Annotated in this window: 169 protein-coding genes and 3 pseudogenes (1 of these 172 cut by a window edge); 78 read left to right on the top strand and 94 right to left on the bottom strand. The window is 70.5% G+C overall.

All coding sequences use genetic code 11. The annotated features are described in order from the left end of the window. Positions 1-152: 152 nt before the first annotated feature. A complete protein-coding gene (locus tag ACH4TV_RS22325; RefSeq protein ID WP_398400649.1) occupies positions 153-815 on the bottom strand; it encodes a TetR/AcrR family transcriptional regulator in 663 nt (220 codons plus the stop codon). A gap of 191 nt (positions 816-1,006) precedes the next feature. On the opposite strand from ACH4TV_RS22325, the gene ACH4TV_RS22320 reads away from it, so the two are divergent. Continuing rightward, positions 1,007-2,272 carry a YncE family protein gene (locus ACH4TV_RS22320; RefSeq protein WP_398400647.1) on the top strand — a complete coding sequence of 422 codons (1,266 nt, stop codon included), beginning with the start codon at positions 1,007-1,009 and terminating at the stop codon, positions 2,270-2,272. Between the two features lie 122 nt (positions 2,273-2,394). On the opposite strand, the gene ACH4TV_RS22315 is transcribed toward ACH4TV_RS22320, so the two are convergent. After that, entirely contained in the window at positions 2,395-4,257 is a 1,863-nt protein-coding gene (locus ACH4TV_RS22315) for a cellulase family glycosylhydrolase (RefSeq protein ID WP_398400645.1), read from the bottom strand. Positions 4,258-4,380: 123 nt separating this feature from the next. Here ACH4TV_RS22315 and ACH4TV_RS22310 point away from each other — a divergent pair, with 123 nt between their 5' ends. Beyond that, positions 4,381-5,487 (top strand): XdhC family protein, encoded by a 1,107-nt coding sequence (locus ACH4TV_RS22310; protein ID WP_398400643.1) that lies wholly within the window; start codon positions 4,381-4,383, stop codon positions 5,485-5,487. Here ACH4TV_RS22310 and ACH4TV_RS22305 read toward each other — a convergent pair. Continuing rightward, complete coding sequence (locus ACH4TV_RS22305) at positions 5,484-5,990, bottom strand: metallophosphoesterase family protein (RefSeq protein ID WP_398400641.1); 507 nt, start codon at positions 5,988-5,990, stop codon at positions 5,484-5,486. The two genes, ACH4TV_RS22310 and ACH4TV_RS22305, sit on opposite strands and share 4 nt — an antisense overlap. A 187-nt stretch (positions 5,991-6,177) precedes the next feature. Here ACH4TV_RS22305 and ACH4TV_RS22300 point away from each other — a divergent pair, with 187 nt between their 5' ends. Both ACH4TV_RS22300 and rfbC read left to right on the top strand, forming a co-directional pair. After that, on the top strand, positions 6,178-8,154 hold the full coding sequence (locus ACH4TV_RS22300; RefSeq protein WP_398400639.1) for a glycosyltransferase family 2 protein: 1,977 nt from the start codon (positions 6,178-6,180) through the stop codon (positions 8,152-8,154). A 4-nt stretch (positions 8,155-8,158) separates the two neighbouring features. Further along, entirely contained in the window at positions 8,159-8,758 is a 600-nt protein-coding gene (rfbC, locus tag ACH4TV_RS22295) for a dTDP-4-dehydrorhamnose 3,5-epimerase (protein WP_398400637.1), read from the top strand. A gap of 86 nt (positions 8,759-8,844) precedes the next feature. On the opposite strand, the gene ACH4TV_RS22290 is transcribed toward rfbC, so the two are convergent. The 5 genes from ACH4TV_RS22290 to ACH4TV_RS22270 all read right to left on the bottom strand — a co-directional run bounded on the left by ACH4TV_RS22290 (position 8,845) and on the right by ACH4TV_RS22270 (position 15,145). Further along, positions 8,845-9,648, bottom strand: a complete 804-nt coding sequence (locus tag ACH4TV_RS22290; protein WP_398400635.1) for a class I SAM-dependent methyltransferase — start codon at positions 9,646-9,648, stop codon at positions 8,845-8,847. Continuing rightward, complete coding sequence (gene rfbD, locus ACH4TV_RS22285) at positions 9,645-10,520, bottom strand: dTDP-4-dehydrorhamnose reductase (RefSeq protein WP_398400633.1); 876 nt, start codon at positions 10,518-10,520, stop codon at positions 9,645-9,647. Before rfbD ends, ACH4TV_RS22290 begins: the two co-directional genes overlap by 4 nt. Then, a complete protein-coding gene (gene rfbB, locus ACH4TV_RS22280; RefSeq protein WP_398400631.1) occupies positions 10,517-11,509 on the bottom strand; it encodes a dTDP-glucose 4,6-dehydratase in 993 nt (330 codons plus the stop codon). The genes rfbD and rfbB overlap by 4 nt, the downstream gene beginning before the upstream one ends. Next, positions 11,506-12,573 carry a glucose-1-phosphate thymidylyltransferase gene (locus tag ACH4TV_RS22275; RefSeq protein WP_398400629.1) on the bottom strand — a complete coding sequence of 356 codons (1,068 nt, stop codon included), beginning with the start codon at positions 12,571-12,573 and terminating at the stop codon, positions 11,506-11,508. The genes rfbB and ACH4TV_RS22275 overlap by 4 nt, the downstream gene beginning before the upstream one ends. Before the next feature lie 100 nt (positions 12,574-12,673). Beyond that, the gene (locus tag ACH4TV_RS22270; protein WP_398400627.1) at positions 12,674-15,145 is read right to left on the bottom strand and encodes a SpoIIE family protein phosphatase; all 2,472 of its coding nucleotides are present in this window, start codon (positions 15,143-15,145) and stop codon (positions 12,674-12,676) included. A 345-nt stretch (positions 15,146-15,490) separates the two neighbouring features. Between ACH4TV_RS22270 and ACH4TV_RS22265 the strand changes: the two genes are divergently transcribed. Next, the gene (locus tag ACH4TV_RS22265; protein ID WP_398400625.1) at positions 15,491-17,626 is read left to right on the top strand and encodes a SpoIIE family protein phosphatase; all 2,136 of its coding nucleotides are present in this window, start codon (positions 15,491-15,493) and stop codon (positions 17,624-17,626) included. A 93-nt stretch (positions 17,627-17,719) separates the two neighbouring features. Here the strand turns inward: ACH4TV_RS22265 and ACH4TV_RS22260 are convergent, their stop codons facing one another. Further along, the gene (locus tag ACH4TV_RS22260; protein ID WP_398400623.1) at positions 17,720-19,096 is read right to left on the bottom strand and encodes a S1 family peptidase; all 1,377 of its coding nucleotides are present in this window, start codon (positions 19,094-19,096) and stop codon (positions 17,720-17,722) included. 189 nt (positions 19,097-19,285) lie between these two features. Between ACH4TV_RS22260 and ACH4TV_RS22255 the strand changes: the two genes are divergently transcribed. The 8 genes from ACH4TV_RS22255 (at position 19,286) to ACH4TV_RS22220 (ending at position 29,185) form a co-directional block, all read left to right on the top strand. After that, positions 19,286-19,603 carry a thioesterase gene (locus tag ACH4TV_RS22255; RefSeq protein WP_398400622.1) on the top strand — a complete coding sequence of 106 codons (318 nt, stop codon included), beginning with the start codon at positions 19,286-19,288 and terminating at the stop codon, positions 19,601-19,603. A gap of 495 nt (positions 19,604-20,098) precedes the next feature. Next, positions 20,099-20,317: a type A2 lantipeptide gene (locus ACH4TV_RS22250; RefSeq protein ID WP_398400620.1), complete on the top strand. Its 219-nt coding sequence runs from the start codon at positions 20,099-20,101 to the stop codon at positions 20,315-20,317. Positions 20,318-20,472: 155 nt separating this feature from the next. Then, positions 20,473-21,279, top strand: a complete 807-nt coding sequence (locus ACH4TV_RS22245; protein WP_398400618.1) for an HlyD family efflux transporter periplasmic adaptor subunit — start codon at positions 20,473-20,475, stop codon at positions 21,277-21,279. Next, on the top strand, positions 21,276-23,498 hold the full coding sequence (locus ACH4TV_RS22240) for an NHLP family bacteriocin export ABC transporter peptidase/permease/ATPase subunit (protein ID WP_398400616.1): 2,223 nt from the start codon (positions 21,276-21,278) through the stop codon (positions 23,496-23,498). The genes ACH4TV_RS22245 and ACH4TV_RS22240 overlap by 4 nt, the downstream gene beginning before the upstream one ends. Position 23,499: 1 nt before the next feature. After that, positions 23,500-26,316, top strand: coding sequence for an NHLP bacteriocin export ABC transporter permease/ATPase subunit (locus ACH4TV_RS22235; protein WP_398400614.1), 2,817 nt, complete (start codon positions 23,500-23,502; stop codon positions 26,314-26,316). A gap of 191 nt (positions 26,317-26,507) precedes the next feature. Next, a complete protein-coding gene (locus tag ACH4TV_RS22230; protein ID WP_398400612.1) occupies positions 26,508-28,019 on the top strand; it encodes an MFS transporter in 1,512 nt (503 codons plus the stop codon). Between the two features lie 96 nt (positions 28,020-28,115). Further along, on the top strand, positions 28,116-28,610 hold the full coding sequence (locus tag ACH4TV_RS22225; RefSeq protein WP_398400610.1) for a methyltransferase family protein: 495 nt from the start codon (positions 28,116-28,118) through the stop codon (positions 28,608-28,610). 149 nt (positions 28,611-28,759) lie between these two features. Further along, positions 28,760-29,185 carry an STAS domain-containing protein gene (locus ACH4TV_RS22220; protein ID WP_398400608.1) on the top strand — a complete coding sequence of 142 codons (426 nt, stop codon included), beginning with the start codon at positions 28,760-28,762 and terminating at the stop codon, positions 29,183-29,185. Between the two features lie 159 nt (positions 29,186-29,344). On the opposite strand, the gene ACH4TV_RS22215 is transcribed toward ACH4TV_RS22220, so the two are convergent. Continuing rightward, positions 29,345-29,779 (bottom strand): protease inhibitor, encoded by a 435-nt coding sequence (locus ACH4TV_RS22215; protein ID WP_398400606.1) that lies wholly within the window; start codon positions 29,777-29,779, stop codon positions 29,345-29,347. A gap of 518 nt (positions 29,780-30,297) precedes the next feature. Here ACH4TV_RS22215 and ACH4TV_RS22210 point away from each other — a divergent pair. Continuing rightward, positions 30,298-31,899, top strand: a complete 1,602-nt coding sequence (locus ACH4TV_RS22210) for a purine-cytosine permease family protein (RefSeq protein WP_398400604.1) — start codon at positions 30,298-30,300, stop codon at positions 31,897-31,899. 186 nt (positions 31,900-32,085) lie between these two features. Here ACH4TV_RS22210 and ACH4TV_RS22205 read toward each other — a convergent pair whose 3' ends face one another. From ACH4TV_RS22205 to ACH4TV_RS22185, 5 genes are all read right to left on the bottom strand, one after another. Next, entirely contained in the window at positions 32,086-33,753 is a 1,668-nt protein-coding gene (locus tag ACH4TV_RS22205; RefSeq protein ID WP_398400602.1) for an RICIN domain-containing protein, read from the bottom strand. A gap of 533 nt (positions 33,754-34,286) precedes the next feature. Next, positions 34,287-34,664 (bottom strand): toxin Doc, encoded by a 378-nt coding sequence (locus ACH4TV_RS22200; protein WP_398400600.1) that lies wholly within the window; start codon positions 34,662-34,664, stop codon positions 34,287-34,289. 3 nt (positions 34,665-34,667) lie between these two features. Continuing rightward, a complete protein-coding gene (locus tag ACH4TV_RS22195; protein ID WP_398400598.1) occupies positions 34,668-34,913 on the bottom strand; it encodes a hypothetical protein in 246 nt (81 codons plus the stop codon). Between the two features lie 101 nt (positions 34,914-35,014). Then, on the bottom strand, positions 35,015-37,258 hold the full coding sequence (locus tag ACH4TV_RS22190; RefSeq protein ID WP_398400597.1) for a glycoside hydrolase family 9 protein: 2,244 nt from the start codon (positions 37,256-37,258) through the stop codon (positions 35,015-35,017). Positions 37,259-37,632: 374 nt separating this feature from the next. Continuing rightward, positions 37,633-40,728 carry a glycoside hydrolase family 2 TIM barrel-domain containing protein gene (locus ACH4TV_RS22185; RefSeq protein ID WP_398400595.1) on the bottom strand — a complete coding sequence of 1,032 codons (3,096 nt, stop codon included), beginning with the start codon at positions 40,726-40,728 and terminating at the stop codon, positions 37,633-37,635. A gap of 264 nt (positions 40,729-40,992) precedes the next feature. Here ACH4TV_RS22185 and ACH4TV_RS22180 point away from each other — a divergent pair, with 264 nt between their 5' ends. Further along, entirely contained in the window at positions 40,993-43,377 is a 2,385-nt protein-coding gene (locus tag ACH4TV_RS22180) for a SpoIIE family protein phosphatase (protein WP_398400593.1), read from the top strand. A gap of 104 nt (positions 43,378-43,481) precedes the next feature. Then, a complete protein-coding gene (locus tag ACH4TV_RS22175) occupies positions 43,482-44,051 on the top strand; it encodes a DUF4232 domain-containing protein (RefSeq protein ID WP_398400591.1) in 570 nt (189 codons plus the stop codon). 5 nt (positions 44,052-44,056) lie between these two features. Here the strand turns inward: ACH4TV_RS22175 and ACH4TV_RS22170 are convergent, their stop codons facing one another. Further along, entirely contained in the window at positions 44,057-45,964 is a 1,908-nt protein-coding gene (locus ACH4TV_RS22170; protein WP_398400589.1) for a ricin-type beta-trefoil lectin domain protein, read from the bottom strand. Positions 45,965-46,485: 521 nt separating this feature from the next. Next, positions 46,486-47,493, bottom strand: a complete 1,008-nt coding sequence (locus ACH4TV_RS22165; RefSeq protein WP_398400587.1) for a helix-turn-helix domain-containing protein — start codon at positions 47,491-47,493, stop codon at positions 46,486-46,488. 62 nt (positions 47,494-47,555) lie between these two features. Between ACH4TV_RS22165 and ACH4TV_RS22160 the strand changes: the two genes are divergently transcribed. Then, on the top strand, positions 47,556-48,395 hold the full coding sequence (locus ACH4TV_RS22160; RefSeq protein WP_398400585.1) for a phytanoyl-CoA dioxygenase family protein: 840 nt from the start codon (positions 47,556-47,558) through the stop codon (positions 48,393-48,395). A gap of 28 nt (positions 48,396-48,423) precedes the next feature. Here the strand turns inward: ACH4TV_RS22160 and ACH4TV_RS22155 are convergent, their stop codons facing one another. Further along, positions 48,424-49,392, bottom strand: a complete 969-nt coding sequence (locus tag ACH4TV_RS22155) for an aldo/keto reductase (protein ID WP_398400583.1) — start codon at positions 49,390-49,392, stop codon at positions 48,424-48,426. Between the two features lie 57 nt (positions 49,393-49,449). Next, entirely contained in the window at positions 49,450-52,269 is a 2,820-nt protein-coding gene (locus ACH4TV_RS22150) for an AAA family ATPase (RefSeq protein WP_398400581.1), read from the bottom strand. Positions 52,270-52,953: 684 nt separating this feature from the next. Between ACH4TV_RS22150 and ACH4TV_RS22145 the strand changes: the two genes are divergently transcribed. From ACH4TV_RS22145 to ACH4TV_RS22120, 6 genes are all read left to right on the top strand, one after another. Then, positions 52,954-53,820 carry an endo alpha-1,4 polygalactosaminidase gene (locus ACH4TV_RS22145; RefSeq protein ID WP_398400579.1) on the top strand — a complete coding sequence of 289 codons (867 nt, stop codon included), beginning with the start codon at positions 52,954-52,956 and terminating at the stop codon, positions 53,818-53,820. A gap of 148 nt (positions 53,821-53,968) precedes the next feature. Then, complete coding sequence (locus ACH4TV_RS22140; protein ID WP_398400577.1) at positions 53,969-56,725, top strand: AAA family ATPase; 2,757 nt, start codon at positions 53,969-53,971, stop codon at positions 56,723-56,725. A gap of 109 nt (positions 56,726-56,834) precedes the next feature. Further along, positions 56,835-57,659 (top strand): alpha/beta fold hydrolase, encoded by an 825-nt coding sequence (locus ACH4TV_RS22135; protein WP_398400575.1) that lies wholly within the window; start codon positions 56,835-56,837, stop codon positions 57,657-57,659. Positions 57,660-57,682: 23 nt separating this feature from the next. Next, positions 57,683-58,510 carry an alpha/beta fold hydrolase gene (locus tag ACH4TV_RS22130; RefSeq protein WP_398400747.1) on the top strand — a complete coding sequence of 276 codons (828 nt, stop codon included), beginning with the start codon at positions 57,683-57,685 and terminating at the stop codon, positions 58,508-58,510. 9 nt (positions 58,511-58,519) lie between these two features. Further along, positions 58,520-59,317 (top strand): alpha/beta hydrolase, encoded by a 798-nt coding sequence (locus ACH4TV_RS22125; RefSeq protein ID WP_398400574.1) that lies wholly within the window; start codon positions 58,520-58,522, stop codon positions 59,315-59,317. A 68-nt stretch (positions 59,318-59,385) separates the two neighbouring features. After that, positions 59,386-60,177 carry an MBL fold metallo-hydrolase gene (locus ACH4TV_RS22120; RefSeq protein WP_398400572.1) on the top strand — a complete coding sequence of 264 codons (792 nt, stop codon included), beginning with the start codon at positions 59,386-59,388 and terminating at the stop codon, positions 60,175-60,177. Positions 60,178-60,198: 21 nt separating this feature from the next. On the opposite strand, the gene ACH4TV_RS22115 is transcribed toward ACH4TV_RS22120, so the two are convergent. Next, complete coding sequence (locus tag ACH4TV_RS22115; protein WP_398400570.1) at positions 60,199-60,627, bottom strand: nuclear transport factor 2 family protein; 429 nt, start codon at positions 60,625-60,627, stop codon at positions 60,199-60,201. A 185-nt stretch (positions 60,628-60,812) separates the two neighbouring features. On the opposite strand from ACH4TV_RS22115, the gene ACH4TV_RS22110 reads away from it, so the two are divergent. Continuing rightward, the gene (locus ACH4TV_RS22110; protein WP_398400568.1) at positions 60,813-61,262 is read left to right on the top strand and encodes a nitroreductase family deazaflavin-dependent oxidoreductase; all 450 of its coding nucleotides are present in this window, start codon (positions 60,813-60,815) and stop codon (positions 61,260-61,262) included. Positions 61,263-61,329: 67 nt separating this feature from the next. Here ACH4TV_RS22110 and ACH4TV_RS22105 read toward each other — a convergent pair whose 3' ends face one another. The 3 genes from ACH4TV_RS22105 to ACH4TV_RS22095 all read right to left on the bottom strand — a co-directional run bounded on the left by ACH4TV_RS22105 (position 61,330) and on the right by ACH4TV_RS22095 (position 63,367). Beyond that, entirely contained in the window at positions 61,330-62,295 is a 966-nt protein-coding gene (locus ACH4TV_RS22105) for a cation diffusion facilitator family transporter (protein ID WP_398400566.1), read from the bottom strand. After that, complete coding sequence (locus ACH4TV_RS22100; RefSeq protein ID WP_398400564.1) at positions 62,295-62,687, bottom strand: VOC family protein; 393 nt, start codon at positions 62,685-62,687, stop codon at positions 62,295-62,297. Before ACH4TV_RS22100 ends, ACH4TV_RS22105 begins: the two co-directional genes overlap by 1 nt. Positions 62,688-62,875: 188 nt before the next feature. Then, entirely contained in the window at positions 62,876-63,367 is a 492-nt protein-coding gene (locus ACH4TV_RS22095) for a GNAT family N-acetyltransferase (protein ID WP_398400562.1), read from the bottom strand. 132 nt (positions 63,368-63,499) lie between these two features. Between ACH4TV_RS22095 and ACH4TV_RS22090 the strand changes: the two genes are divergently transcribed. After that, positions 63,500-63,862, top strand: coding sequence for a DUF1304 domain-containing protein (locus ACH4TV_RS22090; RefSeq protein WP_398400560.1), 363 nt, complete (start codon positions 63,500-63,502; stop codon positions 63,860-63,862). After that, positions 63,859-64,422, top strand: coding sequence for a TetR/AcrR family transcriptional regulator (locus ACH4TV_RS22085; RefSeq protein WP_398400558.1), 564 nt, complete (start codon positions 63,859-63,861; stop codon positions 64,420-64,422). Before ACH4TV_RS22090 ends, ACH4TV_RS22085 begins: the two co-directional genes overlap by 4 nt. A gap of 117 nt (positions 64,423-64,539) precedes the next feature. Here the strand turns inward: ACH4TV_RS22085 and ACH4TV_RS22080 are convergent, their stop codons facing one another. Continuing rightward, on the bottom strand, positions 64,540-65,649 hold the full coding sequence (locus ACH4TV_RS22080) for an NAD(P)-dependent alcohol dehydrogenase (protein ID WP_398400556.1): 1,110 nt from the start codon (positions 65,647-65,649) through the stop codon (positions 64,540-64,542). 48 nt (positions 65,650-65,697) lie between these two features. Beyond that, positions 65,698-67,152: an aldehyde dehydrogenase family protein gene (locus ACH4TV_RS22075; protein ID WP_398400554.1), complete on the bottom strand. Its 1,455-nt coding sequence runs from the start codon at positions 67,150-67,152 to the stop codon at positions 65,698-65,700. A 104-nt stretch (positions 67,153-67,256) separates the two neighbouring features. On the opposite strand from ACH4TV_RS22075, the gene ACH4TV_RS22070 reads away from it, so the two are divergent. Both ACH4TV_RS22070 and ACH4TV_RS22065 read left to right on the top strand, forming a co-directional pair. After that, the gene (locus ACH4TV_RS22070; protein WP_398400552.1) at positions 67,257-67,685 is read left to right on the top strand and encodes a MarR family winged helix-turn-helix transcriptional regulator; all 429 of its coding nucleotides are present in this window, start codon (positions 67,257-67,259) and stop codon (positions 67,683-67,685) included. Positions 67,686-67,917: 232 nt separating this feature from the next. Further along, positions 67,918-68,298: an anti-sigma factor antagonist gene (locus ACH4TV_RS22065; RefSeq protein ID WP_398400550.1), complete on the top strand. Its 381-nt coding sequence runs from the start codon at positions 67,918-67,920 to the stop codon at positions 68,296-68,298. Here the strand turns inward: ACH4TV_RS22065 and ACH4TV_RS22060 are convergent. Beyond that, positions 68,293-68,481: pseudogene (locus ACH4TV_RS22060) on the bottom strand (hypothetical protein); the annotation flags it as partial. The gene ACH4TV_RS22065 and the pseudogene ACH4TV_RS22060 overlap by 6 nt on opposite strands. A 268-nt stretch (positions 68,482-68,749) precedes the next feature. Here ACH4TV_RS22060 and ACH4TV_RS22055 point away from each other — a divergent pair. Both ACH4TV_RS22055 and ACH4TV_RS22050 read left to right on the top strand, forming a co-directional pair. Then, positions 68,750-69,409, top strand: coding sequence for a DUF4230 domain-containing protein (locus ACH4TV_RS22055; RefSeq protein WP_398400548.1), 660 nt, complete (start codon positions 68,750-68,752; stop codon positions 69,407-69,409). Positions 69,410-69,522: 113 nt separating this feature from the next. Then, positions 69,523-70,200: a VanZ family protein gene (locus ACH4TV_RS22050; RefSeq protein ID WP_398400546.1), complete on the top strand. Its 678-nt coding sequence runs from the start codon at positions 69,523-69,525 to the stop codon at positions 70,198-70,200. 31 nt (positions 70,201-70,231) lie between these two features. On the opposite strand, the gene ACH4TV_RS22045 is transcribed toward ACH4TV_RS22050, so the two are convergent. Continuing rightward, positions 70,232-70,468, bottom strand: coding sequence for a hypothetical protein (locus tag ACH4TV_RS22045; RefSeq protein ID WP_398400544.1), 237 nt, complete (start codon positions 70,466-70,468; stop codon positions 70,232-70,234). 129 nt (positions 70,469-70,597) lie between these two features. Here ACH4TV_RS22045 and ACH4TV_RS22040 point away from each other — a divergent pair, with 129 nt between their 5' ends. After that, positions 70,598-71,698 (top strand): PHP domain-containing protein, encoded by a 1,101-nt coding sequence (locus ACH4TV_RS22040; protein ID WP_398400745.1) that lies wholly within the window; start codon positions 70,598-70,600, stop codon positions 71,696-71,698. A 34-nt stretch (positions 71,699-71,732) separates the two neighbouring features. Then, a complete protein-coding gene (locus ACH4TV_RS22035; RefSeq protein WP_398400542.1) occupies positions 71,733-72,695 on the top strand; it encodes an SDR family NAD(P)-dependent oxidoreductase in 963 nt (320 codons plus the stop codon). A gap of 97 nt (positions 72,696-72,792) precedes the next feature. On the opposite strand, the gene ACH4TV_RS22030 is transcribed toward ACH4TV_RS22035, so the two are convergent. The 3 genes from ACH4TV_RS22030 to ACH4TV_RS22020 all read right to left on the bottom strand — a co-directional run bounded on the left by ACH4TV_RS22030 (position 72,793) and on the right by ACH4TV_RS22020 (position 75,546). Then, positions 72,793-73,461 (bottom strand): M15 family metallopeptidase, encoded by a 669-nt coding sequence (locus tag ACH4TV_RS22030; protein ID WP_398400540.1) that lies wholly within the window; start codon positions 73,459-73,461, stop codon positions 72,793-72,795. A 39-nt stretch (positions 73,462-73,500) separates the two neighbouring features. Next, positions 73,501-74,469 carry a phosphotransferase family protein gene (locus tag ACH4TV_RS22025; protein WP_398400538.1) on the bottom strand — a complete coding sequence of 323 codons (969 nt, stop codon included), beginning with the start codon at positions 74,467-74,469 and terminating at the stop codon, positions 73,501-73,503. A gap of 177 nt (positions 74,470-74,646) precedes the next feature. Beyond that, positions 74,647-75,546: a DUF3626 domain-containing protein gene (locus ACH4TV_RS22020; protein ID WP_398400536.1), complete on the bottom strand. Its 900-nt coding sequence runs from the start codon at positions 75,544-75,546 to the stop codon at positions 74,647-74,649. A gap of 175 nt (positions 75,547-75,721) precedes the next feature. Here ACH4TV_RS22020 and ACH4TV_RS22015 point away from each other — a divergent pair, with 175 nt between their 5' ends. From ACH4TV_RS22015 to ACH4TV_RS22005, 3 genes are all read left to right on the top strand, one after another. Next, positions 75,722-76,969: an aromatic acid exporter family protein gene (locus tag ACH4TV_RS22015; RefSeq protein WP_398400534.1), complete on the top strand. Its 1,248-nt coding sequence runs from the start codon at positions 75,722-75,724 to the stop codon at positions 76,967-76,969. Between the two features lie 53 nt (positions 76,970-77,022). After that, positions 77,023-78,084, top strand: a complete 1,062-nt coding sequence (locus tag ACH4TV_RS22010) for a hypothetical protein (protein ID WP_398400533.1) — start codon at positions 77,023-77,025, stop codon at positions 78,082-78,084. 142 nt (positions 78,085-78,226) lie between these two features. Continuing rightward, positions 78,227-79,459 carry a lactonase family protein gene (locus ACH4TV_RS22005; protein ID WP_398400531.1) on the top strand — a complete coding sequence of 411 codons (1,233 nt, stop codon included), beginning with the start codon at positions 78,227-78,229 and terminating at the stop codon, positions 79,457-79,459. Here the strand turns inward: ACH4TV_RS22005 and ACH4TV_RS22000 are convergent. Next, the gene (locus ACH4TV_RS22000; RefSeq protein WP_398400529.1) at positions 79,427-80,152 is read right to left on the bottom strand and encodes a DUF2470 domain-containing protein; all 726 of its coding nucleotides are present in this window, start codon (positions 80,150-80,152) and stop codon (positions 79,427-79,429) included. The genes ACH4TV_RS22005 and ACH4TV_RS22000 overlap by 33 nt on opposite strands. A gap of 105 nt (positions 80,153-80,257) precedes the next feature. Next, on the bottom strand, positions 80,258-80,866 hold the full coding sequence (locus ACH4TV_RS21995) for a TetR/AcrR family transcriptional regulator (protein WP_398400527.1): 609 nt from the start codon (positions 80,864-80,866) through the stop codon (positions 80,258-80,260). Positions 80,867-80,973: 107 nt separating this feature from the next. Here ACH4TV_RS21995 and ACH4TV_RS21990 point away from each other — a divergent pair, with 107 nt between their 5' ends. Together ACH4TV_RS21990 and ACH4TV_RS21985 are read left to right on the top strand one after the other, a co-directional pair. Continuing rightward, the gene (locus tag ACH4TV_RS21990; RefSeq protein ID WP_398400525.1) at positions 80,974-82,455 is read left to right on the top strand and encodes a cytochrome P450; all 1,482 of its coding nucleotides are present in this window, start codon (positions 80,974-80,976) and stop codon (positions 82,453-82,455) included. Between the two features lie 105 nt (positions 82,456-82,560). Next, positions 82,561-82,761: a DUF5999 family protein gene (locus tag ACH4TV_RS21985; RefSeq protein WP_398400523.1), complete on the top strand. Its 201-nt coding sequence runs from the start codon at positions 82,561-82,563 to the stop codon at positions 82,759-82,761. A 13-nt stretch (positions 82,762-82,774) separates the two neighbouring features. On the opposite strand, the gene ACH4TV_RS21980 is transcribed toward ACH4TV_RS21985, so the two are convergent. From ACH4TV_RS21980 to ACH4TV_RS21945, 8 genes are all read right to left on the bottom strand, one after another. Continuing rightward, positions 82,775-84,079, bottom strand: a complete 1,305-nt coding sequence (locus ACH4TV_RS21980; protein ID WP_398400521.1) for an alpha/beta fold hydrolase — start codon at positions 84,077-84,079, stop codon at positions 82,775-82,777. Positions 84,080-84,189: 110 nt separating this feature from the next. Next, positions 84,190-85,221 carry a LacI family DNA-binding transcriptional regulator gene (locus ACH4TV_RS21975; RefSeq protein WP_398400519.1) on the bottom strand — a complete coding sequence of 344 codons (1,032 nt, stop codon included), beginning with the start codon at positions 85,219-85,221 and terminating at the stop codon, positions 84,190-84,192. Between the two features lie 90 nt (positions 85,222-85,311). Next, the gene (locus tag ACH4TV_RS21970) at positions 85,312-86,736 is read right to left on the bottom strand and encodes a BNR repeat-containing protein (protein ID WP_398400517.1); all 1,425 of its coding nucleotides are present in this window, start codon (positions 86,734-86,736) and stop codon (positions 85,312-85,314) included. Positions 86,737-86,814: 78 nt separating this feature from the next. After that, positions 86,815-87,135: an L-rhamnose mutarotase gene (locus ACH4TV_RS21965; protein WP_330286043.1), complete on the bottom strand. Its 321-nt coding sequence runs from the start codon at positions 87,133-87,135 to the stop codon at positions 86,815-86,817. 16 nt (positions 87,136-87,151) lie between these two features. Next, a complete protein-coding gene (gene rhaS, locus ACH4TV_RS21960; RefSeq protein WP_398400515.1) occupies positions 87,152-88,234 on the bottom strand; it encodes a rhamnose ABC transporter substrate-binding protein in 1,083 nt (360 codons plus the stop codon). 100 nt (positions 88,235-88,334) lie between these two features. Next, positions 88,335-89,312 (bottom strand): ABC transporter permease, encoded by a 978-nt coding sequence (locus ACH4TV_RS21955; protein ID WP_398400513.1) that lies wholly within the window; start codon positions 89,310-89,312, stop codon positions 88,335-88,337. Continuing rightward, positions 89,305-90,345, bottom strand: coding sequence for an ABC transporter permease (locus tag ACH4TV_RS21950; protein WP_398400511.1), 1,041 nt, complete (start codon positions 90,343-90,345; stop codon positions 89,305-89,307). Before ACH4TV_RS21950 ends, ACH4TV_RS21955 begins: the two co-directional genes overlap by 8 nt. Beyond that, entirely contained in the window at positions 90,342-91,859 is a 1,518-nt protein-coding gene (locus tag ACH4TV_RS21945; protein WP_398400509.1) for a sugar ABC transporter ATP-binding protein, read from the bottom strand. The genes ACH4TV_RS21950 and ACH4TV_RS21945 overlap by 4 nt, the downstream gene beginning before the upstream one ends. Positions 91,860-92,147: 288 nt before the next feature. Between ACH4TV_RS21945 and rhaI the strand changes: the two genes are divergently transcribed. From rhaI to ACH4TV_RS21915, 6 genes are all read left to right on the top strand, one after another. Continuing rightward, positions 92,148-93,308, top strand: a complete 1,161-nt coding sequence (rhaI, locus tag ACH4TV_RS21940; RefSeq protein WP_398400507.1) for an L-rhamnose isomerase — start codon at positions 92,148-92,150, stop codon at positions 93,306-93,308. 142 nt (positions 93,309-93,450) lie between these two features. Next, the gene (locus tag ACH4TV_RS21935) at positions 93,451-95,490 is read left to right on the top strand and encodes a bifunctional aldolase/short-chain dehydrogenase (protein WP_398400505.1); all 2,040 of its coding nucleotides are present in this window, start codon (positions 93,451-93,453) and stop codon (positions 95,488-95,490) included. Beyond that, complete coding sequence (locus tag ACH4TV_RS21930) at positions 95,487-96,941, top strand: rhamnulokinase family protein (protein ID WP_398400503.1); 1,455 nt, start codon at positions 95,487-95,489, stop codon at positions 96,939-96,941. The genes ACH4TV_RS21935 and ACH4TV_RS21930 overlap by 4 nt, the downstream gene beginning before the upstream one ends. Before the next feature lie 152 nt (positions 96,942-97,093). Next, on the top strand, positions 97,094-97,849 hold the full coding sequence (locus ACH4TV_RS21925; protein WP_398400501.1) for a (Fe-S)-binding protein: 756 nt from the start codon (positions 97,094-97,096) through the stop codon (positions 97,847-97,849). Continuing rightward, positions 97,846-99,327, top strand: a complete 1,482-nt coding sequence (locus ACH4TV_RS21920; protein WP_398400499.1) for a LutB/LldF family L-lactate oxidation iron-sulfur protein — start codon at positions 97,846-97,848, stop codon at positions 99,325-99,327. Before ACH4TV_RS21925 ends, ACH4TV_RS21920 begins: the two co-directional genes overlap by 4 nt. Further along, on the top strand, positions 99,324-99,971 hold the full coding sequence (locus tag ACH4TV_RS21915; protein WP_398400497.1) for a lactate utilization protein C: 648 nt from the start codon (positions 99,324-99,326) through the stop codon (positions 99,969-99,971). Before ACH4TV_RS21920 ends, ACH4TV_RS21915 begins: the two co-directional genes overlap by 4 nt. 62 nt (positions 99,972-100,033) lie before the next feature. Here ACH4TV_RS21915 and ACH4TV_RS21910 read toward each other — a convergent pair whose 3' ends face one another. Beyond that, the gene (locus ACH4TV_RS21910; protein ID WP_398400495.1) at positions 100,034-100,267 is read right to left on the bottom strand and encodes a hypothetical protein; all 234 of its coding nucleotides are present in this window, start codon (positions 100,265-100,267) and stop codon (positions 100,034-100,036) included. 499 nt (positions 100,268-100,766) lie between these two features. On the opposite strand from ACH4TV_RS21910, the gene ACH4TV_RS21905 reads away from it, so the two are divergent. From ACH4TV_RS21905 to ACH4TV_RS21885, 5 genes are all read left to right on the top strand, one after another. After that, the gene (locus ACH4TV_RS21905) at positions 100,767-101,552 is read left to right on the top strand and encodes an ABC transporter ATP-binding protein (RefSeq protein WP_398400493.1); all 786 of its coding nucleotides are present in this window, start codon (positions 100,767-100,769) and stop codon (positions 101,550-101,552) included. A 9-nt stretch (positions 101,553-101,561) separates the two neighbouring features. Continuing rightward, on the top strand, positions 101,562-102,872 hold the full coding sequence (locus ACH4TV_RS21900; protein ID WP_398400743.1) for an FtsX-like permease family protein: 1,311 nt from the start codon (positions 101,562-101,564) through the stop codon (positions 102,870-102,872). Between the two features lie 93 nt (positions 102,873-102,965). Further along, a complete protein-coding gene (locus ACH4TV_RS21895; RefSeq protein WP_398400491.1) occupies positions 102,966-103,823 on the top strand; it encodes an AAA family ATPase in 858 nt (285 codons plus the stop codon). Further along, positions 103,820-105,178 carry a VWA domain-containing protein gene (locus ACH4TV_RS21890; RefSeq protein WP_398400489.1) on the top strand — a complete coding sequence of 453 codons (1,359 nt, stop codon included), beginning with the start codon at positions 103,820-103,822 and terminating at the stop codon, positions 105,176-105,178. The genes ACH4TV_RS21895 and ACH4TV_RS21890 overlap by 4 nt, the downstream gene beginning before the upstream one ends. Before the next feature lie 151 nt (positions 105,179-105,329). Next, positions 105,330-106,304 carry an NAD(P)-dependent alcohol dehydrogenase gene (locus tag ACH4TV_RS21885; RefSeq protein ID WP_398400741.1) on the top strand — a complete coding sequence of 325 codons (975 nt, stop codon included), beginning with the start codon at positions 105,330-105,332 and terminating at the stop codon, positions 106,302-106,304. A 38-nt stretch (positions 106,305-106,342) separates the two neighbouring features. On the opposite strand, the gene ACH4TV_RS21880 is transcribed toward ACH4TV_RS21885, so the two are convergent. Next, positions 106,343-106,708 (bottom strand): cupin domain-containing protein, encoded by a 366-nt coding sequence (locus ACH4TV_RS21880; RefSeq protein WP_398400488.1) that lies wholly within the window; start codon positions 106,706-106,708, stop codon positions 106,343-106,345. An 87-nt stretch (positions 106,709-106,795) separates the two neighbouring features. Further along, positions 106,796-107,236, bottom strand: a complete 441-nt coding sequence (locus tag ACH4TV_RS21875) for a hypothetical protein (protein WP_398400486.1) — start codon at positions 107,234-107,236, stop codon at positions 106,796-106,798. Here ACH4TV_RS21875 and ACH4TV_RS21870 point away from each other — a divergent pair. Continuing rightward, on the top strand, positions 107,223-107,567 hold the full coding sequence (locus tag ACH4TV_RS21870) for a hypothetical protein (RefSeq protein WP_398400484.1): 345 nt from the start codon (positions 107,223-107,225) through the stop codon (positions 107,565-107,567). The two genes, ACH4TV_RS21875 and ACH4TV_RS21870, sit on opposite strands and share 14 nt — an antisense overlap. A 15-nt stretch (positions 107,568-107,582) precedes the next feature. Here the strand turns inward: ACH4TV_RS21870 and ACH4TV_RS21865 are convergent, their stop codons facing one another. The 5 genes from ACH4TV_RS21865 to ACH4TV_RS21845 all read right to left on the bottom strand — a co-directional run bounded on the left by ACH4TV_RS21865 (position 107,583) and on the right by ACH4TV_RS21845 (position 112,781). Further along, the gene (locus ACH4TV_RS21865) at positions 107,583-108,251 is read right to left on the bottom strand and encodes a response regulator (protein ID WP_398400482.1); all 669 of its coding nucleotides are present in this window, start codon (positions 108,249-108,251) and stop codon (positions 107,583-107,585) included. After that, on the bottom strand, positions 108,248-109,510 hold the full coding sequence (locus ACH4TV_RS21860) for a sensor histidine kinase (protein WP_398400480.1): 1,263 nt from the start codon (positions 109,508-109,510) through the stop codon (positions 108,248-108,250). Before ACH4TV_RS21860 ends, ACH4TV_RS21865 begins: the two co-directional genes overlap by 4 nt. A 191-nt stretch (positions 109,511-109,701) precedes the next feature. Further along, entirely contained in the window at positions 109,702-110,826 is a 1,125-nt protein-coding gene (locus tag ACH4TV_RS21855; RefSeq protein ID WP_398400478.1) for an ABC transporter substrate-binding protein, read from the bottom strand. 166 nt (positions 110,827-110,992) lie between these two features. Then, the gene (locus ACH4TV_RS21850; protein ID WP_398400476.1) at positions 110,993-112,150 is read right to left on the bottom strand and encodes an alpha-hydroxy-acid oxidizing protein; all 1,158 of its coding nucleotides are present in this window, start codon (positions 112,148-112,150) and stop codon (positions 110,993-110,995) included. Between the two features lie 16 nt (positions 112,151-112,166). Further along, complete coding sequence (locus tag ACH4TV_RS21845) at positions 112,167-112,781, bottom strand: TetR/AcrR family transcriptional regulator (protein WP_398400740.1); 615 nt, start codon at positions 112,779-112,781, stop codon at positions 112,167-112,169. 241 nt (positions 112,782-113,022) lie between these two features. On the opposite strand from ACH4TV_RS21845, the gene ACH4TV_RS21840 reads away from it, so the two are divergent. From ACH4TV_RS21840 to ACH4TV_RS21825, 4 genes are all read left to right on the top strand, one after another. Beyond that, complete coding sequence (locus ACH4TV_RS21840) at positions 113,023-114,015, top strand: SMP-30/gluconolactonase/LRE family protein (RefSeq protein ID WP_398400474.1); 993 nt, start codon at positions 113,023-113,025, stop codon at positions 114,013-114,015. Positions 114,016-114,145: 130 nt separating this feature from the next. Then, complete coding sequence (locus ACH4TV_RS21835) at positions 114,146-114,976, top strand: SDR family NAD(P)-dependent oxidoreductase (protein ID WP_398400473.1); 831 nt, start codon at positions 114,146-114,148, stop codon at positions 114,974-114,976. Continuing rightward, positions 114,973-116,205, top strand: a complete 1,233-nt coding sequence (locus ACH4TV_RS21830) for an amino acid deaminase/aldolase (protein ID WP_398400471.1) — start codon at positions 114,973-114,975, stop codon at positions 116,203-116,205. The genes ACH4TV_RS21835 and ACH4TV_RS21830 overlap by 4 nt, the downstream gene beginning before the upstream one ends. Next, positions 116,202-116,984 (top strand): SDR family NAD(P)-dependent oxidoreductase, encoded by a 783-nt coding sequence (locus ACH4TV_RS21825; protein WP_398400469.1) that lies wholly within the window; start codon positions 116,202-116,204, stop codon positions 116,982-116,984. Before ACH4TV_RS21830 ends, ACH4TV_RS21825 begins: the two co-directional genes overlap by 4 nt. 4 nt (positions 116,985-116,988) lie before the next feature. Here ACH4TV_RS21825 and ACH4TV_RS21820 read toward each other — a convergent pair whose 3' ends face one another. Next, complete coding sequence (locus ACH4TV_RS21820; RefSeq protein WP_398400467.1) at positions 116,989-118,497, bottom strand: carboxylesterase/lipase family protein; 1,509 nt, start codon at positions 118,495-118,497, stop codon at positions 116,989-116,991. 171 nt (positions 118,498-118,668) lie between these two features. On the opposite strand from ACH4TV_RS21820, the gene ACH4TV_RS21815 reads away from it, so the two are divergent. Further along, positions 118,669-119,634 carry a pirin family protein gene (locus ACH4TV_RS21815; RefSeq protein WP_398400465.1) on the top strand — a complete coding sequence of 322 codons (966 nt, stop codon included), beginning with the start codon at positions 118,669-118,671 and terminating at the stop codon, positions 119,632-119,634. 72 nt (positions 119,635-119,706) lie between these two features. Here the strand turns inward: ACH4TV_RS21815 and ACH4TV_RS21810 are convergent, their stop codons facing one another. The 6 genes from ACH4TV_RS21810 to ACH4TV_RS21785 form a co-directional block, all read right to left on the bottom strand. Further along, positions 119,707-122,037 carry an alpha-xylosidase gene (locus tag ACH4TV_RS21810; RefSeq protein ID WP_398400463.1) on the bottom strand — a complete coding sequence of 777 codons (2,331 nt, stop codon included), beginning with the start codon at positions 122,035-122,037 and terminating at the stop codon, positions 119,707-119,709. A 5-nt stretch (positions 122,038-122,042) separates the two neighbouring features. Further along, positions 122,043-122,870 carry a carbohydrate ABC transporter permease gene (locus tag ACH4TV_RS21805; RefSeq protein WP_398400461.1) on the bottom strand — a complete coding sequence of 276 codons (828 nt, stop codon included), beginning with the start codon at positions 122,868-122,870 and terminating at the stop codon, positions 122,043-122,045. Further along, the gene (locus ACH4TV_RS21800) at positions 122,867-123,787 is read right to left on the bottom strand and encodes a carbohydrate ABC transporter permease (RefSeq protein WP_398400459.1); all 921 of its coding nucleotides are present in this window, start codon (positions 123,785-123,787) and stop codon (positions 122,867-122,869) included. The genes ACH4TV_RS21805 and ACH4TV_RS21800 overlap by 4 nt, the downstream gene beginning before the upstream one ends. After that, positions 123,784-125,022, bottom strand: a complete 1,239-nt coding sequence (locus ACH4TV_RS21795) for an extracellular solute-binding protein (protein ID WP_398400458.1) — start codon at positions 125,020-125,022, stop codon at positions 123,784-123,786. The genes ACH4TV_RS21800 and ACH4TV_RS21795 overlap by 4 nt, the downstream gene beginning before the upstream one ends. Before the next feature lie 77 nt (positions 125,023-125,099). Next, a complete protein-coding gene (locus tag ACH4TV_RS21790) occupies positions 125,100-126,083 on the bottom strand; it encodes a LacI family DNA-binding transcriptional regulator (RefSeq protein ID WP_398400456.1) in 984 nt (327 codons plus the stop codon). 14 nt (positions 126,084-126,097) lie between these two features. Beyond that, positions 126,098-128,461: a SpoIIE family protein phosphatase gene (locus tag ACH4TV_RS21785; RefSeq protein WP_398400454.1), complete on the bottom strand. Its 2,364-nt coding sequence runs from the start codon at positions 128,459-128,461 to the stop codon at positions 126,098-126,100. Between the two features lie 132 nt (positions 128,462-128,593). Here ACH4TV_RS21785 and ACH4TV_RS21780 point away from each other — a divergent pair, with 132 nt between their 5' ends. From ACH4TV_RS21780 to ACH4TV_RS21770, 3 genes are read left to right on the top strand one after another with little or no spacing between them, the layout of a single operon-like run. Next, positions 128,594-129,070 (top strand): MarR family winged helix-turn-helix transcriptional regulator, encoded by a 477-nt coding sequence (locus ACH4TV_RS21780; RefSeq protein WP_398400452.1) that lies wholly within the window; start codon positions 128,594-128,596, stop codon positions 129,068-129,070. Next, the gene (locus tag ACH4TV_RS21775; RefSeq protein ID WP_398400450.1) at positions 129,067-129,528 is read left to right on the top strand and encodes a MarR family transcriptional regulator; all 462 of its coding nucleotides are present in this window, start codon (positions 129,067-129,069) and stop codon (positions 129,526-129,528) included. Before ACH4TV_RS21780 ends, ACH4TV_RS21775 begins: the two co-directional genes overlap by 4 nt. Before the next feature lie 37 nt (positions 129,529-129,565). Continuing rightward, entirely contained in the window at positions 129,566-129,916 is a 351-nt protein-coding gene (locus ACH4TV_RS21770; protein ID WP_398400448.1) for a tetratricopeptide repeat protein, read from the top strand. Positions 129,917-129,983: 67 nt separating this feature from the next. On the opposite strand, the gene ACH4TV_RS21765 is transcribed toward ACH4TV_RS21770, so the two are convergent. Beyond that, a complete protein-coding gene (locus ACH4TV_RS21765; protein ID WP_398400446.1) occupies positions 129,984-131,405 on the bottom strand; it encodes a PepSY-associated TM helix domain-containing protein in 1,422 nt (473 codons plus the stop codon). Positions 131,406-131,579: 174 nt separating this feature from the next. Here ACH4TV_RS21765 and ACH4TV_RS21760 point away from each other — a divergent pair, with 174 nt between their 5' ends. Further along, positions 131,580-132,224 carry a peptide deformylase gene (locus ACH4TV_RS21760; protein ID WP_398400444.1) on the top strand — a complete coding sequence of 215 codons (645 nt, stop codon included), beginning with the start codon at positions 131,580-131,582 and terminating at the stop codon, positions 132,222-132,224. A gap of 31 nt (positions 132,225-132,255) precedes the next feature. On the opposite strand, the gene ACH4TV_RS21755 is transcribed toward ACH4TV_RS21760, so the two are convergent. Beyond that, positions 132,256-133,692, bottom strand: coding sequence for a dihydrolipoyl dehydrogenase family protein (locus ACH4TV_RS21755; RefSeq protein ID WP_398400442.1), 1,437 nt, complete (start codon positions 133,690-133,692; stop codon positions 132,256-132,258). 126 nt (positions 133,693-133,818) lie between these two features. Here ACH4TV_RS21755 and trxA point away from each other — a divergent pair, with 126 nt between their 5' ends. Next, on the top strand, positions 133,819-134,187 hold the full coding sequence (gene trxA, locus ACH4TV_RS21750; protein ID WP_319090984.1) for a thioredoxin: 369 nt from the start codon (positions 133,819-133,821) through the stop codon (positions 134,185-134,187). 125 nt (positions 134,188-134,312) lie between these two features. Here trxA and ACH4TV_RS21745 read toward each other — a convergent pair whose 3' ends face one another. The 3 genes from ACH4TV_RS21745 to ACH4TV_RS21735 all read right to left on the bottom strand — a co-directional run bounded on the left by ACH4TV_RS21745 (position 134,313) and on the right by ACH4TV_RS21735 (position 138,069). Next, positions 134,313-135,758, bottom strand: coding sequence for an aldehyde dehydrogenase family protein (locus tag ACH4TV_RS21745; RefSeq protein ID WP_398400440.1), 1,446 nt, complete (start codon positions 135,756-135,758; stop codon positions 134,313-134,315). A 310-nt stretch (positions 135,759-136,068) separates the two neighbouring features. Beyond that, the gene (locus ACH4TV_RS21740; protein ID WP_398400438.1) at positions 136,069-137,103 is read right to left on the bottom strand and encodes a LacI family DNA-binding transcriptional regulator; all 1,035 of its coding nucleotides are present in this window, start codon (positions 137,101-137,103) and stop codon (positions 136,069-136,071) included. Positions 137,104-137,403: 300 nt separating this feature from the next. Next, entirely contained in the window at positions 137,404-138,069 is a 666-nt protein-coding gene (locus ACH4TV_RS21735) for a TetR/AcrR family transcriptional regulator (protein ID WP_398400436.1), read from the bottom strand. Between the two features lie 118 nt (positions 138,070-138,187). Here ACH4TV_RS21735 and ACH4TV_RS21730 point away from each other — a divergent pair, with 118 nt between their 5' ends. After that, the gene (locus ACH4TV_RS21730) at positions 138,188-138,748 is read left to right on the top strand and encodes an NAD(P)H-dependent oxidoreductase (protein WP_398400434.1); all 561 of its coding nucleotides are present in this window, start codon (positions 138,188-138,190) and stop codon (positions 138,746-138,748) included. 92 nt (positions 138,749-138,840) lie between these two features. Here ACH4TV_RS21730 and ACH4TV_RS21725 read toward each other — a convergent pair whose 3' ends face one another. After that, a complete protein-coding gene (locus ACH4TV_RS21725; protein WP_398400432.1) occupies positions 138,841-139,722 on the bottom strand; it encodes an LLM class F420-dependent oxidoreductase in 882 nt (293 codons plus the stop codon). A gap of 103 nt (positions 139,723-139,825) precedes the next feature. After that, the gene (locus ACH4TV_RS21720) at positions 139,826-140,824 is read right to left on the bottom strand and encodes a TerC family protein (RefSeq protein ID WP_398400430.1); all 999 of its coding nucleotides are present in this window, start codon (positions 140,822-140,824) and stop codon (positions 139,826-139,828) included. Between the two features lie 266 nt (positions 140,825-141,090). On the opposite strand from ACH4TV_RS21720, the gene ACH4TV_RS21715 reads away from it, so the two are divergent. Continuing rightward, the gene (locus ACH4TV_RS21715) at positions 141,091-142,065 is read left to right on the top strand and encodes an alpha/beta hydrolase (RefSeq protein WP_398400428.1); all 975 of its coding nucleotides are present in this window, start codon (positions 141,091-141,093) and stop codon (positions 142,063-142,065) included. Between the two features lie 986 nt (positions 142,066-143,051). Next, complete coding sequence (locus tag ACH4TV_RS21710; protein WP_398400426.1) at positions 143,052-144,128, top strand: helix-turn-helix domain-containing protein; 1,077 nt, start codon at positions 143,052-143,054, stop codon at positions 144,126-144,128. A gap of 84 nt (positions 144,129-144,212) precedes the next feature. On the opposite strand, the gene ACH4TV_RS21705 is transcribed toward ACH4TV_RS21710, so the two are convergent. Further along, positions 144,213-144,785, bottom strand: a complete 573-nt coding sequence (locus tag ACH4TV_RS21705; protein ID WP_398400424.1) for a TetR/AcrR family transcriptional regulator — start codon at positions 144,783-144,785, stop codon at positions 144,213-144,215. Positions 144,786-144,914: 129 nt separating this feature from the next. On the opposite strand from ACH4TV_RS21705, the gene ACH4TV_RS21700 reads away from it, so the two are divergent. The 3 genes from ACH4TV_RS21700 to ACH4TV_RS21690 all read left to right on the top strand — a co-directional run bounded on the left by ACH4TV_RS21700 (position 144,915) and on the right by ACH4TV_RS21690 (position 149,345). Next, positions 144,915-146,387, top strand: a complete 1,473-nt coding sequence (locus ACH4TV_RS21700; RefSeq protein ID WP_398400422.1) for an amidase — start codon at positions 144,915-144,917, stop codon at positions 146,385-146,387. 50 nt (positions 146,388-146,437) lie between these two features. Then, entirely contained in the window at positions 146,438-148,003 is a 1,566-nt protein-coding gene (locus ACH4TV_RS21695; RefSeq protein ID WP_398400420.1) for a long-chain fatty acid--CoA ligase, read from the top strand. A gap of 97 nt (positions 148,004-148,100) precedes the next feature. After that, on the top strand, positions 148,101-149,345 hold the full coding sequence (locus tag ACH4TV_RS21690; RefSeq protein WP_398400418.1) for an NADH:flavin oxidoreductase/NADH oxidase family protein: 1,245 nt from the start codon (positions 148,101-148,103) through the stop codon (positions 149,343-149,345). A gap of 32 nt (positions 149,346-149,377) precedes the next feature. Here ACH4TV_RS21690 and ACH4TV_RS21685 read toward each other — a convergent pair whose 3' ends face one another. Next, complete coding sequence (locus ACH4TV_RS21685) at positions 149,378-150,055, bottom strand: winged helix-turn-helix transcriptional regulator (RefSeq protein WP_398400416.1); 678 nt, start codon at positions 150,053-150,055, stop codon at positions 149,378-149,380. A gap of 93 nt (positions 150,056-150,148) precedes the next feature. After that, positions 150,149-150,994: an SDR family NAD(P)-dependent oxidoreductase gene (locus ACH4TV_RS21680; RefSeq protein ID WP_398400414.1), complete on the bottom strand. Its 846-nt coding sequence runs from the start codon at positions 150,992-150,994 to the stop codon at positions 150,149-150,151. Between the two features lie 612 nt (positions 150,995-151,606). Here ACH4TV_RS21680 and ACH4TV_RS21675 point away from each other — a divergent pair. Together ACH4TV_RS21675 and ACH4TV_RS21670 are read left to right on the top strand one after the other, a co-directional pair. Beyond that, a complete protein-coding gene (locus ACH4TV_RS21675) occupies positions 151,607-152,473 on the top strand; it encodes an alpha/beta fold hydrolase (RefSeq protein WP_398400412.1) in 867 nt (288 codons plus the stop codon). 31 nt (positions 152,474-152,504) lie between these two features. Continuing rightward, complete coding sequence (locus ACH4TV_RS21670) at positions 152,505-153,311, top strand: strictosidine synthase (protein WP_398400410.1); 807 nt, start codon at positions 152,505-152,507, stop codon at positions 153,309-153,311. Between the two features lie 640 nt (positions 153,312-153,951). Here the strand turns inward: ACH4TV_RS21670 and ACH4TV_RS21665 are convergent. The 4 genes and pseudogenes from ACH4TV_RS21665 to ACH4TV_RS21650 all read right to left on the bottom strand — a co-directional run bounded on the left by ACH4TV_RS21665 (position 153,952) and on the right by ACH4TV_RS21650 (position 158,887). Continuing rightward, complete coding sequence (locus ACH4TV_RS21665; protein ID WP_398400408.1) at positions 153,952-155,676, bottom strand: acyl-CoA dehydrogenase; 1,725 nt, start codon at positions 155,674-155,676, stop codon at positions 153,952-153,954. A gap of 101 nt (positions 155,677-155,777) precedes the next feature. Further along, positions 155,778-157,808 (bottom strand): FAD-dependent oxidoreductase, encoded by a 2,031-nt coding sequence (locus ACH4TV_RS21660; protein ID WP_398400406.1) that lies wholly within the window; start codon positions 157,806-157,808, stop codon positions 155,778-155,780. 5 nt (positions 157,809-157,813) lie between these two features. Then, positions 157,814-158,232, bottom strand: a pseudogene (locus ACH4TV_RS21655) (nuclear transport factor 2 family protein). 106 nt (positions 158,233-158,338) lie between these two features. Continuing rightward, on the bottom strand, positions 158,339-158,887 hold the full coding sequence (locus tag ACH4TV_RS21650) for a PadR family transcriptional regulator (RefSeq protein WP_398400404.1): 549 nt from the start codon (positions 158,885-158,887) through the stop codon (positions 158,339-158,341). A gap of 705 nt (positions 158,888-159,592) precedes the next feature. Between ACH4TV_RS21650 and ACH4TV_RS21645 the strand changes: the two genes are divergently transcribed. After that, the gene (locus tag ACH4TV_RS21645; RefSeq protein WP_398400402.1) at positions 159,593-159,781 is read left to right on the top strand and encodes a hypothetical protein; all 189 of its coding nucleotides are present in this window, start codon (positions 159,593-159,595) and stop codon (positions 159,779-159,781) included. A gap of 112 nt (positions 159,782-159,893) precedes the next feature. Here ACH4TV_RS21645 and ACH4TV_RS21640 read toward each other — a convergent pair whose 3' ends face one another. Next, positions 159,894-160,826 carry an NADP-dependent oxidoreductase gene (locus tag ACH4TV_RS21640; RefSeq protein WP_398400400.1) on the bottom strand — a complete coding sequence of 311 codons (933 nt, stop codon included), beginning with the start codon at positions 160,824-160,826 and terminating at the stop codon, positions 159,894-159,896. Positions 160,827-161,830: 1,004 nt separating this feature from the next. On the opposite strand from ACH4TV_RS21640, the gene ACH4TV_RS21635 reads away from it, so the two are divergent. Beyond that, a complete protein-coding gene (locus ACH4TV_RS21635) occupies positions 161,831-162,616 on the top strand; it encodes an IclR family transcriptional regulator (protein ID WP_398400398.1) in 786 nt (261 codons plus the stop codon). 237 nt (positions 162,617-162,853) lie between these two features. Here ACH4TV_RS21635 and ACH4TV_RS21630 read toward each other — a convergent pair whose 3' ends face one another. The 8 genes from ACH4TV_RS21630 to ACH4TV_RS21595 form a co-directional block, all read right to left on the bottom strand. Continuing rightward, entirely contained in the window at positions 162,854-164,356 is a 1,503-nt protein-coding gene (locus ACH4TV_RS21630; protein ID WP_398400396.1) for an aldehyde dehydrogenase family protein, read from the bottom strand. Positions 164,357-164,433: 77 nt separating this feature from the next. After that, a complete protein-coding gene (gene dapA, locus ACH4TV_RS21625; protein ID WP_398400394.1) occupies positions 164,434-165,348 on the bottom strand; it encodes a 4-hydroxy-tetrahydrodipicolinate synthase in 915 nt (304 codons plus the stop codon). A 95-nt stretch (positions 165,349-165,443) separates the two neighbouring features. Continuing rightward, positions 165,444-166,826 (bottom strand): FAD-dependent oxidoreductase, encoded by a 1,383-nt coding sequence (locus ACH4TV_RS21620; RefSeq protein WP_398400392.1) that lies wholly within the window; start codon positions 166,824-166,826, stop codon positions 165,444-165,446. A gap of 86 nt (positions 166,827-166,912) precedes the next feature. Beyond that, on the bottom strand, positions 166,913-168,127 hold the full coding sequence (fdhA, locus tag ACH4TV_RS21615; RefSeq protein ID WP_398400391.1) for a formaldehyde dehydrogenase, glutathione-independent: 1,215 nt from the start codon (positions 168,125-168,127) through the stop codon (positions 166,913-166,915). A 162-nt stretch (positions 168,128-168,289) separates the two neighbouring features. Then, positions 168,290-169,171 (bottom strand): glycine betaine ABC transporter substrate-binding protein, encoded by an 882-nt coding sequence (locus tag ACH4TV_RS21610; protein ID WP_398400389.1) that lies wholly within the window; start codon positions 169,169-169,171, stop codon positions 168,290-168,292. A 66-nt stretch (positions 169,172-169,237) separates the two neighbouring features. Beyond that, positions 169,238-170,218 carry an ABC transporter permease gene (locus ACH4TV_RS21605; RefSeq protein WP_398400387.1) on the bottom strand — a complete coding sequence of 327 codons (981 nt, stop codon included), beginning with the start codon at positions 170,216-170,218 and terminating at the stop codon, positions 169,238-169,240. After that, entirely contained in the window at positions 170,215-171,477 is a 1,263-nt protein-coding gene (locus ACH4TV_RS21600; RefSeq protein WP_398400385.1) for a glycine betaine/L-proline ABC transporter ATP-binding protein, read from the bottom strand. Before ACH4TV_RS21600 ends, ACH4TV_RS21605 begins: the two co-directional genes overlap by 4 nt. 86 nt (positions 171,478-171,563) lie before the next feature. After that, positions 171,564-172,874, bottom strand: a complete 1,311-nt coding sequence (locus ACH4TV_RS21595) for an aromatic ring-hydroxylating dioxygenase subunit alpha (RefSeq protein ID WP_398400383.1) — start codon at positions 172,872-172,874, stop codon at positions 171,564-171,566. A gap of 463 nt (positions 172,875-173,337) precedes the next feature. On the opposite strand from ACH4TV_RS21595, the gene ACH4TV_RS21590 reads away from it, so the two are divergent. Genes ACH4TV_RS21590 through ACH4TV_RS21580 form a run of 3 tightly spaced genes read left to right on the top strand, consistent with a single transcriptional unit; the run spans position 173,338 to position 176,799 of the window. Beyond that, positions 173,338-174,546, top strand: coding sequence for a 2Fe-2S iron-sulfur cluster-binding protein (locus ACH4TV_RS21590; protein ID WP_398400381.1), 1,209 nt, complete (start codon positions 173,338-173,340; stop codon positions 174,544-174,546). Between the two features lie 39 nt (positions 174,547-174,585). Then, the gene (locus tag ACH4TV_RS21585; protein ID WP_398400379.1) at positions 174,586-175,677 is read left to right on the top strand and encodes an alcohol dehydrogenase family protein; all 1,092 of its coding nucleotides are present in this window, start codon (positions 174,586-174,588) and stop codon (positions 175,675-175,677) included. Positions 175,678-175,695: 18 nt separating this feature from the next. Continuing rightward, positions 175,696-176,799, top strand: a complete 1,104-nt coding sequence (locus ACH4TV_RS21580; protein ID WP_398400377.1) for a mandelate racemase/muconate lactonizing enzyme family protein — start codon at positions 175,696-175,698, stop codon at positions 176,797-176,799. Between the two features lie 49 nt (positions 176,800-176,848). Here the strand turns inward: ACH4TV_RS21580 and ACH4TV_RS21575 are convergent, their stop codons facing one another. The 7 genes from ACH4TV_RS21575 to glyA form a co-directional block, all read right to left on the bottom strand. Further along, positions 176,849-177,901 (bottom strand): proline racemase family protein, encoded by a 1,053-nt coding sequence (locus ACH4TV_RS21575; RefSeq protein ID WP_398400375.1) that lies wholly within the window; start codon positions 177,899-177,901, stop codon positions 176,849-176,851. A 178-nt stretch (positions 177,902-178,079) separates the two neighbouring features. After that, positions 178,080-178,991 carry a formyltetrahydrofolate deformylase gene (purU, locus tag ACH4TV_RS21570; protein WP_398400739.1) on the bottom strand — a complete coding sequence of 304 codons (912 nt, stop codon included), beginning with the start codon at positions 178,989-178,991 and terminating at the stop codon, positions 178,080-178,082. A 77-nt stretch (positions 178,992-179,068) separates the two neighbouring features. Then, positions 179,069-179,677 (bottom strand): sarcosine oxidase subunit gamma, encoded by a 609-nt coding sequence (locus tag ACH4TV_RS21565; protein WP_398400373.1) that lies wholly within the window; start codon positions 179,675-179,677, stop codon positions 179,069-179,071. Further along, positions 179,670-182,561, bottom strand: coding sequence for a sarcosine oxidase subunit alpha family protein (locus tag ACH4TV_RS21560; RefSeq protein ID WP_398400371.1), 2,892 nt, complete (start codon positions 182,559-182,561; stop codon positions 179,670-179,672). The genes ACH4TV_RS21565 and ACH4TV_RS21560 overlap by 8 nt, the downstream gene beginning before the upstream one ends. After that, the gene (locus ACH4TV_RS21555; protein WP_328842721.1) at positions 182,558-182,854 is read right to left on the bottom strand and encodes a sarcosine oxidase subunit delta; all 297 of its coding nucleotides are present in this window, start codon (positions 182,852-182,854) and stop codon (positions 182,558-182,560) included. The genes ACH4TV_RS21560 and ACH4TV_RS21555 overlap by 4 nt, the downstream gene beginning before the upstream one ends. Positions 182,855-182,877: 23 nt before the next feature. Continuing rightward, positions 182,878-184,098, bottom strand: coding sequence for a sarcosine oxidase subunit beta family protein (locus ACH4TV_RS21550; RefSeq protein ID WP_398400369.1), 1,221 nt, complete (start codon positions 184,096-184,098; stop codon positions 182,878-182,880). Then, entirely contained in the window at positions 184,095-185,447 is a 1,353-nt protein-coding gene (gene glyA / locus ACH4TV_RS21545) for a serine hydroxymethyltransferase (protein WP_398400368.1), read from the bottom strand. Before glyA ends, ACH4TV_RS21550 begins: the two co-directional genes overlap by 4 nt. A gap of 96 nt (positions 185,448-185,543) precedes the next feature. On the opposite strand from glyA, the gene ACH4TV_RS21540 reads away from it, so the two are divergent. Both ACH4TV_RS21540 and ACH4TV_RS21535 read left to right on the top strand, forming a co-directional pair. Further along, complete coding sequence (locus ACH4TV_RS21540; protein ID WP_398400366.1) at positions 185,544-186,209, top strand: GntR family transcriptional regulator; 666 nt, start codon at positions 185,544-185,546, stop codon at positions 186,207-186,209. A gap of 323 nt (positions 186,210-186,532) precedes the next feature. After that, positions 186,533-187,534, top strand: a complete 1,002-nt coding sequence (locus ACH4TV_RS21535) for an ornithine cyclodeaminase family protein (protein ID WP_398400364.1) — start codon at positions 186,533-186,535, stop codon at positions 187,532-187,534. A gap of 137 nt (positions 187,535-187,671) precedes the next feature. Here ACH4TV_RS21535 and ACH4TV_RS21530 read toward each other — a convergent pair. Continuing rightward, positions 187,672-187,977, bottom strand: a pseudogene (locus ACH4TV_RS21530) (transcriptional regulator); the annotation flags it as partial. A gap of 357 nt (positions 187,978-188,334) precedes the next feature. Here ACH4TV_RS21530 and ACH4TV_RS21525 point away from each other — a divergent pair. Both ACH4TV_RS21525 and ACH4TV_RS21520 read left to right on the top strand, forming a co-directional pair. Then, positions 188,335-189,372 (top strand): hydroxyacid dehydrogenase, encoded by a 1,038-nt coding sequence (locus ACH4TV_RS21525; protein ID WP_398400362.1) that lies wholly within the window; start codon positions 188,335-188,337, stop codon positions 189,370-189,372. 20 nt (positions 189,373-189,392) lie between these two features. After that, positions 189,393-190,070: an HAD-IA family hydrolase gene (locus tag ACH4TV_RS21520; RefSeq protein ID WP_398400360.1), complete on the top strand. Its 678-nt coding sequence runs from the start codon at positions 189,393-189,395 to the stop codon at positions 190,068-190,070. A 90-nt stretch (positions 190,071-190,160) separates the two neighbouring features. Here ACH4TV_RS21520 and ACH4TV_RS21515 read toward each other — a convergent pair whose 3' ends face one another. From ACH4TV_RS21515 to ACH4TV_RS21495, 5 genes are all read right to left on the bottom strand, one after another. After that, a complete protein-coding gene (locus ACH4TV_RS21515) occupies positions 190,161-190,934 on the bottom strand; it encodes an SDR family NAD(P)-dependent oxidoreductase (protein WP_398400357.1) in 774 nt (257 codons plus the stop codon). 199 nt (positions 190,935-191,133) lie between these two features. Then, complete coding sequence (locus tag ACH4TV_RS21510; protein ID WP_398400355.1) at positions 191,134-191,919, bottom strand: SDR family NAD(P)-dependent oxidoreductase; 786 nt, start codon at positions 191,917-191,919, stop codon at positions 191,134-191,136. Between the two features lie 41 nt (positions 191,920-191,960). Then, positions 191,961-192,275 carry an alcohol dehydrogenase catalytic domain-containing protein gene (locus ACH4TV_RS21505; RefSeq protein WP_398400353.1) on the bottom strand — a complete coding sequence of 105 codons (315 nt, stop codon included), beginning with the start codon at positions 192,273-192,275 and terminating at the stop codon, positions 191,961-191,963. 114 nt (positions 192,276-192,389) lie between these two features. After that, entirely contained in the window at positions 192,390-193,649 is a 1,260-nt protein-coding gene (locus ACH4TV_RS21500; protein WP_398400351.1) for a cytochrome P450, read from the bottom strand. A 205-nt stretch (positions 193,650-193,854) separates the two neighbouring features. Continuing rightward, positions 193,855-194,061, bottom strand: coding sequence for a ferredoxin (locus ACH4TV_RS21495; RefSeq protein WP_398400348.1), 207 nt, complete (start codon positions 194,059-194,061; stop codon positions 193,855-193,857). Between the two features lie 108 nt (positions 194,062-194,169). On the opposite strand from ACH4TV_RS21495, the gene ACH4TV_RS21490 reads away from it, so the two are divergent. After that, positions 194,170-194,799 (top strand): TetR/AcrR family transcriptional regulator, encoded by a 630-nt coding sequence (locus ACH4TV_RS21490; protein ID WP_398400345.1) that lies wholly within the window; start codon positions 194,170-194,172, stop codon positions 194,797-194,799. A gap of 147 nt (positions 194,800-194,946) precedes the next feature. After that, positions 194,947-195,549: a HutD family protein gene (locus ACH4TV_RS21485; protein ID WP_398400343.1), complete on the top strand. Its 603-nt coding sequence runs from the start codon at positions 194,947-194,949 to the stop codon at positions 195,547-195,549. 95 nt (positions 195,550-195,644) lie between these two features. Here ACH4TV_RS21485 and pruA read toward each other — a convergent pair whose 3' ends face one another. From pruA to ACH4TV_RS21470, 3 genes are all read right to left on the bottom strand, one after another. Beyond that, the gene (gene pruA / locus ACH4TV_RS21480; RefSeq protein WP_398400341.1) at positions 195,645-197,291 is read right to left on the bottom strand and encodes an L-glutamate gamma-semialdehyde dehydrogenase; all 1,647 of its coding nucleotides are present in this window, start codon (positions 197,289-197,291) and stop codon (positions 195,645-195,647) included. Between the two features lie 59 nt (positions 197,292-197,350). Then, positions 197,351-198,040 (bottom strand): GntR family transcriptional regulator, encoded by a 690-nt coding sequence (locus ACH4TV_RS21475; RefSeq protein WP_398400339.1) that lies wholly within the window; start codon positions 198,038-198,040, stop codon positions 197,351-197,353. Between the two features lie 83 nt (positions 198,041-198,123). Further along, positions 198,124-199,026, bottom strand: partial view of a proline dehydrogenase family protein gene (locus ACH4TV_RS21470; RefSeq protein WP_398400337.1) — the 3' portion only. The gene runs 9 nt beyond the window's last position; 903 of the gene's 912 nt are visible here — the last part of the coding sequence; its start codon lies off the right edge, out of view; its stop codon occupies positions 198,124-198,126.

Raw genomic sequence — 199,026 nt, 5'->3', positions numbered from 1 at the left:
AACCCGCCGGGCACAGGCCGCCCCGCACAACCCGCCCCACACAACCCGCCGGGCACAGGCCGCCCCGCACAACCCGCCCCACACAACCCGCCGGGCACAGGCCGCCCCGCACAACCCGCCCCACACAACCCGCCGGGCGCAGGCCGCCGCGCTCAGGTGCCCGGCGGCAGCCAGCCCGCCGGGCGCAGGATGCCCAGCAGCATCCGCACCAGCTCGTCCACCACCTCGTCCAGCGTGGCGTCGACCCACCCGGCGCTCCAGTCGTGCAGCAGACCGTTGACGCTGCCGATGAAGGCCGTCGCGGCGAGCCGGTAGTCGCGCGGGGCCGCCTCTCCGCGGGCGACGGCCGCCTCCGCCTCCGAACAGATGAGGTTCACCCAGCGGGAGCGGCGGGCGAGCCGTTGTTCCTCCAGACGGGCACTGACGCCGACGATCTCGACGAAGGTCATCCGGATGCGGCGCGGGTCGGCGGTGACGTTGGCGGCATAGGCGCGGAAGATCGCGTCGGCGCGTTCGGCGAGGGGGAGGCCATCGGCGGCGGCCAGCGCGGTGAGCGCCGCCCCCTCGGCCCAGTCATTGACCTGGAGGTGAAGGGCGGCCAGTACGTCCTCCAGGGTGCGGAACTCCTCGTAGAACTGGCGGGTCGACAGACCGGCCGCCTCGCTTAGCGCGGCGACGGTCGTCGAGCGGTAGCCCGGGGCGTCACCGAACAGCTGGAGTGCGGCGTCCAGGAATCTCCCGCGCCGTGCCGCCTGCCGTTCTTCGGCCGTCTTGCCCGCGTAACGGCCGGTCGGCGCCTTGAGCCTGCCCGCCAATGAACCCTCCTTCGTCGGTCCGGAGGCCAAGTTTGTCGTGCACGCACTCTTGTGGAGAAGGGCACCCCCTCCTTACTTTCCAGTAAGTCCAATCTGAACGCGCCTGTATTCAGTTTTTCGCACAGCCAGGCTCCTTCTGCTGTCATGCACCCGCCACAGCCGTCTGCCCACTCCCGGAGGGGAGAGCACGCATGCCCGCTTTCACACCGAGACACCTCTGCGCCATGGCCGCCGCCCTCGTTCTGACCGTCACCGCCCCCGCGACCGCCGCCACCGCGGTGACCGCCGGCGAGGACGCCACCGCCGCGAGCCTGCGGGAGGTGATGTTCGTCGGCAACAACTGGGAAGGCACCGCGGACGTCATCAAGTCCACCGGCGACTTCGCCAAGATCGGCCGCATCAACGTCGTACCGGACAAGGAGGCGCGGCTGGCCGCGATCAACGCGGACCCGATCAAGTGGATCTACTTCATGGCCATCCGCAACGGGGTCGGTGAGGGGCACGACCAGCTGGTCGACGACATGTACTCCACCCCCGACGGCAAGTCGGTGGTGGTCTCCCGGCCGAGTTTCGCGGACGTCGTCTCCATCAACCTCGCCACCGGAGCGATCAACTGGCGCTTCCCCGTGTCGGGTTACCGCTCCGACCACATGGCGGTCTCCCCCGACGGGACCCGCGTCGCGGTCTCCGCCTCGATCTCCGGCACCGTGCACGTGCTGAACATCAACACCGGCGTACAGGTCGGCTCGTTCGCCACGGGTGACAAGCCGCACGAGAACGTTTTCACCAAGGACGGCAAGTACATCTGGAACATGTCCATCGGGGACGTCAACACCTCACAGGACGCTCCGTGGCAGGACTTCACGAAGGGCGACCGGAAGATCACGGTCGTCGACGCGGCCACCTTCCAGCGGGTGAAGGTGATCGACATGAGGGACCGACTGAACGCCATCGGCCTCAACGACTACTCGGACGCGGTCCGCCCGGCCGCCTTCTCGCCCGACGAGTCGAAGCTGTACTTCCAGGTGTCGTTCTTCAACGGCTTCTTCGAGTACGACATCGCCACCGACAAGATCACCCGGACGAAGACCCTGCCGAAGAACCCCGCGACCAGCGACGACCGCACCACGTTCGTCAACGACTCGCGCCACCACGGCATCACGATGAAGCCGGACGGCACGAAGCTGTGCGTCGCGGGCACGATGGACGACTACGCCACGGTCGTCGACCGTACGACGCTCCAGGAGGGCCCGCTCGTCCCCGCCTCCAAGCCCTACTGGGCCACGGTGAGCGGTGACGGCAAGTCCTGTGTGATCTCCGAGAGCGGCGCCGACCAGGTCACGGCCATCGACTTCGCCACCGGGCAGAAGACAGTGTCCGTACCGGTCGGCGACCACCCCCAGCGAGTCCGCCTCGGCCATGTCGAGGCGGCCTGGACGGGCCCGGCAGCCGGCTGAGTCAGATACAGCCCCGCGCCCCTCTTCAGGGGCGCGGGGCTGTATCTATATGCGGCTCCGCCGCGGGGCGCGACAAGCCCCCACCGGGCCCGCGGCCGACAACCCGCGGGCCCGTGGAGTACCTAGCTGAACTCCGACGCCGCCCAGGAAGCCAGCTCAGCCCGCGCAGCACTGAGTACGGCCGCCGACGGAGCCGTAGCCCCATTGGTCACCAGCGCGTAGTGCAGGACCCCGGAGTCCGGCGCGGTGAGCAGCAGCCGGCGGCTTCCCGTGCCGCCGGGATCGGTGCCCGCCGCGATCGGGGTCGTGGAGGTGTAGGCCGGCGGACCGTACACCGTGCCGAGGTCGGAGACGACCGTGGTGGTCGCCGTCGGGAAGGACGCCGGCAGATGGAGTTCGGTCGGCGCCGAGATGCCCTTCGACCGCCACACCAGCATGCTGTACTGCCCCGAGCCCACCAGCTGGGACACGTTGGGCAGTGAACTCGGCACCGGGTTCCAGGTCAGGGTCGTGGACCCGTCCCGGGAGCGGTCCTCGTAGGTGAAGGCGAGCGTCGTCCCCGCCGTGGCGCTCGGATAGACACGGTCCAGCATCCGGGCGTCCTGACGCAGCACCGCCGTACCGGAGTCGTCGAGGCGTACGGCGGACAGGTCCTCGTCGTTCCAGGCGTCACCGGTGGTGAGCACCTTGTCGGGGTTGTCGTTCATCAGCTCCTTGTGGCGGCCGTTGTAGATGTCCCACTGCCACTGGCTGCCGGACAGGACCGGCCCCGAGCCGCTCGCGCCGGACCACCAACTCGCCCCCTTCACCCGGGAGTCGAGGGCCTGGTACATCGCCTTGTATACGGTCGGCGCCTTGTCGGAGACGTTGCCGGCCAACGGGTGGCCGAACTCGCTGATGATCCCCGTCGTGCCGAGGGCGGCAGCCCGGTCACGGACCGTACCGAAGTCGGTGACGTACTGGCCGTCCTCCGCCTTGCCCCACATGAAGACGCCGGAGATCGCCTTCTGGTCGTAGAAGTGGGTGTTGAAGACATAGCGCGAACCGATGTTCCCGGCGTCGAGCAGTCCGCCCTCCTGCCGCTGGAAGTCGATGTTGCCGTTCCAGAAGAGGTTCGGCTCGGCGAAGACGGGCTTGTCCTGCCAGCCGGCCGCGTCCATACGGGCGCGGAACTTGACGTAGAAGGGCCACAGAACGTCCTTCTCCCAGGCCCGGCTGGTCTGGCCCGAGTCATAGGTACCCGCGTGCGGCTCGTTGTACGGGTCGAAGCCGACGACACCCGTGAACTGGGCGCTGGTGAGATTCGACTTCATGTACGTCATCGTCTTCTGCGCGGTGGCGAGGAACGAGTCCTGGAGACCGTAGGTGTTGTGCCAGAAGTCGTACGTCGCCCCGGTCACCGCCGCGTTCGAGGTGATGTTCTGTCCCCAGAAGGGGCAGATCCCGCAGTACTCGTCCGGGTAGTTGCCGAGGTCGACAGCCCACTTGGGGGCGCCGTCGCCGGTGTACCAGCTGTCCGAGTCGAAGAGCCAACGGGAGTAGAGGTCCTGGTGGAAGTCGGGGTAGACGCGGATGCCCGCGTCCAGGAAGGCGCCCATCTGGGCGGTGGCGGCGGCCAGATAGCTGCTGCTCACCGATCCTCGGACGGGTTCCGCGTAGGCCCAGGAGAGCAGGAAGCGGACCGAGTTGCCGCCACCGAGCGCTCTCAGCGCGGTCGCGGACTTCTTGGCGTCGGCGACCGACGCGAAGGGCAGTCCGTTGTTCTCCTTGAGCTTCGTCTCGCCGGAGACGTTGTAGCCGCGGAGGACGACCTCACGGCCCAGGGCGTCGGTGAACCGACCGTTCTGGACGGTGAGGGTGGTGGAGGTAGGAGAGTCGAACCAGAGGGTGTCGGCCCGGGCGGGCTGGGAGCCGACGGTGGTCAGGAAACCCGTGACCAGAACCAATACGCCGAGCAGATGCACACGCAACTTCGACATGGGCATTACAGTCCCGTGCGCATCAGGAGTCGTCAAGAGAAAGTGACTCCTGAGTAATCTTCAGCTTTTGACTCCCATGGGAGACGATCGGGTCACGTCGGCGACAATCGGCCACAAAAGGAGCGGATCGTGCGTGACATTCTCCCGGTGCTCGGGCGCTGGTACGCGGCGGGCGAGCCGTTCGGTCTCGCCACCGTCGTGTCCGTCAGCCGCAGCGCGCCCCGTGATCCCGGCGCCGCGATGGCCGTGGGGCCCGGTGGCGAGGTGGTGGGCAGTGTGTCCGGGGGGTGTGTCGAGGGCGCGGTGTTCGAGCTGGCCCAGGAGGTGGTGGCGAGCGGTGAGGCCCGGCTGGAGACCTTCGGGTACAGCGACGAGGACGCGTTCGCGGTGGGGCTGACCTGCGGCGGCGAGATCACCCTGCTGGTGCGTGATGTGACGCCCGCCCTGGACCCGTCCTTCGCGGCGGTCGCGGAGACGGTGGCGGCGGGCCGGCCGGTGACCGTGGCCACGGTGACCGACGGTCCGGCGGCACGCGGGGCCACGCTCGCGGTCTGGCCCGACCGAGTGGCCGGCACCCTGGGCACGACGGGCCTGGACGTGGCCGTCACCGCCGACGCACGTGGCGAACTCGCCCTGGGGGCAACGGGGTTGCGGCACTACGGACCGCACGGAGAGCGGCGCGAGGACGCCGTCACCGTGTTCCTGCACTCCTTCGCGCCGCCGCCCCGCATGCTGGTCTTCGGCGCCATCGACTATGCCGCCGCCGTGGCCCGGATCGGCGCCTTCCTCGGCTACCGGGTCACCGTCTGCGACGCCCGCCCGGTCTTCGCCACCCCGAAGCGTTTCCCCGAGGGCGTGGAGGTGGTCGTCGACTGGCCGCACCGCTATCTGCGCGGCACGGACACCGACGAGCGCACGGTGATCTGCGTGCTCACCCACGACCCGAAGTTCGACGTACCGCTGCTGGAGGAGGCGCTGCGCCGCCCCGCCGCGTACATCGGGGCGATGGGCAACCGCCGTACCCACGACGACCGCCGGAAACGGCTGACGGAGGCCGGCCTCACCGTGTCCGAACTGTCCCGGCTGCGCTCCCCCATCGGGCTGGATCTGGGCGCCCGTACGCCCGAGGAGGTGGCGGTGTCCGTGGCCGCCGAGATCGTCGCCCTGCGGTGGGGCGGCAGCGGGGCGGCGCTGACGGCGACCGCCGGGGCCATTCATCCGCGCAAGGCCGTTTAGGGGCGCCGGGGCGGCAGTCTGTGCAACTCCACGTCGGCGAGGGCGCCGTCCGTCGCCGTCGCCGTCATGTACGTGCAATGCGGCTGGCGGCGCCGGTCGGTCGGTGAGCCGGGGTTCAGCAGCCGCAGGCCCGTTGCCGCCGTGCTGTCCCACGGGATGTGGCTGTGGCCGAACACCAGGACGTCGAGGTCGGGATAGCGGGCGGCGCAGCGGGCCTCGCGGCCTGGTGCGGGGCCGGTCTCGTGGACGACCCCGAAGCGCAGGCCTCCGAGGGCGGCGTACGCGATTTCGGGGAGCCTGGTGCGCAGCTCGGGGCCGTCGTTGTTGCCGTAGACGCCGACGACGCGCCTGCAGCGGGTTTCCAGGAGGTCGAGGGTCGCCGTGTCGACCCAGTCGCCTGCGTGGAACACGACGTCGGCGTGCGGGAGTTCCGTGAGGAGTGCCGCCGGCAGGTGCTTGGCGCGTTTGGGGAGGTGGGTGTCGGAGAGGAGCAGGAGGCGCACGATCTGAGCGTAGGCGCTCCACCCGGGGTGCCGCGATTTGCCGTCGCGCGGCTGCGGCACCATCGTGGCTGAGCGCGCAGTTCCCCGCGCCCCTTCGGGCGCGTGACCCGCGCGAGGTTAGTATCAGGCATCCCGGACCGTGCCGTTGCGGAAACGGGGAGCAAAGCCAAAGGGGGCTTCCAGCCGCATGTCGGTCAAGGTCAGCGTCATCGTTCCGGTGTACAACCCGGGACCGTACATCGAGGACTGCGTCGCGTCGTTGCTACGGCAGTCGATGCCCGCCGACGAGTACGAAGTGATCTTCGTCGACGACGGTTCCACCGACGCGACCCCGGCCCGGCTGGACGAGCTCGCCGCCGCGGAACCGCGTCTCAAGGTCATCCACCAGGAGAACTCGGGCTGGTCGGGCAAGCCGCGCAACGTCGGTATCGAGGCCTCTCAGGGCGAGTTCGTCATGTTCGTCGACAACGACGACTACCTCGGTGACGAGGCCCTTGAGCGGATGTACGAGTACGGCGTGGCCAACAGCGCCGATGTCATCGTCGGCAAGATGGCCGGCAAGGGCCGCCCCGTGCCGGTGGAGTTGTTCCGGCACAACCACCCGAAGGCCAGTGTCGAGAACGCCCCGCTGATCGACAGCCTCACCCCGCACAAGATGGTCCGCCGCGCGTTCCTCGACCGCATCGGCCTGCGCTTCCCCGAGGGCAGGCGGCGCCTGGAGGACCACGTCTTCGTGACCGAGGCGTATCTGCGCGCGGACAACGTCTCCGTGCTCAGCGACTATGTCTGCTACTACCACGTCAAGCGCGACGACGCCTCGAACGCGGGATTCCAGCGCTTCGACCCGGTCGGTTACTTCCGCAACCTGCGTGAGGCCCTCGACGTCGTCGAGCAGTACACCGAGCCGGGCCCGCTGCGCGACCGGCTCTTCCGCCGCTGGCTGCGCAACGAGATGGTCGAGCGCATGCGCAGCAACCGTCTGCTGAAGCTGCCCGAGGACTACCGCAAGGAGCTGTTCGACGAGATCCGCGGGGTCGTCGTCGAGCGCTTCGGCCCGGGTGTCGCCAGCGGCATGCAGGAGGCCCAGCGGATCGTCGCGGCGCTCATCGCCGCCGACCGGCTGGACGACGTGATCGCGTTCGCCGAGTGGGAGGCGTCCCTCGCCCCGTCGGCCACCCCGCAGAGTGTGGAGTGGCGGGATGGTGTCCTGCACGTCGGGTTCACCGCCGAGTTCACCTCGCGCGGCAAGCCGATGACCTTCCCCGCGGAGGACGACAGCGACGGTGCCGACCTGGACGGCACGCCCACCGACGCCGACGACGCGATCGCCCGGGTGGCCGCGTCCACGGTCGCCCGGTTCGACCGGGCGACGGCGGACTTCCTCGTACGTGAGCGGGCCACCGCCGCCCAGTTCTTCCAGCCCGTCGAGCTGACCCGCGAGATCCTCCCGGCCGACGAGGACGGGCAGGTGCGGCTGGTGCTGCGCGGCACGGCCACCGTCGATCCCGGCACCGCGGCGGGTGGCGTCGCGATCGGCGGCGGTCTGTTCGATGTGTTCGTCCGGATCAAGCTGGGCGGCTGGACCCGTGAGTGCCGTCTCGGCCCGGTGAAGCTGGACCCCCGTCCGGTGCCGCCGGCCGGTGTGGTCGCCGGTCGCGTGGTCCTGCCGTACTGGACCGGGAAGCAGGCCACGCTCTCCCTGGACGTCGACCGCGCGGTCAAGGGTGTCGGCCTGGGCCGCCTGAAGCCGGACGATGTCACCGTCACGGGTGACCGGCTGCGTGTCGCCGTGCCCCTGCACGTGCCCGGCGACACCAAGGCGCGGCTGCGGTTCACCTCCCCGGTGTCCGCCGCGCCCGTGGAGGCGGAGGGCACGCTGTCCGGCGCCGCCGACGGCTCCGGGGCGTTCATCGAGGTGACGCTGCCGTCCGGCACGCTGGCCGACGGGACGTGGAAGCCCGAGCTGTGCCTGGCCCCGGAGGCCGACGAGCCGCGCTTCCTGGCGATGTCCGTCGGCCTCAGCGCCAAGGCCGGCCGCGTCCAGGTCGTGCGGCCCGCGAAGCCGGCCGGGCCGAGCACCGGTCAGAAGGTGGTCCGCAAGGTGCGGCGCACCCTCGGGAAGATCGCGCGCAAGGCCGGGCTGCGTCGCGGAAACGGAGCCTGACAGCATGCGAGCACTGGACATCGAAGGCGCCTGGGTACTGGAGCCGAAGATCTTCCCGGACGACCGGGGCACCTTCCACGAGTGGTACCGGGGCGAGGAGTTCCGCGAGGCCACCGGGTACGACCTGTCCCTCGCGCAGGCGAACTGCTCGGTCTCGCGCCGGGGCGTCGTGCGTGGGGTGCACTTCTCGGACGTACCGCCGAGCCAGGCCAAGTACGTGACGTGCGTGCGCGGGGCTGTCCTGGACGTCGTGGTGGACATCCGGGTCGGCTCGCCCACCTACGGGCAGTGGGAGGCGGTACGGCTCGACGACGTGACCCGGCACGCCGTGTTCCTCTCCGAGGGGCTCGGGCACGCCTTCATGGCGCTCACCGACGACGCCACCGTGGTGTACCTGTGCTCGACGGGGTACGCGCCGGGCCGCGAGCACGGGGTGAATCCGCTCGACCCGGAGCTGGGCATCGCCTGGCCCGAGGGCATCGAACCGGTGCTGTCGGACAAGGACGCCGAGGCGCCGACGCTGGCGGAGGCCGAGCGGTCCGGACTGCTGCCGTCGTACGCGGACTGCGCGGCCTACCTCGCGGGACTGCGCGACAACCGGTAGTCCATGGCCCGTAACCCATAACCCATACGAAAGCCCGGGCCCGGCAGCTGATGAGCTGCCGGGCCCGGGTTTTGTTCAGTCCGGCGTCAGCGGCTGGTGCTCAGCGGCTCCAGGCTGCGGCGCAGCTGCTCCCAGCCCTTGCCGCGCTTGGTGCCGCGGTTGCGGGACCTGACGAGCGGGGCCCAGAAGGCGGCCTCGACCAGGGTCTCCGGCATGACGGCCGGAGTCCGCTCCAGGACGCTCTCGGGGACCTTCTGCGGGTCCGCGACCTCGAACTCCGCCATGATCTCGTCGTACTTGTCCGAGAGGACGGTGTTGTCGGGGTCGGCGCCGAAGACGATGAGCTGTCCGGTGGGCGCGGTGTCGACGAGGACCGTGACCAGGTCGGGACGGTACCGGGCGAGGATCTCGATCAGCTTGTAGACGTCGCCGGTCCAGGCGTTGGTGTGCCGGTCGCGGGCGGCCTCGTCCACGCTGCGGGGCAGCATGTCGTCGAGGACGATGACGCTGGCCCAGTCCGAGTGCTTCTCGACGTTGATGAAGTCACGCAGCGCGTACTCGAACAGGTGCATGCCGTCGATGAACGACAGGTCGAGGGTGGTGCGCTGCCAGTAGCCGAACGGGCTGCGGTTGCGGGCCAGGTTGCGCAGCGGGTGCCGGCCGCCCGAGAGGTGGGCGAGCGGGTTCTGCCGGGCGAAGAAGTCGTCGCTGGTGGCCTTCGCGAGATGGACGTCGCAGCGGATCTCCGAGACCACCTTGAACGCGGGGTCGATCGCGATGCTCGGTACCCGGGAAAGGGTCAGGCTTCGGCCGTCGTTGACGCCGATCTCCAGGTAGTTCCTGTTCGCGCTGACCTTGTGGAGCTCCCGGAGGAACTCATGACGTTTCACGAGGAAATCTCCTTGCGGATGTGTGGCAGTGCTTCGTGCAGGGCGGTGCGCCAGTCCCGGAGGGGTCCGAGACCGGCCTGCTTCCAGCGGCCGTGGCCGAGGGCGCTGTATGCGGGTCGGGGTGCGGGGCGGGTGAAGGCCGCGCTGGTGGTGGGGTGCACCCGGTCCGGGTCGGCGTCGATGAGGCGGAAGACCTCACGTGCCAGCTCGTACCAGGTGACCTCGCCGGCGTTGGTGGCGTGGAAGACACCGTTCGTCCCGGGGCCGACCAGGGGTCCCAGGTCGGCGATCCGTGCGGCGACGTCCGCGCTCCAAGTGGGCTGGCCGCGTTGGTCGTCGACGACATCGAGGGTGTCCCGACGCGCCTCCAGGCCGATCATCGTACGCACGAAGTTGCCGCCGTGGGCACCGTACAGCCAAGCCGTGCGCACGACGGCGCTCGCGTCGGGCAGCGTGGCCAGGACGGCCTGTTCACCGGCGAGTTTGGTGCGGCCGTACGCCGTGCGCGGGGCCGGGGTGTGGTCCTCGGGGTACGGGGCGGTGCGGGCCTCGCCGTCGAAGACGTAGTCGGTCGAGACGTGGATCAGCCGGGCGCCGTGCCTGGCGCAGGCCTGGGCGAGCAGGCGCGGTCCGATGCCGTTGATACGCAGCGCCGTCTTCTCGTCCGTCTCGGCGTCATCGACGGCGGTGTAGGCGGCGCAGTTGACGACCAGGTCGGGCCGGTGCTCGGTGAAGACGCGGTGCAGGTCGTCGGGGTCGGTGATGTCCAGGGCGGCGTGGGCGAGGCCCACGACGTCCTCACCGCGCCTGAGGAGTTCCTCGACGGTGTCCAGGCCGAGCATCCCGGCCGCGCCGGTGACCAGCCACTTCATCCGCGTACCTGCTTCTCGTCGGTGTCGACGCGCCGCTTGAGGGGTTCCCACCAGGCGCGGTTGTCGCGGTACCAGGCGACGGTGGCGGCGAGTCCGGCGGTGAAGTCGTGGCGCGGGGTGTAGCCCAGCTCGTCGTGGAGCTTGCCCCAGTCGACGGAGTAGCGCAGGTCGTGGCCCTTGCGGTCCTCGACGTACTCCACGCTGTCCCAGTCGGCCCCGCAGGCGTCGAGGAGCAGGCCGGTGAGTTCCTTGTTGCTCAACTCCGTGCCGCCGCCGATGTTGTAGACCTCGCCGGGCCGGCCGCCGGTGCGCACCAGCTCCACGCCCTGGCAGTGGTCGTCGACGTGCAGCCAGTCGCGGACGTTGAGGCCCTCGCCGTACAGCGGGACCTTCTTGCCGTCCAGGAGGTTGGTGACGAAGAGCGGGATGACCTTCTCGGGGAACTGGTGCGGCCCGTAGTTGTTGGAGCAGCGGGTGACGCGCACGTCCAGGCCGTGGGTGCGGTGGTAGGCCAGGGCGAGCAGGTCCGAGGACGCCTTCGACGCCGAGTAGGGCGAGTTGGGGGCCAGCGGGTGGTCCTCCGGCCAGGAGCCGGACTCGATCGAGCCGTACACCTCGTCGGTGGAGACGTGGACGAACGGGCCGACGTTGTTGCGCAGGGCCGAGTCCAGGAGGACCTGGGTGCCCACCACGTTGGTGTGGACGAAGTCGGCGGCGCCGGTGATCGAGCGGTCCACATGGGACTCGGCGGCGAAGTGGACCACCTGGTCGGCCTCGGCCATGAGTTTGTCGACGAGCTCGGCGTCACAGATGTCGCCCTGGACGAACGTCAGCCGGGGGTGCCCGGTCGGCAGGTTCTCCAGGGTGCCCGCGTACGTGAGCTTGTCCAGCACGGTGATCCGGGGCGCGTCGGGGGCGTCGGACGCGAGGAGTGTGCGGACGTACGTGGAGCCGATGAATCCGGCGGCGCCGGTGACGAGGAGGTTCATGAGTGGATCTGCACCTTGCTGTGGTCTCCGAGGACGAGTCGGTGGGCGCTGGGAACACTGGGGGCCGGGGTCACCTCGACATGCCGGCCGATGAGCGAGGACTCGATGCGGCCCACCCCGGCGATGGAGGAGTCCCGCAGCACGATGGAGAACTCCAGCTCGCTGTCGGTGATCCGGCAGTTCTCCGCGACGGAGGTGAACGGCCCGACGTAGGAGTCGCTGACGACGGTTCCGGCGCCGATGACGACGGGTCCGACGATGCGTGAGCGGCTGATGCTCGCGCCCTCCTCGATCACCACCCGCCCTATGGTCTCGGACGCGGTGTCCACGTCGCCGTCGATCCGCCGCTCCAGGCCCTCCAGGACCATGCGGTTGACCTCCAGCATGTCGGTGACGTTCCCCGTGTCCTTCCAGTAGCCCTTGATCAGCGTGGATCGTACGTCGGACCGGGCGTCGATGAGGTACTGGATGGCGTGGGTGATCTCCAACTCGCCGCGCCGGGAAGGGCTGATGGCGCGTACGGCGTCGTGGATCGCCGGGGTGAAGAGGTACACGCCGACGAGCGCGAGGTCGCTCTTGGGGTGCTCCGGCTTCTCCTCCAGGCCGATCACCTGGCCGTCCGCGTCGAGTTCGGCGACGCCGAAGGAGCGCGGGTCGGGCACCTGGGTGAGCAGGATCTGGGCGTCCGGGCGCAGTCTGCGGAACTCGTCGACGAGGTCGCTGATGCCCCCGATGATGAAGTTGTCGCCGAGGTACATGACGAAGTCGTCGTCACCGAGGAAGTCCCGGGCGATCAGCACCGCGTGGGCCAGGCCCAGGGGCCGGTCCTGCGGGATGTAGGTGACCTTCAGTCCGAACGTCGATCCGTCGCCGACCGCTTCCTCGATCTCGGCCGCGGTGTCACCGACGATCATGCCGACCTCGGTGATGCCCGCGTCGGCGAGGGATTCCAGGCCGTAGAAGAGCACGGCTTTGTTCGCCACGGGTACGAGCTGCTTCGCCGAGGTATGGGTGATCGGCCGAAGCCGCGTGCCGGCGCCGCCGGAGAGCACGAGAGCCTTCATCCGTTCACCCTAGCTTCGTTTTCCCGCGCGGAATATTCGGTGCCTCCCAGTGACCGGTACGGGTGCCTTCCCGCACGGTGGTACGAGGGATGCCGGGCCGTCAGGCCTGCAGCGCGATCTCGCTCCACACCTGCTTGCCGCCGCTGACCGGCACGGTCCCCCAAGCCGCCGACGTGACCTCGACGAGGAACAGGCCACGGCCGCCGGTGGCCTCCCAGCCGATGTTCGTCGGCTTGATGGGCGTGCGGGGCGAGTTGTCGGCGACGGCCACGCGCAGCCGGCCGTTGACGAGGGTGAGGTCGAGGCGGACCTGGCCGTCGGTGTGCACCAGAGCGTTGGTCACCAGTTCGGAGACGACCAGGAGCACGGTGTCCATGTCGTCCCCGGCGCTCCCTACGCCCCAGCCGCGCAGGGAGCGCCGGGTGAAGCGGCGGGCGTGCCGGACCGCCTCGGGCACCCGCCACACGGTCCAGCTCTCGCGCAGCGGGCGCCGCTCCATGCCGTCGTAGCGCAGCAGGAGCAGGGCCACGTCGTCGTTGCGGTTGGCGCCCGCGAGCAGGACGTCGGCGACCGGGCCGAGGTGGGCGGGGTCGGCGGCGGCGAGCAAGTCGGCGAGGCCGTCGAGGCCGTCCTCGATGTCGATCTCGGCCGACTCGACGAGGCCGTCCGTCGTGAGGGCCAGCAGGGTGCCGGGCTGGAGGCGGAGCATGCTCATCGGGTAGTCGGCCCGCAGCTGTACGCCGAGCGGGGGTCCGACGTCGGACTCGGGAATCTCGGTGGTGCCGTCGGGGTGGCGGACGACCGGGGGGAGGTGGCCGGCCCGGACGTACCAGGCGGTGCCCTCCTCCATGTCGACCTCGACGTAGCAGCAGGTGGCGAAGAGGTCGGTCTCCATGTCGACAAGAAGACGGTTGGCGTGGGAGACGACGACGTCCGGCGGGTGGCCCTCGACGGCGTACGCGCGCAGGGCGGTGCGCATCTGGCCCATGAGGGTGGCGGCGCCCGCGTTGTGTCCCTGGACGTCGCCGATGACGAGGGCGACATGGTTGTCGGGCAGCGGGATCACGTCGTACCAGTCGCCGCCGACCTCCAGGCCCTCGGTGGTGGGGAGGTAGCGGGCCTCGGCGACGCCGCCGGGCAGTTTGGGCAGCCGACGGGGCAGCAGGGTGCGCTGGAGCATGCCGACGAGTTCGTGCTCGGCGTCGAAGGCGTGCGCGCGCATCAGAGCCTGGCCCGCGAGGCCCGCCGCGGCGGTGAGCAGGGCGCGTTCGTCGGTGCCGAACTCGTGCGGGCTGTCCCAGCCGATCAGGCAGACGCCGGCCATCCGGCCGCCGGCAGGCAACGGCAGCACGGCGAGACCTCCGGGGCCGACGCCGTCGAGCGCGGGCTCCAGTTCGGTGCCTGCGGGCCAGATGGCGGCGCGGCCCTCGCGCAGGGCGGCGGCCAGGGTGGGCATGGAGCGGACCGGCGATTCGGGCCACTCGGAGCGCCACTCGAGGCGCCACAGCTCGGGCCAGGACTCGGGGGACGGCGGGTCGAGGACGGTGACGACGAGCCGTTCGTTCTCCAGCTCGGCGAGGGCGATCCGGTCGGCCCGCAGCGGCTCGCGCAGCGCGTTGACGACGGCCTGACTGACGTCACGGACAGTACCGGCGGTGGCCAGGGCGGCGGCGAGGCGCTGGACGCGGGCCACGTCGGTGACGCCGGAGCGCAGCTTGGAGGCGTCGCCGACGGTGCCCACGAGCCGGGCGGGCCGGCCCTCTCCGACGGTGACGAGCCGGCCGCGCAGCCGCAGCCACCTGGGCGGTCCGGCGGGCTGGAGCACCCGGAACTCCAGCTCCCGGTCGCCGATGGACATGTGGTCGGCCTCGACGACGGACATCAGGGAGGGCAGGTCCTCCGGCACGGTCAGGCCGAGCAGGGTCTCGACCTTGCCATCGAATTCGGCCCTGCTGAGCGCGAACAGTTCGAGGAGTTCGTCGCCGACCTCGACGCGCCCGCTGTCCATGGCGAGGCTGAAGGCGTTGGGCGGCAGCTCACCGGTGACTCCGGCGGCGGGCGGGGTGGGCCAGGCGACGGCCTCGGCGAGCAGCACGAGGCAGTCCCGGGCCTCGGTGTCGAAGCCACCGGGACTCTCCGTCACGGCGAGCAGACAGCCGCCGTCACCGACCGCTGCCCCCGCGCGGACGGGCAGGGCGGCCAGGAAGAAGTCGCCGGCCGGCAGCCGCCGGGACTCGGCGCGGCCGGCGAGGTCCTCGGGGCCGAGCCAGCCCGGGTGTCCGGTGCGGTGGGCGTCGGCGGCGGGTGAGCGGGCGGCCACGGCGTAGCTGTCGCGCAGGCCGTAAAGGGTCCTGGGGACACCGGCCGACTCGACGAGACACAGCAGGTCACCGGTGTCGCCGGGGGTGTACACGGCGGCGACGGCCGCGCCCGCGAAAACGAGCGCCTGCTCGAGAACTCGCCGTAGACGCTCGCGCGGGTCGAGGTCGACGGCGAGCGTTTTGAGGGCAAGTTCGGCACGCGTCGTTCTCGTTCCGCGCCTTGCGGCGCCCTCACCTACCACGTTCGTCATTACAGCGCGTATCTGTCTCCGGCGCAGCCCCTGTGACGTTGAGTGGGCTCGTCGGGGTGCCCCGAGGCGGTCGTGGGGCCCGGCAACGACCGGGTGCCGCTGCTGAGCAGGTCGGGCGAAATCGGCTGCGGTTCGGCAGCGCCCTGCAAGGGGCGCGGGGCTGTGTCGATCTGCGGCTCCGCCGCGGGGCGCGACCAGCCACGACGGCGCCTCAGCGGACCGACGGCCCCTCGCGGCACCTCCAGCGGAGCGCTCAGGCGCCGGATCCGCCATCGGATGCGCCACCGGCCCGCAGGGGGGAGCCTTGGTCCCGGGAACGCGCGGCCGGGCGAGGAGGTGGGCGGCGTGGCCGAGGGGAAGACATCCGCGCAGGCCGCGGCCTCGGCGGCGTTCGGGCGACCGCTGCTGTCGCTGGCGCTGGCCGGGATGATGGACGACCTCCACGCCCACGCGGGCGGGGTGTATCTGCTGGTGCCCGGTGAGCCGGTGCTGGAGATGGCGGTCCTGGCGGGACTGCCCCGGGCGTTCACCGCGCCCTGGGAGCGGGTCGGGCTCGGCTCACCGGTTCCCGTCGCGCAGGCGGCACGGGAACGGCAGCTCGTCTGGGTGGGAGGCGAGGAGGAGATGGCCCGGCGGTATCCGCGGGTCGCCATCGTCCTGCCCTACCCCTTCGCGGTGGCCGCCGTCCCGTTGGCTACCGCCTCGACGCTGTACGGGGTGGTCTTCATGATCTGGCCCGGCTCACATCCATCGGAGCTGTCCGACCGGGAGCGGTATCAGCTCACCTCGGCCTGCGACCGGCTGGCGCTGCGGCTGGAGCGGGCCGCGGCCGGGCGCCGTCCGCTGCGGCCCGAGGCGGATCTGCCGACCGCAGCGCCCGGGGCGACGGTGGCCGACACCCTCGGCACGGTCGAGGCGGCGCGGATGGTGGCGCGGCTGCCGTACGGGCTGTGCTCGCTCGATCTGCACGGGCGGGTCTGTTTCGTCAACGCGGCCGCCACGGAGTTGCTGGGTGCCCCGGCGGGCGAACTGCTGGGCACCCGGCTGTGGGCGTCGGTGCCCTGGCTCGACGATCCGGTGTACGAGGACCGCTACCGCGCCGCGCTGTTCAGCCAGCACGTCACCTCGTTCGTGGCGCTGCGTCCGCCCCGCGACTGGCTGTCGTTCCGCCTGTATCCGAGCACGAGCGGGCTGAGCGTCCGCATCACCAGGGCCCGGGCGGTGGCCGAGCTGGACCGTGCGGGGCGCCGGCCGGGCGGCCCGTCCAGCCTGGTCACGATCTCGCAGGTGCTGTCGCTGGCGGGGGCGCTCACCGAGGCGGCGGGCGTCCAGGACGTCGTCCAGCTGGTCGCGGACGAGATCATGCCGGCCGTGGGCTGCCGGACCCTGGTGATGCTGGGCTCGCGGGGCGGGCGCATGCACGTGCTGGGGCATCGCGGGTACGCCGACCCGGACCTCGTGGAGCGGTTCGACGGGCTGCCGCTGACCGAGCAGACCCCGGGGACCCAGGTGCTCACCACGGGTGTCCCCGCGTTCTTCGAGTCCCGGGGGCAGCTGGAGCGGCTGTATCCGGCGGCGCGCGAGGTACCGGGGCCGATGGCGGCCTGGGCGTATCTGCCGCTGATCGCGTCCGGGCGGCCGGTGGGCACCTGCGTGCTCGGCTACACCGAGCGGCACGCGTTCCCCGCCGACGAGCGCGCCGTGCTGACGAGTCTCGGCGGCCTGATCGCGCAGGCTCTGGAGCGGGCGCTGCTGTACGACGCCAAGCACCGGCTCGCGCACGGCCTCCAGGCCGCCCTGTTGCCGAGTTCCCTGCCGTCGCTGCCCGGTATCGAGGCCGCCGCGCGCTATCTGCCCGCCACCCAGGGCATGGACATCGGCGGCGACTTCTACGACCTGGTCCTCTCGCACGGGCGGGCCTCGGCGGTGATCGGGGACGTCCAGGGGCACAACGTGACGGCGGCCGGGCTGATGGGCCAGCTCCGTACGGCCGTACGGGCGTACACGACCGTCGGCCAGGCGCCGGACGAGGTCATGAGCAGCACCAACCGGCTGCTCATCGATCTCGGCACCGAGCTGTTCGCGAGCTGTCTGTATCTGCGGCTCGATCCTGGTTCCGGCCGGGCGGTGCTGGCCCGTGCGGGGCATCCGCCGCCGCTGCTGCGGCGCGCGGACGGGCAGGTGCGGGTGCTCGATCTGGCCGGAGGTCCGCTGCTCGGGATCGACGCCTCGGCCACGTACCCGACGACCGAGGTCGACCTTCCGCCGGGTTGCGTTCTCGCGCTGTACACCGACGGGCTGATCGAGTCTCCGGGCGTCGACATCGAGGAGGCGCTGGACGCCCTCGGGCGGCGGCTCGCGGAGACCGGGGACCTGCCGCTGGACGAACTGGCCGACGGGCTGGTCGAGTTCGGTGCGGGGGCGACGGAGCGGGTGGACGACATCGCGCTGCTTCTGCTGCGGGTGCGGGCAGAGAGCTGACGGGCGACGGCCGTGAAACACGGAGAACGGTCCGGCCCTCCCGCCGGAGGGCCGGACCGTTTCACTGACGGCCGTTACTTCTCGGTTGACCGATCAGTGGTCCTGGTTCTCCAGGCCGGTGCCGTCGTCGGCGCCGTTGCCGGTCTGGTCGTCCACGCCGCCGAGCTCGTCACCGCCGACCTCTTCACCGAGTCCGGCCTCTGCGCCACCCACGCCGGCTTCCTCACCGACGCCGGCCTCTTCACCGACGCCGGCTTCCTCGCCCGCGCCGGCCTCATCGCCCGCGCCCGCTTCTTCGCCTACGCCCGCTTCTTCACCGGCGCCGGCCTCTTCGCCGGCGCCCGCGCCCGCGTCGCCCGCGCCGAGGGTCGCGCCGACGGCCTCCAGGGCCGTGGTGACCGGCTGGAAGAAGGTCTCGCCGCCGACCGTGCAGTCGCCGCTGCCGCCCGAGGTCAGGCCGATCGCGCCGCCGTCCTGGGTGAACATCGAGCCGCCGCTGTCGCCGGGCTCGGCGCAGACGTTGGTCTGGATGAGGCCGGTGACCGTGCCCTCGGGGTAGTTCACCGTGGCGTCGAGGCCGGTGACCTCGCCGTCGGCGAGGCCCGTCGTGGAGCCCATGCGGAAGACCTGCTGGCCCACCTCGGCCTCGGCGGCCTGGAGGATGTCGACGGTCTGGCCGTCGCCGACGTCGACCGTGCTGTCGGCCACGGTCGCCGGGTCGTTGTACTTCACGAGTGCGAAGTCGCCGTCACCGGGGAAGGTGGCCGCCTCGACCGTGCCGATGGCCGCGCCGTCCTCCGCGTCGGACCACTCGGCCGCCGCCACACCGCAGTGACCGGCGGTCAGGAAGCCGGGCGTGCCGTCCCCGGTCACCACGTTGAAGCCGAGGGAGCAGCGGGCGCCGCCGCCGAAGATGGCGTCGCCGCCCTCCACGAACGTCTTGAAGGTGCCGGCGCTCTTCTTGATGGTCGCCATGCCCGAGCCGAGGCTCTCGACGGTCGACTCGATCGTGTCCCAGTTGGCGCCGGTGACCGTGCTGTCGGCGGTGACCTGGATCTTGTTGGTCCGGGGGTCGACGGACCAGGCGGTGCCCGGGATGGTCGCTTCGGCCTTCAGCGTCTGCGCGCCGGCCTTGAGCTCGGCGATGCTGTTCTCGACCTCGCGGACGGCGGCGCCGGCCTGCTTGGCCTGGATGATGACGTTGTTGTTGTCACCTTCGACGACGTTGATGATGAGCTGCTGCTTGTCGGCGTCGTAGTAGGAGCCCGCGAAGGCGTCCCCGAGCAGCTCCTGCAGTTGCGAGGCCAGATCCGAGGCATCCGTCGCCTGAAGGGTCTTCGGAGTGGCGCCGTCCGCCGCGTCGGTCTGGGACGCGTTGGCGTTGGGCAGCAGGAGTGCCGCCGCTCCGAGCGCCGCGACACTGCCCACCGCTATCGCGGCCTTACGCTTCGGAATTCGCTTGTGACTCAACTTCTTGACCTCCTGCGGGGCGGGGTCTTAGCCGCCGATCGTTCATCGGCGACCGACTGGGGCGCCTGGATGGCTGTAGGTACGCACGGGCCGAGTGGGGCGTTCAAACGTGTTTGCCAACTCCCTTTGCGAAACCGCGAATCGGCCATGGCCAAGAGCTGACCGACGGCGCCGGGAACAACCACCCATATGACGATGACGCCCGCCGAAGCAGACACGGTCCTTTCCGTCGGCTTCGCCTCCCGAGTGCCCGGTCCGGGCCGGCCGGCCGGGGAGTCGGTCACGCCTCACGCGCTGCTCTCGAATGCCCTGGTCAGCACGGCGGGCCCGGGAGGCCGGCGCGTTGCCGTGGCAGGCCCCGACAACTGCCGCGCACGGGCCGCGTCCGCTCCCATGACGCCGGTCGGGCGATCCACGGTCTTCCCGCGCGCGGTGACCGGTTCCGATGTCCTGATCGAGACGGTCCGCACGAAGCCCGGCCGCCGGACGAGGATGGGCTCCAGGTGACGAAAAGGAGCAGAAGTCCACTTGCCGTAATCGACTCATGGCGTTGCGTCGATGAAACCGAGCGGAATCCAGGCTTCAGCGAATCTGCACATCGAATACGCAGAGGGGTCACCGCACACGACGGTTCCGCACATCCGCCCGTTACACGCCACACCCTTGGTGCCGGAGTGTCCGATTCCGCCGCGCGCCCCTGGGTGACGCGGCCGCCCGGCCGCAAGGGGCCGGGTGCGCCGAAGCGGTGCCGCATGTGAAGAAGTCGCCACCAAGGCGTGCGCGCGTCCTCACCTATGGGGGCTCCCGGGGCTCAAGTGCCCTGGTGAGGGGGTTGGTTGATTGGAAGGCCGATGTGCGGGCGTGCTTTGATCCATCGCATCGCAGGGACCGCACAGGTTCCGGAAACGAATCTGAGCAGTCCTGCGGTCGCGGCCGTCATCTGTCCCCCAGAGGGGGCCGCTCCCCCCTTGTGAAATACCCCTATCGAAGGGAAGTTCCCTCATGAACTCCACCCCCCAGGTTGAGACCGCCGAGCTGTCGGACGCCGCTCTCGACGCCGTCTCCGGCGGTCTGTCCCTGAACGCCGTCGGCACCGTCACGGGCCTGGTGGACACCGTTGCCCCCGGCGTGACCCCGCTGGTCGGCTCGGTCGTCGGCACCGTCGAGGGCCTCTCCGGCCTGAACACCGGTGCGGTCACCGGCCTGGTCGCCGGTCTCTGACCGACGCCTTGCGCCGCTGAGTCCCGGAACCGTTTCCCGGTTCCGGGACTCTCGGTTGCCCTCAGCCGACCGGCCCGGCCCTGTTGCCGCGCGCCGGTTCTCGGTCGTCCCCGTGTCGTCCCACGCAAGTCTTCCCACGCAGGTGAGGAAAGCCCGTGCAGTTCCGCCAACAGGCCCTCGCCAAGCTCCAGTCGCCCGAAGAGCTGGACCTGCCGGTGCGCTTCGCCCGCCCCCAGGGCTGGCTCGTCCTCGCCGTCACGGTCGTCGTCATGGCCGCCGCGTCCGTGTGGGCGGTCACGGGTTCCGTCTCCTCCACGGTCAGCGCGCCCGCCATCCTCACGCACGGCGAGGGCAGTTACGTCCTGCAGAGCCCCGTCTCCGGCCAGATCACCGCGGTCCTCGCCGAGGAGGGCGCCCGGCTGCCCGCCAACTCCCCTGTACTGAAGGTCCGTACGGCCTCCGGCGACTCCGTGGTCCGTTCGGTCGCCGCGGGCCGGCTCACCGCGCTCGCGGCCACGATCGGCCAGATCATCGGGACGGGCACGAACATCGCGGCCGTCGAGAAGGTCGCCCGCGCGAGCGACCCGCTCTACGCGACGGTGTACGTCCCGGCCGAGAACGCGGCCACGATTCCCGCGAACGCGGCCGTCGACCTGACCGTGCAGACCGCACCCACCCAGCAGTACGGGGTGCTGCGCGGCCATGTGAAGTCGGTGGACCGGGCCGCCCAGACGCAGCAGCAGATCGGCGCGTTCCTCGGGGACAGTCAGCTGGGTGAGCAGTTCACGAAGAAGGGCCGGCCGGTCGCCGTCCTGGTGAAGCTGGACAGGTCGTCGGCCACGAAGAGCGGCTACCAGTGGTCCTCTGCCGACGGGCCGCCGTTCACGCTCACCTCCATGACCCTGGCCTCGGGTTCGATCCGGCTGTCCGACCAGCGTCCCGTCGATTGGCTGCTGCCGTGAGTCCCGCACCGAACTCCCGGGCCAAGCGCCGCTCGGCCCCGCCCCGGCGCACGGTCCCCAAGGGCACCGGCAAGTCCGTCCGTACACCGACCGTCCTCCAGATGGAGGCCGTGGAGTGCGGCGCGGCCTCGCTCGCCATGGTCCTGGGCCACTTCGGGCGGCACATCCCCCTCGAAGAGCTGCGTATCGCCTGCGGTGTGTCGCGGGACGGCTCCCGTGCCAGCAACCTCCTGAAGGCAGCCCGGAGTTACGGGCTGACGGCCAAGGGCATGCAGATGGACACGGCCGCGCTCGCCGAGGTGAACGCGCCCGCGATCCTGTTCTGGGAGTTCAACCACTACGTCGTCCTCGACGGCATGGGGCGCCGCCTCGGCCGCCGCGGGGTGTACATCAACGACCCCGGCAAGGGCCGCCGGTTCGTGCCGATGGAGGACTTCGACTCCAGTTTCACCGGTGTCGTCCTCGTCATGGAGCCGGGTCCCGACTTCGAGCGGGGCGGCCGTAAGCCGGGCGTCCTGGGCGCCATGCCGGCCCGGTTGCGCGGCACTTCGGGCACGATGCCCGCCGCGATCCTGGCGAGCCTGCTGCTGGTCGCGGTGGGCGCGGCGATGCCCGCGCTCAGCCGCACCTACATCGACACGTTCCTCATCGGCGGCCAGACCTCGATGCTGAACGTGCTGTTCGCGTCGATGGGCGCATGCGTCGCGCTGACCCTGGTGCTGACCTGGCTGCAACAGGCCAACCTGCTGCACGGCCGCATCATCTCCTCGACCCTGAGCAGCGCCCGTTTCCTGCGTCACCTGCTGCGTCTCCCGGTCACCTTCTTCTCCCAGCGCAGCCCGGCCGACCTGGTCCAGCGCCTCCAGTCGAACGACGCGGTGTCCGAGACCCTGGCCCGCGACCTCGCGGCGGCGGGCGTCGACGCGGTCGTCGTCGTGCTGTACGCCGTACTCCTCTATACATACGACCCGCAGCTCACGGCCGTCGGTATCGGCGTCGCCCTGCTCAACATCGTGGCCATGCGGGTGGTGATCCGGCTGCGGGCCACCCGGACGGCGAAACTGCGCGCGGACAACGCCCGGTTGACCAACACCGCATACTCCGGGCTCCAGTTGATCGAGACGATGAAGGCGACCGGCGGCGAGGAGGGCTACTTCCGCAAGTGGGCCGGGCAGCACGCGACCACCCTGGAGGAGCAGCAGCGGCTGGGGGTGCCGAGCGCCTGGCTGGGGGTGGTCGCACCGACGCTCGCGACGCTGAACAGCGCGCTGATCCTGTGGATCGGCGGGATGCGGGCCGTCGAGGGCCATATATCCGTGGGGCTGCTGGTGGCGTTCCAGGCCCTGGTCGTGCGGTTCACCGCGCCCCTCACCCGGCTCAACGGGGTGGCGGGCCGCATCCAGGACTTCGCGGCGGACGTGGCCCGGCTCAAGGACGTCGAGAACTTCCAGGCCGACCCGCTGTACGCCCGCCCGGGCGGCGGCGATTCGACGCGCCGCCTGCACGGCCACGTCGAGCTCCAGAACATCACCTTCGGCTACAGCCCGCTCGACAAGCCCCTGCTGTCCGGCTTCGACCTGACCGTCGGCCCGGGTCAGCAGGTGGCGCTGGTCGGTGGCTCCGGCAGCGGCAAGTCGACGGTGTCCAGGCTGATTTCGGGCCTGTACGCCCCCTGGGAGGGCGTCATCCGCATCGACGGGCAGCGCCTGGACGACATTCCGCGCGGGGCGCTCGCCGCGTCCGTCTCCTTCGTCGACCAGGACGTGTTCCTCTTCGAGGGCACCGTCCGCGACAACGTGGCGCTGTGGGACCCCTCGATCCCGGACGAGTCGGTGGTGGCGGCGCTCGAGGACGCGGCGCTGTACGACGTCATCACGCGTCGGCCGGGCGGTATCCACAGCCGGGTCGAGCAGGACGGGCGGAACTTCTCCGGCGGACAGCGCCAACGCCTGGAGATCGCGAGGGCGTTGGTGCGCAACCCCAGCATTCTCGTCCTCGACGAGGTGACCAGCGCGCTGGACGCGGAGACCGAACAGACCGTGATCGACAACCTGCGCAAGCGCGGCTGCGCCTGTGTGGTGATCGCCCACCGGCTCTCCACCGTGCGCGACAGTGACGAGATCGTCGTGCTCCAGCACGGCACGATCGTGGAACGCGGGCGCCACGACGCCCTGGTGGCGGCCGGCGGGGCGTACGCCGAGCTGGTCAGGGAGCGTTGACATGACGACCGTATCCGAGGGCGATGTCGTCCTGACCGCGCTCGGGCAGATGGGGACGCGTTTCGACCTGGCCGGGCAGACCCGCCTGGACCTCGAAGGCCCGCAGGTGCTGTGGCTGGTCGCGTCCGGCGCGCTCGACCTGTACGCGGTGGACGCCGTGGAGCAGGGCCAGTGGCATCACATCGGCCGGCTTGAGGCGGGCGCGCTGCTGCTGGGCCCGGTCACCGGACCGGAGCACACGCTGGTCGCCCGCCCGGTGCGCGACTGCGTGGTGCACCGCATCAACCTGCGCGAGCTGTACCAGTCGCCGGGCACGGAGACCTGGTCGTACGACGACTACGGCAACGCGCAGTACGTCCCCCCGGCGACGAGCCCGCTGGAGTACGCCCTCGCCCTGGGCGTCGGACGCGGTCTGTCGATCCTCTTCCAGGCGCCGATGGCCTCGGAGCGGGCCGCCGCGCCGACCGACGACGACGTCTTCTGGATGCAGGTCCCGCCGGGCAGCGTGCAGTACGGATCGCTGTACGGGGCGGAGGCCGCCGCCGATCTCCTCATCGACCCCGGGGTCTGGCAGGGCATGGTCGACCAGCAGTACCGGCTGCTCGCCACCCTCGACCGGTGGATCGAGCAGCTGGAACGCCGCCACGAGACCCGTACGGCGGCCGGGATCAAGGCGGGCGAGGCCGTGCGCGCCCAGGCCGACCGGACGCTGCTGGCGTCGATCGGCAAGCAGTCGGCGAAGCGCACGACCGCCGCCGACGCGGACGCCACGTACGCGGCCTGCAAGCTGGTCGCCGAGGCGGCGAAGATCACGCTCGCCGAGCCCGCCCAGAGCGGCACCGAGAGCGATCGGCTCGACCCGGTCGAGCGGATCGCGCTCGCCTCGCGCGTCCGCACCCGGGCCGTCCGGCTCGACGGGCGCTGGTGGCACGACAACGTGGGCCCGCTGGTCGGCCACCGGAGTCTGTCGGGTACGCCGGTCGCGCTGCTGTGGCGGCGCGGCGGTTATGTGTCCGTACAGCCGTCGTCGGGACGCGAGACGCCGGTGGAGAAGGCCAACGCGGCGGAGTTCGAGGAACGGGCGGTGATGTTCTACCGCCCGCTGCCCGAGAGCGGGATGAGCCCTCTCAGGTTGCTCCGGTTCAGCATCGGAGGCAGCCGCAGCGATGTGGTGAACCTGCTGATCAGCACCCTGGTGACGATCGCCATCGGCGCGCTGGTGCCCGTCGCGACCGGCAAGATCCTCGGCGAGTTCGTGCCCAGGGCGCAGACCACGCTGATCGTGCAGGTCTGTCTGGCCGTGATGGTCAGCAGTGTGGTGGCGGCGGCCTTCATGCTGATGCAGAACCTCACCCTGCTCCGGATGGAGGGCCGGATCGAGGCGACGCTCCAACCGGCCGTCTGGGACCGGCTGTTGCGTCTGCCGACGAAGTTCTTCACCGAGCGCTCCACCGGTGAGCTGGCCAGTGCGGCGATGGGTATCAGCGCGATTCGCAAGCTGCTGGCGGGAGTTGCGCCGGTCGTCACGCAGTCGGTGACCGTGGCGGCCATGAACCTGGGCCTGCTCCTCTGGTACAGCGTCCCGATGGCGCTGGCCGCGATCGGCATGCTCGTGGTGATCGCGGCCGTGTTCCTCGGGCTCGGGCTGTGGCAGGTGCGCTGGCAGCGGCGGCTGATCGTCCTGTCCAACAAGCTGAACAACCAGGCCTTCCAGACCCTGCGCGGCCTGCCCAAGCTGCGGGTCGCGGCTGCCGAGAACTACGCGTACGCGGCCTGGGCGAGCGAGTTCGCGCGCAGCCGCGAGCTCCAGCAGAAGGTCGGCCGCATCAAGAACCTCACCACGGTGCTGGGCGCGGTGTACCTGCCGATCTGCACCCTGCTGATGTTCATGCTGCTCGCGGGCCCGGCGCGCGGTGAGATGTCGGCGGCGGCCTTCCTCACCTTCAACACCTCGGTGACGATGCTCCTGACCTCGGTCACCCAGCTGACCGGCGCCTTCGTCTCCGGCGTCGCCGCGCTCCCGCTGTACGAGGAGATCAAGCCGGTACTGGAGGCGACCCCGGAGGTACGTGTCGCGAGCACCCGGCCGGGCGTGCTGACCGGCGCGATCGAGGCCCGCCGCCTCGCCTTCCGCTACGCGGACGACGGCCCGCTCGTCCTGGACGACGTGTCCTTCCAGGTGAAGGCGGGCGAGTTTGTGGCGATCGTCGGCCCCAGCGGCTGCGGCAAGTCGACTTTGCTGCGGCTGCTGATCGGCTTCGACAAACCGGTCTCGGGCAGTGTGCTGTACGACGGCCAGGACCTGGGCGCGCTCGACCAGTCGGCCGTACGGCGGCAGTGCGGTGTCGTCCTCCAGCACGCCCAGCCGATGACGGGTTCGATCCTGGACGTCATCTGCGGCACCGAGCCGTACACGCCGGAGGAGGCGATGGCCGCCGCCGAGATGGCGGGCCTCGCCGAGGACATCAAGCGGATGCCGATGGGCCTGCACACCATCGTCCAGGGCAGCGGCGCGATCTCCGGCGGCCAGCGGCAACGGCTGATGATCGCCCAGGCGCTGATCCGCCGGCCGCGCATCCTCTTCTTCGACGAGGCGACCAGCGCGCTCGACAACGAGACGCAGCGCATCGTCATCGAGAGCACGCGCGCGCTGAACGCCACGCGGATCGTGATCGCGCACCGCCTGTCCACGGTGCTCGACGCGGACCGGGTCATCGTCATGGAGGACGGCAAGGTCGCCCAGCAGGGCCCCCCGGCCCAGCTGCTGGCGGACACCGGCGGACGGCTCCACGAGCTGGTGCGACGGCAGCTGGCGTGAGCCGTCGGGGCCACCCGCACCCCCTATCGATACTTTACCGTTTCGATACTTTGCCGTTTCGATGAAAGTGGTCTAACCTCAAGACGTCAGGCGTACGAAACGGTTTCGTTTACGTATTCGTCACCCCCTGGTCTTCGTTACTCCTCTTTCTGTTTCTCTTCCCGAGCCGACCTTCCCTGGAGTGTGCTCAGATGTCCCAGTCCCTGACCGAAGGCGCCCCGAAGGGCCCCGCGAACACCCTGGACAAGGGGTCCGCCGCACCGAACCCGCAGCGGTGGTGGATCCTCGCCATCATCGGGATCGCGCAGCTGATGGTCGTCCTCGACGCCACCATCGTGAACATCGCGCTCCCCTCCGCGCAGGCCGACCTCGGCTTCTCCGACGGCAACCGGCAGTGGATCGTCACCGCGTACGCGCTGGCCTTCGCCTCCCTGCTGCTGCTCGGCGGCCGGATCGCCGACCTCTTCGGCCGCAAGCCCGCCTTCCTCATCGGCGTCGCCGGATTCGCCGGAGCCTCCGTCCTCGGCGGCGCCGCGAACAGCTTCGAGATGCTGGTCATCGCCCGGGCCCTCCAGGGTGTCTTCGGCGCGCTCCTCGCGCCCGCCGCCCTCTCCCTCCTCAACACGACCTTCACCGACGTGCGCGAGAAGGCCCGTGCGTTCAGCGTCTACGGCGCGATCGCCGGGGCCGGCGGCGCGGTGGGCCTGCTGCTCGGCGGTCTGCTGACCGACGCGCTGGACTGGCGCTGGACGCTGTACGTCAACCTGGTCTTCGCCGTCGTCGCCTTCGTGGGCGGCTGGAAGCTGCTGGGCAACCAGCGTGACGCCGCCAACTCCAAGATCGACCTTCCGGGCACCCTCCTGGTCTCCGGCGGTCTCTTCTCCGTGGTCTACGGCTTCTCCAACGCCGAGACGCACGACTGGAGTTCACCCCAGACCTGGGGCTTCCTGATCGCGGGCGGGCTGCTCCTCGCGGCGTTCGCCGGGTGGCAGACCCGGGCCAAGCACCCGCTGCTGCCGATGCGCGTCCTGCTCGACCGCGACCGTGGGGCCTCGTTCCTCACCGTGCTCATCTCCGGCGCGGGAATGTTCGGCGTCTTCCTCTTCCTCACGTACTACCTCCAGCTGAACCTCGGCTTCAGCCCGACGAAGACCGGCCTGGCCTTCATGCCGATGATGGCGGCCCTGATGGTCGCGGCCCAGGTGTCCACCACCAGGCTCGTGCCCCGCTTCGGCCCCAAGATCATCATCCCGCTGGGCTTCGCCCTCGGCGCGGCCGGCATGGCCTGGCTGACCGGTATCGGCGTCGGTTCGTCCTTCAGCACCGCCGTCCTCCCGCAACTGCTGGTGATCGGCCTCGGCATGGGCGTCATCATGCCGCCCGCGATGCAGCTGGCGACCAGCGGGATCGGCGCCGAGGACGCGGGAGTGGCCTCCGCGACGGTCAACACCATGCAGCAGGTGGGCGGTTCGATCGGTACGGCACTGCTGAGCACGCTCGCCGCGAGCGCCGCGACCAACTACCTGTCCGGCCGCAACGCCAGCGACAAGCTGGTCCAGGCCCAGTCGACGGTCGAGAGCTACACGACCGCCTTCTGGTGGTCGGCCGGCTTCTTCGCCGCGGGCGCGCTGATCACCTTCCTGCTGTACCGCCCCGGGGTACCGGTCCAGGACGAGAACGCCGCGGCGGTCGTCCACATGTGACCCTGCCGGGTCACCGAGACCGAGGGGCCGCCGTCTTCAGGGAGACGGCGGCCCCTCCTGCTGTCCCGGAGTCCGCTTCGCTGCCATGGTGTCGGTATGCGCAAATCGGCGGCGGCGATGGGCAGTTCGCTCTTCCTGGCGCTCGCGCCGGGCACCGTGGCACTCCTCCTGCCGTGGTGGCTGACCGGCTGGCGGGCCGGCGACTGGGGGTTGCCCGTACGACTGCTCGGCCTGATCCCGCTCGCGGCCGGCGCCGTCGTCCTGCTGTCGGCCTTCGTCCGCTTCGTGGCCGAGGGCCTCGGCACCCCGGCCCCGGTCGCACCCACCGAGCACCTGGTCGTCGGCGGCTTCTACCGGTACCTGCGAAACCCGATGTACGTGGCCGTCGTCGCCGTCGTCGCGGGCCAGGCGCTGCTGCTCGCCCGGCCGGTCCTGTTGGCGTACGGCGCCGGCGCCGGGGCGCTGATGTGGGCGTTCGCGCGCTGGTACGAGGAGCCGGAACTGGCCGACCGGTTCGGCGCCGACTACGAGTGTTACCGACGGTCCGTACCGGGGTGGTGGCCGCGACTGCGCCCCTGGCGCGGGGAGTAAGAGCCCGGCGCAGGGAGATGTCAATCAATACGGCCGCAATTCACCTTGTCGAGTGAACCAGATCTTGCGGGCGGCCCGTCAGGGATGGCAGCGACTCTGCCGGGGTAGCTACGGAGACCGAATGCGCGCCCTGGCGAGGTGAAGCACCCATGACACCGGAAGCCGACGACCGCTTCCCCGGGCCGCCCGAGCGCACGGCCTGGGACTCGTCCGGAGCCCTCCCGCCGACGGCCGGCCCGTACGCCCGCACCTGTACGAGCGGGCCGTTCACCGTGGTCGAGGTCTTCGGCGAGATCGACCTGGCGACCGCGGGCTTCCTCGCCGAACACCTGGACGCCGCGACCTCGCGCCCCGGTCCGGACGTACTGGTCGACCTCCGGCACGTCGGCTTCTTCGACTGCTCGGGCCTGCGCGCGCTGTGCCGTGCGGACACCCGGGCCCGGGAACGCGGCGGACGGCTGCGCCTGGTCTCCGACACACCCCGCATCCACCGCCTGCTCCGCGCCTCGCGCCTGCTCCACCGCTTCCCGCCCCTCGACCGCATCCCCGAACAGCCGGACCCCACCCGCACGTAGACCGGCCCCACCTGCCTTCACCGACGCCAAGGGCCGGCCGGCAGCCCCACACCACCGACCGGCCCCGCTGCGAGATCGCGCGGCACCCCGCGACACAGGGTTCGCACTCCCCATCCGCGAGCGACCTGCGCTGCTCACGGGAGCGCGCGACCCCGGTCCCTAGAACGTGAAGACGGCCGTCCCGTAGGTGCCCTTCACGCACTCGTTCGCGAAAGTCCGCTCATAGGCGACCCGCTGGCCGCGCCACACACCCTCGACGGTGACGACCACGGGGTCGTACTGCTTGGTGCACTGCACGTCACCTCTCGCCGCCAGGGCGTCGAAGTCCCCGCCGGTCGCCCGGAGTTCGGCGCAGGCCTCGGCCGCCGCCGGATGCGTGCCCGAGGCCTTCGGCGCACAGGTCAGGGTGACGGCACGCTCGGGGGTGACGGCGACCGCGGTCTCGCCGTGGCCCGTGGTGAGCACCAGGGCCGAGGGTGCGTAGAGCCCGGCCGGGGCGGGGCCCGGGGCAGCGACGGCGGCCCCGGTGAGGGGGCCGCAGACGGCGGTGGCCGTCAGGGTGAGAGTCGCTGCCCAGCGCGCGGTGTTCGGCATTGTGTGCATCCTTCCGCTCAGTTCGAAGATGCGAATCGAAGGTCCTACGGTCCGCACGGTTGCTCGATCCCAGCCGGTCGGGCCGGATCGGCGAGCGTGAGTCTGCCGAGTCCGGCGCCGAACTTCACCTCGACCCCATGCGTTTCGGTAACCTTGCGTATTGAATCAGTGGCGTGAAGTTACGTGATTCGAACGCGTGAAGCCCGCAACCGGGCGGCTGTTGATCGCTCCGGGCCACCGACTGGCCGGATCCACCAGCCTTTTTAATCGGCCGGAAACATGCCGATTCAGCTCCGGACGGGCTACCGACCGAGGTCACGGTCGCTGCGCATTCATCCACCGGAAGCGGAAAAGATGGATGAAACGTCCTCTGGTGCGGGCCTTGAACGGCCCCTTACGGTCGGCAGACCTCCCGAGAACGGCATCCGCTCCCGCCGCACACCCCAGCGGCCGGCCGGCGGGCCTTCCCGCCCTCCGCGCCACCACGCGCTCCACCGCTGATCCCCGCCGGAGCCCCTTTGTCCTCGCCGTCCGCACTTCCCGAGCCCTCTCCCGCCGCCGCTCCCCCGGCCCTCACCGAGGTCGAGACGCACGGCATCGAACGCATTCCCGACGCGGACCGCACCGCGACCCCGTTCGACCTGTTCCGGGTCGCCTTCGGCGGCGCCAACACCTTCTCCACCTGCGTCCTCGGCGCCTTCCCGATCCTGTTCGGCCTCTCCTTCTGGCAGGGCCTCGCGGCCACGCTCCTCGGGGTCGTCGTCGGCGCGCTGATCCTGTGCCCGATGGCGGTCTTCGGCCCGGTCAACGGCACCAACAACGCGGTCTCCTCCTCCGCCCACCTGGGCGTCCACGGCCGCGTGGTGGGCTCCTTCCTCTCGCTCCTCACGGCGGTCGCCTTCTTCTCCATCTCGGTGTGGAGCTCCGGCGACGCCCTGGTCGGCGGCGCCCACCGGCTGTTCGGCCTGCCCCGTGGCGATGTGACGTACGGCGTCGCCTACGCGCTCTTCGCCGGCCTGGTGCTGGCGGTGTGCGTGTACGGGTTCCGGTTCATGCTGTTCGTCAACAAGATCGCGGTGACGTCGGCGACGGTGCTGTTCCTGGTCGGCGCGGTCGCGTTCGCCGGTGACTTCGACCCGTCGTACGCCGGTGTCTTCACGGCCTCGGCGGACGCTGCCACCCAGGACCTGTTCTGGCCGTCCTTCATCGGCGCGGCGCTGATCGTGCTGTCCACCCCGGTGTCGTTCGGCGCGTTCCTCGGCGACTGGTCGCGCTACATCCCGGCGGACACCCCGCGCCGCAAGGTGATCGGCGCCGCGTTCCTGTCGCAGCTCGCGACGCTGCTGCCGTTCGTGTTCGGCCTGGCGACCGCGAGCATCATCGCGACCAAGGCTCCGGACTACGTCGACCCGGCCGCGCCCGACTTCGTGGGCGGCCTGCTCGCGATCTCGCCCGGCTGGTTCTTCCTGCCGGTGTGTCTGCTGGCGCTGATCGGCGGTATGTCGACGGGCACGACCTCGCTGTACGGGACCGGCCTCGACTTCTCGTCGGTGTTCCCCCGGCTGTCGCGCGTGCAGGCCACCGTGCTGGTCGGGGTGCTGTCGACCGTGTTCATCTTCGTCGGCCGGTTCGGGTTCGACCTCGTCCAGTCGATCTCGACGTTCGCGACGATGATCATCACCTGTACGACGCCGTGGATGGTGGTGATGATCCTGGGCTTCTGGACCCGGCGCGGCTGGTACGACCCCGACGCGCTCCAGGTCTTCAACCGGCGTCAGCGGGGCGGCCGTTACTGGTTCGCGCACGGCTGGAACTGGCGCGGTATGACCGCCTGGTGGGTCTCCGCGGTGATCGGTGTGCTCTTCACCAACATCCCCGGCCAGTTCGTCGGCCCGCTCGGCGACCTCGCGAACGGCATCGACATCGGCCTGCCCGTGTCCCTGGCCGTCTCCGCCGTCCTGTTCCTGACGCTGCTGCGGGTGTTCCCCGAACCCCGGGCGGTGTACGGGCCGGAGGGTGCGCGACTTGCCCGGACGGTCGACGTTCCGGTGCCGCCGGTGACGGGGCCGGGGGCGGAGGGGGACGGGCTGTCTCCGGTGCTCGCCGCCGAGAGCGGCTGAGACGACTGCTCCCGTGTTCTCGCCCCCGCCGCCCCTACCCGTCCCATCCCTGGGGGCTGCGCCCCCAGACCCCCGCTGTCGGCCCTGAACGGGCCTTGTCCTCAAACGCCGGACGGGCTGAACTACTCAGCCCCTTGGGGGTCCCCCCTCTGGGGGAGTTCGAGGAGCGAGGGAAATCCGGCTGGGCTACGTCGGGTCCGTGTCGACCTGGGCCGCCTTGTCCGGTGGGCCCCCGATCGACAGGGTGCCGGGGCTTGCGGTCACCGTGTCGGTGAGCCAGCGTTGTTCGGCGGAGCCGTCGCGGACCTTGACGACCACGTCCACGTCCGGCTCGTCGGAGGCGGGGGCGACGGCGAGGCCCTCCTCCCAGCGGGGCAGCAACTCGCCCCGCACGGTGAGGTCGTAACGGACGTCGTCGCCGCGCTCGGTGGACGCGGCAGCACAGCGGCCGAGGATGACGACACCGGCGTCGGCGTGCGAGTCCAGGCACAGCTCGGGGTCGGCGACACTGCGCAACAGACCGTCGTCCTCGTACACCCACATCTGGGTCCACGCGGTCGAACAGGGCGCGAGTTTGGTGACGGCGCCGGCCGTGGCCTTGCCGCCCCGGATGTCGAGGCACAGGTCGGCGGTGATGTTGCGCAGCCTGGTCTGGTGCGCGGTGGCCGGGTTGCCGGCCGTCGCGGGCGGCGAGGAGGACACGGCGGGCGGGGTCGGCGAGGCGTCGGGCCCCGGGACGCGTCCACCGGTCGCGCTGGACGAGGCGGCCGGGTCGGCGCCGCTGCCGTCCTTCGGCCACAGTCCGCTGCCCAGCACGACCGCGAGGACGACCGCCGAGGCCAGGCCCACGCTGGTGAACAGAGTCCTCCTGTTCCGGGTCCCGCCGGGGCCGGGCCGGCCCTGAGCGGGAATCCGCGACAGCAGACGATGGCGTCCCAGGCCGATTCCGCGGCCACCGCCGTCCTCGCCACCGCCTCCGGCGTGCCGGGCATGGCCGCGCGCCCGCGTGCCGCCCTGGTGGCCGCGCCCCGGGCGGGTGTCGAGGTACCGGCGGGCGCCCCAGCCGAGCACCGCCTCCGCGAGCAACGGGCCCAGACCGCCCTCGAAATGGCTCAACTGCTCGGCGGCGAACCGGCAGTAGCGGCACTCCTTCAGATGCTCCTGGACATCGGGCAGCAGCGCGCCGCCGCGCCGGATGGGGACGTCGAGGAGACGGTTGTAGAACCGGCATTCCTTGGACGGCGCGAGTTCCCGGTGGGCGCGTACACAGCCCTCGCGGAATTGTTCGCGGGCCTGGTCCAGCGCGGCCGATGCCGTATTCGTGTCCATGCCAAGTAGGTCGGCGGGGACATTCAGCGGCTCGGCCTCCACCTCGGTGTGCCACAACAGGCACTGCGCGAGTCCGGGAAGGGCCTGGAACGAACGCTCGGCGAGCTTACGGTTTTCCGGCGTCATGGACGTCGCCGCACGCATACCGCGACCGCCCGCCGGCTTTCTCAGGTCCGGCAGAACGTCGGATATGCGGTCGTCGGCGGACCAGTCCTTGACCGTGTCCCGTACGGCCACCAGGAACCGGGGGCGCAGCGCGACGGCCGACTCGGCCCGCATCACCCGCTCCAGGACCTGGTGGAAGGCGGCGGTGGTGACCATGGAGGCGGCCTGGTCCGACGTGGCGAGGCAGATGACCGCGTACTCGTGGGTCGCCTGCCAGTGCCTCGCCATCAGCAGGGCGACGGTCGGGCCGGTCTCGCCCTCCGGTCTGGCTCTGAGCTGGGCGGCGAGACTCTCGTCCGATTCCCCCGGGGCCCCGGGGTACGGGGGGTGAGCAGGACGAGGGGGGTGGGGGTTGGGCACTGAGCGGTTTCCTTCCCACGCGCGGGCAACTCACAGAGGTTCCGGGAAAACGGCCCGGCCGAGTCCACGCGAAGGCCGACGGCTTCGTGTCCCCCCGCCGCCGCCGGCCCTGGCTGTGGCGCTGGACCGCCACCGAATCATCACCGGCGAGTCGAGCCCGGCCATTCCCCCTGCACAGGTAGTTCACCCTTGCACAACTCGCTCATGACCAACAAGGCACTTGAGTAACACCATGCACTGAAGGAAGTTCAGCAACAGCGGAAACTCCCGATGTTCGCACCGGCTTTCGACATTTCCCCGTTGCCCCGGTGCCCCGTCAGCCCGTTCCCGCGCCCCGTGTGAACCGTGCGCACACACCGGTGCGCAACGCACGCTCCCGGCACATGCGAAGGCGTAGTCCACTGGAACCCGGCCCTTCTCGGAGGCCACGCGCGGGACGGCGGCTCTCCCCCGCGAGACGGCCGCCGACCCCGTTCCTCCCGCCCTCGGTCGGCGGCCCCGAGGGCGGCCGGACCCGCTCCGGGTGGAACTCCTCAGATCTGCCAGGAGCGAAGCCGGTCGGCCGCGCCGTAGACGTCGGTCTTGCCGGAGATCAGGTCGCGGGCGAGGTCGACGAGCGCGCCGTAGGGCGGATCGATGCCGACATCGCTGACGAACATGTACGCCACGGCGGTGGCACACGCGAAGCGGGCGTTGGCCGACGGCAGCGGCTTGAGCAGCGCGAGGGTGTGCAGCAGCGCGGCGGCCCGCCAGGCAGGGTCGGAGTCCACACCCAGACGCGGTGGGTCGACCCGGTGGCGGGCCACGGCGGCCACCAGGGCGGAGAAGTCGTCGACCGTGGGGTGGTCCGGCAGGACCTCCTCGTGGCGCTGGAGCAGCCACGGCACGTCGATGTGGATGACGGGAGACATCGGTCAGACGACCTGTCCCCGGCCCGGCGCGACCGGTTCGTCCTCGGGGAACGCGGCGGCGAACTCGTCGGCGTGGGCCGCGAAGAACCGCCGGAATTCCTCCGCGCCCTCCTGAAGGGCGCGGTGCCGGGCGATGTCGGCCGCCGCCGCCTCACGCACGAGCGCTTTCATCGACGTACCGCGCTCCTTGGCGATCTGCCGCAGGTCCTCTAGCTCGCGGTCACTGAACTCCACGTTGAGAGCTGGCATGCCCCCACGGTACCGCGCCGGTACTTACCCGTAAATATCCCCAGGTCAAGTCGGTGAGGCAGCGGTACCGAGGGGGCCCAGTCAGCGGGACCCGGTGGTCGCTATCCCTGGTCGGCGACGAAGGACGCCATCCGGGCCAGGGCCGCGTTCCAGTTGATCGTGTGCTCGTTCGTCGACCAGGACTGGATGTCGTCGATGTAGCAGAACTGACCGACGCAGCCCTGGAGTTTGCTCTGTGCGTAGGGGTCCTGAATGCTCGAGTTGGGGCCGCCGGCGACCGTGCCGTCCGGCGGGCTGGGCTGATTCGGGTCGAGCTGCCGGGCGTACCAACGGCTGTGCTGCTGATGGGCGTTGACCTCGCCGTAGCCCGTCACGTACGACATGTTCAGCGCGTTGCGGCCGAACAGGTAGTCCATGCTCTGGAGCGCGCCGTCCCGGTACTTCGAGGCGCCGCTGATGTCGTACGCGGTGGCGACGACGACGGCGTTGTTGAGGATCTGGGCGTTGGAGCCCCAGTCGTACACGGTGGCGTCGGGCGCGTAGGGCATGCCGTACGGGTGTGCTGCCAGCGTGGCCAGGTAACGGTCGGCGCCCTTGAGCACGGACTGGCGCACCTTGTCGCGGCCGGGGAGCTTGTTGGGGACGGTCGCCAGGTCGAGCCGGCCGGCCGCGGCGGTCCTGGCCCAGTCGAAGCCGAGGGGGACGAAGATGTCCGCCGTGTGGATCGGCGAGGTCAGGATGTGCTGCTCGAACGCCTTTTCCCCGGTGGTGAGGTACAGCTCGGCCGCCGCCCAGTAGAACTCGTCGCGCGCGTCGGTGTCGGGGTAGGCGCCGCCGCCGATCCCGTCGTTCGGGTCGGGATGGATCGCGGGGTGGGCCAGGGCAGCCGTCCAGGCGGTGCGCGCAACCGCGAGGGCCCGGGCGGCGAACGCGCGGTCGTAGGGCTGGTACAGCCGGGCCGCCTGCGCCGCCGTGGCCGCCAGGTTCAGGGTGGCCTCGGTGGTCGGCGGGTGCAGCTCGCGCTTCTGCGGGTCGTCGCTCGGCAGCAGCGGCAGGCCGGTCCACTGCTCGTCGTGCATCTTGTGGTGGGCCATGCCGGCCAGCGGCTGCCCTGCGGGCACCTGCATCTTCAGCAGGAACTCCAGCTCCCAGCGGGCCTCGTCGAGGACGTCCGGCACCTTGTTGCCGCTCTCCGGGATGGCGAGCGTGCCGTCGCCGAGCTTGTCGCTCTGCCCGGTGCGGGCGTGCAGGGCGCGCTCGTACGTGCTCAGCAGCTCCCAGGTGGAGATGCCGCCGTTGACCACGTACTTGCCGTGGTCACCGGCGTCGTACCAGCCGCCGGTGACGTCGAGGGTGTAGTCGCACACGCCGGGCTGGCAGGGCACGTTGCTGTCGCCCTGGTTGGGTGCGACGTCGACATGGCCGGCGGGGCGGGCGTAGCCGGGACGCAGGTCGTCGCGGATCGCGATGCCGCTGCGCTGGGTGTAGTAGTACTTCAGCGAATCCAGCCGCAGTCGGTCGTAGGCGCTCGCGTCGATGTCGAAGGGGCGGCTCGTCTCACCGTCGGCGACCAGGGTGAGGCCGGTGCCGCGCTTGCGGTAGGAGCCGAAGTCGATCGAGTGGACGTTCTGCCCGGAGGAGACGTCGGTGCCGCGCGGCACGCTCCTGCCCTGGGCGACCGTCACCCCGTCGGCCTTCTTCAGCGCCCAGGGCAGCGGCTGCGTGGCGCCGGTGACCAGCGTGGCGTTCTTCGGGCCCGTGGGCAGGTAGGCGACCTGGTTGACCCGGACCCGGGGGCCGGTGTCGGGTTCGTACACCTCGGGCGGCACCCCGCCCAGCAGGGACACGTCGTCCATGCAGAAGCGGAAGGGGTCGGCGCTGCCGCCGAGCTGGAAGCCGACCTGGCCCTGGGCCGTGTCGGCGGGCGCGGTGAAGGTGTACGTGTAGGAGTCGCCCGACACGCTCAGCTGCGGGCTCACCTCGAAGTACGTGTCGTACGGGGACACCGACAGGCCGACGATCGCCCGGACGACGTGCCCGGCGGGTGTGCCGGTCGCCTTGAAGGAGAACCTGTACGACTCGCCCTTGACGAGGGTGAGGTCGTTCTGGCCGACGGCGGCGTCCCAGCGGTTGGTGGTGCCGCCGGGTACGTCCGCGCAGAGGCCTCCGTCGGCGAGGCCGGCGGTGACGTTGCTGGTCGTCCACCAGGGGGCGGTGGTGGTGTCGAAGGTGCCGTTCTTGACCTGTTCGATCTCGTCGGCGCCGGCCGGTCCGGCGGGCAGCGCGGTGAGCGCCGCCGTGAGGAGGGCGGTCACCGCGAGCAGGGTCGTTCTGCGTCGTTTCACGTCTGGGCTCCTCGGGTGAGGGTGGGGGCGCGGGTGCGAGAAGAGCGGCGCTGTGCTGTGGGAGCGCTCCCAGAGGCGGACGTGGCCCATGCTGTGCGAGGTCGTACGACGCGTCAACGGTCCGAACGGGTTTTTCGCCCCCGCCGCCCCTACCCGTCCCATCCTCGGGGGCGCTGCCCCCGAACCCCCGCTCCTCAAACGCCGGAGGGGCTGGATGATGCCGGCCGGGGCTGACATATCCAGCGCCGCTCAGGCATCTCCAGCCCGTCCGGCGTTTGAGGACGAGGCCGTTCAGGCCGACAGCGGGGGTCTGGGGGCGGCAGCCCCCAGGGATGGGAACGGGTAAGGGCGGCGGGGGCGAGAAAAACCCTGGCTCAGCCCGCCGGTGCCTCCAGGCCGCTGATCCGCAACGCGCCCCGCGCCTCGCCCGGGTGGCGGCTTGTCAGGTCGAGGCGGAGCCTGGTTCCTCGTAGCGCCGCGAAGGTGATCACCGTGGGGGTGTCGGAGGTGTCGGACCAGTGGACGGTCGCGTCCGGCGCCGGTACGTACCGTTCGCCGTTCCACACCGAGGCCGTGACCGACGCGGGCAGGGTGTGGGTCGCGTCCAGCGTGAAGGAGACCTCGACCCGGGTGAAGTCCCGGGCCCGTCCCCAGTCAACCGTGACCCAGTCCTCGGCGCGGGCTCCGGCGAACGCGGGCAGCAGGGCGGTCGGCGCCTTGTGGAACCCGTTGGACCAGCCGGTGGCCGGGGCCCCGTCGAGCATCGCGGCGGGCAGGGTGTCCGGGCGGCCGGAGTAACTGGCGTCCGCCAGGGGGTAGTCGGGGGCGCCGGGCCCCAGGTCGGGCTCGAAGGACGCGGAAGAACCAGGCAGCGCCTTGTCGTATGCGTCCGTCGTACGGACAGTCAACGTCGCCGTGCGCAGCCCCGCCGAGCGGGCCGTTACCTTCAGTCGGCCGGCCTCCGTGCCCGAACGGACGATGGCAAGTGCCTTGCCGTGGAAGGCGGTTCGGGTGCTCGCCTGATAGCGCTCGGCGCTCTCCTCGCGTCCGTTGTCGAGGCCGGCCAGGGAGCCGCCGTCGACGTCGACGGCGAGCAGGTGCTCGGCGTCGGGGACGACCACGCCCCGGGCGTCGACCACGTCGGCGGTCACGAAGCACAGCGAACGGCCGTCCGCCGCAAGGGACTTGCGGTCGGAGGTGAGCCGTATCGCGTATGCCGGGCCCGCCGTCCGCAGGACGTCCGTCGCCACGACCCGGCCGTCCCGCCGGGCCACCGCCTTCAACTCACCGGGCTCATACGGCACATGCCAGGTCAGGTGGAGCTTGCCCGCGCTGCCGTTCGGGCTGGTGTAACTGCCGGGCCAGGAACCGGCAGTGACGGTCTTGTCGTCGCCGGTGGCCTCCGTGGTCTCCAGGTAGACGCGGCCGTCGACCGTCTTCTTGGTGTCGAACTGCCTTCTTCCCAGGGACTTTCCGTTCAGGTACAGCTCGACCGTGTCCACGTTCGCGTAGGCCCAGACCTCGACCGTGTCGCCCGGCTCGTGGTTCCAGGTCATGGGGAGGAGATGGACCATGGGTTCGCTCGTCCACTGGCTGCGGAAGAGGTGGTACATGTCCTTGGGGAACCCGGCCGTGTCGACCGCGCCGAAGAAGGACGCCTTCACCGGGAACACGTCGTACGGGGTCGGCTCGCCGATGTAGTCGATGCCCGACCAGAGGAACTCGCCCGCGAACCACCTGCGGTCGCGGTCCTTCTTCAGGCCGTACTCGCCGCTCATCGTCCAGGAGGCCAGGTTGTTGTCGTAGGACGAGGTGGCGCGCTTGCCCGGGGTGTAGTTCTCGCCGGTGTTGAGGCGTTCCGGCTCCTGGTAGGCGCCTCGGGTGGAGGTCTCGGAGGAGGACTCAGACTCGAAGAGGAACAGGTGGGGGTAGCGGGCGTGCAGGGCGTCCACCGAGGCGGCGGTGTTGTAGTTGAGGCCGAGGCCGTCGAGCTTGGCCAGGATCAGGTCCCCCGGGGTGCCCGGGGCGGGCACGCTGCGGTGGCGGTGGGAGCCGATCACGATCGGACGGGTGTCGTCGGACGCCCTGACGCCGGCGATGAGCCGGTCCGCCATGCCGAGCCCGGAGGTGGAGGTGAACTCGGAGATCTCGTTGCCGATGGACCACATGAGGACGGCGGGCGAGTTGCGGGCGGCCCGCACCATCTCCGTGATGTCCCGGTCCGCCCACTCCTCGAAGAACCGGCCGTAGTCGTAACGGGTCTTGGCGCTCCGCCAGCAGTCGAAGGCCTCCACCATCATCACGATGCCCAGCTCCTCGCAGACCTGGATCATCTCCGGCGAGGGCGGGTTGTGGGACGTACGGAAGGCGTTGACGCCCATCGACTTCATGATGGTCATCTGGCGGCGGATCGCGTCGATGCTGACGGCGGCGCCCAGGGCGCCCAGGTCGTGGTGGAGGTCGACGCCCTTGATCTTGTGATGGGCGCCGTTGAGCTGGAAGCCCTCGTCCGGGTCGAAGCCGAAGGTGCGGATGCCGAAGGTCGTGCGGTAGGTGTCGGTGGTGCGGCCGCCGACCCGCAGTTCGGTCTTCAGGGTGTAGCGGTGCGGGGTCGCGAAGTCCCACAACTTCGGTTCGGGTACGACGAGTTCATGGGTCTCGGTCGCCGGGTCGGTGACGGCGACCGTGGAGACGGCGCGGGCCACGGTGCGACCGCGGGGATCGACGACCCGGGAGACGACCTCGACGTCGGCGCCGCCGCCGGACGCGTTCACCACGGAGGTCCGGACCCGGACGACGGCCCGTTCCGCGGTGATCTCCGGTGTGGTGACATACGTACCCCAGCGCTCCACGTGCACCGGCTCGGTGACGACCAGGCGGGCCTCCCGGTAGATGCCGCTGCCCGAGTACCAGCGGCTGCTGGGCAGCCGGTTCTGCACCTTGACGGCGAGCACGTTCTCGGTGCTGCCGTCGGTGTGCAGGAGGTCGGTCAGGTCGAAGGCGAAGCCGGTGTAGCCGTAGGGGTGACGGCCGGCCTCCGTGCCGTTGCAGTAGACGTACGAGTCCATGTAGACGCCGTCGAACTCCACCGAGATCCGCTTGCCGGCGAGCGCGGGCGGGAGGGTGAAGGCGACGCGGTACCAGCCGAGGCCGCCGGGGAAGAACCCGGTGCCGCTGGTCGTGCCGTGCTCGGTGGTCGGGGTGAGTTCGATGCTCCAGTCATGGGGGACGGCGACCGTCCGCCACGCCGAGTCGTCGTAGGCGGGGTCGTGGGCGTCGGCGTACGCGCCCGTGGGGTCGGTGATCCCGCCCGGGTCGACCAGCGCGAAGCGCCAGCCGTCCCGCAGCGGGACGGTTCGGCGGCCGGCCTTGCCTGCGGCGGCCCGCGCGTCTGCCGCGGTGCCCAGCAGGGCTCCGGCCGCGGGGGCGGACGTACCGGCGACCAACACCGATCTGCGAGTGACCGTCATACGGCTCTCCCTCATCAGGGCCCAGAAGTACTCACAACTGATCGTTAACAAACAGATTCTGACGGGGTGGAACATGCGCCCGTCAAGGGTCCGGTGACGTACTTCGGTCTCACCTGTCACAACGGCCTGAATCCCGCCCCGGGCGGCGGGCCTGGCGGGGCCTGGGGACCGCGGTGTTCCCGACCGCCCGGGAGCAGGACGCACTAGGGTGGAACACCAGTGACTCCCCTGCTCACTGTGAGTGTTCACGATGGAGTGGCGACGATGAGCCCGGTGTACCCGTTCGACGATGCCGCCACGGCGCGGGCCGTCGTCGACGACCGGGGCACAGTGACCGGCTGGAACGAGGGCGCTCGCCGGCTCCTTGGCTGGTCGGCGGCCGAAGTGCTGGGCCGGCCCGCCGTTTCCCTGCTGGTCGTCGACGGTCCGGGCGAGCCCGGCAGACCGGCGCAGGACACCTGGTACGGCACGCTCGCGCTGCGTCACCGCGACGGCCGGACGGTGTCCGTATGGCTTCTCGCCCACCACCGGCCGCCCGTGGACGGCGGCCGGGGCGACTGGCTCGTCGTCACACCCCTGGAGAGCGGTCCGCGGCCCGTGGAGGACCCCCTGATGCTGGCCGCGCTGGCCCAGGCGCCCTGTGCGACGGCCGTCTACGACGACCGGCTGCGGCTGCACGGCGTGAACGACGCCATGGCCGATGTCATCGGGCTGCCGCTGGAGCGCATCCGGGGGCTCAGGATCGCCGAGATCGGCGGCCGGGAGCGCACCGCGGAGCTGGAGCAGCACATGCTCGACGTGCTGACCAGCGGCCGGGCCAAGGACGTGCAGACCTATCTGCGCACCGGCGGCGAGGACCACGCGCACGCCTGGCTGGCCCGGCTGGCGCCGCTCAGGGACGCCGAGGGGCAGGTGCGGGGCGTGTGTTTCGCGGCCCACGACTTCACCGAGCAGTACCTCGCGCGGGAGCGGCTCCAGCTGGTCAACGAGGCGAGCGTACGCATCGGCACCACCCTCGACGTCACCCGTACGGCGCAGGAGCTCGCGGACGTCTGTGTACCGGCGCTCGCCGATTTCGTCAGTGTGGACCTGCTGGACCCGCCGCAGCACGGCGGCGACGACAGCCCGGCCGAACTGACGGCGCCCATCAGCCTGCGCCGGGCGGCCCACCGTTCGATCCTCCCGGGCAGCCCCGAGGCCGTGGCCAAGCCGGGGCAGCTGGACCAGTACCCCGTCTTCTCGCCCCAGGCCGACTCCCTCCTCGCCGGCCGCACCATCGTGGCCACCGTGCCCTCCGGCGACCTCGAACAGTGGCTGGCCTGGGACGAGGCCCGCTTCAACCGGGTCAAGGAGTTCGGCATCCACTCCACGATGTCGGTACCGATCACGGCACGCGGTACGACCCTCGGGGTCGCCGTGCTGACCCGGTACCGGCGGCCCGACCCGTTCACCGACGACGACGTGCTGCTCGCGGAGGAGGTCACGGCCCGGGCGGCCGTCTGTATCGACAACGCCCGCCGGTTCTCCCGCGAACGCGACACCGCCCTCGCGCTGCAACGCAGCCTGCTCCCCCGCACCCTGCCGCGCACCGCCGCCCTCGAAGCCGCCTCGCGCTATCTCCCGGCGGCGCGGGCCGGGGTGGGCGGCGACTGGTTCGACGTGATCCCGCTGTCCGGGTTGCGGGTCGCGATGGTCGTCGGGGACGTCATCGGTCACGGCATCCAGGCCTCCGCCACCATGGGCCGGCTGCGCACCGCCGTGCGCACGCTCGCCGACATCGACCTGGCCCCCGACGAGCTGCTCACCCACCTCGACGACCTCGTCCTTCGGCTGTCCGCCGAGGCCGGCAGCGAGGGCAGCCCGGGTGAGGTCGGCGCGACCTGTCTGTACGCGGTCTACGACCCGGTGTCGCGGCGCTGCACGCTCGCCCGCGCCGGGCACCCGCCGCCGGTCATGCTCACGCCGGGCGGCAAGCCTCGGCAGGTCAGGCTGCCCGCCGGTCCTCCGCTGGGCCTGGGCGGGCTTCCCTTCGAGTCGACCGAGCTGGATCTGCCCGAGGGTACGGTCCTCGCCCTCTACACCGACGGGCTGATCGAGAGCCGCGAGCGGGACATCGACGCCGGCCACCGACTGCTGTGCGACGCGCTGGCGGCGTACGCGGACTCGCTCGACGAGACGTGCGACCGCGTCCTGAACACCCTGCTCCCGCCGGGCGGCGCGGCCGACGACGTGGCCCTGCTGCTGGCCCGCACCCAGGGCCTGCCCGCCTCCCATGTCACGACCTGGGACATCCCGGGCGACCCCGCGCTGGTCGGGCCGATCCGCAGGCAGGTCGGCGAGCAGCTCGACGTGTGGGACCTGAGCGAGGCCGCGTTCACCACCGAGCTGGTGGTGAGCGAGCTGGTCACCAACGCCATCCGGTACGGCTCGCACCCCATCCGGCTGCGCCTGATCCACGACACGGCCACGCTGATCTGCGAGGTCTCCGACGCCAGCCACACCGCCCCGCATCTGCGGCGCGCCAAGACCTTCGACGAGGGCGGTCGCGGCCTGCTGCTCGTCGCCCAGCTCACCGAGCGGTGGGGCAGTCGGCACACCCCCGACGGCAAGACGATCTGGGCGGAGCTGTCGCTGTCGGACGAACTGTGAGTCCCGGCGCCGACCACGGGTGAACCTTTTGGGCTCCGGCCGCATCGGACCCTCGTGACGGTGCACGAGACGCCGTACGCGAAGTGACTTCCAGGAGTGTGGACATGGTGACCTTCCGTACCTCCCGGCCGGCACCCCGGGCCGCGCTGCTCGCGAGCGCGATCGCGTTACTGGGCCTGCTCGGCGCCTGCGACAGCGGCAGTGGCGGTGGCGGCAACAGCGCGGACGCTCCGTCGGCGAGTGCCCCGTCGGGCAGCACCCGTTGCCGCACCTCCGAGCTGCGTGCCTCGGTGGGGCGCGTCAATCCGGGCGCCGGGCAGAAGAACTTCCCCGTCGTCCTCACCAATGACTCCGGTCGCACCTGCACCTTGCGCGGTTACCCGGGCAGCGACTTCGTGGACGCGGCCGGAAAGCAGTTGGGCCCGGACCCGAAGCGCTCCGAGGCCACTGCGACAACGGTCGAACTGGCGCCGGGCGACAGCGCCTGGGCGGGCCTGAGTTTCGCCAACCCGGAGATCAGCGAGGCCGAGACGGCGACTCCGGCGGCGCTGCTGGTCACCCCGCCCGACGAGCGGGACCCGCTGAAGGTGGCGTGGACGGAGGGCGAGGTGCCCGTCGGCGGCAACGAGTCGTCGGTGTTCCTGACGGTCCTCAGCCCCGGTACCGGCGCCTGACCCGGTCAGCGGCCTCCCCAGCCGCCGGGCCCGTACCCATAGCCGCCGTAGCCGTAGTTGCCGCCGTTGTTCGGATACTGGCCGTTACCGGAGCAGGCGTAGTAACCGTAGTAGTAGCAGGGCACGTTCGCCGGGCTGGAGGGGGCCGAGGGGGTCGGCTGGGCCGTCGACGGGGTGGGGGACGGCTTGGCGGGCGTGGGGGTCGGTGTCGGGGAGGGCTCGGAGCTCTTCTTGACGACCGGGGCTCTCGACTCGGTGTCCGCGTTCCAGTTGACGGCTTCCATCTGGAGCGAGGGCGCCGAGGAGTCGAAGACCCAGTGCTGGTCGGTGGACTCCTCGCGCGCCTTCAGGACCAGCGGCGCCTTGTCCTTGGCGCCGGCGGGGGTCAGGGCGAGGTCCTGGTCCCAGCGCGGAACGAGGGTGCCCTGGAGGGTGAAGTCGTAGCGCACGTTCTTGGTGCCGGGCTGGGAGGCGCCCGTGCACGGCGCGAGCTGCACCGAGTAGCCGAGGTGGGAGTCGAGGCAGAGGTCAGGGGCGGCGAGGTTGCGCAGCAGGCCGTCGGTCTCGTACGACCACTGCTGGCCGACCGCCGACGAGCAGCCGGTCAGCTCGGTCTCGGCACCCTTGACGGGCTTGCCGTCGGCGATGCCTATGCACAGTCCGGTCTCGACGTTGTGCAGCCGGCCTTGCAGGGCACCCTTCGTGGTCTCCCCCGAGCCGACCCATGAGGAGTCGCCCTCGGCCGCGTCGGAACCGGTGTCGGGGGCGCCCGAGGGGCGGGTGTCGGCGGCCGGGCCCTCGTCGTCGCCGGGACCGAGGGCGTTCCACAGGACCAGTGGGAGGAGGACCAGCGCGCTCACGGTCGCGACCCCCAGGGTGCGGTTGCGGCGGCTGACCGCGCGCCTGGCCGCCTTGTGCGCGGAGCGGTGCGATCCGGGGCGTACGGCGATGGCGTTGCCGGGTGCGGAGGCCGGCATGGGCGGTGCCCCGGCCAGGACGCGCGGCACGGGGAGCAGGCTCTCGGCCGTGGCCATCTCCACGATCGGGGCCTGCTCGACCTCCACGATGGCGCTCTCGGCGGCGCGTCCCGGGCGGGATTCCAGGTAGGCCCGCGCGCCCCAGCCGAGCACACCCTCGGCCAGCGCGAGGGCGAGGTCGCCGTTGAACTGGTTCAACTGGTCGGCGGCGTAACGGCAGTGCCTGCAGTCGGCGAGGTGCTTGGCCAGATCGGGGTCGACGTCGAAGCTGCGGCGCCGGCAGGTGACGTCGATCAGCCGGATGTAGCGGCGGCACTCCTCCTGGGGCACGACCTCGCGGTGGACGTGCAGGCATTCCTCGCGCAGTCGTGCGCGGGCCCGCCCGAGTTCCACGGCGGCGTCCGCCACGTTCAGGCCCAGCAGGGCGGCGGGTGTCTCCAGCGGTTCGGCCTCGACCTCCGCGTGCCACAGCAGGCAGCGCGCGGACTGCGGGAGGTTCTGGAACGCTCTGGAGAGCAGCCGGCGGTCGGGTGCGGGCAGCAGTCGGGCTGCGACGCGGTTCACGCCGCCCGGCATGGAACGCAGTTCGGGGTGGAGCATTTCGTGACGGTGGTCGCTCTCCCACTCCGCTGCCAGACGGCGCACGGTGACCAGGAGTTGGGGCCGCCAGGCGGAGGTGGGGCCGCTCTGCCGCAGGGATTCCCCGAAGAGACGGGTGAATGCGGCGGTGGTGAGCATTCCGGCGGGGCGCGGGCCGTTGGTGCACAGGCGGGCGTAGGCGAAGGCGGCTTCCCAGTGCCGGTCGAGCAGTTCACCGACGGGATGGAGCGCGGGTGTCGTCCCCGTCCACTTCTTCAGCTCGGCGCTGAGTTCGACATCCGAAGCACCGTACGCGGGAGCGGGGGTTGGGGAATTCGACAGGCCTGCGTCTTTCACGTCTTCATTCCTCCACGGACAACGCGGTTTTAGTCCATACCGGCGGGTATGCGACCCCGGCGACCGAACGACAGGATCCGACCAGACGGGAATCGGCATCGCGAACGCCCGCACCGGACAGCTCTTTTGGAGCGGGGGAGCCAACGGAGGCGTCGCGTACGTGCAGAGGGAAACGAGATGGTCCGCACGCCGACAGGCACACCTTTGCACAGGTCATCGAGCCGGAACAAGAGATCACGCCGTTTTCCGCATTCCAGCGCAGCCGAAAGCAGTTGACAAAACGTCAATGCGATGCGCTTTAAGGGATTCCCACTGTATCAACATCCTCATTGCAAACGGTATTCACTTCACTCAGGAGCGATTCAAAACCATTGACCGGCGGCCCTTGCACACACCTGCGACCGTCCGTTCACGACACGCTCGCGCCGCCTTCCTGTGCGTTTGCCCAGCTCATGTTCCGGACGTGTGGTCGATCCCGGCCACGCACAGCGCCGTCACGGGAGTTGACCGGTTCCTTCACTTCACCGTCCGGGACCTGCGGCTAAACCAATAGGCGGCCCTGATTCCGCCGAACCGCGCCTGCACAGCGTCCGGTACGCCCCCGGCGGTGTCCCGTGGCGCTCGCGGAACACCCGGTTGAAGTGGAACGGGCTGGCGAAGCCGGAGGCGACGGCGACACGTTCCACCGGAAGGTCGGTGGCCTCCAGCAGCCGGGCCGCATGGCTCAGCCGGGCCTCGCGCAGCGCCCGCATCGGCGACCGGCCGAGCTGTTCCGTGAACAGGTGCGCGAACCGGGAGGGCGAGAGCGCGACCCCCTCGGCGAGCGAACGGACGGTGTGCGGAGCGGCGGGGTCGGCGGCGATGAGAGCCTCCGCCCTGCTCACCCGGGTATCCACTCCGGGCCGCTCCGGAAGAGGGCGGGCGGCTGCCGACGCGAGCAGGACTATTTCCTCCAGGGAACAGAGGGCGAGCTCTCGGGCGGCCGTGCCGTGTGCGACTGCTATCGGGCCGCCGGAGGAATGCGGGGCGGCGGAAGAAGCAGAAGAGGAAAGGGAAGGGGAAGCGGAAGCGGAGGAGTTGGGTGGCCCTGCTTCGCTGCCCGGCCAGCGGGCGTCGGACAGCATGCGGGCGAACACTGTCGCGATGCGGTCGTGCAGGGCGGCCGGGACCGGCGCGACGACGTACATGCCGTCGCCGACGGCGTACGGGCTCAGCCAGGCCGTCCAGGACGGGCGGGCCTGGCAGTGCGCCCACCAGAACCGCCAGTGCCGGGCACCCGGCCGGATCGTGTAGCGGTGCCTCACGCCGGGGCCCAGGACGACCAGGTCGCCGGCCTCGGCCCGCGCCCCGGCGGCGCCCTGGGTCAGCAGACCGTGGCCGCCCGTCGTCCAGGTGAACAGCCAGCTGTCCGCGCCCTGCGGCCGGTTGACGGCGTACCCGGGGCCCTCGTCGTAACGGCCGACCGTCACCAGGCCCGGCGGCGGTGCGGGGACAGCGGTCTCGGGCAATCCGTCAGCGTTCACAGGCATCCTCCCCAGGGTGCGGCAACCCTAGTGTGAAGGCTGACGACAGCGGACCGAAGGAGTGGACGATGACAGTCACAGGCATCGGCGCCGTCGGCGCTCCCATCCTGCCGGAGACGGGGCGCCGACAGTTCGAGGAGGACGGATTCACCGTCGTACGGGGCCTGTTCGGGTACGACGAGATCGCCGTGCTCCGGGACGCGTTCACCGCGCTGCACGCGGCCGGTCCGGTGCCGGGGCACTTCGAGCCGCGCCCGTCGGGTCAGGACGGGCGCCCTGCCGACCCGTTGGCCGCGTACCCGCGTGTCATGCAGCCGCACGAGTTCCATGTGCCCTCGCTCGACGTGCTGTTGGACCCCCGGCTGCGCACCGTGCTGGAGGCGCTGCTCGGCGAGGAGGTGCTGGCCGCGCAGAGCATGTTCTACTTCAAGCCGCCGGGCGCCCGGGGCCAGGCCCTGCACCAGGACAACTTCTATCTGCGGGTGGACCCGGGCACATGTGTCGCCGCGTGGATCGCCTGCGAGGCGATCGACCGGGACAACGGCGGCCTGGAGGTCGTGCCGGGCACCCACCGAATGGACCTGTTCTGTCCCGAGGAGGCCGACGCCGGCGTGTCCTTCGCGCGGGAGTACGTCCGTGTGCCGCCCGGTCTGGCGACGGTGCCGGTCGACATGGCCCCGGGTGACGTGCTGTTCTTCAACGGCAGCCTGGTGCACGGCTCCCAGCCCAACGGCAGCGCCGACCGGTTCCGCCGCTCGTTCATCGGCCACTATGTGGGCCGCTCGGCCGAGCGCATCGGCGAGTTCTACCGCACGGTCTCCATGAACGGCGACCGGGTCCGGCTGGGCGCGAGCGAGGGCGCGGGACCGTGCGGTACGGAGTTCGGGCCGATGTCCGGCCCTCATTGACACCCTCGCGCTCGCGCCCTCCGGCCGGTCAGTGGCCGCTGATCGGGTGCGGGGTGTACGGCCGGCCCAGCTCCTCGGTCTCCTTGTCGGTCAGGGCGAGTTCCACGGCCGCCACGGCGTCGTCGAGGTGGTGCGGCTTGGTGGCGCCGACGATCGGGGCGGTCACCGGTGCCTGGTGCAGCAGCCAGGCCAGGGCGACCTGGGCGCGCGGGACATCTCGTTCGGCCGCGATACGGGCGACCGCGTCGACGATCGTGCGGTCGCCCTCCGGGTAGAGGGTGCGGCCGAAGTCGTCGCGCTCGCTGCGCTCGGTGGCGGTGCCCCAGTCGCGGGTGAGCCGGCCGCGGGCGAGCGGGCTCCAGGGCAGTACGCCGACGCCCTGGTCGGCGCAGAGGGGCAGCATCTCGCGTTCTTCCTCCCGGTAGAGGAGGTTGTAGTGGTTCTGCATGGACACGAACCGGGTCCAGCCGTGCTCCCTGGCCGTGTACTGGGCCTTGGAGAACTGCCACGCGTACATCGAACTCGCCCCGATGTAGCGGGCCTTACCCGCCTTGACGACGTCGTGCAGTGCCTCCATCGTCTCCTCGACAGGGGTGACGGAGTCGTAGCGGTGGATCTGGTAGAGGTCGACGTAGTCGGTGCCGAGGCGGGTGAGGCTCTGGTCGATCTCGGTCAGGATGGCCTTGCGGGACAGGCCGCCGCCGTTGGGCCCGGGCCTCATCCGGCCGTGCACCTTGGTCGCCAGCACGATCTCGTCCCTGCGGGCGAAGTCGGCGAGCGCCTTGCCGACGATCTCCTCGCTGGTGCCGTCGGAGTAGATGTTCGCCGTGTCGAAGAAGTTGATTCCAGATTCGAGGGCCTGGCGGATCAGCGGGCGCGACGCCTCCTCGTCGAGGGTCCACTCGTGGCCGCCGCGGTCGGGGAGCCCGTAACTCATGCAGCCCAGACAGATCCGCGACACGTCCAGGCCCGTCGAACCGAGCTTCACATACTGCATCGTTGCTGCTCCTGCCTGCGGGTGGGGTGCGAGTACGAGAGGGAGCGTACGTGCCGTCTAAGGCCGGTCCGGCAGCGCGTCGCGGAGTTGGGCGCGGCCCGTGATGCCGAGTTTGGGGAAGATCCGGTAGAGGTGGAAGCCGACTGTGCGGGGCGAGAGGAAGATGCGTTCGCCGATCTCGCGGTTGGTGTGGCCCGCGGCGGCCAGGCGGGCGATCTGGAGCTGCTGCGGGGTGAGTTCGGCGAGGGCGTCGCGCGGTGCGGTGCTGGCGGGGGTGACACCGGCCGCCCTCAGTTCGGCGCGGGCGCGTTCGGTCCAGGGGCGGGCGCCGACCCGCTCGAAGACGTCGAGTGCGGCGACGAGTTGCGGGCGGGCCTCCACCGAGCGGCGCCTGCGCCGCAGCCACTCCGCGTGGTCGAGGCGGACCAACGCCCGCTCGAACGGCCACTGTTCGCCGTCCGGGTCGGCGAGCGCGGCCGTGAAGTGCGCCTCCGCCTCGTCCCCGTCGCTCAGCAGCGCGCCCGCCCGGTGCAGTACGGCGTCCAGCCGGGCGGAGACCGTCCCGGCGGCGAGGCGGCGCCGGGCAGTGCCGAGGATCCGGCGTGCCTCGTCCGCGCGGCCGGTACGGACGGCGGCCGCCGCGAGGTCGGCCAGGTAGTAGTCGGAGGCCTGGAAGTGCAGCGGTCCGGGCTCGGGGTCCTGGGTGTAGACGGCCCGGAAGCGGGCGTACGCGGCGGCGTGGTCGCCCTCGGCGAGTGCGGCGGCGCCCAGCGCGTAGTGCGTGCGGACGTGCAGGCTGCGGGAGTTGGGCAGGTCGATGCCGTGGACGGCGCGCTGTACGGCGGTGCGGGCGGCCTCGGTGTCGCCGCGCAGGGCGAGGATCGTGGCGCCGAGGACGGGCGCGCCGACGGCCACGACCTCCAGGCCCGCCTCGGCCGCCGTGCGGTACGCCTCGTCGCCGATCGCGCGGGCCTGGGTCCACGAGCCGCTCTCGTACAGGGTGGTCGCGAGGACCCAGGCGACGGTGGCGTTGACGCCGGCCGTCGGGGAGCGCCGCAGATGGTCGAGGGCGGCGCCGAGCAGGCGGACGGCCTCCGCGGTCTCGTCCAGGACCCAGGCGGCGGCGCCCACGACGACCAGCCGGGACAGCCTGCGGTCGCGGGCGACCTCGCGTGAGGACCCGGTCGGGTGCCCGGTCCAGTCGGTGCCCCTGAGCAGCGCGAGGGCCTGCGCACGGTGGCGTACGGGGTCGGTGCCGGCCAGCGCCCAGAGGCGGCCCGCCTCGTCGTCCTGGGGCGGGACGCGGCCGGCGATGCGCTGGATCTCCTCGCGGAGCGAGGGGTCACCGGAGTGGTAGGAGGCGGTGGTGGCCGTGGACAGGGCGTCGAGGGCGAGGGCGGGGTCGGCCTCGACGGCGGCCTCGGCGACCGGCAGCAGGAAGCCGAGGGCGTCCTCGAAGCGGCTGGTCACCGCGAGCGCCCAGCCGGCCCGGAGCGAGGCCTCGGCGAGGACGGCCGGATCGTCGGTGAGCGTGAGGGCGTGGGTGGCCAACTCGCTGACCCAGCGCGGGTGTCCGGCATACATCGCGAGGGTGGCGGCCCGCACCAGGCGTCGGGAACGGACGTCGGGGTCGGGGCTGAGCCGGGCCGCCCGTTCGAGCGCGGCGGCCGCGGCGGCGTAGCCGCCCCGGCGCTGGGCGCGGCCCGCGCTGTCCTCCAGGCCCTGGGCGGCCTGCTCGTCGACGCCCAGGACGGCGGCGGCCCGGTGCCAGGCTCGCCGGTCGGGGTCGCCGGCGAGGACGTCGGCGAGGGCGGTGTGGGCCGCGTGACGCTCGGCGTAGGTCGCGGACTGGTAGACGGCGGAGCGGATCAGGGGGTGGCGGAAGCGGAGGTGGCCGTCGTCGATGCGGACGAGTCCGGCGCGTTCGGCGGGCCGCCAGTCGACGGGAGTGGCGGCGGCACCGGCGGCGGAGAGGATGACGGGCAGTTCAGCCGTCTCTGCGGCGGCCGCAAGGAGCAGCAACCGGCGGGTGGCCGACGGGAGTTCGGGCAGGTCGGCAGCGAAGATCGCTTCCAGCCGGTCGGTGAGGGGCAGCGCGTCGGTGGCGCCGTCCTGTCCGGCGGCGGGGTCGCGGCTGACGGCGCGGGCGAGTTCGACGAGGGCGAGGGGGACGCCGGCCGCCTGGTCGAGGATGCGGGAGCGGGCCCGTCCGACGGGCGGTTCGGGCTGGAGGTCGAGGAGGCGCCCGGCGGCGGCCGGGGTCAGCGGCTCTACGGTCAACTGCCGTCTCTCGCGGGCGAATTGCGGCGGTACGGAGTTGTCCCGGGCGGCGAGAACCATCGCGACCCGCTCACCTTCGAGGCGCCGGGCGACGAAGGCGAGGACGTCGAGGGTGCCGACGTCGAGCCAGTGGGCGTCGTCGATCACGAGCAGCAGGGGCTCACGGCCCGCCGCGTCGGAGAGCAGCGTGAGGGCGCCGAGCGAGGTGAGCAGCGGGTCGGGAACCGTGTCCTGCGCCTGCTCGGGGTCCAGCCCGAACACGCCGAGCAGCGCGGCCCGTTGGCGTACGGGCAGTTCACCGGCGAGGTCCAGTACGGGCCGCAGCAGTTGGTGCAGCCCCGCGAACGGCAGCCCGGACTCACCCTCGCAGCCCCGGCAGCGCAGGACGCGCAGTCCCGCCCGGCGGGCGGCGCGGCCGGCGGCGTCGAGCAGCACGCTCTTGCCGGCGCCCGGCCCGCCGGTCACGACCAGGACGCCGGGCAGGACACCCGGCAGGTCGGCGGGTTCGGCCGCGGCGGCGTTCACCAGGTCGGCGAGCAGGGCCAGTTCGCGGTCACGGCCGACGATCCACTCCTCACCGCGGCGGGAGGGGCTCATGAGGAGGCCCCGGCGGGGCGGGCTGAGGGGCGTAACGCCGACGGGTTGCGGTCTCCGGTCATGTCATGACCATAGACGGCGAGTTGACTGGCCAGAGACATGTCCAGGACGCTGCGGTCCCTGATCCCGGGCCGGTCCTGGACTGCCCCTGGGCCGGCCCTCGGTTCAGGTCCGGAGCAGCAGAGCGAGCGTCGGCAGCAGTCCGCCGGAGAACTGCTGGAGGCGGCCCGCCGACGGCCGGCGGGCCGAGGCCGACGGCTGCCCGGCCGACGTGTCCGGCGAGCCGGGCGACCCGGTCGTTGGCGCCGGGGTGGTGGCCGGACAGGAAGATCACCCGGCGTCCGGCGGGTTGCGCGGTTCGGAATGCCTATGCGCATGACGTGCCCTTTCTGGACACGGCGAGACAGGGCGTGCGAGGAGGTGCGAGGGCGCCGTGTTCAGCGTCGCCGGGCGGCAGGTCGCGGGCTTCTGTCAGGTGACTGGGTTTCCCGTGGACGTCCGTGACCAGGGGCGCACTTGACTGCGGGCGTAGAGGGACGCTTTGATCCTGATCGTGCCGAGGCCGTGTGCCCGGTGCACAGAGGTGCGCCCAGCCGGTAGCGGACAAGGTTCAAGTCCGGCCCAAGTCGCCAGGAACGCCACGGCGTCCGAGGCGGGGTCGTATCCGCGATCGATGGAGCGGACATGCCCGTCAGGGGTGTTTCCCGCGTCGGCCGTCCCGGGACGGTCGCGGTCGTGCTCACGACCGTCTGCGCGGCGGTGTGGGGACTGACGGCATGCGGTTCCTCGCCGGAGGCGAACAACAGGGCCGAGCCGACACGCGGGGCCACACCCGCGCCCGAGGTGCGACTACCCCCGCTGCACGCCGGGTTCGACTACCAGATCGGCGGCGCCTACCGCCCGCCGACGGGTGTGCGCATCGTCAGCCGCGACCGTACGGCGGCGCCCGCCCCCGGCCTCTACAACATCTGCTACGTCAACGCCTTTCAGGCACAGCCTGGCGACGAAAGGTCGTGGCCCGCCGATCTGCTGCTGCGGGACGCGAACGGCGAGGCCGTCGTCGACGGCGACTGGGACGAGGCGCTGCTCGACATCGGCACGGCGGCCAAGCGGAAGCGGATCGCGGCGCGGGTGAACGAGTGGATCGACGGCTGCGCCGACAAGGGTTTCGACGCGGTCGAGCCCGACAACTACGACAGCTACACCCGTTCCGACGGCCTCCTCACCGCCGACGACGCCACCGCCTTCATCACCCTTCTCTCCCGGCACGCGCACGCCCGTGGGCTGGCCATCGGCCAGAAGAACACCGTGGAGCTGGCCGGGCTCAGGAAGCGGGCCGGACTGGATTTCGCGGTCGCGGAGGAGTGCGGGGAGTACGACGAGTGCGGGGAGTACGCGGAGGCGTTCGACGACCGGGTCGTCGTGATCGAGTACACCGACACCGGGCTGCGCAAGGCCCGCGCGGGCTTCGGCGACCGGCTGAGCATCGTCCGCAGGGATGTCGACGTGACGACACCCGGCAGTGCCGGGTACGTCCGCAGGACCCGCTGACCGGTCAACCACCCGCGAGACAGCCGGAGTTGAGGACGGAACCGGGACATTGCCCCCCGGTCAGGCAATGCTCCTGCTTGAATGTGAGGGCTTCACAGAAACCGCACATTCAGCCGTCCTCGGCCGCCGACTGCGGTTCTCCTGAAGGGTGTTGGGGTTGACCCTCAAAGGACGTGCGGCGGAGCGGGAGTTACTCGACCAGCTGGTCGCGGACCTCCGCGCGGGACTGAGCCGGGCCGTGCTGCTGCGCGGCGACGCCGGGATCGGGAAGACCGTGCTGCTCGACCGTACGGCCACCGAGGCCGCCGGGCTGCGGGTGCTGCGGATCGCGGGCGTCGAGGCGGAGGCCGGTTTCCCGTTCGCCGCGCTGCACCGGCTGCTCGTACCGTTCCTGGAGGAGCTCAAGGAACCCGGGCCGCTGTCCGCGGTTCAGCGAGAGGCGTTGCGCGTGGCCTGCGGGCTGGCCGACGGGCCGCCCGCCGACGGCTTCCTCGTCGGGCTCGCGACGCTCACCCTCCTCGCGGAGGCGGCGAAGGACCGGCCGGTGCTGGCGCTCGTGGACGACGCCCAGTGGCTCGACGAGGAGTCCCTGGGCGTGCTGGCGTTCGTCGGGCGCCGGGTGCACGCGGAGGGCGTCGGGCTGCTGTTCGCCGCGCGCACCGGGTTCGACGTACCGGCGGGGCTGCCCGTCAACGAAGTCGCCGGGCTGGCCGAGCCGTTCGCGCTGGAGGTGCTGCGCGAGGCAGTCGCCGGGCCGCTGGACGCACGGGTCGCGGCGCGGATCGTGACCGCCACTGCCGGGAACCCCCTGGCACTGGCGGACCTCGGCCAGGAGCTGTCCGCCGGCCAGCTCGCCGGCGGCCTCGCGCTGCCCGAACCGCTGCCGGTGGGCGGGCGGTTGGAGGCGCACTACCTCCAGCGGGTGCAGGCGCTGCCGCCGTCCGCGCAGACCTGGCTGCTGCTCGCCGCCGCCGAACCGGGCGGCGACCTCGGGTACATCACGGGCGCGGCCCTGCGGCTCGGGATCGACGCCGAGGCGTCCGGCCCGGCGGAGGCGGCCCGGCTGGTGGTCCTGCGGACCGCCGTCGCGTTCCGGCACCCGCTGGTGCGTTCCGCGGTGTACGGGGGTGCCACCAGCGTGGCGCGGCGGCGCGCCCATCACGCACTGGCCGAGGCCACCGGCCGTCCCGCCGACAGCGACTGGCGGGCCTGGCACCTGGCCGCCGCCGCGCTCGGTCCGGACGCCGAGGTCGCGGCGGAGGTGGAACGCGCGGCCGACCGGGCGGGCGCCCGGGGCGGGTTCGCGGCCCGCGCCGCCTTCCTCACCCGGGCCGCCGAGCTGACCCCCGCGGACGACGTGCGGGCCGGGCGGCTGCTGGCGGCGGCCGAGGCCGCGCTGCGCGCCGGGGCACCCTTGCAGGCGGAGTCGCTGGTCGACGCGGTGGACATCGGTCTGCTCGACGCGGTGGGCCGGGGCCGGATCCTGCTGGTCCGGGCCTACGCGGTCCTGGCGCTGGGCGACGCGGACTCGTTCTCGCGGGCGCCCGGGCTGTGTCTGCGGGCCGCGCTGCTGCTCGTCGAAGGGGCGCCGGATCTGGCCCGCGAGGCGTTCCTCCAGGCGATCCACGGCATCATCACCGCGGAGCACCTCAACCGGGACACCTCACCGGCCGAGGTCGCCCGGGCCATCGAGATGCTCGTCCCGCGCTCCGGATCCGCCACCGGCGTCGATCTCGTGCTGCGCGCGTTCGCCGTCCTGGCCCTCGACGGCTACGAGAGTGCCGTCCCGCATCTGCGGCGGGCCTGCGCGATGGTGCTGGACCCGCGCACGCCCGACGAGCAGGTACTGCGCGCGTTTCTGCCCACCGTCACCATGTCGATGATCCGGTGGGACGAGCGGACCCAGACCGCGGTCATGCGCCGGGCCGCGGACGTGGCCCGGGCCGCCGGCGCGCTCATCCAGCTGGACAGCGCCCTGTACTGCACGGTGATGTCCGAGACGAACCTCGGCGAGCTGGCCGCCGCCGACGCCCTGCACGCGGAGGGGAACCAGATCCGGGCGGCGATCGGCGCCACCGACGACGTGTGGGCGATCTACCGGCACCCCGAACTCCTGGCCTGGCACGGCGACTCCGAGAACCTCGACGCCATCCTGCGGGGCTCGATGGAGGCGGGGACCTGGCTGGGCGCCGGCGCTGTCCAGTCGATCGCCCGCATCGGGATGACCGTGCTGGCCCTGAGCCGCGGCGACTACGCCACCGCCCGCGACCACTCTCACGCGCTGGTCGATCACGACGCGTACGGCATCCACTCCCGTCTCCTCCCTCACCTCGTCGAGGCGGCCGTACGCTGCGGCGACCGTGTCCTCGCCACGGCCACCCTTCAGACGCTCACCTCCCGGGCGACGGCCGCCGACACCCCGTGGGGGCTGGGGGTGCTGGCCCGCTGCCGGGCCCTGCTCGCTCCGGCGGACGAGGCCGAACCTCTCTACACCGAGGCGATCGATCTGCTGTCCGGCACCAGGGCCCGGTCCGACCTGGCGGTCGCCCACCTCCACTACGGCGAGTGGCTGCGCAGACGGAAGCGACGCAGGGACGCCCGCGAGCAACTCCGTACGGCAGTGGGGCTGTTCGACGCGATGGGCGCCACGGGCTTCTCCGCGCGCGCCGCCCAGGAACTGGCCGCCACCGGCGAACACCCCCGGCGCGGGCCGGCCGGGACGGCGAACGCGCTCACCCCGCAGGAGCTCACCGTCGCCCGCCTCGCGAAGGGCGGCGCGACCAACGCGGAGATCGCCGCCCAACTGTTCATCAGCGCGAGCACCGTCGACTACCACCTGCGGAAGATCTTCCGGAAGCTCGACGTGACGTCCCGGCGGCAGCTCGCCCAGGCCCCCGGGCTCTGATCCGGGGCCGGTCCCGGGTCACGACTACGCGCTCCACGGGATACGGAGCCCGCCGCGCCCGACGAGGCTCAGGGGGTCGGACAAGTCCCGCAGACGGGAGCACACCCCCATGCCATACGTCACCGCAGCGGACGGCGCGGAGATCTTCTACAAGGACTGGGGCCAGGGCCGCCCGGTCGTCCTGTGCCACGGCTGGCCGCTGAACTCGGACAGCTGGGAGGCCCAGCAGCTGTTCCTGGCCACCCACGGCTTCCGCGTCCTCGCGCACGACCGGCGCGGCCACGGCCGTTCCTCGCAGACCTGGCACGGCAACGAGATGAACACCTACGCCGACGACCTGGCCACCCTCATCGACACCCTCGACCTGCGGGACGTGACCCTCGTCGGCTTCTCCACCGGCGGCGGCGAGGTCGCCCGCTATGTGGGCCGGCACGGCACCGGGCGCGTCGCCCAGCTCGCGCTCGTGTCCGCCGTACCGCCGTTCATGCTGAAGACGGACGACAACCCGGGCGGGGTGCCGGGCGAGGTGTTCCACGCGATCCGGGCCGGTTCACTCGCCGACCGCTCGCAGCTGTACCGGGATCTGGCCGACGGGCCCTTCTTCGGCCACAACCGGCCCGGCGGACACGTCTCGCAGGGCATCCGGGACGCGTTCTGGCGGCAGAGCCTCCAGGCCGGGCACCGCAACGCCTACGAATGCGTCGCCGCCTTCTCCGCCACCGACTTCCGCGCCGACCTGGACGCCTTCGACGTGCCCACGCTCGTCGTGCACGGCGACGACGACCAGGTCGTGCCGATCGACGTCGGCGGCAGGGCGTCGGCGGCCCGCATCAAGTCGGCGACGCTCACGGTCTATGCGGGCGCGCCGCACGGCATCACGGACACGCACAAGGACCAACTGAGCGCCGATCTCCTCGACTTCCTCAACTCCTGACCCTTGGAAGGTATTTCGTGAGCATGCGCCTCAACCGCACCCTGGGCACGGTCCTCGCGAGCTGTGCCCTGGTCGTCGGCCTGACCGGCGCCGTCGCACACTCCTCCCCCGCACCCTCCTCGGCGGAGAGGACCGCCCCCAAGCCGACCGTCGTGCTCGTCCACGGTGTGTTCGCGGACGCGTCCGGCTGGAACTCCACCATCAAGTCGCTCCAGGACCTGGGCTATCCGGTGATCGCCCCGGCCAACCCGCTGCGCGATCTCGCGGGCGACTCGGCATACGTCTCCAGTGTCGTCAGGACCATCCCCGGCCCGGTGATCCTGGTCGGCCACTCGTACGGCGGCGAGGTCGTCACCAACGCCGCGCGCGGCAACGCCAACGTCAAGGCGCTGGTGTACGTGGCCGCGTTCGCGCCGGACCAGGGCGAGAGCGCGTTGCAGCTCGCCGAGAAGTTCCCCGGCAGCCAGTTGCCGGGCGCGCTGGTGGGCCGCCCGTACCCGGTCCCCGGCGGCGAGGACGGCATCGACGGCTACATCGACCCGGCGAAGTTCCACGACGTGTTCGCGCAGGACCTGCCGCACAACACCACCAGGCTGATGGCGGCGACCCAACGGCCGGGCAGCGTGGGCGGGTTGGGCGCCCCGAGCGGCGCTCCGGCCTGGAAGACCCTGCCGTCCTGGTACGTCATCCCGACCGCTGACCACGTCATCCCGCCGGCGGTGCAGCGCTTCATGGCCGAGCGGGCCAACAGCAAGGTCGTCGAGGCCAAGGGTGCCTCGCACGTCGTGATGATGTCCCGCACGGAGAGCGTCGTCCGCCAGATCCAGGCCGCCTACCGTGCCACCCGCTGAGGAGCACCGATGAGCACTCCCGACACCATCGTCCTGATCCACGGCTTCTGGGTCACGCCCCGCAGCTGGGAGCAGTGGATCGCCCACTACGAGAAGCGCGGCTACCGCGTCCTCGCGCCCGCCTACCCCGGCTTCGAGGTGGAGGTCGAGGCGCTCAACGCGGACCCGACGCCGATCGAGCAGGTCACGGTCCCGCAGATCGTCGAGAGCCTGGAGGCGGTCGTCCGCTCCCTGGACAAGCCGCCGATCCTCATCGGCCACTCCGCGGGCGGCGTCTTCGTGCAACTGCTGCTCGACCGGGGCCACGGCGCGGCGGGCGTGGCGGTCAACTCCGCGCCGACGGAGGGGGTCGCGGTGCTGCCGCTGACCCAGGTCAAGGCGGCCTTCCCGGTGCTGAAGAACCCGGCCAACCGGCACCGGGCGGTCGGCCTGACCTTCGAGCAGTGGCACTACGCGTTCACCAACACCTTTCCCGAGGAGGAGTCCAGGAGGCTGTACGAGCGCTACGCGGTCCCGGCGTCCGGCAGCATCTTCTTCGACAGCGCGCTGGCGACGCTGCGCCCGGGCCACCAGAGCACGTACGTCGACTACCACAACGACGACCGTGCGCCGCTGCTGTTCGTCGCGGGCGAGCTGGACCATCTGATGCCGCCCAAGGTGCAGCAGTCCAACGCCAAGCACTACAAGTCGAAGACGGTCACGGAGATCAAGGAGTACGCGGGTCGGCCGCATCTGCTGCCGGCCGCCCCGGGCTGGGAGGAGATCGCGGACGAGGCCCTGGAGTGGGCGGTCCGGCACGCGCGGTAGGACGCCGAGAGCCCGGGGCGTCCGGTCACCGGCCGCCCCGGGCATCCGAACCCCGGAGGGAACCCCGTATGACCGAGGCCCGCGTCACCCACATCGGCGGCCCGACCACGCTGATCGAGGCGGGCGGCTGGCGGCTGCTCACGGACCCGACGTTCGACCCGCCCGGCCGCCGCTACTCCTTCGGCTGGGGCACCTCGTCCGTGAAGACCTCGGGACCGGCCCTGGAAGCCGCCGAACTCCCTCCCCTGGACGCCGTGTTGCTCACCCATGACCACCACGGCGACAACCTCGACACGAAGGGCCGGGCCCTGTTGCCCAGGGTGGACGTCGTCCTGACGACACCGTCCGGGGCGCGCAGGCTCGGCGGCAACGCGCACGGCCTCGCCCCCTGGACGACGTACCGTCTGACGGCCGCGGGCCGCCCGGCGATCGAGGTCACGGCGACCCCGGCACGGCACGGACCGCCCCTCTCCCACCCGGTCGTCGGCGAGGTGACGGGCTTCGCCCTCCGCTGGGAGGGGCAGCGGCACGGCGTGCTGTGGATCTCCGGGGACACCGTCCTGTACGACGGTGTACGCGAGGTCGCCCACCGGCTGACCGTCGGTACAGCGCTCCTCCACCTGGGTGGTGTCCGTTTCCCGCTGACCGGTCCCCTGCGCTACACGATGACGGCGGCCCAAGCGGTGTCCCTGTGCGGCGAGTTGAGGCCCCGGACCGCGCTGCCCGTCCACTACGAGGGCTGGCGGCACTTCCAGGAGGGCCGCCGGTCGATCGAGGCGGAACTGGCCAAGGCACCGGCCGGCATCCGGGAACGGTTCCGCTGGCTGCCGATGGGAGCCCCGCTGGACCTCACCGTGTGACGACCAAGGTCCAGCGCCGGCTCACGCGTCCGGTGCGAAGGCACGGGCGACGGCGAGGCTGTCCTCGTACACGTGGTGGCGTACGACCAGGCCGTCCCGCACGGTCAGATGGAGGGCGAACCGGGCGCGGTAGGGGCGCCCGGTGGCTCGGGCCGTCTGCCGGATCTCGCCCAGGATCACCGCGTCGTCGCCGTCGACCAGGATGCGTTCGATCTCGGTGGCGGCCTCGCCGGGGACGTGGTGGGCGCCCAGGTCCCGGTAGTGGGCAGCGGCGTCGGCGCGGGTGGCGCGGTGCCGGATCCAGGGCGTGGAGGCGCGGCCGTGCTCGTCCTCCGGCCAGTTCAGCCGCCAGTCGGACTCCTCCGCGTACAGTTCCGCGATCCGCTCCGGGTCGCCCTCGCCGATCCGGGTCAGCAGGTCGTTCACGACGGTGGTCGTTGCGGATGTCATGGGTCGGCCTCTCCCTGTCGCTTTCGGGGTGCGCTGCGTCGGTCCGACTGTGGCCGAGTACTCCGGACGGGGCGATTACTTCGCGGGTAAGGCGATTCCGTACGCGCCCCGGATGAATAAACCCGGCCCGGGTGTCCACCCTCTTAAGGGACAGTCACACGCGACGAGACGACGGGACGTGAGCCATGCCTCTTGAGGGCGAGTACGAAGCCAGTCCGACCCAGTGGGTGCGGGAGCAGGTGGAGCTGTACGAGAGCTCCGGCGGCACCAAGGGAACGACCCTGATGGACACCGGTATGCCAGTGATCCTGCTGACTACCCGAGGTGCCCGCAGCGGCAAGATCCGCAGGACACCGCTGATGCGGGTGGAGCACGACGGCGTGTACGCGGTGGTCGCCTCGCTGGGCGGCGCCCCCAAGCACCCGGTCTGGTACTACAACGTCATCGCCGATCCGCACGTCGACCTCCAGGACGGGCCGGTGCGCCAGGACTTCGTCGCCCGTGAGGTGACCGGCAAGGAGAAGGCCACGTGGTGGGAGCGGGCGGTCGCCGCGTATCCCCCGTACGCCGACTACCAGAAGAAGACCGACCGCGAGATCCCCGTGTTCGTCCTCGATCCGGCCGACGGGAACTGATCCTCACCGGGGAAAAGAAAATCTGGTTCGGGGAGGCATGAAGCCTCCGCCCCCGGGCACCCGAGCGTCAGGCCCCGCCGCGCTCCCCCGTCGCGGCGGGGCTCTTCGCTGCCTCCTTCGCGTCCGCGTCGGTCACATCGAGGAAGATCTCGCCGCTCTCGGGGACCGAGCGGGCGAGGGCCCGCTTGATGCGTACGGCGACCTCCTCGACCCGCTCGCTGTCGAGGCCGGGCACGAGGTCGATCCGGACGGCCACCAGCGTGGAGTCGATCCCCATCTTCATGGTGAACACCGCTTCCACACTGTCGATCTCGGGCTGCGCCGTCAGCAGGGCGTGGACCCTGCGGCGCAGCTCCGGATCGGCGGCCTCGCCGACGAGCTGGGCGCGTGCGTCCGCGCCCAGCCAGTAGGCGACGCAGACGAGCAGCGCCCCGATGGCGAGCGAGGCGGACGCCTCCCACACGACCTGCCCGGTGGCCATGTGCAGCGCCATGCCCGCGAGGGCGAGCGTCACCCCGAGGACGGCGGTGCCGTCCTCGGCGATCACCGTCCGCAGGGCCGGGTCGCGCAGAGCGCCGGTACGGCCCTTGCCGCCGGCGCTTTCGCCGCGCGCCTGGTGGAGGGCCCGCAGCAGCGAGGCTCCCTCCGCGAGCAGCGCGATGCCGAGGACGGCCAGGCCCGCCACATAGCCGTCGAAGGACTCCTCCGTGCCGCCCCTGAGGGCCTCGATGCCCTGGTAGAAGGAGAAGCAACCGCCCATGACGAAGATGCCGACGGCCGCGAGCAGCGACCAGAAGAACCGTTCCTTGCCGTAGCCGAAGGGGTGCCGGTGGTCCGCGGGTCGGCGGCTGCGGCGCAGCGCGGCGAGCAGGAAGACCTCGTTGAAGCTGTCGGCCACGGAGTGCGCGGCCTCGGAGAGGAGGGCGGGCGACCCGGTGACCAGTCCGCCCGCGGCCTTGGCGACGGCGATCAGCAGGTTGGCGCCCAGCGCCACCAGCACGGTGAGGCGCGTCCGCCGGTCCGGGGACGCCATCAATGCTGCTTGGGCGCCGTCGGCGGGGTCAGACGGAGGGTGAAGGAGTGGCCGGCCGGGTCGGCGTATCCGCGCTCCTCGTGCGGCGCGCCGGCGTCGTTCGTCTCCAGCGGACGTCCGCCGAGCGCGACCACCTCGCGCTCCGCCGCGTCGAGGTCGGTCACCCGGAAGTCGAGGTGGGCCTGGAAGGAGTTCTCGGGCCGCGGCCAGCTCGGCGGCGTGATGTTGACGTCGCGGCGGAACGCCATCCGGATCCCCTCGGCGCCCCTGATCTCGACGCGGTTGGCGGTCGCGTCGGTCTCCTCGGCGTCCAGCAGCCCCTTGTAGAAGGCGGCGAGCATCTCGGGCTCCGCGCAGTCCAGCACCACGACGCCTGCTGTCACCAAGGTCATGCTTCCTCCGTACGGGGTCCGGGGCGGCGCCGTTCGCCGCTGCCCTGTACGGCCGGGTACCCCGCCCGCCGAAATCACACGGGCGGTGCGCCGCCGGACACGGTGAGCTGCGCGAGCCTGGTCGCCGCCGCAGTCAGGAAGAGGTCGAGCGCCGCCGGGTAGGAGCTGCGGCGGAAGGCGCCGCCTGACTACAGCCCGAGGCGCAGGGTCACCGACTGCGGCGCGAAGCCGTTGCGTTCGTAGAAACGTATCGCGTCCGTGTTGGCCGCATACGCGGTCACCTCGGCGTGCTCGGCACCCTGCTCGCCCGCCCACCGGACGAACGCCTCCACCAGCCGCGCCCCGGCCCTCGAACTCCGGCGGGCAGGGCGGACGTACACGCTGATCAGCGTGGCGGTCTTCACCGGCCGAACGGCCGTGGGCTCGGCGAGCGAGCCCATCAGGTGGCCGACCACCTCGCCGGCGTACTCCACGGCCAGCACCAGGCGCGCCGGATCCTCCAGTGCCGCCGCGAACGACGCGGCGGCATGCGCACGCGGCCAGTCGGCGTCGATGCTCGGATCACGGGTGCCGGCGTCCTCGGCGAACAGGCCGGTACTGGAGGCGACGAGTCCCGGAATGTCGTCGGCGCGGGCGGGGCGGACAGTGGCTGTCAGGTCATGGGTCGTGGATGCGGTCATGTTCGGGACGCTAACGGCAGGGTCTGACAACCCGGCCGACTTACTGGACACCTGTCCATGTATGCTGACCACCTGTCCATGATGGACACCTGTCCAAAAGTCTGATGTACCTGACATAGGAGTTTGCCGAGCATGGAGACGGTCGCGAACGTGCTGGTCGGTCTGGTGGCCGCGCTGCACGTGTACATCCTGGTGATGGAGATGTTCCTGTGGCAGCGCGAGCAGGGGCGCAAGTTCCACGGGTTCGACGCGGAGATGGCCCGCGCGACCGCCGCGATGGCCGCCAACCAGGGGCTCTACAACGGGTTTCTCGCGGCGGGCCTGGTCTGGGGACTGATCGCCGCCGACCCGACCGGGTTCAGGGCGCAGGTCTTCTTCCTCGCCTGCGTGATCGTGGCGGGCGTGTACGGGGCCGTGACCGCCAACCGGCGCATCCTGTTCGCCCAGGCACTGCCCGGCGCCCTGGCCCTGGCCGCCGTCCTCGTCGCGCGGTGATGCGCGGCGCGCCCGAGGACCCGCGGGCCGCCCGCACCCGGGCGAGGCTGCGCGAGGCCCTCCTGGAGGAGTGCGCCGAGCACCCGCTGGCGGAGGTCGGCGTCGCCGCGCTGGTGCGCCGGGCGGGGGTCGGCCGGGCCACCTTCTACGTCCACTATCCCGACCTGGAGGCGCTGGCCGTCGACGCCTGCGCCGATGTCGTACGGGAGGCCGTGGACGCCCTGCACGCCTGGCGCGGCCGGCCCGACCCGGTGGTCGCCCCGGCCGCGCTCGTGGAGTTCTTCGCGACCCTCGTCCCGCACACGGCGCTGTACCGGACGCTGCTGAGCCCGGGCGGCGGGGGTCCACTGGGCCAGGTACTGCACCGGGACCTGCGCGCACGCAGCCTCAGGGAGCGCCAACTCGCGGGCGCGGCGGACGCGCCCCTGGTCGCCTCGGCGGTGGCGGCCACCTTCGCGGGTGTCCTGGCGGACTGGCTGCACGGCCGGATCGAGGCCACGTCGGAGGAGATCGCCCACCAGTCCTGGCAGTTGCTGGTGGCGCTGCACCGCAGCAGGTAGCGCCGCCGGTTGTGCGGGGGTGGGGTGGGTTCAGTTGTGTCTGCGGGTCTGTGGGGGCTGGTCGCGCAGTTCCCCGCGCCCCTATCGGGCGCGGGTGCGCGCCCCCGAAATCTTCGGCTAGCCGAAGGTGAGTACCGGCTTGATTGTCTTGCCGGCGCTCATGTCGCGTACGGCCTGGTCGATGTCGGCGAAGGGGTAGGTGCTGATCAGGCGGTGCAGGGGGAGGCGGCCGTCCTTGACCAGTTCGACCAGGGCCGGGATGAAGGTCTGGGTCTCGGCGTCGCCGAGGGTGAGGCCGACGATGCGCTTGCCGCCGAGCATCCCGTTGACGTCCAGGGCGACTTCGGTGCCGAAGGGCGGGGCGCCGACCACGACGAGGGTGCCCCGCTGGGCGAGGGCGTCGACGCCCTGGCGGAGTACCGCGACGTTGCCGGTGGTCTCCACGACACCGTCGGCGCCCTGGCCGCCCGTGATCTTCGCGACGGCCTCGCCGAGGTCGGCCTCGCCCGCGGTGATCGTATGGGTGGCGCCCAACTCCTTGGCCAGGGACAGGCGTTCGCCGACCCGGTCGACGGCGATGATCGTGGTCGCCGGGGTCAGTGCGGCGGCCATGACCGCGGAGAGGCCCACGGCTCCGGCGCCGAGGACGAGGACCGTGCTGCCCATGCCCGGCTTCAGGACGTTCCAGACGGCCCCGACACCCGTCTGGACGCCGCAGCCCAGCGGGGCGATGGACTCCAGCGGTACGTCCGGGTCGACCTTGACCAGACTGCGCTGGTCGACCAACGCGCGCTCGGCGAAGGACGACTGGCCGAAGAAGTGGCCGCCGAGCTCCGTGCCGTCGCGGCTGATCGTGGCGGTGCCGTCGGCCCGCCGGCCCCCGAGGAGGTTCAGCGGCAACCAGGCGACGCAGTACGCGGGGTGTCCGTCACGGCAGTTGCGGCAGCCGCCGCAGGAGGTGAAGGACAGGACGACATGGTCGCCGGGCTCGATGCCGGTGACGGCCGAGCCGACCGCCTCGACGACGCCCGCGCCCTCGTGCCCCAGAACTCCGGGGAGCGGGAAGGGCAGTCCGCCGCTCGCCACGCCGAGGTCCGTGTGACACAGGCCTGTCGCGACCAGGCGTACGAGGGCCTCGGTGGGCGCGGGGTCGGCCAGTTGTACGTCGGAGAGGGTGAAGGGGGCGCCGCCGGACTCGACGACCGCGGCGCGGGTGGTGATGGACATCGTGAACTCCCTTGATGAGCTGACGCGTTGACGAATCGACTGGCGCGCTCAGTCGAGCGAGACGACGACGGACTTGACCTTGGTGTAGGCGGCGAGGGCCTCGGGCCCGTACTCGCGGCCGAAGCCGGAGTCCTTGACGCCGCCGAAGGGGATCGCGGGGTCGAGCATCGCCCAGTCGTTGATCCAGACGATGCCCGCCTGGAGCCGGTCGGCGACCCGGTGGGCACGGGCCAGGTTGGTGGTCTGGACGCCCGAAGCCAGGCCGTACGGCGTGGAGTTGGCGAGCTGGACCGCCTCGTCCTCGGAATCGAAGGGCTGGACGGTCAGGACCGGACCGAAGATCTCCTCCTGGACGACCCGGGAGTCGTTGGCCAGGTCGGCGATCACCGTGGGCTTGTAGTAGTAGCCGCCGTCCAGGTCGAGCCGCTCGCCGCCGCAGACGATCCGGGCGCCTTCCTTGCGGGCCAGCGCCACGTACTCCTCGACCTTGCGCAGGTGCTTCTCCCCCGCCATCGGACCGACCACGGTCTCGGGCAGGCGCGGGTCGCCGACCGGCACCCCGGGCACCGCGTCGGCGAGGATGCCGATCAGGGTCTCGTACACCGGGCGCGCGACCAGCAGTCGCGGGCCGCCCATGCAGAACTGGCCGGTGTTGAAGACGAAGCCCTTGATGACCGCGCCGACCGCCTTCTCGACGTCGGCGTCCTCGAAGACGATGTGCGCCGCGTTGCCGCCCAGCTCCATCGTGACCGGCTTGAGCGCCTCGCCCGCGGCGCTCGCCACGTGGCGACCGATCGCGGTGGAGCCGGTGAACGCGATCTTGTCGACGCCTGGGTGCCGCAGCAGCGCCTCGCCGGCCACCGGGCCGGTGCCGGTGACGACGTTGACGACGCCGTCCGGGACACCCGCCTCCTGGAGCAGCTTGGCCATGTAGAGGGCGCTGAGCGGGGTCTCGTCGGCGGGCTTGTGCACCACCGTGTTGCCGGCGGCCAGCGCCGGGCCCAGCTTCGAGCCGGCCAGGATCAGCGGGAAGTTGAAGGGGGTGATCGCGGCGACGACGCCGATGGCCTCGCGCTTGGTGTAGGCAAGGGCGTTGTGGGCCGTCTCGCGGGTCGCGCCGTCCAGGGAGAAGGCGAGGGCGGCGAAGTACTCGTAGTCGTTGGCCGCGTTGGTCACGTCGACGGCGTGGCACAGGCTGATCGGCTTGCCCACGTCGAGGCTCTCCAGCCTCGCGATCTCGTCCGCGTTCTCCCGGATGAGCTGGGCGACGCGGTTCAGTATCCGGCCGCGCTCGCGTCCGGTCGTCGCGGCCCACGGGCCGCTGTCGAAGGCCTCCCGCGCGGCGCGTACGGCCGCGTCCACGTCGGTCGCGGACGCTTCCGCGACGGTCGTGAGGACCGTGCCCCTGGACGGGTCGACCACCTCGGTACGTGCTCCGTCCGCCGCCTCGCGCCACTGTCCTCCGATGAACAGTCGCCCGGGTTCGATCTCGAAGGTGGTCATCACCACTCCTCAGCCTCATTGCCAAAGATTTCAATCAACAGGATTCCTGTTGGTCCGCAGTCTGATTACAGACAGGTTTCCTGTCAATGCTCTAGTCTGAATCCATGGTCAGCACCAAGGCACCCCCCTCACTGCTCTACATGGTCAAGCAGGTGGAGCTCGTTGTGCGCTCCCATCTGGACGACCTGGTCAGACCGGCCGGTATCACTGCACTCCAGTACACCGCGCTGACCGTCCTGGAGCGACACGACGGCCTCTCCGCGGCCCAGCTCGCCCGCGACTCGTTCGTCACCGCGCAGTCCATCGCCGACCTCGTACGGTCCCTGGAGAACCGCGGGCTCGTGCGCCGGGAGCGGAATCCGCGCAATCGCAGGGAGCTGCTGATCCTGCTGACCGACTCCGGCCGCGAGCTCCTCGACCACGTCGCCGAGCCCGTCCGGGAGCTGGAGGAGCGCATGATCCGCGACCTCACGTCACACCAGTCAGACCAGTTCCGCCAGGCACTGTCCAAAGCCTGGCACGCGCTGTCGTAGTCCCGCCACGCACATCACATGAAGACATGCGCGGGACACGCATTGATTTCGAAGACATATGTCAATCGAACATGCTCAAATTCACTCCAACGAGGGTAACTTGCAGGGCGGGGACTTCAGTTGCGCTCACCTGAGGCCCGGCAGCACGTCTAGGCTCACCGCACGACGTCACCCGGACCTTGGTGACCGGCGAGCCCCGCCACCACAGCAGCCGGTTGGAGGCGATGTCGTAGTGCAGCAGGATCCTGCACCACCCACCCGGCATCTGAGTGTCCGCGAGGACCGTGGCCACACAGTCCTCGCGTTCCACGGCGAGATCGACATCGCCGCTGCCGTCGAGATCATCCCGCACCTGGACGCGGCGACCGGCCGCCCGGAGGCCCGGGTCGTGATCGACCTGACGGACGTCGAGTTCTTCGACTGCTCAGGTCTGCGCCTGCTGTACCGCGCCCGGCACCGGCTGCTCGCCCACGACGGCAGCCTCCTTCTGGTCTGCACGCATCCGCTCACGCTGCGCGTCCTCAAGGTCACCGGACTGGCCCGGGTGCTGCCCCCGGCGGCGTCACTGGACGCGGCCCTGGACCAGCCCGAGACCGCGTCCGGCACGTTATGACCCCACCGGCCACCGCATACGGAACATCTGCTTCAGGATCTTCGTGACCTGACCCGCGCCCACCGTCCGGCCGCCCTCCCGGATGGCGAACTTCAGGCCCTCCTCCATGCCGATCGGCTGGACCAACCGCACATGCATGGTGGTGTTGTCGCCCGGCATGACCATCTCGGTGCCCTTCGGCACTTCCTGTCTATTCGCTCCAGGTCGCGCCGAACAGGGCGGGCGCTGACGGAGTTGACGCCGACACGGTCGTATGATCACCCCGGTTCCTCCGGACTTCATGCACCTGACCGCTGCTGACCTCTGTTCGCCGTCACCGGTCGGCAGGTCCGACAGACGGCGGGCCCTCGCCTTTGCCTCCGGCGAATGTCCCGATCCGTCAACAGAGCGGTCTGGCAGGGCATTTGGTGGGCATTCGGTTCAGTACGTAGGAAGAAGGAGGTCCGTCGTCATGACGACGTCCATCAAGGCCGTGCGACGCCTGCCCGTCTGGGCGAAGGTGCTGAGTGCCGTGGTGCTGGTGTTCGTGCTGCTGCTGGCCGGGCTCCGGCTCGCGGTTCTGCCGGGGCTGGGGGACATCTTCGGCGAGGAGACGCACGACCGTTCGGGTCCCGCGCTCCTCGAATCCATCCAGGACATGAGCCGTTACGACGCGGCGTCCGGCAACTTCCAGGTCGTCGTGGACCTGGAGAAGGACACCAAGTACCTGCCCGACGCGATCAAGGGCACCCGCGTGCTCTATGTCGGGGCGGGCACCGTCGAGGCCTATGTCGATCTCGGCAAGGTCGCGAAGAACAACGTGACGGTCAACGAGGACCGCACGTCCGCGACGCTCCGGCTGCCGCACGCGGCACTCGGAAAGCCCGCGCTGGACCCCGACCGTTCCTACGCCGTCTCCAAGCAGCGCGGGATCTTCGACCGGATCACCGACTTGTTCTCCGACAACCCGAACAACGAACAGGCCGTCCAGCAGACGGCTGTCCGGCACATCGGCGACGCGGCGAAGGAGAGCGGCCTGACCGCGCGCGCAGAGGAGAACACCACCGACATGCTGCGGGGCCTGCTCGGCTCCCTCGGCTTCACGGAGGTGACCGTCACGTACGGCACGTGAGAGAGTCCGTGCTGCCCGGGTCCCGGGATCCGGGCAGCACGGAGCGGAATCTCCCGGCTCGATCGGGGGTAACTGCCATGCCACGGGGATCAGTTGAAGACCGGAGGACCTTGATGGCCCGATCAGCTCCGCGCTCTCTCGCCGCGCTGCGTCTGCGTGCCGCGAAAGCCGCGAGCAAGCCGCCCGAGACCCCACCGAAGTCCGCACCCAAGTCCCCGCCCAAGTCCTCCTCGAAAGCTTCGAAGGCCTCGAAGAACCCGAAGGCCTCGAAGATTCCCAAGGCCCCGCCGAAGGCATCCCCCGCACCTCCCGAGAAGACCTCGCCGAAGCGCCGCCCGTTCGCCTTCCTGGCCCGGCTGCTGACGGTGCTGTGCGCCTTCCTGTTCATGGTGGCGTTCGCCGTGATCCTGGCCCGGCTCACCCTTGAGCCGTCCCCGGCGTCAGCGGCGCTGACCCACACCAACCTCCGCCCGGGCCGCTCGCTGCGCGCCTACCTGGACCAGCCGGAAATGCGGGACGCCATCCGGCAGATCGGCGGAAACCTGCTGCTCGGCGTGCCCTTCGGCATCCTGGTGCCCGTCATCGCACCCCGGGCGCGGGGAGTGCTGCGGGTACTGTTCCTGACCGCCACCGTCATGCTCATGGTCGAACTGGCCCAGGGCACGCTGATCAACGGGCGCGCCTTCGACATCGACGACGTCATCCTCAACACCACGGGCGCGCTGATCGGTTACCTGTTCCTCGGCCGACGGCTGAGCCGCGCGGTGCACGTACGCGAGCGACGGCCGTAGCCCACCGGCCGGCCGGTCCGCCGGGGACCGGCTACCTCCTCGTCCAGGTGAGCTTGTCGCCGCCGACCCAGCGGATCACGTCCGGATCGTCGAGATCGTGGACCGTGATCCCGGCCGCGGCGGCAACCATCAGGACATCGGTGAGCACCCTCGCCGCCCCGGCCACCTCACCGTCGATCGACACGATGCGGAACGGCGGCACGCCCGGCTGCACCCCGAGCACCATGATCCGCGGGTGGGAGATGTAAGGGCTCGCACTTTCGGTCATACCTAGAGCGTAGAGCGAATCCGGCCATCATGTACCGGCCACCGGACCGCTCCGGAACAGTCATCTCCGTCCCCCGTGGTGCGGGCCCGCCGAGCCCGCGCGACGCTGGAGACGGAGGTGACCATGGCCATGGATCCCGGCGAGGCGCTGGACCGGATCGCCTTCCTGCTGGAGCGCTCCCTGGCCCCCACCTATCGCGTACGTGCGTTCCGTACCGCGATCGACGTGCTGGCGGCGCTGCCCCCGGACGAGGTGAGACAGCGGGCCACCGACAGGACCCTGGAGTCCCTCAAGGGCATCGGCCCGAAGACCGCCCAGGTGGTGCGGGAGGCGCTGGCCGGGGAGGTGCCCGGCTACCTGGAGAAGCTGGAGCGCGAGCAAGGTGCGGCCTCGCCAGCGCAGGGCGGGGAGCAGCTGCGGGCGCTGCTGCGCGGGGACTGCCATCTGCACTCCGACTGGTCCGACGGCGGCAGCCCGATCGAGGAGATGGGCCGCACGGCGGCGCGGCTCGGACACGAGTGGGCGGTGCTCACCGACCACTCCCCGCGCCTCACGGTGGCCCGGGGCCTGTCCCCCGAGCGGCTGCGCGAGCAGCTGGCGGTGATCGAGGAACTCAACGCGGCCTGGGCGCCGTTCCGGCTGCTCACCGGCATCGAGTGCGACATCCTCGACGACGGCTCCCTGGACCAGGAGCCGGACCTCCTGGACCTGCTGGACGTCGTCGTGGTGTCCGTGCACTCCAAGCTGCGCATGGACGCGCGCTCGATGACCCGCCGGATGGTGGCCGCCGTACGCGATCCGCACTCGGACGTGCTCGGGCACTGCACGGGGCGGCTGCTCGTCGGGCGGGAGCCCCGGGGCGGGGGTGGCGGGCGGGGCGAGCGGGGTGGGGGTCGCGCGCGGCCGGAGTCGGAGTTCGACGCGGAGGCGGTGTTCGCCGCCTGCGCCGAGACGGGCACGGCCGTGGAGATCAACAGCCGTCCGGAGCGGCTCGACCCGCCGCGCCGGCTGCTGCGGCAGGCCGTGGCGGCGGGCACGCTGTTCTCGATCGACACCGACGCGCACGCGCCCGGCCAGCTGGCCTGGCAGATCCTCGGCTGCGCCCGCGCCGAGGAGTGCGGTGTACCGGCCGAGCGGGTGGTCACCACCTGGCCGGTGGACGACCTGCTGGCCTGGACACGGGAGCGCGAGCTGCCGCCCGGTCTCGGGGTCGGTGGGGGCGGGGCTTGACTTCGAGCGCGCTCCAGTTCGTAGCGTGCCGTACATGACCACCGCACAGCACAAGACCGGCTCGGGCTTCGACGCCCGGAGCACCGCCGACGACGTCCTCGCGGGCATCGACCTCTCCGGAAAGCTCGCGCTCGTCACGGGCGGCTACTCGGGCCTCGGCCTGGAGACCACCCGCGCGCTCACCAAAGCGGGCGCGCGGGTCGTCGTGCCCGCCCGCCGTCCGGAGCACGCACGGGAGGCGCTGGCCGGCATCGAGGGCGCCGAGGTGGACGCCCTCGACCTCGGCGACCTGGACAGCGTGCGCGCCTTCGCCGACCGCTTCCTCGCCTCCGGCCGCACCCTCGACCTGGTGATCGACAACGCCGGGATCATGGCCTGCCCCGAGACACGGGTCGGCCCCGGGTGGGAGGCCCAGTTCGCGACGAACCACCTCGGCCACTTCGCCCTCGTCAACCGGCTGTGGCCGGCCATCGAGCCGGGCGGCGCCCGCGTCGTCTCCGTCTCCTCCCGCGGCCACCACTTCTCCGGCATCCGCTGGGACGACGTCAACTGGCAGCGCGGGTACGACAAGTGGGAGGCGTACGGCCAGGCGAAGACAGCGAACGTCCTGTTCGCCGTCCACCTGGACAGGCTCGGCCAGGACTCGGGCGTACGCGCCTTCTCCCTGCACCCCGGCGCCATCTTCACCCCGCTCCAGCGCCACATCCCCATCGCCGAGCAGATCGAGCGCGGGTGGCGGGACGCCGAGGGCAACGCGCTGGACCTGGAGGGCTTCAAGACGCCCGAGCAGGGTGCGGCCACCCAGGTGTGGGCCGCGACCTCCCCGCAGCTGGCCGGCATGGGCGGCGTCTACTGCGAGGACTGCGACGTCGCGGAGCCGGCCGCTCCGGGCGACGAGCGCAGTGGTGTACGGGACTATGCAATCGATGCCGGGCAGGCGGCGCGGCTCTGGGAACTGTCGGGGCGGCTCACGGGGGTCGATGTGTTCGCGGCGTAGCGCCCCGCGGGAAGGGCGGTTCTTTGGCTGCGGGCCCGGTGGGGGCTGGTCGCGCAGTTCCCCGCGCCCCTTTCGGGGCGCTGTCACGCGCCCGATTTCACCGCGAGCACGGTCTTGCGTCGAGTTCGCTGGGGCCGTACAGCGCCGCAGGAGCTCCTGTCGTCAGGGCCCAATAGCGGTCGCCGTACGACCAGTGCCACCACTCTGTGGGGTAGTTGACGAGGCCGGCCTCGGTCAGTGCCTTGCTCAGGATCTCGCGGTGGGTGCGGGCCTCGGGGCCGATGTTGTGCGCGTGGGTGTAGCAGGCGCCCTCGCTGTCCTCGGGGTTGGCGTTCATGGCGGTACCCAGGTCGAGTTCGCGGCCGTCGGCGTCGGCGAGGGTCAGGTCGACGGCGGCACCCGCGCTGTGCGGGGCGATCTCGGGCGGGGAGACGTAGCGGCTGGCGGCGGCGCGGAGCCGGTCCTCGGGCCAGTCCGGGTGCTGGGCGCTCAGTTCGGCGGAGTACTTCTCGAAGTACCGGCGTTGCAGGGCGGGCGGCCGGTACCCCTCGACGAACAGCAGCCGCATCCCGTCGGGGAGCAGCGTCTGTGCTGCGAGCAGCCGGTCGAGGACGCCCTGCCGCAGGTGGAACTGAGCGCCACCGGAGGCCCGTTGCTGGCGGTCGTCGGTGAGCAGGGTGCCACGCACCTCCACGAGCCGGTCTCCGCACTCCTCGACGGGTACGGCGGCCACCTTCGGGTCGGACATCAGGATGATCTCGCTCATGACACGATGATCTCCCCTCGCCGGACCGGACAAGGTCCCCTAGGGGCGGTGCGCGGGCGGAAGATCTTCCAGCGCGGCCACGAGCGCGGGACCGACCACCTTCCGCACCCAGCCCTCGCGCTCCTCCCCCACCGCCCGTGGGACCGTCTCCGCGAGCATGATCAGGTACAGGTACACGCGGTACAGAGCGAGCCGGCGGCCGGCCGCCTCGTCGAACTCGGCCTGCCCTCCCGCCTTCTGATAGCCCGTCAGAAACGCGTCGTCGCCCCTGATGTCCCCCAGCAGAGCCAGCGACACGAAGTCGGCCACCGGATCGCCCCAGAGCATGCGCTCACCGTCGATGAGGCCGCCGATGCGGGGCGTCCGAGTCGAGCGGTCCACCAGGATGTTCCCGTCCCAGAGGTCGAAGTGGACCAGCCGGGGAACGGTGACCTCGTCGAGGACGTCGTAGGCCGCCCGGGCGGTACGGGCCACCTCGTCCGCCGGAACCGGCAGCCATGCCTCGTAGCGAAGGGCGTCGTCGAGCACGGCGTCGAGCATCGCCGAGAAGGCCGTACGCCAGTCGGGAGCGAGGGGGCCCAGGGCGCCGGAGGGGTAGCCGAAGCCGGGGCCGGTGACCTGGTGCAGGCGTGCCACCAGGCCGCCCAGCTCACCCCTCAGCAGCGCCCGCTCGGCACCGGTCACCGAGTCGTCCCACGGGTCGCCGGGGCACGCCGTCATCAGCAGGTGACCGTCCCCGACGACCACGACACTCGGCGCCGGTACGCCGACCGTGCCGGCGTGCCGGTAGAACTCCGCCTCGGAAACGAGCAGTCGGCCCTCGTAACGCAGCCCGGGGACCGTGTCCGGCGGCGGGACCTTCAGGACGTACCGGCTCCCGTCGACCAGCCGAAGCTCCTCGACGACGTTGTACGTTCCGCCGGTGAGCGGACGGCAGCCGGCGAGGCCGTCCGGTGACAGCCCTGCCGATGCGAGGACCTCCCTGGCCCGCTCCCACGAATCGGTCACCCGTCTGCCCCTTCCCGGGCTGATCCAGCCCCGTCCGGCCTCGTCCGGCCGCGTACACGTCCTCGGCACAACGCCCGGCGTGCGGTCCCGGTACAGGGTACGGAACGCGTCCCGTACCCCCGGGGCCATTTTCGAGCCCCCGCGCAGACATGCACGCGCCGAACTGGTCGCCCGCGCCTACGCGTTCGGTGTGCCCGTCCGGGACTCCGGGGAGCAGGCGGTGCCCGCGCCCTCCGGGGCGCCGAACCGGGCGAGGCAGTGCCACACCTTTTTCAGGGCCTGGAGTTCATGACGGCCAGTGCGGGCCGCGTCGCCGATGATCCGTGGGTCGAGCCGGCCGTTCTCGGCGATCCGGGCGCCGAGTTCGACGCACTCCGGTCCCCGGTAGTCGGCGTGGCGGCGCAACTCCCGTACGGAGAGCCGGTATCCGGGGTGCCATTCGAGCGGTACGGGCAGGGCGCGGGCCGCGTCCTCCACCGGGGTTCCGCGATAGCTCGCGTCGAGGACCAGCGCCTCGATGTCCCGGGCGAGTGCTACGGGGCCGTGCACCTGGGCCTCGATGTAGTCGTCGAGCGCGTCCCGGTCGTCCGCCTCGGCGAGGGCGACGAGGGACATGCCGGCGGCCACCCCGAAGTGGGTGGGTTCGGCCGCGCTGTCCGGGTAGCAGAACGTGGCCCGTGCGAGGGCGGCGCCGGTCAGCCGTAAGTGCGAGGAGCCGAACCTCGGGGCGGCGCCGACGACTTGGCGGCGGAAGTTCAACGCGCCGTACACCGGGCGCTGGTGGGCGGGCGCGCTGTCGTAGGCCCCCGCGAACATCCGGCTCTCCCAGCGCCAGCGGTCGCCGCCGGGGTGGGCGGTGAGCCCGCCGTTGCTGGTACCGGTGACGAACTGCGAGCAGTAGGCGCCGTCCTGGGCCAGCGCCTTCAGCAGAGGCAGATCACCGGCTCTCCGGTCGGGGTGGAAGTTCAGGGTCACCCGGAGGCCGGCGGCGAGGGCCGGGCCGGCGGAGAGGCCGGCGACGTGGATGAGGGCCTTGGTGTGGGGGGAACGAAGGCCGCCCCTGAGGTCTTCCGCCATGCGAACCAGGAGATCACCGGGCGGGCTCGGAGATCCACAACTTATTGGCCAACAAGCCCCCTCCCTCGGGGAAACATCCCTGATCACGTGAGGAATACCTCCCTCCGCGGCTCACCCGGTTCCGGACTTCCGTGAGTACGCTCGGGGCGCCTGTGGGAAGGGGGCGTGCGCGCGCATGCGAGTGGTACCTGGTGAGTGGACGGCGTCCGTCGTCCGGTTCGTGCGACGGCACCGCGAGCCCGTGGTCGTCCAGACGCTGCGGTCGGCGGCCGCCGCGACGATCGCGTACGTCGTCGCGCTCCGCGTCAGTCCGGAGGCCGCGCCGCTCACCGCTCCGCTGACCGCGCTGCTGGTCGTCCAGGTGACCCTCTACGCGACGATCACCACTGGCATACGCCGGGTGAACTCGGTGGTCGCCGGGGTCGTCATCGCGATCGGCTTCAGTGTGCTGGTGGGGCTGACCTGGTGGAGCCTGGCGCTGCTCATCCTCGCCTCGCTGGTGGTGGGCCATCTGGTGCGGGTCAGCGAGTTCGTGCCCGAGGTGGCGATCAGCGCGATGCTGGTGCTGGGGGTCACCCGGGTCGGCGACACCGCGTGGGCGCGGGTCCTGGAGACCGTGATCGGCGCGGTCGTCGGGCTCGCGTTCAACCTGCTGTTCGCGCCCCCGGTGTGGGTGGTCGCGGCCGGTGAGTCCATCGAGGGTCTGGCCCGCCGGGTACGGCAGTTGATGCTGCGCATGGGTGAGGAGGCCGCGGGCCGCACTCCCGTGGACCACGCGACCGCGCGGCTGCACGAGGCGCGCCGGCTCGACCACGACATCGTCGAGGTGGACGCGGCGCTGAAGCAGGCCGAGGACAGTCTGCGTCTCAATCCGCGTGTCCGGGAGGGCCTGTTGCACCGGGTGGTGCTGCGTACCGGCCTGGACACCCTGGAGATCTGCACGGTCGTCCTGCGTGTCCTCGCCCGCAGCCTGACCGACCTGGCGAAGGAACGGGACCCGGAGCCGCTGTTCGCCCCGGAGACGGGGGCCGCGCTGGAGCGGCTGCTGTCCGAGATCGCCGACGCCGTGGTCAGTTTCGCGGTCCTGGTCACCACCGACGTCAGTGTCAGCGCCGAGTCGGCGGAGGCCCGGCTCACCACCGAACTGCGGGCCGCGACGGCCACCCGCGACAAGCTGGCGCAGCTGCTCCTGGCGGAGATCCAGCAGGACGCGGCGCAGTGGCAGCTGCACGGGGCCGTCCTGACCGAGGTCAACCGCATCCTCGACGAGCTGGACACCGAGCACCGTTCACGGCGGCTGCTGGAGGAGCTGGACCGCTGCAGCCGGGAGGAGCGCGAGCTGATGCCCCGGCTGACCCGGCTGCGGAAGTACGTGCGGGGGGCCGGCAGGAACCGCAGGGCGGTCTCACGTCGTTCTATGTGACGAAGTCACATAGGACAGGACTAGTGACCAGCGACGGTTGAGGGGGATTGCGCATGGGTGACTCCGGTGTGCGGATCGACGGAAACACGCTGCGGCTGCCCGGCGGTGTGTCCGTACGGTTCGTGCGGACCCTGCGGCTGCCGGAGACGGGTACGCATCCGCTGCCGCCGGGGCTCGGCGAGTTCCCGGTCCGCCGGGTCGCCGACTACCCGGACACCGTGCCGGAGGCCTGGCGGGCGCGCGGTGGTGTGCTGCTGCCGGTGTATCTGCGCGAGGCGATGTGGCTGAGTTTCGCGGGGACAACGCAGCCCGCCGCGTTGCAGGTGGGCGTGGGCAAGGTGTGCGCGGTGTCGGGCGAGCCGTGGAGCGACCGGCTGTCGCAGAAGCCGCAGAACTACGTGGTGCTGCCGCGTCAGCCCTGGCTGGACGGCATCAACTCCGGCAAGGGCACGGTCCGCCAGTTCGTGGCGGTGCCGCTCGGGCTGGGCGCGACCGTCGAGGGCCAGGTCACCGGCAAGGAGGTGTGGGGCGGCGTACAGCTGCGGTCGTTCCCGCTGAACGACGCGGAGCTGGCGAAGTGGCGTGAGGAGGAGCGCCGCCGGGCGGAGCGGGCGCGGGCGGCGCCCCGGTCGGCCGGCGGCTACGGCGGGGCCGTACCGATGGCTCCCATGGCGATGGCGGCGCCCCCGGCGCCCGGCGCCACGGCGGGTCCGCAGCGGCGCCGGGCGCCGGGCGCCGGGGGTGCCGCCATGGGGCTCGGCGTCGGCGGTTCGATGCGTCAGGAGGTCTACCGGGACGACCGGCCGCTCACGGCGTGGGCCGAGCACCCCGCCGGACGCGTGTTCGTGCATCTGGTGACACCGCCCGAGTGGCGCCGCATCACCGGCGAGGCCCCGCCCCCGTCACCGGTGGACCGCGCGGCCTACACGCGGGCGGGCCTGCCCTGGTTCGACTATTTCGACCAGGACGCCGAGGACCTGGCCCCCACGGACCCGCTGACGGCCGTGCAGCCCGTCGGCGACTGGCTCGGGGACGACCACGAGCCCTGGCAGACGCCGACGCCGGGCCAGGTGAAGCCGCTGACCGGGAAGCCGGTGGAGGACGGGGACTGGTAGCGCGCAGGGGCTTACCGGCACAGTCGCGCGCATTGCAGCCCGCGCAACGCGCATTGCCGCTCTTGCACGTGCCGGGTGATCCGCGTCAGAGTTGCTGTCACGGCTGATCGCGGCCGAGGCAACCGAGACCCGGGGTGCAGGTATGAGCGGTGGTACGGAACCGGCGCGAGGCGCGCGCGGCGGCTGGAGCAGGCGCCGGTTCGTGGGCGCGGCGGCGGGCACGGCCGCGACGGCGACCGTCCCGGCGAGGGCGATGGCGGCCACCCCGTTGGATCGGGCCGCCACCCCGGAGGAGCCTGCCGCCACCCCGGAGTCACCCGCGGCAGAAGCCCCTCGGCCCGCCGCTCCCCGCCCCCTCTTCCTCGGCACCTACACCTCCGTCGAGGGCGGCGGCACCGGCATCGGCCTGGCGTCCTACGACCCGGTCTCGGGCCGTATCACCCGCGCCGGAACCCTCACGGGTGTCGGCGACCCGTCCTACCTCGCCGCGCATCCCGACGGCCGCACCCTGTACGCCGTGAACGAGCGTCAGGACGGCGGTGTGACGGCGGTCCGGCTCGGCGGCCGGGGCGAGGTGCTCGGCACGCGCGGCACCGGCGGCGCGGGGCCGTGTCATCTGTCCGTGCATCCGAGCGGGCGGTGGCTGCTCAGCGCCAACTACGGCTCCGGCAGCGTGGCGGTGCACCCCATCGACGCCTCGGGCGCGCTGGGCGAGCGCACCGATCTGGTCACGCATTCCAGCCCGGCACCCGGGCCGGGTCAACAGGGCCCGCACGCCCATCAGTTCGTCACCAGTCCCGACGGCGGCCATGTCCTGGGGGTCGATCTGGGCACGGACACGGTCTACACGTACCAGCTGGATCTCGCACGCGGCACACTCACCGAGGTGTCACGCGCGCAGACCCGGCCGGGCGCGGGTCCGCGCCATCTCACCTTCCACCCGGGCGGCCGGTACGCGTATCTCGCCAACGAGGTCGACAACACGGTCGCGGTCTGTGCCTACTCCCCCGGCAGCGGGCGGCTGACCATCGGGGAGGCGCAGTCCACGGGGACGGGTACGGGCACGAGTTACCCGGCCCAGCTGGTGGTGACCGCGGACGGGCGGTACGCGTATCTGGCGAACCGCGGCCACAACAGCCTGACGCGGTACGCCGTGGAGGCGGACGGGGCCCGTCTCCGACTCCTCGACACCGTGCCCGTCGCCGGTGACTTCCCGCGCCACGTCGCCCTCTCGCCGTACGGGAACCTGCTGTTCGCGGCGAACCAGCGGTCGAGCACGGTCAGCGTCTTCCACGTCGACCGCGCGAGCGGTGAACTACGGCTCGCGGGCGAGCCGTTCGCGTCACCCGTCGTCGTCTGTGCGCTGCCGCTGTAGCGCACGGGGGCAGGAGGCGGCGCTGGCCTGGGTGAGAAGGATGTGCATGCGCTCGGTGAGCTGCGCCACGGTGTCGGCGGGCTGGTGGAAGGCCAGCCGTACGTCGCCGTGGGCGCGGGCGCGTTCGATGCGCAGGGTGAGTCCGTGGCGGTCGACGGCGACCGGCTGGACCTTGACGGCGCCGTGCAGGCTGTCGGGTTCGACGAGGCGGGTGAGGCGCTCGACGGCGTCGCCGTGGCAGTCGGCGAGGTGGGTCAGCAGCCCCGCCTCGGCCGTGGCCAGCGGATCGGGCACGGCGGCGGCGAACTCGTCGAGGTCGACCACGGTGGCACCGGAGCCCTGGCGCAGCACCACGCGCGTCGGCCGGAACGCCAGCCGCTCGCCCTCGACGGAGAACCAGCCGGCCATCCACAGCCGGGCGCGGATCCGGTTGCGTACGGGGACGGGCGAGACGTCGGCGAACTCGAGCACGGCAGACGGCTCGCCGCGTGGGGCGCAGACGGCGGCGGCGAGCAGCGTGCTGTCGGCCGGCACGTCCAGGATCACCCGGCCGTCCTCGCCGACGGTGTGCGCGCCGACGAACTCCTCGCGCCCGCCGTCCGCGGTCACCGCGCAGGACCAAGCGGCCGCGAGCACCGAACGCGCACGTTCCGCCGCGGCGGGCGCGGCCGTCCAGGTCGGACTGTCACCCATCCCAAACCTCCTTAGGTAAGCCTTGCCTAACCTATCGAAGATCTGGGTGTACGCCAACCACCTCTCACGATCCTGTGCGGTATCTGTTTCCCCGGCGGGCTTCGTTCAGGGCGCGAGGGTGCCGAGCAGAGCCCGCGCACACAGGTCCCTTACCTGTTCACGGGACAGGTCCGAGCCGCGCAGCCACTCCAGGCACACGGCCGTCGTGAACGCCAGCCAGCCGCGGACGGCGAGCCGCAGCTCAGGCCGTTCGTCGGACAGCCGCCCGAACTCCGGGTCGGCCGCGATCGCTTCGAGGATCTGGCGCTCCTGCGCGCCCAGCGCCCGCTGGTAGACCTTCCGTACGGCCTGGTCGCCGGACGCGTCGGCCCGGTGGAAGGCTCGGTAGCCGTGCGCGTGCTCCTCGACGTACGCCAGGAAGGCGTCGAGGTTCGCGTCGAGCTGCTCCCGTGCGGGGATGCCGGGCACGGCCGCCGTCATCCGCAGCATGCGCTCGCTCTCGCGTTCCACGACCGCCGCGAAGAAGTCCCGCTTGGTCGGGAAGTAGTGGTACAGCAGCCCGCGCGAGACACCGGCGATCTCGGCGACCTGCTCGATCCACACCTCGTCGTACGGGCTCTCCGAGAACAGGCCGGCCCCGACCGCCAGAAGCTGCTCCCGCCGCTCACCGGTACTGAGCCGACGGCGCGTACGCTCCCCCTCTTTCGCGGTCATGCCCGCACCTTACTTGACGTCGGTTCAACACCGGGACCAGACTGACGGCGCTATTGAACCCACGTACAACAAGCTCAACGCGCCGCCGGATCAAGGGAGATGGCGTCATGGCCGAGACAGCGACCCAGGCTGCGCAGCCCCGGGGATTCCGCAGCGCCGAGCTCGGCTGGCCCGAGTTGGACCGGATTCCGCATCCGCCGCACCGGATTCCGCTGCTCGGTGACCTGGTCGGCGTCAATCCGCGTACCCCTCTTCAGGACTCGATGCGCGCCGGGCTCCGGCTGGGGCCGATCTTCCGGCGCAGGGCGTTCGGCAAGGAGATCGTGTTCGTGTGGGGCGCGGACCTCACCGCGGATCTGGCGGACGAGACGCGCTTCGCCAAGCACGTGGGCCTGGGGGTGGCCAACCTGCGCCCGATCGCCGGGGACGGGCTGTTCACGGCGTACAACCACGAGCCCAACTGGCAGCTGGCGCACGATGTCCTCGCCCCCGGTTTCAGCCGCGAGGCGATGGAGGGCTACCACCCGATGATGCTGGCCGTGGCCGGGCGGCTCACGGACCACTGGGACCGGGAACTGACGGCGGGCCGGGCGGTGGACGTGCCCGGCGACATGACGAAGCTGACCCTGGAGACGATCGCGCGCACCGGCTTCGGCCACGACTTCGGCTCCTTCGAACGCACCCACCCGCACCCCTTCGTGACGGCGATGGTCGGCGCCCTGAACCACGCGCAGTACCTGAACGTCGTCCCCGAGCCCCTCGCCCCGCTGCTGCTGCGCCGGGCGACGCGCCGCAACGAGGCGGCCATGGCATACCTGAACCGGACAGTCGACGAGGTCGTACGGGCCCGCCGGACGTCCGGTGGCAAGGGGACCGGCGACAGCGGCGGCGACCTGCTCGACCGGATGCTCGACACCGCTCACCCGGAGACCGGCGAACGCCTCTCGCCCGAGAACGTGCGCCGGCAGGTGCTCACCTTCCTCATCGCGGGCCATGAGACGACGTCCGGCGCGCTCTCCTTCGCCCTGCACTACCTCTCCCAGCACCCGGAGAGCGCCGCCCGCGCCCGCGCCGAGGTGGACCGCGTCTGGGGCGGGGCGGCCGTCCCCGGCTACGACCAGGTCGCCAAGCTGCGGTACGTGCGCCGGGTGCTCGACGAGTCGCTGCGGCTGTGGCCGACAGCACCGGCCTTCGCCCGCGAGGCCCGCCACGACACCGTGCTCGGCGGCGAGCATCCGATGCGCGAGGGCGCCTGGACCCTGGTCCTCGCGCCGCTGCTGCACCGCGACCCGGCGGTCTGGGGCGCCGACGCCGACCGCTTCGACCCGGACCGCTTCGACGCGGCGGCGGTGCGCTCCCGCCCCGCCCACACGTTCAAGCCCTGGGGCACCGGGGCCCGGGCCTGTATCGGCCGTCAGTTCGCCCTGCACGAGGCGACCTTGGTCCTGGGCCTGCTCCTGCGCCGTTACGACCTCAAGCCCGACCCCGACTACCGGCTGCGGGTGGCGGAACGGCTGACGGTGATGCCGGAGGGGCTGCGGCTGCACCTCGAACGGCGGTCCCCGGGCGAGGAGTTGACCTCTGACTGAGCTGTCACCTCACAGATGAATTTCCTGGCGTGTCGGGGTCTCCACATACAGAGGAAAACAACCTCCGCTACTACTGAGGCAGACCCTTGAATCGCGGGAGAGACCATGTGCACTCACCAGCCTTCGTGCCCGACCGTCGACAGCCCCGACCACGACGCCGCAGTCATCGTCGTGGCCCACCCCGAGCAGGGCTGGAACCTGCTCTGCAACGGCACCATCGTCTTCGACGACACCGGTGAACTCCTGCCGGACGGGCGGGCCGTGGGCCCGCTGCGCGGCCTCGGCTCGCTGGCCGTCGCCGCCTGAGTCACCGGCGTCGTCACACCTCGTCACGCGTCAGGGCCAGCAGCCGGTCGAGCACCCGGGGGCCGCTCGCCCGCACCCCGTCGTGCTCGAACTCGTCCGTCACCCAGGTCCGCAGCCCACGGATCGCCCGCGCGGTCTCCAGCGCCTGCTCCGTGTCGACGTACATGTCGTCGTGGTAGACGGCCGCGGCGACCGGGACCTCGTTGGCGGCGAGCCGGGACCGGTCGTACAGGGACGGCCAGTCCGTGCGGGCGGCGAGGAGTTCGGCGGTCTCGCGCAGGGGGCGCAGAGCCGGGTCGTGGTCGAACATCCAGGGATGGACCGACTCGCCGGTGAACAGCAACGGCCCGTCCCCCGCAAGGGTCTTGCCCGCGTCGAACTGCGGGAACTCGGCCCGTATCCGCTCGGCCGACCAGGCGGTGGGGCGGCTGTCCTGGCCGTAGATGGCCTCGTGGACGAGGGCGTACAGCGGATGCGCGGCGTACGAGAGAAGCCCCTGGACCTCCTCCTGGAACGCGTCGGACAGGGCCGGGCCCTGCGGGGTGCGGACGAAGGCGTCCTCCAGGAGGTAGTGCAGCCGGTGGCTGCCCTCGCTGCCGCCGAGGAGGATGCCGAGGGACTGGAAGGCCTCGACGGTCAGGCGGTAGCCGCTCGGCAGGACCGGCTCGTGACCGCTCACGTACTCGGCGATCCGCCGCGCCCGTTCGACGTCCTGCGGGTAACGCGCGTAGTGCGCGGCGACCTTGCGTTCGATACGGGGGTAGGCGGCCCGGTAGACGTCGTCCGCGTGGCCGTCGAGCGACGGCAGGCCACCGGTGATCAGGGCGGCGGCCAGGCCCTCGGGGGCCGTCGACAGATAGTGCACCGCGCAGAAGCCGCCGAAGCTCTGGCCGAGCAGCGTCCAGGGGGCGCCGCCGGTCACCGCCGGGCGGATGGACTCGCAGTCCCGGACGATCGAGTCCGCGCGGAAGTGGGCCAGATAGGCGGCCTGTTCGGCGGGCCCGCCGCGCAGCGGCAGCGTCTGGCGGTTGGCGGGCGTGGAGGCGCCGGTGCCGCGCTGGTCGAGGAGAAGCACGCGGTACTCCTCCAGAGCGCGGCCGAGCCAGGCCTGCGAGCCGACGAAACGATTCGCTCCGAAGCCCGGACCGCCCTGGAGGTAGAGCAGCCACGGCAGGTCGTCCCGGTTCGCCTCGCTGCTCGCGACGACCTCGCGGGCGTACAGCTCGATGGTCTCGCCCCCGGGATCGCCGTGGTCCAGGGGCACGGTGAAACGGCGGTCGGTGAGGACGACTCCGGGCTGGCGGTAGTTGACGGTCAACGGGGCTCCTGTGGCTGCTGGGTTCCGGGCGGCCCCAGTTCAGCACATGCCCGGGGCGCCGCCGAGCCCCGGGATCACGCACACCTACTGAACGTGGGATCAGTCCGGGGTCAGCGCGCCGACAGGCTGGAGCGCCGGACCACCAGTTCCGGCTGGAGCACGACCCTGCGGTGGGCGTGCCTCCTCGGGCCGGCCTCCGCCTCGGTCTCCGTCTCCTCCAGGAGGAGTTCCGCGGCCAAGGCGCCCATGGTCACGGCGGGCTGGCGTACGGAGGTGAGCGGAACGGCCGCGGCGGCGGCGAACTCGATGTCGTCGTAGCCGACGATCGCGAGGTCGTCGGGGACACCGACACCGGCCGCGTACATGGCCTGCAGGACGCCGAGGGCGAGCAGGTCGTTGGCGCAGAAGACGGCGGTGGGGCGGTCGGCGAGGCCCAGGAGGCGGGCGCCCGCGTCCCGGCCCGCGGCCACGTCGAGCCGCTCGGTGGGCAGCTCGCGCAGGGCCGTGGGACTGAGGCCGGCCTCGGCGAGGGCGTTCTGGGCGCCCGTGCGGCGGTCGCGCACCTGGTTGAAGCCGGGCGGGCCGCTGACGTACGCGATGGAGCGGTGACCGGCGTCGATGAGATGGCGTACGGCCAGCGCGCCGCCCGCCACGTCGTCCACGGACACCGAGCACTCGGTGGTGCCCTCGGCGACCCGGTCGACCAGGACGAACGGGATGCCGTGCCGGCGGAACGACTCGATGTTGCGGCCCGTCGCGTCGGCCGGGGTGAGCAGCACACCGCGCACCCGCTGTTCGGCGAAGAGCGAGAGGTAGTCGGCCTCCTCCCCGGCGCTCTGCGCGCTGTTGCAGACCATCACGCCGAGCCCGGCGTCGCGCGCGGCCCGCTCGGCACCGCGCGCCACGTCCACGAAGAAGGGGTTGCCCATGTCGAGGACGAGCAGCCCCATGATGCGGCTGCGCCCGGCGCGCAGCTGACGGGCGGACTCGCTGCGGACGTATCCGAGCCGGTCGATCGCGGACAGCACACGGGCCCGGGTCTCGGTGGCGACCGAGTCCGGGCGGTTGATGACGTTCGAGACAGTGCCGACGGAGACTCCGGCAGCACGGGCGACGTCCTTGATACCCACCGACTGGGCCATCAGGCGGGGACCTCCAGAGAAACAAGCGGTGGCGGGCAGGCCATTAGATTACTTGCGTTTCGTAGGCCTGCCCGACCTGGACTAATCCGTTCACGCGGGAAGCCTGAAGTCGACCACATGGAGCGCCGAGGGAGTCGTACCGCTCGACTTCTCCTGGTAGAGCACGGACAGGACGTTCTCCTGGGCGATCCGCGTCTCGTCGACCACGACCTCACCGAAGGCGTTCAGGCCGCTGCCGTCGAACAGCACCGCCCAGTCGGTGTAGCCGGAGGACTTCGAGGCGCCGGCTATCCGCCCGAAGGGGAAGATCGCGTAGGCGTTGTCGTACTTGTCGAGGACCAGCCTGGTGCGCTGGCTCGAGTTGAGCGGGACCGGGATCTCGGTCTTCTGCCAGGTGCCGGCGGAGTTCTTGCGCACGTGGAAGGCGCGTCCGTTGGCGGTGCGGTTGGTGACGTAGTTGGTGGTGCACTGGCCGAAGCGCCCGGGTACGTAGCTGATGATCGCGTGCGGCAGACCGGCCGAGTCGGTGAACTGGCTCTCCTGGTTCATCAGGGAGTGGTCCGGGTTCAGCGGGTCGACCACCAGGCCGCTGTCCGTGACGGCGACCTTGTCGGAGGCGCCGGTGGTGCCGACGAGGGTGCCCGCGTTGTTGCGCCAGGTGCGGCCCCGGTCGTCGGAGTAGACGTAACCGGTGTCGTGGTTGGTGATGCCGCCGCCGTTGCACATCACGGCGCCGTTCTGCTCGCGCCAGGTGAAGAACGAGTGCAGGCGGCCGTTCTTGTCGTAGTCGATGCCGTGCAGGTACATGTTGCGGACCGTCGACGAGCCGTGCTCGCTGGTGTACGTGCCGGTCGAGCTGGACCACTCGCCGAGGTTGGTCCAGGAGGTGCCGTTGTACTCGGCGATGGCGTTGCGGCCGTTGCCGGAGATGCCGACGCGGTAGCTGAGCTGGAGCTTGCCGTCGGGCATCGAGACGAACTGCGGGTACGTGAACTGCGAGGTGAGCGCGAGTCCGTCGAGGGTGGACTGCGGGGCGCCGAAGCGGCTCGTGGTCCAGCTCAGCCCAGCGGGGTTGTCCATGAGCCCGGCCACCGACTTCACGTAGGTGAAGCCGTCGCTGTGGGAGTCCATGTTGAGGTGGAGGCGGCCGTCGACCTTGGAGACGCCCATGGAGATGACGTTGTGGGAGTCGTTGTACCGGAGGGTGTGCCCGACCTTGACGGTCGCCCAGGTGCTGCCGCCGAGGACGCGGCGGCCCACGACGGCGTTGCGGTCGGCGGTGTACCAGACGGCGTACTGGTAGCCCTTGTAGGTCAGCAGGCCGTTCTTCTGGAACGAGTTGTTGTTCACCAGGCCGTCGTAGGAGACGAAGAAGATGGCCTGGCTGTCCAGCGTGGTGTTGCCGGTCTGGGTGACCGAGGGGCCGGGGTCGGCGGCGCGGGCACTGCCGACGGCGAAAACGGGGGTCACCACGGCACCGGCGAGGGCGGCGCCCAGCAACGTACGTCTTTTCATCTCGGGGACTCCGTTGTCTTGCGAAATGAGGGGAGCGATGGGGAGTAACAAGGGGAGAGGGATGAGCGGGTGGGGTGATCAGGCGAGGTGGAACACCTCGGTGAGGGGCTTCATGGCCTCGTCGGGGCGGGCGCCGTCCAGCGACTCGAAGAACGGCGCCATCTCCGCCTGCCAACGGGCGTTGATCTCGGCGGCTTCCATGCCGGCCTGGGCGGCGGCGAAGTCCTCGGTCTCCAAGTAGCCGACCAGCAGGCCGTCTTCGCGCAGGAAGAGCGAGTAGTTGTGCCAGCCGGTGGCCGAGAGTGCGTCGAGCATCTCGGGCCACACGGCGGCGTGCCGCTCGCGGTACTCGTCGAGGCGGTCCGCCCTGACCTTCAGCAGAAAGCACACACGTTGCATCAACAGCCCCCAGGAATCAGAAGTTGAACTGGTCGATGTTCTTGGCGTCGAACACGGTCGGCTTGCCGAGGCTGATCACGCCGTCCTTGCCGATCGTGTACTCACCCATGGCGCCGGCCTTGAAGGTCTCGCCCTCCTTGCCGGTGATCTGGCCGGAGACCAGCGCGACGGCGGTGTACGCGGCCAGCTCGCCGAGCTTCGCCGGGTCCCACAGCTCGAAGCCCTCGACGGTGCCGTTCTTGACGTACTTGCGCATGTCGTTGGGGGTGCCGAGGCCGGTCAGCTTGACCTTGCCCTTGTACTTCGAGCCGGACAGGTACTGGGCGGCGGCCTTGATGCCGACCGTGGTCGGGGAGATGATCCCCTTCAGGTTCGGGTACTCCTGGAGGAGGCCCTGGGTCTGCTGGAAGGACTGCTGGGCGTCGTCGTTGCCGTAGGCGACCTTGACGAGCTTCATGTCCTTGTACTTCGGGTCCTCCAGCTCCTTCTTCATGAAGTCGATCCACACGTTCTGGTTCGTCGCGGTCTGCGCGGCGGACAGGATCGCGATCTCGCCCTTGTAGCCGATCTGCTCGGCGAGCAGCTGGACCTCGGTGCGGCCGAGGTCCTCGGCGCTGGCCTGCGAGACGAAGGCGTTACGACAGTCGGTGTTGGTGTCCGAGTCGTAGGTGACGACCTTGATGTCGTTCTTCATGGCCTGCTTGAGCGCCGTGCACAGCGCGCCCGGGTCCTGCGCGGACACGGCCATCGCGTCGACCTGCTGCTGGGTGAGCGTGTTGACGTACGACACCTGCCCGGAGGTGTCGGTCGCGCTGCTGGGGCCGACCTCCTTGTAGCTGGAGCCCAGCGTCTTCAACGCGGCCTCGCCGCCCTTGTCGGCGGAGGTGAAGTACGGGTTGTTGACCGCCTTGGGCAGGAACCCGACGGTCAGGCCCTTCTTGGTGGCCGCGTTCGGGTCGGCCTGGCCGGTCGCGGCCGCCGAGGCGCCCTCGTCCTTGACGTCGTTCTTGGTGGTGCCACCACAGGCGGTCAGCGCCAGAGCGAGCGAGGTGCCGGCGGCGAGGGCCGCGGAGGCCCGGCGGATCGATGACTTACGCATGAGGGTTCCTTACAAATGAGGGTGAGTGAACGTGCCCCGATAGGGGCGCGGGGAACTGCGCGACCAGCCACATCGGACCGGCAGCTTTCAAACGGCCCTTCTACGTCAACCTTTGCGACGCCCTGGCCAGTGAGACCTGCCGCGCCACTCGGGGACCGAGCACGGACAGCACCAGCAGGACACCGGTGACGACGATCTGTGATTGAGCCGAAACATCCTGAAGGCTCATCACGTTCTGGAGCGCACCGAGCAGGAACACCCCGGCGATGGCGCCACCGAGCGTGCCCTTGCCCCCGTCGAAGTCGATGCCACCGAGCAACACGGCGGCGATGACGGAGAGTTCGAGCCCGGTCGCGTTGTCATAGCGAGCACTGGCGTAATGCAGCGCCCAGAAGATCCCGGTGAGCGAGGCCGTGAGACCCGTCACCGCGAACAGGATCAGCTTCTGCCGCTTGACGCGGATGCCCGCGAAGCGGGCGGCCTCCTCATTCGCACCGATCGCGAAGAGCGACCGGCCGAACGGGGTGGCGTGCAGCGCGACCACGGCGATCGCGAGCAGCACGAGGAAGGGGAAGAGGGCGTACGGGATGAAGGTGTCCCCGATGCGTCCGGCCGCGAAGTCCAGGTACTGGGTGGGGAAGTCGGTCACCGCGTCGGAGCCGAGCACGATCTGTGCGATGCCCCGGTAGGCGGCCATGGTGCCGATGGTGACGGCGAGCGAGGGCAGCCCGAGCCGGGTGACGAGCAGCCCGTTGATCAGCCCGCAGACGACACCCAGGAGCAGACAGATCGGGATGATCACCTCGATCGTCATGCCCTGGTTCCACAGGGCGCCCATCACCGCACCGGACAGCCCGGCCGTCGAGGCGACCGAGAGGTCGATCTCGCCGGAGACCACAAGGAGGGTCATGGGGAGCGCGATGAGCGCGATCGGGAGGGTGTTGCCGATCAGGAAGGACAGGTTGAGGCCGTTGCCGAACCCGTCCACGGTCCCGAAGGACAGCAGCAGGACGACGATGAGGAGGGCGCCGACGACCGTATCCCAGCGGATCGCGCGCGCGAATGACGAGTCAGCCATGGCGGGCGTTCCTCTTCTTCAGTGCGGACGCCACGCGCAGGGCGACGATCCGGTCGACCGCGATGGCGAGGATGAGCAGGATGCCGTTGATGGCCATGACCCACACCGAGCTGACGCCGAGGGCGGGCAGCACGCTGTTGATGGAGGTCAGCAGCAGCGCGCCGAGCGCGGCCCCGTAGACGCTGCCGGAGCCGCCGGTGAAGACCACCCCGCCGACCACGACCGCGCTGACGACGGTGAGTTCGTAGCCGTTGCCGGTGCTGGAGTCGACGTTGCCGAACCGCGCGAGGTAGAGGGCGCCGGCCAGACCGGCGAGCCCGCCGCAGAAGGTGTACGCGGCGAGGATCCGCTTGCGCACCGGGATACCGGCGAGCCGGGCGGCCTCGGGGTTGGAGCCGAGCGCGTACAGCTCACGGCCGCTGCCGAAGTGCCTGAGGTAGTAGGCGGTGGCGATGAGCACGGCGAGCGCGATCAGTGCGAGATAGGGCACCGCCGTGATGCCGCTGGACCCGAAGTCGACGAATCCGTCCGGGAGGTCGGCCGCCGTGATCTGCCGGGAGCCGACCCAGATGGAGTCGATGCCGCGGATGATGTAGAGCGTGCCGAGGGTGACGACGAGCGCCGGCACCTGCCCGAAGCTGACGAGCAGCCCGTTCAGCAGCCCGAAGCCGATACCGAGAAGTATCGCCAGGAAGACGGCCACGACGGGGTTTCCGCCGTCCTGGAGGTAGAGGCCGGCGGCGAAGGCGCTGATGCCCAGCGTGGAGCCGACCGACAGGTCGACGTTGCGGGTGATGACCACCAGCGACTGGCCGGTGGCGACCAGCACCAGGATCGTCGCGTTCAGCAGCAGGTCCTTGATGCCCTGTTCGGACAGGAACTCGCTGTTGCCCGCCTGGGTGATACCGATCATCACCAGGAAGACGAGCAGGATGGCGAGTTCGCGCATCTTGAACACGCGGTCGACCAACCGGGTGCCGCTCGACTTGGGCACCTCTGCGGCGGGGGCGGGGTTGGGAGCGGTCACCGTCATGCGGCGGCCCTCCCGGTGGCTGCGGCCATCACCGTTTCCTCGGTTGCTTCGGAGCGCGGGATCTCGGCGGCGAGGCGGCCCTCGTACATCACGAGCACGCGGTCGGCCATACCGAGAATCTCGGGCAGGTCGGAGGAGATCATCAGGACGGCCACACCGTCGGCGGCCAGCTCGCTGAGCAGGCGGTGCACCTCGGCCTTCGTGCCGACGTCGATGCCACGGGTGGGTTCGTCGACGATCAGCACCCTGGGGCCGGTGGCGAGCCACTTGGCCAGGACGACCTTCTGCTGGTTGCCGCCGGACAGCGTGTTGACGGTGTCGGCGATGCGGGCGTACTTCACCTGGAGCTTGAGGGCCCAGTCGAGGGAACGGCTGCGCTCGGCGCCCCGGTCCATGAGGCCGGCCTTGACGGTCGTCCGCAGTCCGGTGAGGCCGATGTTCCGCTCGATGGACATGTCCATCACGAGACCCTGGGCGCGCCGGTCCTCGGGGACGAGGGCGAGCCCGGCGGCCATGGCCGTGGAGGGGGCGCCGTTCGTCAGCACCGTGCCGTCCACCTCGACCTCGCCGGCGTCCCACCGGTCGATGCCGAAGACGGCGCGGGCCACCTCCGTACGCCCGGCGCCGACGAGTCCGGCGAGACCGACGATCTCGCCGTGCCGCACCTCGAAGGAGACGTCGGTGAAGACGCCCTCGCGGGTCAGCCGGCGCACGCTGAGCGCGACCTCGCCGGCCTGCACGTCCTGCTTCGGGTAGAGCTCTTCGAGATCGCGGCCGACCATGCGGCGTACGAGATCGTCCTCGGTCATACCGTCGATCGGCTCGCTGGCGATCCAGGCGCCGTCGCGCAGCGTCGTGACCCGGTGGCAGATCTGGAAGATCTCCTCCAGCCGGTGCGAGATGAACAGCACGGCGGCGCCCTGCTCGCGCAGCGTGCGGACGACACCGAAGAGGCGGGCCACCTCGCTGCCGGTGAGGGCCGCGGTCGGCTCGTCCATGATCAGGACGCGGGCGTCGAAGGAGAGCGCCTTGGCGATCTCGACGATCTGCTGGTCCGCGATGGACAGGCCGCGTGCGGGGCGGTCGGGGTCGAGTTCGACGCCGAGTCGCTGCATCAGGGCGGCGGTCGCCGCGTGGGTGGCCTTGTGGTCGATACGGCCGAGGGCGCGCCGGGGCTGGCGGCCCATGAAGATGTTCTCGGCGATCGACAGGTCAGGAAAGAGCGTGGGCTCCTGGTAGATCACGGCGATACCCGCGTCACGGGCGTCGCCGGGGCCGTGGAAGACGACGGGTGCGCCGTCGAGCAGCACCTGACCGGTGTCCGGTCGGTGCACTCCGGCGAGCGTCTTGATGAGGGTCGACTTGCCGGCGCCGTTCTCTCCGGCGAGTGCGTGCACTTCGCCGGGGAACAGCTCCATGGAGACGTCCCGCAGGGCACGCACCGCGCCGAAGGACTTCGAAATGTCCTTGAGCGCCAGCACAGGGGCTGGCCCCGGGTCGGACGGGTGGGTCATGAGGGCTCCTCGACGACGCCGGTGGGACTGGCCTCACGACGTCGTGAAAGGTTTCAACTGGGTTGCCGGGACGTTAGGCATGGGAGGCATGTCACGTCAATGGGTCCGTGTCGAAATTCTTTCGATAATTGAAGGTCACAGGCAAGTCACGGTAGCCCGAAGCGGTCGGGGGACTTGACACCTCCCCGGGAGGCTCATAGCTTCCCGTTCTGAATCGTTTCATCACACCGTCGTTCCGCGTGCTGTTTCCCAGCAGTCGTTCCGACCCGATGTCACAGGAGTCCTGAAGTGACCGAGCTCAGCGCGGTGAAGGCCGCTCTCAAGACCCAGGCCATCGAAACGCCGTCGTGGGCGTATGGGAACTCCGGAACCCGCTTCAAGGTGTTCGCGCAGCCCGGCGTCCCCCGTGACCCCTTCGAAAAACTGGACGATGCCGCTCAGGTGCACGCCCTCACCGGTGTCGCGCCGACCGTGGCCATGCACATTCCGTGGGACAAGGTCGACGACTATGCGGCCCTGGCCAAGTACGCCCAGGAGCGCGGCCTGAAGCTGGGCGCGATCAACTCCAACACCTTCCAGGACGACGACTACAAGCTCGGCAGCATCTGTCACCCGGACGCGGTGGTGCGGCGCAAGGCGCTCGGCCATCTGCTCGAATGCGTCGACATCATGGATGCCACGGGGTCCAAGGACCTGAAGCTGTGGTTCGCCGACGGGACCAACTATCCCGGCCAGGACGACATCCGTGAGCGGCAGGACCGGCTCTCCGAGGCTCTGGCCGCGGTGTACGAGCGGCTGGGCGACGACCAGCGGATGCTCCTGGAGTACAAGTTCTTCGAGCCGGCCTTCTACACGACCGACGTCCCGGACTGGGGCACGGCGTACGCCCACTGCCTCAAGCTCGGCCCGAAGGCACAGGTCGTGGTCGACACCGGGCACCACGCCCCCGGTACCAACATCGAGTTCATCGTCGCCACGCTGCTGCGGGAGGGGAAGCTCGGCGCGTTCGACTTCAACTCGCGGTTCTACGCGGACGACGACCTGATGGTCGGCTCGGCGGACCCCTTCCAGCTGTTCCGGATCATGTACGAGGTGATCCGGGGCGGGGGGTTCGTGCCCGAGGTGGCGTTCATGCTGGACCAGTGCCACAACATCGAGGCGAAGATTCCGGCGATCATCCGGTCGGTGATGAATGTCCAGGAGGCGACGGGTAAGGCACTCCTTGTTGACAAGGACGCGTTGGCTGTTGCTCAGCGGTCCGGGGACGTCCTTGCCGCCAACGCGGTGTTGATGGACGCGTACAACACGGATGTCCGGCCGTTGCTGGCGGAGGTTCGCGAGGAGATGGGGTTGGATGCCGACCCGATCGCGGCGTATCACCGGTCCGGGTGGGCTTCGAAGATCGCGGCTGAGCGGGTTGGTGGGGAGCAGGCGGGGTGGGGGGCGTAGGTCCCCTGGGTTCCGTCTGCCTGGTTCGGTTCGGTGCAGGCTGCCGGTCCGTTGTGGCTTGTCGCGCAGTTCCCCGCGCCCCTGAAGAAGGGGCGCTCCTCTCACCCTCTCTCAAAATCGTCACGTAAGGATTGATCACGTCATGGCAACCCATCCTGAAGCCGCTGCTCTCATTGCTCGGTCTCGTCGGCTTGGTGCTGACGCCCGTAATACGAACTACGCGGGTGGCAATACGTCCGCCAAGGGGACCGACACCGATCCCGTCACCGGTGGTGATGTCGAGCTGATGTGGGTGAAGGGGTCCGGGGGTGACCTGGGCACCCTGACCGAGGGTGGGCTCGCCGTGCTGCGGCTGGACCGGCTGCACGCGCTCAAGGGTGTGTATCCGGGCGTGGAGCGTGAGGACGAGATGGTCGCCGCGTTCGACTACTGCCTGCACGGCAAGGGCGGGGCGGCTCCCTCGATCGACACCGCCATGCACGGGCTCGTCGACGCCGCGCACGTGGATCATCTGCACCCCGACTCCGGTATCGCGCTGGCCTGCGCGGCCGACGGGGAGAAGCTGACCGCAGAGTGTTTCGGGGACGCCGTGGTGTGGGTGCCGTGGCGGCGGCCCGGGTTCCAGCTCGGGCTGGACATCGCCGCCGTCAAGGCCGCCAACCCGCAGGCCATCGGGTGCATCCTCGGTGGGCACGGGATCACCGCCTGGGGTGACACCGCCGAGGAGTGCGAGCGCAACTCGCTGCACATCATCCGTACCGCCGAGGCGTTCCTCGCCGAGCGTGGCAAGGCGGAGCCGTTCGGCCCCGTGATCGAGGGGTACGCCCCTCTGGAGTCGGCGGAGCGCCGGGAGCGGGCCGCCGCGCTCGCCCCCTACGTCCGGGCCATCGCCTCGCAGGACAAGCCGCAGGTCGGGCACTTCACCGACGCGGACGTCGTGCTGGACTTCGTTTCGCGTGCCGAGCACCCTCGGCTGGCGGCCCTCGGTACCTCCTGCCCGGACCACTTCCTGCGGACCAAGGTCAGGCCGCTCGTCCTCGATCTGCCGGCGTCCGCCCCCCTCGACGAGGCGATCGCGCGGCTGAAGGAGCTGCACGCCGAGTACCGCGAGGAGTACGCCGCCTATTACGGGCGCAACGCGCTGCCCGACTCCCCCGCGATGCGCGGCGCCGACCCGGCGATCGTGCTCGTCCCGGGTGTCGGCATGTTCTCGTTCGGCAAGGACAAGCAGACCGCGCGGGTCGCCGGCGAGTTCTATGTGAACGCGATCAACGTGATGCACGGCGCCGAGGCGGTCTCGACGTACGCGCCGATCGAGGAGTCGGAGAAGTTCCGCATCGAGTACTGGGCCCTTGAGGAGGCCAAGCTCCAGCGGATGCCCAAGCCGAAGGCGCTGGCCACCCGGGTCGCTCTCGTCACCGGCGCGGGCAGCGGGATCGGCAAGGCCATCGCCGAGCGGCTGGTCGCCGAGGGCGCCTGTGTCGTCGTCGCCGATCTCAACGCGGAGAACGCCCAGGCTGTGGCCGAGGAGCTCGGTGGCCCGGACAAGGCCGTCGCCGTCACCGTGGACGTCACGTCCGAGGAGCAGATCGCCGAGGCGTTCCGGGCGGCCCTGCTGGCCTTCGGCGGGGTGGACCTCGTCGTCAACAACGCGGGGATCTCCATCTCCAAGCCGCTGCTGGAGACCTCGGCGCGCGACTGGGACCTGCAGCACGACATCATGGCGCGCGGTTCGTTCCTCGTCTCACGCGAGGCCGCGCGGGTCATGATCGCCCAGGAGCTGGGCGGCGACGTCGTCTACATCGCCTCCAAGAACGCCGTCTTCGCCGGCCCGAACAACATCGCCTACTCCGCCACCAAGGCCGACCAGGCGCATCAGGTGCGGCTGCTCGCCGCCGAGCTGGGCGAGCACGGCATCCGGGTCAACGGCATCAACCCCGACGGCGTCGTGCGCGGCTCCGGGATCTTCGCGGCCGGCTGGGGCGCCCAGCGTGCGGCGACCTACGGGATCGAGGAGGAGAAGCTCGGCGAGTTCTACGCCCAGCGGACCATCCTCAAGCGCGAGGTGCTGCCCGACCACGTCGCCAACGCCGTGTTCGCGCTGACCGGCGGCGAGCTCACGCACACCACCGGACTGCACATCCCGGTCGACGCCGGCGTCGCCGCCGCCTTCCTGCGATGAGCGTGACCGACGGGACCAAGTCGTACGCCGCGGTCGACCTCGGCGCGTCCAGTGGGCGCGTCATGGTCGGCCGGGTCGGGCCCGACACGCTGGAGCTGGCCGAGGCGCACCGGTTCGTCAACCGGCCCGTGCGGGTGCCCGAAGGGCTCCGCTGGGATGTCCTCTCCCTCTACGCCGGTGTCCTGGACGGGCTGCGGGCGGCCGGGCAGGTCGACTCCGTCGGCATCGACAGCTGGGCCGTGGACTACGGCCTGCTCGACGCCGACGGCGCCCTGCTCGGCAACCCGGTGCACTACCGCGACGCCCGCACCGAGGGCGTCGCGGAGAAGGTGTGGGCGTCCGTCCCGGCCACCGAGCTGTATGCGGCGACCGGGCTCCAGTACGCGCCCTTCAACACCCTGTACCAGCTGACGGCGGCTCGCGGCTCACGCCAACTGGCCGCCGCCGAGCGGCTGTTGCTCATCCCCGATCTGCTGACGTACTGGCTGACGGGCGAGGCGGGCACCGAGCTGACCAACGCGTCCACCACCCAGCTGATCGATCCCCGGACGCGCGACTGGTCGTACGACCTCGTGGAGCGTCTCGGTATCGACCTCTCGCTGTTCGCGCCGCTGCGGCAGCCCGGTGATCCGGCGGGCGTGCTGCGCGCCGAGGTGCTGGAGGAGACCGGGCTGACCGGGCCCGTGCCGGTGACCACGGTCGGGTCGCACGACACCGCCTCGGCGGTGGCGGCCGTGCCGGCTGCCGACGAGCGGTTCGCGTACATCTGCACCGGCACCTGGTCCCTGGCGGGCCTGGAGCTGGAGGCGCCCGTCCTCTCCGAGGAGAGCCGGGCCGCCAACTTCACCAACGAGCTGGGGCTCGACGGCACCGTCCGCTATCTGCGCAACATCATGGGTCTGTGGCTGCTCCAGGAGTGCGTACGCGCCTGGGGAAACCCGGAGCTTGGCTCGTTGCTGCGGGCGGCTGCCGAGGTGCCGGGGCTGCGGTCCGTGGTGGACGCCGGGGACGCCGGGTTCCTGGCGCCCGGGCGGATGCCGGAGCGGATCGCCGAGGCCTGCCGGGTCTCCGGGCAGCCGGTACCGCAGACGCAGGGCGAGATCACGCGCTGCATCCTCGACTCGCTCGCCCTCGCGCACCGGCGGGCGGTGGCGGACGCCCAGCGGCTCGCCGGGCACTGTGTCGACGTCGTGCACATCGTCGGGGGCGGGACGCGCAACGCCCTGCTGTGCCAGCTCACCGCCGACGCCTGCGGGCTGCCGGTGGTGGCGGGTCCGGCCGAGGCCGCCGCGCTCGGCAACGTCCTCGTCCAGGCCAGGGCCCACGGACTCGTCGGCGACCGTGCGGACATGCGCCGGCTGCTGACCCGTACCCAGCCTCTGGTGCGCTACGAGCCGCAGAGCTCCACCTCGGCCTGGCAGGCGGCCGAGGCCCGCATAGCAGGTCGATGACACGTGATCCACGCCCCAGCACAGGCGCCCCGAAGGGGCGCGGGGAACTGCGCGCCCCGCCACGGACGGCCCGCAGCTGTCGAACAGCATTTCCAGCCAAGCCAGCGCCACGTAAGGTGCACTCATCCGATGACCGACCCCGAGGAGCCGCGATGCGTGTCGCCCTGTTCCTGACCTGTGTCAACGACACGCTCTATCCGGACACGGGCCGCGCCGTGGTGAAACTGCTGACCAGGCTGGGCGTGGACGTCGACTTCCCGATGGCCCAGACCTGCTGCGGGCAGGCGCACTACAACACCGGATACCGGCACGAGGCCGAGCCGCTCGCCCGGCATTTCTCCGATGTATTCGGGGAGTACGAGGCGATCGTCACGCCCTCCGGGTCGTGCGGCGCGATGGTGCGTGAGCTGTATCCCCGGATGGGCGAGCGCGCCCGTGCCGAAGGGCGCGGGGACGGGCTGGCGGCCACACTGGCGCCGGTGGTCCCGAAGACGTACGAGCTGACGGAGTTCCTGGTGGACGTGCTGGGCGTGACGGACGTGGGCGCCTACTACCCGCACACCGTCACCTACCACCCGACGTGCCACGGGCTGCGCAGTCTCGGGCTCGCCGACCGACCGCGCAGGCTGCTCCAGGCCGTCAAGGGGCTGGAGCTGCGCGAGCTGCCGGGGGCAGACGAGTGCTGTGGGTTCGGCGGCACGTTCGCGCTGAAGAACTCCGATGTCTCGGCGGCGATGGGCGCCGACAAGGTGCGCAACGCCGAGTCCACGGGGGCGGAGGTGCTGTGCGCCGCCGACAACTCGTGTCTCATGCACATCGGCGGAACCATGACCCGCCTGAGCACCGGAATGCGGCCGGTGCACATCGCGGAGATCCTGGCGAGCACGGAAGAGGAGCCCCTGACATGAGCGGCGGAACGTTCGTCGGGATGCCGGCCTTCCCCAAGGCCGCGCACGAGGCGGTCAACAACCAGACCCTGCGCGGCAATCTGCGTCACGCCACCCACACCATCCGCGGCAAACGGGAGAAAGCCGTCGCCGAGATGTCCGACTGGGCTCAGTTGCGGGAGGCGGGCAAGCGGATCAAGGACCACACGCTCCGTCATCTCGACACGTATCTGGTCCAGCTGGAGGAGTCGGTCGTGGCGGCGGGCGGTGTCGTGCACTGGGCCGCCGACGCCGACGAGGCCAACCGGATCGTCGTCGACCTGGTGCGGATGACCGGTGAGTCGGAGGTCGTCAAGGTCAAGTCGATGGCCACGCAGGAGATCGGGCTGAACGAGGCCCTGGAGGCCGAGGGCATCGCGGCCTACGAGACCGATCTCGCCGAGCTGATCGTGCAGTTGGGCAAGGACCGGCCCTCGCACATCCTCGTCCCGGCGATCCACCGCAACCGGGGCGAGATCCGGGACATCTTCGCCCGCGAGATGAGCGAGTGGGGCCGCCCGGCCCCGGAAGGTCTCACCGACACGCCCGCCGAACTGGCCGAAGCGGCACGACTCCACCTCCGGGAGAAGTTCCTGCGCGCCAAGGTGGGCGTCTCCGGCGCCAACTTCATGGTCGCCGAGACGGGCACCCTGGTCGTGGTCGAGTCGGAGGGCAACGGGCGGATGTGCCTGACGCTGCCCGAGACGCTGATCTCGGTCGTCGGCATCGAGAAGATCGTGCCGACCTGGCGGGACCTGGAGGTCTTCCTCCAGACCCTCCCCCGCTCCTCGACCGCCGAGCGCATGAACCCGTACACGTCGACCTGGACCGGCACCACGGACGGCGACGGCCCGCAGACCTTCCACCTGGTCCTGATCGACAACGGCCGCACCGACACCCTCGCCGACGAGGTCGGCCGCCAGGCCCTGCGCTGCATCCGCTGCTCGGCCTGCCTCAACGTCTGCCCGGTGTACGAGCGGGCCGGCGGCCACGCCTACGGCTCCGTCTACCCCGGCCCGATCGGCGCCATCCTCAGCCCCCAACTCCGGGGCACCGCAAGCGAGATCGACGCCTCGCTCCCGTACGCCTCCTCGCTGTGCGGGGCCTGCTACGAGGTCTGCCCGGTCGCCATCGACATCCCCGAGGTGCTGGTGCACCTGCGGGAACGCGTCGTCCAGGGCGGGCCGGCCACCCGGGAGGGCATCAAGGTCGTCCTGAAGCCGGCGAAGGGCCACGCCGCCGAGCGGGCCGCGATGCGTGCCGCCCGCTGGGCGTTCAGCCACCCCGGTGCCCTGCGCACCGGACAGCGCGTCGCCTCCCGCACGCGCCGTTTCCATCCCCGCACCCTGCCCGGCCCCGGCAGGGCCTGGAGCGAGACGCGCGATCTGCCGACCGTACCGGCGGAGCCGTTCCGCGACTGGTGGCAGCGCACCCACGGCGGAAAGGACACCACCAAGTGAACAGCCGCGACCTGATCCTGGGCCGGGTGCGCCGCGCCCTCACCGATGTCCCCCGGGACGACACGCCGTACGAGCAGGCCGTGGACCGCGACTATCTGCGCGAGCACGGAAACCGCAGCGTCGAGGAGACGGTCGAACTCCTCGCCGAGAACCTCGCGGACTACCGGGCGCTCGTGCACCGCTGCACCGCCGACGAGCTTCCGGCGCTGCTCGCCCGTGTGCTCGCCGGACACGGCTCGACCTCCGTGGTCGTGCCGTCGGGCCTGGACGAGCGATGGCTGGCGGCCACCGACGTCGTACGGGTCCCGGACCGGGGTGAGAGCACACCGGACGACCTGGACCGCGTGGACAGTGTCGTGACGGCCTGCGCGCTCGCGATCGCCGAGACCGGCACCATCGTCCTGGACGGCGGCCCGGACCAGGGCAGACGCCGGATCACCCTGGTCCCCGACCACCACATCTGTGTCGTGCGCGTGCCCGGCCAGGTCGTCTCCTCGGTGCCGCAGGCCATGGACCGCGTCGATCCGGCCCGCCCGTTGACCTGGATCTCCGGCCCTTCCGCGACCAGCGACATCGAGCTGGACCGGGTCGAGGGGGTGCACGGTCCGCGCACCCTGGAGGTGGTCCTGGTGAGCGGGGAGTGATCGGGGAGTGGGCGGTGCGTCCTAGGACCTTCCGAGGACTCTCCCCGGACCTGTCCGGCTGATCAGGATGCCTTGCCCGTCCTGCCGGCCGAATCGCGGCCCAGGATGCCGAAGGCCCACCGCTCGTTGAAGCCGGCCACGAACCCGATGGCGCACCAGAAGCCCCAGAACTCGGTGCCCTTGGCCGCCGAGCCGGTGGCTCCCGGCGACGGGCAGACGTCGACCGTGGTGGCCGGCAGCTCGAAGACGGGCACGATGCCGCCGCTGAGCAGGAAGTAGACGGCGAGGGCCAGCACTCAGCCGACGACGACCCGGTACAGGCGCTCCTGCCGCATTCCGCGGGCCATCTGGCCCGGAACGACCACGCCCTCGCGCCCGTTGGTCTGCCGGCGCCAACTGCTCCGCCGTGCCCCGCAGTCGCACCAGCACGCTGAACACCGCCCCGAACGCGCCGACTCCGCCGCACACGAAGGCCCCCAACAGGCTCCAGAGCAGCGGTACCGCGAGCAGCACCACGCTGACGGCGGCGCCCAGGCCGAGCCCGAAGTCGAGGCCCCGACTGACGGCCGTTCCGCTGTCCATGAAAGACACGTACTGGCGTCGCCCCCGCCGGTGAACCCGCCCTACCGCACCGAACAGGTCACAAACGTCACGAACCGGTCACCGCACCGGGTCGCAGGGGTGTCGCTGAGTACACCCCGCGATACGGGTTCTGCGCCCCATGTGGCCCGGCCGCCGTCTCCGTAGCGTCGTGAGCACAGGTTCTCCGGCACTCCGGCAGAGGGTGATGACGAGATGGTTCGCTCAGGCGCACGACGGACGCACGACAAGGGGCCCGCCGCGGAGGCGCTGCGGCTGGTCAAGGTGAGCAGGACGTACGGGAGCGAGGACAGCGCGGTGCGGGCGCTGGACGGGGTGACGCTCAGCCTTGCGCGGGGCACGTTCACCGCAGTCATGGGGCCGTCGGGCTCCGGGAAGTCCACGCTGTTGCAGTGCGCGGCCGGGCTCGACCGGCCGGACGGCGGGATCGTGATGGTCGACGGTACGGAGCTGACGGGCGACGGCGAGGCCGCGCTGACGAGGTTCAGGCGGCGCCGGATCGGCTTCGTGTTCCAGCAGTACAACCTGCTGGAGACGCTGACCGTCGCCCAGAACACGATCCTGCCGCTCAAGCTGGCCGGCCGGCGCGTCGATCGCGGACGCGTCCAGGAGATCCTGACGGCCGTAGGTCTCGGCGACCGGCTCGGCCACCGCCCCGACCAGCTGTCCGGCGGGCAGCGGCAGCGCGTGGCGATCGCCCGTGCACTGGTCGCCGAGCCCCGGGTGATCTTCGCGGACGAGCCGACGGGCGCCCTGGACTCACGCAGCGCGCGGGACGTGCTGCGGCTGCTCCAGGAGACGGTACGGGTGCACGGCAGGACGGTCGTCATGGTGACGCACGACCCGGTGGCCGCCTCGTACGCGGACTCCGTGGTCTTCCTCGCGGACGGGCGGCTCGCGGGCCGGATGAACGCGCCGACCGCCGACGCGGTGGCCGAGCGCCTGGCACACCTGGGCGACGACGCGCCGGCGGGGGTGTGAGCCATGACCATGTTCATGCTCGCCATGAGGTCCGTGCGGCAGCGCCCCGGACAGTTCGCGTCGACACTGCTCGCCGCCTTCCTGGGCGCGACGGTGCTCATGACCTTCAACTCGCTGCACGACACGGCCGGCCAGCCGGGCGTGGACTCCGTGAGCGCGGAAACCCTGTCCACGGCGGCGGGCGTGGTCGGCGGTTACGGCACCCTCCTGGTGTTCTTCGCCGTCGCCTCGACCCTGACCGTGAACGTCCGCCGGCGTTCGGCCGAGCTGGAGCTGCTGCGCTGCTCGGGGGCGACTCCGGCGCAGCTCAAGCGGATGGTGGTGGGTGAGGCGGCGGCGGTCGCTCTGGTGGGCGCGGTGGCGGCGATCGGTGCGGCGAAGCTCGGCGGCCGGGCGCTGCTGGACATGTTCCAGGACACCGGCCAGGTCTCCCGGTCCGTCGACCACGCCTTCGGTTCCGTCGCGCTGATGTCGGGCGTCACCATCACCCTGCTCGCCTCGGCGGGCGCCGCGTTCCTGGCCGTACGGCGGGCCACGCGCCGAAGCCAACCGCGGGGCCGGGCACGGAAGTTCGCCGCGTACGCGGCTCTGGTCGCGGGCGGCCTCGCGGTCTGCTCCACGTACGCCTTCTCGGCGACGGACGCGGCGCTGATGGCGGCTCCGGCGTACGGGGCGATCCTGCTCTCCGTGGGCTGCGCGCTGCTGTCGCCGCGGCTGCTGAAGGGGGTGCTCGACCGGTTGCCGATGACGGGCGCGAGCGGCTGGCTGGCCGTGCGGAACCTGCGCGAGCGGGCCGATCACCTCTCGGGGATCCTGATGTCGCTGATGCTCTTCACGGCGGTCTCGACGGCGACGCTCTACATGCAGGCCGTGGAGAGCGCCGCGATCGAGGCATCAGGGGTGCGGAAGTCGGTCGAGGCGAAGAACCTCGAAACGCTCAACCTCACGGTCGTCGGCATCATCGTGGTCTTCGTGTGCGTGATGCTGGTCAACTCCCTCTACGCCGAAACGACGTACCGGGCGCGGGAGTTCGGGCAGCAGCGCCTCGCGGGCGCGACCCCCGGACAGGTCCTGGGCACGGTCGGCGTCGAGGGCGCGATCCTGACGGCGACGGGGGTCTTCTTCGGTACGGCGGCAGGGCTGGCGGGGATCATCCCGTTCACAACGGTCCGTACGGACTCGGTGCTGCCGGGGCAGGGGCTCGGCATCTGGGTGGCGATCGTCGCGGTGGCGGTGGCGGCGACGCTGGGGACGAGCCTGCTCACGGCGCGGCGGGTGCTGCGGACGCCTGCGGTGGGGGCGGTGTCACTGGCCGCGTGAACCCGGAAACCGATCGGTTCACACGTGACACGAGCGGTGAACAAGCGCTTAGATAGTAGGTCCGAACTCATTGCGCCGGCTCTGGAGGCCCCGTTGTTCACATCCGTCGACGACGTCTCCGCACGCCTCGCCGAGACCGGATACCTGGCCTCCCCCGCCGTCGCCACCACGGTCTTCCTGGCCGACCGCCTCGGCAAGCCGCTCCTCGTGGAGGGCCCGGCGGGCGTCGGCAAGACCGAGCTGGCCAAGGCCGTCGCCCAGGTCGCCGGAGCCGACCTGATCCGCCTCCAGTGCTACGAGGGCGTCGACGAGGCACGGGCGCTGTACGAGTGGAACCACGCCAAGCAGCTCCTGCGCATCAGCGCCGGACGCGACGAGACGTGGGACGCGACCCGCACGGACATCTTCAGCGAGGAGTTCCTGCTCCCCCGCCCCCTGTTGACCGCCATACGCGGCGATCAGCCCAAGGTGCTGCTCATCGACGAGACCGACAAGGCGGACGTCGAGGTGGAGGGCCTGCTGCTCGAGGTGCTCTCCGACTTCCAGATCACGGTCCCGGAACTGGGCACGATCACCGCGACCCGGCGCCCCTTCGTCGTCCTCACCTCCAACGCCAGCCGCGAGCTGTCCGAGGCCCTGCGCCGCCGCTGTCTCTTCCTCCATATCGGCTTCCCCGACGCCGAGTTGGAGCGTCGCATCGTACGGCTGAAGGTGCCGGAGCTCGACGCGGCGCTGGCCGAGTCGGTCGTACGGGTGGTGGGCGCGCTGCGCGCGATGGACCTGCGGAAGCTGCCGTCGGTCGCCGAGACCATCGACTGGGCCCGCACCCTGCTGGCCCTGGGGGCCGACGCCCTCGACGAGACGGTCGTACGGGACAGTCTGGGCGTCCTCCTCAAGCACCAGGACGACGTCCTCAAGGCGAGCGCCAAGCTGGACCTGGACGCGATGTGAACGACAGTGCCGTGGTCGCGGAACGGCTGACCGGGCTCGTCGGGGCGCTGCGCTCGCACGGCGTCCGGATCGGCACCGGGGAGACGGTGGACGCGGCCCGGGCGGTGGCCGTACTCGGCTTCGCGGACCGGGAGTTGCTGCGCGAGGGGCTGGCCGCCACGCTGCTGCACGGCACGGGCCAGCGCCCGGTGTTCGACCCGGTCTTCGACCTGTACTTCCCCCGGGGTGTCGGGGCGCCCGGGACGGAGCCCGCGGAGCGGGACGAGCTGCGCGACCGGCTCGCCGCCGCGCTGGCCGCGGACGACCAGGCGCTGCTTGCCCAGCTGGCCGCCGAGGCGGTCGACGGTCTCGGCGGCTACGGCTCCTCGCCGGGCGCGGACGGCTGGTCCTCGTACCAGACGCTCGACCGGCTCCGGCCGCAGACGCTGCTGGCCCGGGTGCGCGCGAGCATGCGCGAGGAGGGCGGGGAGACGGGGTTCGCCGACCGGCTGCTCGACGACGAGATCCGGCGGCGGATCGAGGAGTTCCGGCGGCTGGTCGGCGCGGAGGCGCGGCGCCGGGTGGCCGAGCGGCGCGGCCGGGACGAGATCGCCCGGCGGGCGGTGGCGCCGACCGCCGACCGGGTCGACTTCCTGCTCGCCGGACGGGCCCAACTGGCCGAGCTGCGCAGGACGGTTCAGCCGCTCGCACGCAAACTGGCCACCCGGCTGGCCGCGCGCCGCCGCAAGGCCGCACGCGGCACCATCGACCTGCGGCGCACGGTGCGCGGGTCGCTGTCGACGGGCGGGGTGCCGATGCGCCCCGTGCTGCGCCGGCGCCGGCCCGCCCGGCCCGAACTGGTGCTGTTGTGCGATGTGTCGGGCTCCGTGGCCGGCTTCTCGGACTTCACGATGCTGCTGGTGCAGGCGCTGCACGACCAGTTCAGCAAGGTCCGTGTGTTCGCCTTCGTCAATCGCGTGGACGAGGTGACCAGCCTCCTCGTGCATGGCGCCGCCGACCCCGAGGGACTGGGCGCCCGTATCCGCGCGGAGGCGACCCTGACGGGCTGGCACGGCAGCAGCGACTACGGCGTCGCCCTGGGCGAGTTCAGGGAGCGGTACGCCGACGCCGTCGGCCCCCGGACGACCGTGTTCGTGCTCGGCGACGCCCGTACCAACATGAGCGACCCGAACCTTCCGGCGGTACGGCATCTCGCCGAACGGGCCCGTCACGTCTACTGGTTGAACCCCGAGGGACGGTCCCAGTGGGGTACGGGTGACTCGGCGGCGCCCGCGTACGCCGAGCTGGTGGAGATGCGCGAGTGCCGCAACGCCCGCCAACTCGGCGCGCTGATCACCCGGTTGCTGCCGGTGTGACGGCGCCGACGCGCCTCGGGGTGAGGCCGGTCGAACCCCTACGGGACGAATACGGCTTTTCCCTGATACCCCCGCCCGCGGCGCTCCCCTACGCTCGCGAGTAGTGCCGGACGGCCGTGTGGCCGTGCACCAGGTGCGCGAGGGGGACGAGATGAAGGCAGTGGCTCAGGACCGGTACGGTTCGGCGGACGTGCTGGCGGTCAAAGACGTCGGCAAACCGGTGCCCACGGCGACACAGGTGCTGGTGCGGGTACACGCCGCCGCCGTCAACGCACTCGACTGGCACTTCATGCACGGCGACCCGAAAATCATGCGGCCGATGTTCGGGCTGACGCGGCCGAGGGTGAGGATCCGGGGCCGGGACTTCGCCGGTGTGGTCGAGGCGGTCGGCAGCGAGGTCAAGGACCTCCACCCCGGTGACGAGGTGTTCGGCGAGGCGGACGGCTCCTTCGCGGAGTACGTGTGCGCTCCCGGGGACACGGTGGCCCGCAAACCCGCCGGGCTCACCTTCGAGCAGGCCGCGGCGATACCGGTGGCCGCCAACACCGCCCTCATCGGCCTGCGCGACCTGGCGAAGGTGGAGCCGGGCCAGGCAGTGCTGATCAACGGTGCGTCGGGCGGCGTGGGCACCTTCGCCGTGCAGCTGGCCAAGGCGTACGGCGCGGAGGTGACCGCCGTGTGCCGCGCCCGGAACGTGGAGATGGTCAGGTCACTCGGCGCCGACCACGTCGTCGACTACACCCAGGAGGACTTCACCCTCGGCCGGAAGCGGTACGACGTCGTGCTCGACCTGGTCGGAAACCACTCACTGGGCGCGTTCCGGCGCGTGCTGACGCCCACCGGCACCCTCCTGCTGTCCGGCGGCGGGGTGTACGACGGCGGCAGCCTCGTCGGCCCCATGGCACTGTTCGTCAGGCGGAAGCTGGTGGCGCCCTTCGTCCGGCAGCGGCTCCTCGAACTCCCGGCGGTGGCAAGCCGGCAGAACCTCACAGCACTGTCCGAACTGGCGGAAGCGGGGAAGATAACCCCGGTCATCGACCGTACGTACACGCTGAGCGAGGTCCCCGAGGCCATGCGGTACGTCGTGAAGGAGCATGCGCGGGCGAAGGTCGTCATCACGGTCTGAGGCGCTCTGACGTCATCCCTGACAGGGGATGCGCTCTGTCAGCTTCCCGGTGCCTTCGCGTACTCCTGTGCCATGCCTCCGGCGAAGTCGTACACGATGCACTGTTCGTCGCCGACGACCCACGCGTCGTGTCCGGACGGACACACGAAGACGTCGCCGGGACCCACTTCGCCCTCGCCGCCGTCGTCCATGCGGATGTGCATCCTGCCCTGCACGATGTAACCGTTGTGGTGGATCTCGCAGCTCTCCGTGCCCGCGATGGGTGCGACGGACTCCGACCAGCGCCAGCCCGGTTCGAAGGTTCCCACGGCGAAGTCGAGCCCCGTGAGGTGTACGGCTTCGAGGTGTCCCTTGGGGAAATCGCGCCGCTCGTCCGGCTTCTCGACCGTCTTGATCTCCAGCATGTCGACTGCCTCCCATCCCCCCGCCATGACTGTTCGGTCCCCCACCACTCCATCGTCCGCCCGGCAAGCCGGGGCCGCCATCCGAGTTCAGAGTTCGAAGGTCACGAAGCCGTCCTCCGCGTCGGGCTCCGGTGCCGTCACCGTGTAGCCGAAGGTGTCCTTGAGGGAGCTGACGTCCCACGGCGCGGCGCGGTCGCGGTAGAGGATCCGGGACAAGGCGACGTCGTCGGGGTGGTTGTGCCGGGCGCCGCTGGTGGAGATCACATAGCGGTCGCAGTCGAGGAGGTCGAGCAGATCGTTGGAGATGTTGCGGCCGCTGCCGTGGTGGGCGACCTTCAGGACGTCGACGTGGAGCCGCCCGCCGGCCGCCTCGGAGCGGGGGCGTATCGACTTGACGAGCCGGCGGTCGTCCGCGTCGCCATCGACGAGAGACGCACGCCCTACCGCGAGTACCTCGTCACGCCGGGCGAGAAGCCCGCTGCCGGACGGGGTCGAGCAGGTGTGGTTCGCGGAAGTGCATTCGGACATCGGCGGCACCTTCGAGGACGACCACCATCTCGCCACCGTCGCCCCCAAGTGGGTCGTGGACGGTGCCCTGGCCCCCGAGGGCAAGGGCCTCCTGCTGAAGCCCGGTGCGTACCGGCGCGAGGTGACCGTCGGTCCCGAGCACGCACTGGGAAAGGTGCACCGGATGGGCTGGGTCTGGGCCCTGCTGAGCTACCGGCGCCGCCGGTTGCCCCCGCGCTCCCGGGTCCACACGAGCGTCCGCGCCCGCGTGGACGAGGACCAGGACTACGGATCACGCGTCCCGAAGACGGCGACCTGGGCGGACGAGGACTGGCTCACCGCCCGGGGCTGACCGCGACAAGTGAGGTCAGGTCAGGTCCAGTACGCCCCTGCGCACGGCCTCCGACACCGCCGCCGCCCTGTTGTCGACCTTGAACTTGCGGTAGACGCGCACGAGATGCGTCTTGACGGTGGCCTCGCTGAGGAACAGCGCCTCGGCGATGGCCCGGTTGCTGCGCCCCTCGGCCAGCAGCCGTACGACCTCGACCTCGCGCCCGCTCAACTCGTGCTCCGGGCTGAACACCTGGCCGACGAGCTCCCCGACGATCTCCGGTGCCAGCCCCAGCGCCCCGGCGGCGGCCCCGCGTACCGCGCGGAACAGTTCCTCGGGCGGGCCCGCCTTGAGCACGTAGCCCCGGGCGCCCGCCTCCAACGCCCGCACCACATCGGCACGTCCGGAATAACTGGTCAGCATCACCACCGCCACGCCGGGTGCCGCGGCGGAGAGCCGACGCGTCGCCTCGATCCCGTCGATCCCGCCCCCCGGACTCCCGAACCGAAGGTCCATCAGGGCGATGTCGGGCATCGTCCGGGCGACCAGCCGGACGGCTTCCTCACCGCTGCCGGCCTCGGCGATCACCTCGAGGTCGGGTTCGCCTTCCAGGAGCGCGCGCAGGCCGGCCCGTACGACGGCGTGGTCGTCCGCGACCAGGACACGGAGCGGCGGCCCGGTCGCGCCGGGCGGTTCTGTGGTCATCCGGCGGTCGCCGCGGGAACGGAGGCGGCGGGCTGCGGCCGGGGCCGCGCGGAGACCGTGGCCCGGACGCGGGTGCCCCGGCCCGGCACGCCGCTGATGTCGAGGTCGCCGCCGAACTCGCGCAGCCGGGCACGGGCCGCGGGCAGTCCGAAGCCACGGCCCGGGCGACGTGCCGTGCGTGCGAAGGCCTCGGCCGGGTCGAACCCGACGCCGTCGTCACTGACTTCGAGGTCCACGTGGTCCGGCTGCCGGCTGAGGGTGACCCGCACGTTCACCGCGTGGGCGTGTTCGCGTACGTTCGCCAGCGTGCTCTGCGCGACGCGGAACAGGGTGGTGGCGGCGTGTTCGTCGAGGACGGGCTGAGGGTCGCCGACCGCCTGGAACCGTATCCGGGCCGCCGTACCGTCGGCCTCGGAGCGCGCGCACAGGACCCGCAGCGCGCCTTCGAGGCCGGTCTCGGCGACGGTGGACGGGGTGAGGTCCTTGATCATGCGGCGGGTCTCGGTGAGGTTGGTGCTCAGCCCGTCGGCCACGGCGCGCACGCGGGTGCGTGCCACGTCGGGGCGGTGCTCCCAGTCGCGTTCGGCGGCCTGGAGCAGCATCAGCCCGCCGGCGAGTTCCTGGGCGAGCGTGTCGTGCAGATCGCGGGCGATACGCGTCCGCTCCGCCAGCACGCCCGCCCGGCGCTGCTGCCGCGCGACGAGGTCACGGGTGTCACGCAGTTCCTCGACCAGGCGCCGGCGCACCTCGGCGTCCCGCTGCTGGGAACGGTAGAGGGCGACGGTTCCCCAGACGGCCGCCATGGGCACCAGGGTGGCGTCCGGCCCGAACCGGCCGTTGGCCCCGAGCAGCGTCGTGACGAGGACGACGGTGATCACGGCCAGGACGACCGTCGCGGACCGGCGGCCGAGCACCCGCTGCGCGGCACACGCCAAGGGCACGGCGCACCACACGTAGGAGGGCCTCAACTGCACCGGAGCGAGGAAGAGGAGGACTCCCCACAACAGGAGCAGCAGCGGAACCCAGGCCGCCCGCCCGCCCGCCCCGAGCCGGTCCCACAGCACCAGTCCGCCCACATAGGCGAGCGCCAGCAGCCCGCTGGCGCTCGCGATGTACCAGCACAGCGGGCTGTTGAGCCAGGCGAGTTGCAGGAGCGCGGACGCGACGATGACGAAGAACGTCAGATGCGACACGTGTTCCAGCGTGGGCCGATGACCGCGCCCCGTCAGCGGTGTACGGACGCGGACACGGTCGAGCACGGCAGATCCCCTTGGGCGGACTGATCCAATCGAACAGAGCCCCGATCCTATCGACCGCCTGTATGACCTATGTGAAGAGACGGATAAGCCTGATGATCCCGGTGCGCAACCGCGCCCCTTCAGGGGCGCGGGGACTGCGCGACAAGCCCCCACGGGCCCGCGGCAAAAGAACCACCCAACCCGCGAAACGACTACGCCCCGGGGTGCAACCCCAGCCACCCCGGTGTCGGATCCCCCTTCACCTCACCGAAGTACAGCGCGAACGTCTGCTTCAACCGTTCGATCTGCGCCCGGTCGGCCATGAAGCGGGGGAACCCGTCGAGGTTCGCGTTCGGGTACTTCCAGATGGGCTTCAGACCACCCGCCGGGGTGACGTCGGTCCGTACCGACCAGCCGTTGAAGGCACCCTGCTGCTGAGCGGTGGAGAGCTGCCAGTTGAGGTAGAGCTTGGCGGCCGTCGTGTTCCTGCCCTGCTTGAGGATCGCGGCCCGCTGGCCCCAGGCCATGAACGGGTGGCCCTCGGCGACGGCCCACCGGGAGGCTGCCGTGGACGGCGCCAGGAGCGAGCCCGAGCCGCCGACGCCGAGCGCCTTCTGCCCACCGGAGACGGCCTGCCCGGGCGTGTGGCTGCCACGGGCGAACCGGACGTCCTGGGCGGCGAACCTGGCGGCCCAGTCCCAGCCGTAGCGGTCCACGTACAGCTTGAAGAGGTAGAGGACGGCGTCGTCGTCGTGCGGGTAGGACGACGCGATCTGGCCCTTCCACTTCGGGTCGATCAGGTCGAGGGGGGACTTGGGGACGTCCGCGCCGACCGCCGCGACGTTGTACGAGTAGCTGAAGCCGATCACCGCGATGGCGGTCCAGGCGCCGTGCCGGTCCTTGAGGCCGTCGTACACCTTGGAGAAGCCGGCCGGCTTGTAGTGCAGCAGGCGGCCCTGCTGCTTCCAGCGGGTGAAGTCCTGGAGGGTCTGGAGCTGTACGACGTCCGGGACGAGGGTGTCGGTCGCGAACTGGTTGTCGACACGGACGTCGTGGTACTTGCTGTAGTCCATGACGACCTTGAGGTCGATCTCCGGGAAGCGGGCGGCGAAGCCGGCCCGGATTCCGTTGCCCTGGCTGTCGACGTCGCCGCCCGCATAGATGACGAGCTTGCCGCCCTCGGCCAGAGCGGCCCGGTACAGCTCGTCGAGCGTCCGGGTCTCCTCGGCGGGCGAGGCCGCGGCGGCGGGGGTACCGGTGGCGGCGAGCGCGCCGACGCCGAGCGCCGCTCCGGCTCCGGTGGCGAGTACACGTCGTCTGCTGAGGAAGCTGGACACGGTGCGGGCCTCTCTGGTGGGGGGTTCTGCCGAGGGTTCGATGCTGACGCGAGCGAGAGGTTCTTCGCGTCGGCTGTACGGAGTGAGGGTGCGGCAAGGGGATGAACCCCTGTTCAACCGAACGGTTGAACAGGGCGGCCGGACAGCCGGCCCGACCGCTGGCCGGTCAGACGGCCTGGAGCGCCCCGGGGACGAGATCCTTGAGGGAGGGATAGCCGTCCACGGCCATGAGCAGGTCCGCCTCGGCGAGCAGGGCGCGCAGGACGTGGACGATGCCGTCGGTGCCGCCGAGGGCGCAGCCGTAGGCGTACGGGCGGCCGATGCCCACCGCCGTCGCGCCCAGGGCGAGGGCCTTGACGATGTCGGCGCCGCTGCGGACACCGGAGTCGAAGAGGACCGGCAGACCGTCGGCGGCCTCGACGACGGCGGGCAGGGCGTTGAGGGCGGGAAGGCCGCCGTTGGCCTGCCGGCCGCCGTGGTTGGAGCAGTAGACGGCGTCCACCCCGGCGTCGCGGACGCGGCGCACGTCCTCGGGGTGGCAGATGCCCTTCACGATCAGCGGGAGGTCGGTCAGGGAGCGCAGCCAGCTCAGGTCGTCCCAGGTGAGCGGGTTGCCGAAGATCTGGGTCCACTGGAGGATCGCGGCCTGCGGGTCCTCCTCGGGCGGCCGGCCGAGACCGGCCCGGAAGGCCGGGTCGCTGGTGTAGTTGGCCAGGCAGTGGCCGCGCAACTGCGGGAAGTTCGCCGTCGCGAGGTCCCGCGGGCGCCAGCCGGTGATCCAGGTGTCGAGGGTGACGACGACGCCCCGGTACCCGGCCCGCTCGGCACGGTCGACGAGGCTCTCGGCGATGCTCCGGTCGGTCGGGGTGTAGAGCTGGAAGAAGCCGGGGGTGTCCCCGAGTTCGCCCGCCACGTCCTCCAGCGGGTCGACGGAGAGTGTGGAGGCGACCATCGGAACGCCGGTACGGGCGGCGGCGCGCGCCGTGGCGAGGTCGCCGTGTCCGTCCTGTGCGCAGAGGCCGATGACACCGATCGGGGCGAGGAACACCGGCGAGGGAAGAGTCATCCCGAACAGGTCGACGGTCAGGTCGCGTCGGGCGGCCCCGACGAACATGCGCGGTACGAGTCCCCAGCGGGCGAAGGCGGCGACGTTGGCCCGCTGGGTGTGCTCGTCCCCGGCGCCACCGGCGACGTACGACCAGACGGAGGGCGCCAGCGCGGCCCTGGCCCGGTCCTCCAACTCGGCGAACTCCATGGGGAACTGGGGCAGGACACCGCCCAGTCCGTTCAGGTAGATCTCGCTCTGGTAGTCGGCGAACGCCATGGGGACACCCTTTCGCTCAGGTCGGGCGGCAAGCGGGTCGGTCGGCTCGTGGCCGGGCGTGCAGGAAGAGGTGGTCGGCGAGCATCTCCAGGGCGGCCTGACTGTCGGCACTGTTGCGGTCGACGAGCCAGATCATGTTGAGGCCGTCGATCATCGACTGGACGTACCGGGCGAGCACCGGCACGGGCTCCGTCCACTCGATTCCGGCGTTGTCGGCGGCCAGTTCGAGCAGGGCGGCGAAGGCGCGCCGGTAGATCTCGTACTGCTTGCCGGCGACGTCCTCGAAGCCGGGGTTGCGCAGCGCGTACTGGGTGAGCTCGTACGTGATCTGGTGCTCGCCCGGGTTGGCCTCGAAGCCCTTCCAGAAGGCGTGCAGGCTGTCGAGGACGCTGTCGCGGATGTCCTTGTGCGGGGCGAACAGCCCGCGGACCTCGGCGACGTACCGTTCGGTGAGGGTCTCCGTGACGAGTTCGAGCAGCTGGGCCCTGGATGCGAAGCAGTAGTGGAAGGCCCCGAGGGTCATGCCCGCCTCGTTGACGACCGCGCGGGTGGTGGCCTTGGCCACGCCGTCACGCGCCATGACCCGGATCGCCGCCTCGAGAAGCTCGGCCCGCCGGTCGCTCGCCGCCATACGGGGCACGCGTTCCCCTCTCCGCACCGGTCCCACCTGTGAGTTCGCCCGTCAGGATAGCCAACCGGCCACAGAGAAGTAAGTCGATCGACCTGGACGCTTGACTTACTTCTCTCCGGTGGGCCACCGTAGCGGGAACCGAACCGGTGGGGGCTGGTCGCGCAGTTCCCCGCACCCCTTGCCGGGGCGCGGTCGCGCACCCGACATCGCCAGGACCGCTCAGCAGCCTCAGGAGGCAGGGGTGCGACCGAAGGCCACAGTCGTCCTGGACGGATACGGCGTCCTGGAGTCGTTGCGCTGGCACGACCACGCCCTGTGGTTCTGCGATCTCGCCCACGGGACGGTGCACCGCTGGGACACCGTGGGAGAGCCCGAGACCGTACTGGAGGTGCCCGGCCGGGCCGGTGGCCTCGGCTGGCTGCCCGACGGGCGGATGCTGGTCGTCTCGATGGACGGGCACTGCGTGTACCGGCAGGAGCGGGACGGCTCCCTGGTCGTGCATGCCGATCTCCAGGGCATCGCCGGGGGCCCCGTCAACGACATGCTCGTCGACCGGCAGGGGCGCGCCTATGTGGGCAACTTCGGTTTCGACTACCACGGCTTCATCCGCAGGCAGCCCAACTCCATGCTGTACGCGCCCCCTGGACCGCCCAGTACACCGCTCGCCTGCTTCTCCCCCGAGGGCGAACTCCTCGGCCTGAGCGAGCCGTTGATGTTCCCGAACGGCCTCTTCCTCCTGGACGAGGGGCAGGCCACGGACGACGGGCCGGTCCTGCTCGTCGCCGAGACCCTGGCGATGCGGCTCACCGCACTCCCCGTGCTGCCCGACGGACGGCTGGGTCCGCCCCGGCCCTGGGCCCCGCTGATCCCGTCCGCGCTCTGGAAGTCCCTCAACCATCCAGGGCTCCTCGGCCGGATCACCCGGCGCGTCTCCGCCCTGCTGGACCACCCGGCGATCGCCGAACGCTCCGCCAGTCCCATCGCCCCCGACGGCATCGCACCGGGTCGCGACGGCACGGCCTGGGTCGCCAACGCGCTGCGCGGCGAGTGCGTCCGGGTCGGTCCCGGCGGCAGGATCCTGGACCGCGTCGCGACCAGCCGGCGCACCCTGTGCTGCCTGGTCGCCGGACCCGACGGCAACACCCTGTACGCGGCCACCACACCGACCGACGACCCGGAGCGCGGGGCCGAGCTCAACGGGGCACGGCTGGAGGCGTACGTCCTGCCGTCCTGAGCCCGCCCCGCCCCGCACCCTCGTCAACTCGGCCTATTTTCACGGGAGTTCCCTTGCACGGACATCGAACGGACGGCGTCCCGCACTCGCGCACCGGCACGGACACCGGTGCGCACGGCGGGAGTCCGCGGTGAGCGTCGTCCTGATCACCGGCGCCGCGAGCGGAATCGGTGCGGCGACCGCACGCGAGGCGGTGCGCCGGGGCCACCGGGTGGCCCTCGCCGACATCGACCTGCCCGGGGCGACCCGGCTGGCCGGCCAACTGGGCTCCGCCGCCTGTGCGATCGAGCTGGACATCCGCGACGAGGCGGCGTGGGAGGCGGCTTTCGACGCCGTGGCGGAGCGACTCGGCGCGGTCGACGTGCTCGTCAACAACGCCGGGATCATCCACACCGGTTACGCCCGCGACCTGTCCCTCGCCGCGCACCGCCACATGGTCGAGGTGAACCTGCTCGGTCCGATGACCGGCATGCTGGCCGCCCTGCCCCGGATGCGCGCCCAGGGGAGCGGGCACATCGTCACCGTATGCAGCATGAGTTCGTTCCTGCCGCTGTCCGGCTACACCACCTATGGTGCGACCAAGCACGGGCTGCGCGCCTTCCACCACAGTGTGGCCATCGAGGAACGGGACGGGCCCGTGACCTTCAGCATCATCCATCCGCCCGGCACCCGGACGCCCATGCTGGAGCAGGAGATGGCCGATCCCAGCGCGGTGATCACCTTCGCCGAGAAGCCCCTCAGCCCCGAGAGGGTCGCCTCGGTGATCGTCGACGCCCTCGTGAAGAAGCCCGTCGAAGTCGTCCACCCCGCCATCGGCGGACGCGTACAGCGGGTCGCCGGTGTGTTTCCCCGGCTGATGCGTTTCGTGATCCCCAAGGTGGCGGCCATGGCCCAGCGCCGCAGCACGGGCCTCGTCCCGGCTCCCGCGGCAGTACCCGAGCAAGGAGACACCAACCGATGACCCTCGACACCACCACTCCCAGAGCCGGTGCGGATCCCATGGCCCAGAGTCACTTCGACGGGCTGCGGGCGGCGACGGCCGGCCTCGAACCGCCCTTCGGCGTCATCGACCTGGACGCCTTCGACGCCAACGCCCGCGACCTGGAACGCCGTGCGGGCGGCAAACCGATCCGGCTGGCCAGCAAGTCGCTGCGCTCCCGCGCCCTCATCCGGCGCGCCCTGGACCGCCCGGGATTCGACGGCATCCTCGGCTTCACGCTGCCCGAAGCCCTGTGGCTGGCCGAGGAGTTCGACGACATCGTCGTCGGCTACCCCACCACCGACCGCACGGCCCTGCGCCGCCTCGCCGCCGACGAGCGCTTCGCGTCCCGGGTCACCCTGATGGTGGACTGCGTCGAGCACCTCGACCTGATCGACGCCGCGACCGGCCCCCGCGAGACCCGGATCCGCCTCTGCCTGGAACTGGACGCGGCCCTGCGTCTGGCGGGCGGCCGTATCCATCTGGGGCCGCGCAGGTCCCCGGTGTACACCCCGCAGGAGGCGGAGGCGTTCGCACGCGAGGTCGCGTCCCGTCCGGGCTTCGAGCTGACGGGCATCATGGGCTACGAGGGCCAGGTCGCCGGTCTGGGCGACAACGTGCCCGGCAATGTGCTCAAGCGGGCCGTCGTGCGGGCGATGCAGCGTTCCTCCGTCGAGGAGCTGAGCCATCGCAGGGCAGCGGCGGTCGCGGCCGTACGGGCCGTGACACCGCTGCGGTTCGTCAACGGCGGCGGCACGGGCAGCCTGGAGACCACGACCCGCGAGGACTCCGTCACGGAACTCGCGGCGGGCTCCGGCCTGTACGGTCCGGGGCTGTTCGACTTCTACCGCGCCTTCCGGCCCGTCCCGGCGGCCTACTTCGTGCTGCCCGTCGTACGCCGTCCCTCGTCGTCGGTGGCGACACTCCTGGGCGGCGGCTGGGTGGCGTCCGGGCCGCTCGGCAAGGACCGGCTGCCCACGCTGGCCTGGCCGCCGGGACTGCGCGTCACCGCCACCGAGTCCTTCGGTGAGGTGCAGACGCCGCTGGTGGGCAGGGCCGCGAGCGTGCTGAGCATCGGGGACCGGGTGTGGCTGCGGCACTCCAAGGCCGGCGAGCTGTGCGAGCGGATCGGCGACCTGCATCTGGTCAGCGGCGGCGAAGTGGTCGACACCGTACCCACCTACCGCGGTGAGGGCCGCCACTTCCTGTGACCGCGACCACCATCACCGGCCGGACGGTGCTGATCGTCGGCGCGTCCTCCGGCATCGGGGCGGCGGTGGCCCGGCGGCTCGCCCCGGCCGGCAACCGGCTCGTCCTCACGGCCCGCCGCGCCCCCGAACTGGCCGCCGTGGCCCAGGAGGTACGGGCCGCCGGGAGCGCCTGCCTGGACATCGCCGCCGACGCCCTCGACCCGGAGGCGGCGGCCAAGGTGGTGGCGACCGCTGTCGCGGAGTACGGCTCCGTCGACATCGCGCTGCTCAACGCCGGTCAGGGGCCGGACATGTCCATGGACCAGGTGAGCACGGCGGACGTCTCACGGATCATGGCGCTGAACTACGACGTCGTCGTCAACTACCTGGTCCCGCTGATCAAGCAGCTGGGCGACCAGCGCGACGGAGGCCTGATCGCCCACACCAACTCCCTGGCCGGGCTGATGGGCATCCCCCGCCAGGGCCCGTACTCGGCCGCGAAGGCGGCCACGCGCACCCTCATCGACGCCGCGCGCGTCGAACTCGCGCCCAGGGGAATCCGGTTCACGTCGATCCACCCGGGCTTCGTCGGGACGGACCGGGTCGACGCGGACGGCCTGCCCAAGCCGTTCCAGGTCAGCCAGGAGCGCGCGGCCCGGTACGTCGTACGCGCCCTGGAGCGGGAACCGGCGCAGGCCTGCTTCCCCTGGCCCACAACGGCGTTGGTCCGCACGCTGCGCGCACTGCCCGCGCCGGTCTCCGACCGGGTGCTGCGGCTCCTGGCCGCGCGGTCGGGGTGATCACCTATGCCGTCGTCAGGGGCAGCTCAGTGAACATGTACCGCTCCCACAGGCGACGGGACGCCTCCTCCGGGTAGGCGGCGACCTGCGGTTCGGTGTCGAAGAGCTGGACGAGGCGGCGCTCGGTGTCATAGGCGGGCCAGCCCGGGTCGCCCGTGGCCGCGAAGGAGGTCCACGCGGAGCGGAAGCGGGCGGAGAGCGCCTCGGCCCCGGGTGAGGGTGCCGCCCCGATCAGTACGCCGCCGAGGCCGCCGTACACACCGAAGGTCAGGGGCACGTCCAGGCCGTGGCAGGCGCCCAGGGCGCCGCCGTTCGCGGGGGCGGCCCACGTCAGCTCGTAGACGTGGGCCCGGCCGCCGCCGGCCGTCTGCGCCTGGGCCAGGTGCAGCGAGGGCATGCGGAACAGCCAGTCGGACTGGACGAGTTCGAACAGGTACTCCGCCGAGGCGTCCGGGAACGCGGCGCGGTAGGCCTGCTCGGCGTCGGGTCCGGGTCCGAAGAGGCGCAGGACGGTCGCCGCCAGTTCCTCGTCCACGCGGCCGAGCAGCCCGCCGACCATGAGGAAGAGGCGGTACTCGTCCCGGGTGTGCCCGACGATCAGCTCCACCTCCCGGCCGGCGCCGCCTGCCAGTGCCTCCCAGGGCGCGGTGGGCAGGACGTCACCGTCGACGACGGGCGAGAAGGGGGTGGGGGTGAGGGCAACGGCGCCCCACCGCGGCACGTACTCGCGCATCCGGGCGCCCAGCGCGGCGCCGGCCGCGGGCAGCTTGCGCGGGTCGACGCCGGACAGGTCGGCGACGGTCGGGCGCAGCCCGAGTTCACCGGCCACGGCCTCGGCGATGTCCCCGGCCAGCGCGTCCGAGAAGAAGGTGCCCGGCAGGCTCTGCGCGATCGCCCGCCGGAACAGGCCGCGGGCCCGGTCCATCGCCATCAGCGCGGCGATGGACCCGGCGCCGGCCGACTCCCCGAAGACGGTGACCTGGTCGGGGTCGCCACCGAAAGCGGCGATGTTCTCCCGCACCCACTCCAGGGCGGCGACCTGGTCCAGCAGCCCCCTGTTCGCGGGAGCGCCCTCGATCCGGAGGAACCCCTCGACGCCGACCCGGTAGTTGAGGGTGACCACGACCAGGTCACCGTCCCGGGCGAGGCGGCCGGCGTCGTAGGAGGGGTCAGCGGCGGAGCCGAACTTGTAGGCGCCGCCGTAGATCCACACCATCACCGGTCGGCGTGCCGCCGGATCCGCGTCCGGCGTCCAGACGTTGACGGTCAGCCAGTCGTCCCCGGCGAGCGCGGCCTCGGCGCCCGCCATCACCTCCTGCGGAGGAGGCGGCCCGAACACGAACGCCTCGCGCACACCGTCCCAGCGATCCGCCGGCCGCGGCGCCGCGAACCGCAGCTCCCCCACCGGCGGCCGCGCGAACGGAATCCCGCGGAACACCACGAGGTCGCCCTCACGACGCCCGCGGACCGCGCCTGTCGCCGTCCTGGCCTCGGGGAACTCGCCTGCACTCATCGATGACTCCTCAGGGACACCTGCCCATGGCGACGCGAGACAGCGTAGCTCATAGTGAATTTCTATTCACTATGCGAACGAACTTCCTCTCGGAGGCAGAGGCTCCGCGAGACACCGCCGGGACGCCCTTCCTCCTGCGCACAGGCTTGGTCCCGGACTAGGTTGTGCGCCATGAGCAACCTTGACCGTGCGCCCGTCCCCAGTGTGTGTGGCGGCCGTGGATTCGTCGTCGCCGAACCCGTGCGCGAACTCCTGAGTCCCCGGCGCGTACAGCTCGGGAAGGGAACCGAGGTGCGTCGGCTGCTGCCGAACCTCGGCCGGCGCATGATCGCCGCTTGGGCGTTCGTCGATCACTACGGACCCGACGACATCGCCGACGAGCCAGGCATGCAGGTGCCGCCGCACCCGCACATGGGCTTGCAGACGGTGAGCTGGCTGCACGAGGGCGAGGTGCTGCACCGCGACTCGACCGGCAGCCTCCAGACGATCGGCCCACGCGAACTGGGCCTCATGACCTCCGGCCGGGCGATCAGCCACTCCGAGGAGAGCCCCAGGACCCACGCGCGGTTCCTGCACGGGGCCCAGTTGTGGGTCGCTCTTCCCGACGGTCACCGCCACACCGACCCGCACTTCGAACACCACGCCGGCCTGCCCGAGGTCACGGCGCCCGGTGTCACCGCGACCGTGATCCTCGGCGACCTCGACGGCGCGACCTCGCCCGGCACGACGTACACCCCGATCGTCGGCGCCGACCTGACGCTCACCGCCGACGCGGACGTATGTCTCCCGCTGGTGCCCGACTTCGAGTACGGGGTGCTGGCGATGTCCGGGGAGGTGTACGTGGACGGCGTGCCGGTGCTGCCGGGCTCGATGCTCTACCTCGGCTGCGGCCGTACCGAACTCCCGCTGCGCGCCGCGTCCGACGCGAGCCTGATGCTCCTGGGCGGTGAGCCGTTCGAGGAGGAGCTGGTCATGTGGTGGAACTTCGTCGGCCGGTCTCAAGAAGAGATCGTACAGGCCCGCGACGACTGGGCGAAGGGGACCCGGTTCGGCGAGGTGAAGGGCTACGACGGAGACCCGCTGCCCGCACCGGCTCTGCCCGAAACGCCGCTGAAGCCACGGGGAAGGGTGCGCTGACCAGGGAAAACTGGGCCGGCGTGAGGTGCTCGGACGCCGCATGGCCGACGGCAGCACCTGCGTTTCCGTGCTTCACGGGAGTTCGGGCCACGCCTCCACCTCGGCCGGCAGCCCGTCCACCTCGGCCGTGAGGACAGCGTCCGGGAGGCCCCGCACGGCGATGCGCGGCCGCGGGCCGGGACCCTCGGTGGCGACGATCAGATGGTCGTCGACGAGGCGCGCGGTGATGGTGGTCCGGCGTCCGGCCTCGTCGGTCAGGACCGCCCGGGCCGTACGGGAACCCTCCGTCTGCGGGCAGACCCACACGGCGGTCACCTGTTCGAAGGGGGCGCTGCCCGCGCGGTCGGTGGGCGGTGTGGTGAGCAGAAGGGTTCCCGTGCGCAGCCACAGGGGGGCCGAGTCGAGCGGTACCTCGACGGGCTGCCAGGCCGGCCCGGTGACCGGGACGTCGCCCCTGTACGGCAGCCACTCCCCCGGCGGGAACCAGACCTGCCGTCGTCCTCCCGGGGCGTACAGCGGGGCGACCAGCAGGTCGGGGCCCAGCAGGTACTGGAGGTCGGCGGCGTGGGCGTCCGGGCGGTTCGGGTGGTCCAGGGGCATGGGGCGGGCGAGGGGCTCGCCGGTGCGTACGGACTCGGCTGCGGCCGTGCAGACGTACGGCAGGAGACTCATGCGCAGGCGGGCCGCGTGCAGGACCGCCGCGTACGCTTCCTCGCCGAAGTCCCACGGCAGCCGGGACGTCGTTCCGTGGAAGCGGCTGAGCGGCGACAGCAGGCCGAACTGGGCCCAGCGTACGAAGAGTTCGGCGTCCGGGGTGCCGTGGAAGCCGCCGATGTCGTGGCTCCAGAAGGGGTGGCCCGAGAAGGACAGCGAGAGGCCGGCGCGGAGGGTGGCGGCCAGGTCCTGCCAGCTCGCGTTGGCGTCGCCGGTCCATTTCGCGCCGTGCCGTTGACCGCCGGTCCAGGTGGAGCGGCCCCAGGTCAGGCCGTGGCCCTCCGTGGTGGTCTCTCGGGTGACCTCGGCGACCAGGTCGTTGTAGAGGAGCGGGTAGAGGTTGTGCAGGCGGTCGCCGGTCATGCCGTTGTGGGCGACGGTGTCCGCCGGGACCGCCTCGCCGAAGTCGGTCTTCAGGACCGACGCCCCGCTCGCCAGCGCCTGGCGGACCCGGGCACGGAACCAGTCCACGGCACCGGGGTGGGTGAGGTCCAGCAGTGCTGTGTCCGGGTGTGTGCCGCCCCAGACCTGGCCGACCCAGGTGGCGCCGGACGCGGTGCGCAGGAACCAGCCGTTGCGGTCCGCCTCGGCGTAGTAGGGGCTGTCGACTCCGATGTGCGGGTTCATCCAGAGACAGACGTGGAAGCCCTCCTTCGCCAGTTCCTCCACCAGGCCCCGTGGGTCGGGGAACGCCTCGGTGTCCCAGCGCATGTCGGACCACGAGCCGTGCGGCTGCCAGTACGTGTCGAGGTGCAGCACGTCGCAGGGGAAGCGGTGTTCGCGGATGCGGCGGGCGCGTTCGCGTACGTCGTCCGCGTTGTCCCGGCGGAAGCCACCGGAGATCCACGGGCCGAAGGCCCAGGTGGGCGGCAGCAGGGCGGGACCGGTCAGGTCGCGGTAGGTGGTCAGGCACTCGGCCGGGGTCCCGGTGATCAGGTAGTGGTCGAGCACCTCGTCGGGGACGGTCATCGACCAGGCCCCGGTGTTGCTGTGCGCGAGGTCGAAGGAGACCGCGGTGGTCGTGTCCACGAGTACCGCGTAGCCACGGCTGGAGACCAGGAGCGGCACGGCCTTGTAGGAGCGGGTGCCGGTGCAGCCCTGGGCGTCCTCGACCCAGCAGTCCACCCGCTGTCCACGCAGGTCCAGGCCGGTGAAGCGTTCACCGAGGCCGTAGAAGTGCTCGTCGGGTCCGGTGATCCAGCTGTCGTGGTGGGCGAGGCGCCCGTCCGCGAGTTCGGTGACGCCGAGCGGCAGCACGGTCAGCAGGCCGTTCGGGTCCCGTACGTCGGTGGCCTGGCGCAGCGACCGGCCATGACGGTCGGTCAGTTTCATCGCCAAGGGGGCGAGGCGGACTTCCAGCGTCAGGGCGTCCAGGTGCAGGGTGAGCGTGTCCGGGGACTGCTCAACGGCGCATTCGGTGCCGGTCGGTGCGGTGACGACGGACACGCGGGGTGCGGTCGTCGCGCCGGTCATGCGCAGGGTGAGGCGGATCGAGTTACCGGTCGCGGGGCGCAGCCGTAGCGTGCCGGTGCGTCCGGTGGTCGTGCGGACGTCGAGGGTGGCGCCGTCCGTGTCGGCGTGGACGACGGTGGCGGCGGCGAGCGGGTCCAGGGCGTCGGGCCCGGCCGGGGTGAGGATCGGGAGCGGCGTGACGAAGGCGGCACGGTCACGGGGATGGAGTGAGGACATGGACGTCAGCCCCTGACGCTGCCGGCCGCGAGGCCGCCGACGATGAAGCGCTGGAAGAGGGCGAAGACGCAGACCACCGGGACGCTGATCAGGGTGGCGGTGGCCATCAGGGCGCCCCACGAGGTGCCGTGCTGCCCGACGAAGGCGTTCAGCAGGACGGTGACGGGCTGGACCTCGGGGCCGTCGGCGAGCGTGAGGCCGAAGAGGAACTCGCCCCAGCCGAGCAGGAAGGAGAGCCCGGCCGCGGCGACCAGGCCGGGGACCATCAGCGGCAGGACGACCCGCAGCAGTACGCCGGGCAGCCCGCAGCCGTCGACCAGTGCGGCCTCCTCCAGTTCGCGCGGCACACCGCGCAGCACGGGACGCAGCACGATCACCGTGAAAGGCAGCGTCAGTGTGGTGTCGGCGGCGATCAGACCCACGTACGTGTCGTCGATGCCGGCCCGGCGTTCGAGGATGAACAGCGGTGCCGCCAGCACGATGGCGGGCGGGAGTTGGGCGACCAGCAGGGCCAGCACCATCACGCCCGAGCCGCGCATCCGGACCCGGGCGAGCGCGTAGGCGAGGGGGACGCCCAGGAGCAGGGTGAGCGCGACGACCCCGCTGGAGATCACCACGCTGTTGAACAGGGCCCTGGTCAGCCCTTCATAGCCCAGCGCCGTCGAGTAGTTCTCCCCGGTGACCGGGACGGGCACCCACTGCGGGGACGGGGTCAGGATCCGGTCGGGCGGGGTGAGGCTGGTCTTGGCCATCCAGTACACCGGCAGCAGGAAGACCGCGGTGATCACGGTGGCCGTCGCGGTGAGCAGCCAGGGGCGGCGGGGCGGTTTCATAGGGCGCCTCCTTCCGCTTCCTCGCGGCGCAGCCGGCGCACGTAGAGGGCGCCTACGAGCAGGGGTACGACGAGCAGCAGCAGGCCGGCGGCGGCACCCTGGCCGAAGCGGAAGAACTTGAAGAAGACCTCGTAGACGTAGAGGGAGAGCACGCGGGTGGCGTCGACGGGGCCGCCTCCTGTCATCACGTAGACGAGGTCGAAGACCTTGAAGGTGTAGATGAGGCCGAGCAGCAGAACGGTCACCGACACCGGGCGTATGAGGGGGAGGGTGATGCGTCGGAAGCGCTGCCAGGCGCCCGCACCGTCGATGGCCGCGGCCTCGTGGAGTTCCGGGTCGATGGTGTGCAGGCCCACCAGGAGCAGCAGCATGTTGAAGGGGACGCCGACCCAGATGTTGGCGACGACCACCCCCGCCAGGGAGGTGGAGGGGTTGGTGAGCCAGTCGCGGGACAGCGTGCCCAGACCCGCCGCCTCCAGCAGGGCGTTGTAGGCGCCGGACTCCGCGTCCAGCAGCCAGCGGAAGAGGGTGCCGCTGACCACCGGGGGCAACAGCCAGGCAACCAGGAGAAGGGACCTCAGCAGACCGTTCAGCGGGAACGGGCGGGCGAAGAGCAGGGCCAGCGCGAAGCCGATGGTGAACTGGAACAGCAGTGAGGCCAGGGTGAAGACCAGCGAGAGACGCACCGAGTGCCAGAAGTCCGGGTCGTCGGTCACGGCCCGGTAGTTGTCGAGACCGGTGAACGGATCGGCGCCGCCGAGGAGGCTGCTCAGCTCCACGTCGTGGACGGAGGTCCACACGTTGTAGAACAGCGGGTAGGCCAGGAAGAGGGCGAGGAAGGCCATTCCCGGGAGGCAGAAGAGGTAGCCCGCGCGTTGGCGGCGCGCGGACGGGGAGTGGCGAACGCGGGGGCTCACTGCCCGCCCAGCGCCTTGTCGATCTTCGCGGCCGCCGTCTTCGCCGCCGCGGAGGGCGACGCGGACCCGGTGAGCACGGCTTGCTCCGCCTCCGCGACGGCCAGCGAGGCGTCGGCGTAGTGCGGGCCGTACTGGCGCGGACGGGCGAGGGGCAGCTGACCGAGGAAGAGCCGCAGGGCCGGGTCGGAGGCCCAACTGCCCTGGTCGGCAAGGTCCTTGCGGGCCGGGAGCTCTCCGAACGCCACCAGGTACGGCACCAGGACCGACGGGCGCTGGGTGTACTCCAGGATCTCCCACGCCTTGTCCTGGTGCTCGCTGTTCGCCATCACCACCCAGTTCTCGCCGCCCAGACAGGTGGCGGCCTCCTTGCCGCGGGGCAGGGCGACGACGGTCCAGTCGAAGTCCGCCTCCTTGAGCGTGGGGATCTGCCAGGGGCCGTTGATCTGCATCGCGGCACGCTGGTTGAGGAACCGTGTGTTGACGTCCTGCTGGGTCCAGCCCACGCACTGTTCGGACAGGGAACCCTTGGCGATCAGGCCGTCGAGGAAGGCCAGGGCCGTCGGGCCGTGCTCGGCGAAGGTGTCCAGGTCACCGCCCGCCTGCCACAGGAACGGCAGGAACTGGAAGACGCCCTCCTCGGTCCTGATCGCGCTCAGTGCCAGGCCGAACCGGTCCCCGCCGGTAAGCCGCTCGGCCGCGGCGGCCAGTTCGTCCCAGGTGGTGGGGGGTTCCACGCCGGCCGCCTGAAGCATCCGGGTGTTGCAGTAGAGGGCGAGGCAGTTGCTGTTGTTGGGGATGCCCAGGGTCTTCCCGCCGACCTGGCAGCCCTCCCAGGGGCCCTTGTAGTACTGGTCGGCCTGGCCCCAGTCCTTGACCCTGCCGGTGAGGTCGGCCAGCAGTCTGCTGCCACCCAGGGTGTTCATGGCGACGTTGTCGACGATGGCGATGTCCGGCAGGTCTCCGGAGATCGCGCCCAGGGTGATCTGCCGGTCGAGCTCGGCGAACGGGAAGGTCCGCCGCTCGATCCTCACATCCGGGACGCCGGCCTCGATTTCCTTGATCAGGCGGTTCATTCCCGGCTGAAAGTTGTCCAGGGTGAAGTAGTCCCACCACGTGAGGGTGGCGGTGCTCGGCTTGTCCGAGCTGCAGGACGCCAGGGTCCCGCCGAGGCCGAGGGCAGCCGCTCCCACGCCCGCGGTACGCAGAAAGCCGCGGCGGTCGACCGGATACGACATGGGCTGCTCCCAGAGGGGTCGGTGACCGGAGGCACACAAAGCGGGACACACCGGCGAAGGCATCACAGAACGGCATATCAGAAATTCAGGTCGAAATCGGGGAATTCCGACTCCGGTTCCGATCCGGGTACCGGCCGACAGGGGCCGGTACTGGCCCGCAGCGTGATCAGGGGTTTGAGCAGGACGTGCCGGGGAGGTGCGCCGGGAGGCCGCAGTCGCTCCACCATCAACTCCACGGCGATCCGGCTCATCTCCTTGGCCGGTATCTCGGCGGCGGTGAGCTGCGGGCTCACCTGTTCGGCCCAGGGGCTGGCCGCCACGCCGACGACCGAGAAGTCTCGCGGCACACTGCGGCCGTGGCGCGTCAGCCCTCGGTAGAGGCCCTCCAGAGCCGCCTCGTTCATGGTGACCAGGGAGGTGGTCGCCGGGTCGCCCGCCAGAATCCGCTCCACGACCTTCTCCCCCGAGGCGAGGTCGTCGCCGCAGAGGTAGGCGTGCGGTTCGAGACCCAGCTCCGCCATCGCCTCCGTGTAGCCCTCGTGTCCGAGCCGGGCGAACCCGTACCCGCGGTCGAAGAGCTGTTCCGACCTGTTGACGAAGGCGATTCTGCGGTGCCCCAGGTCGGCGAGGTGCCGGACGCAGCCGCCCGCCAGAGCGGCGAAGTCCAGGTCGACCCAGCCGACCGCGTCGGCCCGGTGATTACGGCCGATGGCGACGAACGGGAAGACCTCCTGGGTCAGCCGCTCGACCCGGTCGTCCTCCTGACGGATCTCCATGACGATCACGCCGTCCACCCGCCGCGCGCCGGCCAGCCCGACCATCCGCAGGAACGAGGGGTCCCGGTCCGAATCGCAGGGGGAGAGCAGCAGGTCGTAGCCGTGCGTGGCGGCGGCCTCGGCCACCCCGCCGATGAAGGCGAGCTGCATGGTGGTGTAGTCCCGGTCGCGGCCGGCCGGAGGGTAGAGCAGGCCGAGGTTCTCCGTGGCGGGGGCAGCGGCCCCGCCCCCGCCGGCCGCATCCGCCTCGGCGTGTGCGGCGGACCGCTTCGTCGTCTCACCCATGCGCTCACCCATGGTCAGCCGGCAGGGAGGGATTGTTCGGCCCAGATGGTCTTGCCGACGGGGCTCTGGCGGGTGCCCCAGCCCTGGGTGAGCTGGGCGACCATGTGCAGGCCCCGTCCGCCCTCGTCGTAGGTGCGGGCGCGGCGCAGATGCGGCGCGGTGCTGCTGGCGTCGGACACCTCGCAGATCAGGGTGCGGTCCCGGATCAGCCGCAGTCCGATCGGTGCGGCGCCGTAGCGGATGGCGTTGGTGACCAGTTCGCTCACCACCAGCTCGGTGACGAACGCCGCGTCCTGAAGCCCCCAGGCGGTGAGTTGGCGGGTGGCCTGGGCCCGGGCGTCGGCCACGATCGCGGGGTCGGACGGCAGCGCCCAGGCGGCGACCTGGTCGGCATGCAGGGCACGGGTGCGCGCGAGGAGCAGGGCCACGTCGTCGGCGGGACTGTCGGGCAGCAGCGCCTTGAGGATCGCGTCGCAGGTCACCTCCAGGGACGGCACGGGAGAGGCCAGGGCTTCGCAGAGCCGTTCGAGGCCGTGAGTGATGTCGCGGTCCCGGGTCTCGATCAGGCCGTCGGTACAGAAGGCCAGCAGGCTGCCCTCGGGCAGTTCCAGCTCGGTCGTCTCGAAGGGCAGCCCGCCGACGCCCAGCAGCGGACCGGGGCTGAGGCGGACCACACTCACCGTGCCGTCGGGGAGCAGGACGACGGGCGGGACATGGCCGGCGCTGGCGAGGGTGCAGACGCGGGAGACCGGGTCGTAGACGGCGTAGAGGCACGTGGCGCCGATCTCACCGCTGTCGTCCCGGACGCGGCTGTCGACACTGTCGTCGTCCGAGGTGAGGTGGACCACCAGGTCGTCGAGGTGAGTGAGGAGCTCGTCCGGCGGCAGGTCCACATCGGCGAGGGTGCGGACCGCGGTGCGCAACCGCCCCATGGTGGCGGAGGCGTGAATGCCGTGCCCGACGACGTCGCCGACGACCAGGGCCACGCGGGTGCCCGACAGGGGGACGACGTCGAACCAGTCGCCGCCCACTCCGGCGCCCGAACCGGCGGGCAGATAGCGATACGCCGCCTCGACCGCCGCCTGCTTGGGGAGACCCCGGGGCAGCAGACTGCGCTGGAGGGTGAGCGCGTTGGTGCGCTCGCGGGTGTAACGGCGCGCGTTGTCCACACCGACGGCCGTCCGGCCCGCGAGTTCCTCGGCGAGGATCAGATCGTCCGCCTCGAAGGGCGCGGACCCCTCCGTACGACAGAACACCACGACCCCGAGGGTGATGCCCCGGGCCCGTAGCGGAGCGGCCACGACCGAGTGGAATCCGTACGCCTTGACCCGGGCGGTTCTCGTCTCGCTCCCGGCGATCCACCGGGCGAAGTCGGGGTCGCCGGCGCCGCTGAGCACCGGTCGCCCGCCGACCAGGGCGCGGGCAGGGGGTGAGAACGAGGGGTAGGTCTCGACTCCGCCGAGGTCGACCGCTGCTTCGGGCACACCGTCGCTGGAGGACTGGTGCGCGACCCGGCGGAGCACCACCTCGGCGTCGATGGGCCCAGCGAAGGGCTCCTCTCCGCGCATCACCGAGTCGAGCAGGTCCACGCTGACGAAGTCGGCGAACCCCGGGACGGCCAGATCGGCGAGTTCCTGGCCGGTGCGGGTCACATTCAACGTGGTGCCGATACGGAGGCCGGCTTCCTGCAGCAGGGCCAGCCGTTGACGGGCCTCACGCTCCTCACTGTTGCCGAACGTCGCGCTGCCGACGCCGACCACCTCGCCGGTGGCGGGCTCCCGGACGGGCCACAGCTCGATGACCTCGGCACGCTGCCGAGCGGCGGACGGAGCCGGGGCGACGCTCTCGTAACGCATCGGCCTGGCTTCCTCGGCGACCTGGCGCAGGCAGCGGAGAAAGCCTTCGTCGGCGTGCGCCGTGCCTTCGCCCAAGAGGTCCTGGTCCGGGTCGGCGCTGTGGACGGAGAGCGCGATCGAGGACTGGGCGAACGCCCACTCCACCATCCTCCGGTCGTGCTCCGACTCGACGGGCACCGTGGTGGCGGCCACGACGAACCCCTGGGGCCTGCCGTCGCCACCCGGCGTGGGACGGACGCGGAGCGCCGCCTCGACAGGGTGACCGTCCCGGTGCCGCAGTGCGGCAGCGCCGCCCCATTCCTGAGCACCGCCGGCCAGGGCGAGTCCGGACGCCGCCTCAGGGAGCTCCCGGGCGGCGAGGAGATCGGTCACGGCCCGTCCCACGACCTCCGCGGCCCGGTAACCCAGCAGCCGCCGAGCGCCCGCGCTCCATCCCGTGACGACGCCCGCCGGGCTGACGGTGGCCGTCGCGGCATCGGTTGACCACGGGTGGTAACCGTCGCCCTGATCGGAAGCGGCCATTCTTCCTCAATTCACGCCGGTGAGGTTACTCACCGTCCCAGCGTGCGCGTTACGAAAGGATCAGACAAGTCGGGTACGGGGTCCGGAGAAATTTAGTAGCCATGGACATAGTAGCCATGTACGGTATCCGTTATGAGTCCGACACCCGAGGGCGCGACCCCCGGCTACCTGGTGTGGCGCCTGTCGACGAAGTGGCGCGTGGCCGTCGACCGGGCGGTCGCTCCCCTGGGGCTGACCCACGCGCAGTACGCCCTGGTCGCCTCGCTGTACGGCATGCGGCGCGCCGGTGAGCGCCCCAGCCAGCGCCGGCTCGCCGACCACACCGGCCTCGAACCGCTCTACGTGTCGAAGCTCGCCCGCGCCCTGGAGACCGCCGGCCTGCTCGAACGGACCCGGGACCCACACGACCCGCGCGCGGTACAGCTGGCCCTCACCGAACAGGGCACCGAGGTCGCCCAGCGCGCGATCAAGGTCGTACAGCGGCTGCTGGAGCAGCTACTGGAGCCCCTGGGAGGTCTGACCAGCGAGCGCACCCGGGAGTTCACCCGCGATCTGGCACTGCTGATCGACACGCCTCTCCACGCCGATCCCGAGAAGGAGCAGCCATGACCACACCCACCGCACCCACGCTCAACCCCCGCGTCATAGCCCTCACCCACTACGCCGCACGGGCGGTCCTCGAAAGCGTGCTGGCCCGGCACGGAGCCACTTTCCAGCAGTCGGTGACGCTCCGGCTCATCGCGGTCGCGGACGGGCCCGTCGAGCGCGAGTGGCTCGTCGGTGAGGTCGTCGACGCGCTGAAGACGGACAGGGCCGATGTGCACGCGGTCGTCGAAGAACTCGTCGAGGCCCGGCTGCTGGCGGCCGAATCCGCCCTGCTCTCCCTCACGGACGCGGGACGCGAGCTGTACCGCACCACGAGCGCCGAGACCGCCCCGATCTCCGCGCGGATCTACGCCGGCATCCCGACCGATGATCTGGCCGTCGCCGGCCGGGTGCTGTCCCTGATCCACGCGCGGGCGAACGCGGAGCTGGCTGCCCTGTCCGGGCCGGCGCGGAATGATTGACCGCTGCGGCCGGTTACCGCCTCCGAAGGAGGCACGAGTGGACACCACGACGTACACGTACTACGACCACGGAACGGCTTCGGAGCGCTGGGAGAGGGCCGAACTGTTCTTCGACGCCAAGGACTACGCCGGCGCGGCGCGTGTTCTGGACGGGCTGGTCGAGGAGGTCCCGGAGCAGACCGCACCCCGGCTGCTGCTGGCCCGCGCCTACTACCACTCGGCCCAACTGCGGCGCGCGGAAGCCGAGTTGCGCGTCATCGTCGAGCGCGACCCGGTGGAGCACTACGCCCGGCTGATGCTCGGCCGCACGCTCGAACGCCAGGGCCGCCACGAGGAGGCCGCGTCGCACCTGCGGATCGCCTCGGCCCTCGCGGGCGACTTCGAGTAACTCTCGTACGACGGCCCGGCTCCCCTCGGAGCCGGGCCGTCCTGTGCTCGTACTACTTGCCTGCTTCCTACTTCGCGCCCGCCCGTTCCCCGTACGTCCGGTTGCCCCTGCGGTGGTCGATCTCGCCCAGGATCACGTCGACGGCGATGAACGCGGCCAGCGGGATGCCGAGCAGCGGGACGAAGTAGCCGACGACCGCGACGACCGCCATCAGCGCCACGAGGAGCAGCGGGGGCACCTGCTGCCAGGCGCCGCGTGGGATCGGCCGGCCGAAGGCGGAGGCCCGGCCGCGCTGCCACCACATGCGGTAGCCCCACAGGATGAGCAGCACCAGGGAGAGCGCCAGGGCCATCAGCAGAAGCTGGTTGACGATCCCGAACAGCACGCCGGTGTGCGCGTCGATGCCCCAGCGGGTCAGTTTGGCGAGCACCGGGTGGTCCGCGAAGCGCAGGGTGTCGAGGACCTCGCCGCTCGACGGGTCCACGGCGACCGCGTCCTGCTTGGTGGGCCAGCTGCGCTGGACCTGCCGCACGACGTACGCGGAGGACTCGTCGGCCGGCGGGACGATCTCGACGGGGTCGCCGAGGCCCTCGGCGCGGCCCGCGGCCAGTACCTTGTCGAGGCCGACGCCGTGCTCGGTGGCGCTCCCGGCACCGGCCGCCGCGTCATGGCCCGTGTGCTCGCCGCCCGCCGCCGAGACCGACGGGGTGGACTGGCCGAGAGAGGTGCGCAGTACGTCGATGTTGGCGCCCGCGTACGTCGACCAGGTCAGTCCGGTGGCCGAGAGAAAGAGGAAGCCGCCCGCGGCCCAGACGCCGACGGTGCCGTGCAGACCGAGGGTGCGGCGCCGTCCGCTGGTGCCGCGTATCTTGCGCTGCGTACGGCGGCGGGCGAACCACAGCACCAGGCCGCCGCCCGCGATCACCCACAGCCAGCTCGCGGCGAGTTCGCTGTAGAGGCGGCCGTTCTCGCCGAGGTGCAGATTGCGGTGGAACTCGCTGATCCAGGTGCGCAGCGGCAGCGCGCCCGTCGATCCGTACTGTTCGAGCGCGCCCTCCACCTTCGCGGTGTACGGGTCGACGAACACGGCGAGCGTGTGGCCCTCGCCGACACCGGGAACCCCGGACAGCATGACCCTCGTCGTGGCGTCGTCCTCGGGCGAGGGGCGGACGGCCGCGACGGTGCCCTGGGGATGGGCCTCGCGGGCGGCGGCCACCTGCTCGGAGATCGGCAGCTTGGTGTCTCCCGCGGAGACGGTCATCTCGTCGGCGTACAGGATCTTCTCGGCCTGGAACGAGCCCGCGTACAGAAAGCCGGTCAGCGCGGCGACCAGCAGGAACGGGGCGACGAGCAGGCCCGCGTAGAAGTGCAGCCGCAGGACCAGCGGGCGGAGCGTGGCGGCAGCGGACGGCCTGGCCGGGGCGGCGGGTTTCGGTGAGTCCGGTGAATCCGGGGATTCGTCCGTCGTGGTCGTGGGAGCGGTGGACATCGGCGGGCTTCTCCGGTGGCTGGGGACGGTGAGCGGGGAAGACTGCTGGGGGGATCGCGGCTGTGGGGACGGTTCAGTAGTCGGACCGCAGGGGCGTCGAGTTCCCGGCCCCGCGAGTGGCGTACGTCACATCAAGGGGCGCGGGTTGTCAGCGGTGCGTGGCATCCTGGCGCCATGGCAGCAACTCCCCATGACCGCGATGCCCTTGCCGACCAGGTCGAGCGACTCCTCGCCGTCGGCGGCCCGTTGCCGATCGTCGCCGCCGGCGATCCGGTGCTGCGGCGCGCCACCGTGCCCTTCGACGGGCAGCTCGGCCCGGAGCTGCTGACCCGCTTCGTCGAGGCGCTGCGCGAGACCATGCGCGCCGCCCCGGGCGTCGGCCTCGCGGCCCCGCAGGTCGGGGTGGGGCTGCGGATGGCGGTCATCGAGGATCCGGCGCCGGTGCCGGAGGAGGTGCGGGTGGTGCGCGGGCGGGTGCCGCTGCCGTTCCGGGTGCTGGTGAATCCGTCGTACGAGGCGGTGGGCACCGACCGGGCCGCGTTCTTCGAGGGCTGTCTGAGTGTGCCGGGCTGGCAGGCGGTGGTGGCCCGGCACGCGGCGGTGCGGCTCACGGCCCAGGACGAGTACGGGCGGGCGGTGGACGAGGTGTTCACGGGCTGGCCGGCCCGGATCGTCCAGCACGAGACGGACCATCTGGACGGCACGCTCTATCTCGACCGGGCGGAACTGCGCTCGCTGTCCTCCAGCGCGGCGATGATGGAGCGGTGGGCCCAGCCGACTCCGGCGGAGGCGGCCGAGGAGCTGGGCTTCGCCCTCTGACCGCCCGCGCCGACCAGGCGCCCCTTCCCTGCTACTTGCCGTCCCTGAACGCCTCCAGCAACCGCAGCCAGACCTCGCTGATCGTCGGATACGACGGCACCGCGTGCCACAGCCGTCCCAGCGGCACCTCGCCGGCGACGGCGACGGTCGCCGAGTGGATCAGTTCGCCCACGCCGGGGCCGACGAAGGTCACGCCGAGCAGGGTCTCGCTGTCCAGGTCGACGACCATGCGGGCGCGGCCCCGGTAGCCGTCGGCGTACAGGCCGGCGCCGGCCACCGAGGAGAGCTCCACGTCGACCGCGCGCACCCGGCGGCCCGCCTGCTCCGCCTCGGCGAGGGAGAGGCCGACGGCCGCCGCCTCCGGGTCGGTGAAGACGACCTGCGGGACGGCGCCGTGGTCGGCGGTGGCCGCGTGGGCGCCCCAGGGGTCGCTCTCCAGGAGCGGTACGCCGGCCGCGCGGGCGGTGATGGCGGCGCCCGCGATCCGGGCCTGGTACTTGCCCTGGTGGGTGAGGAGGGCGCGGTGGTTGACGTCGCCGACCGCGTACAGCCACGCGCTGCCGGTGACCCGGAGGCTGTCGTCGACGGGCAGCCAGGAGCCCGGTTCCAGGCCGACCGTGTCGAGGCCGATGTCGTCGGTGCGCGGGGCGCGTCCGGTGGCGAAGAGGATCTCGTCGGCCTCGATGCGGTCACCGGTGTCCGTCACCGCCACGACGGTGCCGTCCTCCCTGGTCACCGACCGGACCGAGGTACCCGTGCGGACGTCCGCGCCCGCCTCCGACAGTGCCTCGGCAACCAGTTCGCCCGCGAACGGCTCCATGCCGGTCAGCAGGCCCTTGCCGCGGACCAGCAGGGTGACCTGCGCGCCGAGTGCCTGCCAGGCGGTGGCCATCTCGACGGCGACGACACCGCCGCCCACGACGATCAGCCGGCCGGGCACCGACTTGGCGCTGGTCGCCTCCCGGCTCGTCCAGGGCCCGACCTCGGCGAGGCCCGGCAGGTCGGGCAGTTGGGCGCGGGTGCCCGTGCACACGGCGACCGCGTGCCGGGCCGTCAGCACCCGCGTCGAGCCGTCCTCGCCGGTCACCGTCACCGTGCGGGGCCCGGCGAGCCGCCCCTGGCCCCGGTAGAGGTCGGCGCCGATGGAGTCGAGCCAGCCGACCTGGCCGTCGTCCCGCCAGTTCGAGGTCTCGTAGTCGCGGTGGGCGAGGACCGCTTCGGCGTCGAGGGGGCCCTGGACGAGGTGGCGCAGGCCGGGTACGCGGCGGGCGTCGGCGCGGGCGATGACCGGGCGCAGCAGGGCCTTGCTGGGCATGCAGGCCCAGTACGAGCACTCGCCGCCGACCAGTTCGCTCTCCACGACCGCGGTGGAGAGGCCGGCCGCACGGGTGCGGTCGGCGACGTTCTCCCCCACGGGTCCGGCACCGAGCACCACGACGTCGTACGCGATGGTTTCCGTTTCCGTCATGGGGTCAGTCTGGTAGGTGGTGTGCGCGGTGGCCACATGGGTACGCGCGCGGAATACGCCGTGGCGGGGCCGTGTTGTGCCGAGCGCCAACGGTAACGACCCGACAGCAGGAAGAGGAATCAGGTCATGAGCAGCACCGTGGAGCTCACCAAGGAGAACTTCGACCAGACGGTCACGGAGAACGAGTTCGTGCTGATCGACTTCTGGGCGTCCTGGTGCGGGCCGTGCCGTCAGTTCGCACCGGTGTACGAGAAGGCCGCCGAGGACAACCCGGATCTGGTGTTCGGCAAGATCGACACGGAGGCGCAGCCGGAACTGGCGCAGGCCTTCGGTATCCAGTCGATCCCGACACTGATGATCGTCCGGGACCAGGTCGCCGTGTTCGCGCAGCCCGGCGCCCTGCCCGAGGCCGCCCTGACGGACGTCATCGGGCAGGCCCGGAAGCTGGACATGGACGAGGTCCGCAAGTCGGTGGCGGCCCAGCAGGCGGAGTAACCCGACGGGGGCCGCGGGCCCCGGAAGGGGCGCGGGCCCCGGAAGGGGCGCGGGCCCCGGAAGGGGCGCGGGGAACTGCGCGACCAGCCCCCACCAGCCTGCGGCCGACAACGCACCGAAGAGTTCTAGAAGGGGTACGGCGCCACATCCCCCCGCACAGTCGTCCACCGCACGTCAGTGAACGCCTCCAAGTTCGACTCCCCACCGAACCGCGCACCAGTCCCGGAGGCCGCAACCCCACCGAACGGCGCCACGGCCTCGTCATTGACCGTCTGGTCGTTGATGTGGACGATCCCGGTCGGAATGCGCTCGGCGAGGTCGAGACCGCGCGCGGTGTCCCGGGTGACGATGCCGAGGGACAGTCCGTAGGGGCCGACGGCCGCAAGCGCGGCGGCCTCGTCGGCGGTGGAGAAGGAGCGTACGGGCGCGACCGGGCCGAACACCTCTTCCGCGTAGGCCGGGGTCCCGTCGACGACGTCCGCGAGGACCGTCGGCCGGTAGAAGAGGTCCTCATGCGTGCCGCCGGCCGCAAGCCTCGCACCACTCGCCGTGCTGGACTCCACCAGGCCGTGGATCTTGGCGAGTTGGGCGCCGTCGATGATGGGGCCGAGGTGGACCTGGGCGCGGTGCGGGTCTCCGACGGCGAGGGAGTCGGCCTTGGCGGCGAGCCGCTCGACGTACTCCGCGTAGAGCGACCGGTGGACGAGGTGGCGGCCGGTCGTCATGCAGATCTGGCCCTGGTGGAAGAAGGAGCCCCAGGCCGCGGTGGAGATCACCGCGTCGAGGTCGGCGTCCTCCAGGACGATCATGGCGGAGTTGCCGCCGAGTTCGAGGTGGGCGCGCTTGAGATGGCGGCCGGCCGCCTCGCCGACGGCACGGCCGGCGGCGGTGGAGCCGGTGAAGGAGATGACGGGCACCAGCGGGTCGGCGACCAGCGCCTGACCCGCGTCCGGGCCGCCCGGCAGGATGTGCAGCAGGTCCTCGGGCAGTCCCGCCTCGGCGAAGACCGCGGCCAGGGAGAGCCCGCCGCAGACCGCCGTACGCGGGTCCGGCTTCAGGACGACCCCGTTGCCGAGCGCGAGGGCCGGGGCGACGGAGCGGATGGAGAGGATCAGCGGGGCGTTGAACGGTGAGATCACCCCGACGACCCCGACGGGCACCCGGCGCGTGTACGACAGCCGGGGTGCCTCGGAGTGCAGCACCTGCCCGGCGGGGCGGGAGGCGAGGGCGGCGGCCTCGTAGCACTCCTGGGCGGCGACGTGCAGTTCGAAGTCGGCCTTGCCGGGGATGGAGCCGGACTCGCGGACGAGCCAGTCACGCAGTTCGTCCGCGTGCGCGGCGAACAGGTCCCCAGCCCTGCGGAGCACTCCGGCACGGACGAAGTGCGGGGTACGTGCCCATGCCGCCTGGGCGGTACGGGCCGCCTGCGCGGCCGTTTTGACGTCCTCGCCGGTGGCGAGCACGACCGTGCCGAGCGTCTCGCCGGTGGCGGGCTCGGTGACGGCGTACTCGGGGCCGGACAGGGCGCGGGAGGCGTGGGACTGCCAGGTCTTGGGGTCGAGCAACGGCATGTGCGGCTCTCCGATCAGTCACCGGCGGGACTCACGGCACGAACGCGAGTCCCGTGTGGTTCGCGGCCATGGGCGGCCGCGGGGGCGGGATGCGGTGATCCGGCGCAGCGGTGCGAGCGGCGTCCGGTGGTCGACGGCATCCTCATCTGGTTGAGCGTGCAACATCCTAGTCACGCGGGACGCGAACCGCGCCGTTCGCGCGCGACAGCGCGGCGCACACCGCGCAGGCCCCTCCCCCGGTTCCGCCCGGCCCACGGCACCCGAACGGCCGTACCGCCCAAGTCGCCGTACAGGAGCCGTAGTTCAGCGTTCAGCTGGAGTCGCGGTGGACGAGCGTCGCGCCCAGCAGATGGTGGGTCTCCGGGGCGGCGCCCGGATTGCGCACCGCGCTGTCCACGAGCTCCGCGAGGTCCGGGCCGGACGGGAGTTCGATGTGCACCGTACTCAGGCGGGGCCGCAGCAGCCGGCCGAGCAGCAGGTCGTCGGCGCCGACCAGTGCCGTGTCCTCGGGGACGGCCACGCCCTCGTCCTGGAGGGCTCGCATCAGGAGCATCGCGTACTCGTCGTTGAACGCGAAGACGGCGTCCAGGCCGAGTTCGGGCCAGCGGGCGGCGAGGGCGGCCGCGGACTCCTCCTCGTACGCGAGCGGCAGCACGGTCACCGAGGCGTCGGTGCCCTGCACCGCGCGCCGCACCCCGTCGAGGCGGGGCTTGGAGAAAACCTTCAGACCGGGCTCCTCGGGCACGACGACACCGATCCGGCGGCGGCCCCGGGCGTACAGGTGCGCGCCCACGAGGTGGCCGACGGCCGCGTGGTCGATGAGCAGGCTGTGGGCGCCCTCGATGCGCTCGGAGCCGAGCGTGACGACGGCCCGGGCGCCGGAGCGCTTGAGGACGGCCACGCCCTGCGGTCCGAGCCCGCCGACGGGCACGAGGACGGCTGCGGGCCGCAGTTCGGCCCAGGCCCGGGCGGCCTCGTCACCGCGCAGACCGACGGAGGCGTACTGGACGACGGTGTAGTCGAGGCGGCTCAGCGCCCACTGGAGTTCGTTGATGAACTGGCTGTAGAGCGGGCCTATCGGCACGCTCGGCGCGGGCATCAGGACCAGGCGGCTGTGTCCGGCCCGCAGGCTGCGGGCCGCCGCGTGCGGAACGTACCCGAGTTCCTTCGCGGCCTCGTGGACGCGGCGGCGGGTGGGTTCGCTGATCCGGACGGCACTGGTGTTGTTGAGGACGTAGGAGACGGTTGCGCGGGAGACGCCGGCCAGGCGGGCCACATCCGCGCTCGTGGGCACGGATTGCTGCTGGGGCAACGCCGGGGCGGCCGAATTCGGTATCTGCACCATGACGTACGGCATCTTTGCAGAAGCTGTGGGCAGAGTTCGGCGCGGGGCGACTTCGCAATCAAGCCGGTAGCAAAGGCAGTTGACGAAAGCGCTTCAGGAAAGCGCTTTACTGAAACGCTTCATAAAGATCATCTTCGGGTTTCCCGGGACCGGTTGAGCAAACGGTTCAGCGCCCCGCCCCGGGAAACCGCACACCGAACGCGCTTTCCGGCCGCCCCCGGCCAAGTCCCGGGGAGGTTCCCCCGGTTGATCACCCCCGCACGGCGGAGCGCAACCGGCGCGAATGGCCGAAACTCGCGCTCAATACGCAGACACGCTGCCCGTGATCCGGCCGACGAGGTCGATCCATCCCGCCTCCAGCCGCGCCGGCGTCATCCCGCACTGCCTGGTCAGATGATGAATGAGCGCCGGGTCCAGATATCCCATCAGCGTTTTCGCGAGGAGTTCGCAGTCGGCGTCCGGAACCGCCTGCCGCAGCAGCATGGCGACATGACCGGACAGCACCATGCGCGGTGCGGACGCGAAGCGGCGGCCCGGTTCACCTTCGGCAGCCAGCTGTAGTTCCAGTTCGTCGACAGCCCTGCGCAGCACCGCGACACCGAACGCCCGCAGCCGGTCGACGGGCGGCGCCCCGGGCCCGAGCGGCGGCGGGCCGGTCAGGAAGGCGGCCTGGAGTTTCTTCTCCGAGTGGTCGAGCAGGGCCGTCAGCAGGCCGGTGCGGTCCCCGAAGCGCCGGAACACGGTCCCCTTGCCCACCTGCGCCGCGACGGCCACCGCCTCCATCGTCACGCCGGCCGCGCCGTGCTGCTCCACCAGCCGCGCGGCGGCCTCCAGCAGACGGGCACGGTTGCGCGCGGCGTCGGCGCGCAGGCACGGCTCGTCGGCGTCGGCGCGGGTGCCGAGTTGCAGCAGCGGCTCGTCGGCCCGCTCCCGGGGCATCGGGAGGGGCGGCAGGGAATCGGACATGAAGGCAGCGTAACGCGTCGGAAGAAAACTGGACCACGGTCCGTTTCGCTGGTACAACTCTAAACGGACCTCGGTCCGGATTGTGTCGCCAACGTTTCAGCACCCTGTGGAGTCCCCCATGTCTGTTCGTATCCTTGCGCTCGTCGGCAGCCTTCGCGCCGGTTCCACCAACCGTCAGCTCGCCGAGGCGGCCGTCAAGCACGCCCCCGAGGGCGCCGAGGTCGTGCTGTTCGAAGGCCTCGGCGACATCCCGTTCTACAACGAGGACATCGACGTGGAGGGCAACCTCCCGGCCGGCGTCGTCGCACTGCGTGAGGCCGCCGGTGGCGCCGACGCCCTGCTGCTCTTCTCCCCCGAGTACAACGGCACGATTCCGGCCGTTCTGAAGAACGCCATCGACTGGCTGTCCCGCCCGTACGGCGCCGGCGCTCTCACCGGCAAGCCGCTCGCCGTGGTCGGCACCGCCTTCGGCCAGTTCGGCGGCGTCTGGGCACAGGACGAGGCCCGCAAGGCCGCGGGTATCGCCGGCGCCAAGGTGCTGGAGGACGCCAAGCTCTCCATCCCCGGCTCGCTGACCCGCTTCGCCGAGACACACCCCTCCGACGACACCGAGGTCGCCGCACAGCTGACCGAGGTCATCGCCCTCGTCCGCGGCGAGGCCACGGCTGCCGCCGCCTGATCATCCGTACGCGAGGGAGGGCCGGAGCCTGTGCGGCTCCGGCCCTCCCTCTTCTCCCCCGCCCCCGTCTCCGCCTCCCCCCGGTCTCCGGTTCAGCCCAGTTCGGCCGCGCGCCGCGCCGCCGGGGCCACGAACCGTTCGATCCACTCGGCCGGTTCGCCCGTGTGCGGGCCCAGCATCACCGTCTCGATGCCGAACTTCGCGTAGCCCTCGATGTCGCGGATGAAGGCGTCGACGTCGTTCCCCGCCAGCGCGTCGCCCATGTAGAGAAGCGTCCTGGTGATGTCGTCGTACGAGCGACCCGCGTCGTCGCAGTGCCCGCGCAGGACGTCGAGTTTGTGCCCGACCTCCTCCGGGGTGGTCGTGAACAGGTTGCAGGCGTCCGCGTACCGGGCGACGAGGCGCAGGGTCTTCCGCTCTCCCCCGCCGCCGATCATGATCTCCGGGTGCGGCGAGCTGACGGGCGCCGGTACGCAGAGGGTCTCGGCGAGCCGGTAGTGCTTGCCCTCGAAGGGCCCGTCGTTCTCCGGGTCCCACATCTGGAGGCAGATCCGCAGGGTCTCCTCCAGCCGCTCGAAACGCTCGGCCGTCGCCGGGTACGGCACCCCGAGCCCCTCGTGCTCCCGGTCGTACCAGGCCGCCCCGATGCCGAGGGTGGCCCGGCCGCCGGAGAGGACGTCGAGCGTGGTGGCGATCTTGGCGAGCAGCCCGGGGTGGCGGTAGGTGACGCCGGTCACGAGCGCGCCGAGGCGGACCGTGGAGGTGTGGGCCGCGAGGAAGCCGAGGGTCGTGTAGGCCTCCAGCATGGGGTCCTCGGCCCCGCCGTTGAACTCCATCTGGAAGTAGTGGTCCATGACCGTGAGCCGGTGGACGCCCGCTTCCTCGGCCGCGGCGCCGGCCGCCGCCAGCTCGGAGCCGAGCGCGGCGGCACCTCCTACATGGTTGAAGCGGTTGATGTGCACGCCGAGCCGCATGTCTGTCTCCGTTCGCCGTTCGCCTTCGCAGCGGTGATACGCGGCCGACGCTAGTTCCTGGAGCGCACACGAAGTCAAGCCGCTGCCTCGCCCGTACGCGGGCTCAGCCCGCGTGGCTCGACGTGTCCGTGTCCTGCCCCTGCGTCCGGGCCTGGGCTTCTTCCTGCTTCTTCGACGCCCGCAGGCTCGTCACGGTCGTGACGGCCAGGACGAGGACGATGAAGCCGAGCGAGAACGGGATGGAGATCTCCGGGACGTGGACGCCGGACTCGTGCAGTGCGTGCAGCACCAGTTTCACGCCGATGAAACCGAGGATGATCGACAGGCCGTAGCTGAGGTGCACCAGCTTCTTCAGCAGACCGCCGATGAGGAAGTACAGCTGGCGCAGACCCATCAGCGCGAACGCGTTGGCGGTGAAGACGATGTACGGGTCCTGGGTCAGCCCGTAGATGGCCGGGATCGAGTCGAGCGCGAACAGCACGTCCGTGGAGCCGATCGCGAGCATGACGACCATCATCGGCGTCATGATCCGCTTGCCGTTCTCGACGACGAACAGCTTGGTGCCGTGGTACCGGTCCGCGACACCGAACCGCTCTTCGGCCATCTTGAGCAGCTTGTTCTCCTTGTACTCCTCCTCGTGCGAACCCGCCTTGGCGTCCTGGACCAGTTTCCAGGCGGTCCAGACGAGGAAAGCGCCGAAGATGTAGAAGACCCACGAGAACGTGGAGATGATCGCCGCGCCGGCCGCGATGAAACCGGCCCGCAGCACGAGGGCGACCAGGACACCGACCATCAGCACCCGTTGCTGGTACTGCGAGGGCACCGCGAACTTGCCCATGATCAGCACGAAGACGAAGAGGTTGTCGACACTCAGCGACTTCTCGGTGATGTACCCGGCGAAGAACTCACCGGTGGGCTTGGTGCCGCCGTAGATCAGCAGCCCGAGGCCGAACAGACAGGCGAGGACGACCCACACCACGGTCCAGGTGCCGGCCTCCTTCAGGGACACATCGTGGGGTTTGCGGCCGATGAGGAAGTCGACGGCGACGAGGACACACAGGGCGACGACAGTCAGCGCCCAGACGGTGAATGAGACGTTCACAGATACTCCAGAGGGAAGTGGTGCACTGGCAGCGTTGTCATCGCCGATGATCACTTCCACCCAGAAGCGGTGAACAACGGGTCATCTCCTGGTAAAGATCCGAGGTCGCCGGTCTCGGTCTGCCGCGTCGGCGGGGCCGGGCCGGGCCGACCGGGCTACCCGCCGGATGGCGGGCAAGTCCCGCCGTACGGCGGCGTGCCGGAACCCGGCGGACGCGCGGACCATCGCCGTACGATCCGCCGCACGCAGCATGAGGAGCAGAAGCAATGACGCTTACGCCGCCGCCGTTCGACCCGGAACTCGCCGCCGTCCTGGGAATCATCAACGAATCCGTGCCGCCCAAACTGACCATGGCCGAGATCGAGGCCACCCGGAACGGGCCCGGTCTCGCGATGCTGGCGGACATGGACCTGACGCTGGACGGGGCCTTCGAGGTCGAGGACCGGGTCGTGCCCGGACCCGAGAACGCGCCCGACATCTCCCTGCTGATCTGCCGGCCGGTCGCCCCGGCGACGGACGGTCCACTGCCCGTGATCTACCACGTCCACGGCGGCGGCATGGTGCTCGGCACCAACCGCGTCGGTGTGGACATGCCGCTGCGGTGGGCCAAGGAGCTGGGCGCGGTCGTGGTGTCCGTGGAGTACCGGCTGGCCCCGGAACACCCGCACCCGGCACCCATCGACGACGTCTACGCCGGACTGCTGTGGACCGCCGATCACGCCGAGGAGATCGGCGGAGACCCTGAGCGGATCGTCATCGCGGGCACCAGCGCGGGCGGTGGCCTGACGGCCGCGCTGGCACTGCTCCTGAGGGATCGCAAGGGTCCGCAGCCCGTCGGGCAGGTGCTGCTGTGCCCGATGCTCGACGACCGCAACGACACCCCGTCCTCGCACCAGATGGCGGGCCTGGGCGTATGGGACCGCACGGCCAACGACACAGGGTGGACCGCCCTCCTCGGCTCGGAGCGCGGCGGCCCGGACGTCTCCCCGTACGCCGCCCCGGCCCGCGCCGAGGACCTGTCCGGGCTGCCCCCGGCCTTCCTCGACGTCGGCTCCGCCGAGACGTTCCGCGACGAGGTCGTCGCCTACGCCTCCCGGCTGTGGCAAGCCGGCGGGGTGGCCGAGCTGCACGTATGGCCGGGCGGCTTCCACGGCTTCGACGGCTTCGCCCCGCAGGCCGCACTCTCCCAGTCCTGCCAGGCCGCCCAGGTGAACTGGCTGCGCAGGCTGCTCGCGGAGTAAGCGGAGTAACCCGTGCGGTTACGGGGGCGGTGCGGGCGGCGGCATGGGCGGGGTTCGCGGCTGACGAAACGGCCGGTGCCCGGCTCGGCCGACGGCACCGGCCCCTCGCGAAGCGACACGGCAGGACGTGAGCAGGGTGCGATGCCCCTCCCCGTACGGGCGCGGGCCGTGCCGACCCACGACTCCGCGACGCGGGCGCGACCAGCCCCCACCGACCCGCAGAACAGAACCGCTCGTCCTGCGGAGCGCCCAGCGGCTGAAGCGGCCGGGGCCCGTCAGGTGCGGGGCGGCGTCGACAGGTGACTCCACCGCATGGGCGCGACCACCCACCACCGGCCCGCGTCACAGAACCACCCGTCCTGCCGAGCACCCAGCAGACGCCAAGCGCGCTGAAGCGGGCCAGTACCCGTTGGGGCGCGGAGCGGTGCCGACACGTGGCTCCACCGCATGGGCGCGACCACCCCCCACCGGCCCGCGTCACAGAACCACCCGCCCTGCCGAGCACCCAGCAGACGCCAAGCGCGCTGAAGCGGGCCAGTACCCGTTGGGGCGCGGAGCGGTGCCGACACGTGGCTCCACCGCGCGGACACGACCAGCCCCCACCCGCCCACGTCACAGAACCACCCGTCCTGCCGAGCACCCAGCAGACGCCAAGCAGCTGAGGCGGCCGGTGCCCATCAGGAGCGCGGCACTGTGACGACACGCGGCTCCGACCCCTTGGGCGCGAACAGCACCCCATCTGCCCACGGAATAACCTGCCCTGCCGAGCACAGCAGACGGCAAGCGGCTGAAGCGGCCGGTGCCCGTTGGGGGCGCGGGGCGGTGTCGACACGTGGCTCCACCGCGCGGACGCGAACAGCCCTGCCGGGCCCCATCGGCCTGTGGCCAGAGAACCGCCTGCCCGCGGAGCGCTCGCCGCACTCTCCCGCAGCCCGGGACAGTCCGCAGACTCCACGAAACGTGGGTCGATGGCGCACCATGGGGTCATGAAAGAGCTGGCGGGGCGGCTTACCGCGCTGGACCCGGATGCCGGTGCCGCCGTCCGGGTCATCGCCTACTTCGACCGGCTGGCCGAGCACCGGGCCGGTCTTGAGGCGCTGGTGCGTGGGGTCGCCGTGCTGGCCGGGTGTCCGGCGCGGCTCGCCGACGCCGGTCGGCGGGTGCATCTGCGGGTCGAGACCGACGGGCGCCGCCGGGAAACGGATCTGCCGCCGGACCCGGCCTGGCCGTCCGCCGCGCTGTCGCCGGACGGCGCCCCAGCGCTGTGGCTGGAGCGGGCGGGGACGCCCAGTGTCGTCGACGCGGTGATCCTGGAGCGGGCGGCGGCTGCCATCCGGGGTGTCCTCGACCGCACCCGTGGACGAGCGCCGGCGGCCCCCACCGATGATCCGGCGCTCGTCGAGACCCTCCTCGACGCCACCGCCCCCGAGCAGGTACGGCTGCACGCGGCCCGCCGTCTGGGCCTGGACCCCGCCGATCCTGCCACCCGGGCCCGCGCGGTCGCCCCGCTCGACGGCCCGCCCCGCATCGTGAACGCGTCCACCCGGCGCAGGCCGGTCCACCCGGAGACCCGGGCGGTACCGGACTCATCGGCTCACCCGGACACCGGATCCACCGACGCCGCCCTCCCGCCCGGCCGGGTCGGCGTCGGTCCCGCCGTGCCCGTTCTCGAACTGCCGGGCTCCTGGGCCGCCGCCCGCACCGCACTCCGTTTCACCGCCGACGGCACCCCGCACGCCCCCGGACCACAGGTCGTGTACGCCGATGAGCTCGGCGGCATCGGGCTGCTCGCCGAGCTCGTCGTGCCGGGGGCCGATCCGCCGCCCGATGTGCAGGCACTGGAGGCGGCGGTCGCCGACGCGCCCTGGATGCTGACGACGTTGCACGCCGTCGCCTCGACGGCGAGCCTGCGGGCCGCCGCCGTCGAGGTCAACGTCCACCACTCCACGCTCCAGGACCGGTTGGGCCACTCCGAGTCGCTGCTCGGGTGGCCCGTCCGTACCCCACAGGGCCGGCTCAGACTGCAACTGGCCCTGGCCATGCGGAATTTGAGGCGCGCGTAGCACGGTTCGGGCTGCTCGTACGGGCTGCCGCCGTCGGCGCTGACACCCAGCCGGCCCGTATCACCCGTGAATTGACCGTGCCCCTCAGGACATGAGAGTGAGGGCGTTCTCGACTCCCCGCTCAAGAACCTCATCGGCGAACTTCTGGTCGGAGAGGGCGCGGGACAGTTGCAACGTCCCCACCATCATGGTGAAGAGTCCGAGGGCGCTACCACGGGCGGAGCCTGGATCCTCCGGCGCGAGGCGAGCGGCGATCTCCTCCACGATGGCCCGCGAGCCGCCGGTGTACGCCCGCTTGGTCTCGTCCCCGCAGCGGCCGATCTCGTCGAGCAGGGCGGCGGAGGGACATCCGAGGCCGGCGTTGTCCCGGTGCTCGGCCGACAGGTATTCGCGAACGAAGTCCTCAAGTCCCGGGCGGCCGGGCCGCAGTGTCCCGCACCTCTCCAACTGCGTGCGCAGTTCGTCTGCGAGGACGTTGGCCACGAGGTCGTCCTTGGATGCGAAGTGGGCATAGAAGGCTCCGTTGGTGAGCCCGGCGTCCGACATCAGCGTGGATATGCCCGAGCCGTCGACGCCGTCCTGCTTGAACCGCAGGCCCGCCTTATCGATGATCCGTTGCCGTGTCACCTGCTTGTGCTCCTTGGCGTAGCGCGCCACGGGCTTCCTCCATTCGCTCCGCGGGGCCATTGCCCCACACGCCATCCTAATCTATTGTCTGCCGTACGTAATATTACGGTCGACAGATAATTTGCGACCGATCTGTCGTCGTCAGAGATGAGGCATGCCATGAGTGACGTTCCCTTCCGGTCTGTCGTGGATCAGTCACGGGCGTTGGCCGCGGGTGAGATCTCCAGCCGGGAGCTCGTCGATCTCTATCTGGAGCGGATCGCCGTCCACAATCCCGCGCTGAACGCGGTGGTGACCCTCGATCCCGAGCGCGCTCGTCGTGAGGCCGGGGAAGCGGACGCCGCGCGAGCGGCGGGGCAGGACCTCGGTCCGCTGCACGGCCTGCCGATCACGGTCAAGGACAGCTTCGAGACAGCCGGGATACGGACCGTCTGCGGGCGCACGGACCTGAAGGACTACGTCCCCGTCCAGGACGCCGACGCGGTCAAGCGGCTGCGTTCGGCCGGTGCCGTGATCATGGGCAAGAGCAACATGCCGCCGGGCAACCAGGACGTCCAGGCCGACAACCCGGTGTTCGGTCCCTCGTCGAACCCGTGGGACACGACCCGTACCTCGGGCGGGTCCGCCGGGGGCGGCGCCGTCGCCACCGCCGCAGGCCTCACGGCGTTCGACTTCGGCTCGGAGATCGGCGGATCGACCAGGATCCCGTCCCACTTCAACGGCCTGTACGGGCACAAGTCGACCTGGGGGTCGATTCCCCTCATCGGGCACGTTCCCGGCGGCCCGGGCACGGGACGATGGACGAACCCCGACATGGCGTGCGGCGGCGCGCAGGTCCGCGACGCCCGTGACCTCGTCCCGATCCTGCGGGCGACGATCGGACCGACCGACTACGAGGGCGGTTTCAGCTACACCCTCGCACCGCCGCGCGCGACCAGGCTTGCCGACTTCCGGGTCGCCGTCTGGGGCGAGGACCCCGACTGTCCCGTCGACAGCGACGTCACGGCAGCCATGGACGACGCGGTCGCCGTGCTGCGGGCGGCCGGCGCGAAGGTCACGATCCAGCCCCCGGCCCTCCCTGTCGACATCGCGACGAATCACCGGAAGGCCTTCCTGCCGCTGCTCTTCGGCGCGCTGTCCTACGACCGCAGCGGTCTCACTCCCGCCCCCAACGCCGCGCTGCTGGCCCGGCTCGTCCAGCAGCCGCGCGGTGACGCGGGTCCCGCCCTGCGCGGAACCTTCCAGTCCCACTACCAGTGGCTGCAGGCCCACGCGGTGCGCAACGAGTTCCGGCAGCGGTGGTTCGAGTTCTTCCAGGACTTCGACATCGTGCTCATGCCGGTGACCCCGACCGCTGCCCCCGCCCACCACAACAAGCTGATCGACCGGTTCGGGCGGCACTTCGAAGTCGACGGTGTGCGACGCCCTTACTGGGACCAGGTCAAGTGGAACGCCGTCGCCAACGTCTCCGGGGGGCCGGCGACCACCGTCCCGGTGCGCAGGGGCAGGCGCGGACTGCCCATCGGTCTGCAGGCCATGGGCCCGAGCGGGGGCGACCTCACCACCATCGAGTTCGCCGCGCTGCTGGGCCGGGAAGTGGACGGCTTCGTGCCGCCCCCGGCCTTCGTGTAGCCCCCGACCTCGCCCAGCCCCCGACGCCCCTGAGAAGCAAGGAGCCCACGATGCACCACACGAGCCGCAACGCGTCACGACTGCTGACAGATTCCGTGTCCCGGTACCCGGAGCGGACCGCGATCGTCTTCGGTGACGACCGCATCAGCTACAGATCTCTCGATGCCGCGGCCAACCGGGTCGCGAACCTGCTCGTCTCACGGGGCATCCGGCCCGGGGACAAGGTCGCGTTGTCCTGCCCCAACCTGCCCCACTTCTCCAGCGTCTACTTCGGCATCCTCAAGGCCGGGGCGGCGGTCGTGCCGCTGAACGTGCTGCTGAAGGCCCGCGAGGTCGCCTACCACCTCACCGACTCCGACGCGAAGGCGTACTTCGCGTTCGAGGGCACGGCGGAGCTGCCGATCGGGCAGACCGCGTGGGAGGGGTTCCAGGCCACCGAGGGCTGCGGCGAGTTCTTCCTGATCGGGGCCGGTGGCGCGCCGTGGGCCGGGGACGGGACGCCGGAGTCGTACGCCGCGGCCGTGGCCGAGCAGCCGGTGACGTTCCGGACGGTCGAGCGCGACGAGGACGACACCGCGGTGGTCCTCTACACCTCCGGCACGACCGGCCGGCCCAAGGGCGCGGAGCTGCGGCACCGCAACGTGTACGACAACGCGCTCACCGGCACCGACCTGTTCTCCTCCGATCCCGAGCACCCTGACACCTACCTGTGCACGTTGCCGCTGTTCCACGCCTTCGGCCAGACCGTCATCCAGAACGGCGCCTTCGCCTTCGGCGGCACGATCGTGCTGCAGCCGAGATTCGAGGCGCGGGCAGCCCTGCGTCTCATGCTCGACCACGACGTGACGTTCTTCGCCGGCGTCCCGACGATGTACTGGGGCCTTCTCGCCGCCCTCGACGACACCGTCGACGTCGCCCGCCTGGCCGCGAATCTGCGCATCGCGGTGGCCGGCGGCTCAGCACTGCCCGCCGAGATCCACAAACAGTTCAAGGACCGCTTCGGCGTCACGATCCTCGAGGGATACGGACTGTCCGAGACCTCTCCGATCGCCTCCTTCTCCCGGTTCGGAGCGGAGCTCCGCGTCGGGTCGATCGGCGTGCCGATCCCGGGCGTGGAGATGAAGCTGATCCGCGACGACTGGTCCGGGATCGAGGGCGGCCCCGACGAGATCGGGGAGATCGCGATCAAGGGGCACAACGTCATGAAGGGCTACTACAAACGGCCCGACGCGACGGCCGAGGCGATCAGGGACGGCTGGTTCCGCTCCGGCGACCTCGCCCGCAAGGACGAGGACGGCTTCTACTACATCGTCGACCGGTCCAAGGACATGATCATCCGCGGCGGCTTCAACGTCTACCCGCGCGAGATCGAGGAAGTGCTCATGGAGCACCCCGCCGTCTCGCTCGTCGCCGTCATCGGCGTACCGCACGAATCCCACGGCGAGGAGATCAAGGCCGTCGTGGTGAGGAAGGCCGGGAGTGACATAACCGAGGAGGAGCTCGCCGCCTGGGCGAAGGAGCGGCTCGCCGCGTACAAGTACCCGCGCGTCATCCAGTTCGTCGACGCTCTGCCCATGACGTCCACCGGCAAGATCCTCAAGCGTGAACTCGCCTGACCCCGAGGCTGCCCAGGAACGCCGGGAGCGGGACCTACAGCCCGCGTTGCCCCTCCCCCGTACGAACGTGCCCCTCCCGACCGAAGGAAATCCACGCATGACCTCCCTGCACGACCACCTGGACCTGCCCAACGGCCAGGTGCTACCCAACCGGATCATGAAGTCCGCGCTGAGTGAAGCGCTCGCCGACAAGCACAACGCCCCGGACCATCGCCTCGAACAGCTCTACCGGACCTGGAGCCGGGGCGGGTACGGGCTGATCATCACCGGCAACGTCATGGTCGACCGCACCCAGCTCGGCGAACTGGGCAACGTCGTCATCGAGGACGACCGCGACCTCGACGCGCTCACCCGCTGGGCCTCGGCGACCAAGGACGCCGGCATCCCGACCTGGGTACAGCTCAACCATCCCGGCCGTCAGGCCAACATGCTCGCGCTCGGGCACACCCCGGTCGCACCCAGCCCGATCACGCTCAACCTGCCCGGTGCCACCAAGCCCCGCGAGCTGACGTCCGCGGAGATCGAGGACATCATCGAGCGGTTCGCGACCGCGGCGGCGGTGTGCGAGAGGGCCGGCTTCGCCGGTGTGCAGGTACACGGAGCCCACGGATACCTGGTCAACCAGTTCCTCTCCCCGCTGTCGAACCGGCGCGAGGACGAGTGGGGCGGTGACCCCGAGCGCCGGATGCGTTTCGTCCTCGAGGTCGTGCGCCGCATACGGTCACGGGTGTCCCCCGGTTTCGCCGTCGCCGTCAAGCTCAACTCGGCCGACTTCCAGCGCGGTGGATTCACCGAGGAGGAGTCCCGCTCGGTTGTCGCGGCCCTGGCGCAGGAAGGACTCGACCTGATCGAGGTCAGCGGCGGCAGCTACGAGTCACCGGCCATGATGGGCACCGCCGCGGCGTCGACACGCGCCCGCGAGGCCTACTTCCTGGAGTACGCCCGCACGGTGCGCACTCTGGTGGGCGATGTCCCCTTGGCGGTCACAGGCGGCTTCCGCTCCCGCACCGCGATGGAGGACGCCGTCGCCACGGGCGAGTGCGACGTGGTCGGTATGGGCCGGCCGACCGCCACGACACCCGACGCCGCGGACGTGATCCTCGCGGGTCGCGCCGACACCGTCGTCGCCCACCAGGTGCGCGCCGGGATGCGCCAGGTGCTCGGCAAGGTCACCGACGTCAAGGCGCTCGACGGTGTCCTCGACCTCAGCTGGCACACCGACCAACTGCACCGGCTGGGCGCGGGCCTCGAACCCGACCTGCGCCGCGGGCGCCTGGCCACCGCCGTCTCGATGGTGCGGCGCAACGGCAAGACGTCCTTCCGCCGCAAGCGCGGTGCCTGAGATTCCGCCCAGTCCGCCGCCGAACTGAGCTATCAGGCGGTCGAAGGGGCCGGCTGAACCGAGGTATGCCGGCGGGCCGCCTCGGCGAAGGCCTCGACGAGACGACTGACCGCCTCGGCGTCGCCGTCCACCGTGAGGCGGCCGGCCTCGGTCGCGGCGGCCGGCTCCTCATGCCCGAGCGACAGCGCGATGAACGTCCCCGCGTCACAGGCCACAGTGGTGGGCGACGACGCCGGTGACGGTCCGGATCGGACCCGGAGCCGCCCGGCTCCGACGGTCAGGGAGAACCGTTCGCCGGCATCGACGTCGCACTCGAGAGCAAGACCGTCCAGCCGACCGGGGGCGACCGCCACGGTCATGCACAGCGCCACCATGTCCGTGCGGGCGGCCGACGGCTCGACACCGTCGCTCATCAGGCCCAGGCCCCACAGCCCGAGTGAGAGGACCGGGACCCTCAGCTCTTCGCCGAAGTCGGTCAGGACGTACTCCTGCGCCGGCTCGGTCTTGGAGACGACGCCGACCGAGTGCAGGGTGCGAAGCCGGTCGGTGAGGCGATTCGGTCCGATCGACGGCATACGGCCGAGGATCTCGGTGAACCGCTTCGGGCCCAGCAACAGTTCGCGGAGGATGAGTACGGTCCACCGCTCGCCCAGTACGTCCATCGCCGTGGCGAGTGGACACGCCTGCCCGTATCTGCGCGCCGTTGTCATACGTTCCACTCTACTGACCGGTCCTGACAGGTCCCGGCGGCCCAACGCGTCGGACGGGGCGCTCTGTTCGGCCCTGCTCTCGCACGTCCGCCGCTACCGGACCAGACGTCCTTCGAGCTTGCCGAGCAGCGCGCGCACTTGGGGATCACGTGTCAGACGCCTGTCGATCACCGGATTGATGACCCCCCGCAGGACGGACAGCGGCGTCCAGCGAACCGGCCGGAGCACACGGGGAGAACGGTGCTCGATGGCAGACACGATGGCATGAGCGGCCTCGTCCGGCTCAAGTCGCTTGAGCAGCGGTCGCGGCGTTGTCCGGGCCAGGAGTTCGCTGATCGCCGGGTCCTCGTCGACGCCGTTTCTGATCATGTCCGTCTGGATCAGCGCGAAATAGGCGGTGGTGGCGGAAGCGCCGTGCTGCGCGAGTTCCACTCGGAGTCCGCGTCCGAGCTGCTCGACCGCGGCCTTGCTCATGGCGTAGGGAATCGCCGCCGCCCCGTTGAGGAAGGCGAACATCGAGCTGATGAGGACGACCTGACCCTGGTTGGCGACGATCTGCTTCATCGCCGCGTTCACGGTGTTGATGGCCCCGTTGACGTTCACGGCCAGCACTTTGTCGATCGCCGGTGCGGGCATGGTGCGAAGTGTGGAGCCGCGCCCCATGATGCCGGCGTTCGCGATCACGACGTCGACTCGCCCGAACCGCTCGCATATGTGGGCCACGGCGGCGTCGAGCGCGTCGCGGTCGCAGACGTCCGCGGTGAAGCCGACGGCGTCGGAGGGCGAGAGGCGTGCTGCGATGTCCGGCGTGTCCGGGTGCAGGTCCACGATGCCGACCCGCGCGCCGCGGGAGAGGAGAGCCCGAGCGGTCGCACTGCCGAGCCCACCGGTGCCGCCGGTGATGAGGACGACCTTGCCACCGAGTTCGTATGCAGTCATGCGAATGCCTCGTCTTCAGTCATGGGGGTCTTCAGTCATGGGGGTCTTCAGTCATGAGGTGTCCGTCCGCTGGCAGTGCGGCAGATCCGGATCGGGAGCCGGGTGGCGGGACTTCGCACTCACCGCCGGAACGCCGCTCGTATCACGGGCACACGTTCACCGCGCGGAGACGGCTTCGTCATGAAACGGACGTTAGCAATCGCTATACGAAATGTATAGTCATCGCGCGGCAGGCAATTTACCGCGCCGAACCGGCCGAGTGCTGCGCGCCACCGATCGACCATCGAGCCCAGAACTTCGAGCGTCACCTAAATGGCTACGCCCTGATGCCGGACCGCCTCGGCGGGGAGAGCCTGGAGACGTACCTGCCTGCGGGTGCTCAAGCCCGGCGGTAACGCCATCGGGATCGCCGGTCCTGCAACTCCGCGTCCGCCGCGAGGCCGGCTTCAACCCGCTGACGCCCTTGGCCGTCGCAGCCTCAGCGTCGACCAAGGCACGGTGCGCCCGGTCGCGGGAAGGGCGTCCGGTTCGGCCAGACCCCGAAGGCGATGCAGTCCCTGTCCCATGGCGGCCCGAACCGCACCGGCACAGAACAAGCAAGGAGAAGCCGTCATGAGCACCAACGTCACCCCGAACGAACCCGTCGTCACCTCCTACGCGAAGGCCCCGGCCCGCACCGTCAGCGCCGGCGGCGTCACCTACGTGTACCGCGAGCTGGGACCCAAGGGCGGCATCCCCGTCGTCTTCTTCGTCCACCTCGCCGCGACGCTGGACAACTGGGACCCGCGCATCGTCGACCCCGTCGCCAAGGGCCGCCACGTCATCACCTTCGACAACCGCGGTGTCGGAGCCTCCACCGGCCAGGTGCCGGACAGCATCGAGGCCATGGCCGACGACGCCTACGCGTTCATCTCGGCGCTCGGGTACGACAAGATCGACATCTTCTCCTTCTCCCTCGGCGGCTTCGTCGCCCAGGCCCTGGTGGTCAAGCACCCCGAACTCGTCCGCAAACTCGTCCTCACCGGCACCGGGCCCAAGGGCGGCAAGGACATCGACAAGGTCGTCGCCACCACCTACTGGGACATCCTGCGCGCCACCTTGACCCGGTCGGACCCCAAGGAGTTCCTGTTCTTCAACCGCGACCCCGCCGGCAAGGCCGCCGCACGCGCGTTCGTCAACCGGCTCAAGGAGCGCACCGTCGACCGCGACGCGAAGATCAAGACCAAGGCGTTCCAGACGCAGCTGAAGGCGATCCAGAAGTGGGGGCGTTCCACCCCCGACGACCTGTCGAAGATCACTCATCCCACCCTGATCGCCAACGGCGACAACGACCGCATGGTCCCCTCGAACCTCTCCGAGGACATGCACCGGCGCATCAAGGACAGCGAACTGATCATCTACCCCGACTCGGGTCACGGCGGCATCTTCCAGTACTACGAGGAGTTCGCCCCGGTCGCGGTCGAGTTCCTCGCACGATGACCACCGCCGACCAGGAAGAGAACGGGAAACCATGAACATGCCATCAACCGCCGCGGAACTGGGCGTGACGAAGCACTTGACCTCCTCGATCCTGTTGTGGGTGCGCACCGACCAGCCCCGGCAGACCGGCATGGACCACTGGAAGGGGCCGCACTCGGGGATCATCTCCGCCACCCCGGGCCTGGAGGAGTACCGCCAGATCCACCTCGCCGAGCACAACCCGGGCCGGTGGCCGGCGACCGACGGAGTGGAGACCTCGATCCCCGCCGACCGGAAGATCGACGGCGTCGCGGAAGTCACCTTCCAATCGGCTCTCGCGCCCCTGCAAGGGCGCAAGCAGACGAAGCTGGCCTACAAGGACGAGATCAACGTGTTCCGCCGCACCCTGCTCTACGCCGGCCCGCCGAACTCGTCCCGCTGGTACGACGTCGCAGGCCCGGAAGAAAAGGTCGGTGCCCGCGTCCTGGTCTACCTGCGCCGCAGAGACGGGGCCGGCGCCGGTGAGTTGCGGAAGTTCGTCAAGAAGCAGCTCGTTCCCGCACTCGCCGGCACCGGAGTGCTGAAGGAACTGCGCACACAGACGTTCCTGCCCTGGAACAAAAAGCTCTGGGACACCCCGAACGTCTCCCACGACAACCCCCAAGACCAGCGCTTCCACGCCTCCGTCATCCTCGGGTTCGCCGACACCGCAGCACGCGACGCCTTCTTCACCGGCAACGTGATCCAGGACCTGTCCAAGCAGCTGGCACCGCTGGTCTCCGCGATCCACGCCTACGACGTCACCGCCGCCCTCACCTACGTCAAGAACGGCGAGATCCTCCCGCACTACCAGGAGTGACGGGCAAGGGGGCAGCGGCCGGCAGCGGGACTGCCGGACCTGCTCGGCAACCCATCCGCCCGAGGAGCGAGCAAGGCACCATCCACTACGAGCACACCTCACCCCGGGTCACGAAGACCACCCTCGCCCACCCGCCCGTCGGCCTCATCGTCGGCGAGACCGTCCTGCGCCTCACCCCTGCGCGACACGCGCGCAGGACCGAGGACCGACGTCGGGCTCGCGACGCTGCTGCGGCACTTCCCGACCCGCGAGGCGCTGCTCGATGCCCTGCTCCGCGCGAGCTTCGACCAACTGACGGCCAAGGCAGTCGAGCCGCACCCCACGCTTCGTGCGTCACCCTGCGCGCAGCCGGTGCGCGGCTCCTCACCCATGCCCAGGGATCGCCTTCCCCCGCCGCTATCTCCCCGAAGGCAGCATGGACAAGCTCTACCCCGAGCTACCCGAAAGCGCCCCCGCACTCCCCAACACCACGAACAAGCCCACCAGCTGATCGGCTACACCACGGCAAGGGGCACCATCAAGATCGGCAACGCGGCCACCGTTTCGCTTCGAGTCCCCACACACCTCGAAGTTGATCACGGTGGCCGTCTCACGTCACCACACCATCGACCAAGATCACACTATGCGACTGTAGTACTGACTAGCAGGTTTCTCCTGCGCTCGCGGACTGCGCGTGCGCCGCGACGCGGCTGAGGTGGTGCGCGCCGTAGGCGTTGGCTTCGGATATCCGGCGGTGGCTCTGGTCGGAGGTGCCGTCGCGGGTGTCGAGGACGGCCTGGAGCGTTCGGACGTGGATCCAGCCTCCGAGGACCAGGCCCCACATCTTGAGATAGGGGACGCCGCCGGCGTAGGCGTCACGTCGGCGGCCCTCGGCTGCGTGGTCCAGCAGAAGGACGGTGACGTCTCGAATCGAGGCGAGGGACCGCGTCATTCGCTCGGCCGTCGCGACGGCTACCGGGTGCTCGGCTTCGGCCAGATGTCGGACATCGGTCTCGATCATGTCGAGCACGCGGGAGGCGGTGCCGGCTCGGTCTCGGAGAATCTTGCGGCCGAGGAAGTCGTTGGCCTGGATCGCGGTGGTGCCTTCGTAGATTGCAGCGATGCGGACGTCGCGGTAGTACTGGGCGACGCCGGTGTCCTCGATGAAGCCGGCGCCGCCATGAACCTGGACGGCGTCGGAGGTGACCCCGATGGCTTCCTCAGTTATCCAGCCCTTCACGACGGGGGTGAGGAAGTCGGTGAGCTCGAAGCTCTCGGCGTCGCCGGCGAATGCTCGGTCGAGGTAGATGCTGGTCTGCAACATCAGTCCACGCATGGCGGTGATGATGCCGGCCGACGAGGACAACAGGCGCGCTACGTCGGGGTGGCGGGCGATGGGGGTGCCTTCGGGCTCGTCCAGGACCCTGCCCTGGACACGATGGTGGGCGTAGTGCTGAGCCGCCTGGTGGGCGCGGTCGGCGATGCCGAGGGCCCAGATGCCGGCGCCGAGGCGGCTGAGGTTCATCATCACGAACATTGCCGGGAGCCCCTGGTTCAGCTCCCCCAGGAGAAAGCCGGTTGCGTCCTCGTACTGCAGGACGCAGGTCGGGCTGCCTTTGATGCCCATCTTGTGCTCGAGTGCGATGGGGGTGACCCCGTTCGCGTGGCCCGGGCTGCCATCGGCGTCGGGAAGAAATTTGGGGACGATGAACAGTGACAGTCCCCGTAGCCCTGCCGGTGCGTCCGGCGTTCGAGCGAGCACGAGGTGCACGATGTTCTCGGTCAGGTCGTGGTCGCCCCAGGAGATGTAGATCTTCTGACCGCTCACACGCCATGTCTGATCGTCCTGCGGTCGAGCGAGGGTGCGGATCGCGGCGAGGTCCGTACCGGCCTGCGGCTCCGTCAGGTTCATCGTGCCGGTCCAGCGGCCTTCGACCATCGGCTCGAGGTAGACGGATTTCTGGTCGGGTGTGCCGGACCAGGAGATCGCGGCGACGGCGCCTTGGGTCAGTCCGCTGCACATGGCGAATGCAGGGTTCGCAGCGCTCCACAGTTCGGTGAGAGCTGCCGAGACGATTCGGGGAGCGCCACCGGCCTGGACCGGTGCACCTACGCTGCTCCAGCCCGCCCCGGTGAACTTCGCGTAGGCCTCGCGCATGCCGGGTGCGGTGATGACCTGCCCGTTCTCGATGCGCGCTGCGACCCGGTCGCCGGAGACGTTGGTGTCCTGCAGGACCTCGGCGGCCAGTTCGGCGGCCGGCCGCAGAATGGCCACGACGTCGTCGATGTCGTATTCGCCGTCGGTCACGTCCGCCAGGTGCTCGGCGCCGTTCATGACGTGGCGCAGGAAGAACTCGTACTCATTGATCGGTGGGTTGTAGCTCATGGCGGTTCTCACCGTTCTCGACGCGTGGACAGGGGCGGTTCGGCGCAGCGCCGCACCGTTGGGGAGGTTTGTTCAGGGGCCGTGGTGAAGCGCGGGCCGGGTCAGAGCCGGGCGGCGAGCTCGGTGGCCTGGCGGATGGCTCGCTTGGCGTCGAGCTCGGTGGCGATGTCGGCGCCGCCGATGACGTGGGCCGGGCGGCCCAGCGCTTGAAGCGGTTCGATCAGGTCGCGGACCGACTCCTGGCCCGTGCACAGGATGATCGTGTCGACGTCGAGTACCCGTGACTCGGTGGTGTCGTCGCCGACGGCGACCGTGATGTGCAGGCCGTCGTCGCCGATCCGGTCGTAGGTCACACCCTTGACCATCTCGACGCCGGAGTCCTTGAGTGTCTGGCGGTGGACCCAGCCGGTCGTCTTGCCCAAACCCTTGCCGAGCTCGGTCGTCTTGCGCTGGAGCAGTGTGACCTGCCGGCGGGGCGGCGCCTTGACCTTCGCTGTCAGGCCACCGCGCTCCAGGGACGGGTCTGTCACTCCCCAGCGCTGGTTCCAGTGCTGCACCGACTCGCCGACGTCGTGCAGCAGGAACTCGGACACGTCGAAGCCGATGCCGCCCGCACCCAGCACCGCGACCCGTTCCCCGACGGTGGCGGTGCCACGAAGGACGTCCTGGTAGCCGACGACCGATGGGTGGTCGACGCCTGGGATGGTCGGCACGCGCGGCTCGACGCCCGTCGCGACGACAATCTCGTCGAAGCCGGTCAGGTCGTCGACGCTCGCGCGGACGCCGAGGTGGACTTTCACCCCGCTGATCTCCAGCTGGCGCGAGAAGTAGCGAATCGTCTCGCGGAACTCCTCCTTGCCGGGTATTTCCATGGCGAGTCTGAACTGTCCGCCGATCTCATCGCGCGCTTCGAAGAGCTCGACGGTGTGGCCGCGCCCGGACAACTCGGTCGCGGCGGCGAGACCGGCTGGGCCTGCGCCGACGACCGCGACCCGCTTGATGGCCCGCGTCGGCGACAGGACCAGCGTGGTCTCGTGACCCGCGCGGGGGTTGACCAGACAGCTCACGCGCTTGTTGACGAAGCCGTGGTCGAGACACGCTTGGTTGCAGGCAATGCAGGTGTTGATCTGGTCGGCATGCCCATGGCCTGCCTTCTGGACGAAGAACGGGTCGGCCAGCAGCGGCCGGGCCATCGAGACCATGTCGGCCTGGCCCAAGGCGATGATCTTCTCGGCGACCTCGGGAGTGTTGATCCGGTTGGATGCGACGACAGGAACCGTGACCTCGGCCTTGAGTCTGGCCGTGACCCACGCGAACGCCGCGCGGGGCACGGACGTCACGATCGTGGGTATCCGGGCCTCGTGCCAGCCGATGCCGGTGTTGATGAGCGAGACGCCGGCGGCCTCGATTCTGTGGGCCAGCTCGACGGTCTCTTCCCAGTTCTGCGCGTCGTCGACCAGGTCGAGCAGGCTCATCCGGTACATCACGATGAAGTCGTCGCCGACAGCCTCGCGGACTCGCTCGACGATCTCGACCGGGAAGCGCATCCGGTTGGTGGCGCCGCCGCCCCAGCGGTCCGTGCGGTTGTTGGTGCGCGCGGTCAGCATCTGATTGATCAGGTAGCCCTCGGACCCCATGATCTCGACGCCGTCGTAGCCCGCGCGGCGGGCGAGGACCGCCGAGGCGGCGAAGTCGTCGATGGTCCGGTCGACTTCCCTGGTCGACATCGCCTTGGGGGCTCGGAACGGAGTGATGGGCGATTTGATGTCCGACGCCGCCCGCTTGAACGGATGGTAGGCGTAACGCCCAGCGTGGAGGATCTGCATCACGATCTTGCCGTCGTGCTCGTGCACCGCGTCGGTCACGATGCGGTGCTTGTCGGCGGACCGCCTCGACGTCATCTGCGCTCCGAACGGGAGCAGCCAGCCGTGCCAGTTCGGTGCATAGCCACCGGTCACCGCCAGGGCGACGCCACCCTTCGCGCGCTCGGCGAAGTAGGCCGCGAGCTCGGGCAGATGCCTGGCGCGGTCCTCCATGCCGGTGTGCATCGACCCCATGACGACACGGTTGCGCAGCGTCGTGTGGCCCAGGTCGAGGGGTTCCAGCAAGTGCGGGTACGGGTACGGGTTCACGGTGCTCACTCTCGGGCGGGTGTCGTGCAGTGGAGGCCGGCGATCACTTCGGCCTGGATCTGAGAAAACTGGGCGCCCATGGCTGCGGCGAGGGCGGTCGCCGCCGACAGAGGCCGCACCTTGACGGTGAACTCGCTGATCAGTCCGGCGTCGTTCGTGCGGATCAGGTCGATGCCGTTCACGCTCGTCCCGTCCACAGACGCCTCGAAGAGCAGCGCCCGCCGTGGCCGTCCAAGTCCTCGAGCTCGCGGACATAGCGGAAGTCGGTGAAGACCCGGCCGACCCCACGCAGGATCGCCGCGACGATCGTCCTGCCCTCGTAGGGCTTGAACGCAACAGGGCTGCGGAAGACGACGTCCTCGGCGAGCAGCTCGCCCAGCGCGGCGAAGTCGCCGGCCTCAACGGCGGTACGAAAGGCGCGCATCGGACAACCGGTGGTGGAACGGCCTCGGGCTTGCCGGTCCGTGTCGTGCTGATCGCGCTCTTACGGTCCTGGCCCGCCTGAGCGCCCTGGTCCGGGGCGTCGGAGCTCATCGGTCCGTCTCCTCGGGCGCCAGCCGCTGCAGAATCTCGTCGCACCAGGCCAGCCCAGTCTCCTCGGCCAGCATTCCCCCGCGCAGCACGAGCCAGGCGCCCATCTGGTCCGGGCGCAGGGCGTCGGGGTCGGGATAGAAGCGCGCGGCGCTCTCGGCGTAGTAGGCGAGGCGTTGTTCGTGCACCAGGCGGCGGGTGCGGACATCTTCGACGATCGCAGTCGGGTTTCCGAAGGGCAGGGCACGAAGTTTGATCGCGAACTCGCTGCGCAGGTTCTCGACCGGCGTTGCCTTGGATGTCCACACACTCAGCTCATCGCGACCAGCCGATGTCAGAACGTAGACCTTCTTGTCGGGTCGCCCGTCCTGGGCCACGGTCTCGAACTCGACCCAGCCGGCGCGCTCCATCCTGCCCAGCACCTTGTAGATCTGCTGGTGGCTGGCCTTCCAGAAGTAACCGATCGATGCGTCGAACCGACGTGCCAGGTCGTATCCCGTGGCGGACTTTTCCGCCAAGGACACAAGAATCGCGTGCTCCAGAGCCATGAGCGCACCGTAATATGCAAATCGATGCTGTGCAACTAGATGCATAGGTAGTGGTTCGTGAGCTGGGTTGGACCGCGCCGCGACTGCCCGGGGTGGCCTGCAGCGGCCGTGTCGCGCCGGTCCGTGTCGGCTGATCTGGCTTCCTGACGTGACCGAGGATCGTCCGGCCGGTAGCTCGAAGACGGGCGGGCGTATGACTCATGTCGCCTGCGTTACTACTGCGCCGCTTCGCTGGGACCGTTGGGGGGTTTCGAGCTGCCCTTCGACCATCTGCTCTTCACGCAATCCGGAACAATCCTGCGCGGTCGCGTGCGGCACGCCGCCGGAGCCAGCCACAACCGCGGCCGCCACCGGCCTTCGACCAGGCCGTGTATCGGACCCGCAACACCGTCGAACGCGGGATCAACCGGCTCAAGCGCTACCGCGCCCGTGCCTACCCGCTACGAGGATCTCGCCGTCCGCTACCTGGCCGTTCTGCACATCGCCGCGATCAACGAATGGCTCTGACCACTTCAAGACAGAACATCGAGGTCGGCGAACTCCTCGTCCTCGAACAGCACATCGAGACGATCCCGCACCAGCATCACGGGCGTCCCCTTCGGGCACGCCGCCCACGCCGTGCGCACGGTCCTCGCCGAAATCCGCTGAAACACCGACCGGAGCAGCTGTCAGCACCCACTGAAGATCACCAACAGAGTCACGGCATTGGGCCTAGAACCGCCCGTCGGGTTCAGCGACAGCCTCATCACCGAACGGGCCCGCATCGACCGCCAGATCGGCGACCTCACAGCAGTGCGCGCCCGCCTCGACGAGATCATCGCGGTGGCGACAGACCCCAGCCACCCGCACCACAGCCACCCCGTACGCGGCGGAGTTACCGCCGGCACCGCCTGAGGCGGTACCCACCGTCGCCTCGATGGGATCGCTGCGCGCGGAACCTCGCCCGCCTGCAGTCACGGCCTCGCCGCGGCCCATGCAACCGGTAGCGCACGAGAGGGCGTCGCGCTCAGTCCAGGGTGAGGACGACACGCCCCTGGAACCCGCCCTTGGTCATGCGCGCGTAGGCCTTTGAGGCCTCCTGCAGCGGGTAGGTCTCGGCCACGCGCAACGCCAGGTCTCCCGCCGCCGCCAGGTCTGACAGCGTCGAAAGCATCGCTGCGTCCGGGCCGACCTGCGTCAGCAGCACCCGGATACCCCGCTCGGTCTCAGGCAGGGCGTCGAGCCGTGTGGTCACGAACCTGCCGCCGTCCGCCACCGCACCGATGACGGCCTGCCCCAGCCTGGCCGTGTCCAGCACGGCGTCGACCCCTTCGGGGCACACCGCGCGGACTGCCTCGACCAGCGGCTGCGACGCGGGCACGTACACATCGGCCCCCGCCACCTTCGTCGCGAACCCTCCGTCGGGCGACAGGTCACTCGCGATGACCACAGCGCCCCGGCGCTTGGCCAGCTGCACCGCGTAGCCGCCGACCGCCCCCTCCGCGCCGGTGATGAGCACGCTCTGGCCCGCCTGGATGCCGAGCAGTTCGACGGACTGGGCCGCGGTCAGCCCGTTGAGCGGGATGGTGGCGGCGTGGACCGGGTCGACACCCGTGGGTGCCGCGGCGATCGCTTGGGAAGGAACCACGATGTACTCGGCCTGCCCCCGGTTCAGCCCCAGCGGCAAGCCGTGACTGAACGCGATGACAGACTGCCCGGGCCTCCAGTGGATACCCGGGCCGACAGCGTCGACAACGCCGGCGACATCCCAGCCCAGGCCATAGGCGGTCCCCTCCGGCGGAGCCGGGAAGACTCCGCCCCAAGCCGCCGCATCGGCCGGATTGAGTGCGGCCGCCTGAACCTTGATGCGAATCTCGCTCAAGCCCGGAACAGGCTTGTCCACCTCGGCGACCTCGACAACGTCCGGGCCGCCGAGCGAACGGTAAACGGCTGCGCGCATGAGTACTCCTCTGTCAGTCGCACCTGCCCACAGCAGGCGCCGAAGATCTTTGACCTAGGGAGGCGATGTCCGCAGAGAGCTGCGGAGCGCCAACAGCAGCCACGCTAAAACCTGACGCCAACGTCAGGTGCAAGTCGGCCGGGTAAGCCATCCCGCTCTTCCAGCGGCGCTCGGCGCCTCCTTCCGCCTCGTACACGTGGTCCTCCGCGTCTGGGCATCGCTGGTCGTCCCGCGATCAGTGGGCGCTGGGATCAACCGCGACCCACCATTCCCATGGCGAATGCCGTGATCACCAGTGCAGGGGCTGCCGATGCCGCCAGGTTGTTCTTCCGGTTTGCAGCAGACCTCGGCGGCGCCCGGTCCGACCTTGGACACACGGCGTTGACAGTCACGCCGTAGCCACGCCCCGGCAGCCGTTGGTACGAACCGTCGGTGAACGATCCGCCCGCGCACTCCCCAAGTGCGCGGGCGGAATGCGTCGGCCCGAAACCCTGCGCCAACGCCGCCCCGCCGCAGCACGGGCAAGGCGCCACCGCCGGTGGACCAGGTCAGCTTGGCCTGAGCGGCCCGGCAGGGGCTCTGTCCTCTCTGCAGGCAGGCGCTGATCGTCGGAGCCGTAGACGAACCGGACAGCCCACGCGAGTGGATCAACTGGTTCGCGGCGTCGAAGAAGATGCTTCACAGGCACCCCTTCGTCTACGTCTGTTGAACTGCGAAGTCCACGGCCTTACTTGGGCAGTGTGCGGTTCTGAGGGGCCGGGTCCAGCAATGGGCTCCGGCCCTGCCGTCGGGAGACCGGTCCCCGGCACGAAGCCGAAGAGATCAAGGCACGGTTGCGGACATTCCTGAATGACGAGCTCAAACTCGAAGTGTCCGAGTCCAGCCTGTTCGTGCCCGGTTCCGCCGGGGTGTCACTCGCCCCAGAAGGAATAGAAAGCCCCAAAACGACTCATTTGATATGACAGATTTCCTCAGGGAGTGGACGACTCTGTATCTTGTCCCATGTGAGCGACGGGCGCAGGCAAGGACGAGACAATTCGGTCCATTCGGTCGACAGGGCGATCTCGATCCTGCAGGTACTTGCTCAGCGCGGTGTCGTCGGCGTCACGGAGATCGCCAATGAGATCTCCGTGCACAAGTCGACGGTGTCTCGGCTGATTGCGACCCTGGAAGCCAGAGGAATGGTGGAGCAAGCCTCCACGCGAGGTGGATACCGGCTGGCCTACGGCGTCCAGCGTCTGGCCGATGGAGTAGGCAAGCAGCACGATCTGACCGTGATCAGTCGCACCGTGTGCAACCGCCTCGCGGAGGAGCTGAAAGAGACCGTCATCGTCGCGGTGCACGAAGGCCGCACAGTTGTCTCCATCGACCAGGTGAACGGCTCGGACTCACTCAGCATCGTGAACCGGGTCGGGCAGAGCCATCCCCTTCACCCGACTTCCGCCGGCAAGGTCTTTCTCGCGTACATGCCCCCCGCCGAACTGCAGACCTACCTCGACGCGGAACTGGAACGCCTCACCCCGCACACGATTGTCGACCGGGGCGCCCTGGAGAGCGAGTTGGAGACCGTGCGCAAACACGGTTACGCCCGAGTCGACGAGGAACAGGAAATCGGGCTGGCGGCCGTCGCGGCGCCGATTCGAGCGCACGACGGCCAGGTCGCCGCCGCCCTGGTGGCCTCCGGTCCCGCGTTCCGCATCAACGACGACACGATTCCCGGCATAGTCGAACCACTGCTGTCGGCCGCCGCGGAAATCTCGGAGCGAAACGGGTATCGGAAAGCCGGCTGAGTCGCACTGTCGGCGGCCGAGGACAACACCTGGCGGGCAGGGCGCATCGGCGCCGATCCCGGGGAACGCGACACACAGGCTCGTCGGCGGCCAGGAGCGGAAGATCCCTGCCGTCGGCTCAGCGGTCCCGGATGCGCGCCCGTAGCGGTGAACCCAGAGGCGCCCGGCGGATTACTGCCGGGCGCCTCTGCGTTCAGGTAGGCCTGTGGTCACCCTGGCACTGGTGACGACGGAAGATCAGCGGCCGTGATAGTGCATGACGTGCTTCGTACGCGAGTAGTCGTCGAGCGCGTAGATCGACAGGTCGCGCCCGTACCCGGAGCCCTTGAAGCCTCCCCAGGGCACCTCGTTGGCAAGTACGAGGTGGGAGTTGACCCAGACCGTGCCGGAGTCGAGCCGGGCGGCCACGTCGTGGCTGCGACGGGCGTCGCCCGTCCAGACCGACGCGGACAGGCCGAGCGGCACGTTGTTGGCGCGCAGGACGGCCTCGTCCTCCGTGGAGAACGTCTCGACCGTCACCACCGGCCCGAAGATCTCCTCCCGGGTGCACGCGGCGTCGGCGGGGACGTCGACGAGCACGGTCGGCTGGACGAAGTAGCCCGTACCGTCGAAGGCGCCTCCACCGACGGCGGCGCGCGCTCCCTCCGTCAACGCACGGTCGAGGTGGGCGAGCACCCGGTCATAGTGCGCCTTGGACACGAGCGGACCGACCTCGATGTCGTCGCCCGCGCCCGGCTCACCGACCTTCAGTTCGTGTACCTGTGCCACCAGGCGGTCGACGAGTTCGCGAGCGACCGACTCGTGCACCAGTACGCGGCAGGCGGCACCGCATTCCTGGCCCCCGTTGTAGAAACTGGCGGCGCGCAGCGAGGTCGCCACCAGGTCCAGGTCCGCGTCCTCGAAGACCACGACCGGGGCCTTGCCGCCGAGTTCGAGGTGAACCCGCTTGAGAGTCTCCGCGGCGGCGCGTGCGACGGCACGCCCGCTGCCGACCGACCCGGTGAGCGCGATCATGTCGATGTCGGCGTGCGAGGCAAGGGCGGAACCGACGACGGGACCGAGTCCCGTCACGACGTTGAGCACACCCGCGGGGAGCAGGTCGGCGACCAGTTCGGCGAACTTGAGTGTGGTCAGGGGCGTCTGCTCCGAGGGCTTGATCACGAGGGTGTTGCCCGCGGCCAGGATCGGGGCGATCTTCCACGCCGCCATCAGGAGCGGGTAGTTCCACGGAGTGACGACGCCTACGACACCGAGTGGTTCACGCAGGATCACCGAGAGATGGGATTCGGCGTAGTCGCCGGCCGCCATGCTCGTGGTCGCGCGCAGTGCGCCTGCCATGAACCGGAACGTGTCGATGGTTCCGTCGACGTCGTCTCGGGCCACCGAGATCGGCTTGCCCGTGTTGGCGGACTCCAGCCGGACCAGCACGTCGTGGTTGTCCGCGAGGCGGTCGGCGATGGCGTGCAGGATCTCCGAGCGCGCCTTGGGCACGAGACGCGCCCAGGATGCCTTGGCCTTGACCGCTGCGGCGACCGCGAGATCGACGTCCGACCCGGTACCCAGCGCGACCCGGGCGATCACCTCCTCGGAGGCGGGATCGACGATGTCGAGCAGCTCGGCGGTCGGGGCCTCGCGAAAGGCGCCGTCTATGACATGCCCGGCCGGCGGCAGGTCCGCCGGATCGAACTTGGTGGCCTCCGGCGCACGCCGTACGCCGATGGTCGGGTCCTCGGTGGACATGTCCACTCCTTCGGTGGTTGTGGGGCTGTGCACGCGGGCGGCCATGACAGTCGCGCGGGTGAGCACGGGCGAACAGGTCAGACGGCTGCGGCGGCCAGGCTCACCGTCGACGGCGAAAGGGGCGCCGCCAGCTTGGAGATGGCCGCGGCCACCTCGGGATCGAGGGGAGCCACGGGCAGCCGTGAGCCACCGATCGCGAAGCCCGTCGCGGCGAGTGCCGTCTTGACCGCGGGGGCGAAGGGCGCCGCCATGATCGCGTCGACCAGCGGGTAGACCTGCTCCCACTCGGCACGCGCCCGGTGCAGATCGCCGTCGCTCATGGCGGCGTGGATCGAGACCAGTTGGGCCGCTATGACATTGGCGGTTCCGGCCATCACTCCGGCGGCGCCCTCGGAGAGCGCGGCGAGCAGCAGAGAGTCCCAGCCGACGAAGGTCGAGACGACGTCCCGGTGGTGGTGAATCAGCTGCCCAGCCTGGGCGACGTCGGCGGAGGTGTCCTTGATGTACTGGATGTTCTCGACCTCGCGGGCGAGTTCAGCGACCAGGTCGGGCGTCATGTTGACGCCGGTGGCGACCGGGAGGTTGTAGAGCATGACCGGAATGCTCACCGACTCGGCCACGGTCGTGAGGTAGCGCTTGGTCTCCTCGATCGTGAGCGGCTCGTAGTACGGCGCCACCACCATCAGTACGGACGCCCCCGCCTGTTCCGCGTGGCGCGAGAGCTCGATGGCCTCCCTGGTCGACTGGGCGCCTGTCTGCGCCACCACGGGCACCCGGCCCGCTGTCTGATCGATCACGGTCTCCACGACGAGGCGGCGCTCGGCGTTGCTGAGCGTGGTGAACTCCCCGGTCGAGCCGCAGGCCACGACGCCGTGGACGCCGCCGTCGATGTTGCGGTCGACGACCCGTCGCAGAGTCGCCTCGTCGACCGAGTCGTTGTCGTCGAAGGGGGTGAGGAGGGCGGACAGGACTCCGCGCAGGGGTGAGGACATGGTGGAAGCACCTTCGGTGAGTGAAGTCGGAGATGTGGGAGGAAGGGGAAGGGGAGGAAAGCGGAGACCTACGTCAGCGTCGGGTCCGGCGGCTTCTACGCGGCTCGGCGCCGGGGCTGGTCGGCGGCGTCCAGGAGGTTCTCCGCGGCCTGGGCGGCCGCGAAGGCGGTGTGCACCGAGGTCTCCGTGTACTGGGTGCCGAGGTAGTCCCCCGCCAGCATCACTCGGCCGTTGGGCCTGGTGAGCGTCGACTGGAGCCGGCCGCGGCCGGGGAAGCAGTAGGGCGAGGCCTCGGGCCACCGTGCCACCTCCGCCTCGGCGACGTGTGAGGCGAAGCCGGGCAGCACCTGGTCGAGATCGTCGATGTAGGTCCGGAGGATGGTCTCGTCGTCCTGCTCCAGCAGGTGGCGGGCGAGACCGGCCGGAGAGAAGGTCATGAAGCTGCTGCCCGGCTGTCGTTCCCGCGTGTGGCCGTGCACGTTGTTGGACATGTTGAGCACCACGTTGAACGACCGCTTGGGGGTGGCTATCGCATAGGTGCCGTCCCACTTCTGGCGTTCGGTCTCGTCGGTGAGGAAGGCCGCGCTCACGAACGGGCCGTACTTGACCTGGGAGAGTGCCTCGCGGAGGTCTTCGTCGAGGTCGACACCGATGCGGTGGCTCACGCTCGCGGTCGTGGCGAGGATGACGCTGTGGGCCTCGACCTCGTGTTCGACGCCATCCTGGCGGTATCGCACCACGACGGAGTTGCCCTTGTTCACGACTTCCTCGGCGGCGGCGCCGAGTTGCACCCGGTCGCCCAGCGCGTCGGCGATGCCCTCCAGCAGGGTCGAGGGTCCCCCGTCGATGCTGTGCGACAGTCCGGCGCCGATGTTCCAGACCAGGTTGAAGTACCCGATGCCGGCGCCGGCGGAGATCTGGTGCATCTCCGCGGAGGATCTGGTCACCGTGGGCTTGAAGAGCGCTTCGGCGTCCTCGGGGAGCGTGCCGATGAAGTCGGCGAAGGAACGGTCGTTCATGAAGTCGTAGACCCGCTGTTGGCGGGTGGCCTCGTCCTCGCCCGGGCGGCGCTTGACGAGCCGGGCGTAGCGCGCCACGGCCAGCCGGACCTTCGCTCCCACCCGGATCAGACTCGCCCGGTCGCCCCACGACATGGGGACCCGGAAGGGGAAGGTCTCCACGCGACCGCTGAGCAGCAGTCGGCCGTTCATGCTGAGGCCTGTCAGGTTCCCCGGCACCGGCCTTGACGTGAACCCCGTGTCCTTCAGCAGCCGTTGGGTGGCCGACACGGGACCGCCGTCGTAGACGTGGCCACCCCAGTTCAGCCAGTAGGGGCCGCGGGCCTCGGAGCGGATCCTGCCGCCGACCCGGTCGTCGGCCTCGATCAGCAGGATGTCGCGGTGGCGCAGTCTCCACGCCGCCGCCAGGCCGGCGAGGCCGCCCCCGACGATCACCACGTCCTTCACTGTGTCCTCCATGTGCCTTTGCGTAGGTGTTGCTCGGTGGTGCGTGCAGGGGGACGGCCTTCCCTACGACGGCTGTACGGCCGCCGGACGAACGGGAGTCAGGCGGCCACCATCCCGTGCGGATCGATGACGTACTTCTTCGCCGCGCCCTGGTCGAACTCCTGGTAGCCCTGCGGCGCCTCGCCGAGTCCGATCGTGACGGCGTTGACCGCCCTGGCGATGTGCGCCTTGTCGGCGAGGATGAGGTTCATCAGCTGCCGGTTGTAGCGTTTGACCGGGCACTGGCCGGTGGTGAGCACATGCGACTTGGCCCAGCCGAGGCCCAGGCGTACGCCGATCTGCCCCACCTTGGCCGCGTCGTCGACCGCGCCGGGGTCGCCCGTGACGTAGAGCCCCGGGATGCCGAGCGACGCGCCGGCGCGAGCGACGGTCATCATGTCGTTGAGCACCGTCGCCGGAGCCTCGCCGGCGCCCGCCCCGTGCCCGCGGGCTTCGAAGCCGACCGCGTCGACGGCGGCGTCGACCTCCGGCTCACCCAGGATCTCCGCGATCATGTCGGCCAGGTTGTTGCCGCTGCTGAGGTCGACGGTCTCGCAGCCGAAGCTCCGGGCCTGCGTGAGCCGTTCGGCGTTCATGTCACCGACGATGACGACCGAGGCACCCAGCAGCTGCGCGGAGTACGCCGCGGCGAGACCGACGGGTCCGGCCCCCGCGACGTACACGGTGGAGCCGGTGGTGACGCCGGCGGTGTGGGCTCCGTGGTAGCCGGTCGGGAAGATGTCGGAGAGCATCGTCAGGTCGAGGATCTTGGCCAACGCGGCGTCGCGGTCGGGGAACTTCAGCAGGTTGAAGTCGGCGAACGGCACCATGACGTACTCCGCCTGGCCGCCCAGCCAGCCGCCCATGTCGACGTATCCGTACGCCGCGCCGGCGCGGGCCGGGTTGACGTTCAGGCAGATGCCGGTCTTGCCCTCGTCGCACATCCGACAGCGTCCGCAGGCGATGTTGAACGGCACCGAACAGATGTCGCCCTCCTTGACGAAGAGGACGTCGTCACCCACCTCGACCACTTCGCCGGTGATCTCGTGGCCCAGCGTCTGGCCTATGGGAGCCGTAGTACGACCACGGACCATGTGCTGGTCGCTGCCGCAGATGTTGGTGGTGACGAGTTTCAGTACGACGGCATGCGGCGCGGCCTTCTTGATGCCCAGACCGTTCACCACGTCGTTGGGAAGTTCGAGCTTGGGATAGTCGATCTCCTCGACCCCGACCTTGCCGGGCCCCTGGTAGACGACGACCTTGTTGCCTGCCATGTGAGGTGACTCCGTCCTGCTCCTGGATGGGGAGCGCGATTCACGGGTGCGTGGCGGGGCTTCGTCAGGTGGCTCCCGCCCGTCGGTGGAACCGGCGGGCCTCGGTACGGCGCTCTGCCTCATGGTTCTCAGGTGAGGAAGTGCCGTACCGGGGCAGCCGCGTCACTTCTTCAGGTACTTCTCCAGGGACGGCGCGTAGTCGGGGTTCTCCTTGAGCCATGCCTGAACGGCCTGCGGCTCCTTGCCCTGACCGAACTTGTTGACCACGGAGTCCTCCAAGCTGCCGTACTGCGCGTCGGACAGCTTGAAGTTCTTGATCATTTCGGCGACGTCCGGGAAGTCCTTGGCGAATCCGTCGCGGGCGAGGCTGTGCAGGCCCTCCGGCTTGCCGAACGCTCCCTTCGGGTCCTCAAGGGGCCGGACGGGGAAGCCCTGGTTGGCCCAGAACGGCTTCCACAGCGTCACCACGATGGGTTCCTTCGCCGCCGTGGCCTTCTTCAGTTCGGTGAGCATCGCGGTCGTCGAGGAGGTCACCAGCTTGAATTCGCTGTCGAGTCCGTAGGCGGGGAAGACATCGTCCTGCGTCGCCTTCGTCAGACCGGCGCCCGGCTCGATTCCGGTGACCTTGCCGTCGAACTCCTTGGCGTGGCTGGGCAGATCGGCAATGGACTTGATGTCCGAGTACGTGGGCACCGCGAGAAAGAGCCCCGCGCTGTCGTAATAGGTGCCGATGTCCTCGATCTTGTCGCCGTACTTGTCCATGTAGGACTTGTGCGTACGCTCCGGCCAGGCGGAGGACAGCAGGTCGATGTCCCCGTTCGCGAGCGCGGTGTACATCGGGGCGTTGTCACTGAGACTCGTGATCTTTACGGTGTAGCCGTTCTTTTCCAGAACGTTCTTGAGCACGTACGCCGTGCTCGTTTCGTCCGTCCATCCCGGGATCACGCCCATCGTGATGGTCTTGTCGTCGCCACCGGCGCCGCCGCTTTCCGCACAGCCGGCCGCCGCCAGGGCGAGTACGGACACGGCAATACCGAGCCGCATCGAAACCGCTCTACATCGCTTCGCCATCGTTCTTGTTCCTCTCACGTGCCGGACGGCCGCAGTGGCCTATCCGCCGATCTTTACTGGCCCGATTTCCGCCACCGCGGGTGATTCCTTCTCACCTCCGTCGAGAGGGGAGTCCTCTTCTTCGGGAGCGGACGGCCGTGGCCTGCGAAGCCAGAAACCGCGCCTCCCGCCACCGCCCATCCCCTGTCCGACGGAGGCCGTGACCCGGTCCAGATAGATGGCCAGGATCACCACCGAGAGCCCTGCCTCGAAGCCGAGACCGAGGTCCAGTGTCGAAATGGCGGTGGTCACCTGCCCGCCCAGCCCTTCGGCTCCGACGAGACCGGAGATGACCGCCATCGAGAGGGACAGCATGATGACCTGGTTGACGCCCGCCATGATCGTCGGGAGTGCCAGCGGCAGTTGTACGCCGAACAGGGTCTGGCGGGGCGTGGAGCCGAAGGCGTTGGCCGCCTCGACGACCTCCGGGTCCACGTTCCGGATCCCCAGCTCCGTGAGTCGGACGCCCGGCGGCAGGGCGAAGATGATCGTCGCGACGACACCCGGGACGACGCCGATGCTGAACAGCGTGACGACCGGCACCAGCCATACGAAGGCGGGCATCGTCTGCATCAGGTCCATGACCGGCCTGAGCGCCGCACTCGCCCACCGCCTGCGCGCCGCGAGCACCCCGGTGGGGATCGCGATCAGCACCGCGACCAACGTGGAGACCAGAACGAGCGCCAGCGTCTGCATCGCGGCGGCCCACTGCTCCATGCTGATGATGAGCACCAACCCGAGCAGGGACGCGACGGCGAACTTCCACCCCTTCGTCAGCAACCCGACGAAGGCGAAGACCAGCGCCAGGATCACGGGGTCCGGAGCTTCGAGCACACTGATGAGCCCGTCGACAGCGGAGCCGATGACATTGCTCACCGCGTCGAAGAACCCACTGAAATTCTTGGTGAGCCAGTCGAAGAAGTCCTGGAGCGAGTCCCCTACGGGGATCTTGGGAACGTCGATCAGCGACAGCACAGTCATCGCGCGCTCACCTCTGTTCGGACGTGGTCGGAGTGAAGTTCCTGCGGTGCGGAGGCCTGGCCGTTACTGGCCTGTTGTACGGCGCCGCGCTGCCCCAGAGCGTGGAGCAGCGTGACTCTGGCGAGCACCCCCTCCACTCGGCCGTCGTCGTCGACGACAGCCAGCGCCCTGGGGGTGTCGGCACTCACCGCCAGCAGTTCGGAGAGGTGGGCATGCACGGACACACTCACCACCTGGTCGTCGAGAACGCCGTCGAGGGTCTTTGCCCCGGCCTGTACGGCTTTGACGATCGCCTCTTCGTCGACGGCACCGCACAGCTTCTTGTTCCGGTCGACCACGAAGAGGCGCGCGGCCTGATGGTCACGCATCAGCTTCTGGACGGCTCGGGGGCCGAGCTCGGAGCCGACGAGGGCCACCGGTGGGGTCATGACGGCGCCGGCGGTCAGTACCCGCGTTCGGTCGACATCCAGCACGAACTGGGCGACGAAGTCATCGGCCGGGTCGTTGAGAATCTGCTCCGCCGTGCCGATCTGAACGATCTTCCCGTCGCGCATCATCGCGATTCGGTCCCCGAGGCGCATGGCCTCGTTCAGATCGTGCGTGATGAAGAGGATGGTCTTGCCCAGCTTGTGCTGGAGCTCGATCAACTGGTCCTGCATCTCGCGTTTGATCAGGGGGTCCAGGGCGCTGAACGCCTCGTCCATCAGCAGGATGTTGGTGCCTGTCGCCAGTGCGCGCGCCAGGCCGACGCGTTGCCGCATACCTCCGGACAGTTGCCCCGGAAGTGATTCTTCCCAGCCTTTCAGTCCCACCAGGCGCAGCGCCTCCTTGGCGCTGCGCTCGCGCTCGTCCCTGCCGATTCCCTGGATCTCCAAGCCGTACGCGGCGTTCTCACCCACGGTGCGATGCGGAAACAGCGCGAAGTGCTGGAAGACCATGCTGACCTTCTCGCGGCGCATGCGTCGCAGCTGCTGGTCGTTCATCGTGACGACGTCTTCGCCGTAGACGAGCAGCTCGCCCGCCGTCGGCTCCAACAGCCCGTTCACCATGCGGATCAGCGTCGACTTGCCCGAGCCGGACAGTCCCATGACGACGAAGATCTCGCCTTCGCGTACCTCGAAGGACGCGTCGATCACCGCTGCGGTGATGCCGTCCTTACGAAGCTCCTCACGCGTCGCCCCTTCGCGTAGACGTGCCACGCCACGGTCTGGGCGTTTACCGAAGACCTTGTATGTCTCACGGGCCACAATCGCGTTCATGCCGGACTCCCGTCACGGTGGTGCGTACTCGGTTCACAGACTCGTGAAGATCACGGGGCTCGAAGCTTCGAGTGCTCGATGGATGATCACTGGTCCGAGACCTCGGCGAGCTGATCCTGGTAAGCATCTTTGATACCGAAATGCTCACGTAGACGCTCTATATACCAATTGTCGAACGCCTCGACGTCACCCTCGACTCCCGCATAGGGGCCGGGCTCGTATCCCGGGTCGCTCGCGCCGCGCTGAACCAGATCGACGAACGCCCGGTCCTGCTCGTTCGTGGCACGCCACACGGCGGTCAACGCGTCGACGTCGTAGTCGACGCCTTCGACGGCGTCGGCGTGCACGAGCCAGGTGGTGCGTACCAGGGTCTTGTCCGGCGCGACAGGCACAGCCCGGAAGACAACGGCGTGGTCGCTGAGCAGGTGGAACCAGGAGTTGGGCTGCATGTGCAGGGACATGTCGCCGAACTCGGGGGCCGGGATCTCACCGATCAGCTTGCGGCTGACCTGCGCCCCCGCCTCGCCGAAGGAGATGCCGTCGCCGTCGAGCGGCAGGTGGGTGATCTGGTACCCGGTGGGCCGGCCGTCGAGCTCGCGATGCGTGCCGATCGGCATGCCGGTCGCCGCGCAGGCGGAGTGCAGACGAGCCTCGGCAGCCTGGTAACGCTCGAGCACGGCACGCATCCGCGGGGGGTAGTCGCCCCCGGCGTAGAGGCCGACGGGGAAGTAGGCGGTGAGCAACTCGGGATGACCGGCGTCGCAGTGCTGGCACTCGCGGTTGTTCTCCACGACCAGCTTCCAGTTGCCCTCTTCGATCAGGTCGATCTGGTGCGCGACCTTCGCGTCCTGGAGCCGATAGGGCGCCAGGTAGGGCTCGATGACCGCGGCCACCTCGTCGATGTCGGTGGGAGGCTCATCGGAGAGGCACACCATGACCAGGCCGGCCACGGTGCGCACACTGACGGGCTTGAGGCCGAACTGCTTACGGTCGAGCGCGGGGTCCTGACCCTCGGCATGGATCAGGCTGCCGTCGGTGCGGTAGGTCCACTGGTGGTACGGGCAGACCAGGTTGCCCACAGAACCACACGCGTCCTGCAGGATCCGGGAGCCGCGGTGCCGGCAGACGTTGCGCAGGGCTCGGATGCTCTCGTCGTCATCCCGCACGATGATGATCGACTGCCGCCCGATATCAAGGGTGACGTAATCGCCCGGCTCGGCGAGCTCCGCCTCCGTGCAGGCAAACAGCCAGTGCCTGCCGAATATGGCGTCCAGGTCGAGGTCGTACACCTCGCGGCTGGTGTAGAAGGGCGCCTCAAGGCTGTAGCCGACCGCTCGGCGCGCGACCATCTCGGCGATGTCAGGGCCCGATGCCGGCTTGCCGGACGAGAAGTTCACAGGACATCTCCCACTCATGATCAAGAGCTCGCGACCCATCTCTGTTTCGCAGAGTGGGACAATCGCACTGTGCGAACCGAGGCTAAGAGTGACCCCATGACCTGTCAAGGGCTCCGTCACGGCTGTTTCGATGCTTTGCCGCCCGCCCCGTAAAGGCTTGATTACCTGGCGGTTTCGCCCGACAACCCGGCTCGCCGGACACCGGCACATCGGTGAACCGGTCGCACGCGTGGGCCCCCTCGGCGGCCTGACGAGGCCTGTTGACAACCGAGGATCGGCGGACCCACTCTTGTCTCGCATAACACGAACGTTGCGTCATGCGGTACAACGGGCCGGTGCCGGCATCTGAGTCCGGCCGCGCAGAACTGAACGCTTTACCCGACCGAGTCGCTGCTCATCTGACGCAGCGGGTTCGGCTTCGAGTCATCAATCGGTGCCCACCGTGCTACTGGAGGTTCAAGTGGTGGTCGCAGCAACTGGCCCGGACACCGTCGTCACCGCAGGTGATCTGTTCGGGACCCAGGCTGATTTCGGTCTGATGCCCCCGCCCTGGGCTGCGGACTGCTGGGGCGAGGAGGAGCAGGCGGTCCTGGTGTGCCGCAAGGTTCTTGAGATCACCCATGACGTCAAGAGCTTCCACTTCGAGGCAGACGGCCATCGCACGTTCAGCTTCGACCCGGGTCAGTTCGTCACGCTCCAACTCGAGATCGACGGGGCGGCATTCGCCCGCTGCTACACCATCTCGTCACCGCCGACACGCCCGCATCTGATCTCGATCACGGTCAAGCGCGTCCCCGGTGGCCCGGTCTCGAACTGGCTGCACGACCACGTGGTCCCCGGCACTCGCATCACCGCCCAGGCACCGCTGGGCGGCTTCACGCTGGCGAACCCGCCGGCACCGAAGTACCTGTTCCTGTCCGCCGGCAGCGGCATCACTCCGCTCATGTCAATGACGCGGACCATGTACGACCTCGGCTCCGATGCGGATGTCCTCTTCGTACACAGCGCCCGGACGCCGGCGGACATCATCTTCCGCCGCGAGCTGGACGCCATGGCCGCTGTCATGCCGAACATCCGGGTCGTCCATGTGTGTGAGGACGACTACCCCTCGGAACGGTGGGTGGGGCTGCGCGGCCGCCTGACGGCGCCCATACTCCAGGCACTCGCACCCGACCTCGACGAACGCGAGACCTACACCTGCGGGCCCGCCGGCTATATGGCGTCGATCCGGGGCATCCTCGGGGAAGTCGGCTACGACATGCGCGGGTATCACGAGGAGAGCTTCTCCTTCGAAAGCCTCCCCGCTTCCGGTGCTCCCGCTCCTGCCGACGGCGACGGAGCCGCGACGCTGCCCGTCGGCCCCGTGGGTGACGACGCCCCTGCATCGGACGAGGAAACCGGCGCGCGTACCACCTACAGCGTCGAGTTCGTCCGCAGCGGCCGCACCATCACCTGCGCCGCTGACGGAACCCTCCTCGACGCCGCCTACGCGGCCGGCCTCGCGCCTCCGGCCTCGTGCGCCCAGGGGATGTGCGGGACCTGCAAGACGACCATGTTGTCCGGAGAGGTCGACATGCAGCACAACGGGGGGATCCGTCCCCGCGAGGTCGCCCAGAACAAGATCCTCATCTGCTGCTCCAAGCCCTTGAGCGACGTCCGTATCGACGCGTGACAAGGGGCTGTGAGGCCAAGTTGAAAGGTTGCGAACTTGTTGCCGAAGACGATGGCAGCCGTCCTCCTCACCGGGCACGGCGGGCTGGAGAAACTCGAGTACCGGACGGACGTACCCGTCCCCCGCCCCAAGAAGGGCGAGGTGCTCATCCAGGTCGCCGCAGCCGGGATCAACAACACGGACGTGAACACCCGTATCGGCTGGTACTCGAAAGTGATCACCTCTGGGACGGGCGAAGGAGGATCAGCGGGTTTCGACGCCGTCGACGACGCGGACGCGACGTGGACGGGCAGAGCCCTTGAATTCCCCCGCATCCAGGGTGCGGACGTCTGCGGTCGCATCGCCGACGTGGGTGAGGGAGTGTCACGCGATCGGATCGGCGAACGAGTCCTCGTACGGAACATGCTGCGCACACCCGTCGACTACCAGCCTTACGCGTGCTGGACCCTCGGCAGCGAATGCGACGGCGGATTCGCACAGTTCACGGTTGCTCCCGCCACGGAGACGTACGTCGTTCACAGCGACTGGAGCGACGAGGAACTCGCGGCCGTGCCGTGTGCCTACTCCACCGCGGAGAACATGCTGCACCGGGCCGCGGTCGGGGCGGAGCGCGTGCTCGTGACCGGCGCCTCGGGCGGAGTGGGGCTCGCCGCCGTACAACTCGCCAAACGCCGGGGCGCGACCGTCATCGCGGTGTGCTCGGCCACGAAGGCCGCCGATGTCATGGCGCAGGGCGCCGACCGGACCGTTGACCGGGGCGCCGATCTGATCAACGCCCTTGGCGGCGGCTCCGTCGACGTGGTGATCGATCTCGTCGGCGGCCCTCAGGTTCCGAGCCTGCTGGACCTGCTGCGCCCCGGCGGCCGCTATGCCATCGCGGGCGCCATCGGAGGGCCGCTCGCGGAGATCGATCTGCGCACGCTGTACCTCAAGGACCTTTCGGTGTTCGGCTGCACGTTCCAAGAGGACGACGTGTTCGAGAACGTGATCAAGTACGTCGAAAGTGAGGAAGTTCGACCGGTTGTCTCCCGCACTTACCCCCTGGAAGCCATCGCTCAAGCGCAGGAAGACTTCCTCACGAAACGCCACCTCGGAAAGCTGGTGCTCATCCCGCCGGCCTCGACGGTGTGAAAACGAAAGAAGGTAAGAATGCGCATCGCCGAGATTCACGTGTACCAAATGGACCTGCCGTTGAGCGGCAAGGTATATCGGATGTCCGAAGGCGCCTATACGACCTTGGACTCGACGATTGTTGAAGTTGTGTCCGACACGGGAATATCCGGCTGGGGGGAAGTATGCCCGGTCGGCCCGACCTATGCGCAGGAGCATGCCCTGGGTGCCCGGGCCGCACTCAATCAGATGGCGCCGGGCCTGATCGGCAGAACGGTGACAGGTCCGCTGGAAATACGCCGTGCGATGGCAGCGCTCCTCTACGGGCACGACTACGCGAAAGCCGCGATCGACATCGCGATGCACGACCTGATCGGCAAGGCCCACGGCATACGCGTGTGCGACATGCTGGGCGGCGCGGCGAGCGAGCGCGTGAACTCCTATTACGCGCTGCCCGTCGGCGAGCCGGATGAAGTTGCCCGAACCGCCGTGGAGCGAATCACCGAGGGCTATCCGCGGCTGCAGATCAAGGTGGGCGGGCGACCGGTCGAACTCGATATCGAGACGATTCGCAAGGTATGGGAAGCGACGGGGTGCACCCGCCTTTCCGTCGACGCCAACCGGGCGCTGAACACACGCGACGTGCTTCGCATCGGCCGGGAATGCGCCGACATCCCCTTCATCTTCGAGCAGCCCTGCAACACGATGGAGGAGATCGCCGCGATTCGCGGGCAACTGCACCACGGGATCTACCTCGACGAGAACACCGAGAGTCTCAATGACGTGCTCCGGGCGATCTCGCTCGGAGTGTGCGACGGATTCGGACTCAAGGTCACACGTCTCGGCGGTCTGGGAGGTATCGCGACTGTCAGAGACCTCTGCGAATCACGTTCCATGCCTCATACATCTGATGACTCGTGGGGAGGGGACATCATCGCTGCCGCATGTGTTCACCTCGGCGCGACGGTGAAGCCGCGGCTGCTCGAAGGCGTATGGATCGCCGAACCTTTCATGGACGTCCACTACGACTCGGACAACCCGATCCGGGTCGAAGGGGGCCACATCCAGGTACCGACCGGCCCCGGTCTCGGCGTCGTTCCCGACGAGGGCGTCTTCGGCAAGCCCGTCGCGTCCTTCGCATAGCGAAGGACCCAGTGGTGGGGCCCCGCTCGTCCGGACCAGGGGGCAGGGCTCAGGCCCAGATGTCCCCGACGGTGAAACCGTCGACGAACGGGTCGTCGGGGTCGAGTACGAGGGTGTTGTAACCGGTGATCCACGCCTGGCCGCCGATGGTCGGGACAACCCCGGTGTAGGGCCCCACCTGCGCCTCCCGGATGAGTTCGCCGGTGTAGACGGTGCCGAGGATCCCCTCGTGGCGGAAGGGTTCGTTGAGCTTGAGTGCGCCCTTGGCATGCAGGGTGGCCATCCGCGCGCACGTACCGGTGCCGCACGGGCACCGGTCGATGGCACCGGTCCACGTCGCGGGGTTGGAGAAATCCACGGGGCCGCTCGCCATGGTCACCGCGTTCTTCATGTCGGCAGCCGGATTGTCAGTAGGGCCGGACAGCTGGGAGATCGTGATTCCGATGCCCGGGTAGTCGGGGTGCTCGACCGGCAGCTGATCCTGGGCGGCCCGGAGGATGAGGGAGGAAACGCGGGCGATCTCCCGTCCGTGGGACGGGACCAGCTGCAGTCCGTCGAACTGCCGGACGTCCGCGATCACGTAGAACATGCCTCCCCACCCGACGTCGACGGTCACCTGGCCGAGCTCGGGGACCTCGATCACGGCGTCGAGGTGAGCGGCGAAGGCGGGGACGTTCTCGAAGGTCACTTGCCTGACCTTGCCGTCGCGGCACTCGGCCCTGATGCCGATGAGGCCGGCCGGGGCCTCCAGCGTGAACTCGGTGAAGGGCTCCCGCATGGGGATCATGCCGGTTTCCAGCAGGACGGTCGCGACGGCGATGGTGTTGCCACCACTCATCACGGGGTACTCGACCTGTTCCATGATGATGTAACCGGCCGCGGCCTCCGGGTGCTTGGGTGGAACGATCAGGTTGCAGCACAGGGGCGGGTACCCACGGGGCTCACGCAGCATGAGCGACCGGAGCTGGTCGTCGTTCTGCTCGAGCCACTTCATCTGCTCGTAGACGGACGCACCAGGGATGTGCGGGACGCCTCCGGTGATGACACGCATCGGCTCGCCCGAATGCGTGTCCACCGCGTGGATCATCCGCTTGAAAGACATGGTGACTGCTCTCCTTTGCTGTCTCTCGCCGGGCCTCGGCATCGGGAATCGGCGGCAGCACGCCTGTGGCGTGTCAAAGCCGAACGCAGCACCCGCTACATGGTCAGCCTGCTGCCCCAAGCCCACTTCGACCGCCGGCGGATTCCGGCGTGCCGGACACCACCCTGCGTCCGGGCCGTCAGCGCAGGACCACCGTGCGCCTGCCCTGGACGAACACCCGGCCTTCGCAGTGCCACCGGACCGCTCGGGCCAGGGCCGCCGACTCCGCGTCGCGGCCGATGGCGGCCAGGTCGTCGGGGGTGTGGCTGTGGTCGACGTCGATGACCTCCTGGGTGATGATCGGGCCCTCGTCGAGGTCGGTGGTGACGTAGTGGGCTGTCGCGCCGACGAGCTTGACGCCCCGCTCGTGTGCCTGGTGGTAGGGCTTGGCGCCCTTGAAGCTGGGCAGGAACGAGTGGTGGATGTTGATCATCCGGCCGGCCAGTCGGGTGCACAGGTCGTCGGAGAGCACCTGCATGTAGCGCGCCAGCACGACCAGGTCGGGGTCGCACGAGTCGACGATTTCCAGCAGCCGGGCTTCGGCCTCGGATTTGGTCGCGGCGGTGACCGGCACGTGGAAGAACGGGATGTCGTGCCAGGCGACGAGTGTCTCGTGGTCGCGGTGGTTGGAGACCACCGCGACCACGTCGATGGGCAGGTCGCCGCTGCGCGCGCGGAAGAGCAGGTCGTTGAGGCAGTGGCCGTAGCGGGACGCCATGATCAGCACGCGACGCCGGGTGCTGACCGGTTCGAGGTGCCACCGCATGGCGAAGGAATCGGCCACGGCGGCGAAGTCACGGCGCAGGGTCTGCGGGGTGTTCTCGCTGCCGACGGTGGCGAAGCGCACCCGCATGAAGAAGTGCCCGTCGCGGCGGTCTCCGAACTGCTGGTTGTCGATGATGTCGCTGCCGTGCTCGACGAGGAACCGGGAGACGGCGTGGACGATGCCGGGAGACTCCGGGCAGTCGAGGGTGAGTACGTGCTCGACCGGCACCGTGGCGGGGTCGGTCCGCGAGTCGGAGTGGGCGGATTCCTTGTCCTTGGTCTTCATGTCCCGGCCGGTGTCGCGCATGGGCTTGAAGGCCTTGTCCGGGGTGACCTTGTGCGTACCGTCACTGGTCGACGTCATCAGGGAATCACCGGGCCGTGGTACTCGCTCATCGCGTCGATGAGCCAGCGGGCCAGATAGTCGGCGAACGAGGAGCGCGGAAGGAGCCGGTACGTCGGTGTGTCGTCGACCTGCCAGAGCAGTACGGCGACAGGGCCCACCGTGGTCGACATGGCCTGGCCGGGGCCGAGGGCCCGGGGGTGGAGGTCCAGCGGGCAGCCCTTCTCCAGCACGTGCCGGGCGGCCGGGCCGCTCAGCTCCAGCGTGGTGCGGTTCGCCGAGACGTCCACGACCGAGCCGGGGTCCGCTCCGAGCGCCTCCTTCAACTCGGCGGTCACAGCGGTCGCGTCGGCCTGGGATAGCACGAGCCACTCGTCGGGGCCGAGCCAGAGGACCGTGTGGGGTCCGGAGGTGGAGGTGTGGCCGCACTGCGGCGGGAGGGGTGCCCCCAGGGCCTTCCCGATACGGTCGGCTGCCTCGGACGTGGGGTCGACGCGCACGTTCACCATGGCGATGAACGGCCACTCCGTCAGCGTGACGGCGCGGGCGCCGGTGACGGTGGCGGCGCGCATCCGATCCTCCAGATGCGCCACGGGGCTGGTACGCGATGCGGCGGTCAGCTCAGCCATCTCGCCTGGTCCCTTCAGGGTCGTAGAGAACGAAGTCGGCCACCTCGACGGGCACCAAGTCGTCGCCCACCGGGGCGAGCAGGGTCTCGCCGATCCTTGCCCGCCCGTCGGCGACAAGGGCGAGGGCGAAGGGGCGGCCGAGGGCTGGGCTGTGGTAGCTGGAGGTGACGTGGCCGAGCATCGGCACCGGCCCGGCCTCGGGAGTGATCGGCACGTCCGGCGCGACGAGTTGGGTGCCTTCGGGCAGCCGGGTCGTGCGGTCGGCCGGCAGCAGGCCGACCAGTTGCTTGCGGTCGGTGCGGGAGGTGTCGGCGCGGGAGTAGGACCGCTTCCCGACGAAGTCCTTCTGCTTCGAGACCACCCAGGACATGCCCGCGTCCTGTGGGGTGACGGTGCCGTCGGTGTCCTGGCCGACGATGATGTACCCCTTCTCGGCGCGCAGCACGTGCATGGTCTCGGTGCCGTACGGGGTGATGCCGTACGGCTGCCCGGCCGCGAACACCTGCTCCCAGACGGCCAGGCCGTACCAGGCGGAGACGTTGATCTCGTAGGCGAGTTCGCCGGAGAAGGAGATCCGGCAGATGCGGGCGGGGATGCCGGAGGCCAGGGTGGTCTCGCGGAAGGCCATGAAGGGGAACGCCTCGGCGGACAGGTCGACGTCGGGCGCGAGTTGGGCCACGACCTGGCGCGACTGCGGGCCGACGACCGCGATGGTCGACCACTGTTCGGTCACCGAGGTGCAGTGGACGTCGAGTTCGGGCCACTCGGTCTGCAGCCACTCCTCCAGCCAGTCCAGGACCCCGGCCGCGCCGCCGGTCGTGGTGGTCATGAAGAAGCGGTTGTCGTCGAGGCGGAGCGTCACACCGTCGTCGAAGATCATGCCGTCGGGCTTGCACATCACGCCGTAGCGCGCCATGCCGGGCTTGAGCTTCTTGAAGGCGTTGGTGTAGACGCGGTTGAGGAACTCGCCGGCGTCCGCGCCCCAGATCTCGATCTTGCCGAGGGTGGAGGCGTCCATGATCGCCACCCCCTCACGGGCCGAACGGCACTCGCGAGCCACGGCCTTGTCCATGTCCTCGCCGGGCCGGGGGAAGTACCAGGGGCGCTTCCACTGCCCGACGTCCTCGAACTCGGCGCCGTGTGCCACATGCCAGCTGTGGATGGACGTGGTGCGTTCGGGGTCGAACAGTTCTCCGCGCTCACGACCGGCCAGGGCGGCGAAGCCCACCGGCATGTAGGGGGCCCGGTAGGCCGTGGTGCCGATCTCCCCGGGAGACGCGCCCGCGCCGAGGGCCTCGGCGATCACACCGATCGCGTTGACGCCGGACGTCTTGCCCTGGTCGTTGGCCGTACCGAGCGACGTGTAGCGCTTGACGTGTTCGACGCCGCGCATGCCCGCGCCGGTGGACCGCCAGACGTCGGCGACCGTGACATCGCGCTGCAGGTCGACGAGGTGGGTGTCCCAGCTGCCGGGTTCGCCGTCGGGGGCGGGCACCAGCCAGAGGGCGCGCACCTCAGGACGTACCTCCTTGTACGAAGCCGTGGGCACCGGCACCGCGAACCCTGCGTCCGTCGCCGCCCGCGCACCGGCCCGCGCCCCCTCGGCCAGGCAGCCGTCGAGGCCGTACGTCCCGCGAGCCGCACCGACGACCTGCTGGTCCCGTACGGTGCCGTCGGGAACGAAGGCGACCAGGTCCTCGTCCCAGCGCAGCCGGCCCTGGCGCTGGCTGTGCAGGTGCACCACCGGGCTCCAGCCGCCCGAGACGGCGAGCAGATCACAGTCGAACGACCGTGGTTCACCGGTGAGTTGGCCGCTCTCGTCGAGAGCCTGGACGGTGACGCCAGTGAGCCGGGCGTCCCCCTCGGTGCCGACCACCGCGCTTCCCGTCAGCACCCGCACCCCGGTCGCCACGGCGACCTCGGCGGCCCGGTGGGACAGCTCGGGGCGCGCGTCCACAACGGCGGCGATGCCGATCCCGGCGGCGTAGAGATCGGCGACCGTGTCATAGGCGCTGTCGTTGGTGGTGCTCACCACGGCCCGCGAGCCCGGTGCCACGGCGTACCGGTTGAGGTACGAGCGCACGGACGCGGCGAGCATCACGCCGGGCCGGTCGTTGCCGGCGAAGACCAGCGGACGCTCGTGCGCGCCGGTCGCCAGGACCACCTGCCGGGCCCGTATGTGCCACAGCCGCTGCCGTGAAATGCCTTCGGAGGCTGCGGGTGCGTCGGCGCCGAGGTGGTCGGTACGCCGCTGGAGGGCCAGCAGGTAGTTGTCGTCGTACGAGCCGAAGGCCGTTGTGCGTTGCAGTACGACGACCTCGGGTGCGGCGTCGAGTGCCGCGCGGATCTCAGCGACCCACTCCAGGGCGCTCTGCGCGCCGGCCAGCTCGGTGCGCGCGGACAGCAGCGAACCGCCGGACTCGGGCTGGTCGTCGACGAGGATCACGCGGGCGCCGGAGCCCGCGGCAGCGGCGGCTGCCGCCAGCCCGGCCGGTCCGGCGCCGACGACCAGGACGTCGGTGTGGACGTACTTCTTGTCGTAGACGGCGGGGTCGGTGGACGGGTCGAGCCGGCCCATCCCTGACAGGGTCGTGGCGGACAGGCCGTCGTACAGCTCCGCCGTCGTCGCGGGCAGCATGCCCTCCGAGTGCGGACCGTCGATCTGCAGCAGGGCGTTGGGGTCCTCGACGCCTGCGGCGACGATGCCGCGCGGGCGACCGCGGTAGAGCGACGGGGCGACCTCGACGACGCCGTTGGCCAGCATCGCCGAGGCGACGGTGTCGCCGGGATGCCCGGTCAGCTCCCGTCCGTCGACGGTGAACCGCAGTACGGCGTCGCGGTCGATACGGCCGCCTTGCCTGAGCCGGAAGTGCTGGTCGGTCATCGCTGTCCTCCGGCCTGGGGCAGTTCGGGACGTGGCTCGTCGAGCCGGTAGGAGGTCAGTACCTCGTGGGTGGCGGTGTCGCGCAGGACGTTGAACCAGCGGCGGCAGCCGATGCTGTGCATCCACCGCTCGGCGAAGGGGCCCTTGGGGTTGTCCCGGTAGAAGACGTACTCGGCCCACTGCTCGTCGGTGAGGTCCGCGGGGGTGCCGGGGTAGGGGACGTGGGCCTGTCCCCCGTAGTGGTACTCGGTCTCGTTGCGGGGACCGCACCATGGGCAGCTGATCAGCAGCACGGTGTCCTTCTCTCAACAGGCTGTCAGTGGGCCACGGCTGCGGCGCCGTGCTCGTCGATCAGGGCGCCCGTCGCGAAACGTTCGAGGGCGAAGGGGGCGTTCAGGGGATGCGGCTCGCCCGTGGCGATGGTGTGGGCGAAGGTCCAGCCGGCGGCCGGGGTGGCCTTGAAGCCGCCGGTCCCCCACCCGCAGTTGACGTACAGGTTCTCGACCGGGGTGGTGCCGATGATCGGGGAGGCGTCCGGGCTGACGTCGACGATGCCGCCCCAGGTCCGCAGCACGTGCGCGCGGGCGAAGACGGGGAACAGCTCGACGGCGGCGGCCATCTGCTGCTCGATCACGTGGAAGGAGCCGCGCTGGCCATAGCCGTTGTACGAGTCCACGCCCGCGCCCATCACCAGCTCGCCCTTGTGGGCCTGGGAGACGTACACGTGCACGTGGTTCGACATGACGACGGTGGGGTGCACCGGCTCGTGCAGCTCGGAGACCAGCGCCTGCAGCGGATGCGACTGCACCGGCAGCCGGACGCCGGCCCGCTCGGACAGCACGCTGCTGTGCCCGGCGGCCGCAAGACCGACACTGCCGGCGAGGATGCGGCCGCGGTTGGTCTCGACGCCCACGACCCGGTCGCCGTCCTTGAGGAAGCCGGTGACCTCGCAGCCCTGGATCAGATCCACGCCCATCTCGTCGGCCCGGCGGGCCAGCGCCCAGGCGACGTGGTCGTGCTTGGCGATGCCGGCGCGCGGCTGGAAGGTGGCGCCCAGGACCGGGTACCGGGTACGGGAGGAGACGTTGAGGATGGGACAGACCTTGGCGACCTCTTCCGGTTCGAGCCACTCGGCGTCGACGCCGTTGAGACGGTTGGCGTTGGCTCGGCGCATGCCCTCACGGACGTCCTGCAGGGTGTGGGCGAGGTTGAGGACGCCGCGCTGGCTGAACAGGAAGTCGTAGTCCAGTTCCTCCGGGAGCCGCTCCCACAGCTTGAGCGCGTACTCGTAGATCGCCGCGCTCTCGTCCCACAGGTAGTTCGAGCGGATGATCGTGGTGTTGCGCGCCATGTTGCCGCCGGCCAGCCAGCCCTTCTCCAGGACGGCGACGTTGGTGATGCCGTGGTTCTTGGCAAGGTAGTAGGCGGTGGCCAGGCCATGGCCGCCCGCGCCGACGATGACGACGTCGTACGAGGAGCGCGGGTCGGGGTTGCGCCAGAGCCAGTCCGGATGCTCCGGCAGCGCCGTGCTGGTCATACCGCGTCTCCGTTCAGGTGGGACAGGTGGGACAGGTGGGACAGGTGGGACAGGTGGGGATAGAGGGGGAAGGCGGAGGCGAGCTTCGCGACCCGGTCGCGCAGCAGGCCCACGCGCTCGTCGCCGAGCCGCTCGTCCTTCAGGGCCTGCGCGATGATGTCGGCCACCTCCCGGAACTCCGCCTCGCCGAAGCCCCGGGTCGCCAGGGCCGGGGTGCCGATCCGCAGCCCCGAGGAGACCATCGGCGGGCGGGGGTCGAACGGCACCGCGTTGCGGTTGACGGTGATGCCGATACGGTCCAGCCGGTCCTCGGCCTGCTTCCCGTCGAGCGCGGAGTTCCGCAGGTCGACGAGGACCAGGTGGACTTCGGTGCCGCCGGTCAGCACGGTGATCCCGGCCTCGGCCACGTCGTCGGCCAGTAGCCGTCCGGCGAGAATGCGGGCGCCGGCCAGCGTGCGCTGCTGGCGCTCCTTGAACTCCTCCCCCGCCGCCACCTTGAAGGCCACGGCCTTCGCCGCGATGACATGCTCCAGCGGGCCGCCCTGCTGGCCCGGGAAGACCGCGGAGTTGATCTTCTTGGCCAGGGCGGCACGGCTGAGGATCACCCCGCCGCGCGGGCCGCCGAGGGTCTTGTGCGTGGTGGTCGTCACGACGTCGGCGTACGGCACCGGATTCGGGTGCAGGCCCACGGCCACCAGCCCGGCGAAGTGCGCCATGTCCACCAGCAGATACGCGCCCACCGCGTCCGCGATCCGCCGGAACTCGGCGAAGTCCAGCCGCCGGGGGTAGGCGGACCAGCCGGCGACGATCATTTTGGGCCGATGGGCGAGAGCGAGCTGCTCGACCTCGTCCATGTCGACGCGCAGGTCGGACTCGCGCACGTGGTACGGCACGACGTTGTACAGCTTGCCGGAGTAGTTGAGGCGCATGCCGTGGGTCAGATGACCGCCGTGCGCGAGGTCGAGGCCGAGGATCGTGTCGCCGGGCTGGAGCAGCGCGAACATCGCGGCGGCGTTGGCCTGGGCGCCCGAGTGGGGCTGCACGTTGGCGGCCTCGGCGCCGAAGAGTTCCTTCACCCGGGCGATGGCCAACTGCTCGATGACGTCGACGTGTTCGCAGCCGCCGTAGTAGCGGCGGCCCGGGTAGCCCTCGGCGTACTTGTTGGTGAGAACGGAGCCCTGGGCCTCCATGACGGCCGCCGGGGCGAAGTTCTCCGAGGCGATCATCTCCAGGGTGGACTGCTGACGGCGCAGCTCGGCGTCGACCGCGGCGGCGACCTCCGGGTCGAGCTCGCTGAGCGGGACGGAGAGAGAGGAGGCGACCGTGGTGGTGGACGGGTTCGTTGCCATCTGCACACCGTTCTGAGAGCCAACTAATGAACGACTGATATATCAACCTCTGCGGTAAGGTATGGGAGCTTGTCGGCCAGGTCAAGGGGGCATCTCATGCAGCAGACGGCGACAGAGCCCGGAGGCGAGGAACTGTCCCTCGCCGAACGCGCGTACCGCGTCATCCGCGACCGGCTCGTCATGCTGGAGATCCGCCCGGGCGCGCCGATCAACGAGGACCAGCTGGCACAGTCCCTCGGCGTCGGCCGGACACCGGTGCGCGAGGCCCTCAAGCGGCTCCAGTACGAGCGCCTCATCGCGACCTACCCCCGGCGCGGCACCTTCGCCACCGACGTCAACATCACCGACCTGGCCCACATCTCCGAAGTACGCCAGGAACTGGAGCCCCTGGCCGCCTCCCAGGCCGCGCGGCGCGCCACGGCCACGGACCGGGCGACGCTGACGGACGTCCTGCGGGAGCTGGAGAGCGTGGATCCCGGGCGGCGCGACGCCGCCGAGCTCATGCACCTGGACCTTCAGGTCCACCGCGCCATCTACGCCGCCACGCACAACCCGTACCTGGAGGACACCCTCGTCCGGTACGACAACCTGGCCACCCGCATCTGGTGTCTGTTCGTCGACCGGTTGTCCGACATGGCCGGTCACGTCGAAGAGCACGGACCGTTGATCGAGGCGATCGTCGCCGGTGACCCGGACAGGGCGGCACAGCTGGCCCGCAGTCACGTCGTGGGCTTCGAACAGGCCATTCGCGCGGCCATCTGAGAGGGCGTTGCGCAGGCGACCGGCTGTCGGGAGCCGTAGCCGGATTTTTGACTCAGACGTACCCGGACGGCCGGTCCGCCAGCGAAGGCATTGTTGGTGACCGCCGTCCTTCACATACTTCACTACCACCGGCGGCCACGCTGCCGGCTCGCCACGAAACCCGAGCCCGTCGTCCTTCGACGGCCGGCTCCGCGTCCCGGGTCGACACCTGCCACCTGTCCACAGGCCCACTTGCCTTGAGGAGACTCGAAAATGTCGTCATACCTTGGCGATGACCGCATGATGCCGGCCGCCCCCCTCTCGCCCCGCCGTGTGCTGCAGCCATGAGATTCCTCGACGAGCAGGACGTCCGCTCCCTCTTCGACATCGATACCGCGATCTCCTCGCAGCGGACGGCCTTCGTCGCTCTCGCGCGGGGAGAGGCATGGCAACCCGAGAAGATCCTGGGCGGCCACATGGCAGACGAGCCCGACACCGTCTTCTGCTATGCCTCCCGCCTCGACCGCGAAAGCGGCCCCGTCTGCAAGTTCGGAAGTATCAACCCCGGGAACGCGGTGGCGGGCCGGCCAACAGTGAATGCCGTGGTCGCCGTGCTCGACCCCGGCACCGGCGTTCCTGTGGCCTTCATGGACGGCACGGCGCTCACCACGCTGCGCACAGCCGCTGCCAGCGCGGTCGCAGTCGAGGCACTGGCCAGGAAGAACGCGGCCCGTCTCCTCGTACTGGGGTCCGGCGTGCAGGGGCAGGCGCACATCGCCGCACTGCAGAGGAACAGGTCCTACGCCTGGACCGGGATGTGGTCACCGCGCCGGTCCTCGCTCGACGCGTCCGTCGGCCGCCTGCGCGAGCAGGGGTTCGACGTCGAACAGGTGGGGTCCCTGAACGACGCGATCGCCGAGGCGGACGTCGTCGTCTGCGCCACCTTGGCCACCGAGCCACTGTTCTCCGTGCGCGAGCTCTCACCCGGTGCCACCGTCGTCACAGTCGGATCCTTCGACCGGCACCGCTGCGAGATCGGACCCGACATCCTCCGCGCCGGCCGTCACGTCGTCGTCGATCACGAACCGACGGCACGGCAGAACTGCGGTCCGATCGTCGCGGCTCTGGCCCAGGCCGGCGCGGCGGAGCTGGAAGTCCTCGAACTCGGCCATGTTCTGACCGGTGCCGCGACCGGTCGCGACAGCGACGACGACATCGTCACGTACATCAGTGCCGGCCTCGGAGTTCAGGACGCGGCAGCAGCCTGGAGCATCTACCAGCGGGCCGAAGCGCACGATGTCGGCCAGAGCGTCGATTGGCCGCACACCACCGGAAGTGTGGAATGAGCGTCAATGGCCCCCTGTCCCGGCAGGCAGGGTGCGGAGGCTGCGTCTGCTGGTGGTACCAGTAGCGCCGGTGGACGGGGTCGCATCGTGCTCGGGACGACGCACCGCGGCGCCCCCGTCCTGACCGGCAGCCCGTGCTACCGGCCTGCGTCCTGGGAGACCGTCCAGGAGGCGAGGAGGCGCAGGGCTTCTTCGGAGGGTGAGCCGGGTTCGGCGGTGTAGATGAGGAGGGTGAGGCCGGGTTCGTCGTCCACGGCCGAGCCGTGCCAGGTGAGGGTGAGGCCGCCGACGACCGGGGGGTGGAAGCGTTTGACGCCGGTGCCGTGGCGACGGACGTTGTGGGAGCCCCAACGGGTGCGGAAGGCGTCGCTGCGGGTGGACAGCTCGCCCACCAGGTCGTGGAGGTCCTTGTCGTGCGGGTTGCGGCCGGCCTCGGTGCGCAGCCGTATCCGTCTGCGCGAGTGCAGGCTGTCCGACGGCAAACCCCATATCGTCCGCTCCAGTTTCCTACCGAGATCGCCCCCGGCAGCCCTGGCCCGATCAGCTACCTCCCCCTCCCGCTCAACAAGGGCGCGGCCGCCGTCCTGGGAGGCGTTAGCCTCTTCGGCGGCAGGAGCAGCATCGCCGGCCCGGGCGTCGGAGCCGTCGTCGTCACCGGGATCATCGAAGGGCCGCGCCGTCACCCATCGCCGCACCCGCGATGCCACCGGCAAGGAACTCGTCGCCCTGGTCACCGGCGCCAAAAGCGCCGAGCTGTGACCGGCGGGCGAGCCGATACCCGTCCGCACGCAAGGAGTTCTGTGAGCACCCCATCCCCCACCCCCGCCAAGCCTGTGGTGGTCCTGCGCCCTGCCCCACAACGCACGGACCGCATCTTCACCCCCGCCGCCCTGGAATTGCTCCGCGACCGCTTCACCGTGGTGGACCTGGAGAAGGACCCTGCCGAAGAAGCCCTGGAGGAGGTTCTGCCCGACGCCTTCGCGATCGTCGGACAACCCGACATGCCGACCCAACGGCTCGCCCGCGCGGTCACGTTGCGGGCCCTGCTGAACGTCGAAGGCAACTTCTTCCCCAACGTCGACTACCCGACCTGCTTCGAGCGCGGCATCCACGTCCTGGGCTGCGGACCCGCCTACGCCCAGGCCGTCGCCGAGTACTCCCTCGGACTCGCCCTCGACCTCGCCCGTGGCATCAGCCGCGAGGACCGCGCCTTCCGTGCCGGACAGGAGCGCTACGTCTCCGACGGCAACGCCGACGCCGTCCTGCTGCAAGGCTCCGACGTGGGCCTGGTCGGCTTCGGCAACCTCGGCCGCAGCCTCAACCGGCTCCTCGCCCCCTTCCGGCCGACCATCCGCGTGTACGACCCCTGGCTGCCGCCCGGCGTCCTGCACGAACACGGTGTGCTTCCCGCCTCGCTGGACGAGACACTGTCCCGCAGCCGCTTCGTGTTCGTGCTGGCCACCGTCACGGACGACAGCCGCCACCTGATCGGGAAACGCGAACTCGATCTGCTGCCGGACGGCGCCCGCCTCGTCCTGGTCAGCCGTGCCCCGGTCGTCGACTACCCGGCACTCCTCTCCCACGTCGCGCGCGGACGCCTGCTCGCGGGTATCGACGTATGGCCGGACGAACCGGTCGCCGCCGACGATCCCGCCCGCCATCTCGAGGGTCTCGTGCTGTCCGCCCACCGCGCGGGCGGCATCCCGGAGGCCTTCCAGGCCATCGGCGACATGGTCCTCGACGACCTGACACTCCTCGCCCAGGGGCTTCCACCCGTCCGTATGCAGACCGCCGCCCGCGAACTGGTCGGCCGCTACCGCAACCGCCCCGTGACCTGAAGAGACGACGAGAGACCGCCATGACTGCGCAGTCCCACCCGCCCACCGTGCTCGACATCCCCTGCGAGGGCCTGCTCTTCGACAACGACGGTGTCCTGGTCGACTCCGACCACGGTGTCGACCAGGCCTGGAGCCAATGGGCACGCGACCGTGACCTGCCGCCGGAGCAGGTGACGGCCATGGTGCACGGCCGCCGTTCGGCCGACACCGTTGCACTCCTGGTGACCGACCCGACGGAGCGACCGGCCGCACTCGCCGCGATCGACCGCCTGGAGGTCGAGGCCGCGGTCACCACCACGGCGCTCCCCGGCGCCCTCGACTTCCTGGCAAGCCTGCCGCGCGAGCGGTGGGCGGTGGTGACCTCCGGAGTGACCGCCCTGGCCCGGGCCCGCCTGAAGGCGGCGGGGCTGCCCACCCCACCCGTACTCATCACCGCGGACGACGTCAGCCACGGCAAACCGGCCCCCGACGGCTACCGCGCGGCGGCCAAGAAGCTGGGCTTCGCCCCGGCGCGGACTGTTGTCTTCGAGGACAGCACCGCGGGGGCGAAGGCCGGAGCCGCAGCGGGCGCAACCGTCATCGGAGTCGGTGAGCGCGGACTGGCCACCGACGCCACCATCGTCGTCCGCGACCTGCGCGGCCTGACCTGGCACAACGGCGTACTCCACCTCGCCGCCGCAGACCTGCTGCGGTCCTGACCACGCCCTGCGCATCCGACCCGGGCGCCGACCGGTGTCCCCTGGCGTCGGCACCACGTGCCAGGGAGGTGGTCGCGCGGGGGCGGGTCATCATTCGCGCAGAAGTGCGCCGCCGTTGATCGACCAGACCTGGCCGTTGATCCACTCCCCGTCGTCGGAGAGCAGGAACGCCACCACTCCGGCCAGGTCACCGGGCTGGCCGAACCGGGGGCTGGGGATGGTCATCCGCGCGAATTCCAGCGCCTGGGGGGTCAGGGCCATCTTCTCCGCGGACTCGGTCATCACCACCCCGGGCGACACGCAGTTGCAGCGGATGCCCTGCTTGCCCCAGCGGGAGGCGACGTGGCGGGTGAGCGCGTTGATCCCGGCCTTGCTGGTCTGGTACGCCGCGCGCTGGTGGTCGCCCACGTGCGCGGACAGGGAGGAGGTGTTGACGATCGCTCCGCGGCCCTGTTCGAGCAGCAGCGGAAGGGCCGCGCGGCAGGTGAGCGCGAAGCCGATCAGGTTCACCTCAAGGGTGCGCCGCCAGACGGCCGGGTCCATGTCCAGCAGGTCGCCGTCACGACCCAGCACGTCCGCCGAGGCGTCGGCACCGACGTTGTAGAGCCCGTCGACTCCGCCCAGGTGGTCGACGGCGGTGTCGAACAGGGCGCGTACCGACCGCTCGTCGGCGAGGTCGAACTCGACGGCGAATGCGTTTCCGCCGGCTTCGGTGATGCGCTTGGCGGTGGCGTGCGCCGCGTCCGCATTGATGTCGCCGATCACGACCGTGGCGCCCTCGGCAGCGAGGCGCTCGGCGGTGCCGGCGCCTATCCCGTTGCCGCCTCCGGCGATGACGATGCGCTGTCCGGTAAGACCTCTCATGGCATGACTCCTGTTTCTTGTGTTCTTGCGTGGAGTGGTGCGGGGTGTGACCGCACGCCCGGCCGGCAATTCCTCGCGTGATGCCCGGTCGGCCGGACCAACTGGTGGGTTGTCGACGGCTCTTACTCGCCGAAGGTGACGACGCCCCTTACTGCCGCTCCTGGTGCTCGGCGAGTTCGGGGGTGGCTCGGATGCCCGCTCAGCCCATGACGTGGGGCTGGCCGGTCCAGGCGGTGAGTCCGCCGTCGACGGCGAGGGTGACGCCGGTGATGTACGAGGCGTCGTCCGAGGCGAGGAACGCGACCACTGACGCGATCTCCGATGGTTCGGCAGCGCGTCCCAGCGGGATGTGGTCTTCGTAGAGGTCGCGGACATCGGTGCGGGCGTCCAGCCACTGCCGCAGACCCTGGGTGAGAACGGGCCCCGGGGCAATGGCGTTGACGCGCACGCCCTGTTTGCCGAAGTCGACGGCGACGCTGCGGGTGAGGTTGATGACGGCGCCCTTGGCCGCGTTGTAGGCGGCGAGATTGTAGTCGCCACCGAGTCCGGAGATGGATGCGGTGCTGACGACGGAGCCGCGTGTTGCCGCCAGGTGCGGCAGGGCGTAGCGAATGGTGTGGAACACCCCGTTGAGGTCGACGTCCAGCACGGCTTTCCACCCGTCGAGGGTGACGTCGGCGGCGTTGCCGGGAGCGGCGATACCGGCGTTGGGAACGACGAGGTCGAGCTGGCCGTGCTCGGCGACGACCTCCTCGATCACTGTCCGTGTGGCGTCGGCGTCCGAAACATCAAGCACACGGGACTGCAGACGGGTCGAGTCGTGCTGCTTCATGAACGACGCTGCAGCGTCTGCGTCGATGTCCACCGCGACAACGACCGCGCCCTCGACCAGCAGGCGTTCGGTGATCGCGGCACCGATACCGGAGACTCCGCCGGTGACCATCGCCACCTTGCCGTCGAAACGGTTCTCTGCTCTTACGTTCATCTCAATGCCCTTTTTTGGGGTGGGGTCAGTCGAGGCTGAGCTCAGGGGTTCGGGTAGCCGTGCGGGTCCGGCCTTGCCGGCGCCGCAGCGCGCTCGCCGAGGCGTCGGCGCCGACGTTGTAGAGCCCCCACCTCGGCCACTTCGCCGGCCGGTTCGTGGCCGGGCGCCAGCGGGACGACCGACCCGCCGGGGCCCAGGCGGACCCCGCCCTCGCGGACGAACGTGGCGTCGGTGCCGCAGATGCCGCAGGCGCGGATCCGCAACAGGACGTCGTTGGCGCCGGGCACCGGGCGCTCGACCTCCACCACCTCGATCCGGCCTTGCCCTCCGGTCCGGACGGACTTCATCGTGGCCATGGGAAGCCTCTTTCCTGGGACGTGTTCTTCGTACGTGGCGCTGTGGCGCGGCGGGCGGGCACGCCGTCGGCAGTTCGTCGTAGAGACCCGCGTGGGCGTACCCGTCCTCGCCGGTCAGGCAGTCGACCTGCCGACTGCCGTGGTGGTCACCACGCGACCGGCAGCTCGTGGGGGCCGTAGGTGATGGCGTTGTTGCGGAAGGGCGATCTGGTCCAGGGGTACCGCCGGCCGGAGGCCCGGCAGTCGGCGCAGCAGTGTGGGCAGGGCGATCTGCAGTTCCACCCGGGCCAGGGGCTGGCCGAGGCACTGGTGGGTGCCGTAGCCGAAGGCGAGGTGACCGCGGGCGTTGCGGTCCGGGTCCAAGGTGTCGGGGTCGGCGGAGAAGGACGCGTCGCGGTTGCCGGCGGGCAGGTTCATGATCACGGCCTCGCCGGCCCGGACGAGCTGCCCGCCGACGGTGACGTCCTCGGTGGCGACGCGGAAGATCCCGTCCTGGACGATGGTCAGGTACCGCAGCAGTTCCTCGACCGCGTTCGCCACGACGGCGGGATCGTCGGTGTCGCGGATCCGGGCGAGCCGGTCGGGCTTCTCCAGCAGGGTCAGGGTGCTCAGGGCGATCATGTTGGCCGTCGTCTCATGCCCGGCGACCAGCAGCGCCATACCGTTGACGACCACGGTGTCGCGGCTGATCTCCCCGGCGGCGACCCGCCGGAGCTGCCGGCTGATCAGGTCGTCCGCCGGCTCGCGCTCCTTGCGGGCCGTCAGCTCGTACATATAGCCGGCCAGCGCCATGCCGGCCGCCTGCTTCTCCTCGTCCGTCGCGTCGGCCCTGACGATGGTGGCGCTGTGCTCCTGGAAGTACGTGTGGTCCTCGTAGGGCACACCGAGCATCAGGGAGATGACCATGGACGGGATCGGGAAGGCGTAGGCGCTCACCAGATCCGCCGGTGACCCCTGGCTGATCATCTGCTCCAGGAAGTGATCGACCTGCTCCTGGATCAGCGGGCGCAGCCGTTCCATCTGCTTGACGGTGAACTCGCCGGTGAGCATCCGACGTAACCGGATGTGTTCCGGGTCGTCCATCCGTACGAAGGACTGGGCCACCTCTGACCCGCCGGGGGCCGGGACGGGAAAGCCCGGCGTACGGTCGTCCGCGCTGAGCCGGGGATCGCTGAGGGCCTGCCGGATGTCGGCGAACCGGCTCACCACCCACATCGGTTCGCCACGCCACAGCGCGCGTCGCAGACCTTCGCCCTCACGCCAGTCCGTGTAGTCGGCCGGCGGATCGAAGGGGCAGCGCGCGGACCGGACTCCGGGGAACGGGGGTAGTTCGGGCTGGTCGACCGGGGCGGTCGTGCGGGTCGTCGTACTCATGGATTGCTCCTTGGCAAGCTTGAAAAAAAAGGGGGGTCACGCCGTACGCGACGGCGGCCTACGAGGTGGGTGAAGCGGTGGCCATGACGGTGGCGGCCGTGTCCCAGGTGGCGCCTGAGGCGATGAGCGTCCGACAGGAGCGCAGCGCCTTGGGTGACTTGCCGACGGCGAGCACACCGGTGAGCCGGTCTCGCGCCTACCAGCGCTATTCGGTTCGCGACTCCGCCACGTGGATCGCGGCGGCGGGACAGGCCAGGGCCGACTCCCGCACGGCTCGGTGCCGGTCCGCCCCGGGGGCCTCGGTCAGCAGCACAACCACGCCGTCCTCCTCCCGCTGGTCGAAGACGTCTGGTGCGATCAGGACGCACTGCCCGGCGGCCACGCACTTGGGTTCGTCCACGGTGAGCTTCATGGGGGTCCTCTCTCGGCCGGACAGGGCCGCATGGGGCCACTTCCACGAAACACATTAACCGACACTCGTAGGTAAACCAACAGTCGTCGGTTAGATAGGATGTCGACCATGTCCACGACCCGACAGAACCCGCCGGCAGGCGACCGGCGCGTACGTCGCACTCACGCGGCCCTGCAGGGCGCGCTGATCAAGCTCGTCGAGGAACAGGACCTGGGGCAGATCAGCGTCGCGGACGTCGCCGAACAGGCCGGCGTGAACCGCACGACCTTCTACGACCACTACCGGGACGTCCATGAACTGGCCGAGGCCGCCTGCACCTCGACGATCGACGCCCTGATCGAGTCCCTTCCCGCCCTCGATCCCGCGCCCGCGGACCCGGACGCGGACCCCGCCCGGTCACTCGTCGCGTTCTTCGAGAACCTCGCCGAACACGCCGGTCTCTACCGCAGCCTCCTGGGGCCACAGGGCAGCGCCCGCGTCATCGACCACATCCGCAGCCGCATCTCCGCCTCCGTCCACACCGCCCTGCGCCTGAACGCCGGCACACCGCTGGAAAACGTCGCGCCGACCGACCTTCCCCACGACGTACCCGCCGCCTTCACCGCCGGCGCACTCCTCGGCGTGGCCACCGACTGGCTCCAACGCGACAGCCCCACCACACCGACCGAGATGGCCGAACTCACCTGGCCACTCCTCGTCGCCCACCACACCGCCGACCTCCAGCGCACCAAAACCTGACGAGCTCCCCCGTCGGCACGTAGGCCGGCCTCGCACTCGATGATCACGTGCCCGGACGCTCCTGCCGTCCGACAGCCGAGAGGCCGGCGGCCCGGGTGCGCCGGTGCAGGCAGCCGGGCGGATGACAGAGCAAGGAGATGGTGCCGGATGGGCGAAGACGCTCTGCGCTGGAGCCACTACCGCAGCGTGCCGTGGAAGAACGGCGGCGGTACGACCCGCGAGGTCGCGTCGGGCACCATGCAGGCGCCTCGGGCCTCGACGGAGATCACGGACGGCTTCGACTGGCGGGTGAGCGTCGCGGACGTGGACACGGAAGGCTCCTTCTCCGCCTTCCCCGGCATCGACCGCGTGATCACCCTCGTCGAGGGCGAGGGCATGGTGCTGACCGTGGACGGAACACCGCATCCGGTCGGGCCGTTGAGTCCCTTCGCCTTCTCCGGCGACGCGGCGACGCACTGCCGACCGGCAGCGGGCACGGTCCGCAACATGAACGTGATGACCCGCAGGAGCCGGGCCACGGCACAGGTGCGGATCATCACCGTCACCGCCGCGCAGGGGCCCGAGTGGGCCTGCGCCGCCGGCGAGACCCTGCTCGTCATGGCCGTCACCGAAGGGATCGCCGTCGGCGGACCGGACGGACGGGAGACCGCACTCGGCCGCCTCGACTGCGTGCGTCACGAAGGCCCGGCGGCGGTGACTCTACGGGGCGACGGCACGGTGGCCGCGATCACGATCACCACGGCGTGCTGACGGCGGGAACCCACGCCGTCGCCCGGTCGCCTCGCGCTCGATGTCGGCCATGCACTGTCGCTCCCGCAACGTGACGCACACACCGCACCGCGACGTCACCGCTGGAGGTAGGGGTAGGTCCAGTCCGTGGCGGGGGTGAGGCTCTCCTTGATGAACCGCGGCGAGATCCAGCGCTGCAGCGCCAGACGCGAACCCGTTCGGTCGTTGGTGCCCGAGGCCCGGCCGCCGCCGAAGGAGACCTGACCCATGAGCGCCCCGGTCGGCTTGTCGTTGACGTAGGTCATGCCGGCCGTGTTGCGGAGCACGTCGAGGGCGCTCGAGATCGCCCGGCGGTCGGAGGCGAAGACGGACAGCGTCAACGCGTAGCCGCTGGCCCGGTCGACCTCGCGGAGGACCGTGTCCCACTCGCTGTCCTCGTACACGTACACGCTGAGCAGCGGACCGAAGAACTCCTCCGACAGGGTGAACGCCGTCGGGTCGGTCGTGGTGTAGATCGTCGGGTCGACGAACCAGCCTGTCGAGGTGTCGGTCCTGCCGCCCACCAGGAGCTCGTGGGTGTCGAGCGCGTTCGCCCGGACGAATGCCGACTGGAGACGGTCCGCGGCGGTCCGGTCGATCACCGCACCGATGTACGTCTCGTGCTTGGTCGGGTCACCGACGGGCAGCTCGCGGACGATGTCGACCAGCTCGTCACGGAGCTTGTTCCACACCGAGCGCGCGATGTACGCGCGTGAGGCCGCGGAGCACTTCTGGCCCTGGTACTCGAAGGCCGAACGGACCAGCGCGGTGCGGACGGCGTCGATGTCCGCCGTCGGGTGTACGAGGACGGCGTTCTTGCCGCCGGTCTCGCCGACCAGCCGGGGGAAGGAACGGTAGGTGTCGATGTTGTCGCCGATGGCGCGCCACAGGCTCCGGAAGACCGCCGTGGAGCCCGTGAAGGTGAGGCCGGCGAAGTCCGGGTCCGCGATGGCGGTGGCAGACACCGCGGCGCCCGAACCGTGGACCAGATTGATGACACCCGGCGGCAGCCCGGCCTCCTCGAGGACCCGCATGGTGACCTCGGCTGCGAGAGCCGCCTTCTCCGCGGGCTTCCACACGACGGTGTTGCCCATGAGGGCGGGGGTCGTCGGCAGGTTGACGCCGATCGCGGTGAAGTTGAACGGGGTGATCGCGAGGACGAATCCCTCCAGCGGACGCTGGTCGAGGATGTTGATGTCACCGGGGAGCGCCGCCGGCTGGTCGGCGTAGATCTGCTGCGCGAGGTGCACGTTGTACCGCATGAAGTCCGCGAACTCGCTTGCGGCGTCGATCTCGGCCTGGTGGAACGTCTTGGACTGTCCCGTCATCGTCGCGGCGACCAGTTCGTCGCGGTACTTCCCCGCGGCCAGGTCGCCCGCGCGCAGCATGATCGCCGCGCGCTCCCACCAGGGGGTGCGGGACCACTCGTGTGCCGTCGCGAGGGAGGCCGCGATCGCCTTCTTCGTCACGGTCTCGTCCGCCACGGCCAGGGTGCCGATGACGCTCTGATGGGCGTGCGGCTCGACGACGCACGTGGTCTCGGCGGTCATGATCCGCTCGCCGTTGACGACGTGGGGAATCTCCCTCGGGTTGACGCGGATGTTCTCGATCGCGGCCGATACCGATCGCGACTCCGGCGATCCGGGTACGAAGTCCCGCGACGGTTCGTTCTTCGGTGCGGGCATCCGCGGGTTCGCGGCGATGCTGACGGGTGTGGCGGACATGAGGGTTTCCCTTTCAGGTGGGTTGCTCGGCGTACGGCCTACGCCGGACGGTGCTGATGTCAGTGAGTGACGAGCTGGTTCTCGAGACGCCGGCGAGCGCTCGCGACCGACCGTCGGGTGATCGCGAGCGCCGCGTCGAGGTCTCGCTCCGCGAGCGCACCGATCAGGGCCGGCTGGGGCTCCCACAGCGATGCATCACGCGACCGGATCGCGGCGCGGGCCCCGATGACCTTGTAGGGGCGGCACTGGGTCCACAGCGAGTCGACCGTCCGGACGAGGACGTCGTTGCCTCCGGCGAGGTAGAGCTGCCGGAGCAGCACCTCGTCGGCCTCAAGCGCCTCGTTGACGTCCTCGTGAACCACCGCGCGGAACATCCGGTCGCACGCTTCACGCATGACCGCGAGATCCGACTCGGTCACCCGGGGCACGCCGAGCCGCGTGGCCTCGACCTCCAAGACGGCTCGGACGTCGTAGACGGCGATGAGTTCGCGGACGGTGAACTCACGGACCCTGGCCCCGCGATGGGGGTGGCTGACGGCCAGCCCGTTCTCGACGAGCAGCCGGACCGCTTCCCGCACCGGCGTGACGCTGGTTCCCACCTGTTCCGCGATGTCACGGACCCGAAGCCGCGCGCCGGCGGGCAGCTCACCGGTGAAGATGCGGCTCGCGAGCACCTCGTAGACCTGGTCGGCCACGAGCGTGGGACCGACTCCGGCCGGGATCGCGACAGCATGGGTGGTCGTGGTCATACGCACCAGCGGTGAACGTGCGCCGGGGAAAGCGAGTTGATGCCGATCGTCCGACCGCCCCGGAGAACGCCGAGTGAGCTGCATCATGATCCGACGACCGACCGGAGGAAGAGAAGAAGATTGGCGGGCTTCTCGGCCATGCGGCGCGTCAGATACGGATACCACTCGGTGCCGTAAGGCAGGTACACACGGACGCGGTAGCCCTCGCGGACCAGTTCCTCCTGCAGTTCGCGGCGCACGCCTTGAAGCATCTGGAACTCGAACGAGCGCTTGTCCAGACCGAGTTCGCGGGCCGTGCGCTTCACGGTCTCGATGCAGGCGTCGTCATGGGTACCGAAGGCGGGGTCGGGAAGGTTGGCGAGTGCCCACTTGGCGAAGTGCTGGTACTGCGCCGTCACGTCGTCGCGGTCGAGGATGGCCACGTCCACCTTCTCGTCGAAGGCACCCTTGACGAGCCGGATCCTGGGCGGGGTGTCACCGAACTCGTACAGGTCCTGAAAAGTGCTGCGCATGCAGGCCTGGATGGCCACGCGAGTCTCCGGGTACTCCACGTGGCAGCGCCGGAAGATCTCCAGCGTCTCCCGGCCGACGGAGCTGTGCTCCATGTCGACCTCGACCTCGCACCCGTGGGCACGGGCCGCCTCCAGGAGTCGGCGCAGGTTCTTCTCACAGCTCTCCGGGGAGATGACGATGCCGAGCTGGGACAGCTTGACCGACACGGTCGCACTCGCGCTCCGCGGCGCCATGCCCTCGATGACTCGGATGTACTCCGCGGTCGCGGCCTCCGACTGCTTCAGGTCGTGGACGGACTCACCTAGCAGGTCCAGGCTCACCTCGATCCCGACGGAGTTGAGCTGCTCGGTGACGTCGAGCGCCTCGGCGAGGGTGGTGCCCGCGACGTAACGCTGCACGATGGGCCGGGTCAGCTTGCTCTTGGTGACGATCCGCCCGAGCTTCTTGTTCTCGGACGCCACAAGAAGGAGTTT

It is taken from the genome of Streptomyces sp. NPDC020898, from assembly GCF_044333925.1.
Lineage (GTDB): Bacteria > Actinomycetota > Actinomycetes > Streptomycetales > Streptomycetaceae > Streptomyces.
The sequence above is the reverse complement of the archived record's forward strand: the minus strand, read 5'-3'. Positions and strand labels throughout refer to the sequence as shown.

Coding starts and splice junctions, on each gene's coding strand:
- ACH4TV_RS21885 (WP_398400741.1), top strand. CDS start 105,330: ATGAAGGCAGTGGCTCAGGACCGGTACGGTTCGGCGGACGTGCTGGCG.
- ACH4TV_RS21925 (WP_398400501.1), top strand. CDS start 97,094: ATGCGTGTCGCCCTGTTCCTGACCTGTGTCAACGACACGCTCTATCCG.
- ACH4TV_RS22125 (WP_398400574.1), top strand. CDS start 58,520: ATGAGCACTCCCGACACCATCGTCCTGATCCACGGCTTCTGGGTCACG.
- ACH4TV_RS21775 (WP_398400450.1), top strand. CDS start 129,067: ATGACCACACCCACCGCACCCACGCTCAACCCCCGCGTCATAGCCCTC.
- ACH4TV_RS22020 (WP_398400536.1), bottom strand. CDS start 75,546: ATGGCGGAAGACCTCAGGGGCGGCCTTCGTTCCCCCCACACCAAGGCC.
- ACH4TV_RS22155 (WP_398400583.1), bottom strand. CDS start 49,392: ATGCAGTATGTGAAGCTCGGTTCGACGGGCCTGGACGTGTCGCGGATC.
- ACH4TV_RS21690 (WP_398400418.1), top strand. CDS start 148,101: ATGACCTCCCTGCACGACCACCTGGACCTGCCCAACGGCCAGGTGCTA.
- ACH4TV_RS21900 (WP_398400743.1), top strand. CDS start 101,562: ATGTTCATGCTCGCCATGAGGTCCGTGCGGCAGCGCCCCGGACAGTTC.
- ACH4TV_RS22180 (WP_398400593.1), top strand. CDS start 40,993: ATGAGCCCGGTGTACCCGTTCGACGATGCCGCCACGGCGCGGGCCGTC.
- ACH4TV_RS22235 (WP_398400614.1), top strand. CDS start 23,500: ATGACGACCGTATCCGAGGGCGATGTCGTCCTGACCGCGCTCGGGCAG.
- ACH4TV_RS22080 (WP_398400556.1), bottom strand. CDS start 65,649: ATGTCCATCACCACCCGCGCCGCGGTCGTCGAGTCCGGCGGCGCCCCC.
- ACH4TV_RS21985 (WP_398400523.1), top strand. CDS start 82,561: ATGTGCACTCACCAGCCTTCGTGCCCGACCGTCGACAGCCCCGACCAC.
- ACH4TV_RS22200 (WP_398400600.1), bottom strand. CDS start 34,664: ATGTCTCCCGTCATCCACATCGACGTGCCGTGGCTGCTCCAGCGCCAC.
- ACH4TV_RS21610 (WP_398400389.1), bottom strand. CDS start 169,171: ATGCGGCTCGGTATTGCCGTGTCCGTACTCGCCCTGGCGGCGGCCGGC.
- pruA (WP_398400341.1), bottom strand. CDS start 197,291: ATGTCCGCCACACCCGTCAGCATCGCCGCGAACCCGCGGATGCCCGCA.
- ACH4TV_RS22230 (WP_398400612.1), top strand. CDS start 26,508: ATGTCCCAGTCCCTGACCGAAGGCGCCCCGAAGGGCCCCGCGAACACC.
- ACH4TV_RS21565 (WP_398400373.1), bottom strand. CDS start 179,677: ATGGCTGAGCTGACCGCCGCATCGCGTACCAGCCCCGTGGCGCATCTG.
- ACH4TV_RS21920 (WP_398400499.1), top strand. CDS start 97,846: ATGAGCGGCGGAACGTTCGTCGGGATGCCGGCCTTCCCCAAGGCCGCG.
- ACH4TV_RS22135 (WP_398400575.1), top strand. CDS start 56,835: ATGCCATACGTCACCGCAGCGGACGGCGCGGAGATCTTCTACAAGGAC.
- ACH4TV_RS21485 (WP_398400343.1), top strand. CDS start 194,947: ATGGGCGAAGACGCTCTGCGCTGGAGCCACTACCGCAGCGTGCCGTGG.
- ACH4TV_RS21805 (WP_398400461.1), bottom strand. CDS start 122,870: ATGAAACCGCCCCGCCGCCCCTGGCTGCTCACCGCGACGGCCACCGTG.
- ACH4TV_RS21505 (WP_398400353.1), bottom strand. CDS start 192,275: ATGGCCACGATGAAGTCCGTCCGGACCGGAGGGCAAGGCCGGATCGAG.
- ACH4TV_RS21970 (WP_398400517.1), bottom strand. CDS start 86,736: ATGAAAAGACGTACGTTGCTGGGCGCCGCCCTCGCCGGTGCCGTGGTG.
- ACH4TV_RS22250 (WP_398400620.1), top strand. CDS start 20,099: ATGAACTCCACCCCCCAGGTTGAGACCGCCGAGCTGTCGGACGCCGCT.
- ACH4TV_RS21730 (WP_398400434.1), top strand. CDS start 138,188: ATGTCTGTTCGTATCCTTGCGCTCGTCGGCAGCCTTCGCGCCGGTTCC.
- ACH4TV_RS22000 (WP_398400529.1), bottom strand. CDS start 80,152: ATGGGTGACAGTCCGACCTGGACGGCCGCGCCCGCCGCGGCGGAACGT.
- ACH4TV_RS22040 (WP_398400745.1), top strand. CDS start 70,598: ATGGATCCCGGCGAGGCGCTGGACCGGATCGCCTTCCTGCTGGAGCGC.
- rfbC (WP_398400637.1), top strand. CDS start 8,159: ATGCGAGCACTGGACATCGAAGGCGCCTGGGTACTGGAGCCGAAGATC.
- ACH4TV_RS22220 (WP_398400608.1), top strand. CDS start 28,760: ATGACACCGGAAGCCGACGACCGCTTCCCCGGGCCGCCCGAGCGCACG.
- ACH4TV_RS21515 (WP_398400357.1), bottom strand. CDS start 190,934: ATGAGAGGTCTTACCGGACAGCGCATCGTCATCGCCGGAGGCGGCAAC.
- ACH4TV_RS22115 (WP_398400570.1), bottom strand. CDS start 60,627: ATGACATCCGCAACGACCACCGTCGTGAACGACCTGCTGACCCGGATC.
- ACH4TV_RS21580 (WP_398400377.1), top strand. CDS start 175,696: ATGCGCATCGCCGAGATTCACGTGTACCAAATGGACCTGCCGTTGAGC.
- ACH4TV_RS22095 (WP_398400562.1), bottom strand. CDS start 63,367: ATGACCGCATCCACGACCCATGACCTGACAGCCACTGTCCGCCCCGCC.
- ACH4TV_RS22160 (WP_398400585.1), top strand. CDS start 47,556: ATGACAGTCACAGGCATCGGCGCCGTCGGCGCTCCCATCCTGCCGGAG.
- ACH4TV_RS22255 (WP_398400622.1), top strand. CDS start 19,286: ATGACGATGACGCCCGCCGAAGCAGACACGGTCCTTTCCGTCGGCTTC.
- ACH4TV_RS21850 (WP_398400476.1), bottom strand. CDS start 112,150: ATGGCGTTCGCCGACTACCAGAGCGAGATCTACCTGAACGGACTGGGC.
- ACH4TV_RS22315 (WP_398400645.1), bottom strand. CDS start 4,257: ATGCCCATGTCGAAGTTGCGTGTGCATCTGCTCGGCGTATTGGTTCTG.
- rfbB (WP_398400631.1), bottom strand. CDS start 11,509: ATGAACCTCCTCGTCACCGGCGCCGCCGGATTCATCGGCTCCACGTAC.
- ACH4TV_RS22120 (WP_398400572.1), top strand. CDS start 59,386: ATGACCGAGGCCCGCGTCACCCACATCGGCGGCCCGACCACGCTGATC.
- ACH4TV_RS22055 (WP_398400548.1), top strand. CDS start 68,750: ATGACGACGTCCATCAAGGCCGTGCGACGCCTGCCCGTCTGGGCGAAG.
- ACH4TV_RS21475 (WP_398400339.1), bottom strand. CDS start 198,040: ATGACCACGACCACCCATGCTGTCGCGATCCCGGCCGGAGTCGGTCCC.
- ACH4TV_RS21640 (WP_398400400.1), bottom strand. CDS start 160,826: ATGCGCGCAGCCGTTTACCGTTCGCTCGGCGGCCCGGACGTTGTCGAG.
- ACH4TV_RS21830 (WP_398400471.1), top strand. CDS start 114,973: ATGACCCTCGACACCACCACTCCCAGAGCCGGTGCGGATCCCATGGCC.
- ACH4TV_RS21560 (WP_398400371.1), bottom strand. CDS start 182,561: ATGACCGACCAGCACTTCCGGCTCAGGCAAGGCGGCCGTATCGACCGC.
- ACH4TV_RS21605 (WP_398400387.1), bottom strand. CDS start 170,218: ATGACTGTGCTGTCGCTGATCGACGTTCCCAAGATCCCCGTAGGGGAC.
- ACH4TV_RS22100 (WP_398400564.1), bottom strand. CDS start 62,687: ATGACCTTGGTGACAGCAGGCGTCGTGGTGCTGGACTGCGCGGAGCCC.
- ACH4TV_RS21845 (WP_398400740.1), bottom strand. CDS start 112,781: ATGGCGGCGAGCGACCGGCGGGCCGAGCTTCTCGAGGCGGCGATCCGG.
- ACH4TV_RS21500 (WP_398400351.1), bottom strand. CDS start 193,649: ATGAGTACGACGACCCGCACGACCGCCCCGGTCGACCAGCCCGAACTA.
- ACH4TV_RS21715 (WP_398400428.1), top strand. CDS start 141,091: ATGACGCTTACGCCGCCGCCGTTCGACCCGGAACTCGCCGCCGTCCTG.
- trxA (WP_319090984.1), top strand. CDS start 133,819: ATGAGCAGCACCGTGGAGCTCACCAAGGAGAACTTCGACCAGACGGTC.
- ACH4TV_RS22165 (WP_398400587.1), bottom strand. CDS start 47,493: ATGCCTGTGAACGCTGACGGATTGCCCGAGACCGCTGTCCCCGCACCG.
- ACH4TV_RS22110 (WP_398400568.1), top strand. CDS start 60,813: ATGCCTCTTGAGGGCGAGTACGAAGCCAGTCCGACCCAGTGGGTGCGG.
- ACH4TV_RS21820 (WP_398400467.1), bottom strand. CDS start 118,497: ATGAGTGCAGGCGAGTTCCCCGAGGCCAGGACGGCGACAGGCGCGGTC.
- ACH4TV_RS22300 (WP_398400639.1), top strand. CDS start 6,178: ATGTCGGTCAAGGTCAGCGTCATCGTTCCGGTGTACAACCCGGGACCG.
- ACH4TV_RS22320 (WP_398400647.1), top strand. CDS start 1,007: ATGCCCGCTTTCACACCGAGACACCTCTGCGCCATGGCCGCCGCCCTC.
- ACH4TV_RS21975 (WP_398400519.1), bottom strand. CDS start 85,221: ATGGCCCAGTCGGTGGGTATCAAGGACGTCGCCCGTGCTGCCGGAGTC.
- ACH4TV_RS22090 (WP_398400560.1), top strand. CDS start 63,500: ATGGAGACGGTCGCGAACGTGCTGGTCGGTCTGGTGGCCGCGCTGCAC.
- ACH4TV_RS21550 (WP_398400369.1), bottom strand. CDS start 184,098: ATGACCAGCACGGCGCTGCCGGAGCATCCGGACTGGCTCTGGCGCAAC.
- ACH4TV_RS21700 (WP_398400422.1), top strand. CDS start 144,915: ATGAGTGACGTTCCCTTCCGGTCTGTCGTGGATCAGTCACGGGCGTTG.
- ACH4TV_RS22275 (WP_398400629.1), bottom strand. CDS start 12,573: ATGAAGGCTCTCGTGCTCTCCGGCGGCGCCGGCACGCGGCTTCGGCCG.
- ACH4TV_RS21995 (WP_398400527.1), bottom strand. CDS start 80,866: ATGACCGCGAAAGAGGGGGAGCGTACGCGCCGTCGGCTCAGTACCGGT.
- ACH4TV_RS22045 (WP_398400544.1), bottom strand. CDS start 70,468: ATGACCGAAAGTGCGAGCCCTTACATCTCCCACCCGCGGATCATGGTG.
- ACH4TV_RS21670 (WP_398400410.1), top strand. CDS start 152,505: ATGAACATGCCATCAACCGCCGCGGAACTGGGCGTGACGAAGCACTTG.
- ACH4TV_RS21735 (WP_398400436.1), bottom strand. CDS start 138,069: ATGTCCGATTCCCTGCCGCCCCTCCCGATGCCCCGGGAGCGGGCCGAC.
- ACH4TV_RS21680 (WP_398400414.1), bottom strand. CDS start 150,994: ATGACTGCATACGAACTCGGTGGCAAGGTCGTCCTCATCACCGGCGGC.
- ACH4TV_RS22010 (WP_398400533.1), top strand. CDS start 77,023: ATGGGTGACTCCGGTGTGCGGATCGACGGAAACACGCTGCGGCTGCCC.
- ACH4TV_RS21535 (WP_398400364.1), top strand. CDS start 186,533: ATGAGATTCCTCGACGAGCAGGACGTCCGCTCCCTCTTCGACATCGAT.
- fdhA (WP_398400391.1), bottom strand. CDS start 168,127: ATGGCAGGCAACAAGGTCGTCGTCTACCAGGGGCCCGGCAAGGTCGGG.
- ACH4TV_RS22225 (WP_398400610.1), top strand. CDS start 28,116: ATGCGCAAATCGGCGGCGGCGATGGGCAGTTCGCTCTTCCTGGCGCTC.
- ACH4TV_RS22005 (WP_398400531.1), top strand. CDS start 78,227: ATGAGCGGTGGTACGGAACCGGCGCGAGGCGCGCGCGGCGGCTGGAGC.
- ACH4TV_RS21510 (WP_398400355.1), bottom strand. CDS start 191,919: ATGAACGTAAGAGCAGAGAACCGTTTCGACGGCAAGGTGGCGATGGTC.
- rhaS (WP_398400515.1), bottom strand. CDS start 88,234: ATGCGTAAGTCATCGATCCGCCGGGCCTCCGCGGCCCTCGCCGCCGGC.
- ACH4TV_RS21520 (WP_398400360.1), top strand. CDS start 189,393: ATGACTGCGCAGTCCCACCCGCCCACCGTGCTCGACATCCCCTGCGAG.
- ACH4TV_RS21810 (WP_398400463.1), bottom strand. CDS start 122,037: ATGTCCTCACTCCATCCCCGTGACCGTGCCGCCTTCGTCACGCCGCTC.
- ACH4TV_RS21950 (WP_398400511.1), bottom strand. CDS start 90,345: ATGACGGTGACCGCTCCCAACCCCGCCCCCGCCGCAGAGGTGCCCAAG.
- ACH4TV_RS22050 (WP_398400546.1), top strand. CDS start 69,523: ATGGCCCGATCAGCTCCGCGCTCTCTCGCCGCGCTGCGTCTGCGTGCC.
- ACH4TV_RS22105 (WP_398400566.1), bottom strand. CDS start 62,295: ATGGCGTCCCCGGACCGGCGGACGCGCCTCACCGTGCTGGTGGCGCTG.
- ACH4TV_RS21795 (WP_398400458.1), bottom strand. CDS start 125,022: ATGTCGTATCCGGTCGACCGCCGCGGCTTTCTGCGTACCGCGGGCGTG.
- ACH4TV_RS21935 (WP_398400505.1), top strand. CDS start 93,451: ATGGCAACCCATCCTGAAGCCGCTGCTCTCATTGCTCGGTCTCGTCGG.
- ACH4TV_RS21945 (WP_398400509.1), bottom strand. CDS start 91,859: ATGACCCACCCGTCCGACCCGGGGCCAGCCCCTGTGCTGGCGCTCAAG.
- ACH4TV_RS22215 (WP_398400606.1), bottom strand. CDS start 29,779: ATGCCGAACACCGCGCGCTGGGCAGCGACTCTCACCCTGACGGCCACC.
- ACH4TV_RS22030 (WP_398400540.1), bottom strand. CDS start 73,461: ATGAGCGAGATCATCCTGATGTCCGACCCGAAGGTGGCCGCCGTACCC.
- ACH4TV_RS21695 (WP_398400420.1), top strand. CDS start 146,438: ATGCACCACACGAGCCGCAACGCGTCACGACTGCTGACAGATTCCGTG.
- ACH4TV_RS21675 (WP_398400412.1), top strand. CDS start 151,607: ATGAGCACCAACGTCACCCCGAACGAACCCGTCGTCACCTCCTACGCG.
- ACH4TV_RS21490 (WP_398400345.1), top strand. CDS start 194,170: ATGTCCACGACCCGACAGAACCCGCCGGCAGGCGACCGGCGCGTACGT.
- ACH4TV_RS21725 (WP_398400432.1), bottom strand. CDS start 139,722: ATGCGGCTCGGCGTGCACATCAACCGCTTCAACCATGTAGGAGGTGCC.
- ACH4TV_RS21875 (WP_398400486.1), bottom strand. CDS start 107,236: ATGTCCGAATGCACTTCCGCGAACCACACCTGCTCGACCCCGTCCGGC.
- ACH4TV_RS21780 (WP_398400452.1), top strand. CDS start 128,594: ATGAGTCCGACACCCGAGGGCGCGACCCCCGGCTACCTGGTGTGGCGC.
- dapA (WP_398400394.1), bottom strand. CDS start 165,348: ATGTCCTCACCCCTGCGCGGAGTCCTGTCCGCCCTCCTCACCCCCTTC.
- ACH4TV_RS21600 (WP_398400385.1), bottom strand. CDS start 171,477: ATGAACGCGATTGTGGCCCGTGAGACATACAAGGTCTTCGGTAAACGC.
- ACH4TV_RS21965 (WP_330286043.1), bottom strand. CDS start 87,135: ATGCAACGTGTGTGCTTTCTGCTGAAGGTCAGGGCGGACCGCCTCGAC.
- glyA (WP_398400368.1), bottom strand. CDS start 185,447: ATGGCAACGAACCCGTCCACCACCACGGTCGCCTCCTCTCTCTCCGTC.
- ACH4TV_RS21650 (WP_398400404.1), bottom strand. CDS start 158,887: ATGGCTCTGGAGCACGCGATTCTTGTGTCCTTGGCGGAAAAGTCCGCC.
- ACH4TV_RS21790 (WP_398400456.1), bottom strand. CDS start 126,083: ATGGGTGAGACGACGAAGCGGTCCGCCGCACACGCCGAGGCGGATGCG.
- ACH4TV_RS21495 (WP_398400348.1), bottom strand. CDS start 194,061: ATGAAGCTCACCGTGGACGAACCCAAGTGCGTGGCCGCCGGGCAGTGC.
- ACH4TV_RS21990 (WP_398400525.1), top strand. CDS start 80,974: ATGGCCGAGACAGCGACCCAGGCTGCGCAGCCCCGGGGATTCCGCAGC.
- ACH4TV_RS21540 (WP_398400366.1), top strand. CDS start 185,544: ATGCAGCAGACGGCGACAGAGCCCGGAGGCGAGGAACTGTCCCTCGCC.
- ACH4TV_RS21575 (WP_398400375.1), bottom strand. CDS start 177,901: ATGTCTTTCAAGCGGATGATCCACGCGGTGGACACGCATTCGGGCGAG.
- ACH4TV_RS21710 (WP_398400426.1), top strand. CDS start 143,052: ATGAAAGAGCTGGCGGGGCGGCTTACCGCGCTGGACCCGGATGCCGGT.
- ACH4TV_RS22270 (WP_398400627.1), bottom strand. CDS start 15,145: ATGACGAACGTGGTAGGTGAGGGCGCCGCAAGGCGCGGAACGAGAACG.
- ACH4TV_RS21745 (WP_398400440.1), bottom strand. CDS start 135,758: ATGCCGTTGCTCGACCCCAAGACCTGGCAGTCCCACGCCTCCCGCGCC.
- rfbD (WP_398400633.1), bottom strand. CDS start 10,520: ATGAAGTGGCTGGTCACCGGCGCGGCCGGGATGCTCGGCCTGGACACC.
- ACH4TV_RS21765 (WP_398400446.1), bottom strand. CDS start 131,405: ATGTCCACCGCTCCCACGACCACGACGGACGAATCCCCGGATTCACCG.
- ACH4TV_RS21905 (WP_398400493.1), top strand. CDS start 100,767: ATGGTTCGCTCAGGCGCACGACGGACGCACGACAAGGGGCCCGCCGCG.
- ACH4TV_RS21815 (WP_398400465.1), top strand. CDS start 118,669: ATGAGCAACCTTGACCGTGCGCCCGTCCCCAGTGTGTGTGGCGGCCGT.
- ACH4TV_RS22035 (WP_398400542.1), top strand. CDS start 71,733: ATGACCACCGCACAGCACAAGACCGGCTCGGGCTTCGACGCCCGGAGC.
- ACH4TV_RS22075 (WP_398400554.1), bottom strand. CDS start 67,152: ATGACCACCTTCGAGATCGAACCCGGGCGACTGTTCATCGGAGGACAG.
- ACH4TV_RS22145 (WP_398400579.1), top strand. CDS start 52,954: ATGCCCGTCAGGGGTGTTTCCCGCGTCGGCCGTCCCGGGACGGTCGCG.
- ACH4TV_RS22130 (WP_398400747.1), top strand. CDS start 57,683: ATGCGCCTCAACCGCACCCTGGGCACGGTCCTCGCGAGCTGTGCCCTG.
- ACH4TV_RS21955 (WP_398400513.1), bottom strand. CDS start 89,312: ATGGCTGACTCGTCATTCGCGCGCGCGATCCGCTGGGATACGGTCGTC.
- purU (WP_398400739.1), bottom strand. CDS start 178,991: ATGAAGACCAAGGACAAGGAATCCGCCCACTCCGACTCGCGGACCGAC.
- ACH4TV_RS21930 (WP_398400503.1), top strand. CDS start 95,487: ATGAGCGTGACCGACGGGACCAAGTCGTACGCCGCGGTCGACCTCGGC.
- ACH4TV_RS21630 (WP_398400396.1), bottom strand. CDS start 164,356: ATGTCCACCGAGGACCCGACCATCGGCGTACGGCGTGCGCCGGAGGCC.
- ACH4TV_RS21620 (WP_398400392.1), bottom strand. CDS start 166,826: ATGGAGGACACAGTGAAGGACGTGGTGATCGTCGGGGGCGGCCTCGCC.
- ACH4TV_RS21785 (WP_398400454.1), bottom strand. CDS start 128,461: ATGGCCGCTTCCGATCAGGGCGACGGTTACCACCCGTGGTCAACCGAT.
- ACH4TV_RS21685 (WP_398400416.1), bottom strand. CDS start 150,055: ATGACAACGGCGCGCAGATACGGGCAGGCGTGTCCACTCGCCACGGCG.
- ACH4TV_RS22175 (WP_398400591.1), top strand. CDS start 43,482: ATGGTGACCTTCCGTACCTCCCGGCCGGCACCCCGGGCCGCGCTGCTC.
- ACH4TV_RS21865 (WP_398400482.1), bottom strand. CDS start 108,251: ATGACCACAGAACCGCCCGGCGCGACCGGGCCGCCGCTCCGTGTCCTG.
- ACH4TV_RS22185 (WP_398400595.1), bottom strand. CDS start 40,728: ATGACGGTCACTCGCAGATCGGTGTTGGTCGCCGGTACGTCCGCCCCC.
- ACH4TV_RS22070 (WP_398400552.1), top strand. CDS start 67,257: ATGGTCAGCACCAAGGCACCCCCCTCACTGCTCTACATGGTCAAGCAG.
- ACH4TV_RS21755 (WP_398400442.1), bottom strand. CDS start 133,692: ATGACGGAAACGGAAACCATCGCGTACGACGTCGTGGTGCTCGGTGCC.
- ACH4TV_RS22015 (WP_398400534.1), top strand. CDS start 75,722: ATGCGAGTGGTACCTGGTGAGTGGACGGCGTCCGTCGTCCGGTTCGTG.
- ACH4TV_RS22195 (WP_398400598.1), bottom strand. CDS start 34,913: ATGCCAGCTCTCAACGTGGAGTTCAGTGACCGCGAGCTAGAGGACCTG.
- ACH4TV_RS21665 (WP_398400408.1), bottom strand. CDS start 155,676: ATGAGCTACAACCCACCGATCAATGAGTACGAGTTCTTCCTGCGCCAC.
- ACH4TV_RS21760 (WP_398400444.1), top strand. CDS start 131,580: ATGGCAGCAACTCCCCATGACCGCGATGCCCTTGCCGACCAGGTCGAG.
- ACH4TV_RS22150 (WP_398400581.1), bottom strand. CDS start 52,269: ATGAGCCCCTCCCGCCGCGGTGAGGAGTGGATCGTCGGCCGTGACCGC.
- ACH4TV_RS21740 (WP_398400438.1), bottom strand. CDS start 137,103: ATGGTGCAGATACCGAATTCGGCCGCCCCGGCGTTGCCCCAGCAGCAA.
- ACH4TV_RS21880 (WP_398400488.1), bottom strand. CDS start 106,708: ATGCTGGAGATCAAGACGGTCGAGAAGCCGGACGAGCGGCGCGATTTC.